Here is a 224,364-nt window from a genome sequence, read left to right on the forward strand (position 1 = left end):
CCGTTTCTTTGGGCTACTTTTCTTTGGGCCCGCAAAGAAAAGTAGCTCGGTCGCCGGCAGGCGACCGAAACCCGCCGCAGGCGACCCAGCCGCGGGAGGCTCCATGCAAGCCCGAACGCCATCGCTTTTCCGGGCGAACGGACGAACGACGGCCCACGAGCCAAGCCACACCGAAAACCCGAAAAGCGCGAACCACCTCAGCCCCGCGCCGCCAGCTCCTCGACCATCGCCTCGCGCATCAGGTACTTCTGCACCTTGCCGGTCACCGTCATCGGAAACGACTCCACGAAGCGCACGTAGTGCGGCACCTTGAAGTAGGCCAGGTGACGGCGGCAGTAGTCCTGGATCTCCGCCTCGCTGGCCGCGTAGCCCTCGCGCAGGCGCACCCACGCGCACACCTGCTCGCCGAACTTCGCGTCCGGCACGCCGAACACCTGCACGTCGCGCACCTTCGGATGGGTGTAGAGGAATTCCTCGATCTCGCGCGGGTACACGTTCTCGCCGCCGCGGATGATCATGTCCTTGAGCCGGCCGACGATGCGGCAGTAGCCGTCCGCGTCGAGCGTGGCCAGGTCGCCGGTGTGCATCCAGCCACCCTCGTCGATGGCCTCGCGGGTGCGCTCGGGGTCGCCCCAGTAGCCGCGCATCACCGAGTAGCCGCGCGTGCACAGCTCGCCCGGCTCGCCGCGCGGCACGATGCGGCCGGCCTCGTCCACCAGCTTCACCTCCAGGTGCGGGTGCACGCGGCCCACGCTGTCCACGCGCCGCTCCAGCGGGTCGTCGGGCACGGTCTGGAAGCTCACCGGGCTGGTCTCGGTCATGCCGTAGGCGATGGTCACCTCGGCCATGTGCATCTCCTCCACCACCCGGCGCATCACCTCGATCGGGCACGGCGAGCCGGCCATGATGCCGGTGCGCAGGCTGGACAGGTCGAACTCGCCGAAGCGCGGGTGCTCCAGCTCGGCGATGAACATGGTCGGCACGCCGTGCAGGCCGGTGCAGCGCTCCTCCTGCACCGTCTCCAGCGTGGACAGCGCGTCGAAGCCCTCGCCGGGGACCACCATGCAGGCGCCGTGGGTGACGCAGGCCAGGTTGCCCAGCACCATGCCGAAGCAGTGGTAGAACGGCACCGGGATGCACAGGCGGTCCCGCTCGGTGAGCCGCATCGCCTCGCCGATGAAGCAGCCGTTGTTGACGATGTTGTGGTGGGTGAGCGTGGCGCCCTTGGGCGCGCCGGTGGTGCCGGAGGTGAACTGGATGTTCACCGGGTCGTCGAAGGACAGCTCCGCCTCCACCTTGCGCAGCTTCGCGTAGGCCGCCGCGTCGGCCAGCGCGCCCAGCTCGCGCCACGCGCGCGTGCCCGGCGCGGCCGCCTCGTCGAGCAGGATCACCTCGCGCAGCTCCGGCAGCCGCGCCGCGCGCAGCCGGCCCGGCGCGGCGGCCGCCAGCTCCGGCGCCAGCTCGCCGAGCAGCTCCAGGTAGTGCGAGGTCTTGAAGCGCCGCGGCAGCACCAGCGCGCGGCAGCCGACCTTGTTCAGCGCGTACTCCAGCTCGTGCAGGCGGTAGGCCGGGTTGATGTTGACCAGCACCAGCCCCGCCTTGGGCGCGGCGAACTGCAGCAGCACCCACTCGGCGCGGTTGGGCGCCCAGATGCCGACGCGGTCGCCGGGCGCCAGCCCCAGCGCGAGCAGGCCGGCGGCCACGCGCTCCACCTCGGCGTGGAAGCGGCGGTAGTCCATGCGCACGCCCTGCGCGCGCACCACCAGCGCCGGCCGGTCGGCGTGCGCGGCGGCGACGCGGTCGAGCAGCGCGCCGACCGTCTCGCCGAGCAGGGGCTTGCGGCTGGCGCCGTTGACGTAGCTCGGCGTGGGCTGGCTCATGCAGGGCTCCGGCGCGGCGGGAGGCCAGCATAGCCGCCGCCGCGCACCGCGCGCGTCGCCGGCAGTTATCCACAAGTTGTTGGGTTGACCCAGCCCTGGCGGCCCGATATGTTGTGGCCGTCGGTGCCCGACCAGACGCGGCTGTCGGTCGGGCTTAAAAGGGAATCCGGTGCGAATCCGGAACTGCCCCGCAGCGGTAAGCGGAAACGAACGTCCCCACATGCACTGGGCCGCAGCGCCTGGGAAGCGGGGACCAGTAGGTGGGCCTCCCGGCCCGGGTCCGCGAGTCCGAAGACCTGCCGGCACGTCGGGCCCCGGGCCGGCGTCGCGTCCCGCGAGACGCGCGCGTCCGACCCTCAAGCCGCCCGGCGCGGGTGACCGCTTCCGCGGGGAGGCGCGTCGCAGGCGGACCGCCGTGCGTCCGCGGTGCGGCGTCCTTCCGCGAAAGCCCGAGCCCTTCGAGGCCCCTGCGCGCGGGAGCAGGCGTTTTGGTTTCGGAAGCGCCGCGTCGGCTGGACCTCCCCTCCGGGTCGGCGCGGCGGCTTCCCTCCCATGGAGATTCCGCATGGACCCGTTCGACACCGCCTCCCGCGAACGCGCCGCCGCGTCCGCGCCGCCCGCCGGGCCGGCGCCCGACGCCGCCGGCTTCGCGCTCACCCCGCCGCACAATCCCGGCCAGATGCGCGTGACCAAGCGCAACGGCCGCCAGGAAGTGGTGGACGTCAACAAGATCGTGCGCGCGGTGACGCGCAACGCCGAGGGGCTGCACGCGGTCGACCCGCTGCGCGTGGCGCTGAAGACCATCGGCGGACTGTACGACGGCGCCACCACGCAGGAGCTGGACGAGCTGTCGATCCGCACCGCCGCCGCGCTCACCGCGGAGGAGCCCGAATACGGCCTGCTCGCCGCGCGCCTGCTCGGCGCGTACATCGACAAGGAGGTGAGCGGGCAGGAGATCCAGAGCTTCTCGCAGTCGATCGCGCGCGGCGCGGAGCTGGGCATCCTCAACGACCGCCTGCGCGACTTCGTGGCCGCCAACGCGCGCAAGCTCAACGACGCGATCGACCCGCTCGCCACCCGCCGCTTCGAGTACTTCGGCCTGCGCACGGTGTACGACCGCTACCTGCTGCGCCACCCGCAGACCCGCAAGGTGATCGAGACGCCGCAGCACTTCTTCATGCGCATCGCCTGCGCGCTCGGCGGCGACGGGATCGGCGAGACGCTGGAGCTGTACCGCCTGCTCTCCTCGCTGGAATACATCGCCAGCTCGCCCACGCTGTTCAACGCGGGCACCGCGCACGAGCAGCTGAGCTCCTGCTTCCTGCTCGACTCGCCGGCCGACTCGCTGGAGTCGATCTACGACAAGTACGCGGACGTGGCCAAGCTCAGCAAGTTCGCCGGCGGCATCGGCCTGGCCTACTCGCGGGTGCGCTCGCGCGGCTCGCTCATCAAGGGCACCAACGGCCACTCCAACGGCCTGGTGCCGTGGCTGAAGACGCTGGACGCCTCGGTGGCCGCGGTGAACCAGTGCTTCGCTCCGGAAACGCGGGTCTACACCGCCGACGGCGCCAAGCCCATCCGCGAGGTGGAACCCGGCGACCTGGTGCTCGGCATTTCCGGCCAGTACCGGCGCGTCGAGGAAAAGCTGGTCTACAACCAGCGCGACCCGATGGTGGCGCTAGACATCAAGCACGCTATCGAGCCGATGCGCGTCACGGCCGGCCACCCGTTCTACGCCATTCGTGGCGTGCCGATGGAGCAAAGCATCGAACGTACACTCGACTGGCTGCGAAAGGGCAAGGTACGGGCCGCCTGGACGGATGCCGGCGAGCTTTCCAAGGGCGACTACGTCGCCCAGGTCATTCCCGTCGAGGTCGTCCCGGTGGACGGCTTCGACGAAGACGATGCGCGGCTCTACGGCATCCTGCTCGGCGATGGACACCTGTCCAAGCAAGGCCAGGAATGGGGCGTGTCCGGCCATCCGCAAACGGATACCCATCTGGACTTCGTGCGCCGCTATCTGAGCGCACGCGGCATCCAATACTGGGAAACGTCGCGCGGCGACAGCTACGTCCAGATACGTTGGGCCCATGGCCGGGGCGTCGTGCGCGACGGCAGCACGGGCCGCATCGTCGGCGCCGGCACTGCCACGCTGCCCATCACCCGCGACGACCTGTACGACGAGCACGGCAACAAGCGGATCGCCCGCCGCCTGAACCATCTGCCGCGCCCCCAGACGCTCGCACTGCTGCACGGTCTGATCGAGACCGACGGCGGGGTTTCCCGCGGCGAAGAGATCTACTTCACCAACGCCTCGCCGGCGCTGGCCGAGGGCGTTCGCTATCAACTGCTGCGCCTCGGCATTCCGTGCGCCGGCCAATACCGCGAACGGGCGCAGCAACATGCGGCGCGACGCGCCGATGGCAGCCGCATCCATTTTGACGGCATCGGCAAGAGCTACGATCTGCGCATACCCGCCGTCCCCGAACTGGCCGCCCGCGTCGGCTGCGCCCCGCTCGGCAAGCGCAACTGGATACAGTGGCAGAACTGCCTTTTCACGCGTGTGCGCGGGATCGAGCCCATGGCGCCGGTGCCCTTCGTGATCGACCTCAAGGTGGAGGGCGACGAGTCCTACATGACCTGCGCCGGCCTGGCCCACAACGGCGGCAAGCGCAAGGGCGCGGCCTGCGTGTACCTGGAGCCGTGGCACGCCGACATCGAGGAGTTCCTGGAGCTGCGCGACAACACCGGCGACGAGGCGCGCCGCACGCACAACCTCAACCTCGCCAACTGGATCCCCGACGAGTTCATGCGCCGGGTCGAGAGCGACGGCGAATGGTCGCTGTTCGACCCCAAGGCGGTGCCGCACTTCGTGGACCGCTGGGGCGAGGCGTTCGAGCGCGCCTACCGCGAGGCGGAGGCCGCCGGGCTGGCGGTGAAGAAGGTGAAGGCGCGCGAGCTGTACGCGCGCATGCTGCGCACGCTGGCGCAGACCGGCAACGGCTGGATGACCTTCAAGGACCGCTGCAACGCCACCAGCAACCAGACGGCCAGGCCGGAGAACGTCATCCACCTGTCCAACCTGTGCACCGAGATCCTGGAGGTCACCAGCGCGGACGAGACGGCGGTGTGCAACCTCGGCTCGGTGAACCTCGCCCGCCACGTGGTCGACGGCGCCTTCGACTTCGACAAGCTGGCCGCCACCGTGCGCACCGCGGTGCGCCAGCTCGACCGCGTGATCGACCTCAACTTCTACCCGATCGCCACCGCGCGCGCGGCGAACATGAAGTGGCGCCCGGTGGGCCTGGGCGTGATGGGCCTGCAGGACGTGTTCTTCAAGCTGCGCCTGGCGTTCGACTCGGCCGAGGCGCTGGCGCTGTCCACGCGCATCGCCGAGGAGATCTACTTCCACGCGCTGGGCCAGTCCAACGAGCTGGCGGCGCGGCACGGCGCACACCCGGGCTTCGCCGAGAGCCGCGCCGCCGGCGGCGAGCTGCAGTTCGACTACTGGCCCAGCGCCAAGCCGCACGACGAGGCGCGCTGGGACGCGCTGCGCGAGGCGATCAAGGCCAAGGGCCTGCGCAACTCGCTGCTGATCGCCATCGCGCCGACCGCCACCATCGCCTCCATCGCCGGCTGCTACGAGTGCATCGAGCCGCAGGTGAGCAACCTGTTCAAGCGCGAGACGCTGTCGGGCGACTTCCTGGTGGTGAACCGCTACCTGGTGGAGGAGCTCAAGACGCTGGGCCTGTGGACCGCGGAAATCCGCGACGCGATCAAGCTGGCGGAGGGCTCGATCCAGGGCATCGCGGCGATCCCGGAGCCGCTGCGCCGCATCTACCGCACCGTGTGGGAGCTGCCGCAGAAGGCGCTGATCGACCTGGCCGCCGCGCGCGGCGCGTACATCGACCAGAGCCAGTCGCTCAACCTGTTCATGGAGAACCCGAACATCGGGCAGCTCTCGTCCATGTACATGTACGCGTGGAAGGCGGGCATCAAGACGACGTACTACCTGCGCTCGCGGCCGGCGACGAAGATCGCCAAGACCACGGTGTCGGCCGCCAAGGCGGCGGTGCCCGAGCCGGTGGCGGACGATCAGGAGAAGGCGACGGCGGCGGTGTTCTGCTCGCTGGAGAATCCCGAGTACTGCGAGGCCTGCCAGTAACGCCCCGCCGTCGTCCCAGCGCAAGCTGGGACCCAGTGCCTTTGCTCTGGCATGTGGCCCGTAAAGGCACTGGATTCCAGCTTGCGCTGGAATGACGGTGAGGGGCAACCGGCCTCACTGGCAAATCTCAGCGTACAGGTCACGCCAATACGGATTGGATTTCTCGATGAGCTCGATCTTCCAGGCCCGCTTCCATGCCTTGATCGCCTTTTCGCGCGTGATCGCCGATGCCATCGTGTCGTGCGTCTCGAACCAGACGAGGGTGTGTACGTGCTACCGCTTCGTAAAGCCTTCAACTACCTGATGGCGATGCTGCCAGGCGCGCGCCGCAAGGTTGGCGGTGACGCCTGCGTACAGCGTGCCGTTGCGCTTGCTCGCAAGCATGTAGACACAAGGTCGCCGCTCCATTGCCGATTTCCTCCGAACACACCCGAGCCGTCATTCCAGCGCAAGCTGGAATCCGGCGCCTCAGGCACCCGCCCCATCGTCCCGTAGGCGAAAGCCACCGGATCCCGGCTTGCGCTGGGATGACGAATGAAACTCAAGGAACCGCCCATGTCCGCCCAGCCCGACCGCGCCCAGCACATCCTCGACCCCGGCTTCGAACTCACCCTGCGCCCGATGCGCTATCCCGAGTTCTACGAGATGTACAGGAACGCCATCAAGAACACCTGGACCGTGGACGAGGTGGACTTCTCGCTGGACGTCACCGACCTGCGCGCGAAGATGTCCGCCGCCGACCGCCACCTGATCCACCGCCTGGTGGCGTTCTTCGCCACCGGCGACACCATCGTGGCGAACAACCTGGTGCTGAACCTGTACCAGCACGTCAACGCGCCGGAGGCGCGCATGTACCTCTCGCGCCAGCTCTACGAGGAGGCGCTGCACGTGCAGTTCTACCTCACCCTGCTGGACACCTACATCCCCGATCCGGCCGAGCGCAACAAGGCGTTCGCGGCGATCGAGAACATCCCGTCGATCCGCCAGAAGGGCGCGTTCTGCTTCAAGTGGATCGACTCGGTCCAGGATCTGCGCCGCCTGGAGACGCGCGAGCAGCGCCGCCAGTTCCTGCTCAACCTGATCTGCTTCGCCGCGTGCATCGAGGGGCTGTTCTTCTTCGCCGCGTTCGCCTACGTGTACTTCCTGCGCTCGCGCGGCCTGCTGCACGGGCTCGCCTCGGGCACCAACTGGGTGTTCCGCGACGAGAGCTGCCACATGGCGTTCGCCTTCGCGGTGGTGCGCACGGTGCGCGCGGAGGAACCGGAACTGTTCGACGAGTCCATGCGCGAGCAGGTGGAGCAGATGCTGGAAGAGGCGATCGCCTGCGAGACGCAGTTCGCCGAGGACGTGCTCTCCGGCGGCGTGGCCGGCCTGTCGGTGAAGGACATGCGCCAGTACCTGGAATACTGCGCCGACCAGCGCCTGGCCCAGCTCGACCTGCCGAGGAAGTACGGCGCGAGGAACCCGTTCGACTTCATGGACCTGCAGGACGTGCAGGAAGTGACCAACTTCTTCGAGCGCCGCGTCTCGGCCTACCAGGTCGGCGTGCAGGGCGAGGTGGCGTTCGACATGGCGTTCTGACACGCTGGCGCCCGGTGCCGCGAACGAGCGAGGCAGCGGGCATGGGCCTGTCCAGCGCCAGCGTGATCTTCGACAGCCCGCTGCTGCGGATCGTCGGCGTGGACTGCCGCCACCCGCGCGGCGGCTGCGGCGAGGAGCGCGGCGGCGAGCGCACCCACCTGGCGCTGCTGCGCCGCGGCGGCTTCGGCTACCACCTGCGCGGCCGCGTCCACCACGGCACGCCGGCGACCGCGCTGCTGTACCGCGCGGGCGACAGCTACCGCGTCTCGCACCCCTGCGACGGCGGCGACGCCTGCACCTGCTTCGAGGTGGCGCCCGCGCACGAGGAGGAACTGTTCGGCCGTCGCCTGGACGAGCGCCGCGACGCCTGCCGGCCCGCCACGCCCGCCGACCAGTACCGCCACCAGGGGCTGCTCGCCGCGCTGCGGCGCGGCGACGCCGGCCGGCTGGCGGTCGAGGAACAAGCGCGGGTGCTGTGCGAGGCGATCCTGCGCCGCGGCGGGCCGCCGCGCGACGCGCGGCCGCCGACGCCGGCGGCCTGGCGGCTGGCGCTGCGGGCGCAAGAGCGCCTGCTCGCCGATCCGGCCGGCGACGTGGGACTGGAGGCGCTCGCCGCCGACGCCGGCTGCTCGCCGTTCCACCTGGCGCGCATCTTCCGCCGCACGCACGGCATCGGCCTGGCCGGCTACCGCACGCGACTGCGGCTGGCGCTGGGCCTGGAGCGGCTGGCGCAGGGCGCCGGCGATCTGGCCGCGCTGGCCTGCGAGCTGGGCTTCAGCCACCACAGCCACTTCGCCGCCGCGTTCCGGCGCCAGCTCGGCCTCACGCCGAGCGCGGCGCGCGAGGCGCTGCGCGGCGCCGGCCTGGCGCGCGCGGGCAGGAATTTGACAGCGCTCCCGCCGCGGCGCGGCTAGCGTTCCGGCGGGCCGTCGCAGGCGACCGCCCGCGGCCGCGCGGCGTGGCGCGAGGCTGCCCGCGCCGTCGATGCGCCACGCCGCCGGAGCGCCCCATGAAAAGCATCGCACTGCTCTCCCCGCTCGCCGTCGCGCTGGCCCTGGCCACCGCCGACGGCACCGCCGGCGGCGATCCGCACGCCGCGCTGCCGCCCGCGCTGCGCCGCGCGGTGGCCGAGTTCGACCACGCGCAGATCCACGGCGACGGCGCCGCGCTGCGGCGCCTGCTGGCCGCCGACTACGTGCTGGTGAACAGCCGCGCGCTGATCGAGGACAAGGCCGACTTCATCCGCGACTACACCGCGCCCGGCTACAGGCTGCAACCGTACACGGTGGAGGACGAGGTGATCCGGCTGTGGCCCGGCGGCGCGGTGATGGCCGGTGCGGTGACGCTGGAAGGCACCAGCGACGGCCGGCCGTTCAAGGTGCGCCTGCGCTTCGCCGACGTCTGGCGCGAGCGCGACGGCGCCTGGCAGGTGGTGTTCACCGAGGCCACGCGCGTGCCGCCGCCCTGAGCGGCCATGCCGGCCCGGCATGCGCCGGCGTGTCCGCCCTATTGACTACACGAGTAGTCAAGGCGTACCTTGACGACACCTGTAGTCAACCAGAAGGTGCCGCGCCATGCCCAGGCCATCCATCGGCGACCAGGAGCTCGCCCTGCTGCACTACCTCGCCGAGCACGAGCCCGCCTCGGTGGGCGAGGTCGCCGCCGGCTTCGGCGAGGCGCGCGGGCTGGCCCGCTCCACCGTGCTGACCATGATGGAGCGGCTGCGCGCCAAGGGCTACCTCAAGCGCCGGCAGGCGCAGGGCGTGTACCGCTACAGCACCGCCACCGGCCCCGGCGAGGCGATGCGCCGCGCGGTGGGCCAGTTCGTCGAGAACACGCTGAGCGGCTCGGTGTCGCCGTTCGTGGCGTGGATGGCCGAGCGCGGCCAGGTCAGCGACGCCGAGCTGGCCGAGCTGCAGGCGCTGGTGGCGAAGCTGCAGTCCGGCCGGCGGGAGCGCTGACATGGCCGCGCCCGATCACTTCGCCGCGCTGCTGCTGCAACGGCTGGCCTGGACCTCGCTGCAGGCGGCGCTGCTGGCCGGCGCCATCGCGCTGCTGTGCCGCGCGCTGCCGCGCCTGCCGGCCGCGGCGCGCTGCGTGCTGTGGTGGCTGGTGGCGCTGCAGGCGGTACTGGGCCTGGCCTGGTACGCGCCGATCGAGCTGCCGCTGCTGGTGGCGCCGGCGGCGCAGGAGGCCGCGCCGGCCGCTGCGGTCCTGGCGGTGTCCCCGGGCCCCGACGCCTCGCCGGCCGTGCGGCTCGCACCGCGGAGGACTGTCGATGTGTCGCCCGCAATGCCGGGCCAAGTCCATGCGCCATCCTGGCGAGGCGTCGTCGCCGCGCTGTGGCTGGCCGGCCTGCTGGCGCAGCTGCCGACGCTGCTGCGCCAGGGCCTGCGCACGCGCGCCCTGCTGCGCGGGGCCGCGCCGCTGGACGATCCTGCGCTGCAAGCACTATGCGCGCGGCAGGCGCAGGCGATGGGCCTGCGCCGCTGCCCGCCGCTGCGCGTCTCGGCGGCGATCGCCTCGCCGCAGGTGGTCGGGCTGCGCCGCCCGGTGGTGCTGCTGCCCGCCGGCCATGCGCTGAACCGCGACGAGGCCGCGCTGGCGCTGGCGCACGAGCTGGCCCACTTGCGCCGTGGCGACCTGTGGCTGGGCTGGCTGCCCGCGCTGGCGCAATGGCTGCTGTTCTTCCACCCGCTGCTGCGCTGGGCGATGCGCGAGTACGCGCTGGAACGCGAGGCGGCCTGCGACGCGCAGGTCCTGCGCTACGCCGGCGGCGCGGCGCAGGACTACGGCCGCCTGCTGCTGCGCCTGGGCGTGGCCCATCCCCTGCACGCCGGCCTGGCCGGCGCATCCCCCACCTTCCGCAACCTGAAGAGGCGACTGACCATGCTGCAGTTCACCGACATGCCTTCCCGCCAGCGCCTGTACGGCTGGCTGCTGGTCGCCGTGGTCGCGCTGGCCGGCGTGCTGCCCTACCGTGTCACCGCGCACGCCGCGAAGGAGGCGCAGCCATCCCCTGCGGCCACGGTCGCGCAGGCTGCGGCGGCGACGCCGGTGGCTCGCCCGGCGGCCACTCCGCGCGCGGCCGCAGGAGCCGTCGACGTCGACCGGAACGGAAGCCGGCAGGCGGCCCCCGGCGCGGCAGTCCCCGCGCCACCGCCACCGCCACCGCCACCGCCGCCGGCCGCTCCCCTGCCGCCGCCACCGCCCGCGCCGCCGGCTCCTCCGCCGACTCCACCCAAAGGCTATGCGGCCAGGCATGTCGACATCGACACCTACAGCAACGCCCGCAACGGCTTCGCCCTGTACGACGGCGACACCATCACCGTCAACGGCACGCAGGCCGACCTCGGCCGCGCCGAACGCCTGCACCGGGCCAGCGGCGGCCCGCTGCTGTGGGTACGGCGCGGCGACCAGGCCTACGTGATCCGCGACAAGGCCACCATGGAGCGCGCCAAGGCCATCTACGCGCCGGTGACCGCCCTCGCGCGCGAGCAGGGCCGGCTGGCCGGTCAGCAAGGCGCGCTGGCGGGCCGGCAGGCGGGCCTGGCCGCACGCGACGCCGCCTTGGCGCAGGAACAGGCCGCGCTGGCGCAACGGCAGGCGGAGGCGCAGGCGCAGAACGCGCAGCAACGCAGCGCGGAACTGCTGCGGCGCGAAGCCCAAGCGCAACAGCGTGCCACCGAGGCACAGCAGCGCGCGCTGGAACGCGAGCAGGCGCAGCTGGAGCAGCGGCAGGCCGGCTCGCATGGCGACCTGGACGCCCAGCGCAAGGCGCTGGAAGCCCAGCAGCAGGCGCTGGAACAGCAGCAGCGCGCGCTGGAGCAGCGCCAGCAGCAGGCCGACCGCGCTGCCCAGCAGGCGATGGGCCGGCTGATCGACGAGGCGCTGGCCAAGGGCCTGGCCGAAGACGCCAGCCGCCGCTGAGCCACGGTGGCGGCCGCCGGCCGCCGCACCTTTCCGGGTCGAACCTTTCCGCCGCCGACGGGCGGCGGAGCGGGCCGCCTCATGCCGCCACTTTCCGGGAGACAGGCCATGCGACGCGCAAGCCCCAGGGTGCTGTTCGCCATCGTGCTGGCGGCGGGCGCCGCCCGCGCCGACCACTACCGGTTCGAGGACGGCGGCACCCGCCTGGCGCTGTCGTCCCGGTCGCCGTCCGCGCCGGGCCTGCGGGTCGAGGCGGCGAGCCGCGGCTATCCGGGCCTGGTCCCCGGCGACGTGATCCTGGCCGCCGGCGGCAAGCCGCCGGCGAGCGACGCGCAGTTGCTCGCCGTGCTCAGGGACAGCCAGCCGGCGGCGGTGCAGCTGCGGGTGCTGCGCGCCGGCCAGCCCCTCGCGCTGTGGATAGGGGCGGCCGACTACCGCCGGCTGGTCCCGCCGCTGCCGCTGCCGCCGGCGCCGCCCGTGGGCCGGTGACCGCAGGGAGACGCCGCCGTGTTCGCCTACTACCTCGAACTGGCCCTGCGCAGCCTGACGCGCAGCCGCGCGCTCACCGCGCTGATGGTGCTGGCCATCGGGCTGGGCATCGGCGCCAGCATGACCATGCTGACCGTGCTGCACGTGATGTCGGGCGATCCCCTGCCCGGGCGCAGCGGCTCGCTCTACGTGCCGCTGCTGGATGCGCGCCCGCTGGGCCACGGCCGGCGCGCGGAGGCGCCGCCCAACGGCGACCTCGCCTGGCCCGACGCGCTGGCCCTGCTGCGCGCGCGCCGCGCCGCGCGCCAGGCGGCGATGGCCGGCGGCGGCGCGCCGGTGCGGCCGCCGCAGGGCGCGCGGCTGCCGTTCTTCGAAAGCGGCCGCTACGTCACCGCGGACTTCTTCCCGATGTTCGGCGCGCCGTTCCGTGCCGGCGCCGGCTGGAGCGCGCAGGACGACGACGCCCGCGCGCGCGTGGTGGTGCTGAACGCCGGGCTCGCGGCGCGGCTGTTCGGCGACGCGCCCGCGCTGGGGCGCAGCGTGCGCCTGAAGAACACCGACTTCCGCGTGGTGGGCGTGCTCGACGACTGGCACCCGCAGCCGCTGTTCTACGCGCCGGTCGACGAGAGCGTGTTCGGCCGCGCCGACCAGTTCTTCCTGCCGCTGCAGACCGCGCTGGACCTGAAGATGGACTTCCAGGGCCGGCTCTCCTGCTGGGGCAGCGAAGGCGACCAGCGCGGCAGCGGCCAGTGCGCCTGGCTGCAGTTCTGGGTGCAGCTGGACGGCCCCGCGCAGGCCGGCGCCTACCGGCGCTTCCTGCAGGACTACCTGGGCGAGCAGCGGGCGCACGGCCGTTTCCCGCGGCCGCAGGCGGCCGCCCTGTACGGGCTGATGGACTGGCTCGACCTGCAGGGCGCCGTGCCGGGCGACCTGCGCCTGCAGCTGTGGCTGGCGCTGGGCTTCCTGTTCGTGTGCATGGTCAACATCGTGGCGCTGCTGCTGGCCAAGTTCCTGCGCCGCAGCGGCGAGATCAGCGTGCGCCGCGCGCTGGGCGCGCGGCGGCGCGACATCTTCCTGCAGTTCGGCGTCGAGTCGGCGGTGGTGGGGCTGGCCGGCGGCGCGCTGGGGCTGGCGCTGGCCGAGCTCGGCCTGTGGAGCGTGCGCCAGCGCCCCGACGGCTACGCGCAGCTGGCGCGGATGGACCCGTCCATGCTGCTGGCCACCTTCGCGCTGGCGGTGGGCGCCAGCGTGCTGGCCGGGCTGCTGCCCTCCTGGCGCGCCTGCCGCGTCGCCCCCGCCTTGCAGCTGAAGACCCCGTGAGGACCCCATGCTGCGACCGATCCTCGCCACCCTGACCCGCCACCGCCTCACCGTGCTGCTGCTGGTGCTGCAAGTGGCCTTCACCTGCGCCATCGTGTGCAACGTCGCCTTCATGATCGTGCAGCGCACCGCGCTGATGCGCCTGCCCAGCGGGCTGGCCGAGGACGAGCTGGTGGCGATCGAGAGCATCGACCTGGCCGAACCCGGCCAGCCGCTGGCGCGGCACGAGGCCGACCTGGCCGCGCTGCGCGCGATCCCCGGGGTGAGCGCCGCCGCCGCGGTGGACGCGCTGCCGTTCGGCCGCGGCGAATGGGGCAACGGCATCGCCACCGCGCCCGGCGGCGAGGCCATGCTCACCGCCGCCGCCTTCGACGGCACGCCGGGCGAGCGGGCCGCGCTGGGGCTGAAGCTGGTGGAGGGGCGCGACTTCCTGCCCGGCGAATACCTGCCGCTGGACAGCGCGCACGGCTGGAGCGGGATCGACCGCGTGCCCGCCGCCATCGTCACCCGCGCGCTCGCCGCGCGGCTGTTCCCCGGGCAGGGCGCGCTGGGCAGGACCGTCTACCCCGGCGACGGCCCGGTGCGCATCGTCGGCGTGGTGGAGCACCTGCTGCGGCCGCGCCCGCGCGAGCGCGACGGCAACGAGTACGCGATGCTGTTCCCGATGCTGCCGGACGACGCCCAGGTCATCTACGTGCTGCGCACCGCGCCGGCGCAGCGCGAGCGCGTGCTGGCCAGGGCGGCGGAGGTGCTGGCCGCGCTCGACCACGACCGCATCCTGCGCCGGCCGACCACCTTCGCGCAGATGCGCGAGGCGTACTTCCGCCGCGACCGCACCATGATCGGCCTGCTGCTGGCCGCGGCCGGCGGGCTGCTGCTGGTCACCGCGCTGGGCATCGCCGGGCTGGCCAGCTTCTGGGTGCAGCAGCGCCGGCGCACCATCGGCGTGCGCCGCGCGCTGGGCGCCACCCGCGGCGACATCCTGCGCTACTTCCAGGCCGAGAATTTCCTGATCGTGGGCTTCGGCATCGCGCTGGGCGCGGTGCTGTGCTACGCGCTCAACGCGCTGCTGATGCTGCACTACGAGCTGCCGCGGCTGCCGCCGCCGTACCTGCCGGCCGGCGCCGCGCTGCTGTGGCTGCTCGGCCAGGGCGCGGTGCTGGGCCCGGCGCTGCGCGCGGCGGCGGTGCCGCCGGTGGCGGCGATCCGCGACGGCGCGCGGTAGTTTCGCCGCGCGGCGGGCGCGGCCCGCGCTGCCTGGCGCATCCGCTCCAGCACGGCCAGCGTCCGCGCCTCGGCCTGCCGCGGCGGCCACGCCGCGATCTGCGCCAGCGAGTAGCTCCGGCGCAGATCGCGGATCACTTGCAGGCCCAGCCAGTAGCCGCTGCGGTTGGGCAGGTCCGGCTGGTAGCGCGCGGCGCCCGCGTTGAACCAGCGCCGGAACGGCTCCGGGTGGGCCGGATCGACGGCCGGCTTGCCGGCGTCGGCGAGGAAGCGCCGCGCGACCTCGGGCAGCCGCGCGGCCGGCAGGCGGCCCAGGTCGTCCTGCAGCAGCAGCTCGCCGTCGCCGTGGCCCGGCGCCAGCTGTCCGCTGACGTAGGTGGCCAGGCCTTCCTCGAACAGCGGCAGGGCCAGGCGCGCGCCGGGCATCACGCCGTCGTTGCGGATGCCGGCGTGCTGCGCGTGGTAGAGATGGAACAGCTCGTGCGGCACCAGGATGTCCAGCGGCGCGCGTTCGAGCAGCAGCGAGTCCACCGCGAAGGCCAGCACGGGCGTGCCGTCCGCGCGCACGCCGCTCTTGGCGTCGAAGCCGGGCGCCAGCACGAGCTCCACCGGCGGCTGCGGGTCGGCGTCGGGGAACAGCGCGCGCAAGCGCGGCACCTGCGCGGCGAGGACCGCCTGCAGCGTCCGCGCCGCCGCCGGGATCCGCGCCGCGATCGACGGATAGGCCGCGAACCGCACCTGCAGCAGGCGCCGCTTGCGCGCCTCCCAGTCGGGATGCTCGCGCCGCTCCCACACCACCATGGCGTACAGGTCGCCGTAGGGCGCCTCGACCAGGCCATCCCACAGCGCCAGCTGCTGCGCGAAGGCGCGCCCCTGCGCGGCCTGCCAGAAGCGCTCGAAGGCGGCGGCGACCGGCGGCGGCGCGGCGCGCGCGGCCGCCGGCAGCGCGAGGACGCACGCGAGCAGCGCGGCCCATGCGAACCACGTCCCGCGGCTTTTCGTCCGGCGTGTCCGCATCGTTCGCTCTCCCCTCGGGCGCCTGGCCAGGCATGGTAGCGGGGTCGGCATCCTGGGATGCGAGCGCCGGTCCATGGCGACCGCTAGCGCCGGCCCGCGGCGGCGGCGGCCCGGCCGCGGGCCCGTCGGACCCGCGGCGCCTGCTCCGCCGGCGTTCCGGCATCGCCGCAGGCGTGGCGCAGCTCGCCGAGCAGCGGCGGCTCGCCGCGCTCGCCGCCTTCCAGCCAGGCGATCTTGGCGCGCACGTAATCGCGCATGGTGTCGAGGCGGGCGGCCTGTTCCCCGATCATCGCCAGCTGCTCGCGCATCACCGCCAGGCGGCGGCGCACGTCCATGCGGCCGGCCTCGTACTCGCGCGCCAGCGGCACCAGCTGCTTCAGGCTGAAGCCGAGCCGCTGCGCCGCGCGGATCACCGCCACGCGGCCGACGTCGGCCTCGGCGAACTCCTGGTAGCCGTTGGCCGGGTCGCGCGCCGGCCTGAGCAGCCCGAGCCCGACGTACAGCCTCACCGCGTCGCGGGTCAGGCCGGTCCGGCGGCGGAATTCGGCGATGCGCACGGTACACCTCTTGACCGGGGGGTATGGCCCCGAGTTTAGACTGCCGGCCGTCCTTCCACCGGGTCACGCCCATGAACAAGATCGCCCTGGTCACCGGCGCCTCGTCCGGCATCGGCGAGGCCACCGTCCGCCGGCTCGCCGCCGACGGCTGGCGGGTCTACGCGGCGGCGCGGCGCGTCGAGCGCATGCAGACGCTCGCCGCGCTGGGTGCGCGCGTGCTGGCGCTGGACCTGTGCGACGACGCCTCGATGGTCGCCGCCGTCGAGACCGTCCGCAGCGAATGCGGCCGCCTCGACGCGCTGGTCAACAACGCCGGCTACGGCTCCTACGGCGCGCTGGAGGACGTGCCGCTGGAGGAGGCGCGCCGGCAGTTCGAGGTCAACGTGTTCGGCCTGGCGCGGCTGACCCAGCTGGCGCTGCCGACGATGCGCGCGCAGGGCGGCGGGACGATCGTCAACGTCACCTCGATCGGCGGCAAGATGCACGAGCCGCTGGGCAGCTGGTACCACGCCACCAAGTTCGCCGTCGAGGGCCTGAGCGACTGCCTGCGCATGGAGCTGGCGCCGTTCGGCATCCGCGTGGTCGTGGTGGAGCCCGGCGCGATCCGCACGGAATGGAGCGGCATCGCCCGCGACAGCCTGCTGGCGCGCTCCGGGCACACCGCCTACGCGGCGCAGGCCGAGGCGCACGCGCGCATGCTGAGCGGCGGCGACACCTCCGCGCTGGCCTCGCCACCCGAGGTGGTCGCCGCCACCATCGCCAGGGCCCTGCGCGCGCGGCGGCCGCGCACCCGCTACGCCACCGGCGGCGGCGCGCGTACCATCCTGCTGCTGCGCCGCCTGCTCAGTGACCGCGGCTTCGACGCGCTGATGCGCTTCGCCGAGAGCCGGCTGGCGGGCTGAGAAGCAGAACGGCCCGCCTCGGACGAGGCGGGCCGCGTGCTTGCGACGCCGCGGCGCGGCGTCAGTCCGGCTTCGGCGCCTTGATCTCGAACCCGCTCGGCGGCGTGTCGCCGGCGAGGTAGCGCACGAAGTAGTCCCAGCGCCGGCGCATCGCGTACAGCGTGGCGGGCATGCCGTAGCCGTGGTGGACGTTCGGGATCAGCAGCATGTCGAAGTCCTTGTTGGCCTTGATCAGCGCCTCGGCCACCAGCAGCGTCTCGTAGGGCGGCACGTTGTCGTCCAGCGTGCCGTGCACCAGCATCAGGTGGCCCTTGAGGTTGGCCGCGTGGTTCTGGTTGGCCTGGTCGTCGTAGTTGCCCTTGCCGTCCTTGTCCGCGACGAGCAGGCCCTGCCACTTCTCGGCCCAGTCGTCCTCGTAGTTGCGGTTGTCGTGGTTGCCGCTCTCGGCCCAGCCGACCTTGAAGAAGTCGGGGTAGCGGAACAGCGCGCCGGCGGTGGCGTTGCCGCCGCCCGAGTGGCCCCAGATGCCCACGCGGTCGAGGTCGATCCACGGGTAGCGCTTGCCCAGCTCCTTGATGCCCGCCACCTGGTCCGGCAGCGTGTTGTCGCCGATGTTGCCGAAGTAGGCGTCGTGGAAGGCCTTGGAGCGCCACGGCGTGCCCATGCCGTCGATGGCGACCACCACGAAGCCCAGCTCGGCCAGCGCCTGGTGGTCGCCGCGCGCGGCGGCGAAGCTGCGCGAGCCCACCGAGCCGGTCTGCGGGCCGGGGTAGATGTAGTCGACCACCGGGTACTTCTTCGCGGGATCGAAGTCCGTCGGCTTGAACATCAGGCCGTACAGGTCGGTCCTGCCGTCGCGCGCCTTCACCGTGAACGGCTCGGGCGCCTTCCAGCCGGCGGCGAGCAGGCGGCCGACGTCGGCCCTGGCGACCGGCGCCACCGTGGCGCCGTCGTCGGCGCGGCGCAGCACCGCGACCGGCGGCGTGGTCGGGGTCGAGTACGAGTCGACGAAGTAGGTGCCGTCGGGCGACAGGGTGATCGTGTGGTCGGCGTCCTCCGGCGCGAGCAGCTGCGGCTGGCCGCCGTCCAGGCCCACCTTCCAGAACTGCTGGTAGTACGGGTTCACGCCCGGCGTGCGGCCGACGCCGCGGAACCACACCGTGCGCGTCTTCGGGTCCACCCGCAGCACCTGGGTGACGTTGCCCTCGCCGCTGGTGACGGCGTGCTTGAGCCTGCCGGTGTCGAGGTCGTACAGGTAGAGCTGGCCCCAGTTGCTGCGCTCGGAGAACCAGATCGCCTCGTGGCTCTCGGGCAGGTAGAACCAGTTGACCTGGTCGTTGCCGCTCTCGTAGTAGGTCGGCACCTGCTCCTCGAACACCGTGCGCACCGCGCCGGTGGCGGCGTCGGCGATGCGGAACCACTCGTGCTTGTGGTCGCGCGAGGTGGAGACGAAGGCCAGGGTCTTGCCGTCCGGCGCCCACTTCACGTCGTCCCAGCCGCCGTCGCGGCCGCAGCTGACGTCGTCGCACAGGCTGGAGCGGTGCTGGTCCGGCGGCATCTTCAGCCGCGTCACCTTCCCCGCCGCCACGTCGATGACCACCCGCTCGATCATCGTCACGTCCTTGTCGCCCACCAGCGGGTACTTCCACTGCAGCAGCCTGGGATGGCCCACGTTGGTGGTGACCAGGTACATGTCGCCGGTCTTGCGCTGGTCCTGCTGGAAGGTGGCGATCTTCGTGGAATCCGGCGACCACACCAGGATGGCGTTGTCGGTGTGCTTCCAGCCGGCGTTGTCGGTGGCGTAGCCGTAGTTCTCCACGCCGTCGGTGGTGAGCCGGGTCTCCTTGCCGGTGGCGACGTCGCGCACCCACAGGTTCCAGTCGCGGATGAAGGCCTCGCGCTTCTTGTCCGGCGAGAGCACCCCGGGCTCCTTGCCGCCCTTGGCGGCCTTCTCGGCGCAGGACGGCGCGGCGGCCTTGAGGTCGCACAGGTAGCGCTTGCCGCCGCGCTGCACGTCCAGGCGGCCGTCGGCGGCGATGCCGAAGTCGCGCACGCCCAGCTTCTCGGCCTTCACCGGCTTGCCGCCGGCCTTGGCCAGCGCCGCGGCGAGCTTCGCCTGGTCGAAGGCCGGCGCGGCCTTGCCGGTGGCGGCATCGACCGTCAGGTAGCGGTCGCCCCTGGCGTCGTGGTCGACGTACCAGAAGTGGCCGTCGTCCAGCCACTTCACGTCCTGCACCGCGTGGTCGACCAGCGGCGCCGCGTTGAAGCCGAGGAAGCGCGCCGCGCGCGCGTAGTCGTCCGCGCTCAGCGTGCGCCCCTGCGCGTGCGCGCCGCCGGCCAGCAGCGCCAGCGCCAGCATGCCGGCCAGATGCGGCCGGACCGTGTTCGAAGCCATCTCGTGCTCCCCAGTTGCCGAAAGTAAGGAACCTCCTGCCGGGCAGGCCCAGGGCGCTGCGCGGCCAGCGGCCGATCCTACCGTGCCGGTAGTCATGGCACCCCTGCCATTGGTCCCGGCTCCGCGGCGCTGCGGCAGAATGGCGGCCCCCTCCGGTGGAAAGCCCCCATGCCTGCCCTGCCCGAAGCCCGCCTGCTCGAAATGGTCTTTCCCGACCACACCAACCACCTCGGCACGCTGTTCGGCGGGCAGGCGCTGGCGTGGATGGACAAGGCCGCCTTCATCGTGGCCTCGCGCCACGCGCGGCGCACCGTGGTCACCGCGCGCTCGGAGGAGGTGAACTTCCGCGTGCCGGTGCGCGCCGGCCAGCTGGTGGAGCTGGTGGCGCGGCTGGTCGCGGTGGGCCGCAGCTCGATGCAGGTGGAGGTGGAGATGACCGCGGAGGACCCGCTCAGCGGCGACCGCCGCGTGTGCACCACCGGCCGCTTCGTGATGATCGCGCTGGACGCGCACGGCACGCCCGTGGCGGTGCCGCCGCTGCCCGCTTGACGGGCGCCGCCGGCACCGCGCAGTCTGCGGGGCGGTCTCAAGCCGCGGAGTCCCTGGCATGTCGCTCACCGTCATCGGCAACTACATCTCGCCCTACGTGCGCAAGGTGCTGGCGTGCCTGGAGCTGAAGGGCCTGGACTACCGCATCGACCCGATCATCCCGTTCTACGGCAACGACGAGTTCGCCCGGCTCAGCCCGCTGCGGCGGGTGCCGGTGCTGATCGACGGCGAGCTGGTGCTCAACGACTCCTCGGTGATCTGCCAGTACCTGGAGGACAGGCATCCCGCGCCGGCCTTCTACCCGGCCGACGTCGCGCAGCGCGCGCAGGCGCGCTGGCTGGAGGAGTTCGCCGACACGCGGCTGGCCGACCTGCTGATCTGGCGCGTGTTCTACCAGCGCGCGATCCGCCGCCGCATCTTCGGCGAGGACACCGACGAGGCGGCGGTGCGGGACGCGCTGGAGGTGCAGCTCCCGCCGGCGCTGGACTACCTGGAGGCGCGGCTGCCGGCGGACGGCTTCCTGTTCGGCGTGCCGTGCGTCGCCGACGTCAGCATCGCCAGCTACTTCCGCACCGCCGCGTTCGTGCGCTACGCGCCCGACCCGGCGCGCTGGCCGCGCACCGCCGCCCTCGTCGAGCGCGTGCTGGCGCTGGAGCCGCTGCGCAAGCTGGCGCGCTACGAGGACGCCATGCTGCGCATCCCGCCGCCCGAGCAGCGCGCCGCGCTGGCCGCGGTCGGCGCGCCGCTGACCGAGTGGACGCTGGGGACCGACCGGCCACGGCATGGGGTGCCGCGCGGCTGAGGCCCGGAGGGGAAGGCATCGCGGCCTCCGGCCGCGATACCCACCCCATGGAAGCACCACTCACACCTGCCCCATCAACTCCGCCAGCCAGTCCACGAACACGCGCAGGCGCAACGGCAGGTGGCGCTGCGCGGGATACAGCACGCTCAGCGGCAACGGCGGCGGCGGCGCGTCCGGCAGCAGTTCCAGCAGCCGCCCCTTGGCCAGGCACCCGGCCAGGCGGTAGCGCGGGAACTGCGCGATGCCGAGGCCGGCCTCGCAGCAGGCGAAGTAGGCCTCCACGCCGCTCACCGTCACCGGGCCCGGCAGCGTCACCTCGCGCCGGCGCCGCCCCACCACGAACTCCAGCGGCTCGCAGCGCTGGTGCGTGGGCGACTTCCAGTTCACCGCCAGGTGGCCCCGCGCCAGCTCGGCCAGCGACGCGGGGCGGCCGTGCCGGCGCACGTAGGCGGCGCTCGCCACGGTGACCTGCGGCAGCAGCGCCACGCGCCGCCCGACCAGGCCCGAGTCGGGCAGCTCGCCGGTGCGCAGCACGCAGTCCACGCCCTCGCGCACCAGGTCGACGAAGCGGTCGGAGGTGCTCAGCTCCAGCTCGATCTCCGGGTGGCGCGCCAGGAACCGCGGCAGCGCCGGGATCACCACCACGCGCGCCAGCGCGGTGGGCAGGTCCACGCGCAGGCGGCCGCGCGGGTGGCGGTTGGCGTCGCGCAGGCTGCCCTCCATTTCCTCCACGTCGGCGAGCAGGCGCCGGCAGTGCGCGTAGTAGGCCTCGCCGTCGCGGGTGGGCCGCACGCGGCGCGTGGTGCGCTGCAGGAGCTGGGTCCCGAGCCGCGCCTCCAGCGCGCGGATCGCGTGGGTGGCGGTGGCGCGCGGCAGGTCCAGGTCGCTGGCCGCGGCGGTGAAGCTGCCCAGCTCCACGATGCGCGCGAACAGCCGCATCGCCTGCAGGTGGTCCATTGTTGAGCTCCTTTGGATGGTGTTGGCGATTATTGAGCATTTATCGGGCAGCGGCACGGGCGGATGATCGCCGGGCATTCCGGTGCGGGGCGATCGGCCCGGGGCTCCCGGGCGGGGCCCTCGCGGCCGGAGGCCGCTCCCGCCGCTTTCCTTCCACCCACACCCCCAAGGAGGCTCCACCATGCAGACACGCACGCTCGGCAAGCACGGCCCCCAGGTTTCCGCCCTCGGCCTCGGCTGCATGGGCATGAGCGACTTCTACGGCAGGCATGACGACGCCGAATCCATCGCCACCATCCACCACGCGCTCGACCGCGGCCTCACCCTGCTCGACACCGCCGACATGTACGGCCCGCACACCAACGAGGCGCTGGTCGGCCGGGCGATCAAGGGCCGCCGCGAGCAGGTCTTCCTCGCCACCAAGTTCGGCATCGTGCGCGACCCCGCCGACCCGCAGGCGCGCGGCGTCAACGGCCGCCCGGAGTACGTGCGCGCCGCCTGCGAGGGCAGCCTCGAGCGCCTGGGCGTGGAGACCATCGACCTGTACTACCAGCACCGCGTCGACCCGCAGGTGCCGATCGAGGAGACCGTGGGCGCGATGGCCGAGCTGGTGGCGGCCGGCAAGGTGCGCTACCTCGGCCTGTCCGAGGCCTCGCCGGCCACGCTGGAGCGCGCCGCCAAGGTGCACCCGATCGCCGCCTTGCAGACCGAGTACTCGCTGTGGACGCGCGACCCGGAAGGCAACGGCGTGCTGGAGACCTGCCGCCGGCTGGGCATCGCCTTCGTCGCCTACTCGCCGCTGGGCCGCGGCTTCCTCACCGGCGCGATCCGCTCGCCGCAGGACTTCGACGCCGACGACTACCGCCGCCGCAGCCCGCGCTTCCAGGGCGAGAACTTCGCGCGCAACCTGGCGCTGGTGGACAAGGTGCAGGCGCTGGCCGCGCAGAAGGGCTGCACGCCGGCCCAGCTCGCGCTGGCCTGGGTGCTGGCGCAGGGCGAGGACGTGTTCGCCATCCCCGGCACCAAGCGCCGCGAGCGGCTGGACGAGAACCTCGGCGCGCTGGACGTGGCGCTGTCGAAGGAGGAGCTGGCCGCGATCGACGCGGTGTTCCCGCCCGACGCGGCGGCGGGGCAGCGCTATCCGGAAGCGGTTATGCGTACCATCGACCGCTGATCGCTGCCGGCGCCGCCGTGCGCAGGCACGGCGGCGCCCATCGCGGGAGCGCATCACACGGAACGAATACGGTGCCGGCGTGCCGCCTCAGTGCACGTAGTTGAGCGCCACCGCCGGCGTGATCGTGGTCGGCGCGCGGTGGCCGGTGATCACGCGGGTGCCGAACAGCACGCCCAGGTTGGCGCTGAAGTTGTACTCCACCGCCGGCGCGATGCTGTAGGCGTCGCTGCGGCCCGAGCGCGCGCGCAGAGTGCGCGGCGGCATCGCCGCGTCGGGGTCCGACAGCACGCCGTCCACGCGGGTGCTGGCGTTGCGCCGCCAGGCGAGGTCCAGCGCCAGCACCCAGCGGCGGGTCAGGCTGTATTCCCAGGCGGCGTTGGCATAGAAGGAGTCGCCCGGCCGCGCGCGGCCGCGGAAGCCCTCCGGCGTGCCGTACACGCTCACGCCGCGCACGTCCGCGTGGCGCGACCAGGTCTGCGCCACGTTGAAGCGCATGCGCAGGATGCGCCCGCTGGGCAGCCAGAAGTAGGTCTGCGTGTTGAGCTGCAGCGTGGTGGCGTGGGCGCCGCCGCCCATGCCGTCGGCGGGCCGCCGGCCCAGGCGGTCGTACTTGCCGGTCGGCAGGGTTTCCTGCAATTGCAGCGAGACGGTGGGCAGCCAGCTGCCTTCCCGGAACTGGTGCAGGCGGTACTGCGCCTGCACGGAGAGGTCGCCGGCGCCGATGCCGCGGCTGTCGGGGCCGCCGTCCACGCGGTTGTAGCCGAACACCGGCACCAGGCCGACGGTGAGCCGGTCGGTGACGCCGTAGAGCATGTAGGTGAGCGAGCCGTAGCCGTCGACGCCGTGCGAGCTCACGTCGTAGAGGTAGGGCTCGACCAGGAAGTGGCCCTGCGGCAGGGTCGCGGCCGAGTTGGCCAGCATCGGGCCGGTCCACCAGGCGTCGTCCAGCGACTGGCGCGGCGCGGGCGCGTCCTGCGCGGGGGCCGCGGAGGGCGCCAGTGCGGCGCACAGGCAGAGGGCCGCCATCGCGGCAGGCCAGCGGAGCCGGCGGGCCAGCGGCCACGCCTTCGTCCGCATTCGCTTCGGCAAGCCTTCGGCGCGCACCTGCATCTCCCCTCGATCGTCTGGATTGCCATCCGCCAAGGACAGGGATGCCCAGGCCTTGCCGGACCAGCCCTCGATGATCCGGGCGATGGCCGGCACGGATCACTCCGATTCTTGCGCAAGGCGACCAACACCGCGCACCACGGCGATGCCGTCTGCGCAGGCCTTGCTGCCAGCGTGCTGTCAGCAGCCGGGGCGGGGACCGGGGATTCGCGGCCGGAGGCCGCTCCCACCGGAAGCCGCCCCCACAAGGCTTTGCCGCAAGCCCGTGGGCGCGGCCTCCGCCCGCGCGCCCGTGGCGGGCCGCTCAGGGCATCGCGTAGCCGTTGTTGCCGCGGTCGGCATCCGGCAGCTTGTGGTCCGGGTCCAGCGTGAGCCGCGCGATGCGCTTGGCGGTGGGCAGGAACACCTCCGGCGTCGCGCTCTGCCGCCACGCCTCCACCGGCACGCGGATGTCCTGCGTGCTGCCGTCGGCGAAGTCGATGCGCAGGGTGGCCGGCATCACCAGTTTCTGCCGGCTGACCAGGTGCACGTCCGCGCCCTTGGCCGGGTCGTTGTCCACGTAGGACGCGCCGCTCACGCCCATGTCCAGCTGCCAGTTGTTGAGGTACCAGCCGCGCCACCACCACGCGAGGTCCTCGCCCGCCGCGCTGCCCATGAAGCGGAAGAAGTCCGACGGCGTGGGGTGCTTGTAGGCCCAGGTGGCGATGTACTTGCGGAAGGCCGGGTCGAAGCGCTCGGGCCCGAGGATCTGCTCGCGCAGCAGCACCAGCCCCAGCGCGCCCTTGAAGTAGCTCACCGCGTGGCGGTACTTCTCCGAGACCGAATCCGCCGGCGCCATCAGCGTGGGCGCGGCGGGGTCGGCCAGCACCGGCAGGATCTCGTCCACCGGGTTGCCGCCCTTGGGCGCGTACTCGCTGTCGCGCTTGGGCGCGTACTCGCCGTGGTTGAAGGCGTCGGAGGCGTAGACGTCGATGAAGGTGTTGAAGCCCTCGTCCATGAAGGCGTGGCGGCGCTCGTTGGAGCCCACGATCATCGGGAACCAGCCGTGGCCGAGCTCGTGCGCGGTGATCCAGAACAGCATCGAGCCGTGGTCCTCGTAGCCGTCGAACACGATGCCGGGGTATTCCATGCCCGCGCCGTGGCCGCCCAGATTCACCGCGACCGGCCAGGGATAGGGGTACCACTTGGAGGAGAAGTGCTCGATCGCGCCCTTCACGTACTCGGTGGAGCGGTCCCACCTGTCCTTGCCCACGCCCTCGACCGGGTACACCGACATGGCCAGCGCGTGCCGGCCTTCCGGCAGGTCGATGCGCGCGGCGTCCCACACGAAGGCGGGCGAGGCGGCGAAGGCCACGTCGCGGGTGTGCTCCATGTGGAAGCGCCAGGTCTGCGTGCCCTCGCGCTTCGGGCGGCTGGCCGGGTCGGCCACCTCCTCCGGCTTGCGGATGTACACCGTGGCGTCGCTCTGCGCGGCTCTGGCGAGGCGCTGCTGCTCGGTGGCGGTGAGCACCTCCTTCGGGTTCGCCAGCTCGCCGGAGCCGGCCACGATCCAGTTCCACGGCACGGTCACCGCGTAGTCGAAGCTGCCGTACTCCAGATAGAACTCCGAGCCCAGGTAGGGCAGCGTGTCCCAGCCGCGCAGGTCGTCGTACACCGCCATGCGCGGGTACCACTGCGCGATCTCGTAGATGTCGCCGTTCCTGGTCGGCGTCACCGCGGTGCGCCCGCCCCACGGGCCCGGCACGGCGTAGTGGTAGCGGATGCGCAGCTTCAGCGACTTGCCGCCGCCGGCCAGCGGCCGCGGCAGGTCCACGCGCAGGCGGGTGTCGTCCACCAGGTAGCGCACCGGCTTGCCGTCCACCTCCACCGCTTCGAGTCGGTAGCCGTCGGTGGCCTGCTTGCGCACGAAGCGGCCGTTGAGCGCGGTGCGCGCGTCGCGGCGGTAGATGTTCTGGTCCAGCTGCAGCCACAGCACGTCCAGCGCGTCGGGGCTGCGGTTGGTGTAGGTGATGGTCTCGTCGCCCGCCAGGGTGTGCGTGGCCGGGTCGATCGTGGCCTGGATCGCGTAGTCGGCACGGTTCTGCCAGAACAACGGGCCGGGCCGGCCGGCGCCGTCGCGGAAGGCATTGGGCGCGTCGGGCAGCGACAGCGGCGCGAACAGCGCCTGCGGGTCGAAGCCGCCGCCGTCCGCGCCGCCGGCGAAGGCGGGCGCGGCCAGCGCGCCGGCAACGATCAGGACTGCCGCGGCGCAGCGGGCCGTAGCCGGGTTCTTCATGGCGGGTTCCTTCGGGGAGCCGGGGACGAACCGGCACTATATGGCCGCCCCGCGCGGGCCGGGTAGGCCACAAGTCACGGATGGCCGCGCATTCGGACGTCCAAACGGGGCGCCGGGGCCGCTCCGCTAGAATGGCCGCATGAGCACCCCCGAACACTCCCCGCTCGGCAAGGCCACGGTCTACGCCGACCGCTACGATCCCGCGCTGCTGTTCCCGATCCCGCGCGCGCCCAAGCGCGCCGAGCTCGGCCTGCATGGCGCGCTGCCCTTCCGCGGCGTGGACGTGTGGAACGCCTACGAGCTGTCCTGGCTGGACGCGCGCGGCAAGCCGCGCGTGGCGCTGGCCGAGTTCCGCGTGCCGGCGGACTCGCCGAACATCGTGGAATCCAAGTCCTTCAAGCTGTACCTGAACGGCTTCGCGCAGGAGCGCGTCGCGGACGAGGAGGCGCTCGCCGCCACGCTCGCGCGCGACCTCTCGGCCGCCGCCGGCGCGCCGGTGGGCGTGGCGCTGCATGCGCCCAGCGCGCGCGGGCTGCCGTTCGCCGACCTGGACGGCGACTCGATCGACGCGCTGGAACTGGACCTCGACGACTACGGCCCGCCCAAGGCCGGCCATCTGCGCGCCGACGCCTCCGCCGCCGAGGTGGAGGAGACGCTGGTGTCGGACCTGCTGCGCTCGAACTGCCCGGTCACCGGCCAGCCGGACTGGGGCAGCGTGCAGATCCGCTACCGCGGCGCGCCGATCGACCGCGCGGGGCTGCTGCGCTACCTGGTGTCCTTCCGCACCCACAGCGAGTTCCACGAGCAGTGCGTGGAGCGCATCTTCGTCGACGTCATGGCGCGCTGCGCGCCGCGCGAGCTGAGCGTGTACGCGCGCTACACGCGGCGCGGCGGGCTGGACATCAACCCGTTCCGCAGCACCGACCCGCAGGCCGCGCCGGGCAACCCGCGCGGCGCGCGGCAGTGAGCCGCGGCGCGGCCGGCCGATGAACACGCGCCAGCCGGCCGTCCGCGTCGCCGTGCTGCTCGGCGCGCTGGCGGCCGGCGGCTGCGGCCGGCACGAGCCGCCGCCCCCGCCAGCGACGGAACAGACGCGGGCGCCGCCCGCCCGGACGGCCACGGCGCATTCCGCCGCCCCTGCCGCCGTGGCGCATGGCGCGGCCACGCCGGGCACTTCTCCGGTACCCGCGGCCGCCGCGAGCACCGCACCGGCGGACGACCGCTTCCGCATCGCCAGCGTCGCGCTGGGCGACGCCGTGGACGCCGCGCACGCGGTGCTCCGGCCGAAGGACCGCTTCGCGCCCGCGCAGCCGTCGATCTACGCCAGCGTGGCCACGCGGGGCCGCACCGCGGGCGTGGTGCTGGGCGCGCGCTGGCGCTACCTGGAAGGCGCGGGCCAGACCATCGGCGCGATCGACCAGGCCATCGCCACCGACGGCGCGGCGGTCACCGCCTTCCAGCTGCGCAACCCGCAGCCCTGGCCGACCGGCCGTTACCGCGTCGAGATCCTGCTCGACGGCCGGGTCGCCGCCAGCCGCGACTTCGAGGTGGGGCCATGAGCCGGCCGGTCCCGCGTCGCCGCCCTACCGCGCCGGCGTCCCGGAAGGCGGCCGCTGCCGGCACAAAAAAAGCCCGCCGGTCGGCGGGCTTTTCGGTGCGGCCGGCGGAGGGGCCGGCTCAGGCACCGGCCACCGCGTAGCCCTTCAGCCGCGCGGCGAACTCCTGCAGGGCGCGGATGCCGCTCTGCTCGGCCTCGACGATCCACTGCTGCAGCCCCTTGAGCGCCTGCTCGGCGCCGCGCTGCTCCATCAGCGCCGCCAGGCGGTTGCGGAACTCGTACACGGTGCGCAGGGTCGGGCGCTTGGCCAGCACCGCCTGCATGCGCTCGCGGCCCTCGCTGTCCAGCCAGCGGCCGCCGTCGGCCAGCGCGCGGCGCAGGCGGCGCGGCACCGAGCGCAGGCTCTCGCCCGCGTGCGCGGCTTCCTCGCGCAGGGTCGGCACGATCACGCCGCGGTAGTAGTCGGTCATCGCCTGGAAGCGGTGGGTGAGCACCGCCTTCAGCGTCTCGGCGTCGGGCAGGTGCACGTTCGGGCGCACGTCCAGCGCGGGCGCCACGCGCAGCACCTTGGCCAGGCCCACCGCGCGCAGCGCGCAGATCGCCGCCCAGCCGATGTCGAACTCCCACCTGCGCAGGGCGAACTTGGCCGAGCTGGGGAAGGCGTGGTGGTTGTTGTGCAGCTCCTCGCCGCCGATCCAGAAGCCCCACGGGATGAGGTTGGTGGCGGTGTCGGCGCTCTCGAAGTTGCGGTAGCCCCACCAGTGGCCGACGCCGTTGACGAAGCCGGCGGCCCAGAACGGGATCCAGATCATCTGCACCGCCCAGATCGCCGCGCCGATCACGCCGAACAGCGCCACGTCGATGACCAGCATCAGCGCCGGGCCCCAGTACGGGTGGCCGCCGTAGAGCTTGCGCTCGATCCAGTCGTCCGGGGTGCCGCGGCCGTACTTCTCCAGGTCGTCCTTCTTCAGCGCGGCCTCGCGGTACAGCGACACGCCGTCCCAGAACACCTTCTTGATGCCGTAGATCTGCGGGCTGTGCGGGTCCTCCTCGGTCTCCACCTTGGCGTGGTGCTTGCGGTGCACCGCCACCCACTCCTTGGTGACCATGCCGGTGGTGAGCCAGCCCCAGAAGCGGAAGAAGTGCGACACCGACCAGTGCAGGTCCACGCCGCGGTGGGTCTGGCAGCGGTGCAGGTACAGCGTCACCGTGAAGATGGTCAGCTGGGTCATCACCAGCAGGTAGACCAGCTTGGCCAGCCAGCCGGCGTGGGTGAGGCCGTTGGCCAGGAAGTTCAGTACGGCGTCTGACATCGTGAGGGGTACTCGGGAAGCGTGGAGGCAGTCTAGTCGAGGGCGTTCCGTACCCACCAGCATGGCCGGCGGCGCGCGATGCCGCAGGGCTCACGTTTTTGCCGGTTGCCACACCATGGGGGCACCCGGACAATCAGGCGATGACTATGCCATCTCCCCTGTTAAGGCTGGATAAGCTCCGCCGCCGCCGCGCCGGGCGGCCCGCCGTGAAGGATCTCAGCCTGACGCTGGATCGCGGCCAGGTGCTGGGCCTGCTGGGCGTGAACGGCGCCGGCAAGTCCACCACCCTGGCGATGGTCGCCGGGGCGCTGCGCCCGGACGGCGGCGCCATCGCGCTGGACGGGCGGGATTTCCTGGAGCACCCGGAACTGGCCCGCCGCCTGCTCGGCTGGCTGCCGGAACGTGCCCCGCTGTGGCCGGAACTGACCGTGGCGGAACACCTGGACGCGCACGGCCGCCTGCGCGGCCTGGCCGGCGCCGCGCTGCGCCGGGCGCGCGAGGACGCGCTGGCGCGGCTGGAGCTGGCGCCGCTGGCGCGCCGCCTGGCCGGCGTGCTCTCGCAGGGCCAGCGCCAGCGCCTGGGGCTGGCCTGCGCGCTGCTGCACAGGCCCGCGCTGCTGGTGCTGGACGAGCCGGCCAACGCGCTCGACCCGGTGCAGGTGGCCGCGCTGCGCGCGCTGGTGCGCGAGGAGGCGGCGAACGGCGCCGCGGTGATCCTGTCCACCCACCTGCTCGCCGAGGTCACCGCGGTGTGCGACCGCGTGGCGATCCTGCACGAGGGCACGCTGCGCCACGAGGGCCCGCTGGCCGGCACCGACGCCGCGGCGCTGGAGCGCCGCTTCTTCGAGATCGCCATGGGCGGCGAGGCGAAAGCCGCATGAGCACGCTGGCGGTGATGCGGCTGGAACTGCGCCGCCTGATGGTGCAGCCGCTGGCCTGGGTGCTGGCCGCGCTGACCCTGGCCTGGCTGGCCTGGCGCTTCGTGCTGCTGCTGGGCCAGTTCCTCGGCATGCAGATCCGGCTGGCGGCGCTGCCCGACGGCCCCGGCTTCACCGACATCGTGGCGGTGCCGCTGCTGGCGCAGCTGGCCTTCCTCGCCTTCCTGGTGGTGCCGCTGCTGACCATGTCGGCGCTGGCCGGCGAGCGCCGCGCCGGCACGCTGGCGCTGATGGCCGGGATGGGCCTGCCGCCCTCGCGCATCGTGCTGGGCAAGTACCTCGCGCTGCTCGCCTGGCTGCTGCTGTGGCTGCTGCTCGCGCTGGCGATGCCGCTGGCGCTGGCCCGCGCCACCTCGCTGGACTGGGGCAAGCTGGCCGCCGCCGCGCTGGGCCTGGCGCTGCTGCTGGCGGCGCTGGCCGCGCTGGGCCTGGCCTGCTCGGCCTTCGCCGCGCACCCGGCGATCGCCGCCGCCGCCGCGCTGGCGCTCGCGCTGGCGCTGTGGACGGTGAACCTGGGCGCGCGGATGGCGGGCCTCGACGGCGGCGCGATCAACTGGCTGGCGATGAGCACGCACCTGCAGCCGCTGCTGCGCGGGCTGGTCTCCAGCGCCGACCTGGCGTGGTTCGGCCTGCTGGTCGCGCTGGCGCTGGCGCTGGCCGTGCGCCGCGTGGCCGACGAAAAGGAGCGCGACTGATGCGCCCGTCCGGACGCCTGAACGGCTGGCTGTTCGCGCTGGCCCTGCTGGCCGGCGCCGGCGCGCTGGGCTACCTCTCCGCCCGCCACGCCCACGTGGCCGACTGGACCCGCGGCGGCCGCGCCAGCCTCGCGCCGGAGAGCCGCGCCGTGCTGGACCGGCTCGCCGGCCCGGTGGAGGTGACCTGCTACGCCAGCCCGCAGGGCGACCTGCGGCAGACCGTGGCCGGCTTCCTCGAACGCTACCGGCGGGCCAAGCCCGACCTCACGCTCACCTTCGTCGACCCGCAGCAGGACCCGGCGGCGATGCGCGAGCTGGGCATCACCGTGGACGGCGCGCTGGTCGTGCGCTACCAGGGCCGCGAGCAGCGCCTGGACGAGCTGTCCGAGCGCAGCCTGACCAACGCGCTGGAACGCCTGGCGCGCGGCGGCGAGCGCATCGTCGCCTTCGTCACCGGCGACGGCGAGCGCCAGGCCGACGGCAGGGCCAACGCCGATCTCGGCACCTTCATGGCGCAGCTGGAGCCGCGCGGGCTGCGCGCGGTGCCGCTGAACTTCTCGCAGGTCGCCGCGGTGCCGCGGCACACCGACCTGGTGGTGCTGGCCAGCCCGGAGACGCCGCTGCCGGCCGGCGCGGTGAGGGCGCTGGTCGACTACGTGCAGGGCGGCGGCAACCTGCTGTGGCTGTCCGAGCCGGGCAACGACGACCTCGGCCTCGCCCCGCTCGCCGACGCGCTGGGCGTGCGCGCGCTGCCCGGCGTGCTGGTGGACGGCGGCGGCGCCGCGCTGGGCCTGAAGGACCCGCGCCTGATCGCGCTGGGCAGCTACCCGATCCACCCGATCACCCGCGGCTTCACCCTCGCCACGCTGTTCCCGCAGGCCTCGGCGCTGGCGCGCACCCGCGCGCAGGACTGGGCGGCGGTGCCGTTCCTGCGCTCCGGCCCGCAGAGCTGGACCGAGTTCCAGCCGATCCGCAACGACGGCGACTCGACCATCCGCTACGACGCCGACGCCGGCGAGCTGAAGGGGCCGCTGGACTTCGGCTTCGCGCTGTCGCGGCTGTCGCCGAGCCCGGACAAGAGCGTGCAGCGCGCGGTGGTGATCGGCGACGGCGACTTCCTCTCCAACACCTTCCTCGGCAACGGCGGCAACCGCGCGCTGGGCGAGCGCATCTTCGACTGGCTGCTCGGCGACGACGCGCTGGTGAACCTGCCGCCGCGCGGCGCGCCGGACCGCGTGGTCGAGCTCTCGCAGGGCGCGCTGGGCGCGCTCACCTGGGGCTTCCTGGTGGCGCTGCCGCTGCTGCTGCTCGCCATCGGCGGCCTGGTCGCCTGGCGCCGGCGCCGCCGGTGAGGCGCGCCGCGCGCCAGCGCCTGCTGCTCGCCGGCGGCGTCGCCGCGCTGCTCGCGCTGGCGTTCTGGCAGTGGCGGCACGACCAGGCGCGGCAGCCGTCGCAGCTGCTCGCGCTCGACCCGGACGCGGTGCGGACCGTCGAGCTGCGCCTGGCCGGCGCGCCCACCGAGCACTACGCCAGGCGCGACGGCCGCTGGTGGCGCACCGACGGCACGCCCGCGCCGGCCGACCAGGGCCGCCTCGGCGAGCTGGCCGCCACCGCGCAGGCGCCGGTGCTGGCCTGGCGGCCGGCCGGCGACTTCGACCCGGCCCGGATCGGCCTCGCGCCGCCGCAGGCCGTGCTGCGGCTGGACGGCCACGTGCTGGAGTTCGGCGAAACCGCCGTCACCGGCCCGCAGCGCTACGTGCGCGTGGACGGCGCCCACGTCGCGCTGGTGCCGCTGCGCTACGCGCCGCGCGCGGCGGGCGGCAAGCGGCTCACGCTCAACTAGCGCCTGCCGCGACCGCCGGACGCAAACCCGGCGCAGGCACGGGTACGGCACGCGCCCGTCCTGCGAGCGAGCCGCCCGGCTCCCTCGACGTCATTCCGGCGAAGGCCGGAATCCAGCCGGGCACGGGTGCGAAGCACACAAGACCCGGGCGGGGCGCTTCGCGCAGCGCATTTCGCCGGATGACCCGCTACGTCCGCTCCTGCGGGGCCGCCCGAGGGCGTTCCTCGCGCTGTGCGCGTTCGCCCGGCGCTCACCGAAATGGCGGCACGCCCGGACCACCGCCGCGCGCCACCCGCTTGCGACGCGCCGCGCGGCCCCCATATCGTGCGGCATTCGTCCAACGGGAGCAGCGCGATGGGCCAGCAGGCGATCGGCGTGGTCGGCATGGCGGTGATGGGGCGCAACCTCGCGCTCAACATCGCCAGCCGCGGTTTCGGGGTCGCGGTCTACAACCGCAACCGCGCGGTCACCGACGAGGTGGTCGCCGCGCACCCGGGCCAGCTCCATCCCTGCTTCGAGCTGGCCGATTTCGTCGCCGCGCTGGAGCGGCCGCGGCGCATCCTGCTGATGATCAAGGCCGGCGACCCGGTCGACCAGATGCTGGAGGCGCTCAAGCCCCTGCTCGCGCCCGGCGACGTGGTGATCGACGGCGGCAACAGCTTCTTCCAGGACACCATCCGCCGCGAGCGCATGATGCGCGAGGCGGGCCTGCGCTTCATCGGCACCGGCGTCTCCGGCGGCGAGGAAGGCGCGCTGCACGGCCCCTCGATCATGCCCGGCGGCCCGGCCGAGGCCTACGCGCTGGTCGAGCCCATCCTCAAGGCCATCGCCGCGCGCGCGCCCGACGGCTCGCCGTGCGTCACCCACGTCGGCCCCGACGGCGCGGGCCACTACGTGAAGATGGTGCACAACGGCATCGAGTACGGCGACATGCAGCTGATCGCCGAGAGCTACGCGCTGCTCAAGCACGTGCTCGGCCTGTCCAACGCGGAGCTGGCCGACACCTACGCCGAGTGGAACCGGGACGAGCTGGACAGCTACCTGATCGAGATCACCTCCAAGATCTTCCGCCGCAAGGACCCCGACACCGGCAAGGACCTGGTCGACGTGATCCTCGACCGCGCCGCGCAGAAGGGCACCGGCAAGTGGACCAGCCAGAGCGCGCTGGACCTCGGCGTGCCGCTGTCGCTGATCACCGAGTCGGTGTTCGCGCGCGTGCTGTCCGCGCTGAAGGACGAGCGCGTGGCGGCGAGCGAGGCGCTGCGCGGCCCGCGGACCAGGCCGTTCGACGGCGACCGCGCCGCCTTCGTCGAGGCGGTGCGCCGCGCGCTGTACCTGAGCAAGCTGGTGTCCTACGCGCAGGGCTTCGCCCAGCTGCGCGCGGCGGCGGACGAATACCGCTGGCCGCTGGACTACGGCGCGATCGCCTCGATCTGGCGCGGCGGCTGCATCATCCGCGCGCGCTTCCTGCAGGACATCACCGACGCCTACGCGCAGCAGCCGGGGCTGACCAACCTGCTGCTGGCGCCGAAGTTCCGCGACATCGCGCTGGCCTACCAGGACGCGCTGCGCGAGGTGGTGGCGCTGGCGGTGGCGCGCGGCATCCCGGTGCCGTGCTTCTCGATGGCGATCGCCTACTACGACGGCTACCGCAGCGAGCGGCTGCCGGCCAACCTGATCCAGGCGCAGCGCGACTTCTTCGGCGCGCACACCTTCGAGCGCGTCGACAAGCCAGGCAGCTTCCATGCCGCGTGGGAGTGAACGAAAAGGCCCATCGCGGCCGGCGGCCGCTCCCACAGGGCTGGCCTCATTCTCCCGCGGGAGCGGCCGCCGGCCGCGATGACCAAACACCCGCCACGCCGACAAACCATCCCCACGTGCCCCGCGCACGCCCCCCCCATGCCCGAACTCCCCGAAGTCGAAACCACCCGCCGCGGCATCGAGCCCCACCTGGTCGGCCGCCGCATCGCCGCGGTGACGCTGCGCCGGCCGGACCTGCGCTGGCCGATCCCGCGCGAGGTGGCCGAGCTCCTGCCCGGCCAGCGCATCGAGGCGGTGGAGCGGCGCGCGAAATACCTGCTGCTGCGCACCGACGCCGGCAGCGCGCTGCTGCACCTGGGCATGAGCGGCATGCTGCGCGTGCTGCCGCCCGACGCGCCGCCGGGCAGGCACGACCACGTGGACATCGCGCTGGAAGCGGGCCGGACCGGCGGCCCGCGCGTGCTGCGCTTCACCGACCCGCGCCGCTTCGGCTGCCTGCTGTGGCAGCCGCCGGGCGAGACGCACGAGCTGCTCGCCGCGCTCGGCCCCGAGCCGCTCACCGACGCCTTCGACGGCGACCTGCTCTGGCACCTCTCGCGCGGCCGCAGCGCGGCGGTGAAGCTGTTCCTGATGGACAACGCGGTGGTCGTCGGCGTGGGCAACATCTACGCCAGCGAGGCGCTGTTCGCCGCCGGCATCGACCCGCGCCGGCCCGCCGGCAGCGTCTCCCGCGCGCGCTACGCGCGGCTGGCCGCCGAGGTGAAGCGCATCCTCGCCTGGGCGATCGAGCGCGGTGGCACCACCCTGCGCGACTTCCTCAACCCCGACGGCGCGCCGGGCTACTTCTTCCGCGAGCTTTTCGCCTACGGCCGCGCGGGCCAGCCCTGCAAGGCCTGCGGCACGCCGATCCGCCAGGTCGTGCTGGGCCAGCGCTCGACGTTCTGGTGTCCGCGCTGTCAGCGCTGAAGCATCGCTAGTAACGGTTGACGTTAGTAACGCACAACGTTACTACCAGGCCGTGATCGAGACCTTTCGCTGCGCCGACACGGAAGCCTTCTTCAACGGCAAGCGCGCGCGCCGCTGGGTCGGCATCGAACCCGTTGCCATGCGCAAGCTCGCCATGCTCCATCGCGCCGGACGACTGGATGACTTGCGCATACCGCCCGCCAACCGGCTCGAAGCCCTGAAAGGCGAGCGGGCCGGGCAATACAGCATCCGGCTCAACGACCGGTTCCGCGTGCGCTTCCGCTGGCACAAAGGCGATGCCTACGACGTGGAGATCGTCGATTACCACTGAAGTCCCGAACCTGAAACCGCGACACCACCGAGACAAACCATGCGCACCGTCCCCTATCCGCATCCCGGCGAAATCCTGCTGGAGGAATTCCTCGTGCCGATGGGAATCAGCCAGTACCGGCTTGCCAAGGAGATCGGCATTCCGGCCACGCGCGTGGGCGAGATCGTCGCCGGCCGGCGCGCCATCACCGCCGACACCGGACTGCGCCTGTCCCGGTTCTTCGGTACCAGCGAAGGTTTCTGGACGGGCCTGCAGGACGATCACGACCGCGCGCAGGCCAAGGACCGCATCGCCAAGACACTGGATGGCATCACACCCTGGTGCCAGCACGTCGCCTGACCAGGGGCGACGTCAACGTCTGCGATCCAGGGTTTCAGACCCAGCGGAACGCCACGTGCGCGTTGCCGAACTCCGGATCGCCGGCGTCGCCGCCGCGCTCGGCGACCAGCGGCACCGGCAGGCCGTCGACCTCCAGCGCCTGGCCCTGGGCGAAGTCGGCGCCGAGCGCCAGCAGCTCCACCAGCCGCTCGCACAGCAGGCCGGCGCGGTCCAGGTCGCGGTCGGGCACGTTGCGCAGGTCGAGGTCGGGGCGGCCGAACTTGCGCAGGCCGCGGGTGTTGATGCGCGAGCGGCCCGACTGCGCCTCCTCGCGGCGCAGGATCAGCACGTGGCTGCGCGGCGGCGCACCGCCGGGCACGAGGTAGCGCCGGCGCCAGTCGGCGGCGGAGAACAGCGAGAGGATCTGCGGATCGAGCACCGCGCCGCCGCCCACGTCGAGCAGGCCGGCGATCACGCCCAGGGTGTCGCGCAGGTAGTCGAGCGAGGCCTGGTCGGCGAGCTCGCCGCGGATCACCAGCGCCTCGGGCGCGCGCCGCGCGGCCTCGTAGGCCTCGGGCGACTCCTCGCGCAGCACCTCGCCCAGCGCGCCGGCGAGCGGATAGCCCTCCCAGCCGCGCAGCACGGCGTTCTGGAAGCGCTTGAGCTCCACGCCCCTGGGCAACCCGGCGCTGGCGTAGCGCGCGGCGGGGATCGCCAGGTCCGGCGCGAAGCCGCCGAACACGTAGAACTGCAGCAGGGCGTTCCCGCCGGGCTGCTGCCAGTAGGGGCGCGGCCATTCGGGCGCGGCGGCGGGTTCGCTCATGGTGAAGTCCTCGGTGGATGGCCGCGCGGGCGCGCTCAGTGGTTTTCGCCGAGCGGCAGCACGGCCTGCTGCAGCTCGATGCGGCCGCGCCCCTCGGTGATCTTCTTGAACTCGGCGCGGCTCACCGAGACATAGCGGTCGTTGCCGCCGATCTCAACCTGCGGGCCCTCGGTGACCGCGCGGCCCTGCTCGTCCACGCGCACCACCATGGTGGCCTTGCGGCCGGAGTGGCAGATCGTCTTGATCTCGTCGATGTTGTCCGCCCAGGCCAGCAGGTACTGGCTGCCCTCGAACAGCTCGCCGCGGAAGTCGGTGCGCAGGCCGTAGGCCAGCACCGGGACGTGGAGCCGGTCCACCACGTCGGTGAGCTGCCACACCTGCGCCTTGGCGAGGAACTGCGCCTCGTCCACCAGCACGCAGTGCAGCGGCCCGCGCGCGGCGATGTCGGCCTCGACCAGCGCATACAGGTCGGCGTCGGCGGCGAAGCGGCGCGCGTTGGCCTTCAGGCCGATGCGCGAGGCCACCACGCCCTCGCCGTAGCGGTCGTCCAGCGCCGGCGTCAGGATCAGCGTGCGCATGCCGCGCTCGTGGTAGTTGTACGCGCTCTGCAGCAGCGTGGTGGTCTTGCCGGCGTTCATCGCCGAATAGTAGAAGTAGAGCTTGGCCATGCGCGCATGGTAGCGGGGGCAGGGGCGAGGGACGAGGGACGAGGGACGGGTAGCGAGGGCGCACGGTCTGGCGCAGCGCTGGATCGTGCGCCCTCGCTACCCGCCCCTAGCCGCTCGTTCCCGCCCTGTCCCCCACCCCCCGCCTGCTACCATCACCGCATCGCTCCACCCACGCACGCCCTCCTCCATGCTCAACCCCCAACAACTGGCCGCCGTCGAGTACTGCGACGGCCCGCTGCTGGTGCTCGCCGGCGCCGGCTCCGGCAAGACCTCGGTGATCACGCAGAAGATCGCCCACCTGGTCCAGCGCCGGAAGCTGCCCGCCGCGAAGATCGCCGCGATCACCTTCACCAACAAGGCCGCGCGCGAGATGCGCGAGCGCGTGGGCCGGCTGGTCAGCAGCGAGGAGGCCGCCGCGCTCACCGTGTGCACCTTCCACGCGCTGGGCCTGAAGTTCCTGCAGATCGAGCACGCGCGCGCCGGCCTGCGCCGCGGCTTCTCGGTGCTGGACGCGGACGACAGCGAGGGCATCGTCAAGGAGCTCGCCCCGAAGGGCGCCAAGCCCGACGTGCTGTTCGGCATCCGCAACCTCCTGAGCCGCGCCAAGAACGCGGGCCTCTCGCCGGAGGAGGCGCTCGCCGCCGCGCGCAGCCCGAAGGAGCTGGAGGCGGCGACCATCTACGAGACGTACCAGCAGCGCCTGGCCGCCTTCAACGCGGTGGACTTCGACGACCTGATCCGGCTGCCGCTGCGCATCCTGGAAACCGACGCCGAGTGCCGCGACGCCTGGCGCGAGCGCCTGCGCTACCTGCTGGTGGACGAGTACCAGGACACCAACGACGCGCAGTACCGGCTGCTGAGGGCGCTCGCCGGCGAGCGCGGCCGCATGACCTGCGTGGGCGACGACGACCAGTCGATCTACGCCTGGCGCGGCGCCAACCCGGAGAACATCGAGCAGCTCGGCCGCGACTGGCCGAACCTCCGGGTGATCAAGCTGGAGCAGAACTACCGCTGCGGCAAGCGCATCCTGCGCGCGGCGAACAGGCTGATCGCGCACAACCCGCACCTGCACGAGAAGAAGCTGTGGAGCGAGCACCCGGAAGGCGCGCCGATCCGCGTGCTGGAGTGCAAGGACGCCGAGCACGAGGCCGAGCGCGTCGCCGCGATCGCCGCCACCCTGGCCGAGAAGCACAAGGCGCGCTGGCACGACATCGCCATCCTCTACCGCGGCAACTTCCAGGCGCGGCCGCTGGAGAAGGCGCTGCGGCTGGCGCGCATCCCCTACCACCTCACCGGCGCGTTGAGCTTCCTCGACCGCGCCGAGGTGAAGGACCTCTTGTGCTACCTGCGCCTGCTGACCAACCCCAGCGACGACGCGGCCTTCCTGCGCGTGGTCAACTGCCCCAAGCGCGAGATCGGCGCCGCCACGCTGGAGAAGCTCGGCCAGTTCGCGCAGTCGCGGCATTGCTCGCTGCTGGAAGCCACGCGCAGCGACGGCGTGCTGCGCCAGCTCTCGCCGCGGCCGGCGGCGGCGCTGGCGAAGTTCTCGGAGCTGATCGACGAGCTGCGCAGCGCCTCGCTGCACGAGAGCGCGGCCGACCTGGTCGAGCGCGTGCTCCAGCGCACCGGCTACGCCGCGGAGCTGGCCGCCTCGATCCCCGACCAGCCCACGCGCGACCGCAAGCTCGGCAACCTCAGGGAACTGGCCGACTGGTTCCGCGCGATGCAGCGCGACAGCGGCGGCGCCGGCGACCTCGCCGCGCAGCTCGCCCTGCTCAGCCACGCCGACCGCGACGACCCCGGCAACGCCGTGCGCATGATGACCCTGCACGCGGCCAAGGGCCTGGAATTCCGCTTCGTCTTCATCGTCGGCTGCGAGGAGGGCACGCTGCCGCACGAGGGCGCGATCGACGAGGGCCGCGTGGACGAGGAGCGCCGCCTGATGTACGTGGGCATCACCCGCGCCAAGGAGCTGCTCACGCTGTCGTGGTCGGCCAAGGCGAAGAAGTACGGCGAGATCCTCGCCAACCAGCCCAGCCGCTTCCTGCACGAGCTGCCGCAGGAGGACCTGCACTGGCAGGGCCGCGACCCGGAGGCGGACAGGGAAGTGGTGCGCGAGACGGCCGAGTCGCACATGGCGCGCATCGCGGCGATGCTGGCGGGGGGGTGAGGTTCTGCCTTCTCGCCCCGGCGGAGAGGGATCGAGGTGGGGGGTGCGCTTGCGAGGCGCCATGCTCCTGGCGCCTCGCCCGCTCGAGCGCGGGGCCTCCGCAAGGCCGGCCACTCACCCCGGCCCTCTCCCCGGAGTGGAGAGGGAGGCAGGGGCTAGATCAGCCGCTCGCGCTCCAGCTCGCTCTTGAGGTAGGCGTAGTAGATCGGCGCGGCGATCAGGCCGGCCAGGCCGAAGGCGGCCTCCATCGCCAGCATCGCCACCAGCAGTTCCCAGGCGCGCGCGCGGATCTGCGTGCCGACGATGCGCGCGTTGAGGAAATACTCCAGCTTGTGGATCAGGATCAGGAAGCCCAGCGCCGCCACGCCCACCCACAGCGACACCGACAGGCCGGCGATGGTCACCGCGGTGTTGGAGATCAGGTTGCCGATCACCGGCAGCAGGCCGACCACGAAGGTGACCACCACCAGCGTCTTGGCCAGCGGCAGGTGGATGCCGCACAGCGGCAGCACGCCGAGCAGGAACACCGCGGTGAACGCGGTGTTGATCAGCGAGATCTTCAGCTGCGCGAACACGATGTTGTGGAACGCCTCGGCCAGGCCGCGGCAGCGCCGGCCCAGCGCGGCGGCCAGCGGCCCGACCTGGTGCGCGGGGCGCGCGCGGCCCAGCGCCACGATCGCGCCCAGCACCAGGCCGATGACGATGCGCACCAGCGCCCGCGCCGTCTCGCGGCCGGCCAGCTGCAGGCTGCCGGCGTGCTTGCGGGTCAGCTCGCCGGCCATCAGGCGCAGCTCGTCCACGCTGTCGGGCAGCCAGTTCACCAGCGCCGGCGGCAGCTGCTGGCGCGCCTTGTCCACCAGCGGCATCACCTGGTTCTGCCACAGCTCGTCGGGGTTGCCGACCTCGTGGCGCACGAAGCTGATCGTGCCCAGCGTGAGCAGGATCAGCAGCCCCACCACCACCGCGCCCAGCAGCGCCACCACCAGCATGCGCGCGCGGTCGTCGGAGATGCCGCGGCCCAGCCGCGGGCTGATCGTCTGCACCAGCTCGTACACCAGCAGGCCGGCGAACAGCGCCGGCAGCAGGTGCAGCCACAGCACGGCTACCAGCGCGGCGCCGGCCAGCGCGTAGCTGGCGATCTCGGTGGCGCGCGTCGGCGCGCGGAACGTGGACGGATTCGTCGGCATGGCGGAAACGGGCTATGCGGCGGGCCAGTCTCGCAGCCGGCCGCGGGCAATGCCAGTGTGCCGGGGCGGACATCCAGCTGTCGTAAACTCCGGCCAAGCTCTTGCGCCCTTCACTTTCCACAAGGCCGATTCCATGACGTTCCGCCTGCCGACGCTCGCCGCGCTGCTCCTGCTCGCCGGCTGCGCCACCGCCCCCTCGTCCGCCCCGCCGCCGCCCGCCGCCGCCGCGTCCGCGCCGGCCCCGAAGGCCGACACGCCCGCCGACGACAACCTCAACGCCGTGGCCTGGACGCAGACCGCGATCGAGCACGACCTGATCTACCTGCAGACCTACCGCGACGCCCAGGCCCGCCTGCTCGCCGCGCTGAAGGACCCGTCCTGGGACGCGCTGGCCAAGGACGACCGCATGGCGCCGGCGAAGGGCCTCAAGCCCGCGGTGGTGCTGGACATCGACGAGACCGCGCTGGACAACTCGCCCTACCAGGCGCGGCTGGTGCGCAGCGGCGGCGAGTACAACGAGGCCAACTGGGCCGCCTGGTGCAAGGAGGAGAAGGCGCGCGCCCTGCCCGGCGCGGTGGCGTTCGCGCAGTTCGCCGCCAGGCACGGCATCGCGGTGATCTACGTCTCCAACCGCGCCAAGGACCTGAACGGGCCGACCCTGGCCAACCTGCGCAAGGCCGGCTTCCCGGTCTCCGGCCCGGACGCCTTCCTCGGCCTGGATACTTTCGTCGAGGGCTGCGAGCAGGTCGGCACCGAGAAGGGCTGCCGCCGCCAGCTGATCAGCCGCAGGTACCGCGTGCTGATGCAGTTCGGCGACCAGCTCGGCGACTTCGTCACGGTGCTGGCCAACAACGCCGAGGGCCGCGAGCGCGCGCTGGCGCCCTACCGCGACTGGATCGGCACGCGCTGGTTCGTGCTGCCCAACCCGACCTACGGCGGCTGGGAGCCGGCGCTGTTCAACAACGACTGGAGCGCCCCGCGCGGCGAACGGCGCCGCCAGAAGATCGAGGCCCTTCGCGTCGATTGATTGAATTCAATGACTTGCACACAAATTCATAAGGTGTTGCCTTAAGTTTGACGGCCGCGTAACATGCCCTCCGCCGACCCCTGCTGACCTCCAGATCCTTTGCAGGCAAGGCCATTTCCCTTCCGGCGCGGCCGGAATTGCCCCGCGCGGCCACCGCCCGCGGGGTTTTTTCTTGGCCCGCTTGCCGGCCGCGGGCCGCGCCCCGTACCCTGCGCGCCCGGCGGCTCCCGGCCGCCCTTCCGCGAGGAGAGCCGCCCCATGCGTCCGCCATCCCGCCGCCCCGCGCCGGCGCGCGCCTGACCGCGCAGCGCAGTCCTCACGCCCCAACCGGTACAATCCTGCGATGCCTGACATGACCGCGGACTCCTCCGCCCGCAGCCGCGCGCCCTGGTGGTTCAACCTGGCCGGGCACCTGCTCGAGCCCTGGGTGCGCCTGCGCCGCGACCCCGCCGAGCCGGCCGGCCTGCTCAAGCCCGGCGTGCCGGTGTGCTACGTGATCGAGCGCGACGGCTTCTCCGACGCGCTGATCCTCGACCGCGCCTGCCGCGAGGCCGGCCTGCCCTCGCCGATGCGGCCGCTGCCCGGCGCGCGCCGGCGCCGCTCGGTGTTCGCCCTGGTGCGCCGCGACGGCTGGCTGTTCGGCCGCAACCGCCACCGCGCGCCCAACGAGACGCTGGGCCAGCTGGTGCGCGCGCTGGAGGGCGACCCGGAGCGCGACATCCAGATCGTGCCGGTGTCGATCTACGTCGGCCGCGCGCCGGCGCGCGAGTCGGGCTGGTTCAGCGTGCTGTTCTCCGAGAACTGGGTGATGGTGGGCCGCTTCCGCCGCCTGCTGGCGCTGCTGCTCAACGGCCGCGACACGGTGGTGCACTTCTCCGCGCCGGTGTCGCTGCGCGCGGTGATGGAGGAGTCCGGCGCGATCCCGCCGCCGCGGCTGGCGCGCAAGGTGGCGCGGGTGCTGCGCACGCACTTCCGGCGCATCCGCGCGGCGGTGATCGGGCCGGACCTGTCGCACCGGCGCACGGTGGTGGACGCCGTGCTCAACGCCGAGCCGGTGCGCAACGCGATCGCCGCCACCGCGGCGAAGGAGAACATCTCCTACGCCAAGGCCTGGCGGCGCGCGCAGAAGCTGATGTTCGAGATCGCCGCCGACTACTCGCACCCGGTGGTGCGCTCGGCCTCGTTCCTGCTGTCGAACTTCTGGAACAAGCTGTACGACGGCATCGCCATGCACCACTTCGACAAGGCCCGCGCCGCCGCGCCGGGCTACGAGGTGGTGTACGTGCCCAGCCACCGCAGCCACACCGACTACCTGCTGCTGTCCTACCAGCTGCACGTGTCCGGCGTGGTGGTGCCGCACATCGCCGCGGGCGTGAACCTCAACCTGCCGGTGATCGGCCCGATCCTGCGCCGCGGCGGCGCGTTCTTCCTGCGCCGCAGCTTCAAGGGCAACGCGCTGTACTCGGTGGTGTTCAACGAGTACGTCGCGCAGCTGATCGACCGCGGCGTGCCGATGGAGTACTTCATCGAGGGCGGCCGCTCGCGCACCGGCCGCCTGCTGGCGCCGCGCGCCGGCATGCTGGCGATGACCGTGCGCGCCTTCCTGCGCGCGCCGCGCCGGCCGGTGCTGTTCCAGCCGGTGTACATCGGCTACGAGAAGCTGATGGAGGGCAAGAGCTACATCGGCGAACTGTCCGGCAAGCCGAAGGAGAAGGAGTCCCTGCTCGGCCTGCTGCGCGGCCTCGGCGGCGTGCTGCGCCAGCGCTACGGCCACGTGGCGCTGAACTTCGGCGAGCCGATCGAGCTGACCCCGCTGCTGGACCAGGCCAGCCCGGACTGGCGCGCCTATGCCGGCAACCCCGACGCCAAGCCGGAATGGCTGAGCGGCGTGGTCGACCGCCTGGCCGAGCAGATCCAGGTCAACATCAACCGCGCCGCCGACGTCAACCCGATCAACCTGCTGGCGCTGGCGCTGCTGGCCACGCCCAAGCACGCGATGGCCGAAAGCGACCTGCTCGCGCAGCTGGAGCTGACCAAGGCCCTGGTCGCCGAGCTGCCCTACTCCGAGCGTATCACCCTCACCCCGCTGGAGCCGGCCGCGATCATCGCCTACGGCGAGCAGATGGGCTGGATCCGCCGCGTGCGCCACCCGCAGGGCGACGTGCTGGTGGCCGACGACGAGCCGGCGGTGCTGCTCAGCTACTTCCGCAACAACGTGCTGCACCTGGCCGCCACCGCGGCCTGGGTGGCCTGCTGCTTCCTCAACAACCGGCGCATGTCGCGCGCCTCGGTGGTGCGGCTGGGCCGCATCGTCTACCCGTTCATCCAGGGCGAGCTGTTCCTGCCGTGGGACGCCGAGGGCTTCGGCGCGCAGATGCAGGCCACCATCGACTTCTTCGTGCGCCGCGGCCTGCTCGAGTCCAGCGGCGAGGGCCGCCTGCTCGAGCGCGGCCCCGGCCAGGACGACGCCGCCTTCCAGCTCAAGGTGATCGCGCGCAGCCTGATCCAGGCCTTCGAGCGCTACTACATCGCCATCGCCGCGCTGGCCAAGAGCGGCCCGCACAAGCTCACCGCGGCCGAGCTGGAGAACGCCTGCGCGCTCACCGCGCAGCGGCTGTCCCTGCTCAACGAGCAGACCGCGCCGGAGTTCTTCGACAAGGCGCTGTTCCGCGGCTTCATCCAGAAGCTGCGCGAGCAGCGCGTGGTGTGGACCGACGAGAACGGCAAGCTCGACTACGCCGAGGCGCTGGAGGACATGGTGCGCGACGCGCGGGTGATCCTCTCGCGCGAGGTGCGCCACTCCATCCTCAAGATCACCGGCGACGGCGACCGCGACGCCGCGCGCGCCGAGGAGGCGCGGGCCGCCGCGCCGCAGCCCGCCCCCGCGCCGCTGCCCGACGACGCCGGCAGCGCCGACCTGCACGCGCGCCACGTCGCCGCCGAGCGGCACGCGCACGCCCACGAGGCCGGCACCGTCGTCGCGCAGGAGAAGCCCGGCGGCGGGGAACCGCCGGCCTGAACGTCCCATCCTGTAGCATGCGCGCATGAACGAGCAGCCCCAATCCGACGCCGGCACCACCCACTTCGGCTTCCGCGACGTGCCGGTGGCCGAGAAGCAGCGGCTGGTCGGCCAGGTGTTCACCTCGGTCGCGCGCAGCTACGACCTGATGAACGACCTGATGTCGTTCGGCATCCACCGCCTGTGGAAGCGCCACTTCGTCGCGGTGAGCGGCGTGCGCCCCGGCGACCGCGTGCTGGACCTGGCCGGCGGCACCGGCGACATCGCCGCGCTGCTCAAGCCGGTGGTGGGCGCGGCCGGCGAGGTGGTCGTCGGCGACATCAACGCGGCGATGCTGCAGGTGGGACGCGACCGCCTCACCGACCGCGGCCTGGTCGGCGGCCTGCGCTGGGCGCAGCTCAACGCCGAGTGCCTGCCGTTCCCGGACGCCAGCTTCGACGCGGTGACCATGGCCTTCGGCCTGCGCAACGTCACCGACAAGGACAAGGCGCTGGCCGACATCTGCCGCGTGCTCAAGCCGGGTGGCCGCGCGCTGGTGCTGGAGTTCAGCCGCGTGCGGAGCGAGCTGTTCGGCAAGCTCTACGACTTCCACTCCTTCCAGGTGCTGCCGCGCCTGGGCCGGCTGTTCGCCGGCGACGCCGACAGCTACCGGTACCTGGCCGAGTCGATCCGCAAGCACCCGGACCAGGCGACGCTGAAGGGCATGATGGAGCGCGCCGGCTTCGGCCGCGTGGAGGTGCGCAACCTCACCAACGGCATCGTGGCGATCCACAGGGGCTACAAGCTCTAGCCAGCCGGCTTGACCCGCACGATTTGATGCAGCTGCATCAAATCGTGCGCATCGAGTTCGGCCCGGCCAGGGACAAGGCCAACCTCACGAAACACGGGGTTTCGCTGGGGACTGGCAGCCGAACTCGATCGGGATGCCGCGCTGGTCCGGGCCGACCGCCGTTTCGACTATGACGCATGGCGCATGGTCGCGCTCGCTCCGAAGACCCGAACCCTCTACTACGTGGCTTTCGTGGACTTGGCGATGCGCTGCGGATCATCAGCCTGCGCCGCGCCACCTGGCGGGAAGTGAAACACCATGTCGAAAGCATCCAGCAAGCGCGCCGCCATCACCTTGCCCTCCGCCCGGGAAGACAAGGCGATCCGCGCCGCCGCGAAAACCGACCCGGACGCGCGCCCGCTGGCGCCGAAGCAACCGAAGGCGGTGGTCCCGATGAAAGCGCTGCGCGGACGCCCCGGTCCAACGCGGCCAGGCAACCGGTGCCGGTGCGCTACAGCCCCGAGGTCCTGACGTACTTCAAGAGTACCGGGGAAGGCTGGCAGGCGCGCATGGACCAGGTGCTGCGCGACTACGTGCAGCGCCATTCGCGCCGGGCCTTGAGTCAAACCGCGCGCAGATCCTCGGCCAGCTCCCCGTGCGCCAGCGCGTCGGCCTCGTGCGCCGGCTCGCGCCAGGGCTCGGCCAGCGCCTCGGCGTACCAGCGGCGCATGCCCGGCAGCTCGCGCAGGCGCGCGGCATAGGCGGCCGGCTCCGGCGCCAGCGGCAGGCCGTAGCTCTGGATGCGCCAGGCCACCGGGGCGAAGAAGGCGTCCACCGCGCCGAACGCCGGGCCGGCGAGGAAGGGGCCGCCGAAGCGGTCCAGGCCCTCGCTCCAGAGCTCGGCGAGGCGGCCGAGGTCGGCCTGCAGGGCCGCGCCGATGCCGCGCAGCCGCACGCGCAGCCCGCAGTTCATCGGGCAGGTGCCGCGCAGCGCGGCGAAGCCGGCGTGCATCTCCGCCGCCGCGCAGCGCGCCCAGGCGCGCGCGGCGGCGTCGGCCGGCCAGACGCCGGCGTGGCGCTCGGCCAGGTACTCGGCGATCGCCAGCGATTCCCACACCACCGCCTCGCCGTCGCGCAGGCAGGGCACCTTGCCGTTGGGCGAGAAGGCGCGGAACGCCCGCCAGTTGTCCGGGCCGCCGAAGGGCGTGATGCGCTCGGCGAACGGGATGCCCAGCTCGGTGAGCAGCAGCCACGGCCGCAGCGACCAGGACGAGTAGTTCTTGTTGGCGATGTGCAGTTCGTACACGGACGGCTCCCGGAGGTTTCTAGGTCGATGCGCGTGCGGGCGCGGCGTCTTCGCAGCGGCGCTTGAGCCCTGCCGCCTCGGTGGCCAGGTAGGACCGGGTCGGCGCGCCGCCGAGCCAGCCGGCCAGGATGCCGAGCGGCCCCTCGAAGCGCGCCTCGAGGGTCACCGCCGCGCCCTGCGGCGACGGCTCGATCCAGTGCCCCGCGACCACCCGCACGCCCGGCCCGCGCGAAACCCACACGAAGCCCTGCCGCGGGCGCCAGTCGGTCACCGTCCACACGGCCGGGCGCAGGCGCGGCTGCGCGATGCGCACCTGCGCGCCGGCCTCCAGCGGCCCCGGCCGCAGCGGCTCGACGCGCAGCATCGTGGGCGTCCACTCGGGCCAGCGCTCGATCTCGGCCAGCACCCGCCAGACCCGCTCCGGCGCGGCCGCGATCGTCACTTGGTGACGGAAGACCGGCATGCTGACCTCCTATCGCTCGGGAGCCGGCGCGCGCATACCGCGGCGCTCTCAGCCGCGCTCGCACGCCTCGTCCGGCAGCGCCGCCTGCGGCGGCGTGGCGCGCCGGCGCGTGTTGGCCAGCACCACGCCGCCCACCGTGATGACGCCGCCGGCCAGGGTGAGCAGGCCGGGCCGCTCGCCCAGCCAGACCCAGCCGATCAGCACCGCGATCGGCGGCGAGAAGTAGATGAAGCTGGTCACCTGCGAGGCGGTGGCGCGGTGCACCGCGTAGTTCCACGCGAGGTAGCCGAGGAAGGTGGGCGCGACGCCCAGCCACAGCAGCGCGGCGATGTGCGGCCACGACGCCGCGGCCAGCGCCTGCGGCAGGTGCGCGCCGAACGGCAGCGCGCCCAGCGCGCCGGCGACGAAGGTGCAGGTGGTGACCGCCAGCGTGCCGTGCCGCGCGAACAGCGGCTTCTGCCCCACGAAGTAGATCGAGGTGGCCAGCACGCAGACCAGCACCAGCGCGGCCATCGGCTCGAACCTCACCTGCCTGCCGCTGGCCAGCACCACCAGCACCACGCCGACCAGCGCCACGCCGAGGCCGGCCAGCGTGCGCGCGGGCAGCCGCTCGCCCAGCCACAGCGCCGACAGCGTCGCGGTGGCGGCCGGCGCCAGCGAGATCAGGATCGAGGCGGTGCCGCTGGCGATGCGCGTCTCCGCGACGTTCAGGCACAGGTGGTAGACGGTCAGGCCGGCGAGGCCGAGCAGCGCCAGCCGCGGCCACTCGGCGGGGCCGGGCAGGCGGATGCGCCGCGCGGCGGCCAGCGCGAGGAAGCACAGCGCGCCGATGCCCAATCGCGCGAAGGCCACCTCGCCGGGCGTGAACGCGGGCAGCGCGTAGGCGATCGCCGCGTAGGCGGACGACCAGGTGAGCAGGGCGACGGCGATGCAGGCGAGCGCCTGGCCGTCCAGGCGCGGGGAGCTGTCCATGGGACGTTTCCGGGTGGGGAATGCTGCGCATGCTAGCGGCGTGCCCGCTGCGCCGGAATGACGGATCGTCGTACAGTGTGCATCCCCCGCCATCGAAGCCGAATCCGCCACGCCCGCATGACCTTCGAATCGAAAACCGCCATGGACGCCAAGGACTGGCAGATCCTGGAGGCCCTGCAGCAGGACGCGCGCCTGGGCTATGCCGAGCTGGGCCGCAAGGTGCGGCTGTCCGCGCCGGCGGTGGCCGAACGGGTGCGGCGGCTGGAGGAGGCCGGGGTGATCGCCGGCTACCGCGCGGTGGTCGACCCGCAGCGGCTGGGCTACGCCATCGACGCGATGATCCGGCTGCGCTGCGACGGCGGCGTCTGCGCGCGCATCGGCCAGGTGGTGGCGGACATCCCCGAGGTGCTGGACTGCCGCCGCCTCGCCGGCGAGGATTCCGCCCTGCTGCGCGTGGTGGCGATGTCGGTGCCGCACCTGGAGCTGGTGCTCGACCGCCTGCTCAAGCTGCACCCGAGCATCAGCACCACCACGCTGGTGGTGCTGCAGACGCCGCACGCGAACCGGCCGATCACCCGCGCGATGTGGCGCGACGCGCAGGACGCGCAACCGTCGTGAGCGCCCGTCCGCCGCGTTCCGCGCCCGCCGTGGCGCCGTCCTTTCCCTCCGGCGCGCCGCGGCGCGGCGCGCGCCTCTCCCGACCCGCTCCATGACCGACGACAAACGCCCCGATCCCCCCGCCCCGCCCGCCGCCGCCGACGCCCCCGCCGATCCCGCGCGCCGGCGCCTGCTCGGCGGCCTCGCCGCCGCCGGCGCGACCCTGGCCGCCGGCGGCTACGCGCACACGGCGGCGCGCGCCGGCAGGCCCGCGCCGCCCCTGCCGCCGGAGCGGCTGGACGCGCTGCTGCGCGAGCGCATCCGCAAGGTGGTGGTGATCTACGCCGAGAACCGCAGCTTCAACAACCTGTTCGCCGACTTCCCCGGCGTGCGGCAGCCGCTCAGCGCGCTCAAGCCCGAGCAGTACCAGCAGCGCGACCGCGACGGCTCGCTGCTCAAGACCCTGCCGCCGGTCTGGCACGGCCTGGCGCCGCACGCGCAGGTGGTCAACCACCGCAGCTACCAGGTCCTGCAGGAGGACATCACCGGCCTGCCCAACGCGCCGTGGGCGCTGCGCACCGGCGACGGCGAGCCGCTGCCGACCGGCGTGGTGACGCGCGACCTGGTGCACCGCTTCTACGAGAACCAGCTGCAGATCAACGGCGGCCGCAACGACGGCTTCGTCGCCTGGGGCGACACCGGCGCGATGGTGATGGGCTACTACGCCCACGGCGCGGCCAACCTGCGCCTGTGGCAGCTGGCGCGGCAGTACACGCTGTGCGACAACTTCTTCATGGGCGCCTTCGGCGGCTCCTTCCTCAACCACCAGTACCTGGTGGCCGCGCAGCCGCCGTACTACCCCGATGCCGACCGGAGCCCGGCGCGCTTCAACATCGCCGAGACCGAGAGCGGCGAGGCCACCGACATCCGCCTCAAGCTGGCCCACGACTCGCCGGCCAGCGCGATGGACGGCAAGCCCAAGTTCGCCTCGCGCAGCGCGCTCACGCCCGACTTCTGGGCGGTCAACACGATGATGCCGGCCTACGCGCCCAGCGCCACGCAGATGCCCGGCCACCCGGAGCTGGCCGACCCGGACAGCCCCAACACGCTGCCGCCGCAGGTGCACAAGACCATCGGCGACGTGCTCTCCGACGCCGGCGTGGACTGGGCCTGGTACGCCGGCGGCTGGCAGCTCGCGCTGGAGGGCAAGGGCGACGGCGACCAGAAGGAGTTCCCGCAGCGGCCCAACTTCCAGATCCACCACCAGCCGCTCAACTACTTCAAGCGCTTCGCACCGGGCACCCGCGAGCGCGCCGAGCACCTGCGCGACGCCGGCACCGGCGAGACCGCGCGGACCAACCGCTTCCTCGCCGACGTCGAGGCCGGCCGCCTGCCCACGGTGAGCTTCTACAAGCCGCAGGGCGACCTCAACATGCACGCCGGCTACTCCGACGTGGACGCCGGCGACCGCCACGTCATGCGCGTCGTCGAGGCGCTGCAGAACTCGGCGGACTGGCCGCACCTGCTGGTGGTCGTCACCGTGGACGAGAACGGCGGCTGGTGGGACCACGTGGCGCCGCCCAGGGCCGACCGCTGGGGGCCGGGCTCGCGCATCCCGACGATCATCGTCTCGCCGCACGCGAAGAAGGGCCACGTCGACCACACCGTGTACGACACCGGCTCGATCCTGCGCTTCCTCGCCCGCCGCTTCGGGCTGGAGAAGCTGCCGGGCCTGGCGCTGCGCGAGCGGGCGATGCGCGAGGCCTCCGGCATCGAGCCGGGCGACCTCACCGCGGCGCTGGACTTCGCCGGCTGAGGCCCGATCGCACCCCGAGGACCCGAGCCATGCGCGAGCTGTACCCCGAGATCGAGCCCTACCGCACGCACCGCCTCGCGGTCGACGCGCGGCACACCCTGTACGTGGAGGAATGCGGCAACCCGGACGGGCTGCCGGTGGTGTTCCTGCACGGCGGGCCCGGCGCGGGGCTGGCGCCCTACCACCGCCGCTTCTTCGACCCGGCGCGCTGGCGCGTCGTGCTGTTCGACCAGCGCGGCGCCGGGCGCTCCACGCCGTTCGCCGAGCTGGTCGACAACACCACCTGGCACCTGGTGGCCGACATCGAGGCGATCCGCGAGGCGCTCGGCATCGAGCGCTGGGCGGTGTTCGGCGGCTCGTGGGGCTCGACGCTGGCGCTGGCCTACGCGCAGGCGCATCCCGAGCGCGTGCTGGGGCTGGTGCTGCGCGGCATCTTCCTGGCGCGGCCGGAGGAGCTGCGCTGGTTCAACGAGGCCGACGGCGGCGCGCGCCACGTCTTCCCCGAGCGCTGGGCGCGCTTCCGCGACTTCATCCCGGAGGCCGAGCGCGGCGCGATGGTGGAAGCCTACTGGCAGCGCCTGACCGGCGACGACGAGGCGACCCGGCTCGCCGCCGCGCGGGCCTGGAGCGCCTACGAGGGCGGCAGCACCAGCCTGCGGCACGACCCGGACGCGCCCGGCGAGTTCGACGAGCCGCACAAGGCGGTCAGCCTGGCGGTGACGGAGGCGCACTATTTCCGGCAGCGCTTCTTCCTGGAACCGGACCAGCTGCTGCGCGGCGTCGGGCGCATCCGCCGCCTGCCCGCCACCCTCGTGCACGGGCGCTACGACATCATCTGCCCGGTGAAGACCGCCTGGGACCTGGCCAACGCCTGGCCCGAGGCCGAGCTGCGCATCGTGCTGGCCGGGCACAGCGCCGCCGACCCGGCGATCGTCGACGCGCTGGTGCAGGCCACCGACCGGCTGGCCGACCGCTACGTGTAGGAGCGCGCGGTGCCATACTCGGCCAACGACCGCCGGGAGAATGCCATGCGCCACCGCCGTATCGCCCTCATCGCCCTCGCCATCGCCGCCGCGGGCGCCGCCCAGGCGCAGACCGGCCTCAACCGGCTGGCCGGCACGCTGGACCGGATGCAGAAGAACTTCGACATCGCCGACAAGGACCGCGACGGCCTGCTCACCCGCGAGGAGGCGAAGAACGGGCCGACGCCCTTCATCTACCGGCACTTCGACGCCATCGACCGCGCGCACCGCGGCCAGGTGTCGAAGGACGACGTGGCGGCCTACCTCCATTCGCTGCAACGCCCGGCGCCCGCGGCCTCCTCCAGCGCGCGCTGAGCGCGGCCGCGCGGCGACGGCACCGCCGCGCACAGGCGGGCGCCGCGGCGGCGATGGCATACTCGCCGCTCCCGCTGATGGAGTTTCCCGATGCGCCTGTTCCACGTCCTCGCCCTCGGCGCCCTCGCGCTGCCGCTGGCCGCCTTCGCCGCCGATCCGCACTCCTACGCGCAGCCCGACCAGGTGCGCGTGACCCACCTGGACCTGGACCTGGCGATCGACTTCCCGCAGAAGCAGCTCACCGGCCGCGCCACGCTGACGCTGGACTGGGCCGACCCGAAGGCCGCCGCGCTGGTGCTGGACACCCGCGACCTGAAGATCGCGCGGGTGGAGGCGGTCGACGGCGACGGCCGCACCTCCGCGCTGAAATACGCGCTGGCGCCGCGCGACAAGGAGCTGGGCAGCAAGCTCACCATCCGCGCGCCGCAGCACCCGCGCGCGGTACGCATCACCTACGCCACCTCGCCCGCGGCCTCCGGCCTGCAGTGGCTCACGCCCGCGCAGACCGCGGGCAGGAAGCTGCCCTTCATGTTCTCGCAGTCCGAGTCCATCCACGCGCGCTCGTGGGTGCCGCTGCAGGACTCGCCGGCGGTCCGCTTCACCTACAGTGCGCACGTCACCGCGCCGAAGGACGTGCGCGTGGTGATGAGCGCGCTCAACGACGCCAGGCACCCGCTCGATGGCGACTTCCGCTTCGACCAGCCGCACCCGATCCCCTCCTACCTGCTCGCCATCGCCGCCGGCGACATCGCGGTGAAGGAGACCGGCCCGCGCTCGGCGGTGTACGCCGAGCCGCCCGTGGTGGACAAGGCCGCGCACGAGTTCGAGGACACCGAGAAGCTGATCGCCACCACCGAGTCGCTGTACGGCCCCTACGCCTGGGGCCGCTACGACCTGCTGGTGCTGCCGCCCTCGTTCCCGTTCGGCGGCATGGAGAACCCCAACATGACCTTCGCCACGCCGACCGTGCTGGTGGGCGACAAGAGCCTGGTCTCGCTGGTCTCGCACGAGCTGGCGCACTCCTGGTCGGGCAACCTGGTGACCAGCGCCGCGTGGCGCGACATCTGGCTCAACGAGGGCTTCACCACCTACGTGCAGGGCCGCATCACCGAGGCGGTGTACGGCAAGGCGCTGGCCGACGAGGAGGCGCTGCTGTCGGCGCGCGCGCTGCAGAAGTCGATCGGCAGGATGCCGGCCAACGCGCAGCGCCTGGCGCCCGAGCCGCGCGGCATCGGCGCCGACGACGCGCTGTCGGACGTGGCCTACGACAAGGGCTCCTGGTTCCTGCGCACGCTGGAGCAGCGCTTCGGCCGCGCCGACTTCGACGCCTGGCTGAAGGGCTACTTCCAGCGCCACGCCTTCACCAGCATCACCACCGAGCAGATGCTGGACGACCTCAGGCCCAACCTGATCGACAAGCATCCCGGCAAGATGAGCTGGGACGAGGTGCGCGCCTGGGTGTACCAGCCGGGCCTCCCGAAGGACGCCCCGCTGCCCGCCTCGCCGCGCTTCGACGCGATCGACAAGGAACGCGGCGCCTTCCTCGCCGGCACGCTGGCGGCCGACCAGCTCGACGCGAAGGGCTGGAACACGCAGGAATGGATGTACTTCCTCGACCGCCTGCCCGACGTCGCCCCGCTGGCGAAGATCCGCGAGCTGGACGCGGCCTGGCACCTCACCGGCACGCCCAACGCCGAGATCGGCATGCGCTGGTACAGCCACGCCATCGCCGCCGGCGACAAGGACGTGTGGCCGGCCGCCGCCGAGCACATGACCCGCATCGGCCGCATCTACCTCACCACGCCGGTGTACCGCGCCTTCGCCGCCACGCCCGAGGGCCTGGCCTACGCCGAGGCCGCCTACGCGCAGGCGAAGGACGGCTACCACCCGCTGACCCAGGCGGCGATCGAGGGCATCTTCGCCAAGGCCGGCAAGGCCAAGGCCTCGCCATGAGGCCACCGGGGGCCGCGTCCGGCGCGGCTCCCTCGCGCGCGTCGCTTCCAGGGAGGAAGAACACATGAAGCATCGGGTGTGTGCCGCGCTGCTGCTGCTCGCCTTCGCCGCGCCGGCGCCGCTGCCGGCCGGCGCGGCGCCGGTCGGGGCCAGCCGTGCGGCCGCGCCGCAGCCGGCGTTCCGCGACGCCCTGCTGCGACTCGCCCGCGAGGCGCACGACCCGCTGACGGCCGACGAGCCGGCCCGCTTCAAGGCGCTGCTCGCGCGGTACGGCTGGCCCACCGTCCCGGCGGCCGGGCGCGACGGCGTGGACGCGGCCGGGGAGCCGGCCCTGCGCAGCACGGCGGACGACCGCTTCCAGGGCGCGCTGGAGGAGGCCATGGCGGGCCGCATCGGCATCGACGTCGACGTGCGCGCCTTCGCCCGGCTCAACGACCGCATCGAGGTCGCGCATGGCCGGCCGCCGCAGTTCGGGGCGCTGCTGGCACTCAAGCATGGCAAGGTGGGGACCGAGCCGCCCGTCGTCGACGCGCAGGTCAACCCGTTCCGGGACGCGATCGGCCTGCCGCCGCTCGCCGAGGAACTGGCGCGGGTGCAGCGCAAGGTGGACGCGGGCCTGGCGTGGCGCAAGGCCTGGCCCACGCTCCGGTTGTCCACGCCCTTCCATCCGGTCCGGCTGCCCGCGCTGGCCGACGAGCTGCACGCGATGGCGGCGGCGGACCAGCAGGCCCGCAACGCCCTGATCCAGGCCGGAGGGAAAGAGGATTCGCCGGCCTGCAGACACGTACTCGACGTCGATGCGCACGACCTGCCGCGCCGGCGCGCGATCCTCGACCGCCACGGCTTTCCGGACGCCGCGCTGGTCGGCCGCGCCGGCGTGAAGGCTTTCTGGCTGCTGGTGCAGCATGCCGTCAACGACAAGCCGCTGATGTATCGCGCCGTCCGGCTGGGCCGGCCGCTGATGCTCAGGGGCGACCTGCCGCGCGGCGAGTACGCGCTGCTGGTCGACCGCACGCGCCTGATGCGGGGCAGGAAGCAGCTCTACGGCTCGCAGCTGGCCGGCGAGCCCGGCCGCATGACGGTGCAGCCGCTGGAAGACCCGGCGCACGTGGACCCGCGCCGCGCCGCGATGGGCCTTCTGCCACTGGCCGACTACCTCCGCATCACCAACGGTTACTACGCGAACAAGAACGCATCCTCCGGCCCGGCGCCGGCATCCTCGTCCCCGCATTCCTGAAACGCCGCCATGACCGACACCGCCGCCCCGTCCCGCCCGCTCTGGCAGCGCCTGCTGCTGCGCCGGCTGAAGTTCCTCGCCATCGTGGTCGCCCTGCTCGCGCTGCTGTTCGGCGGCTGCTACCTGTTCGCGCCGCAGTGGCTGCTGCGCGCGGACATGGCGCGGCAGGCGATGGCCGCGCACCTGGAGCGGCACAGCGTGCAGGCCGGCGACACGCGCTGGGTCTACTACGAGGGCGGCGAAGGGCCGACCCTGGTGCTGCTGCACGGCTTCGGCGCCGACCGCAACGTGTGGCTGCCGCTGGCCAAGGAACTGACGCCGCACTTCCACCTGGTGATCCCCGACCTGCCCGGCTGGGGCGAGTCCACGCGCGCGGACGGCGCCAGCTACGACCTCGACGCGCAGGCCGCGCGGCTGCAGGCCTTCGTGCAGGCGCTCGACCTCGGCCGCTTCGTGCTGGTGGGGCACTCGATGGGCGGCGGCATCGCCGGCGTGTACGCGGCCGGGCATCCCGAGCACGTGACGGGCCTGGCGCTGATCGATGCGTTCGGCCTGCAGATGCGCGAGAACGACTTCGCCCGCGAGGTGCTGGCCGGCAGGAACCCGTTCGTCTTCGACGACCGCGCCGGCCTGGAGCGCGTGCTCGCGCTCACCTTCGCCACGCCGCCGTCGATCCCCGGCCGCCTCGAGGACGTGCTGGTCAAGCGCAACCGCGACAACCGCGCCTTCCTCCAGCGCACCTTCGACGTGCTGCGCCAGCCGGCGCAGTACCTCGCGCTGCAGCGCCGGCTGGGCGAGCTGCGCATGCCGGTGCTGGGCCTGTGGTGCCACGACGACAAGGTGATCGACGTCTCCGCGCTGGACAGCCTGCGCGGCGGCCTCACCGCCGCCGCCTCGATCGACAGCGCGGTGCTGTACGGCTGCAACCACATGCCCAACGTGGAGAAGCCGGCCGACGTCGCGCGCATCCTCACCGGCTTCGCGCTGTCGCACTGAGCGCCCGTTCAAAACCTTCCGGGGAATGGCCGCGATGGGCTTGGCATCGGGGCCGTTGGCGGCCCTGGTCAGGCTGATCGCGGCCGGAGGCCGCTCCCGCAAGGCTTGCGAGGCTCCCCTGTGGGAGCGGCCTCCGGCCGCGAATCGCCCCGTCCATGCCGCGTCATCACGGACCGTCCATTCCTTTCCTTTTCCCTGACCCGCGCACGGTCGGCTCCGGCGCTCCGAGCCGCACGGCTACAGCACGCCGGGAACCAGCGCCTTCACCCGTCGCATGTAGTCGGCGTAGGCGGCGCCGAACTGCTCGCGCATCCAGCGCTCCTCCAGCCGGAGCTTGAACCAGAACGAGGCGGCGATGATCGCCACGGCCAGCAGGCCGCGCCACTCGCCGATCGCCAGGGCAGTGCCGAGGAAGGCCAGCAGCAGGCCGCTGTAGATCGGATGGCGCACCCAGCGGTAGGGGCCGCGCTCGACCAGCTCGTGATCGTGCTTGACCTGCACCACCGCGCTCCAGTTGCGGCCGAGCACGTGGCGCGCCCAGCAGGCGAAGGCGACGCCGGTCCAGGCGAGCGCCGCGCCGAGCAGGGCGATCCACGCCGCGGCCGGGTACATGCGCGCGTGCAGCACGCTGTCCCCGAACCAGGCCTCCGGCCCGAGCAGGCCGATGCCGACGGCCAGCGGCAGCAGGTACTTGAGCAGGCGGGAGAGCGGCGACTCGCTGCGGCTGGGGCGCTTGACCCGTTGCCAGCCCCACAGCCAGTACAGCGCGAAGACGATCCAGGCGGCCTCGATGATCGCGGCGATCGGCAGTTCCATCGGCTGTTCCGTGGCGGGCGCCGGCGCGCGGCGATGGCGGACAGGCTGGCGGGCGCGCCGGGGCGCGGCAAGTGACGGGTGTCAGCCGCTTTGCTTCGCGGCCTGCGGCCGCGAAACCCCTCAGTCGGCGACGTCGGCCACCAGCCGGTCCAGCTCCGCCTTCAGCATCGCGCCGTTGACGCGCAGCCAGTCGCGCTGTTCGCGCCAGTCGGGGAACAGCGCCTCCACCTGGGCCCAGAAGCGCGGCGCGTGGCTGCGCACCTTCAGGTGGCACAGCTCGTGGACCAGCACGTAGCGCAGCGCGGCGGGCGGCGCCAGCGCGAGCGCGAGGTCGAGGTTGATGCGGTCGCGCGTGTCCAGGCTGCCCCACAGGCTCTTCATCGGGCGGATCTTCAGCGCGGTGGGCGCCAGGCCCAGCTGCGGCACGTAGCCGGCCAGCCAGCGCGAGACGTCGCGGCGCACCTGCGCCTCCAGGTGCGAGGCGAGCAGGCCGCGCGCCACCGGCAGCGCGCGCGTGTGCGGGCGCGGGATCACCAGGGTGAGCCCGCCGTCGAACGGCTCGATGCGCGGGTACGGCCCCTCGGCCCAGTCCAGCAGCACCGTCTCGCCGCGCAGCGGGAACTCGGTGGCGTAGCCCACGCGCAGCGGCGGCAGCGGCCGTACGATCAGGTTGAGCTCGTCGAGCTTCTGCTCCAGCCAGTCGGCGTGGCTGCGCAGGAAGGCGCTGACCTGGGCCGGGTGGGTGCCGCTGGGATAGGTGACGCGCGCGCCCTTCGGGGTGACGGTGAGGCGCAGCCGGCGCGCGCGCGGATGGGCCGACTTCAGCACGCGGATGGTGCTGCCGCCCGCCGTCGCCAGTTCCAGCCAGTCGCCTTCCAGATGCTGCGCCATGTCACGCCCGAACGATCCAGGAACCCTGCCCGGTGATTCTGGCAGGGAATGTGGGGCGGGCGCGTGAGCTTCGCAAGCCGGGCCGGCGGCGGGACCTCCGGCCTCTCCATACGTATGCGTATGGTCAGCCGTCGACCGGCCGCGGCAGGCCGAACCACTCCTCCAGCTTGGCCAGCAGCCGCTCCAGCTCCAGGGTGAACAGGGCGAAGCGGGCGTCCGCCTCGGCGGCGGCGTCCTCGTGGCTGTCGCCCAGCTCCTCGGTGACCACGTCGAGGAACTTCAGCTTGCGCACCACCAGGTCCTCGCCCAGCACGAAGCTCATGCGGTCGTCGAACACCAGGCCCAGCTGGAACACCTGCTTGCCGTTGCGCAGGTGCTCCTTCACCTCCTCGGCGTCCAGGTCCTGGCGGCGGCACTTGGCGATGGCGCCGGCATTGCTGGCCGGGTCGCGCAGCTCGCACTCGTCGCCCAGCGCCAGGCCGCCGGGCAGCCTGCCGGTGGCGAGCCAGTCGGTCATCAGCACGCGCGGGCCCTCCTCCGGCGCCAGCGGCACCGCGGGGAAGCTGCCCAGCGCCTCGCGCAGCTGGGTCAGCGCGTTCTCGGCCGACTTGCGGCTGGCGGTGTCCAGCACCAGCCAGCCGTGCTTGCGGTCCACGTAGGCGGACAGCCGCGAGCTGCGCACGAAGGCGCGCGGCAGCAGCTCGTTGAGCAGGTCCTCCTTGAGCCGCTTGCGCTCGCGGCCGCCGACCTTGCGGCCCTCCTCCTCGGCGATCTTGCGCACCCGGCGCTGCAGCTCGTCGTTGACCACCGCGGCGGGCAGCAGCTTGTCCTCGCCGCCCACGCTGACCCAGGTGCAGGCGTTCACGCTGTGGATGAGCGCGGCTTCCTCGCCCCGGCCGACCGGCGGCACGAAGCCGCGGGTGGACAGCTCCAGCGGGCCGCACGGGCGCAGGCGGTGCCCGCCCAGCGCCTCCTCCAGGCGATCCAGGTCGGCGGCGACGGCGGGGGAGAAGCGGAACAGCGTGAGGTTGCGGAAGAACATGGGGCGGTCGGATTCCTCGGCAGGCCCGCGCGGCGGCAGGCGGCGCGGCCAAAGACGCCCATCATACCGGACGGACCCGGCCGCGCCGAAACGGCCATGCCGCCGCCCGCGCCGCCTGCCGCGCGCGCCGCCGGACGGGCGCGCGGAACCGCGATGCCGCCCGCGCATGTGCATATGCCAATACGTCATGTCGGACCCGTCCGGGGCCCGCCGGGCCGCGCCGTGGCGGGCGCGGCGCCTCGCGCCGCCGGGAAAAGCCATGCGCGACAGCTATGCGGACATCTATACATCTAGACGTCTTCTTGGCTATAACTGTCCCCGCATGCCGCGCCGCAGCAATCCGCGGCGGAAGCGGAAGGGCATGCCGTGCATCCGAGTTTTCCACGAAGCCTCACGCCACGGGGCGGGATTCGGCCCAGCCCCAGGCCGCCGCCGCGCGCCATCCGGCGTTTGCGGCCGCAGCAATAACAAGAGGCGTGCGGTACACCATGACGAGCCAGGGGAGTGCGATGAGAAAGACCACGAGATCCGGAACCGGCCTGGCGCTCGGCGCGCTGGCCTGCGCGATGGGGCTGGGGCTGGGCCAGGGCGCGCAGGCGCAGTCCACCACCGGCAGCATCTTCGGCCAGGTCGCCGCGGGCCGCGGCGACAGCGTGCTGATCAAGAGCAGCACCGGCGTCAGCCGCCAGGTGCCGCTGGACGAGCGCGGGCGCTACGCGGCGGGACAGCTGCCGGTGGGCAGCTACAAGGTGGTCCTGCAGCGCGGCGGGCAGGACGTGGAGACGCGCGACGACGTCACCGTGAAGGTGGGCGCCGGCACCGACGTCTCCTTCGCCGCGCCGGAGGCGCGGAACCTCGCCGGGATCAGCGTCAGCGCCAACGCGCTGCCCTCGATCGACGTCACCAGCGTGGACTCGCGCACGGTGGTCACCAGCGAGCAGCTGGCCCGGCTGCCGCTGGGCCGCAGCGCCGAGTCCATCGCCCTGCTCGCGCCGGGCGTGGCGAACAACACCGGCAACTTCAAGGGCCCCACCGGGCAGTCGCTGCTCAGCTTCGGCGGCTCGGCGGCCAGCGAGAACGCCTACTACATCAACGGCTTCAACACCACCGACCCGCTGCGCGGCTTCGGCGGCCTGTCGCTGCCCTACGGGGCGATCGAGCAGGAGGAGGTCTACACCGGCGGCTACAGCGCGCAGTACGGCCGCTCCGACGGCGGCGTGATCAACGTGGTGGGCAAGCGCGGCACCAACGAGTGGCACTTCGGCGCGCAGCTCCTGTGGGAGCCCGCGTTCGCCCGCGCCCGCCAGGACAACCGCTACTACGCCAACGGCCTGCCCGCCACGCCGGTGGCCGGCGCCCTGTATTCGCCCGACGGCAAGGACGGCTACTGGAGCGCCACCGCCAGCGCCTACGCCGGCGGCCCGCTGGTCAAGGACAAGCTGTTCTTCTTCGTTGCCGGCGAGTTCCAGAAGCAGGAGGGCGACAACGTCAACCCGGTCAGCGTGGCCAAGCCCGAGCAGGACTACACCTACAAGCTGCCGCGCTGGTACGCCAAGCTGGACTGGAACATCACCGACAACCACCTGCTGGAGCTGACCGGCGCCTCCGACAAGTACGAGACCTCGGGCACGGTGTACGACTACGACTACGCCGCCCGCGCGCGGGGCGCGCGGATCGGCCCCGACGACGACACCAAGAACGGCGGCGACCTGTGGACGGCCAAGTACACCGGCTACCTCACCGACGACCTCACGCTGAGCGCGCAGTACGGCAAGCTGAAGACGCGCGCCTACGACGCGCCGGGCGCCTACGACCCAAGCTACACGCAGGTCACCGGCCTCACCAGCGCCAACCCCGCCCTGGTGGGCGACGCCCGCAACCTGCAGCCGGTCGACAGCCTGTCCTCGGCCAAGCGCGGCAACCGCACCAGCAACTTCCGCGTGGACGTCAGCTACCGGCTGGGCGACCACACCCTGGGCGCGGGCATCGACAACCAGACCGCCAAGGCGATCGACCAGGGCTCGATCACCTCCGGCCCCGGCTATTCGTGGTCCTACGGCCAGAGCGACCCGGACACGCCGATCTCCACCGGCCTGGGCGTGCCGGCCACCGGCGGCTTCCCCAACGGCGCGGAAGGCTACTGGGTGTCAAGGAACGTCGCCAGCAGCCTGGCCACGGTGCGCTCCACCCAGCGCGCGCAGTACGTCGAGGACAAGTGGCAGCTCAACGACCGCTGGCTGCTCTCGCTGGGCCTGCGCAACGACCAGTTCGAGAACTACAACAGCGACGGCGATGCGTTCATCACCCAGCACAAGCCGCAGTGGGCGCCGCGCCTGGGCTTCTCGTGGGACGTGGACGGCGACTCCAGCTTCAAGGTCTACGGCAACGCCGGCCGCTACTACCTGGGCCTGCCGCTGAACCCCGCACTCAACGCCGCCGGCGCCTACGTCAGCACGCAGCAGTACTACACCTACGGCGGCATCAACCCCGACGGCACGCCCACCGGGCTCACGCAGATCTCCGGCCCGGTGTCGGCCAACAACGCCTACGGCGTCCTGCCCGACCCGAAGACGGTCAGCGCCCGGGGCATGAAGGCCGAGTACCAGGACGAGTTCATCCTCGGCTTCACCAAGACCGCCGGCCCGGCGTGGGTGTACGGCGCCAAGCTCACCCAGCGCATCCTGCGCAACGCGATCGACGACTACTGCGACTTCGACAAGGTGGCGGCCAAGGCAGCCGCGCTGGGCTACGACGTCACCCTGGACAGCAACCCGGTCAGCTGCTGGCTGTTCAACCCGGGCCGCGCCAACGCCTTCACCGTGGTGGACACCGCGGGCGCCTACCACACGGTGACGCTGAGCAACGCCGACTTCGGCTTCCAGCGGCTCAAGCGCCGCTACTACGCGCTGGAAGCCTTCCTGGAGCACCCGTTCGACGGCAGGTGGTACGGCCGGATCGACTACACCTTCTCGCGCAGCTACGGCAACACCGAGGGCCAGCTGCGCTCGGACCTGTACAGCCAGGCGCGCGACTCCGGGCAGACCGCGACCTCGACCAGCGAGGACTGGGACAACGCCCCGATCATGGTCAACACCAACGGCGTGCAGAACAACGACCACAAGCACCAGCTGAAGCTGTACGGCTACTACCAGCTCACGCCCGAGTGGCTGGTGTCGGCCAACCTGAGCCTGATCTCCGGCGCGCCCAGGCCCTGCCTCGGCTACTACGGCGAGGACCGCGAGGATCCGGCCGGCTACCAGAACAACTACCACTTCTGCTGGGGCGAGCCCTCGCCGCCGGGCAGCCACGGCCGCCTGCCCTGGTACCGCCAGCTGGACCTGGGCGCGAGCTACCGCCCGCTGTTCGCCGACGGCAGGCTGGCCTTCGCGCTCAACGTGTTCAACGTGACCAACAGCCACGCCGTGCTCGGCATCTTCCCGCAGCGCGAGCTGGCCGGCGGCCCGAACGTGGAGAACCCGCTGTACGGCACGCCGACCGTGCAGCAGGCGCCGCGCTACGTGCGGCTGAGCGCGAGCTACGACTACTGAACCTGTCGCTCCCGCAAAACAAGGGCGGCCGCAGGGCCGCCCTTTTTCGTTTGCGTCATGCCGCCGTCAGCCCTTGCTCACCGCCGCGACGGCCCCGGCCACGTAGTCGATGTTGGCCTCGTTGAGCGCGGCCACGCAGATGCGCCCGGTGGAGAGCGCGTAGATGGCGTATTCCTCGCGCAGGCGCTCGACCTGCGCCCTGGACAGGCCCGAGTAGGAGAACATGCCCGCCTGCCGGGTGAAGAAGCCGTACTGCGGCGCGCCGCGCGCGGCCAGCTTGTCCACCAGCGCGGCGCGCATGGCGTGGATGCGCCCGCGCATCTGGCCCAGCTCGCCTTCCCAGCGCGCGCGCAGCTCGTCGCTCTCCAGCACGCCGGCGACCAGCAGCGCGCCGTGCGCGGCGGGGCTGGAATAGTTGGCGCGGATGGTCGCCTTGATGCGCGAGCGCAGCCGCGCCGCCTCCTCGCGGTCGGCGCCGACGAAGGACAGCGCGCCCACCCGCTCGCCGTACAGCGAGAACGACTTGGAATACGAGTTGGCCACCACGAAGGCGTCCACGCCGGCCTCGCCGAGCAGGCGGATCGCCAGCGCGTCGCGCTCGGTGCCGCGGTCGAAGCCCTGGTAGGCGATGTCCACGAACGGCAGCAGGTGGCGTTCCTTCAGCAGCGCCACCACCTGGTGCCACTGCGTGGCGTCCAGGTCCACGCCGGTGGGGTTGTGGCAGCAGGCGTGCAGCAGCACCACCGTGCCCGGCTGCAGCCGGCCCAGGTCCTCCAGCAGGCCGGCGTGGTCCACGCCCTTGCTCGCCGGGTCGTAGTAGCGGTATTCGAGCAGCTCGAAGCCGGCGGTGCGGAACACCACGTGGTGGTTGCCCCAGCTCGGGCTGCTGATCGCCACCTTCGCGCCGGGGCCGAGGATCTGCCGGAGCAGGTCCGCGCCCACGCGCAGCGCGCCGCTGCCGCCGATGGTCTGCGCGGTGGCCACGCGGCCGGCGGCCAGCAGCGGCGAGTCGGCGCCGAACAGCAGCTTCTGGGTGGCGCGGTCGTAGGCCGGCAGGCCGTCGATCGGCAGGTAGCCGCGCGGCCTGGGGTCGCGCGCCAGCGCCTGCTCCACCTCGCGCACGCACTCCAGCAGCGGCACCCGGCCCGCCTCGTCCACGTAGATGCCCACGCCGAGGTTCACCTTGTTCGGGCGGGGATCGGCCAGGTACTGCTCGGTGAGGCCGAGGATCGGATCGCCCGGGGCCATTTCGACATGCGCAAACAGGGACACGGTCAGGCTCGCTCGCTTGGGTTGAAAAGTATGGAAGTATAGACGTCCGGACGCGCTCACGTCCCGTCGCCATGCGGCGCGCCGGCCAGCCAGCCGTGCGCGTCGGCGCGCGCCGCGCCCGCGCGCGCGCCCAGCGCGGCGAAGTCGAACAGGCGGCGGTCGGCCAGCTGCGAGGGCGCCACGTTGCCCAGCGCGCGGAACATCGTCTCGCTGCGGCCGGGGTGCTGGCGCTCCCACTCGTCCAGCATCCGGCGCACCGCCTTGCGCTGCAGGTCCTCCTGCGAGCCGCACAGGTTGCACGGGATGATCGGGAACTGCCTGAGCCGCGCGTACTCGGCGATGTCGCTTTCCCTGCAGTAGGCCAGCGGGCGGATCACCACGTGGCGGCCGTCGTCCGAGCGCAGCTTGGGCGGCATCGCCTTCAGGCTGGCCTGGTGGAACAGGTTGAGGAAGAAGGTGGCGAGGATGTCGTCGCGGTGGTGGCCCAGCGCGATCTTGGTCACGCCGTTGGCCGCCGCCCAGGTGTACAGCGCGCCGCGGCGCAGCCGCGAGCACAGGCTGCACATGGTCTTGCCCTGCGGGATCACCCGCGTCACCGTGCTGTAGGTGTCCTGCTCGATGATGTGGAACGGCACGCCGCGCGCGGCGAGGTATTCCGGCAGCACGTGCGCGGGAAAGCCCGGCTGCTTCTGGTCCAGGTTCACCGCGACCAGCTCGAAGCGCACCGGCGCGCTGGCCTTGAGCGAGAGCAGGACGTCCAGCAGGGTGTAGGAGTCCTTGCCGCCGGACAGGCAGACCATCACCTTGTCGCCTTCCTCGATCATCTGGAAGTCGGCGATCGCCTGGCCCACCTGGTGGCGCAGGCGCTTGGCCAGCTTGCCGGCCTCGTAGGTCTGCTTGCGGGAGGGTTCGGGCTGCGCGGACATGGGCGGGGAAAGGCGTGCGGGACGCGCATTGTAGCCCGCCGCCGCCGGCGCGGCCCGGGCGCGCTAGACTTGGGGTTCGCCACGCTGTAGCCACCGCCCATGCAGCTTCAGAATCCCGCCGAGATCGCCCGCCACCTGGCCGAGCTGCGCCAGGAGCACCGCGATCTGGACACCGCCATCGCGCAGCTGGCGTCCTCGTTCGGCTACGACGAGCTGCAGCTCACCCGCCTGAAGAAGCGCAAGCTGCTGCTGAAGGACGCCATCGCGCGGCTGGAGAGCAAGCTGATCCCGGACCTGGACGCCTAGCCGCCGCGGGCCGTGGCGTGGCGCGCACGTGGCGGCGGCGTGGCCTGGCGGATCCTTCCCTCATCGCCACCCGTTACGGGAACGGCATCGATGGGCGCGGCATCCACTTCTCCTACACCGTCGTTCCCGCGCAAGCGGGAATCCAGGTGGCTCTTGCGCGCGACGGACGATGGATGCCCGCTTGCGCGGGAACGACGCCATCGAAAAGCCGGGCGACGAGGGGAACCCGGGGCCCATCCTCGCGGCAACCGCCCTCACAGCAGCCGGTTGATCAGCCGGTCCAGCCGCACCCGGCTCAGCCGGCGCAGCAGCCGGCGCACTTCCGCCGGGTAGCGGCGCGGGCTCTCCAGCGCGCGGTAGTCGTCCAGCCGCACGGCGTGGCGGCGGAGCGCCTGCCACTCGGCCGCGTGCTGCGCGGCGAGCAGGCCGGCCGGGTCGCGCAGCAACAGGCCGTTCTCCAGGTCCAGCGCCCACGCGCGGGGGTTGAGGTTGTGGCCGGTGAGCAGGGCGACGTCATGGTCCACGAACAGCCCCTTCAGGTGGTAGCTGTTCTCGCCGTGCCGCCACAGCCACAGGTTGAGCTGGCCGCGCGCGACGTGCGCCTGGTGCGCGCGCGCGAAGCGGCGCAGGTTGGCCTCGTACAGGTAGGGCAGCAGGCCGATGCGGCGGAACGGCTGCTCCGGCGGGATGTAGAAGTCGTTGGCGGTCTTGTCGCCGACCATGATGTCGATGGTGCAGCCGCGCCGCAGCAGCCGGCCCAGCGCGGCGCGCACCGGACGCGGCAGGTTGAAGTACGGCGTGAACAGCACCACCCGCTCGCGCGCGTCGCGCAGCAGCGCGAGCACCGCGTCGTTGAGCGCGTTGCCGTTGCGGCCGAAGCCGAGCAGCGGCGTCACCGCCACCTCGCCGGCCGCCAGCTCCGCCGCCGGCACGCGGTAACGCGCGCCCTGCAGGCGCCGGCGCAGCTGGCGGATCGCCGGCTGCAGCTCGCGCGTGGACGGCAGCGGCGCGCGGCCGAGCCGCTGCACCGCCGCGTCGTTCCGGAAATGCTCGCGCACGAAGCCGGCCATGCTCTCGGCCAGCGGCGCGTGCTCGACCAGGTGGTAGCGGTCCAGCCGGTAGCGGCCGTGCCTGGCGAGGTAGACGTCGTTGAGGCTGGCGCCGCTGTACAGCACCGCGTCGTCGATCACGAAGCCCTTCAGGTGCAGCACGCCGAACAGCTCGCGGTTCTGCACCGGCACGCCGTAGACCGCAATGCCCTCGCCCAGGCGGGCGGCGTAGTCGCGGTACATCGCCGCGTTGCCCTCGCTCCGCGCCTTGCCGATCAGGCCGCGGCGGGCGCGGTGCCAGTCGACGTAGACCGCCACCTGCAGCGCCGGCTGCGCGGCCTTGGCCGCATACAGCGCATCAAGCACCTCGCGGCCGCCGTCGTCGTCCTGCAGGTACAGCGCCACCAGCACGATGCGCCGCCGCGCCTGCGCGATGCGCTCCAGCAGCGTGCGGCGGAACTGCGCCGGCCCGTCCAGCGGGCGGATCGCCGCGGCCGGCACGGCGAAGGCGGGCGCAGGCGCGCGCGCGCCGGACGGTGGCCGTCGCGGCAGCAGGCGGCGGGCGAGGCGGCGGGAGGCGGCGAGCGGGCTCATGGCCGCGATGGTATCGCGGCCGCGCCGCTCAGCCGCCGCCGGCGCGGTGCGGGTGCACCTCGATGGTGGCGGTCATGCCGGCGGCGAGCAGCACGTCCCGCGGCAGGTGCTCCGTGTCGATGGCGATGCGCACCGGCACGCGCTGCGCCAGCCGCACCCAGTTGAAGGTGGGGTTGACGTCGGCCAGCAGGTCGCTGCCGGCCGGGTTGTCGCGGTCGGTGATGCCGCGCGCGATGCCGGTGATGGTGCCCTTCAGGCGCGCGCCGCCGGCCATCAGCCGGATGTCCACGCCGTCGCCCACGCGCAGTTGCGGCAGCTTGGTCTCCTCGAAGTAGCCATAGATGTAGTAGCTGTGGCTGTCGATCAGCGCCAGCCGTGCCGCGCCCGCGGCGGCGTAGTCGCCCACGCGCAGGTCGAGGTTGGTGACGTAGCCGTCCACCGGCGCGCGCACCTCGGTGCGCGCCAGGTCGAGCCGCGCGCGGTCGAGCGCGGCCTGCGCCTGCTCCACCGCCGCCGCGGCCTGCTCCCGCGCCGCCGCGGCCTGGCTGCCGCCGGCCTGCGCCTGCTGCCAGGTGGCGCGGGCCGAGTTGGCGGCGGCGACGGCGTCGTTGCGCGCCTCCTTCGAGATCACGTCGCCGATGCGCTGGCGGCGCTCGGCCTGCGCCGCGTACATCTCGTACTCGGCGCGGCGCGCGGCGGCGCCGGCGGCCGCGGCGCTGATGCTGGCGCCGGCCGCACGCGCGCCGGCCACGGCGGCGGCGAGGTTGGCCTCGGCCTGCGCCACCGCGTTGCGGAAGCGCGCCTGGTCGATCACGAACAGCAGCTCGCCCTTGCGCACGAACTGGTTGTCGCGCACCGCCACCCGGCTGACCAGGCCGGACACGTCCGGCGCCACCTGCACCACGTCGGCGCGCACGCGGCCGTCGCGGGTCCACGGCGAATACAGGTAGTGCTGCCACAGTGCGCGGCCGAGCAGCAGGGCCAGCGCGACCACGGCGGCGGTGAGGAGGAAACGCAGGAGCGAGGCGATTTTCATGGCGGCGACTCAACGGACCAGCAGCAGCCCCGCCGCGCCGAACAGGCAGACGAACAGGGCCAGACGGAACAGCGAGGCGTGCCAGACCCGGCGGTACAGCCCGAGCCGACCGAACGCGAGGTCCAGCAGCACCATCAGCACCAGGCAGCCGACGAACACCGGCAGCAGGCCGGGCATCAACATGCCGTGGAAGGCAATCTCAAGCGGCATCGGCGGACTCCACCGGAGGAGCGGCGCGCAGCGCGGCGACCAGCGGCGACTCGTCGTCGCGCAGCGCGCTGCGCAGCTGGTACAGGTGGTTGCGCGGCCGCGGCGGCGCCAGCGCGATGGCAGTGTCCACCGCGCGGTCGGCGGCGCGCCAGCGCGCGGCGTCGGGCCAGCGGTACAGCGCCGCCACCGCCTGCACGGCCGCCTCGCCGGCGGCGCGCGCGGCCGGCGCCAGCCCGCCCGCGGCGAGGTCCTGGCGCAGCTCGATCAGCGCGCGGCCGCTCTCCTGCACCGCCAGCGACCAGGCCAGCAGGGTGCGCGACTCGGCGCTGCCCGGCCGCGTGTGCGTGACCGCCTGCAGCAGCAGGTCGCGGCTGCGGCTCTCGAAGCGCCACAGCAGCCCGGCCAGCGGCGCGGTGCCGGCCAGCCAGACCAGCCGGCGCAGCTGCCGCAGCTGGCGGCGGCGCTGCCAGCCGGTGCCGGCCAGGCCGGGCAGCAGCATGAAGGCGGCGCCCGACAGCGCCAGGCCGCCGAGCTGGGCGATGGCGTCGTTGAAGACGTGCTCCGGGTCGTAGACCATCGGGTTCTTCAGCGCGAGGATGTAGACGAAGCCCAGCGTGTAGCCCGCGCCGACGCCCGGCAGGCCGTCGCGGGTGGACAGGTACGGGCCGATCAGCAGCAGCGGCAGCGTGCCGGCGACCAGCATGGGGAAGCCGTCGCTGCCCGGCAGCAGCCCGAACACCGTCACCGCGGCGCCGAGCATGCCCAGCGCGTAGCCGGCCAGGGTGTGCAGCACCGAGCCGACCGGGTTGGGCGAGGCCGCCATCAGCCCGCTGAAGATGGTCGCCAGCAGCATCGCGCTGGCGCCGAAGGCCCAGCCGCTGGCTAGCCAGAACGCGCTCAGCGCGAGCATGGTGAGGAAGGTGCGCAGCACCGCCAGCCCGGCGTTGGCCATGTCCGTGCTGCGGCTGAAATGCACCCGCTCGACGCCGCCGCGGACCGCCGCGCCGGTGCGCAGCGCCTGCTCGGTGGCGACGAAGTCCGCCAGCTCGCCGACGAAGCGCGCGAGCAGCGCCGCGCCGGTGTCGAACTCCATCCGCTCGCCGTCGCCGGCGAGGCCCGCGCGCAGCTCCGCGGCGCGCCCGGGCAGCGCCCGCGCGCAGGCGTCCAGCTGCGGCACCAGCGCGTCCAGCCCGTCGCCGGCCTGCCCGGCCGGCGGCGTGAGCGCGGCGGCGAGCGGGCGGTACAGCGCGATCAGCGCGGCGGCCACCGCCGCGCGCCCGCCGCGCTGCATGCGGTTGATCAGGTGGTGCAGCGACTGGAAGCTGGTGGCGGCGGCCATGTAGCGCTGGTTGAGCAGGCGCATGCGGCGGCTGCGCAGGCGCACCTCCGGGTCCTCGAAGATCACCGAGGCGCGCAGGTCCTCCAGCCGCACCGCCGCGCGCACCGAGGCCAGCTGCGCGTCCTGCATCGCCTCGCGCGGGATGCTGCCGGCGGTGCTGCCGCGCACGAAGGCGAGGAACCCGGTGAAGTGGGCGCGCGCGCTCTGCCGCAGGATCGGCCGCAGCCGCTCGGGCAGCACCACCTCGCTGACCAGCGCCGACACCGCGATGCCGAGCAGCACCTCGCTCACGCGCATCACCGCCGAGTCGAACACGCCGTAGGGATCGCCCACCGCCGGCAGCGCCACGATCGCCGCGGTGTAGCCGGCCAGCACGAAGCCGTAGGCCATGAAGTTGCGGTAGCGCATCGCGCCGCCCGCGCACAGCGCCACCCACAGCGACAGGCTGGGCAGGAACAGCTCGCGCTGCTGCGGGAACAGCCCCATCAGGGCCAGCCCCACCAGGCTGCCCGCCAGCGTGCCCAGCGCGCGGTAGAAGCTCTTGGCCAGCACCATGCCGCTGTGCGGGTGCATCACGATCGACACCGTGATCATGGTGGTGGCCGGCTGCTCCAGCTGCAGCCACATCGCCAGCCAGGCGCCCAGGTACATCGCCAGCATGGTCTTGCCGACGAAGATCCACGCGCGCCCCTCGCCGGCGAGGAACCCGCCCAGCCAGGGCCGGCGCGGGGCCTGCACGGCGGCGTCGGAGACGGCGGCCATCGCCTCAGCCCCGGTCGAGCCCGTCGAGGAACTTCTTCAGCAGCTTCTCCAGCTGCGCCATCTCGCGCGGCGCGAGCGCGGCGGCCTGCCGCTGCAGCAGCGCGCAGATGCCCGGGAGGAAGTCCTCGATCATCGCCACACCCGCCTTGGTCAGCGTGAGCGCCACCTTGCGCCGGTCCGCGTCGCTGCTGGCGCGCTCGACGAGCCCCTTGTCGCACAGCCCGTCGGCAAGCCGCGTGATGTTGGCCGACTTCTCCCCCGCGGCCCCGGCCAGCTGCGACGGGTTGAGCGTATACCCCGCGGTGCCGTACAGCATCATCAGCAGGTTGTACTCGGCGTGGTTGATGCCCCAGGGCCTGAGCTGCGCGTTGGCGTCGTCGTGCACGCGCTTGTAGATGTGCTTGACCAGCCGCACCAGCACCGCCGGCTGGCGGGGAAAGGCCGGGTACTGCCGGCAGGTGAAGGCCAGGCGCTGTTCGGTGGGCTCGAAGCTGCTCATGACGGGTCCCGGGAAGCCGGTGGATGCCGCGGCATTATTTCATATATGTAATATCAATATGTGAATATTAGGCCAGCGGCCCGCCGGCGGCAAGCCGCCTGGGCCGAAAGTCACCTTCCCCGCCCGGCCGGCGGGTGCCACGATGCGGGGAACCCTCCCTGTCCGGCGCCGCGCGCCGGCCCATCCCGATGGAGTGCCCGCGATGAAACGATGGACGATGGCGAGCCTCGCCGGCCTGCTGCTCGGCGCCAGCGCCGGCGCGGCCGCCGACGAAGGCATGTGGACGCTGGACCACCTGCCGGTGCAGCAGCTGCAGCAGCGCTACGGCTTCACCCCGAGCCCGCAGTGGATCGACCTGGTGCAGCACGCCGCGCTGCGCCTGGCCGAGGGCTGCTCCGGCTCCTTCGTCTCCGCCGACGGCCTGGTGATGACCAACCACCACTGCGCCAACACCTGCCTGTCGCAGCTGTCCAGGGGCGGGCAGAACTACATGGCCGACGGCTACCTCGCGCGCAAGCAGGAGGACGAGCCCAAGTGCCCCGACGTGGAGCTGAACCAGCTCGACTCGATCACCGACGTCACCGCGCGGGTGAACGCCGCCACCGCCGGCAGGAGCGGCGCCGAGCGCATCAAGGCCGAGCGCGCGGTGAGCAGCCAGCTCGAGCAGTCCTGCGTCGGCGGCGACGCCAGGACCTGGCGCTGCGACGTGGTCACGCTGTACCACGGCGGCCGCTACGCGCTGTACAAGTACCGCCGCTACCAGGACGTGCGGCTGGTGTTCGCGCCCGAGCAGAGCATCGCCTTCTTCGGCGGCGACCCGGACAATTTCAACTTCCCGCGCTACGACCTGGACGTCACCTTCTTCCGTGCCTACCAGGACGGCAAGCCGGCCAGGACGCCGCAGTTCCTGAAGTTCAACACGCAGGGACCGAAGGCCGGCGACCTGACCTTCGTGGTCGGCAACCCCGGCTCCACCCAGCGCGAGACGCCGTGGACGCAGCTGGCGGCGATGCGCGATGGCTCGCTGATCCCCACCTACGGCTACCTGTCCGACCTGCGCGGCGTGCTGTGGCAGTACAGCCGCGCCGGCGCGCAGCAGGCCAAGGAAGCGCAGGACCTGCTGTTCGGCATCGACAACTCGCTGAAGGTCTACAAGGGCTGGCTGCAGACGCTGGCCGACGAGGACTTCATCCGCCGCAAGCAGAAGGACGACGCCGCGCTGCGCGACTGGATCGCCGCCGACCCGGCCCGCCGCGCCAAATACGGCGACCCGTGGGCCGAGCTGGAGCAGGCCCAGCGGCGCGGCAAGGAGCTGCGCGACCGCTACACGATGATCGCCGGCGGCCGCGGCTTCGGCGTCGGCACCCAGCTGTTCGCCGACGCGCTCACCCTGGTGCGCGGCGCCGACCAGCGCGCCAAGCCCGACGCCGAGCGCCTGCCGACGTTCCGCGAGGCCAACCTGCCGGCGGTGGAGCAGTCGCTGGAGGCGAACGTGCCGGTGTACCCCGCGTTCGAGCGCACCATGATGGCCTGGTCGATGGAGAAGATGCGGCAGATCCTCGGCGCCGACGACCCGTTCGTGCGCGAGACGCTGGGCAGGCAGTCGCCCGACCAGCTGGCGCAGCAGCTGGTCGCCGGCACCAGGCTGGCCGACCCGGCGGTGCGCAAGCGGCTGTGGGACGGCGGCGCCAAGGCGATCGCCGCCTCCGACGACCCGATGATCGCGCTGGCGCGCAGGATCGAGCCCGTCGCCACGCGCATCCGCAAGCAGTACGAGGACGAGGTGGAGGCGCCCACCAAGAAGGCCGGCGAGGCGATCGCCCAGGCGCGCTTCGCGCGCGACGGCGCTTCCAGCTACCCGGACGCCACCTTCACCCCGCGCCTGTCCTACGGCAAGGTGGCCGGCTGGAAGGAGAAGGGCGAGGACGTGCCGCCGTTCACCGACTTCGCCGGCCTGTACCGGCGCGCCACCGGCGCCGACCCGTTCAAGCTGCCGGAGAGCTGGCTCGCGGCCAAGGACGCGCTCGACCCGTCCACGCCGATGAACTTCGTCACCGACAACGACATCATCGGCGGCAACTCCGGCAGCCCGGTGATCGACCGCGAGGGCCGCGCGGTGGGCCTGATCTTCGACGGCAACATCCACTCGCTGGGCGGCAACTTCGTCTTCGACGGCAGCGTGAACCGCGCGGTCGCGGTGGACACCGCCGCGCTGGTGGAGGCGGTGCGCAAGGTCTACAAGCTGCCGCGGCTGGCCGACGAGCTGGCCAGCGGGCACCTGTAGGGCAGCGCCCGCCGCAACGGCAAAGGCGCCGCATCGCGGCGCCTTTTTTCATGCGCGGCGAGCGCCGCTCAGCCGCCCTTGATCGGGTAGGTCTGCGCGCCGCCGGCCGGGGCCGCGGGGGCCGCGCTGCCGGCCGGCGCGGCGGACGCCGGCGCCGCCGCGCCGCACTGGTAGGCGCCCCACGGCTGCGAGCCGTCGCTGGGCTCGGCCAGCGGCTTGATGGTGTCGGCGTGCATCTTGGCCGCCTCGTTGCGCGCCATCACCTCCAGCTCGTCGCGCACCTTGATGTCGTTGCGGTCGACCGGGCCGACGTGGTCCATCACCGAGACGGTGACCTTGCCCAGCTCGCGGCAGGAGGACACGTCGCCGCTCCAGGCCGTGCGCACCTGCTTGCCGCCGTCGTCGAGGGTGATGCCCCAGGTGCAGGCGCCGAGCAGCGCGGCGGGGGCGAGCAGCAGCAGGGTCTTGCGCATGGAAGGCTCCACGATGGCTGGAAACGGAGAAGGCCGGGCACGCGCCCGGCCTTCATCCTAGCGCGCCGCGGCGCGCGCGTCGCCGAACGCCGGCTTACCTGGCCGGCGCCGGGTTGCCGTCGGCGTCGAGCACCTGCACCTCGCCCAGCTTGAGCGCGCGCACCGGCGCCTCGATCTGCCTGAGGTCGCCGACGATCACCCAGGTGAAGCGGTCCGGGTGGATCAGCTCCTTCGCCGCGGCCTCCACGTCGGCGTCCTTCTGCGCGTCGATGCGCGCCTTCAGGGTCTGCACGTAGTCGTCGGGGCGGTCGTACAGGGCGATGTCCTGCAGCGCGCCCATCACCGCCGAGGTGGTCTGGTAGCGGCCCGGCATGGAGCGCACGTCGCCGACCTTGATCTTGGCGATCTCCTCGGCGGTGAGCGGCCGGTCGCCCACCACCGCGCGGCTCTCCTTGAGGATCTCGGCCGCCGACGGCGCGGTCTTGTCGGTCTGCACCGGCGCGTACAGCAGGAACGGGCGCTGGCCCTGCGCGTCGCGCAGGAAGCTGAAGGCGCCGTAGGCCCAGTGCTTGTCCTCGCGCAGGTTCATGTTCAGGCGCGAGGTGAAGGTGCCGCCGAAGGCGCCGTTCATGGTCTGGATCTCGACGTCGTTGGCGGCCCGCGTGGAGGGCGCCAGGCTGCCGGCCAGGATCAGGCTCTGCTGCGCCCCGGGGCGGTCGACCAGGAACACGCGCGCGGCCCCGGGCGGCGCCACCTCGGCGAGGTTCTTCGCCGGCACCTTGCCGGCCGGCGCCTTCCAGTCGCCGAACACGCGGTCGAGCTGCGGGATGATCGCCGCCAGCGTGGTGTCGCCGGCGACCAGGATCTTCGCGTTGTCCGGCCGGATGTAGTCGCGCAGGAAGGCGCGCATGTCCTCGGTGCCGAGCGCCTTGATCGACGCCTCGGTGCCCGAGCCGGTGAACGGGATCGCGTAGGCGTGGCCCTTGCCGTACAGCAGCGGCGGCAGCGTGCGCAGCGCGATGCCCACCGGCTGGCTCTTCTCCTGCGCGATGCCGGCCAGCCACTGGCCGCGCACGCGCGCCACGTCGGCGTCGCGCAGGGCCGGGTTGCGCACGATGTCGGCGAACAGGTCCAGCGAGGGCGCCAGCTTGTCGTCCAGCGCGTTGAGCGAGACGTTGCAGTGGTCCAGCCCGCAGCCGGAGGCGATCGCCGCGCCCAGGCGCTGCTTGCGCTTGGCGATCTCCACCGAGTCCAGCCGCGCGGTGCCCTCGTCGAGCATGGCCATGGTGAAGCTGGAGGTGCCCAGCTTGCGGCCCTGGTCGGCGGCGTAGCCGGCGTCGAACAGCAGCTGCAGCTGCACCGCCGGCACCGTGTGGCGCTCGGCCAGCACCACCGGGATGCCGTTGGCGAGCCTGCCGTGCTGCAGCGACGGGAAGCTCAGGTCGGGGAAGCGCGTCACCGCCGGCACGCCCTGGCCGCGGTCGACCCCGCTCTTCACCGTGCGGAAGTCGCCCGCGGGCGAGAGCACCGGCGCGGGCTTGCCCGGCGCGGCGGGACGGCCGGCGCTGCTGGCCAGGTCCTGCGCCTCGACCTTGCCGGGAACGACGGTGAGCGTGTAGTCGCCGCGCGCGATCCACTGGTTCGCGGCGGCCTTCACGCTGGCCGGCGTGGCGGCCATCAGCCCCCGGAAGTCCTTCAGGTACGCGCCCGGGTCGCCCTGGTAGAGCTGGCCCTCGGCGAGGATGGAGGCCTGCGTGTTGACCTTCTCCAGCCCGCGCACGAAGGCGGCGCGCACGGTGGTCTTCTCGCGCTCCAGCTCGTCGGCGCTGGGGCCGTCCTTGAGGAACCTGGCCCACTCCTCGGCGACCGCCGCCTCGACCCGGGCCGGGTCGACGCCCTTCTTCACGTCCACCTGCAGCTGGAACAGGCTGGCCAGCACGTGCTGCTCGATGTCCACCGAGACGTCGTCGGCGAGCCTGTCCCGGTACACCAGCCGCTGGTACAGCCGCGAGGTCTTGCCGCCGCCCAGCACCGCGGCGGCCAGCTGCAGCTGGTTGAGCTCGGCGTCGGTGCGCGAGGGCACGTTCCACTCGCGGTAGATGCGCACCTGCGCCACGTTGTCGGTCATCGTGCCGCGGGTGGACTCGCTGCGCGGCGCCACCCACGGCTGCGGCCGCGGCACGCGCGGGCCCGGCGCGATGTCGCCGAAGTAGCGCAGCATCTTCTCCCTCGCCTGCGCCGGCGTGACGTCGCCGGCGAGCACCACCACCGTGTTGGCGGCGCCGTAGTAGTCGCGGAACCACTGCTTCACGTCGGCGAGCGACGCGGCGTTCAGGTCGGCCATCGAGCCGATGGTGTCGTGGTGGTAGGGATGGTTGGCCGGGAAGGCCTCGGCCTGGATCAGCTCGCCCACCCGGCCGTAGGGCTGGTTCTCGTCCTGGCGCTTCTCGTTCTGCACCACGCCGCGCTGCTCGTCCAGCTGCGCCTGGCCGATCGCGCCGAGCAGGTGGCCCATGCGGTCGGACTCCATCCACAGCGCCATGTCCAGCGCGGTGGTGGGCACCGTCTCGAAGTAGTTGGTGCGGTCCAGCCAGGTGGTGCCGTTCATGTCGGTGGCGCCGGCCAGCTCGAACGGCTTGAAGTACTCGTCCTTGTGGTTCTCCGAGCCCTGGAACATCAGGTGCTCGAACAGGTGCGCGAAGCCGGTCTTGCCGGCCGGCTCGTAGGAGGAGCCCACGTGGTACCACACGCTCACCGCCACCACCGGCGCCTTGTGGTCCTCGTGCACCACCACGGTCAGGCCGTTGGGCAGCACGAAGCGCTGGTAGGCCAGCTCGGGGATCGACGGCGCGGCGGCCGGCGCCGGGGCGGCCAGCGACGGCGCGGCGCCGAAGGCGAACGAACACAGGCTGGCGGCGAGCAGGGCCAGCGGCTTCTTCCTCATGGCGAACCTCCTTGCGCGGATGAACCCGGCGAGGCTAGCCCGCGCTCCAGGCGGCCGCAAACCCAACCTTTGGCACGCGCGGACACTGTCCGCGCGACTGTCCGGCGCGCGCGGCGGCTGTCCGCGGACACCTTCGCGCCGCCGCGTCGCGGCTGACAACTGTCAAGGGATCAAGGGTTTATCTGCCACTGAAAGGCTGGCACGCGGCTTGCGATAGTCGTCATGCAGGGACACCACTTCTCCATCGGAGACATGCCATGAAACTCGAGACCTATCTGCTGCGCAGCCTGTTCGCCGCCTGCCTGCTGGCCTGCGCGCTGACCCTCGGCGCGATGCTGCACACCCCGACCCAGCCGGTGCAGCTGGCCGGCCAGGGCGCGACCGCGCACGCCGCCTGACCCGGCACCCGGAGACGACGATGAAACTCGAAAGCTACCTGCTCGGCGGCCTGTTCACCGCCTGCCTGGTGGTCTGCGGCCTGATCCTCGGCGCGATGCTCGGCGACCCCGCGCACTCGATGCGGCTGGCCAGCGGCGGCAGCCTCGGCACGGCGCTGCTGGCCGCGCCGAGCACCTGCGCGCTGCCGGCCGACGGCGTGATGTGCCCGCGCCTGCCCGGCTGATCCCGTGGGAGCGCCTCCGGTGGGAGCGGCCTCCGGCCGCGAGGCGCAGCGCCGGAATGATCGCTACGGCGCCCCCATCCGGCCGATAATCGGCCGATGCTGCACGTCATCCTGTTCCGCCCCGAGATCCCGCCCAACACCGGCAACGCGATCCGCCTGTGCGCCAACACCGGCGCGGCGCTGCACCTGATCCGCCCGCTCGGCTTCGCGCTGGACGACGCCCGGCTGCGCCGCGCGGGCCTGGACTACCACGAGTACGCCCGCATCGCCGTGCACGACGACCTCGACGCCTGCCTGGCCGCGCTCGGCCACCCGCGCGTGTTCGCCTTCTCCACCCGCGGCCGCGTGCGCCACGTGGACGCGGCCTACGCCGAGGGCGACGCGCTGCTGTTCGGCTGCGAGACCGCCGGCCTGCCCGCCGAGGTGCTGGAGGCGATCCCGCCCGGGCGCCGCCTGCGCCTGCCGATGCGCCCGGACAGCCGCAGCCTCAACCTCTCCAACAGCGTCGCCGTGGCGGTGTACGAGGCGTGGCGGCAGCTGGGCTTTCCCGGCGCGGCCGATTGAATCGCGGCCGGAGGCCGCTCCCACGGTCCTGCCGTGAACCTGGGGGAGCGGCCTCCGGCCGCGATGGCCGCGCCCCTCCCGCCCGCCCCGCTACAATCGCCGGATGAACACCCCCGCCCCGAACGCCTGGCTGCCCCTGCCGCTGCGCCGGCTCGCCGGCCGCGCGCTGGAAAGCGCGCTGAACCACGCGCTGTCGCTCGACCCCGACACGCAGCGGAAGCTCGCCGCGCTGGACGGCCGCAGCGTGCAGCTCCACCTGCGCGGCCCGGAGCTCGCGCTGGCGGTGACCGTGGCCGAGGGACGCCTGCGCGTCGGCCCGCCACGGGACGACAGCCAGCTGCGCGTGGCCGCCACCCCCGGCAGCCTGCTGGCGATGGCGCTGCGCCGCGACGAGGAAGGCGCGGCGCCGGGCCGGGTGGAGATCGCCGGCGACGCCGATCTCGCCCGCCGCCTGGAGAAGCTCGCCGCGAAGTTCGCGCCGGACTTCGAGGAAGCCTTCGCGCGCACGTTCGGCGACGTGCTCGGCGTGCCGCTGGCGCGCGCCGTGCGCGCGGCGCTGGCGCACGCGCGCGACGGCGCCGCGCACCTGTCCGAAGACGCCGCCGACTGGCTGCGCGACGAGGCGCGCCTGGCCGTGCCGCGCGGCGAGGTGGACGACTTCCTCGACGGCGTGGACGCCCTGCGCGAACGCAGCGAGCGGCTGGAAGCGCGCCTGGCCCGCCTCGAGGCGCGGCTGAAGGGGGCGGCCGCGTGACGCCGCTGAAGGTGGTCCCGGGCGTGCTGCGCGTCGCCTCGGTGCTGCTGGCCTGGCGGCTGGACGAGCTGGTCGACGCGGCGCACCTGTACCGCCCGCTCAAGCTGCTGCGCCCGCTGCTGGCGCGCGCGCGCCCCGGCGTGGCGCAGCTGTCGCGCGGCGCGCGGCTGCGCGGCGCGCTCACCGAACTGGGGCCGATCTTCGTCAAGGCCGGCCAGGTGCTGTCCACCCGCCGCGACCTGATCCCCGCCGACGTCGCCGACGAGCTGTCGCTGCTGCAGGACCAGGTGCCGCCGTTCCCCGGTGCCGAGGCGCGCGCCATCGTCGAGCGCGAGCTGAAGGCGCCGGTCGAAACGCTCTACGCCGCCTTCGACGAGACCGCGCTCGCCTCCGCCTCGATCGCGCAGGTGCACGCCGCCACGCTGCGCGACGGCCGCGAGGTGGTGGTGAAGGTGCTGCGCCCCGGCATCCAGGCGCAGATCGCGCGCGACGTGGCGCTGCTGCGCTCGCTCGGCGGGCTGGCGCAGCGCTGGCACCCCAACGCCGACAAGATCCGCCCGCTCGACGTCGTTGCCGAGGTCGAGAAGATGCTGGAGAACGAGCTGGACCTGCAGCGCGAGGGCGCCAGCGCCAGCCTGCTCCGGCGCAACTTCGCCAGCGGCGTGGACCTGTACGTGCCCGAGGTGCACTGGGAGCTCACCACCGGCCGCGTGCTCACCCTCGAGCGCGTGCGCGGGGCGAGCAGCGACGACCTGGCCGCGATCGACGCCGCCGGCATCGACCGCAGGAAGCTCGCCGCCAAGGGCGTGCGGGTGTTCTACGAGCAGGTGTTCCGCGACAACTTCTTCCACGCCGACGCGCACCCCGGCAACGTCTGGGTGGACCTCGCGCGGCGCGAGGAGCCGCGCTTCATCGCGCTGGACTTCGGCATCATGGGCTCGCTGCCCGAGGCCGACCAGTACTGGCTGGCGCAGAACTTCATCGCGCTGTTCGAGCGCGACTACGCGCGCATCGCGCGGCTGCACGTGGACGCCGGCTGGATGCCGGACACCGTGCGCCTGGACGAGCTGGAGGCGGCGGTGCGCACGGTGTGCGAGCCCTACTTCACCCGCCCGCTGTCGCAGATCTCGCTGGCCGAGCTGGTGGTCAAGCTGTTCCAGACCGCGCGCCGCTTCGAGCTGACCCTGCAGCCGCAGCTGATCCTGCTGCAGAAGACCCTGCTCAACATCGAGGGCGTGGGCCGCCTGCTCGACCCGGACATCGACATCTGGGCGGTGGCGCACCCGGTGCTCGAACGCATCCTGCGCGAGCGCTACAGCGCGCGCCGCACGCTGAAGGAGATCCGCAGGCGCCTGCCGGAGTGGTTCCACGCCGCGCCGCAGTTCCCCGAGCTGGTGCGCGACGCGCTGCGCCAGGCCGCGCGCGGCGAGCGGCGCGCGCTGGCCGACCCGCGCGAGCTCGCGCAGCGGTCGGCGCTGGCGCGGCAGCAGCGGCGCACGCTCGCCGGCGGGCTGCTCGGCGGCAGCCTGCTGCTCGGCGCGGCGCTGCTGTGGTCGCTGGCGCCGCAGCATGGCGCGTGGCTGCCGCTGCTGGCCGGCGCGGCCGGCCTGCTCGCCTTCGCGCGGACCTGGCCGCGGCGCTGACCGCGGGCGACACCGCTGCGACCACCGGCTTCCTCTCCCCGGAGGGGAGAGGGAACAAGCACAGTGCACCGGCGAGAACCGCCTTGGCTCCCATCGACATCCTCTACCAGGACGACGCCCTGATCGCGGTGAACAAGCCCGCGGGCCTGCCCGTGCACCGCTCGAAGCTGATCGGACCCGCCGAGGCGTTCCTGGTCGACCTGCTGCGCGAGCAGCTCGGCGGCGCCGTGCACCTGGCCCACCGCCTCGACCGCGCCACCAGCGGCGTGCTGCTGGCGGCGCGCTCGGCCGAGGTCGCCGCCGCCCTGGGCGAGCAGTTCATGGGCCGCAGCGTCGCCAAGCAGTACCTCGCCGTGGTGCGCGGCTGGCCGGAGCCGGCCGAGGACGTGATCGACTACCCGCTGCCCGGCGCGCGCGCGACCGGCCCGCGCCGCGAGGCGCACACGCGCTACCGGCGGCTGGCCACGGCGGAGGTGCCGATCGCGCTGGGCCGCTACCCGCAGCAGCGCTACGCGCTGGTGCTGGCCGAGCCGGAAACCGGCCGCTTCCGGCAGATCCGCAAGCACCTGGCGCACGTGCACCACCCGGTGATCGGCGACTGCCAGCACGGCCGCAGCGACCACAACCGGCTCTACAAGCAGCACTTCGGCTGCCACCGCATGCTGCTGCACGCCTGGCGGATCGCCTTCCACCATCCGCTCGACGGCCGCCCGCTCGCCGTGGAAGCGCCGCTGGACGCGGCCTTCGCCGGCCTGCTCGCGCGCTTCGGCTGGCTGCTGCCGACCCGGGACCCGGCGCAGGGATGACCTTCAAGCCGGCAAGGCCGGCGAGCGCGCCGAAAGCCCCGCGGGGCCGTACCGGCTAAACTTGCGCGCATCATGCTCATCGTCAGCCGCACTCTCGCCCTGCCCGAAACCGAGCTGACCGAGCGTTTCCTGCGCGCCGACGGCCCCGGCGGCCAGCACGTCAACCGCACCGAGAGCGCGGTGGAGCTGCGCTTCGACGTGGCGCGCTCGCCCTCGCTGCCGGAGGCGGTGCGCGCGCGGCTGCTGGCGCGGCGCGACCGCCGCCTCACCGACGAGGGCGTGCTGGTGATCCAGGCGCGCCGCTTCCGCGACCAGGCGCGCAACCGCGAGGACGCGCGCGAGCGCCTGGCCGAACTGATCCGCGCCGCGCTCGCCGCGCCGAAGCCGCGCGTGGCGACCCGCCCCACCCGCGCCTCGCAGGAACGCCGCCTGGCCGGCAAGCAGCAGCGCGGCCGCCTCAAGCAGAACCGTTCGCGCCCGTGGACCCACGAATGAGCCCAGTCATCCTGCCCCCGGTGCCGCCGCAGGCGCCCCGCCTCAACAGCCGCTTCTGGCCCTGGCTGATGCGCGGCATCCTGCGCCTGTCCGGCTGGCGCCTGCTCGGGAGCCTGCCCGACGTGCCCAAGCTGATCATCATCGGCGCGCCGCACTCGTCCTACTGGGACGGCGTGTGGGGCCTGCTGATGAAGATCGGCCTGGGCATCGACGTCAACATCATGATCAAGCGCGAGGTGCTGGACGGCCCGCTGGGGCTGGTCCTGCGGCCCATCGGCATGATCCCGATCAACCGCAGCGCCGCGCTCAACGTGGTCGGCCAGATGGTGCAGCGCTTCGGCGAGCGCGAGCGGATGTGGCTGGGCATCACCCCCGAGGGCACGCGCAAGCGGGTGCAGCACTGGAAGAGCGGCTTCCTGCGCATCGCGCGCGAGGCCGGCGTGCCGATCCTGCCGGTGTTCATCGACTACCCGAGCAGGACCTTCACGCTGGGCCCGCTGCAGCGCGCCACCGACGACCACGAGGCCGACATGGCGCGCATCCGCGCGCTGTTCCGCGGCTACCGCGGCAAGCACCGCGACACGGAGTGAACCGATGGACGGCATCCAGCACTACGGCGCCTTCCTCGCCGCCTGCGTCGCGCTGAACCTCACGCCGGGCCTGGACACGTTCTACATCCTCGCGCGCAGCGGCCGCGAGGGGCACGCCGCGGGCCTGGGCGCCGCGCTGGGCATCAGCGCCGGCTGCGTGGTGCACACGCTGGCCGCGGTGCTGGGGCTGTCGGCGATCCTGACGACCTCGGCGCTGGCGTTCTCGGCACTGAAGTACCTGGGCGCGGCCTACCTGGTGTGGATCGGCCTGCGCATGCTGCTCGCGCGGCAGGCCGTGCGCGTGCCCGCCGAGACGCGCGGCCGCGGCTTCGCCGCCGCGTTCCGCCAGGGCATGCTGACCAACGTGCTGAACCCCAAGGTGGCGCTGTTCTACCTGGCCTTCCTGCCGCAGTTCATCGTCCCGCACGCGCCGCATCCGCAGCTGGGCCTGCTGGTGCTGGGGCTGAGCTTCATCGGCACCGGCCTGGGCTGGTCGCTGGTGCTGGCGCTGCTTGGCGCGCGCATCCACCGGCTGCTGCAACGGCGGCCGCGCATCGGATCGTGGATGGACCGCGCCTGCGGCGCGGCGCTGCTGGGCTTCGGCCTGCGGCTGGCGCTGCAGCAGCGCGGCTGAGATTGCCCGGCGGAACGGGCGCTTGCAGCGCCTGCGGCCGGGCGGTGGATGCGGCCGGCACCGCCCGCGCGTTTCCCTCACGGCGGCAGCGTTCCCGCAAGCCGCCGGGTCACTCACGATGGCGCCGGACGGCCGCCGTGCCGCCCGGGCCATCGGCCGGCCGGAGGCCGCCGCGCGCTCAACGCTCCGAATGCCCCGGCTCGTCGTAGTCGCGGTGCGTCAGCAGCCCCGGGCGGATCAGGTCGATGAAGGCGCGCGCCTCGGCGTCGAGGAACTTGCCCTTGCGCATCACCACGCCGTAGCTGCGCTGCGGGAAGTACTTGCGCATGTTGCGCACGGCCAGCCGCGCGCGGTCGGCCTCGGTGATGCAGATGCCGGTGACGATGGAGATGCCCAGGCCCATCGCCACGTATTCCTTGATCACGTCCCAGCCGCCCACCTCGATCGCCACCCGGTAGGGCACCTGCGCGCGCTGGAACACCAGGTCGACCAGCCGGTAGGTGGACAGGCGCTGCGGCGGCAGGATCAGGCCGTAGGGCGAGAGATCCTGCAGCGTCACGTCGTCCTTCCGCGCCAGCGGGTGGTCCGGCGGCATGATCAGCATGGGGTCGAAGTGGTGGACCGGCGCCCAGGCGATGTCGTTGGGCACGTCCAGCATCGAGCCCACCGCGAAGTCGGCCTCGTCCGCGCGCAGCATCGCCAGCCCGTCCTTGCCGGTGACGTTGGCCAGCTGCAGCTGCACCGCCGGGTGGCGCTCGCGGTAGCGGCGCACCAGGTCGGGCAGCAGGTACTGGATGGTCGAGGTGCCGGCGGCGATGGTCAGCTTGCCGGCGGCCAGGCCCTTCACCCTGGCCTGGAAGTCGCGGTCCAGCGACTCCCAGCCCTCGACCAGCGGCCGCGCCAGCTCGTACAGCGCCTCGCCGGCGTCGGTGAGGTTGACGCGCCGGCGCCGCCGCTCCAGCAGGGTCGCGCCCAGCTCCCGCTCCAGCGCCTTGAGTTGCAGGCTCACCGTCGGCTGCGACAGGTACAGCGCCTCGGCGGCGCGGCTCAGCGTGCCCAGCTTCACCGTGCCGACGAAGGCGCGCAGCTGCTTGAGCCGGTTGCCCTTGTAGTAAAAGCGCGCCGGATCGGCCGGGGCGCCCTTGCGTGGCGTCGCGCGGCGCCCGCGGGAGCCCTTGTTCAGCTTCTTTCCCGGCGCTTTATCGCCCATGACTCAATACCTTGAAGTATGGTTTGAGAATATCAATAGAAATAATTGAAACATTCTCTTTGTCAAATGTAGGTGCCGGACCTAGCTTCCGGGGCGAACCCGCAGTGGAGAACGCCCATGGCCGTACCCCAGGAAAGACTGGCCCCGCCGCCGATGCTGGACGGCCCCCTCGGCCCGGCCCGGGCCGCCATCGCCACGCCGGAGGCGCTGGCCTTCGTGGCCGGGCTGCACCGCCGCTTCGACGGCGAGCGCCACCGCCTGCTGGCGGCGCGCCGCGCCCGCCAGGCGCGCTACGACGCCGGCGCCCTGCCGGACTTCCGCGCCGACACCCGCGAGATCCGCGAGTCGGAGTGGACCGTGGCACCGATCCCGGCCGCGCTGCGCGACCGCCGCGTCGAGATCACCGGCCCGGTCGAGCGCAAGATGGTCATCAACGCGCTCAACTCCGGCGCCAAGGTGTTCATGGCCGACTTCGAGGATGCCTCGACGCCCACCCTGGCCAACCTGCTCGACGGCCACGTCAACCTGCGCGACGCGGTGGCCGGCACGCTCGAATACACCTCGCCCGAGGGCAGGCACTACCGCGTGCACCCCGACCCCGCCGTGCTGGTGGTGCGCCCGCGCGGCTGGCACCTGCCGGAGAAGCACTTCGCGGTGGACGGCGAGCCGGTGGCCGGGGCGCTGTTCGACTTCGGCCTGTTCGCCTTCCACAACGCCCGCGCGCTGCACGCGCGCGACCGGGGCCCGTACTTCTATCTGCCCAAGCTGGAGGCGATGGAGGAGGCCGCGCTGTGGGACGCGGTGATGGAGCACGCCGAGCGCGCGCTGGGTCTGCCGGTGGGCTGCATGAAGGCCACCGTGCTGATCGAGACGCTGCCGGCGGCGTTCCAGATGGACGAGATCCTGCACGCGCTGCGCCGCCGCGCGGTGGGCCTCAACTGCGGCCGCTGGGACTACATCTTCTCCTACCTGAAGACCCTGCGCGGCCACCGCGACCGCCTGCTGCCCGAGCGCGGCCAGGTGCAGATGACGGTGCCCTTCCTCAAGGCCTACTCGGAGCTGCTGATCCAGACCTGTCACCGCCGCGGCGCCTTCGCCATGGGCGGCATGGCCGCGCAGATCCCGATCAAGGGCGACGAGGCGGCCAACGCGGCGGCGCTTGAGAAGGTGCGCGCCGACAAGCTGCGCGAGGTCAGGGCCGGCCACGACGGCACCTGGGTGGCGCACCCGGCGCTGGTGCCGGTGGCCCGCGCGGTGTTCGACGAGTACATGCCCGAGCCGAACCAGCGCGACGTGCTGCGCGAGGACGTGCGCGTCACCCGCGAGCAGCTGCTGGCGCCCTGCGCCGGCACGATCACCCGCGCCGGCTTCGACAACAACGTCGAGGTGGCGCTGCGCTACACCGCCGCCTGGCTGGACGGCCTGGGCTGCGTGCCGATCCACCACCTGATGGAGGACGCCGCCACCGCGGAGATCGCCCGCGCGCAGTTGTGGCAGTGGCTGCACCACGCCGACCAGCCGGCCGGCGGGACGCCGGCCGGGGGCGAGCTGCACTTCCCGGACCACGCGCCGATCGACTTCGCCCTGTTCGATCGCACGCTGGCCGCGCATGCGCACCGCCTGTCCGGCAGCGACCTGCCCGGCGCCGCGCGCGCCGGGCAGGCGGCCGCGCTGCTGTCCGAGCTCACCCACGCCGACCAGCTCGGCGACTTCCTCACCCTGCCCGCCTACGCACGGCTATAGGAGCGAGTGGAGAGGAGCGAGGAGCGAGAGAAAAACCTTCCCGCCCCTGCTTCCCTCTCGCTCCTCGCTCCTCTCCACTCACTTCCCGCTCCAGGAGAGACATCCATGAAGACCGCCACCCACTTCCCCACCGCCGAACAGATCGCGCTGGACTGGAAGAACAACCCGCGCTGGCACGGCATCCGCCGCAACTACGCCGCCGAGGACGTGGTGCGCCTGCGCGGCACCGTGGCGGTGGAGCACTCGCTGGCCCGCCGCGGCGCCGAGCGGCTGTGGAAATCGCTGCACAGCGAGGATTTCGTCAACGCGCTGGGCGCGCTCACCGGCAACCAGGCGATGCAGCAGGTGAAGGCGGGCCTGAAGGCGATCTACCTGTCCGGCTGGCAGGTCGCCGCCGACGCCAACCTGGCCGGCGAGATGTACCCGGACCAGTCGCTGTACCCGGCCAACTCGGTGCCGCAGGTGGTCAAGCGCATCAACAACACGCTGCTGCGCGCCGACCAGCTGCACCACGCCGAGGGCAGGGACGAGATCGACTGGCTGGTGCCGATCGTGGCCGACGCCGAGGCCGGCTTCGGCGGCGTGCTCAACGCCTTCGAGCTGATGAAGGCGATGATCGAGGCCGGCGCCGCCGGCGTGCACTTCGAGGACCAGCTCGCCGCGGTGAAGAAGTGCGGCCACATGGGCGGCAAGGTGCTGGTGCCCACCCGCGAGGCGATCGACAAGCTCACCGCCGCGCGCCTGGCCGCCGACGTCTGCGGCGTGCCCACCCTGCTGGTGGCGCGCACCGACGCCGACGCGGCGGACCTGCTCACCTCCGACGTCGACGACAACGACAAGCCGTTCCTCACCGGCGAGCGCACCGTGGAAGGCTTCTTCCGCACCCGCCCCGGCCTGGAGCAGGCGATCAGCCGCGGCCTGGCCTACGCGCCCTACGCCGACCTGATCTGGTGCGAGACCAGCAAGCCCAACCTGGAGGAGGCGCGCCGCTTCGCCGAGGCGATCCACGCGAAGTTCCCCGGCAAGCTGCTCGCCTACAACTGTTCGCCCAGCTTCAACTGGAAGAAGAACCTCGACGACGCCACCATCGCCAGGTTCCAGCGCGAGCTGGGCGCGATGGGCTACAAGTTCCAGTTCATCACCCTGGCCGGCTTCCACAGCCTCAACTACGGCATGTTCGACCTCGCCTACGGCTACGCGCGCCGGCAGATGAGCGCCTTCGTGGAGCTGCAGGAAAAGGAGTTCGCCGCCGCCGAGCGCGGCTTCACCGCGGTCAAGCACCAGCGCGAGGTGGGCACCGGCTACTTCGACCAGGTGACCCAGGCGATCCAGCAGGGCCAGTCGTCCACCACGGCGCTGAAGGGCTCCACCGAGGAGGCGCAGTTCGTGCGCCACGCCGTGGCGTAAGGGCGAGAAGAGAACGGAGAGGAGTGAGAGAAGGCAAAAGCATGGGCCGCCCTGCTCTTCACTCGCTCCTCTTCGCTCGCTCCCCGCCCGGCGGCACCAGCGCGATCACCGTCCAGCCCGGCTGCGGCTGCAGCTCGCGCTTCACCGAGGCCACCCGCAGCGCGCCCCTCTCCTCCACGCCGAACAGCAGCACGGTGTCCGCGCCATGCTGCTGCAGGAAGCCCGGCCAGTCGAACGCCGGCGTGAGCCGCGTCGACTTGATCCGCCAGCCCTGCTCCAGCCGCTCGGCGAAGGCCTCGTGCGTCATCTCCGCGCCGAACAGCGGCGGCGCCAGCAGGCGCTCGCCCCATTGCGCGCGCTCGCCGGCCTCCGGCGCCCGCTCGTTCTGCAGCAGGTAGATCCGCTGCCGCCCGAACTCCTGGCGGTAGTGCACGCAGGCCAGCGCGTTGCGCTCGCGGTGGGTGGACATCGCCAGCAGCCGGCCGATCCCGGCCAGGTCCAGGTGCCGCTCGGCATGGGCGGTGGCCGGGTGCCCGTAGTACGTGGCCAGACCGTCCATGCGCGCGCGGCGGATGCCGTCCCAGTGTTCGTCGGCGACCACCGTGCGGACGCCGGCGTCGCTGAGCGCGCGCGCGACCGCGCGCGGCACCTCGTCGGCGCCGTAGACCAGCACGCCGTTCGGCTCGGGCTCGGCCACCTTCAGCCAGCGCGCCAGCGGGCGCGCGGTGGCGCTCTGCAGCACCACCGTGCCGACGATCAGGATGAACACCAGCGGCACCAGCGCCTCGGCGCCGGGCAGGCCCAGCGCCTCCAGCCGCAGCGCGAACAGCGCCGACACCGAGGCAGCCACGATGCCGCGCGGCGCCACCCAGGCAATCAGCGCGCGCTCGCGCCAGCCGAGCGCGCTGCCCAGCGTGGCGACCGCCACGGTCAGCGGCCGCACCAGGAACTGCGCGAACAGGAAAATCGCCGTGCCCGCCCACAGCAGGCGGCCGGGCAGCGGCCACTCCAGCCGGGCCGCGAGCAGGATGAACAGCACCGACACCAGCAGGGTGGTGAGGTGCTCCTTGAAGTCGAGGATGTCGTCGATGTGCACGCCGCGCACGTTGCCCAGCGCGATGCCCATGACGGTGACCGCCAGCAGGCCCGACTCGTGGGTGAGCGCGTTGGAGCCGGAGAACGCCAGCAGCACGGCCGCCAGCGTGGCGTAGTTCTGCAGGTACTCGGGCACCATCTGGCGGCGCAGCAGGAAGGCCAGCAGCCCGGCGGCCAGCAGGCCGATCGCGCCGCCGCAGGCCACCACCGCGAGGAACACGCCCAGTGCGTGCCCCTGCTGGCGCGAGACGATCGCCTCGTACGCCAGCACGGCGAACAGCGCGCCGAGCGGGTCGATGACGATGCCCTCCCAGCGCAGGGTGTTGGCGATGCGCGCGTTCGGCCGCACCGTGCGCAGCATCGGCGCGATCACCGTCGGCCCGGTCACGCAGGTGAGCGCGCCGAACAGCAGCGATACCTCCCAGCCCAGCCCGGCCAGGTAGTGCGCCGCCGCCGCCAGCAGCAGCACGGCGAGGATCGCGCCGTAGCTCACCAGCCCGCGCACCGCGCCGCCGATGCCGGGCAGCTCGTCGAAGCGCAGGTTCAGGCTGCCCTCGAACAGGATCACCGCCACCGCCAGCGAAACCAGCGGGAACAGCAGCGGCCCGAGCAGCCGGTCGGGCGCCAGCGCGCCGGCGACGGGACCGAGCAGCAGGCCGGCCAGCAGCAGGAACAGGATCGCCGGCAGCCGCAGCCGCCAGGCCAGCCATTGCGCGAGGAAGCCGATGCCGAGCATGCACGACAGCATCAGACCGGCATCCAGATTCATCCGCGCGCTCCCTTCGATCGGCCGGCGCCTATCGGAGCATGCCCGCGGGACAGCGTCCAGCCGCCGCGGAAGGGCGGAGCGGGATAGCCAAGGGGAAAGAGGGAAGGGGCCAGCCCCGGTATCAGCGGGAGGGGGGAGGGGGGACTGATACCGGGGCGGCAGGGGCGACGGTCATTAAAGAACCGGCCGGTGCACATATTAAGCGGATCGCCCCGGATGTCAATACCCACCGGTACAAAAAACCACGGGGACTAGAAACGCCGGTACTGCAGGGCCTCGGCCAGGTGCGCGCGGTCCAGCAGCGGGGCGCCGCCGTCCAGGTCGGCGATCGAGCGGGCCACCCGCAGCACCCGGTGGTAGGCGCGGGCCGACAGCCCGAGCCGCTCCAGCGCCGCCTCGAGCCAGCGCCGCTCGGCCGGCCCCAGCGCGCAGTCGCGCTCCAGCTCGCGGGTGTTGATCTCGGCGTTGGAGCGGCCCGCGCGCATCAGCCCGTGCTGGCGCGCGCGGATCACCCGCTCCCGCACGATGGCCGAATCCTCGTCGTGGGGACCGCGCGGCGCGGCCAGCTCCGCCAGCGGCACCCGCGGCACCTCCACCGCCAGGTCGATGCGGTCGAGCAGCGGGCCGGAGATGCGCGCGCGGTAGCGCTGGATCTGGTCGGGCGTGCACTGGCAGCGCTGGCGGCCGTCGCCGGCATAGCCGCAGGGACAGGGGTTCATCGCGGCGACCAGCTGGAACTGCGCGGGAAAGGTCGCCTGGCGCGCCGCGCGCGAGATCACGATGCGGCCGGACTCCAGCGGCTCGCGCAGCACCTCCAGCACGTGCCGGTTGAATTCCGGCAGCTCGTCGAGGAACAGCACGCCGTTGTGCGCCAGCGAGATCTCGCCCGGCCGCGGCTGCGGCCCGCCGCCGACCAGCGCCACCGCCGAGGCGGTGTGGTGCGGCGCGCGGAACGGCCGCCGCCGCCAGTGCGCCGGGTCCACCGGCTGCCCGGCCACCGAGCGCACCGCGCAGCTCTCCAGCGCCTCCGACTCGCCCAGTGGCGGCAGGATGCCGGGCAGGCGCTCGGCCAGCATGGTCTTGCCGGTGCCCGGCGGGCCCACCAGCAGCAGGTGGTGGCCGCCGACCGCGGCGATCTCCAGCGCGCGCCGCGCCTGCAGCTGGCCGCGCACGTCGATCAGGTCCGGGACGTGGCCGTCGTCGTCGGCCTGCACGACGGCGGCCGGCGCGGCCAGCTCCTGCGCCCCGCGCAGCCAGCCGCACACCTCGGCCAGGTGGCCGGCCACCAGCACGTCGGCGTCGGCCACCAGCGCCGCCTCGGCGGCATTGGCGCGCGGCACCACCACGCGCCGCCCGCGCGCCCGCGCGCGCAGCAGCGCCGGCAGCACGCCGGGCACGCCGCGCAGCTCGCCGGACAGGGCCAGCTCGCCCAGGAACTCGCATTCGTCCAGCTTCTCGCGCGGCACCTGGCCGCCGGCGGCCAGGATGCCCAGCGCGATGGCCAGGTCGAAGCGGCCGCCGTCCTTGGGCAGCTCGGCCGGCGCCAGGTTCACGGTGACCTTGCGGTTGGGGTATTCGAAGGCGGTGTTCTGGATCGCCACCCGCACGCGGTCGCGCGCCTCGCGCACCGCGGCCTCGGGCAGGCCGACGATGTGCGTGCCGGGCAGGCCGCCGGACAGGTGCACCTCGACCATCACCTGCGGCGCCGCCACGCCCTCCTGCGCGCGGCTGAGGGTGACCGCCAGGCTCATGCGGCGCACCGATGGATCAGGGCAACGACGTCGCCGATCGATACCGACACCGTGCAACTCCATCGACGACGGCGAAAAACAACCGCCCCCGATCGTTTCTCGGGGTGAGGGTGACAGATCGGGGGCGGCTCCCGGGAGCTTGGTTACTGCTGGACCCCGCGGGTGACGGCCTCGGCTTCGAGCCGGGCGACGCGCCGTTCCAGCTCGTCGACCCTGGCGCGGGTACGCGCCAGCACCTGGCTCTGGACGTCGAACTCCTCGCGGGTGACCAGCTCGAGGCGACGCAGTCCTTGCGTCAGGACATCGCGAAAGTTGGCGCGGAGATCCTCGTGCGCCTGAGCCAATCCTGGCGGAACCAACGAAACAAGTCGCAGGGCAAGTTGATCGATATCCTGCCTACCCATCATGGAAGGCGCCTCGAACTTGTCGACGGGCAGTCTAGGTGAACGGAAAGGGGCGTCGCCATCGGCCGGCTCCACTGGGATCTGTAGGCATTTTCCTACACGGGCCGCCGGGACGACAGCGCCGGCGCCGGCAGGCACAATGGCGGGGTGGCCCGCCGCGGCGGGCCGCCATTCCGACGAGGGACACCCATGAAGCTGGTCGTGGCGGTGATCAAGCCGTTCAAGCTGGACGACGTACGCGAGGCGCTGGCCGAGGCGGGCGTGCAGGGCATCACGGTGACCGAGGTGAAGGGCTTCGGCCGCCAGAAGGGCCACACCGAGCTCTACCGCGGCGCCGAGTACGTGGTGGATTTCCTGCCCAAGCTCAAGCTGGAGGTGGCGGTGGCCGACGAGCAGCTGGAGCGGGTGGTGGAGGCGATCCAGCAGTCGGCGCGCACCGGCAAGATCGGCGACGGCAAGATCTTCGTGAGCAGCCTGGACCAGGTGATCCGCATCCGCACCGGCGAGCTGGACAACGACGCGCTGTAGGGGCGGCAAGCGCCGCGCGGCGGCGCCATCCCTCGCGGGGAGCGCGCCTCGGCCCCCGCCTTCGGATCAAGGGGGGGCGGCAGGCGCCGGCCCCTCACCTCGGTCCTCTCCCCGGAGGGGAGAGGAGTCAAAGCGCGCGGCCGCCGGTCCGGCGTCGCGCGCGCCGGCCGGGCCGGACGGTACCGCCCGGCCTTCAGCGCGCCTGCGCGCGCTGGAAGCGCCGGTGGTGGATCAGCAGCCCGGTGAAGTAGCACAGGTAGTAGCCGACCAGCAGGCCGAACACCAGCAGGGTCAGCGGGCTGTTGCCCAGCGGCGGCGCCGACGCCGCGGCGGCCGAGCCGGCCGCCGCGGGCATCATCACCATGAAGCGCCAGGCCAGCCGGGCCACCAGCAGCGCGGTGAGCACGCCGCCGACCCAGGGATTGGGCAGGTACACGTCCGCGCCGTCCGCGCCGCGCTCGAAGCGGGTCAGGCGCAGGCCCAGCAGGCCCAGCGCGGCGCCGGCCAGCACGCCGCCGAGCAGGCCTTCCAGCAGGCGCAGGTCGCGGAAGCCGGACAGCGCCAGCAGCGCGCCGATCGCGCCGAACACCACGATGCGGGCGAGCATGCGCTTGCGCCGCACCGGCTGCCGGCCGAACTGGCTGCGCACGCGCCGCCAGACCACCAGCGCCATCAGCGGGGCCATCACCAGGGGCATCACCATCTGCGGGGTCATCGGCGGCTCGACTGCGTGGCGAAAGGGTGCGGCCAGCCTATCGGCCCGGTGCCGCGCCGGCCACTGGCAGTCGACAGGCGGCGCGGATGACGGCTGTCACCCCGCCTGCTTCGCCTTGCCCTGGTTGGCCACCGCGGCCATCTTGGCGGCGATCTCGTCGGCGTCGCCCAGGTAGTAGCTGCGCAGCGGCCTGAGCTCGGCGTCGAACTCGTACACCAGCGGCACGCCGTTGGGCACGTTGAGCTCGACGATCGCCTCGTCGGAGATGCCGTCCAGGTACTTGATCAGCGCGCGCAGCGAGTTGCCGTGCGCGGCCACCACCACGCGCTGGCCGCCGCGGATCGCCGGCGCCAGCACGTCGTGCCAGTAGGGCAGCACGCGCGCCACGGTGTCCTTCAGGCACTCGGTGTCCGGGATCATCGACGGGTCCAGCCCGGCGTAGCGCGGGTCGCGCAGCGCCTCGTTGGCGGCGCGCTCCAGCGGCGGCGGCGGGATGTCGTAGCTGCGGCGCCAGATCTTCACCTGGTCCTCGCCGTAGCGGGCCGCCGTCTCGGCCTTGTTGAGGCCGGTCAGCGCGCCGTAGTGGCGCTCGTTGAGGCGCCAGTCGGTGTGCACCGGCAGCCACATCTGGTCGAGCGCGTCGAGCACGCCCCACAGCGTGCGCACGGCGCGCTTGAGCACCGAGGTGTGCGCCACGTCGAAGGCGTAGCCCTCCTGCCGGAGCAGGCGGCCGGCCTCCTGCGCCTCGGCCATGCCCTGCGCGGTGAGGTCGACGTCGGCCCAGCCGCTGAAGCGGTTGTCGAGGTTCCACTGGGACTGGCCGTGGCGGATCAGGACGAGCTTGTGCATGGCGGTCGGCGGCAAGGGGACAAGCGCGGAATGGTGGGCCGCGCGCCGCGCCCCGTCAATCGCCGCCCCTGCCGAAGGTCACGTCAAACCCTGGCCGGCGCGGGCGCATCCTAGCGAGGTCCATCCATCACGGAGAACCCCGCATGCGCCGCCACCATCTCGCCTTCGCCCTGGCCCTGGCCTTCACGCTGCCGCTGGCGGCGCGCGCCGGCGACGGGGACATCGACAAGGTCAACGGCACCGCCCGCGTCGAGGCCGGCCAGCATGCCGGCGACGTCAGCACCGTCAACGGCGCGGTGCGCATCGGCGACCGCGCCGTCGTGCGCAAGGCGAGCACGGTCAACGGCTCGGTCGAGCTGGGCGAGCGCGTGCAGGCCGACGAGCTGGGCTCGGTGAACGGCGGGGTCACGGTCGGCGCCGGCAGCCAGGTGCACGGCAAGATCGAGACGGTCAACGGCGCAATCCGGCTGGCGCAGGGCACGGATGTCGCCGGCCGCGTCTCCAACGTCAACGGCTCGATCCAGCTGGACGCCGCGCACGTGGCCGGCGGGCTGGGCACGGTGGGCGGCGACATCACCGTCGGCGCCGGCTCGCGCGTGGAAGGCGGCATCCTGGTCGACAGGCCCGGCGGCTGGTTCCACTGGGGCGAGAGCCGCCCGCCGCATATCGTGATCGGCCCGCACGCGGTGGTGCAGGGCACGCTGGAGTTCCGCCGCGAGGTGGTGCTCGAGGTGAGCGACAGCGCGCAGATCGGCCCGGTGAAGGGCGCCACGCCGGTGAGGTTCGGCGGCGCGCAGCCCTGAGGTCAGCGCAGGCTCATCCGCGACAGCAGGCCGTCGCGGCGCACGCAGTGGTGCCACAGCGCCGCGGCGGCATGCACGCCGATCACCGCGTAGAACAGGTTGCCGAGCAGCTCGTGGCTCTCCTCGAACGCCTTGCCGAGCGCCGGCATCGGGCCGGCCAGGCTGAACGACCAGCCCGCCAGCACGACCGGCCTGCCGCCCAGGTTGAGCGCGAGCATGCCGAGCAGCGGCTGCAGCAGCACGAAGCCGTACAGCGCCGCATGCACGGCGCGGCGCAGCCCGTCCGACAGCGGGCCCGCCGGCACCGGCGGCGGCGCGCCGCGCCACCACCGCCACAGCAGGCGCGGCATCGACAGCGCCAGCAGCAGGCTGCCCGACCACAGGTGGACGTTCGTCCAGAACGCGCGGCTGTCGCTGCCGCGCGGGCCGCGCAGCTCGATCGATAGGTAGGCCAGCGCGACCAGCAGGACGCTCAGCCAGTGCAGGACCACCGCGAGGCGGTCGTAGCGGGCGGGCAGGCTCATGGCAACTCCGTGGACACCGGGGTGCCCGCCATCCTGCCTGGCCAAGCTTAGCCGTCGCCCTGGAGACCCCTGAACGAGAGCCGGAATCAGATCCAGTCGCGCGGCCGCAGGTAGTCGTCCAGCCGCGCCTCCGCCGAGCCCGGCTCGGGACGGTAGTCGTATTCGAAGCGCACCAGCGGCGGCAGGCTCATCAGGATCGACTCGGTGCGCCCGCCGGACTGCAGCCCGAACAGCGTGCCGCGGTCGTAGACCAGGTTGAACTCCACGTAGCGGCCGCGCCGGTACAGCTGGAACTGGCGCTCGCGCTCGCCCCACGGCGTGCCGCGGCGGCGCTCGGCGATCGGCAGGTAGGCGTCGAGGAAGCCCTGCCCCACCGCGCGGGTGAAGTCGAGGCAGCGCCCGAAGCCGCCCTCGTTGAGGTCGTCGTAGAACAGCCCGCCGACGCCGCGCGTCTCGCCGCGGTGCCTGAGGAAGAAGTACTCGTCGCACCAGCGCTTGTAGCGCGGATAGACGTCCGCGCCAAACGGCGCGCACAGGTCGCGCGCCACGGTGTGCCAGTGCGCCACGTCCTCGTCGAACGGGTAGTACGGGGTGAGGTCGAAGCCGCCGCCGAACCACCACACCGGCTCCACGCCGGGCTTGCTCGCCTCGAAGTAGCGCACGTTGGCGTGCGTGGTGGGCACGTAGGGATTCTTCGGGTGCAGCACCAGCGACACGCCGGTGGCCACGAAGCTGCCGCCGGCCAGCTCCGGCCGGTGCGCGGTGGCGCTGGGCGGCAGCCTGTCGCCGTGCACGCGCGAGAAGTTCACGCCGGCCTGCTCGAACAGCGCGCCGTCCTTCAGCACGCGGGTGCGCCCGCCGCCGCCGGCCGGGCGGGTCCAGGCGTCCTCGGTGAAGCGCGCGCCGCCGTCCAGCCGCTCCAGCGCGGCGCAGATGCGGTCCTGCAGTTCGCGCAGGAAGGTTTCGGCCTGTTCGGCTTGCTGGCTCATCGGCGGTGCGGGGATCGGTGGCGGTGCCGGCGAGCTTAGCAAGACCGGCCGCGGCCGCCGACGCCGCGCGGCGACGTGCCGCGCGGCCCCGCCCTTCACGGCCCGCGCACGATCGTGAACGCGCCGCTCTGGCGAGCCCGCGCGGCCGCGGCTAGGCTGCGGCCGTGCCCGACATGATCGCCCCGCTCGCGGTGAGCGCCTGCACCGCCACCTCCACCCTCGGCCGCGGCCTGGCCGCCCAGCGCGAGGCCCTGCGCGCCGGCCGCAGCGGCCTGCGCCCGAACGATTTCAGCAACGCGCCGCTGGCGTGCTGGATCGGCCGCGTCGAGGGCGTGGAGGACGCGCCCCTGCCCGCCGCGCTGGCCGGCTGGGATTGCCGCAACAACCGCCTGGCCTGGCTGGGCCTGCGGCAGGACGGCTTCCTCGAACGGGTCGGCGCGGCGCGCGCGCGCTACGGCAGCGCGCGCGTCGCGCTGCTGCTGGGCACCTCCACCGCCAGCATCGGCGCCACCGAGGAAGGCTACCGGCGGCTCGGCGCCGACGGCCGCCTGCCGGCCGACCTGCGCCGCCCGGCGGTGCACAACCCGCATTCGCTGGGTGCCTTCGTCGCCGCGGCGCTGGCGCTGGACGGGCCCTGCCTGACGATCTCCACCGCCTGCTCCTCCAGCGCCAAGGCGTTCGCCGCCGCCGAGCGGATGATCCGCCTCGGCGTGGCCGACGCGGCGGTGGTCGGCGGCGTGGACACGCTGTGCGACAGCGTGCTGTTCGGCTTCAACGCGCTGGAACTGGTCTCGCCCGAGCCGTGCCGGCCGTTCGACCGCGCGCGCCGCGGCATCTCGATCGGCGAGGCGGCCGGCTTCGCCCTGCTCGAGCGCGTCGACGCCGCGCCGCGGGCGCCGCGCCTGCTCGGCTACGGCGAATCCAGCGACGCCCACCACATGTCCGCGCCGCACCCGGAAGGCCTGGGCGCGGCGCTGGCGCTGCGCGACGCGCTGGCGCGCGCCGGCCTCGCGCCAGCGCAGGTGGACTACGTCAACCTGCACGGCACCGCCAGCCGCAAGAACGACGAGGTGGAGGCGCAGCTGCTGGCGCGCCACTTCTCCGCCGCCACCCGCGCCAGCAGCACCAAGGGCTACACCGGGCACACGCTGGGCGCGGCCGGCATCCTGGAGGCGGTGTTCGCGCTGCAGGCGATCGAGCACGGCTTCGTGCCGGCCAACCTGGGCGGCGACGAGCCCGACCCGGCCTGCGGGCCGCAGTTCGCCTGGCGCGGCGAGGAGCGGCCGGTGCGCGTGGCGCTGAGCAACTCCTTCGGCTTCGGCGGCAACAACGCCTGCCTGGCGTTCGCGCGCGCGGAGGCGGCATGAGCGCGGCCGTGCACGTGGCCGGCGTCGGCCTGTGGGCGGAAGGGCTGCCCGGCTTCGACGCGCTGCGCGCGCGGCTGGCCGGCGCGCCGGCGGCGGACACGCCCGGGCGGCCGCCGGCCGCCCTGCTGCCGCCGAACGAGCGCCGCCGCGCCCCGCCGCAGGTGCTGCTCGCCGTCGAGGCCGCCGGCCAGGCGCTGGCGATGAGCGGCCTCGCGCCGGACGCGCCCGCCTGCGTGTTCGCCTCCGCCTACGGCGACCAGGCCACCACCGACTACCTGTGCGCCACCCTGGCGCGCGCGCCGCGCGAGCTGTCGCCGACCCGCTTCCACCAGTCGGTGCACAACGCCGCCGCCGGCTACTGGACCATCGCCACCGGCTGCCGTGCGCCGTCCAGCGCGCTCTGCGCCGGCCCGGAGAGCTTCGGCGCCGGCCTGCTGGAGGCCGTGCTGCAGGTCCTCGCCGACGACCGCCCGGTGCTGCTGGTCGCCTGCGACACGCCGGGGCAGGGCCCCCTGGCGGAGATGACCGCCTGCCACGACGCCTTCGCCTGCGCGCTGCTCCTGGCCCCCCGCGCCGACGGCGCGCTCGCGCGGCTGTCGTTGCATCCGCATCACGGCCCGTGCGCCAGCCTGCCGTGGCCGGAGGCCTTCCCGGCAGACTGGCTGGGCGGCAACCCCAGCGCCGGGGCGCTGCCGCTGCTGGTACAACTGGCCTCGGGAAGCGGACGCTGCCGGCTGCCGGCGGCGCCGCGGCTCGGCCTCGACATCCACGTGGAGAGTCCCGCTTGAACGCGAACCTGCCCCGCTGGTGCGTGCTGATCCCCTGCCTCAACGAGGAGGCCGCGATCGAGCGCGTGGTGCGCTCGGTGCTCGCGCTGGGCGCGCCGGTGATCGTGGTGGACGACGGCTCGGACGACCGCACCGTGGAGATCGTGCGGGCGCTGCCGGTCCACCTGCTGTGCCACGACCGCCGGCTCGGCAAGGGCCAGGCGCTGCGCGACGGCTTCCGCGAGGCGCTGCGCCTGGGCTACGAGGCGGTGCTGACGATGGACGGCGACGGCCAGCACCTGGCCGGCGACATCCCGCGCATCCTCGCCGCGGCGCGGCGCTATCCCGACCACCTGATCATCGGCGCGCGCCTGCTGGACAAGGCGCAGCAGCCCAAGGGCCGCCGCCGCGCCAACGCGGTGGCCGACTGGGGCATCTCCTGGGCCTGCGGGCGGCCGGTGGCGGACACCCAGAGCGGCCAGCGCTGGTACCCGCGCGCGGCGCTGGACCTGGTCGACCTGCCGGCGCAGAACTTCGTGTTCGAGGCCGCGATCCTGATCGCCGCCACGCGCGAGCGCGGGCTCGGCGTGGTGTCGGTGCCGATCGCCTCGCGCTACCAGCCCGGCCTGCGTCGCAGCCATTTCCGCCCGGTGCGCGACGTGGCGCGCATCACGCTGTACACCATCGGCCGCGTGCTGCACTACGGCCACGTGGTGCGCAGCTACCGGCGCTCGCACACCCAGCGGCCGCTGATCCTCGACGAGCCGGCCGCGGCCACCGGCTGAACGGACGCCGCCTCAAGCGTCCGCGCGCCCCGGGCCGGGGCGCGGCGGCGCATGCTGGTCCTGCCGCCAGAAGTCGTAGAAGTTGAACCAGTTGTAGGGCAGGGCGCGGGCGTGGTGCTCCAGCCGCGCGGCGTAGCGCGCGAGCAGCGCGTCCAGCGCCGGCTCGCGCGCCGCGCCGCGCGGGATCTCGATCCGCTCGGCGAACGGCTCGAACACCAGCCGGTAGCGGTTGCCGCCCAGGTACAGGCCGAAGCACAGCATCACCGGCGCGCCCAGCGTGCGCGCCAGCAGCCACGGCCCGACCGGGAACGGCGCCGGCTGCCCGAGGAAGGGCGCCTGGCGCAGCACCTCGTGGCCGCGGCCGCGGTCGGCCAGCAGCGCCACCATCGCGCCCTCGCGGCAGGCCTCGGCCAGCGCCAGCGTGGCGGCGTTGCCGCCGCGGGAAATGTCGACCACGCTGGCGGCGAGCTCGGGCGCCAGCGCCTCCAGCATGGCGGTGAGCTCGGGCGTCTTCTGCTTGTCCAGCACGATGCGCAGCGGCAGGTCGGGCCGGCGCGCGCCCAGCACGCGCAGCGCCTCGAAGCTGCCCTGGTGCGAGCCGACCAGCAGCACGCCGCGCCCCTGCGCGATGCGCCGCTCCAGCTCCGCCAGCCCCTCGATCTCGAAGGCGAAGTCGCGCTCGCCGCGGGCGAGCAGGAAGATGCGGTCGAGCAGGGTCGCCGCGAAGCAGTGGAAGTGCCGGTACACCTGCCGGAGGGTCGCCGGCCGGCCGAACACGCGGCCCAGGTAGTCGCGCGAGGCGGCGCGCTCGTCGGCGCGACGCAGCAGGAAGTACAGCGCGATCGGATACAGCGCGAGCCCGGCCAGCGTGCGGCCGCCGCGCAGGGCCAGCTGGCGGATCAGCCACAGCGCGCGGCGGCCACCGCCTTCGCGCTGGTCCTGCCAGTGGCCGCTCATGCGCGCCGGCCGCCGGCGTTCATGCCGTGGCCATCGCCCGGGATGCCTGCCGTTCCGGCCCGCGCGGCGCGCTCAGAGCGTGCGCCGCTGCTCGACATAGTCCGACAGCGCGGCCAGGCTGGCGAAGATGCGCTGGTTGTCGGGATCGTCGGAGCGCAGCTGGAAGCCGTAGCGCTTGGTCACCGCCAGCGCGATCTCCAGCGCGTCGATCGAGTCCAGCCCCAGCTCGCCGCCGAACAGCGGCGCCTGCGGGTCGATGTCTTCCGGCGCCACCGCCTCCAGGTTCAGGCTGTCAACGATGAGGACGGCCAGCTCATGCTGCGCCGCGGTCTGCTCTGCCATGCTCGATCCCGTGCTTCATCAGCGTGCCTCCCCCCGGCGGCAGCGGGCGCGGAGTGTAACATAGCGCCCCCGTCACACCCGGTTGCAGGCATGGTCCAGGCTGGTGAAAACGCGCCCGCGCCGCAGCTGCGGCCGCGCGCCCCGCGGGTGTCCTACCGCCACGGCACGGCGCAGGCGGCGCTGGGCGAGCGCGGCACGCTGGCGGTGTTCGGCTTCGGCGCCGGCGCGGCGGAAGCGGACGACCCGCGCTGGCTCGGCGTGCCGCTGGAGCCCTTCGACACGCCCGCGCCGCTGGAGATCTGGCAGGTGGACGCCGACGTCGCTCACGGCCGCGACGGCGCGCTGCGCTGGGCCTGCGGCGGCGGCTGGCTGTACCTCGCGCTGGAGCTGGACGAGCGCGAGCACGGCGGTCCCGCCGGCACGGCGCGGCGGGCCTACGCGCGGCTGCGCGGCTTCCTCGCGCGCTGCCCGCAGCAGCGCGTGCTGCGCGTGTGGAACTACCTCGGCGAGATCAACCACGGCGAGGGCGATGCCGAGCGCTACAAGCAGTTCTGCAACGGCCGCGCCGCCGGCATGGGCGACCTGTTCGCCGATGGCTACCCCGCCGCCACCGCGATCGGCCACCACGCCGGGGCGCACCGGCTGCAGGTCTACCTGCTCGCCTGCGAGCAGGCCGGCATGCCGGTGGAGAACCCGCGCCAGCTCAGCGCCTGGCGCTACCCGCGCCAGTACGGCCCGACGCCACCGGGCTTCGCCCGCGCGATGGGCCTGCCGGCCGGCGACGCGCTGGCGATCTCCGGCACCGCCGCGGTGGTCGGCCACGCCTCCGCGCACGCCGGCGACCCGCGCGCGCAGCTGGGCGAGATCCTCGCCAACCTGGAGGCGCTGCTGGCCAACGCCGGCATGCCCGCCGGCTTCGACACGCACTCGCCGCTGAAGGCCTACGTGCGCCGCCCGGCCGACGCCGCGCTGGTGCGCGAGCTGCTGCAGCAGCGCCTGCCCGGCGTGCCGGTGCTGCTGCTGCACGGCGACGTGTGCCGCGAGGAACTGCTGGTGGAGCTGGACGGCTGGCGCTACGCCTGAACGGGCATCGCGCCGGGCAGATGCCGCAGGATGTCCGCCACGCACGCCTCGACGCTGCGGTGCGCGGTGTCCACCACCAGCGGCGGGCGGTCCCACGCCTCGTAGTGGCGCGCCCGCACCTTGTCCCGGTCCGGGCAGGACCAGGCCCTCGACATCCGGGCGCCGCGCCTCCACCCGGCGCCGGTGTTCGGCGGCGTCGCCGCAGCGCACCTCGATCTCGAGCAGCGGCGCGCCGGCATCCGCCGCCGTCGCGCGCCAGGCCAACCGTGCCTCCTGCACCGCGTTGACCCGTCGGCGACGACGCCATGCCCCAGTCGCAGCTGGTCGCGCGCCACGGCGTTGGCCACGGCCTAGCCTTCGCATTCCGGCGCCAGGCCGGCCCGGCGCAGGGTCTGCTCGATGGTGTCGATGCGCAGGTGCGTCGCGCCAAGGCGCGCGGCCAGCGCTCGCGCCAGCGTGGTCTTGCCGCCGCCGGGCAGGCCGGCCAGCACGATCAGCAGGGCGCTCACTTCGGCTGTTTCTGCGGCCGCCGCCAGCCGTGCAGGGTCGCCTGGCGGCCGCGCGCCACGGTCAGCTCGCCCGCCGGCGCGTCCTTGGTGATCACCGAGCCGGCGCCGATGGTCGCGCCGTCGCCGATCGCCACCGGCGCCACCAGCGCGCTGTTGGAGCCGATGAAGGCGCCGTCGCCGATCACCGTGCGGTGCTTGTTCGCGCCGTCGTAGTTGCAGGTGATGGTGCCGGCGCCGACGTTGACGCCCTTGCCGATCTCGGCGTCGCCCAGGTAGCTCAGGTGGTTGGCCTTGCTGCCGTGGCCGAGCCGCGCGTTCTTGGTCTCGACGAAGTTGCCCACGTGCACGCCCTCGGCCAGCGCGGTGCCGGGGCGCAGGCGCGCGAACGGGCCGATGCTGCAGGCGCCTTCGGTCACCGCGCCCTCGAGGTCGCAGTGCGCCTGCACCACCGTGCCGGCGGCGAGCGTCACGTCCTTCAGGCGCACGAACGGGCCGATGCGCACGTCGTCGCCCAGCGCCACGCGGCCTTCCAGGATCACGTCGACGTCCAGCTCCACGTCGCGGCCGGCGCTCACCTCGCCGCGCACGTCCACCCGCGCGGGATCGGCCATGCGCACGCCGGCGGCCAGCAGCTCGCGGGTGCGGCGGCGGCGGTACTGGGTCTCCAGCTCGGCCAGCTGCAGCGGATCGTTGGCGCCGGCGGCCTCCACCGGGTCGGCGCATTCCACGCAGGTGGCCGCGCGGTTCTCGGCGGCGGCCAGCGCGAAGATGTCGGTGAGGTAGTACTCGCCCTGCGCGTTGTTGCGGTCGAGCCGGCCGATCCAGCGGCGCAGCGCCTCGGCCTCGGCGACCAGGATGCCGGTGTTGATCAGGTTGATCGCGCGCTGGTTGTCGTCGGCGTCCTTCTCCTCCACCACCGCGCGCACCAGGCTGTTGCCGTCGCGCAGCACGCGGCCGTAGCCGCGCGGCTCGTCCACGCGGGTGACCAGCAGGCCCAGCGAGCCCTCGGTGCGCACCAGCTGCTGCAGCGTCTCCACCCGGGTCAGCGGCACGTCGCCGTACAGCACCAGCACCCGCGCGCCGTCGGGCACGCGGCGCAGCGCCTGGCCCACCGCGTGGCCGGTACCCAGGCGCTCGGCCTGCAGCACCCAGTCCAGGTCCTCCTGCCCGGCGAAGGCCTCCTGCACCTGCCCGCCGCAGTGGCCGTAGACCACGTGGATCGCCCGCGGCGCCAGCGCGCGCGCGGCGGCCAGCACGTGCGCCAGCAGCGGCCGGCCGGCCAGCGGCATTAGCACCTTGGCGCGGGCGGATTTCATGCGCTTGCCCTCGCCGGCGGCGAGGACGATCACGTGCAGCGGAGCCTGGCTCATGGACGATCCGTCGTGACGGGTGGGACGGGCAAGCATAGCAGCGCCCCGCCGCGCGCCCGGCTCAGCCGGCGCGCCCGGCGCTGGTGACCGCCCGGCCGGCGCGGCATTCGAAGCGGAACACGTAGGCCAGGCTGAACGGTCGGGTGTCGCTGTCCACCACGTGGCTGTCGCCGTTGGCGTCGGCGGCCCAGCGCTCGATGCGCAGCGGCTGGAACTCCCACTGCAGCGCCGCCGCGCGGGTGGCGGCGATGAAGGCGCGCCGTGCCGGGTCGGCCTGCGCCTCGCCGGCCACGCGCACCTCGCCGACCTTGCCGGCCTCGTCCACGATCAGCAGCGCCGGCACCTCCACCGGCGGCGGGCAGGCCGCCCATTGCTCCGGCGGATAGACCGGCGCGACCCGGCGGAACGGCGCGGCGCCGCTCGACACCTGGCCCAGCGCGAGCTGGTAGTGCGCCATCGCCGCGTCCGGCGCGACGCGGTAGGAGGCCGACCCTTCCGGCGGCGGCGCGGCGGGCGGCCGGGCGACGCCGGCGCAGCCGGCCAGCAGGGCGGCGGCGAGCGGAAGGCTCGCGGTCGGGAAGCGTGCGCGCATCTGGCATCCTCTCCGGCTGGGGGTGCCGCAAGGATACGACCCGGGCCGGCGAGTGCGCATGGTGGCGTGTCTTGCTCCCCTCTCCCTCCGGGAAAGGGTCGGAGTTGGGGGTGGGGTGACGGCGCGGCCGAAGCGCGGCACCCGCCTCATCCTGATCAACATCGGCATCCTGGAATGGATCCTGCCCTCCATCCACGCTCTTTCGCCGGCGACTTCGGACCGAATTAAGTGCGCTATATATGGCTACGGCAGGCGGTCAGCACTACTCATCAATATCCAGACAAAGCGGGCATCAACCAACTCCGATGCCAGTCAGCCTAGCTGAAATCGGGTACTGAACGAGCTGAGCATCACAATGTCTCGCTCCGGATCGCTGGTGTGATTGCGCCCGTGCAACATCCGGTTGTTGTCGATCAGCGCGAAGTCGCCGGTGCGCCAACGGATGCCGCGGGTCAGTGAACGGGCCGCCTGCTTGAGTTCCTCCAGAACCTCGTGCTCGATCTCCGAGCCATTCTCCCAGGTAACCAGCGTGCTGAAGGAGTCTTCTGCCTGGTCGTCGGTGGGCTTCTTGTAGGCATTGGTGAACATGTTCTGGCAAATCTTCATGCGGCCCGTGTCGCCAACCGGAAGCACGGAGGGCGCGATGAATTCAAAGACAATGCGTTGACCCGATTCCTCCGCCAAATTGAACCGATGGTTCGCGCTCAGCGTTGCAATGACATCGCCACCGACCAAGTTCTCAATGACCCTGTTCTTGCTTACTACCGCCTCGAAAGCCCTCGATGGGAGATAATTCCTGTACTTCACGCGCCGCGTGCGCAGAAGATTCTGCGTCGCAGGTTGCAGCCGGTCGAAGATGGAAACGCCATCGGCGACCAGCGTCTCGCCGCCCGTGCCTTCGGCCGCCGCCTTGCGGCAATAGAACCACAGCAGATCGGGCCGCAAGGGAATGTTGCCGTACTCGAAATGCAGGCTGAGGCCAGCCTGCCCCACCGTGACGGTCTGCAGTTCGTTCTTGTCGCTGGCCGGCTTCCGGTCGTCGAACGGCGAAGTGAGGAACCCCCGGCTGAAGCGGGAGGCAAAGGCGTAGAAGCCATCGGCATCGACGCTGAAGTCACGGAACAGAATGGCGCCGTGCATCGCCAGCGCGTTCCAGACCTCGTCCGCCGCTAAATCAGTCAGATTACGGCCCTGGCTGGCAAGCAGCATGGGGCGGTCGCTAATGGTGAGGCTCATTGTCATGCCCCCTCGAAGGTGCGGTGCGCTGCCGGGGATCGTGCTGCCATGCCATCCAGCAGCGCGGCCAGCGCCGTGGCGGCGGCGAGGCTGGTCATCTCGCCGTGGTCGAGCAGCGGATTGACCTCCATCACGTCCGCGCCCATCACGCGCCGCTCGCGTGCCAGCGTTCGCAGCATGTCGCACAGTGCTGGCAGCCCCAGTCCGCCGGGCACGGGGTGACCCGTGCCCGGCGCAATACAGGGATCCAGCGAATCGATGTCCACGGATACGTAGAGTGGTCGCTCGCTACGCAACCAGCTCTCGGGCAGCGGGCCGCCGCCGATGACGTCGAGGTTCGCCCACTGTTGTGTCTCGTCGAAATACGTCAGCCCGCGATGCCCGATGACCAGCATGCGCCCGACATGGCCCAGGCCGGCAATGCGACGCAGGACCTGCTTGTGATTGTGCCAGCCGGTATCGGTCAACGGGCAAAAGTCGGTGTGCGCATCGAACCATACGATGTCGAGCGGACCGGCCTGGTCCAGAGCGGCCACTGCCGCGTACGACACGGCATGATCGCCCCCGAGCACCAAAGGGAGCGCACCGGCTTCCGCCGTGTCGACGACGGCGGCGCGCACCCGTTCGATGATCTGCGCCCAGTCGGCGTCATCGAAGACTTCCACGTCGCCGCGATCGATGCCGCCCGCGGCGGGCTGCGGCAAGCCCAGGCTGGACGCCCGGATCGCCGCCGGTCCCAGTCGCGCACCGGAGACATAGGCATTGCCGAAGTCGCTGGGCACGCCGATGACCTCGATGTTTCCCTTCCTGCGCGCCGGAGCTTCGCCGGCCGCCCAATCGAACAGTCCATGTGGCGGCAACTGCAGGCGTGGTCGCGTCATGCCGGGTCCTTCGCCGCGCTGAGCGCGGTCAGCAGCAGATGCACCGCCGTCATCGAAACGGCTCCCCAGCAGGGAGCCCATGGATTGATGCCGCACAGGTCCACCGAAGCGATGCGATGCGCGCGTCCGAGGCGGCACAGCAAGGCATGCACCTGGCGGTAAGCGAAGGATGGCCGCGAATCCCCCGCATGGGCCAGCGCATCGACATCGATGCCCACGTGCACGCGCCGTCCCTCGCCGAGCTGCGGCACCAATGCGTGCTCCAGCGCGGCATCGATCGGTACGCGCATATAGCCCTCGGGATCGTCGCCATGGTCCGCTCCGAACCCCACCGGCACGACCTGTGCGTAGCGCTCGACGCCGGGCAAAGCCAGCAGCTGACGGGACCGTGCCATGGCGCCGGTACTCGCTGCGGGGCGGCCGATCCTGATCACATCCAATGCCCCGTTCTGCCGCCGCTGATCGATCAGCGGATACGCCACCGAACTGTCACCGCCCAGCAGTACCGGCAAGGCGCCTTCGCCAGTCAGCGCATCCAGCACATCACGGATGCGCTCGAACACCGCCGAACGCCCTTCGCCATGATGGACGATGATGTCGCCGGCATCGGCGATCGTCACCCCGGCGAGGATCGCGCGGCGGCGGTCGGCGTCGTACCAGCCGATCGGGCGTCCGCTTTCGCGGTCGAGCCGATAGAGCAGCTGCAAGGAAATGTCGCGGATCGCCAGTGGCCCGCGTCGCGCCCCCGCAGCGCCGGCTTCGCCGAAATCCCAGGGTACGCCCAGCACCACTACGTCAGCACGCGCGGGCGCCAGCTTCTGCGCTGGCGCGTCGAACAGGCGCACCGGCGGGTCGGTCACCTGCCGCCCATTGCGCGCCGGCACCGCGTCGGCCGGCACCAGGAAGCCCTTCTTGCGCAGCTGGTCGAGCGCCTTGGCCGCACCGCTGCCGGCACCGGCAACTTCGCTTGGCACGGCCGGCGCCCGGAACTTCAGCAGCAGGCGATGCAGCGGCAGCGGCACCCGGATGCGCGTGCCGTCGGAAGACAGATAGATCGTCGCCGTCGTCTCGTCGAGGTGCTCCACCTCCATCCACGGCGACAGCACCAGCGCTTCGCCGATAGCCTTGCTGGTGGCGATCGAAGCTGCCGTCACGCTCATGCTGCCATTGCCTCGGCCTCGACCAGTGCGCGCAGCAGGCGCTCCTTGACCTGGCGCGAGCGCTCCGAAAGCGTACCGCGCACGGCGGCGCGCAGCACGCAGACCATCAGCGCACGACCCAGCGCTTCAGCGGAACCGCCATCGAGCAGGCGCAGCACATCCTCGTCGTCGACGCGACTGCGCACCAGCGAGGCCTGCTTCTGCGCGAACGCGCCCAGCTCCGCGCGCCAGTCCATCGAGGCGGCGTAGGCTTCCAGGTTCAGGTCGTTGACGATGTCGAAGCTCACGGTGATCGAATGGGAGCGCGTGACCACGTGGTGTGCCCAGTTCGGGCCCCAGATCAGCAATTCCCCCGGAGCCAGCGAGCCGACCCAGGGTTGTGCTTGTCGCCAAGTGGGAAAGTCGCCTTCGTCCGGATGCAACGGATCGAGATAGCCCACAGCAGGGTTGTAAAAATGCGCCTTGTCACGCGGGCTGTAGAGGATCGCCTCCTTGTGCCCCTTGAGCTGAGCCAAATAGGCGATCACCGCGTTGTTGTCCTGGTGCAGCGGCGTCAGCGCGCCGGCGCGGCTGACGTAAAGCCAAACGTGATTGCCGGACTGGTAGTAATAGGGAATGTCGCTGTTGATGAAGTCGAGCCCGCCGGGCGTCAGCGGCGTAATGTCGCCCAGTACCGGCTCGGAAGCATGCCGCACCAGCTGCAGGTTGCCGCAGTACAGCGGCAGGCCAAGGTCGCGCAGCAGCGCGGCATCGCCCTTGACCCAGCTCCCCTCGAACAGCGTTTCGAGCTGGTCCGGATTGCGCACGTAGTCCAGGTATGTGCCGAACGTGGTGCGCACCTGGCACATCCTGGCGTGCCGGTTGGTGATGAACTGCGGCGCACCCGCCGTCACCGGAAGGTGGCCGAACAACTGCGCGAGCTTGTCGAGATCGTTCCACCGACGCCACGCCGGCCACTGCTCCACGAAACCGGTCACGTGGCAAGGATGCGACTCCAGCACGTCCGGCGTGCGCCGGATGAGTTCGGCGAATTCGGCCAGGCCGTACGACGGAATCTTCTTCGTCTCCATACTCCCCTTCCTCTGCGGGTTTCCGTCAGGCTACCGTTCGCCCGGAGCGTCGGCGATCGTCCGCAGTAGCTCCGCGGCGATCGCGCTGGTGATGCCGCCTACGTCCAGGCGCGGATTCACTTCCACCACATCTGCGCCGATGATCTTGCGCCGGCCGGCCATCGCACCTACGACCTTGCCCAGCCATCTCGGCTCGAGGCCATCCGGCACCGGCGCGCTGGTGCCTGGCGCGTGGAAGGGATCGATCACGTCGATGTCGATCGAGAGGTACCAGGGCAGTTCCGGCGGCATCAGGCGCAGGACGTCCGCCGCGTCCAGTGCTCGCGCCTGCGCCGTGGTGACGACGGTCGAGGTCTCACCAAGGTAGCGCTCGTCGCCGATGGTCAGCCCCCGGTAGCCGATCTGCAGCACGCGCGCCACGCCGGACAATGCCTCGATGCGGCGCAGCACCTGCTTGTGGCTGTGTCCCTGCCCGGCGGACCACGGGCTGAAATCAGTGTGTGCATCGAACCACACCACCCCGATGTCTCCGTGCCGCTGCAGCGCCAATGCCGGCGCGTAGGTGAGCGAATGGTCGCCGCCGATCAGCAGCGGCCGCAGGCCACGCTCGACCACCTGCTCGACCAGTGCGGCCAACCGCACCAGGACCGTGTCATGGTCCTGGGCACCGCAACCGGCCAGGTCGCCCAGATCCACACCTTGGTGGCGCGGCGACGCGAGGTGACTGGCGGCACGGCGCACCGCGGCGGGCGCCTGCGCCGCACCGCGCGAGACGCCGTTGCCGTGATCGCTGGGTACACCAATGGCGCAGAACCGCCCGGAGTCCGCATTCGCCATAGCGGACGGCCAGCCGAACAGCGTCAGGTGCCCGGCGCCATCCATCATGGGCCCCCTTGCCAGGCGCACGAGGCGCCATGCATGGCGTACAGCGCGAGGTGGCAGGCCACGATGCCGAGCAGCTCGCCCGCCACCGCTCCCCCCGTCATTCCGCCTGCGTCGAGGCCGAAGATGCCGATACCCGCGATGCGGTGCCGACGACCGACGGCATCGATGAGGTCGCGCATTTCGCTGAGCGAGAAGCCGTTGCCTTCCGGTGGCATGGACGTGTCCAGCACGCCCACGTCCACGGCGAGCAGGACATCTTTCGCCATCATCGCGCCGTGCACCGTCTCGGCCAGACCACGGGCGCGCGCGGCGGCCACGGTGATCTCGCCCGCTTCCACCGCTGCGCCAGCGTCCGCACGGAGGCCAAGCGTAAGGCAGGACACTATGCCCTCGAGCGCCGCCATGCGGCGGCCCACGTCGCGCACCGTCACCACTTCGCCTTCGCCGTGTGCCATCGTGGTATCCGGCGCGAACTGCAGCACCGTCAATGGCTGCCGCATCGCCAGGCGGCGCGCCATGACGAAGCACAGCGACCGGTCCCCGCCGAGCACTAGCGGCACGCTGCGCTCGCCTAGCGCGTGGCGCATCGCCGTCTCCATCCGTGCGAACGTATCGGCCTGCTTTTCGCCGTAGACGACGTGGACGTCCTCGGCGTCGGCAATCGGTACGCCTTTTAGGATTCGTTCGCCGCTTGCCGCGTCGAACCAGCCGCGCGGGCGGTGCGTGTCGAGGTCCAGCAGATAGGCGTAGTCCAACGACCTCTGTCGGATGAGCATGGGGGCATCGCGGCAATGGCCGGGGCCGCCCAGGTCGTAAGGAACGCCGAGCACGACGAAACCGTCGCCCGCCGCTGGCGCGGCCCAGCGAGGCGCGTTGCAGAACCGGTACGGCACGGCCCTTCGCAACGGCTGTGCCATCGGCATGGGACGGTCCGCGTCCATCAGCAGCCCCCGCCCGAGCAGGGCGTCCACGCCCGCTGCGATGCGCGGATCGCCTGCTTCCTCGACAGCTTCCTCCAGTGTGCGCGGCAGCCTGAAGCTGGACAGGATCCGATACAGGCCGGACGACACCTTCAATCGCGCACCGCTCGCCGCGTTGACGACGATGGCATACCCCCCGTCGTGCGCTTCCAGCAGAAGGTCCGGCAACGCGACAAGGCGCCGACCACGCCATGGAGGTGCGTCGCGGACATTGACGACATGGCCGGGCGCCCGCTCCATGTCATGCCCTTCCTGCGGCAGCGGCCGCGACGGTGCGCACGCGCCCGAACAGGGCGAAGAGCCCCTTGCCGATGTTCCAGAAGGTAAGTCCCGCGCCAACGATCACCAGGACCCGCCATGTGAACTCCATCAGGGCGTGCAGCACGGCCAGCAGGGTCGCCCCGGAGGCCAGCTGCCGCCAGGTCTCGCCGACGAACGCGGGCAGGTTGGCAATCACGCTCAGCACCACCACCCGGAACATGGTCAACATGACGTAGCCGATGAACAGCGTGCCGAGCACGGTATACAGCCCCAGCACCCATTTGGCGCGGCGGCTCAGCGTGCTGCGCGGCGCATGGCCATCCCGCAGCAGCAGGCGCGCCATCAAGTCCTGCCACCAGATCTCCTGCTGCTTGCGCAGGTTGACGATGCCGAACAGGTCGCTGACCAGCCAGTAGCCGTCCATGCGCAGGAACGGGTTGAACGTGGTCGCGATGGAAAGGTCGACGAAGATGAAGCCGAACAGGTACACCGGATTCCCGGTCCACAGGTGCGCGGCGAGTAGCACGACCAGGAACAGCGATTCGAAATAGACGCCGCCGATATCGATCACCGCCCGCTGCCACCGAGGCAGCTTCCACGCATCGGACACGTTGGTCCATTGCACCGTATAGATGAGGTACATGCCCCAGCCTATGGTCATGTTGCGGCAGCCGAAATGGGCCGCGGCGGTGGCATGGCCGAATTCGTGGCAGGTCGTCGCCAGCGTCGAGAACAGCATCATCAGCAGCACGCTGGCAATGTCCAGCTGGCTGAAATCGAAATGCTGGTGGCGGAACAGCACGCCGTAGACGTAGACATGCGTGGCAATGAACAGGGACAGACCCAGCAGCATCGCGGTCGGACGGAACATGAAGGACAGCGTCCGCGCGACCGGCTCCACCACCGAGGCCTTGATCAGCGGCAGTTTGATATGCAGGAAGGCCTTGGTGGACTGGCTGCTGGCACCCACGCTTCCAGGGTCCTGGTCGCCGCCGATGATGATGCCCTTCGGCATCAGAGATTCGAGCACCAGGCGCGTGAGCCACGCTTTCTCCCTGGCCGGCGCGTGCCCGTCGATATAGGCCTGGACGGCGGCATCGACATCGCGGCTGCCGTCGAAGGCACGCGCGAGCTCAAGATATTCGGCCGGTACTGCGAAGCGCACCTCGCCCTGGCCGTCGCCACGGGGAAGCTTGCACAGCTTCATCGGCCTGCCGGCGTCGGAGTCGAAATCCGACACTTCAAGCAGCGGGTTGACGATCGGCAAGGGATCTGGACTCATGGCATGGTCCGTGCTGGAGGACGGAGCGATCGGGGAAAGGTCCGCGCCATCCAATGGCGCGGACCTTTCGGTTCGGCGAAAGGCCGGTTACGCGGCTGCCGGCGGCTTGGTCTGCCCGTCGCAGCGGCCATTGCAGCGGTTGGCGAGCTCGAGGCGGTCCTCCAGTTCGATGATCTCGAACTCGTCGATCAGCAGCGATTCGTTCTGGGTCTCGGTGTTATTGGCCATGAAAAGCATCCTCTTTGTATGGTCCAACGTATGCGACCGGATCATCCGGTCGCGCCGGTGATGTACGTCCTTCTTGCAACACCGCCACCCCCGTACATCCAAAGGTGGCAATCCTTGCATTCCCGAGCTCAGGCCGCGGCGGACGCGCGTTCGTGCCGTACGGCCAGGATTTCACGCGAAGCCATGAGACAGAGAAATCGCCACACGCTGGCCCTACGCTCCTCTTCGAGGCCGTCGAGCCAGTCCAGGCCAACGCCACGACGTGGATCGAGCAGCAGCCCGGTCAGGTCCGCCTCCCGCTCGGGGAGGCGATAGCACTTCATCGTGTGCACGTCGACAAAGAGTCGATTGCCATCGCCCGGGAGCGGCATCGCGCGGGTGGTGTCGAGCTGGATCCGCGCACCTTCCATGAGTTCGCCGAGCAGTTGCGCCTCGACTTCTTCCAGGCTCTTCTCCCGCACGGCGCGCGGGACTCGCCATTGGTGGAACAGGTCGCCGCCGCACCATTCGCTGGCGAAATCCAGCAGGCTTTCGCCGAACCATGCATACAACGCGCGCACCGTGGTTTCGACGAACCGCTCCGATGCCTCGCCCGCCAATGGCGCGCACGGATCGATCGCCGGCAGCACATGGCAGGTGCGTTCACCATCCGTCGTCGCCGCGATGATCGGCAGGATCGGCGCGCCGAAGCGCGCGGCCATCGCGATCACGCCATTCTTCACCCGGACTTGGGTGTCGAGCATGTTGACGAGCGAACGCCGGTCCCCACCGCGGGGACCGTCCATGCCGGTATTGCCATCGATGCTCGAAAATACGCAGGAGCCCTTGGCGAGCGCGCGTGCCAGGGCGAGCGTGCCGCCGTTCTCTTCCACGCAGACGTGGCGGAACGTTTGCCAGAACGCTGCGCCTGGATTGGCCAGCCGTGCCGACTCGTAGTTGCCGTAGGCATCGCGTGCCAGCGGCACTAGCACCGGAATGCCAGCATGCGCGATGTCCGAGGGGAGGTGGCGCATGTGGCCGAGATGGAAGGTGGCGACGACCAGTCCCCGGCCCTCGGCCAGCAGGGAGCGGATCGTATCCAGCGGGAGGCGCCGAAGATGCGCCGGCGGCGCTTCCGGCGTCAGGCGCGGCAGGTAGTGGTGATGGTACTCCCAGCCCAGCCACATCTTGCTGATCGCAGCCTGGCGGGCCGCCCGTGCGATGGCTTCCATGCTCCAGCGCCCACCGAACAGGGCCATCAGGTTCATGCGGTAGGCGCGTAGTCCGTAGTGCATCAGCTCGTCATCGCTCAAGGCGCAAAGGCGCTCGTGCACCTCGGCAGGCTCCGCATCGTCCGACGACAACAGCTGCTCCAGTACGCGCAGAGCCGGCGAAAGTGGGGCGGCCGGCGTCGCATCGATGGCAGCCTCGACGGCCGTCATGACACCTCCTCCTCGGCTGTCGCCTCGTCCGCGACGGCACTTTTGCCGGCGGCGGCCGCACCGGCCTGGGTCGAGGCGAAGTAGGCGACCATTTCCTGCTTGGCCGTGCGGCGAATGCCGGGACAGGGCCGCTCGCCGGAATCGATGCGGATCTTCGGGCAGTGGACGCCCTGGCAGGCTGCCAGCATGTGGCAGCCCTGGCAGCCGGTATCGCGCTCGAAAGCTGGCTCGGTCCACAGCGCCATTTTGTCCACGTCGAGTTCCAGCACGCCGTCCTGGCGCAGCTTGCCGACTAGGTTGTGGTCTTTCTTGTCCAGGTCGATCGTGCACTTCATCAGATCGCCGTGCGCGCCCACGATGAAGTTATAGGGGCGCGCCGCGTAGCAGACTTCCTCGCCAGCACCCAGCCCGGGCTGCCAGCCGCCGGTGACGTTGAGGCCCAGCGAACGCGCTGCCGCCTTCAACTTGCTGCGCACCGCGTGGGATTCGTCCGTGCCGCATACGTCGAGATTGGCATCATTGCCGCCTCCCCATTGCCCGACGGCGTGGAAAGCCAGCACGAATCGCTCGTCGTGGGCGAAGTTCTGCTGCAGCAGCGCCAGGAAAGCTTCCAGGCCAGGGGCGTTCCCGCGATCGAAGTTCACCCGGATGACCACGGAGAAATGATCGGGTCGCGCCGCGAGGGCACACAGGTTCCGAAGGATCGTGGCGAAGGTCTTGCCGCCGTCGCGCGCCGCACGGTGTCGATCGTGGTCGTCCGGCAGGCCGTCCAGTGTGATCTGGAAATCATTGATCTTGTAGGCCAGCAGGCGATCGGCCACTTCTTCGGTGAGGAGGTAGCCGTTGGTTGTCATGTGCGTGCCGTAGCGCAATCCGGCCTCAACGGCGATCTCGGCGAAGAATGGGCCGAGGTCATCGATCGCTTCCATGCCATACAACGGTTCACCACCGAACCACGACACGCTCAGCTCCTTCAATGAGCCGATCCGGCTGCGCACCAGGTTCTTGATGCCTTCGCGCACGGACGGCAGCATCGTGCCGCGACGGAAATCCTCGTAGCAGTAGGTGCAGCGGAAGTTGCAGTCTTCCGAGGCGAGCAGAATCAGTTCGAGTCGGTCGCTGCGGTAGTTCTCCCGCCCGAAGGCATAGCGCACTCGACGCAGTTCGTCTGTCTGCACCGGCACAAGGAAGCCTCGGTCGTTGAGATAGCGTGCGATACGCAGGCTATCGTCGGCCTCTGTCTGCTGGCTGATCAGGGCGCGAACGGCATCGTGCTGGGACGGCCGGAACGCGTTCATTGAGCCGCTGTACGTGTTCCATAGCAGCAGCCAGCCTTCCGCCGTGGTCGCCTGGACGTTGAAGCGTGAGGGTTTGAACCGAGTCGGCCCGCGCGCGTCCTGGCCGGTAACGACGACGATAGGGATGCGGTCCAGCGGTGACTTCGACAGAACATCGCTGCTCGTGCCCACGATAACCTCCCATGTCCTTGAACGAGATCGGTAGCGCATGCGGACCGCTCGGGAGAGCCGTCGCACTCAGATCTTTCCGAAATCTCAGATCGGCCCAACCTTGCCGGCCCTTGCATCCCCTTTCCCCACCTGTTCGCCGCTGACACCCGCGCCGCCCCCGCGTCGCGATGCGTCGCTTTACATCGAACGGATCGCGCTCGCCGGCTCCACCTTGACCGCCCGGCGCGCCGGAATGAATGTCGACAGCTGGCTCAGGCAAACCATCAGCAGCACGCCCAGCAACACGTGGACCACCGGCAGCCGCGCCATCTCGTAGCGCGAAATCAGCAGCAGATTGAGCGCGATCGCCAATGCCACGCCCGCCATCGCGCCGGTACCGACGATGAGCAGGTTCTCCAGCTGGAAGTAACTCAGGACGTCACGGCGCCGCGCTCCCAGCGCACGGCGCACGCCGATCTGCCGCCGACGCTGGTCCACCCAGAAGCTGGTCAAGCCGAAAATGCCCGCCGCGGTCACGCAGAGCAGGATCAACGACACGCCGCACATCAGCAACGCCATGCCGATGTCCGCACGGTAAGCTTGCTGCCTGATGTCGGTGTAGCTCCGGATGCCGTCGTCCGCTATTACGCGCTGGCCGTTGACTCGGTACAGTGCGGCCGAAACAGCCCGCATCGCGGCATCCCGCTGGCCGGGCTTTGCCCTGACTGCGTAGCGCGAGAAGGTCGAGTTGAAACGGCTAGGCACCAGCACCGAGTAGTAGGCACCGTAGTCGTTGATGCCCGGTGTCTGAAGGCGTGATGTGATACCCACGATCCGGCTGGGCGCAGCGTTACCGTCGAGGTAGACGCTCTTGCCCACCGCATCGCCGTCGGGAAACAAGCGGTCGGCGAGATCCTTGCTCACGATGACGATCGCCGGCGCGCCGACATCGCCGAAGGGCTTGTGCTGCACGTCGCCTGCTTCGAAGTTTCGACCGGCCAGCAGGCGCAGGCCCAGCGTCGGCAATGCGGCCTCGTCCGCGAAATAGAAATTGGCCTTGGCGCTGGCATTGGACTGGACTGGCCTGAGATCGACGGCGCCGTTCCACGCCGCGGAATCGAGTAGCGGCAGCGAACTGATCGGCGTAGCGGACGCGACCTCCGGCAGGCCGCGCAACGTCGCCAGGTCTTCGCGTTGCATGGCGTCCAGCCGCTCCATGTTGTCGGCGGATGCGCCCAGGCCAACCCATTGCTGGGTGATCAAGAACAGGTCCGCCTCGTCCAGTCCCGTCGGCCGCGCGATACGCTCGATACGCGTGCCGATGATGAAGATCGCGTTGCACACGATGGCCAATGTCAGGGCGACCTGCAGCACAATCAGGGCGACGCCGGCCTTATGCTTGCGCAGCGCGGAGATCATGGGGTGTACGGTCATGTCGCCGCCCTCAAAAGGCCTTCAGCTGGAGCGAGGGCTGCACCCGCGTGGCCCGCAGCGTCGGGTAGGCCCCCGCCAGCAGCGTTGACAGCAGCGCCAGGCAGATCGTCAGCGCCAGCAGCACCGCATCGATGCGGGCAAGCGAGGCGATGTCCGCTGGTAGCAGCCAGTGCACGCACATCACGCCGATCGCGGTAAGGCCCAGTCCGAGACAACCCCCGGCCAATCCCACCATGCCAGACTCGATAAGGAACTGTGCGTAGATCGCCGTACGAGACGCGCCGACAGCACGTCGCATGCCGATCTCACCGCTACGCCGAAGGAACTTAGCGAGCAGCAGGCCCGAGGTATTGACCAGGCATACGACCAGCAGGCCCAGCGCGACGAGCAGCGACACGCCAGTGTCCGGTGGCACCACGTGCAGATGATCGAGCCATGCTGGCAGGTCGCGCAGGCGGTTGTTGGGCTCCCACTGCACAGCGCCGCTGTCCTTGAGCTGTCGTGCATAACCGTCCAGATAACGCCGATACGCGTTGGCGGCATCACGACTGTCCAGCTGCACCAGATAGGCGATCCAGGCACAGCCCGAATGCACCAGGCCAGCGATGCCCGCTTCGTCCGGGTTCTTGTTGCAGGCCGTATTGCCGGTGGTAGCGATGCCAGCAGCGATGGCCGTGTTGAACGGCAGAAGCAGATCCTCGCCGGCGGCGGAGAACCCTCCGGTGTTGACCACGTCGAAGAACCGCGGTTGCGGATCCCAATGTCGCAACACTCCGACGATGCGATAGCTTCTACCTTCGATGGCCAGCGTCCTGCCCACGCTGTTCTCGCCCCCGAACAGGCGGCGGTTCAGACGCTCGCTGATGACCGCAACGTTCGCACGCGCCTCGTCGTCCTGGCGGCTCCAGCCGCTACCGTAGCGGAATGGCACGTCGAGCATCGGAAAGAATTCGGCGCCGACCGCGTGACCATCGACGTTGATGGGATGGCTGCCCGTTTGCGATGCCTGTACCGCAGGCGAGAGCTTGTATATCGCCGACTGGAGCGTGCCACGATGGTCTCGCAGCAAAGCACTCGCGGTGCCGTAATCGAGGGCATTGGGCGGCTCGCCGCTACTGCCGCGTGCAGCAGGCCCCCAAGTATCGACCTGCGGCACGAACAGGCGTGACGACTTCCAGGGAATCGGGTCTCCCGAAACTGCACGGAAGACCGCGAAGGTGGTCATGGTTGCGGCAACGCCGAAGCTGATGGCAAGCACCATCAGCGCTGTCAGCCCAGGGCTGCGCCTGAAGCTACGAAAAGCGAGGTTGACGTAATACGAAAACAACCTGGCCCCCTCATCCATAAGGCGATGCCTCCAGAAACGTAGCGCAACAGACGCACTGCTGGCAAGCATCGGTTCACAAGACCGATGCGGCGCGCTGCACAATGCGCCCCCATACGCGCCGCAGTCTTCAGGATGCTGAAATCACGCCCTTATGAAACTGGTCGAGGCCATGTGAATTTTGCGTGTACGCGTTCCCGGGGACGTCGCTTCAGCGTATGGCCGGACATAGCTAAGCAGGTCGCCGAGCCCCATCGAGGCCAGCAGGCCTCCTATCGTTACTTGATTCGAAGCGCATGCCGAACGCCCAAATGCTGCAAGTCCGGCATCTGCCTTCTTGCGCGGTGGCTAGCACTGCGAACAAGCTCCCCAACTATCGGCAATGGGATCAACATCTGGGGACTCGCGATACTCGCGACACAATTGCGGGGGTTCCGCCCCGTCACGAGAGCGGCCCTTGGCCACATCCAACGCAGGCAGAGGCAACCAGCGCCAGCTCCCTGCCCTTGATGAGGAAGTTCGGGCAAGCCGGACTGGCATGCGTGCGCAGTCTGCGCACCTCGCCGACTAGCGCGGATGGATACCGACTAGCGGATGATGACGGGGGTGTAAGCATCCGCGATGCGGTGCGGCCAGCTCCACGCGCTGGCCTTGCTCCCCCTCTCCCTCCGGGAGAGGGATCGGGGGGTGAGGGTACGGCCGGAGCGCGGCAGCCCACCTCATCGGCAAGCCTCGATCACTCGCTCCGCCCGAACCCTCACCCGCCTGCCGGCACCCTCTCCCGAGGGGAGAGGGATTCAATCCCGGCAACCGAGGCAAGCGCGAGCAGCGCGACGCCGCATGCGCTGGCACGGAGCTTCGATCCCTGCCGCGCGGATGCGAAAACGCCGGCACGGGGCCGGCGTTTCCGGAGGATGCGGCAGGCGGTCGGCTCAGTGCTTGAGCGTCTTGCGCAGCCGCTCCAGCGCCTGCAGCTGGGTGATCGCCTCGGCCAGCTTGGCCTGCGCCTCGGCGACTTCCATCGCGTCGGTGCGGTTGGCCAGCGCCTGCTCGGCTTCCTGCTTGGCGCGCAGCGCGGCCTGCTCGTCGATGTCCTCGGAGCGGATCGCGGTGTCGGCCAGCACGGTGACCACCTGCGGCTGCACCTCCAGGATGCCGCCGCCGCCCACCGCGATGTCGATCTTCTCGCCGTTGGGCTGGGTCACCACGACCTTGCCCGGCTTCAGGCGCGTGATCAGCGGCGCGTGGCGCGGGGTGATGCCCAGCTCGCCGATCTCGCCGGTGGCGACGACCAGCGTCGCCTCGCCGGAGAAGATCTCGGCCTCGGCGCTGACGACTTCGACGCGGATGGTGCTCATGGGTGGTCTCGCTTTGCTCGACGGGAACGGGGTACGGGAAACGGGTGGTGGAGAGCGGGCTCACGGCGCACTGCGCGTCCCCCGTCCCGGCTTCCCGCTCCCGCCTCTACATCAGGCCGCCTTCTTGGCGCCCATCTCCTCGGCCTTCTTCAGCACCTCGTCGATGCCGCCGACCATGTAGAACGCCTGCTCCGGGATGTAGTCGACGTCGCCGTCGACGATCATCTTGAAGCCGCGGATGGTCTCCTTCAGCGGCACGTACTTGCCCGGCGAGCCGGTGAACACCTCGGCCACGTGGAACGGCTGCGAGAAGAAGCGCTCGATCTTGCGCGCGCGCGACACGGCCAGCTTGTCCTCTTCCGACAGCTCGTCCATGCCGAGGATCGCGATGATGTCCTTGAGCTCCTTGTAGCGCTGCAGCGTGCCCTGCACGCGGCGGGCCACGTCGTAGTGCTCGGCGCCGATCACGTTCGGGTCGAGCTGGCGGCTGGTCGAGTCCAGCGGGTCCACCGCCGGGTAGATGCCGAGCGCGGCGATGTTGCGCGAGAGCACCACGGTCGCGTCCAGGTGCGCGAAGGTGGTGGCCGGCGACGGGTCGGTGAGGTCGTCCGCCGGCACGTACACGGCCTGGATCGAGGTGATCGAGCCGGTCTTGGTCGAGGTGATGCGCTCCTGCAGCACGCCCATCTCCTCGGCCAGGGTCGGCTGGTAGCCCACCGCGGAGGGCATGCGGCCGAGCAGCGCGGACACCTCGGTGCCGGCCAGGGTGTAGCGGTAGATGTTGTCGATGAACAGCAGCACGTCGCGGCCCTTGCCGTGCTCGTCCTTCTCGTCGCGGAAGTACTCGGCCATGGTCAGGCCGGTCAGCGCCACGCGCAGGCGGTTGCCCGGCGGCTCGTTCATCTGGCCGTACACCATCGCCACCTTGTCGAGGACGTTGGAGTCCTTCATCTCGTGGTAGAAGTCGTTGCCCTCGCGGGTGCGCTCGCCCACGCCGGCGAACACGGACAGGCCCGAGTGCGCCTTGGCGATGTTGTTGATGAGCTCCATCATGTTCACGGTCTTGCCCACGCCGGCGCCGCCGAACAGGCCGACCTTGCCGCCCTTGGCGAACGGGCAGATCAGGTCGATCACCTTGATGCCGGTCTCCAGCAGGTCGGTCGCGGCGGCCTGGTCGTCGTAGCTCGGCGCCTCGCGGTGGATCACCCAGCGCTCCTGCTCGCCGATCGGGCCGGCCTCGTCGATGGGGTTGCCCAGCACGTCCATGATGCGGCCCAGGGTGGCCTTGCCGACCGGCACCTTGATGCCCTCGCCGGTGTTGCGCGCGACCAGGCCGCGCTTCAGGCCGTCGGTGGAGCCCAGCGCGATGGTGCGCACGATGCCGTCGCCGAGCACCTGCTGCACTTCCAGCGTGATGTCGGTGCCGTCGATCTTCAGCGCGTCATACACCTGCGGCACCTGGTCGCGCGGGAACTCCACGTCGATGACCGCGCCGATGATCTGTACCACTTTGCCCTGGCTCATGGGTTTGCTCCGGATGGATCTTTCAGGTTCGATACAAGCGCCGCCTGGGCGTCGCTCTATTTGCAAAGCGCAACCATGGATGGCTGCTTCTTGACTCTAGAAACACTCGCGGCCATGGATCGCCGCTTCTCGACTTTCGCGCCCGCGGACGAGCGCACTCATACCGCCGCGGCGCCGCCCACGATCTCCGAGATTTCCTGGGTGATCGCCGCCTGGCGCGCCTTGTTGTAGATCAGCGTCAGCTCGCCGATCACCTTGTTGGCGTTGTCCGAGGCGGCCTTCATCGCCACCATGCGCGCGGCGTGCTCGCTGGCGAGGTTCTCCAGCACCGCCTGGTACACCACCGACTCGATGTAGCGGCCGAGCACGTGCTCCAGCACGGTGGCGGCGTCGGGCTCGTAGATGTAGTCCCAGTCGTGCTTCTGCTCGAGCTTGAGGCCGTGCACCGGGTAGCTCGGCGTCGGCGCGCGCTCGCCCTCGGCGGCGACCATCTCGGCCGCGACCACCGGCAGCGGCAGCAGCGCGTGCACGCTCGGCTTCTGCGTCATGGTGTTGACGAAGTCGTTGTAGGCCAGGAACACGCGGTCCAGCTTGCCGGCGGCGTAGGCGTCCAGCACCACCTTGATCACGCCGACCAGCTGCTCCAGCTTCGGTCGCTCGCCCAGGTGGGTGACGCTGCCGACCAGGTTGACGCCCTTGATGCGGCGGAAGAACTGCACGGCCTTCTGGCCGACCGCCACCACGTCGACCTCGACGCCCTTGCCCTGCCACTCGCGGATCGCCGGCAGCAGGCGGCGGAACAGGTTGGAGTTGAGGCCGCCGCACAGGCCGCGGTCGGTGGTGACCACCACGTAGGCCACGCGCGCCACGTCCCCGCGCTCGACCAGGAACGGATGGCTGAAGTCGGTGCTGGCCTGGGCCACGTGCGCGATCACCTTGCGCATGGCGCGCGCGTACGGGCGCGAGGCCTTCATCAGGTCCTGCGCCTTGCGGATCTTGGAAGCCGAGACCATTTCGAGCGCGCGCGTCACCTTGCGCATGTTCTGCGTGCTCTTGATCTTGGTTTTGATTTCGCGTCCGCCTGCCATCTATATCGCTCGCTATGCTCGCTTGGGGAACGGGGAGCAGGGAATGGAGAACGTGGAGATCAAGGACGGACTTGTCGCCGTCCACACCTTCCCTGTTCCCCGTTCCCTGTTCCCGCGTTGGCTCACCAACTGCCGGTCTTCTTGAACTCGTCCAGGCCGGCCTTGAAGGTCGCCTCGATGTCGGCGTTCCAGTCGCCGGTGGCGACGATCTTCTTCATCAGCTCGCCGTGGTTCTGGTGGAAGAAGGCGTGCATGCCCTTCTCGAAGGCCAGCACCTTGTTCACCGGCAGGTCGTCCAGGTAGCCCTTCTCGGCCGCGTACACCGACAGCGCCAGCTCGGCGATCGACAGCGGCGCGTACTGCGCCTGCTTCATCAGCTCGGTCACGCGCTGGCCGCGGTCCAGCTGGGCGCGGGTGGCCGGGTCGAGGTCGGAGGCGAACTGCGCGAACGCGGCCAGCTCGCGGTACTGCGCCAGCGCCAGCTTCACGCCGCCGGAGAGCTTCTTGACGATCTTGGTCTGCGCCGCGCCGCCCACGCGCGACACCGAGATGCCGGCGTTCACCGCCGGGCGGATGCCGGCGTTGAACAGGTCGGTCTCGAGGAAGATCTGGCCGTCGGTGATCGAGATCACGTTGGTCGGCACGAACGCGGACACGTCGCCGGCCTGGGTCTCGATGATCGGCAGCGCGGTGAGCGAGCCGGTCTTGCCCTTGACCTCGCCGTTGGTGAAGCGCTCGACGTACTCCTCGGACACGCGCGCGGCGCGCTCGAGCAGGCGCGAGTGCAGGTAGAACACGTCGCCCGGGTACGCCTCGCGGCCCGGCGGGCGCTTGAGCAGCAGCGAGATCTGGCGGTAGGCCACGGCCTGCTTGGACAGGTCGTCGTAGATGATCAGCGCGTCCTGGCCGCGGTCGCGGAAGTACTCGCCCATGGCGCAGCCGGCGTACGGCGCGATGTACTGCAGCGCGGCCGACTCGGAGGCCGAGGCGACCACCACGATGGTGTTGGCCAGCGCGCCGTGCTCCTCGAGCTTGCGCACCACGTTGGCGATCGACGAGCGCTTCTGGCCGATCGCCACGTAAATGCAGAAGATGCCCGAGTCCTTCTGGTTGATGATCGCGTCGATCGCCAGCGCGGTCTTGCCGGTCTGGCGGTCGCCGATGATCAGCTCGCGCTGGCCGCGGCCGATCGGGATCATCGAGTCGACCGACTTGTAGCCGGTCTGCACCGGCTGGTCGACCGACTTGCGCCAGATCACGCCCGGCGCGACCTTCTCGATCGGCGAGCTGGTCTTGGCGGCGATCGGGCCCTTGCCGTCGATCGGGTTGCCCAGCGCGTCGACCACGCGGCCGAGCAGCTCGGGACCGGTCGGCACCTCGAGGATGCGGCCGGTGGTCTTGGCGGTGTCGCCCTCGCGCAGGTGCTGGTACTCGCCCAGCACCACCGCGCCGACCGAGTCGCGCTCCAGGTTCAGCGCCAGCGCGTAGGCGTTGCCGGGCAGCTCGATCATCTCGCCCTGCATCACGTCGGCCAGGCCATGGATGCGCACGATGCCGTCGGACACGCTGATGATCGTGCCCTCGTTGCGGGCCTCGGCGCCGAGCTTGAACTGCTCGATGCGCTGCTTGATCAGTTCGCTGATCTCGGACGGGTTCAGGGTGGTGCTGGACATGGTCGTTATCCCTTGAAAATCTAGAAACGAGTCAAGAGGAGCGAGTGGCGAGACAAGAGCGGCGGCTTGGCGGTTGCTGCTTCCGCTCGTTTCTCACTTCTCCCACTCTCTATCCGCCGTCAATGCGTTAGCGTGCTGGCGAGCCGCTCCAGGCGGCCGCGTGCGGAGCCGTCGATCACTTCGCTGCCGGTGTCGATCACCACGCCGCCGAGCAGCGCCGGGTCGACCGCCGTCTCCAGCTGGATCTCGCGCTTGAAGCGGCGCTTGAGCGAGGCCTTCAGCTGCTCGGCCTGCGCGGCGTCGAGCGCCATCGCGCTGGTCACCTTCACCAGCAGCTGCGACTCCGACTCGCGCTTGTAGGTCTCGTACAGCGCGGCCACCTCCGGCAGCAGCGCCAGCCGGCGGTGCGCGGCCAGCTCGCCGAGGAAGCGCGCGAACGCGCCGTCGGCGGCCGCGCCCGGCGGCAGGTGCAGCGCCACCAGCTGCTCGGGCGTCACGCGCGGGTCGCCGGCGAGCGCGGCCACGCGCGGCTCCTTCGCCACCTCGGCGGCGAAGGCCAGCGACGTCGACCAGTCGGCCAGCGCGCCGGCCGCGTGCGCGGCCTCGAAGGCGGCGCGGGCGTACGGGCGGGCGAGGGTGATTGCCTGCGCCATGGCTTACATCTCGGCCGCGAGCTGGTCGAGCATGGCCTTGTGGGCCGAGACGTCGATCTCGCGCTGGACGATCTTCGCGGCGCCCTGCACGGCCAGCCGGCCGACCCAGCCGCGCAGCTCCTCGCGGGCCTTCTGCTGCATGCTGGCGATCTCCTCGGCGGCGGCAGCCTTCAGGCGGTTGGCCTCGGCGAGCGCATCGGTGCGCGCCTTGTCGACGATCTGGTTGGCCTGCGCCTGGGCCTTCTCGATGATCTCGGCCGCCTGCTGGCGCGCCTGGCGGATCTCGACGGCCGCGCGGGCGTCGGCGTCCTTCAGCTCGGCGCGCGCCTTCTCGGCGGCGGCCAGGCCGTCGGCGACCTTCTTCTGGCGCTCCTCGATGGCGTGGTTGAGCTGCGGCCAGATGAACTTGGTGGTGAACCAGACCAGGATGGCGAACGACACCAGCTGGCCGAGGAAGGTCATGTTGACGTTCATGATCTTTCCATTGACTCCGAATAACCCGTGGAACCGCCGATCGCCGCGGCGGCCTCCGAGGCCGCCGCGGCGATGATTCGCTTTAGTGCGCGAGGTTGAGCAGCGCGCCCGACAGCGGGTTCGAGAACGCGAACAGCAGCGCGACGGCCAGGCCGATGATGAACGAGGCGTCGATCAGGCCGGCCAGCAGGAACATGCGGCCCTGCAGCAGCGGCACCAGCTCCGGCTGGCGGGCGGCCGACTCGAGGAACTTCGAGCCCATGATGGCGATACCCAGGCAGGCGCCCAGCGCGCCCAGGCCGATGATGATGCCGATGGCAATGGCGGTCAGGCCCTGCACGTGTGCGTAAAGTTCCATGGTGCTCTCCTGTGGATCTCTTTAAAGGTTTGGTTGAAGCGAATCGGCGGTACCGGGGTGAAGCGAAACGTCAGTGATGCTCGTGCGCCGTGGCGATGTACACGATGGTGAGCATCATGAAGATGAAGGCCTGCAGCAGGATGATCAGGATGTGGAAGATCGCCCAGGCGGTGTTGAAGACCACGCCCGGCACGAAGCTCAGCCAGCTGGCGAACAGGCCGGCGATCAGCATGAACACCAGCTCGCCGCCGTACATGTTGCCGAACAGTCGCATCGACAGCGACACCGGCTTGGAGAAGTACTCGATCAGGTTGAGCAGCAGGTTGGCCGGCGCCAGCGCGATCTTGGCGCCCACGCCGTGCGCGTGGAACGGCGCGGTGAGCAGCTCCTTGCCGAAGCCGCCGGCGCCCTTGGCCTTGATGGCGTGGCCGAACACGATCAGCAGCACCGCCACGGCGATCGCCAGCGTGGTGTTGAGGTCGGCGGTGGGCACCCAGCGGAAGAAGGTGTGGTGCGCCGCTTCCTCGCCGGCGGCGGCCTTCACCGTCCAGCCCGGCGCGTCCAGCGGCAGCAGGTCCATCGCGTTCATGAAGGCGACCCACATGAAGATCGACAGCGCCAGCGGCGTCACCGTGCGGCGGTCGCCGTGGAAGGTGTCCTTCACCTGGGTGTCGACGAACTCGACGATCAGCTCGACGAAGGCCTGGCCCTTGGAGGGCACGCCGGAGGTGGCGCGGCGCGCCTTGACCCAGAACCACAGGCAGAACAGCGCGCCGAGCAGGAACGACACGACCAGCGTGTCGAGGTTGATGCGCATGAACGGGTTGCCGCCATCGCCCAGCACCAGCACGTGATGGGTCAGATGGTGCGTGATGTAGCCGGTCAGTCCGCCTTGCGGCTCGCTCGCCATGTGTCTCAACCCTTGAATCTGAATGCCAGCAGATTTGTCGCGTAGCCGGCCACCAGCCCCGCGATGGCGGCCAGTGGCGGCAGCTTGAATTGACCCAGGATCAGCACCAGCCCCCCGACCAGTACGATCCAGCGCAGAACCATGCCCGCCAGCAGCCGCCCCAGCGCCAGCCCCGCCCCGCTCACGCCGGCGAAGGCCCGCGCCGACAGCAGCGCGGTGCCCAGCGCCGCCAGGGCGGCGCCTGCCGCCGCTGCCACCGCCTCGCGGCGCCCTTGCGCCAGGAAAGCGAGACCGATGACGGCCGCCGTGGCGAGCTGCAGCATCACCATGCGCAGCGCCAGACGTCGACCGGAGGCAAGACTGTTGAGCACGTGAGGTTCCCGCGCGGCTTCGCTCGAGGCGTCACCCTTGCTGCTACGGGCCACGATCCAATCTAAAAAAGTATATCAGCGGGCCGTTTGCAGCGACAAGCCGCGCGGCTGCGACATCTTGTCCGGCGCGGCCCGCCGTTCATGCTCCGCGCGCAAAGAAAAGGGCCGGTCACATGGACCGGCCCGGCGGCGTCGCAAGAGGGGGAGGGAGGCGGGCGGCGCCGGATGAAACGTGTTACTTGGCGGCGGCCTTCTTGGCCTCGACCACCGGCGCGGTCACGGCTTCCTTGACCACCTGCTGCTGCTCCTTGGCCAGCTCGCCGAGGGACTCGGCGGTCTTCTGCGTGACGGCGAGGATCTCGCGCGCCACCGTCACCGCGCGCTCGGCGCTGTCGCGGTTCAGGGCGAAGCCCTTTTCCCACAGCCCGCGCAGGCCATCGGCGGTGCGCGCCTCGGCGGCGACGGCGAAGAAATCGTTGGCGGCGGCGGACTGCTTCTCCAGCACGCCCAGCTGCAGGCCGGCGATCTGCTCCAGGCCCTGCAGGGCGATCGACTGCGCCTTGAAGGCGCCGTCGGCGAACTGGCGTGCGTAGGCGAACACCTGGCTGTTGAGTTGCTGCGTCATGATGCTTGACCCCTCGCGATGAGGTTGGGAAGTGGGATCAAGCCTAGCAAGGCTTTTTGTGCAATGCAATATATTTTTTCTTACCGCCCCGTTTCATCCATAGAAGTTATTTATTTACATTGTGTTACATAACGACCTCGTGTTGCCGCACCGCGTCAAAGGCTGGCTCGGCTGCAGCTGGCGCCGGCGGTGCAGGTCTCGTGCACGACCACCTTGTCCAGCCCCGGCAGCGCCGGCTCCAGGCGGCTGAAGATCCAGCGCGCCAGGTTCTCGCTGGTCGGGTTCTCCAGGCCCTCGACGTCGTTGAGGTAGTGGTGGTCCAGCCGTTCGAACAGCGGCGCGAAGGCCGCCTTGACGTCGGCGAAGTCCATCACCCAGCCCAGGGCCGGATCGGGTTCGCCCTCGACGTGCACCTCGATGCGGAAGGAATGCCCATGCAGGCGCGCGCACTTGTGTCCCGCCGGCACGTTCGGCAGGCGGTGGGCAGCTTCGATCTGGAACACCTTGAAGATGTGCATGGCCTCGGAACACCTGGCGCGGCGCGGGACGATACGCCCGCCGCGCAGCAGTCTTCCGGGAAAATCAAGGCATGGTGGCTATGGGTGGACTCGAACCACCGACCCCAGCATTATGAGTGCTGTGCTCTAACCGGCTGAGCTACATAGCCAAGCGATGTCGCCGTGCGAATCGACCGATCCCGGCGGGGCGCGGCAGTTTAGTCGCGCGGACGACCACGATCAAGCCCTCGCTTGTCGCTGCTTCGGCGGCTGTGCTTGAATCGGCGCGGGTGGCGATGCGCGCCGCAAGGGTCGCGCGCCGCCGCTCCTGGAGGCTACATGATCGACGTCGACGGCTACCGTCCCAATGTGGGCATCGTCCTGTTGAACGGGGACGGCCGCCTGTTCTGGGCGCGCCGCGTCAGCCGCGACGGCTGGCAGTTCCCGCAGGGCGGCATGCGCAGCGACGAGACGCCGCTGGAGGCGATGTACCGCGAGCTGCAGGAGGAAACCGGCCTCGCGCCGCAGCACGTGGAGGTGCTGGCCAGCACCCGCGGCTGGCTGCGCTACCGGCTGCCGAGCCGCTACGTGCGCCGCCACCAGCGGCCGACCTGCATCGGCCAGAAGCAGGTCTGGTTCCTGCTGCGGCTGGTCGGCGGCGAGCAGGCGCTGCGGCTGGACGCCGGCGAGAAGCCCGAGTTCGACCTCTGGCGCTGGGTGGACTTCTGGTACCCGGCGCGCCACGTGGTGAGCTTCAAGCGCGGCGTGTACGAGCGCGCGCTGCGCCATTTCGCGCCGGTGGTGGAATCGCTGCTCAGCGTGCAGCTGGGCAACCTGCCGCCGGAGCCGGCGCGCGACGGCGGCGGCGACTGCGCGGCCGCCTGAGCCCCGGCCGGACGGTTGACAATCATTCGCATTTGCATTCCAATGCGCCGCATGTACATCTGCCTGTGCAACGCCGTCACCGATCACGACATCCGCCGCGCGGTCGCCGACGGCACGCGCTCGTTCGCGGAGCTGCAGGGCCGCACCGGCTGCTCGGACTGCTGCGGCACCTGCGAATCGGAAGCCCGCGCCTGCTTCGACCGCGCGGTCGGGCAGACCGCGCTGCTGCCGCTGCCGGCCGTCCCGGCCTGATTCCCCCCACGCCGCGCACAATCCTCAATCGTTCTCGTTCCGTCATCGCGGCGGGCGGATTCGTATAGTTCCGGCGACCCATCCCCGATCCGCCGGAGACAAGCCATGAAAGGCGACGCCAAGGTCATCGAGTACCTCAACAAGGTGCTCTACAACGAGCTGACCGCGATCAGCCAGTATTTCCTGCACTACCGCATGTTCAAGGACTGGGGCTACCGGGAGCTGGCCGAGCACGAGTACAAGGAATCGATCGACGAGATGAAGCACGCCGATCGCCTGATCGAGCGCATCCTGTTCCTCGACGGCCTGCCCAACCTGCAGTACCTGGGCAAGCTGCGCATCGGCGAGAACCCGCTCGAATGCCTGCAGGGCGACCTCGACCTGGAGATGGCCGCCGCAGTGGACCTGCGCGCCGCCATCGCGCACAGCGAGGGCATCGCCGACTACGTCAGCCGCGACCTGTTCAAGGCCATCCTGCACGACGAGGAAGAGCACATCGACTGGCTGGAGACCCAGTTCGGCGTGGTCAAGGACATCGGCGCCGAGCGCTACCTGCAGAGCAAGCTGGGCGACTGAGGCGCACCGGGCGGCGCCCGAAAGCGTGCCGCCGTTCCTTGACGCTGCGCGCGGCCCGGGGCTATACCGGCGCTTTTCCCGGACAGCTTCCGCATGGCCTCACGCCCGCCGCCGCGTTACGTCGTGCGCACGCACGACGACGAAGCCTCCCGGCGCCGGCGCCGATGGTGGCTGGGCGCCGCCTGGCTGGGCAGCCTGGCGCTGACCGTCGCGCTCACCGCCGCGGCCGGCTGGCGCGATGCCGCGCCGGCCGGCGGCGACCGCCGCGCCCTCGCGCGGCTGGCCGCCGAGAACGAGGACCTGAAGCAGCAGCTGGCCAACCTGCAGCGCTCGCAGCAGGTCAACGAGATCGCCACCAAGGCCCTGCGCGGCACGCTGGCCGAGCGCGAGGAGGAGATCAACGGCCTGCGCACCGACCTCGGCTTCTACGCCCGGCTGGTCGGCGGCGACGCGCAACGCCAGGGCCTCAAGGTGCAGGAGGTGCACCTGCAGCCGGTGGCCGGCTCGACCGGCTGGAACCTCACCGCGAGCCTGACCCAGAACGCGCGCCGCGGCGAGGAGGTCGCCGGCCTGCTCACGCTCAGCGTGGAGGGCCTGCGCGGCGACAAGGTGGTGCAGCTGGACTGGCCCACCCTCGGCGACCTCGCGCAGAAGGACGGCGTGCCGTTCCGCTTCAAGTACTTCCAGCAGCTGCACGCCACCATCGTGCTGCCGCCGGACTTCCGCCCCACCCGCCTGCGCATCCACGCGCAGGCCGACGGCGCCGAGACGGCCGACCGCGTGGTCGCCTGGAACGAGGCGCTGGGCGGCAACCTCACCACCACGACCAGCCAGGGGATCTGACATGCTCAACCGCAAGCGCCAGGAGCGCCGACCCGACAGCCACGAGACCAGCCTGATCGCCCACGGCACCGTGATCGTGGGCGACCTGCGCTTCAGCGGCATGCTGCACCTGGACGGCCGCATCGAGGGCGCCGTGCTGGCGCAGGACGAGCACGCGGTGCTGACGGTGAGCGAGCGCGGCCACGTGCAGGGCGAGATCCGCGTACCGCACGCGGTCATCAACGGCAGCGTGCACGGCGACATCCACGCCGGCGAGAAGCTGGAGCTGGCGACGCAGGCGCGCGTGCACGGCGACGTGTACTACCGCACGCTGGAAATGGCCGCCGGCGCCCAGGTCAACGGCCGCATGAGCCACCAGCCGGCGGAGACCGCCACCCGCGAGCTGCCGGCGCCGGCGCTGGACGAGGCCGTGCCGGCCTGAACGCGCTATCCTTGTGGCGGCCTCGCCGCAGCCGCATATCCGCCGTCATGGAAACCATCGTCCCCGTCCCCGACTACCGTTCCGCCGGCGCGCCGCTGGTGTTCACCGAGGCGGCCGCCCGCAAGGTGCACGAGCTGATCCAGGAGGAGGGCAACCCCGACCTCAAGCTGCGCGTGTACATCACCGGCGGCGGCTGCTCGGGTTTCCAGTACGGCTTCACCTTCGACGAGGCGCAGGCCGAGGACGACCTGGCGCTGAGCCGCGAGGGCGTCACCCTGCTGGTCGACCCGCTCTCGCTGCAGTACCTCGCCGGCGCCGAGATCGACTACGCCGAGAACCTCTCCGGCGCGCAGTTCGTGATCCGCAATCCCAACGCCAGGACCACCTGCGGCTGCGGCTCCTCGTTCTCCACCTGAGCAGACCCGCCGCCGGCCGATGAGCAGTGCCAGCCTCAACGTCTTCGCCGGCCTCAGCCTGGTGCTGGACCGCGTGGCCGAACGCCGCGACGAAGCCGACTGGGTGGACGCGCTGGCCGCCTCGGCCGAGGCGCGCTACCTGCTGCTCGACCCGGCCGGCGAGACCTGGCTGCACGAGGCCGGCGAGGCCCTGCGCTGGCTGAGCGACGCCGAGCGGCGCGCGCTGCTGCCGGCGCAGCCCGTGGCCAGCCTGCTCGGCCTGGCCGGCGGGCGAGCGCACTTCCTGCTGGCCCTGGACGCTGCCGACGCGCTGGACGAGCTGGACACGCGGCTGGCGGCGCGCCGCGCGAACCTGCGCGAGGCCGGCCTGCGCCTGTCCGCCGACGAGGCCGGGCTGTTCGCCTACGCCAAGGGCCTGGCGCACTGGCAGCGCGAGACGCGCTACTGCGCCGCCTGCGGCGCGCCGCTCAGGCTGGTCGCCAGCGGCCACCGCGCGCAGTGCACCAACCCGGCCTGCGGCCGCCTGCACTTCCCGCGCACCGACGCGGCGGTCATCGTGATCGTCGAGCACGAGGGCGCCTGCCTGCTCGGCCGCCAGGCCGGCTGGCCGCCGGGGCGCTATTCCACCCTGGCCGGCTTCGTCGAGCCGGGCGAGTCGCTGGAGGACGCCGTGCGCCGCGAGGTGGCGGAGGAATCCGGCGTGCCGGTCGACGAGGTGCGCTACCACTCCTCGCAGCCCTGGCCGCTGCCGGCCTCGCTGATGGTCGGCTTCACCGCCACCGCGCGCTCGCGCGCGATTCGGCGGCGCGACGGAGAGCTGGAGGACGCGCGCTGGTTCACCCCCGCGGACATCGCCGCCGGCCTCGCCGACGGCAGCCTGGCGATGCCCTCGCGGCTGTCGGTGTCCTACCGGCTGATCGCGCACTGGCTGCGCGAGCGCGCCGGGCTGGAGCTCGACGCGCTCGTCGCCGGGCGCTGAACGCGCCGCGGTCGCGCGGCGGCGACCCGGTTCCTACAATGCGCGGCGTCCCCCGGGAGATTCCTGCATGGCCATCCTTCTGCTCGCCGCCCTGGTCGCCCTCGGCCTGCTGCACGTCTGGCCGCGGCTGGCGCAGCGGCGCGCCGACCCGCTGTTCGGCCCGTGGCTGCGCCAGCTGGCCGACACCAGCGGCTGGGGGCGCGTGGTGCTGGCGGTGGGCGTGCCGCTGCTGCTCTGCGTCCTGCTCGAATGGCTGCTCGGCCGCTCGCCGCTGGGCGACCTCGCGCGGCTGCTGTTCGCCGTGCTGGTGCTGCTGTACTGCCTCGGCCCGCGCGAGTTCGAGGCGGATCTGGAGGCGATCCTCGCCGCGCCCGACCGCGTCGCCCGCGAGGCCGCGGCGCAGCGGCTGGCGCCCGACGCGGGCGACCGCGTCGCCTGGAACGCGCACGCGCTGGGCGAGGCGATCGCGCTGGCCGCGCTGCGCCGGCGCTTCGGCGTGCTGCTGTGGTTCTTCCTGCTCGGCCCGGCCGGCGCGCTGCTGTACCGGCTGGCGCAGACGCTGGGCCGCGAGGAGGACCTGCGGCTGGACCCGGCCGGTGGCCAGGCCGCGCGCTACCTGGCCAACGCGCTGGACTGGCTGCCGGCGCAGCTGCTGGTGTTCACCCTGGCGCTGGTCGGCCACTGGGACGCGGTGACCGGCGCCTGGCGACGCTGGCGCCAGGGCGCCGCCGCGGGCGACTGGTACGCGCGCGGCCCCGGCTTCCTCGGCGCCGCGGCCTGCGCCGACATCGCGGTGGAGATCGAGGCCGGCGACGGCTACGCGGAGGAGCGCGCCGACCCGCTGCTGGAACTGAAGCGCATGCGCAGCGCCTTCCTGCGCGCGCTGCTGGCCTGGCTGAGCGTGGTGGCGCTGGTGGTGCTGGGCGGCTGGATCGCCTGAGGCGGAGGCCTTTGGGGCCTGCCCACGATTTCCTCTGTGCCCCGCCGGAAGCCGCCCGCGGACGAGCCAGGCAAGAGCGCAGCAGCATGGCGGGAATGGGGCGATGGTTGGGGCATCGCGGCCGGAGGCCGCTCCCACAAGGTCTGCGCGGCCCCTGCGGGAGCGGCCTCCGGCCGCGATCAGCCTGACGCGAGACCGCCAACGTGCTCGCCGAGGCCATGCCCCGCTGGCCTTCCTGACGCTCTCTCCCGGAAGATCTCGAGCAGGCCTTCAGGCCAGCTCGCCGCGCAGCATGCGCACGCGCGCCTCCAGCGCGTCCAGCCGCACCTGCGCGGGCGGCACCGGCGGGTCCGCCACCAGCTCCACCCGCGCGCGGAAGCGCCGCGGCAGGCGCGCGCGGCGCAGCATGTCGTCGCGCCGGCTCCACATGCTGCCCCACAGCCCGCGCAGCGCCATCGGCACCACCGGCACCGGGCGGCGCTCCAGGATGCGCAGCACGCCCGGCCGGAACGGCGCGACCGCGCCGTCGCGGGTCAGCCCGCCCTCGGGGAAGATGCACACCAGCTCGCCGTCGGCCAGCGCCGCGTCCACCGCGTCGTAGGCCCGCTGCAGCACCGCCGGGTCCTCCTTCTGCCCGGCGATCGGGATCGCCTTGGCGGTGCGGAACACGAAGCGCAGCAGCGGGATGTTGAAGATCCTGTAGTACATCACGAAGCGCACCGGGCGCCGCACGCAGGCCATCAGCAGCAGCGGGTCCATGAAGCTGACGTGGTTGCACACCAGCAGCGCCGGCCCCTCCTCGGGGATGCGGCCGAGGCCGTCCGCCCGCACCCGGTACAGCGTGTTCACCAGCACCCAGGTGATGAAGCGCATGATGAACTCGGGCACCAGGGTGAAGATGTACGCCGCCACCGCCACGTTGAGCAGCGCGGCGGCGAGGAAGATCCGCGGCGCGTCGAGCCCCAGCGCGCCCAGCCCCAGGCCGAAGCCCGCCGCCAGCACGATCAGCAGCGCGTTGAGGATGTTGTTGCCGGCGATGATGCGCGAGAGCTTCTCGCGCGGCGCGCGCGCCTGCACGAAGGCGAACAGCGGCACCACGTAGAAGCCGGCGAACACGCCGATCAGGGTGAGGTCCAGCGCCACGCGCCAGCTGCCCGGCGCGCGCAGGAACGCCAACCAGTCCAGCCCGTGCGCCGCCGCCGCGCCGTGCCGGGCCAGGTAGAGGTCCACGCCGAACGCGGTCAGCCCGAACGCGCCCAGCGGCACCAGGCCGATCTCCACGCGCCGCCCGGACAGCCGCTCGCACAGCAGCGCGCCGGCACCGGTGCCGATCGAGAACAGGGTCAGCACCAGCGTGTTCACCGAGCCGTCGCCGCCCAGCGCGTACTGCGTGTAGAGCGGCAGCTGCGCCACCAGCACGGTGCCGAAGAACCAGAACCAGGAGATGCCCAGCACCGCGTTGAACACCGCGCGGTCGGCGCGGGTGATGGCGAGCACGCGCGCGGTCTCGCCGAGCGGATTCCAGTTGAACCTGAGGTCCGGCGCGGTGGCCGGCGCGGGCGGGATGCGCCGGCTGGCCAGGTAGCCGGCCACCGCCACCGCGATCGTGGCCGCCGAGGCGGCCAGCGGCCCCGCGCCCGCGATCAGCATCAGCGAGTTGCCGGCGATCATGCCGACCAGCATCGCCAGCTGCGTGCCCATCTCCACCAGCCCGTTGCCGCCGACCAGCTCCTCCGGCCGGAGCGCCTGCGGCAGGATCGCGTACTTGATCGGCCCGAAGGTGGTCGAGTGCAGGCCCATCATGAACAGCACCGCCAGCAGCAGCCCGGTGTGGTGGGTGTGGAAGCCCACCGCGGCGAGCAGCATCGCGCCGATCTCGAACAGCTTCACCCAGCGGATGATGCGCGTCTTCTCGTACTTCTCCGCCAGCTGGCCGGCGGTGGCGGAGAACAGGAAGAACGGCAGGATGAACAGCGCCGGCGCGAGGTTGGTGTACAGCGCCACCGTGCGCTCGCCCAGCCCCATCTGGAACGCCACCAGCATCACCATCGCGTTGCGGAACGCATTGTCGTTGAACGCGCCCAGCGCCTGGGTCCAGAAGAACGGCGCGAAGCGGCGGCTGCCGAGCAGGGCGAATTGGCTCATGCGGTTCCCGGACGGTGGCGACGGGCGCTAGCGTAGCGTGAAAGCGCGGGGGGCTCGCCATGGCGGCGCCGGGTGACGAAGCGGCGCGAGGGACGCCATGCGCTGCGGATCGCCGTCGGGAATGGCCCGGACGCGGAGACGGACGAGCAAGCCCGTGACGTCCTGCATGGCCGCTGCAACTCGATGCTTGAACGTGGCATCGCCCAAGCCGTCATTCCGGCGCAGGCCGGGATGACGGGCAAAGACGCGGACGCCGGCAATACATGGTGCGGCCACGAGGTTCCGAACGTCCGCGGAACGGCCCTGATTGACACGCCCACGCCACCGGCCAACCATCCGGCGACGTCCGCGACACGGGCGGCCGAGAGGGGAGCATCCCATGACGATCACCGGCATCGTTCCGCAGTTGCGCACCACGGACATGGACGCATCGATCGGCTTCTACACGCAGAAGCTGGGCTTCGCCGTGGAGTTCAACTACCAGGACTTCTACGCGGGCATCCGCGCCGGGAACCGGCTGTTCCACCTCAAGCGGGTCGACGCGGCGGACCCTTCCATCCCGTTCGTGGCGGAAGGTGGGCACTTCCACCTCTACTTCCAGGCCGAGGGCGTGGCCGCGCTCGCCGCCGCGCTCAAGGCGAAAGGCGTCGCCCTGGTGGAAGACGTGCACGAGACGCCGTGGGGCACGCGCGAGATCGTGCTGCGCGACGACCAGGGCCACACCCTGTACATCGGCGAGCCGCTGTAGCCGCCGCGCGCGGCCGTGCGCTTCAGCCCCGCCGCAGCGCCCGGTGCGCGATGTCGCGCCGGCAGAACGCGCCGTCGAAGCGGAGCTTCGCCACCGCGGCGTAGGCGTGCTCGCGCGCCGCGGCGATGTCCCTGCCCAGCGCGCACACCGTGAGCACGCGGCCGCCGGCGGTGACCGCGCGCCCCTGCGCGTCGAGCTTCGTGCCGGCATGGAACACCTTCACGTCGGGGCCGAAGGCGCCGTCCAGCCCCTCGATCGGGTCGCCGCTCCTCACCTTGCCGGGATAGCCGGCGGCGGCCATCACCACGCCGATCGACGGGCGCGCGTCCCACTGCGCGCGGGTGTGGTGCAGCTCGCCGTCCAGCGCGGCCTCGATCAGCTCGACCAGGTCGGACTTCAGGCGCAGCATGATCGGCTGCGTCTCCGGGTCGCCGAAGCGCACGTTGAACTCGATCACCTTCGGCGCGCCGTCCTTGTCGATCATCAACCCGGCGTAGAGGAAGCCGATGAACGGCGCACCCTCGGCGGCCATGCCGCGCAGGGTGGGCTCGATCACCTCCTTCAGGATGCGCTTCTCCACCGCCGGCGTGACCACCGGCGCGGGCGAGTAGGCGCCCATGCCGCCGGTGTTGGGGCCGAGGTCGTTCTCGTCGCGGCGCTTGTGGTCCTGGCTGGACGCCATCGGCAGCGCGTGGCTGCCGTCGCTCATCACGATGTAGCTGGCTTCCTCGCCTTCCAGGAATTCCTCGATCACCACCCGCGCGGAGGCGTCGCCGAAGGCGTGCGCGCCGAGCATGTCGCGCAGCGCCTGCTCGGCGTCGGCCAGGGTCAGCGCCACCACCACGCCCTTGCCCGCGGCCAGGCCGTCGGCCTTGATGACGATGGGCGCGCCGTGCTCGCGCACGTAGGCCAGCGCGCGGTTCAGTTCGGTGAACACCGCGTAGCGCGCGGTGGGGATGTTGTGGCGGAGCAGGAAGTCCTTGGCGAAGGCCTTGGAGCCCTCCAGCTGCGCGGCGATCGCGCGCGGGCCGAAGATGCGCAGGCCCGCGGCGCGGAACTTGTCCACCACGCCGGCCACCAGCGGCACCTCGGGGCCGACCACGGTGAGATCGACCTTCTCGGCGCGGGCCAGCCGCAGCAGGCCGTCGACGTCGGCCGCCGCGACGTCCGCGTTGCGCACGCCGCGCTCACGCGCGGTGCCGGCGTTGCCGGGGGCGACGATCACCTCGTCCACGCGCGGCGACTGCTTGAGCTTCCACGCCAGCGCGTGCTCGCGCCCGCCGTTGCCGATGACCAGGACCTTCATGACTGCTCCGCTGCCGGGGGATCGCGCCGTGGCCGGCGCGGCGCGCCATTGTAGAGGCTGGCCGCCGGCGCGGCGACGCGGCTTCAGCCGGGCGCCGGCGCGGCCGCTTCCCGCCAGGGTTGCCAGCGGTACCAGGGTTCGTGGGCGAGGCGCAGCAGCGCGTGGTCCTCGTGGGTGTCGCCGTAGGCGTAGACGCGCGGGAATCCGGCCAGCGCGAAGGCCTCGCGCACGCGCCGCGCCTTCTCCTCGCCCACGCACTGCGCGCCCAGATACCGGCCGGTGAGGTAACCCTCGCGCACGGCCAGCCGCGAGCCGATCAGCGCCAGCCCGTGCCGCCGGCACCACGGCGCCAGGAAGAGCTCCAGCCCGCCGGACACCACCGCCACGCAATCGCCGCGCGCGCGGTGCCAGGCGAGGCGCTCCATCGCCGCCGCGCGCAGCAGCCCGGGCAGCACCTGCGCGGCGAAGCGCTCGCCCGCCGCGGCCACCCGCGCCGCGGACACGCCGCGGAAGGCGAAACCGATGGCCGCGGCGCGGATGCGGCAGCCCGAGACCAGGCCGGCCTTGTAGCCCACGTAGAGCGGCGCCAGCGCGATGCGGCCCGCCGCGACGCGGGCCGGCGGCGCGGCGAACGCGAGGAAATCGGGAAAGGTCTCGCGCGTGGTGAGGGTGCCGTCGAAGTCGAACAGGGCGAGGTTCATGCGCAACGCTCCAGCCTTGCTCCCTCTCCCCGCCGGGGAGAGGGCCGGGGTGAGGGGATGGGGCCTGCGCCGGCGGCGATCGAAGCGCGCTTCGGCCCAACGATGCCGCAAGATCGGCCCCTCACCTCATGCCTCTCCCCGGAGGGGAGAGGATGCGCATGGGCGAGGCCCCTGGGGCAGGCCTTCAGGCGTGGTGCGCCAGCAAAGCCAGCAGCGCCGCGCGCGGCAGCTTGCCGGTCTCGTTGCGTGGCAGCGCGTCGACCAGCCGCAGCGGGCGCGGCAGGAACACCGGGTCGATGGCGCGGCGCAGCGCGTCGAGGATGGCGTGCTCATCGAGGCCCGGCGCCACCGCCAGCGCGGCGATGCGGCGCACGCCGATCGGGTCGGCCTCGTCGAGCTGGAACACCACGCCGTCGATGACGCCCGGGACCGCCAGCAGGCGGTGCGTGAGGTCGCCCAGCGAGGCGCGCTTGCCGGCGATCTCCAGCAGGTCGGCCTGGCGCCCGCGCAGGCGGAAGCGGCGGCCGCCGTCGTGCAGGCTGACGATGTCGGCCAGCGTGGCCGGCGCCTCCAGCTGCGGCGCCTGCACCAGCGTGCCGTCGGGCTGCGGGTGCAGCGCGACGCCGGGATAGAGCCGCCAGTCCTCGTCCACCACGAGCCGGCGGTGGGCGAAGGCGCAGGTCTCGGTGGAGCCGAACACCTCCAGCAGCGGCGCGCCGAAGCGGCGCTCCGCCGCCCGCGCCAGGTCCGCCGGCAGCGGCGCGGTGGCCGACAGCATCGCCGCCAGCGGCGGCAGCCCGATGCCCGAGTCGACCAGCGCGCGCAGGTGCACCGGCGTGGTCACCAGCACGCGCGGCGCCGGCGCCTCGGCCAGCGCGCGCGCGACGTCGGCGGGGAAGAACGGCCGCGCCGCGTGCACCGCCACGCCGCCGAGCAGCGGCAGCAGCACCGACATCTCCAGCCCGAAGGTGTGCTGCGGCGGCACCGTGGCGACCACGGTGAACGACTCGCCCGCGACCGCCGCCAGCATCGCGCGGTTGCCCGCGGTGCCGGCGTGCAGGCCACGCCAGGTCTTCGGATGCGGGCGCGGCGCGCCGGTGGAGCCGGAGGTGTAGGCGATCGACGCCACCTGGCCGGCCGGCAGCAACGGCAGCGCGAGGTCGCTGCCGGCGGCGACGCCGTCCAGCGGCGGCAGGCGGTGGTAGCCCGGCGGCGCCGGGTCCAGCGCCTGGTCGCCCAGCGCGTAGCTGCCCGGGTGCGCCGCCATCGCCTCCTCCACCGCCTGCGGCGCGCGCGAGGGCGGCAGCAGGTTGGCCTGGCCGCGCAGCGCGATGGCGCAGAAGGCGACCAGGAAGGCGTAGCGGTCCTCGCACAGGTTCACCGCCGCCGGTGCGGGCGGCAGCGCGGCGGCCACCGCCTGCACCTGCGCCAGGAAGGCGGCGGCGCTCACCGCGCGGCCGTCGCGCCAGGCCAGGACGCGCGCCGGGTCGTCCATGCACAGCAGCGGCAGCGGCTCGCCGGACTCGTGCTGGTAGGTGTCGTAGACGATCGCCACGCCGAAACGCTCCCGAATGCGCCCATGCCGGCAGCTATGCCGCCGGGCGTCGCAATCCCATGTGAATGCCCCCGTTGCCCATCCCGCGCCGGTTCATCTTCGCCCGCGGCGTCCGCCGGCGCGCCCCGGATGGTCAGCCGCGGATGATAGCGCCGGTGCGCGCATCGCGGATCGTGGTGGGGCTGGCCAGCCCGCCGAGCGGCGCGTCGAGCACGCCGTCCAGCGCGTCGCCGAAGTAGTCCAGCGCGGCCTGCGCGGAACGCGCCGGCGGCTGGCCGTGCGGGTTGGCGCTGGTGGATACCAGCGCGCCGCCGAAGGCGCGGCACAGCGCGGCGGCCGGCGCGTGCGCGGTGACGCGCAGCGCGATGCCCTCGTGCGCGCCGGCCACCCAGGGCGGCACCGCGGCCGAGCGCGGGAAGATCCAGGTGTGCGGGCCCGGCCAGCTGGCCTGCGCGCGCGCCAGCGCCTCGGCCGGCAGCGCGGCGAGGTCGACGTAGCGCTCGACCTGCGCGAACCCGGCGGCGATCAGCAGCACGCCCTGCGTGGACGGGCGCCGCTTGAGCGCGAAGATCCGCTCGAAGGCGTCGCGGTCGTGCGGATCGCAGCCCAGCCCGTACACCGCCTCGGTGGGATAGGCCAGCACGCCGCCCGCGCGCAGCAGCGCGGCGGCGGCGTCCAGCTCGGCCAGGGTGTAGCGGCGCGTCACTCGGCGCCGCTCTGCTTCGCCGCCGTCTTGCGGGCCGTGGCCTTCTTCGCCGCGGTCTTCTTGGCGGCGGTCTTCTTCGCCGCGGCCTTTCTGGCCGTGCCCTTCTTCGCCGCCGGCTCCTTCGCCGCTGCGGCCTTCTTCGCGGCGAAGCGGCCCTTCTTGGCCGGCGCGGCGGCGAGCAGCTCCAGGCACTGCGCCTCGGTGAGGTCCTTCGGCTCGACGTCCTTGGGGATGCGCGCGTTCTTCGCGCCGTCGGTGATGTACGGGCCGTAGCGGCCGTTGAGCACCTGCACGCCGTTGCCGAAGTCCTTGATCACGCGGTTGGCGATCAGCTCCAGCTTCTCGCGCACGATCTGCAGCGCGCGCGGCAGCTCGATGGTGTAGGGGTCGTCCTCCGGCTTGAGCGAGGCGTAGGTCGAGCCCTGCTTGACGAACGGCCCGAAGCGGCCGATGCCCACGCTCACCTCCTCGCCGTTCTCGGCGACGCCGAGCTTGCGCGGCAGCCTGAACAGCTCCAGCGCTTCCTCCAGCGTGATGGTGTGCATGCTCTGGCCGGGGCGCAGCGAGGCGAACTGCAGCTTCTCGTCCGCGTCCTTGTCGCCGATCTGCGCGTACGGCCCGTAGCGGCCCAGCCGCACCGACACCGGCTTGCCGCTCTTGGGATCGACGCCCAGCTCGCGCGCGCCGGTGGCCTCGCTGCGGTCCACCGTCTCGGTCTTCTCCTCCACCTGGCGCTTGAACGGCTGCCAGAAGCGCTGCATCAGCGGCACCCAGGCCTCCTCGCCGCGGCTGACCGCGTCCAGCTCGTCCTCCAGCTTGGCGGTGAAGTCGTAGTCGACGTAGCGGGTGAAGTGCTGGGTGAGGAACTTGCTCACCGCGCGGCCCACGTCGGTGGGCTTGAAGCGGCGGTTGTCCAGGAACACGTACTCGCGGTTGAGCAGCACCTGGATGATGCTGGCGTAGGTGGACGGGCGGCCGATGCCGTACTCCTCCAGCGCCTTGACCAGGCTCGCCTCCGAGTAGCGCGGCGGCGGCTCGGTGAAGTGCTGCTCGGCGAGGATGTCGGAGAGCGCCACCTGCTCGCCCACCGCCAGCCTCGGCAGGCGGCGGCCCTCGTCGTCGTCCTCGGCGTTCTTCTGGTCGCGGCCCTCCTCGTACACGGCGAGGAAGCCCGGGTCGACCACGGTGGTGCCGGTGGCGCGGAACGCGGCCGGGCCGCCCGCGGCGTGCGGCAGCTCGAAGTCCACCGACACCGTGTTGAGCGTGGCGTGGACCATCTGGCAGGCCACGGTGCGCTTCCAGATCAGCTCGTACAGCTTGCGCTGCTCGTCGGTGAGGAAGGCGGCCACCTCGCGCGGCATGCGCAGCGCCGAGGTGGGACGGATCGCCTCGTGCGCCTCCTGCGCGTTCTTCGACTTGGCCTTGTAGACCTGCGCGTGGTCCGGCAGCGCCTTGGCGCCGAAGTCGCGCGCGATCAGCTGGCGCAGCTCGGCCACCGCGTCGTCGGCCAGCGCCACCGAGTCGGTGCGCATGTAGGTGATCAGGCCGACGTTGCCCTCGCTGCCCAGCGCCACGCCCTCGTACAGGCCCTGCGCCACCTTCATCGTGCGGCTGGTGGAGAAGCCGAGCTTGCGCGCGGCCTCCTGCTGCAGGGTGGAGGTGGTGAACGGCGGCGCCGGGCGGCGCTTGCGCTCCTTGGAGCCGACCTCGCTGACGGTGAGGCGGCCGTGCGCGGCCTCCTTCAGCGCCGCGCGCGCGGCCATCGCGTCGGCCTCGTTGGTGAGGTCGAACTGCTCGAACTTCTTGCCGTGGAGCCTGGTGAGCTTGGCGCCGAAGTCGCCTTCCGGGTGGCGCAGCCGGGCCTCGACGGTCCAGTACTCGCGCGCCCGGAACGCCTCGATCTCCTCCTCGCGCTCGACGATCATGCGCAGCGCCGGCGACTGCACGCGGCCGGCGGACAGGCCGCGCTGCACCTTGCGCCACAGCACCGGCGAGAGGTTGAAGCCGACCAGGTAGTCCAGCGCGCGGCGCGCCTGCTGGGCGTCGACCAGGTCGTGCGAGAGCTGGCGCGGGTTGGCCACGGCGGCCTTGATCGCCTTGGGCGTGATCTCGGAGAACACCACCCGGTGCAGCTGCTTGCCGTCGGTGAGGCCGCGCTGCTTGAGGATCTCGCTGATGTGCCAGCTGATCGCCTCGCCCTCGCGGTCCAAGTCGGTGGCGAGGTAGATGTCGTCGGCCTGCCTGGCCGCCTTGGCGATGGCGTCGACGTGCTTCTCGTTGCGCTCGATCACCTCGTAGTTCATGGCGAAGCCGCGCTCGGGGTCGACCGCGCCCTCCTTCGGCACCAGGTCGCGCACATGGCCGTAGGAGGCCAGGACCTGGAAGTCCTTGCCGAGGTATTTGTTGATCGTCTTGGCCTTGGCGGGCGACTCGACGATGAGCAGGTTCTTGGCCATGCGGGGGAAATTCCTGGGAAGGCGCCTCCCGGCAGGGCGGCGGACGCATATATCTAGTTGAGCCATGCCCCTGCGACGGCTGTCAAGCTGGATCGAGTGAAATCGCGGCGGGGCAAGGGCTTGCGTGATTTTTCAGCCGGGCAGGCGCTGGTAGCGGTTGCCGGGCAGGCCGGCGACGGCCCCCTCCAGCTCCAGCATCAGCAGCATCGAGGACAGCGCCGGCGCGGACAGGCCGGTGCGGCCGGCCAGCTCGTCCAGCCCGGCCGGCTCGTGGCCCAGCGCGTCGAGCAGGGCGCGGTAGTCGGGATCGTCCCGCCAGGTGGCGGGGGCGGCCGCCCCGGCCGACGGCTCCTCCTCCGCCAGCCGCGCCGCCAGCACGCCGCCCTGCGCCCGCGCGGCCGGGGCCAGCGCCTCGGACACCTCGGCCGGCTCCTCCACCAGCCGGGCACCGTCGCGGATCAGCCGGTGGCAGCCGCGCGCCAGCGGGTTGTCGATCGAGCCGGGCAGGGCGAACACCTCGCGGCCTTCCTCGCCGGCCAGCCGCGCGGTGATCAGCGAGCCGGACTGCAGGCCCGCCTCGACCACCAGCGTGCCCAGGCTCAGCCCCGCGATGATGCGGTTGCGGCGCGGGAAATGGTCGGCGCGCGCGGCGGTGCCGGGCGGGAATTCGCTGACCAGCGCGCCCTGCGCCGCGATCCGCCGCGCCAGCTCCTGGTGCTTGCGCGGATACACCCGGTCCGGCCCGGTGCCGACCACCGCCACGGTGGGCGCGCCGGCGTCCAGCGCGGCCGCGTGGGCGGCGCCGTCGATGCCGTCGGCCATGCCGCTGGTGACCACGTAGCCGGCCAGCGCCAGCGCGCGGGCGAAGCGCTTGGCGTGCGCGAGGCCGGCCGGGCTGGCGCCGCGCGCGCCCACCACGGCCACCTGCGGGCGCAGCAGCAGCGCCGCGTCGCCGGCCACGAACAGCGCCGCCGGCGGCTGCGCGAGGGCGTCCAGCTGCGGCGGGAAGTCCGCCTCGTCGCAGCGCAGCAGGCGGTGGCCGGGCGCGGCCAGCCAGGCCAGGTCGGCGGCCAGGCGCGCCTCGTCCGGCCGCTCCAGCCAGGCGCGCGCCGGCTCGTCCAGGCCGGCGCCGGGCCGGCGCAGGCGCGCCAGCGCGGCCAGCACGTCGCCGCCGGCGTCGGCCAGCCGCGCGCGCAGGCCGCCCGGCCCGAGGCCGGGCGTGCGCAGCAGGACCAGCCAGGCGCGGGTTCGCTCGTCGGCGTGCATCGGGCGCAGTCTACGTGCCGGCGGGCAAGAAAAACGGCGCGGCCAAGGCCGCGCCGTGCTGTCGGAGAATGCCGATCGGAGCTATTCCGGCAGGGTCAGCTTGCCGCCGACGTGCACCGGCTTGAGGCCGTCCATGATCAGCCCGTAGCTGACCCGGTCGAAGGTGCGGAACACCATCACGTGGCCGACGAACTCGTCGGGCAGGGTGACGCGGTGGCCGGTGCCGCGGTTCCAGCTGTTGCTGGCCACGTCGTCGGCGATGGTCTCGCCCGGCTGCCAGATCGAGTAGGTCTGGCCGTTCTCCACGCCGTCCTTCGCGCCGATCGACAGCGCCACCACCTGGCGGCGGCCGGCGGCGTCCAGCACGTCCTCGCTGAAGGCGATCACGCGCGCGTTGCCGGGCACCGCCTTGGGCGCGTGCGGGTAGTAGTAGGCGTCGTAGGGCTTGTCGTCGATCGGCAGGATGCGGTCGCCCTTGCGGATCTCCTCGGTGGAGTCGAGCAGCAGCAGGGTGCTCGGGTCGCCGCCGCGCAGCACCTCGGCGGTGCCGATCACGCTGACCTCCACGCCCAGGTCCCTGCCGCGGCCGTAGTGGCCGTCGTTGCGGAAGTCCTCCGACCAGGGCGTGCGCACGGTCGACACGTCGCTGTCGAGCATGTGGCCGACGATCTCCTCGCTGTCGCCGGCGTCGTTCTTGCCGAAGCCGCGGAACACGTGGGTGGGGCGCACGATCGCCCAGCGCTGGCCGGGCTGGGCGTCGAGCCTGCGCACGTAGACGTTCTGGCCCACCGCGCCGCGCAGGCGCGCCTCCTCGAAGCCGACCACGTAGGGCGCGTCGCGCAGCTGGCCGGAATCGACCACGCGCATCTCCTTGAGGAACATGCGCAGCTCCGACAGCGGGATCGCCGGCACCGGCTCGCCCTCGGTGCGCACGCGCGGCTGCAGGCCCAGGCGCGGGCCGTTGATGAAGGACAGGTTGAGCACGTCGCCCGGGTAGATCAGGTGCGGGTTCCGCACCTGCGGGTTGGCCTGCCAGATTTCCGGCCACAGCCAGGGCTTGGAGAGGAACTTGGCGGAGATGTCCCACAGCGTGTCGCCGCGGCGCACGGTATAGGTGTCCGGGTGGTCGGCGCGCAGCTGGGCGCCGGCGGCGTAGACGGCCACGGTGACCAGCATGCCGGCCAGCAGCCCGATGGACTTTCTGAACATAAGCGGGATTCCCCCTACCCCCGAGGCTTTTCGAGTGTATCCGAACCGTTAACACGCGCAACTGGGCCCAGTTGGCAAAATTGCCTGCCGGACACTGGCTTGGCGGCGTACAATAAGGCGCATTCTAGATTGCGCCCGGGCTTCGGTTTTACCGATTCGCCCGCATTTTCGGCGCACGAGGTGAATCCCCATGTCCGTGCTCAGCATTCTCGAGTTCCCCGATCCGCGCCTGCGCACCAGGGCCGCGCCGGTCACCGCGTTCGACGGCGGCCTGAAGCAGCTGGTGGCCGACCTGTTCGAGACCATGTACGCCGCCAACGGCGTCGGCCTGGCCGCCACCCAGGTCAACGTGCACCAGCACGTGCTGGTGATCGACATGAGCGAGGAGCGCAACCGGCCGCTGGTGCTGATCAACGCCGAGATCCTGGAGAAGGACGGCGCGCAGGTCTACCAGGAGGGCTGCCTGTCCTTCCCCGGCATCTACGCCGACGTCACCCGCGCGCTGAAGGTGAAGGTCAGGGCGCAGGACGTGGACGGCAAGGAGTTCACCTACGAGGCCGAGGGCCCGCTGGCCGTGGCCATCCAGCACGAGATGGACCACCTGGCCGGCAAGGTGTTCGTGGACTACCTCTCCCCGCTCAAGCGCTCGCTGCTGCTCAAGCGGATGGAGAAGCAGCGCAAGCAGGCGGCCAGCGCTTGAGCCTGCGCGTCGTCTTCGCCGGCACGCCCGAGTTCGCCGTTCCCTGCCTGGCCGCCTGCCGCGCCAGCGGCGCCGAGGTGGTCGCCGTCTACACCCAGCCCGACCGTCCCGCCGGGCGCGGCCGCAGGCTCGCGCCCAGCCCGGTGAAGCAGGCGGCGCTGGAAGCCGGCCTGCCGGTCGAGCAGCCCGAGTCGCTGAAATCCGCCGAGGTGCAGGCGCGGCTGGCCGCCTACGCGCCGGACCTGATGGTGGTGGTGGCCTACGGCCTGATCCTGCCGCGCAAGGTGCTGGCGATCCCGCGGCTGGGCTGCTGGAACGTGCACGCCAGCCTGCTGCCGCGCTGGCGCGGCGCGGCGCCGATCCAGCGCGCGATCCTCGCCGGCGACGCCGAGACCGGGGTGGACCTGATGCGCATGGAGGCCGGCCTGGACACCGGCCCGGTGCTGCTGGAGAAGCGCACCCCGATCCGCCCCGACGACACCGGCGGCACGCTGCACGACCGCCTCGCCGCGCTGGGCGCCGAGGCGCTGGCCGAGGGGCTGGCGCGCACGCAGGCCGGCGAGGTGCTGGCCGCGGTGCCGCAGCCGGCCGAGGGCGTCACCTACGCGCACAAGCTGGACAAGGCCGAGGCGCGGCTGGACTTCGCCCGCCCCGCGATCGAGCTGGAGCGCCAGGTGCGCGCCTTCGACCCGTGGCCGGTGGCCGAGGGCGAGATCGCCGGCGAGCCGCTGCGCATCTGGGCCGCGCAGGCGCTCGACCGGCCGCACGCGGCCGCGCCGGGCAGCGTGCTCGCCGCCGGCCGCGAGGGCATCGAGCTTGCCTGCGGCAAGGGCGTGCTGCGCGTCACCGTCGTGCAGCGCGCGGGCGGCAGGCGCATCAGCGCCGCCGACTACCTCAACGCGCGCCCCGAGCTGCGCGGGGCGCCGCGGTGAGCGCCGCGCTTGCTCCCTCTCCCCGCCGGGGTGAGGGCCGGGGTGAGGGGCCGACCCTTGCGCCCGCCTCCCGATCCATTTGTGGGAGCGGCCCCCGGCCGCGATGGCCCGCCAGCAGCAAGAGCCAGACACCAGACCGACGCACGAGGTTGCGCTGCCGCAAGCCCCGTCCCCTCACCCCGGCCCTCTTCCCGGCGGGAAGAGGGAGTGAAGAAGCATGAGCGCCGACGTGCGCGCGCTGGCCGCGCAGGCGCTGGCGCGGGTCGCGCTGCGCGGCGTTTCGCTGCGCGAGGCGATGGAGCGCCACGCGCCGAAGCTGCCCGACCCGCGCGACCGCGCCCTGCTGACCGCCCTGCTGAGCGACGGCGCACGCTGGTGGCCGCGCTTCGACGCCGCGCTCGACCGCCTGCTCGACCAGCCGCTGCGCCAGAAGGAGCCCGAGGTCCACGCCCTGCTGGTGCTCGGCCTGGTGCAGCTGGAGATCCTCGAACTGGCCGACTACGCCGCGGTGGCCGCCACCGTGGAGGCGACGCGCGCGCTCAAGCGCCCGCGGCTGGCCGGGCTGGCCAACGCCGTGCTGCGCCGCTGGCAGCGCGAGCGCGCCACGCACCTGGCCGCGCTCGACGCCGACCCGCGCACCCGCCACGCCCATCCGGCCTGGCTGGCGCGGGCCATCGCGCGCGACTGGCCCGCGCAGGCCGACGCGGTGATGGCCGCCGACAACCGCGAGCCGCCGCTGACGCTGCGCGTCAACCGTCGCCGCACCACCCGCGCGGCGCTGCTCGAGCGCCTGCGCGCGGACGGCCAGACGGCCGAACCGCACGCCTGGCTCGCCGACGCCGTCGTGCTGCCGCACAGCACCGACGTCACCCGCCTGCCCGGCTTCGCCGAGGGCTGGTTCGCGGTGCAGGACGGCGCCGCGCAGGTCGCCGCCGACCTGCTCGACGCGCGCGGCGGCCAGCGCGTGCTGGACGCCTGCGCCGCGCCGGGCGGCAAGGCCTGCCACCTGCTCGAGCGCGCCGACGTGGCGCTCGTCGCGCTGGAATCCGATCCCGCGCGCGCCCGGCGCATCGCGCAGAACCTCGACCGGCTCGGCCTGTCGGCGCAGGTGGCGGTCGGCGATGCCGGCGACCCGCCCGCGTGGTGGGACGGCCGCCCGTTCGGGCGCATCCTGATCGACGCGCCCTGCTCGGCCAGCGGCGTGCTGCGCCGCCGCCCCGACGTGCGCCTGCACCGGCGCGAGCGCGACATCGCCGCGCTGGCGGCGCAGCAGCGGCGCATCCTCGACGCGCTGTGGCCGCTGCTCGCGCCGGGCGGCCGGCTGGTCTACGCCACCTGCTCGCTGCTGCGCGCGGAGAACGAGGGCGTGGTCGCGCCCTTCCTCGCCGCGCACGCCGACGCATGCGCGCTGCCGTTCGCGCTGCCGGCCGGCCAGGCCGCCGCGGTGGGCTGGCAGCTCCTGCCCGGCGACGACGACCTCGACGGCATGTACTACGCCGTCCTCGGGAAAGCGGCCTGACGCCATGCCCACGCCCGCTCCCCGCATCCAGCTGCTCGGCCGCGACAACGGCGCCGGGCTGTCGCGCGACCTCGCCCTGTTCGCCGCCGCGCTGCGCGGGGCGGGCGCGGCGGTGGACGCGCGCGGCCTGCCGCATCGCGGCCGCCTCGCCGAAGCGTTGACCCGCCTGCGCCTCGCCGCCGGCGCGCCGCGCTACGACCTCAACCTGATGCTGGAGCGCGTCCGCCCCGAATTCGCGCGCGCGGCGCGGCGCAACGTGCTGGTGCCCAACCCCGAGTACTTCCGCGCGAAGGACCGCGCCGCGCTGCGCGGCATCGACGAGGTGTGGGTGAAGACCCGCCACGCAGCGCCGCTGATCGAGGCGCTGGGCGCGCGCACGCGCTACATCGGCTTCGCCAGCCCGGACCGCAACGATCCCTCGGTGCCGCGCCGCCACGCCTTCTTCCACGGCCCCGGCCGCAGCAACAACAAGGGCACCGCGGCGCTGCTGCGGCTATGGGCGCGGCACCCGGAATGGCCCACGCTGACCGTCGTGTGGCGGCGCAAGCGGGTGGAGCTGGACGCCGTGCCCGCCAACGTGCGGCTGCTGCGCGAGCACCTGGACGACGACGCCTACCGCCGCCTGCAGAACGAGCACCGCTTCCACCTGTGCCCCTCGCAGACCGAGGGCTACGGCCACTACCTGGTCGAGGCGATGAGCTGCGGCGCCGTCGTGGTGACGCTGGACGCGCCGCCGATGCACGAGCTGGTGACGCCCGCGCGCGGCGTGCTGGTGGCGGCGCACGCGGTCGGCCGGCAGGACCTCGCCACGCTCTACGGCTTCGACGAGGACGCCATGCGCGCGGCAATCGAGCGCTGCGTAGCGATGGAGGCCGCCGAAACCGAACGGCTGGGCGCCGCCGCGCGCGCCTGGTTCGAGGCCAACCGCGACGCCTTCCCGCAACGCCTGCGCGAGGCGCTGCGCGGCGAGTAACCGTGTCGATCCGGGTGTGCGCTCGAACCACCCGGCCATCCGGCCCACCCTCACCGTCATTCCGGCGGAAGCCGGAATCCAGTCAGGTAATCCCGCGCGAAGCGCACGAAATCTGTTTCGTGTGCTTCGCACGCCGCATTTCACTGGATTCCGGCTTCCGCCGGGATGACGACAAGGGGAGCGTGACGACGGGGGAGAGCACGCGCCGCGAATCGGAAAACCCTAGCTTCCCTCCGTCGACGGCGCGAACTCCGCCAGGTGCGCGTCGATGCCGCGCTCGCAGCGCACGATGCGCTGCTCCAGCGTGGCGCGGAACAGGCGGTTGTTGGGCAGGCTCATGTCGTCCACGTCCGGCTGCGCGCGCGAGGCGTGCTCCAGGTGCACCGCCAGCGCCGCCCACTTGAGCTGGCGGCGGCGCACGCCGGCGTTGCCCAGGCGCGCGGCCAGCTCGCGGTCCTCCGCGCCGTAGCCTTCCATGCGCTCGTCGAAGCCGTTGACGCGCAGCAGGTCCTCGCGCCAGAAGCTCATGTTGCAGCTCATCACCCGGCCACCGCGGCGGCTGCGCGCCTTCCAGCGCGCGAGCCAGGGCGCGCGGAAGGCGTAGTGGCGGCGGGTGCCGTCGAAGGCGGCGAAGTCGGCCGGCGACCACGGCGCGAACACCGGCCGCTTGCCGGCCAGCAGGCGCGCGGTCTCCGCCGCGGTCGCCTTGATCCGCCCGCCCTGCAGGAAGAAGCCGCGTTCGGCGAAGGCCAGGTGGTCGGCGACGAAGGCTGGGTGCAGCAGCATGTCGCCGTCGATCAGGATCACGTAGTCGCCGCGGCAGGCGGCGATGCCGCGGTTGCGCGCGCGCGCGGCGCGGAAGCCCTGGTCCTCCTGCCAGACGTGGCGCAGCGGCACGGGGAAGCGCGCGGCCCAGCGCCCGACCAGCGCGCGCGTGGCCTCGCCGGAGCCGTCGTCGGCCACGATCACCTCGTCGGGCAGGCGCGCCTGCGCGGCCACGCCGGCGAGCACGCGGTCCAGCGCCTCGGGCCAGTTGTAGGTGAGCACGATCAGGCTGGCGCGCATGGCTCGACGCTCACGCGCCCGCTTTCGTTCCGCGCCGCGCGCGCAGGCCGCGCAGCAGGATCGCCAGCGCGCGCTCGCTGCGCTTCCACCACGGCGCGGGGCCGCGCATGGCGATGTCGGCGTACACGCAGGCGTCGTCCCAGCTCGGCCGCGCGCGCGACTTGAACTCGGCCTTGGCCAGGTCCAGCGCGTGCGCGTCCAGCCCCATGCGCTGCGCGTAGTGGTTGACCAGGCAGCGCGAGCGGAACTGCGCGGCGAACTCGCGCATGCGCGCCTGCTGGTGCCACCAGCCGTTGCGGCCGTGGATGCGGTAGTCCACCTGGCCGGTGGGCAGGTAGTACTTGCGCGCGCCCAGCACGCTGGCGCCGAACACCAGGCAGTTGTCGGCGGAGAGGCGCCAGTTCGCCACGAAATCGCGCGGCAGGTCGAGCACGCGCGCGGCCAGCGCGCGGCGCAGCGCCAGCGCCGAGGTGGGCGCGCCGTACCAGCGCATGCGCACCCAGGTGCCGAGCACGGTGTAGCCCAGGTCCGCCGCTTCCGGGCCGTGGCCCTGCACGCCGGACTCGTTGCCGACCAGGCGCACGTCGGAGAACGCGAAGTCGACGTCCGCGCGCGCCTCGAACAGTTCACCGACCTGGCGCAGGTAGTCCGGCCCCCAGCGGTCGTCGGCGTCGAGGAAGCACACCACCTCGCCGGTGGCCGCGGCCAGGCCGCGCTGGAAGGCGGCGAGCTGGCCGCCGTTCTCGCCGCACAGCAGGGTCACGCGCGGATCGGCGCCGTAGCGCTCGCGCAGGTACTCCGGCGAGCCGTCGGCGGAGCCGTCGTCCACCACGATCACCTCGTGCGGCGCGCGCGTCTGCGCCAGCGCGCCGTCCACCGCCTCGGCGACGAACTCGCGGTAGTTGTAGTTGGTGACGACCACCGAGAGGGCGAGCGGCATCCTCAGGCCTCCAGCAGGCGCCGGAAGTAGGCGATGGTCTCGCGCAGGCCGTCGTCGATGCCGACGGTCGGCTGCCAGCCGAGCCTGTCCTTCGCCAGCGTGATGTCGGGCTGGCGCTGGCGCGGGTCGTCCGCGGGCAGCGGGCGGAACACCAGCTTCGACCTGCCGCCCACCAGCGCCAGCACCTTCTCGGCCAGCTGCAGCATGGTGTGCTCGACCGGGTTGCCGATGTTCACCGGGCCGGTGAAGCCGGGCCCGGATTCCATCATGCGCACCATCGCCTCGATCAGGTCGTCCACGTAGCAGAAGCTGCGCGTCTGGCTGCCGTCGCCGTAGATGGTGATGTCCTCGCCCTTGAGCGCCTGCACGATGAAGTTGCTCACCACGCGGCCGTCGTCGGGGTGCATGCGCGGGCCGTAGGTGTTGAAGATGCGCACCACCTTGATGTCCATGCCGTGCTGGCGGTGGTAGTCGAAGAACAGCGTCTCGGCGCAGCGCTTGCCCTCGTCGTAGCAGGAGCGGAAGCCGATCGGGTTGACCCGGCCCCAGTAGTCCTCGCGCTGCGGGTGCACCTCCGGGTCGCCGTACACCTCGCTGGTGGAGGCCTGCAGGATGCGCGCCTTCACCCGCTTGGCCAGGCCCAGCATGTTGATCGCGCCGTGCACGGATGTCTTGGTGGTCTGCACCGGGTCGTGCTGGTAGTGCACCGGCGAGGCCGGGCAGGCCAGGTTGAAGATGCGGTCCACCTCCACGTACAGCGGGAAGGTGACGTCGTGGCGCATCAGCTCGAAGTACGGCTCGTCGAGCAGGTGCGCCACGTTGCGCTTGCTGCCGGTGAAGAAGTTGTCCACGCACAGCACGTCGTGGCCGTCGCGCAGCAGGCGGTCGCACAGGTGCGAGCCCAGGAAGCCGGCGCCGCCGGTGACCAATACTCTGCTCATGGAAATCCTGCAGCCGGAATGCCGCGCGGCGGCGGCGCCAAGGGCCGCTAGTCTACGCGAGCGGGCGCCGCCCGCCGTGCCCGGTCGCGCGCTTCCAGCCCCAGCGCCAGCGCGAACGGCAGCCAGATCAGCAGCCAGCCCGGCCGCGGGCTGTCCAGCAGCTGCGGCATGTCGAACTGCAGCGCCACGCTGGCATACACCCACAGCGCCAGCACCACCCGGCCCAGCGGCTCGGCGCGGTGGCGCCAGCCGCTCCAGGCGGTCAGCGCCCACAGCGGCAGCAGCAGGGCCAGGCCGGGCAGGCCCAGCTCGATCGCGGTCTGGGTGAGCACGTTGTGGCTGTGCGTCAGCTGCTGCCCGCCCGCCTCGATCACGAACGGCGTGCCCTGGCCCAGGCCCAGCCAGGGATGCGCGGCGATCAGGTGCAGGGCCTGGCGGAAGATCTCGGGGCGGTACGAGGCGCCGCGCTCCAGCAGGATCGGCAGCGGCCAGAGCACCGCCGCCAGCACCGCCAGCAGCACCAGCGCGGCGATCATCCGGGCCGTGCGCCCGGGCCACCACAGCGGCGCCAGCAGGGCGCAGGCCGCCAGCGCGAGCCAGACGCCGCGGCTCTGGGTCAGCCCCACGAACAGCAGCAGCATCGCCATCGCCACCCACGTCGCCGCACGCCGCGGCCAGCGGCGCTGCGGGAACTGCGCCAGCCACACGCAGGCCGCGCCCATCGCGGCGGCGGCGTAGTTGGCGGTGGCCACCACGCCCTCGCCGACGATGCGGTCGTCCTCGTCGTGGCCCTGCGCCAGGAAGACGATGCTGTAGGCCAGCGCGCACAGCGCCATGCCCCAGGCCACCACGGCCAGCAGGCGGGCGGCGCGATGCGGCGCGGCGCCGGCCCAGGCATGCCAGCCGAGCACGAACAGCAGCACCGTGCACAGCCGGCCGAACTCGTCGCCCGGATGGCGCAGCTGCGCCCAGGCCAGCGACAGCGCGGCCCAGCCCAGCAGCAGCAGGAACGCGCGGAAGGCGGGCAGCGGCCACAGCTCGCGCCACAGCCGCGCGCGATCGCGCAGGGCGAACCACAACGCCGGCAGGTAGAGCAGCGCCGCCAGGGTGAACTGGTACAGCCGGCCGGGGTTGTAGGAGACGCCGGCCGGCATCAGCAGCATGCCGACCATCAGCCAGGCCAGGCCCAGCCCCAGCACCGCCTCGCGGCAGGACAGGCAGGCGCGCACCGCCGCCATGCACAGCGCGGCCGGGCCGGGCCGCGCGTCGCGCGCAAGCGGCAGCGCGGGAGAGCTTCCTCCGCCCTGCGTGCCCAGCCCCGCCAGGTCCTTCAATCCATGCCGTGCCACCGTCACAACCACCTCGCCACGCAGACAACCTGTAGAGCAGCCCCCTTTTCCGTCGCTCCCATCGGGCAACGGCCTGCCGGTTCGGAACTGGGATCATGCGGCGGCGCGGCTGAAGATCAGCCCACCGGGGGAACCGCCTGTCGGGCCAGTGTAAGGCCTACGGCCGCAGGCCGTGTTGCAGCAGCCACAATTTCACGAACTTTCGACGCACGTACTCCACGCGCACCAGCGCGTAGACCAGCCCGCGCCAGCCGTCGAGGAAGCCGCCGCGCAGCACGTAGCCGCGCACGAAGCGCCACCACGGGTTGAGCAGGATCTTGCCGAGCGTGGCGCGCCTGCCCTGCGCGTGCAGGTGCTCGGCCATCATCTGCGCGTAGCGCTCCTGCTTGGCCAGCTGCTCGCTGAGCGAGCGGTAGGGGTGGTGCTCCAGGTCGCCGCGCAGCCATGCCACCGGGCCGTCGACGCTGGCCGCCTCGTGGATCTCGCGGCCGCCGCGCCAGCCGCCGCGGCGGCGGTCGAACAGGCGCAGCACGCGGTCGGGATAGGCGTTGCCGTGGCGCAGGTACGCGCCGAAGTACTCGCTGAGGCGGTTGAAGCGGTAGCCGGCCGCGCCCGCGAAGCCCGCCGCGCGCGCCGCCTCGATGCTGGCGCGCAGCTCCGCGCCCACGCGCTCGTCGGCGTCCAGGCACAGCACCCAGTCGTGGCGGGCCTGCGCCACCGCGTAGGCCTTCTGGCTGCGGAAGCCGTCGAACGGCCGCTCCAGCACGCGCGCGCCGCGCGCCGCCGCGCGCTCGCGGGTGCCGTCGGTGGAGCCGGAATCGACCACCACGACCTCGTCGCAGAACGCCAGCGAGGCCAGGCAGTCGTCGATGCGGTCGGCCTCGTTGAAGGTGATGATGCAGGCGGAGAGCGGGACGCGGTTCATGCGCGGCAAGGGCTTGGGTATCCGGACAGACGCGGCCGCGGGCAGCGGCCACGCCGACGTGCAGCATGGCCGGGGCGCGCGCTTTTGAAAAGCCCGCACAAGGGATGCGCCGGTCTTTTGCGAGGGACTCGCACACGGCCGGGATTCGCCATAATCGCGGCCCGTGCCCTGCCGACGCCGCCGATGTGGACGCCTGCCTGCTGTTCGCCACCGAGCTGTACGCCCTGCCGATCCTGCGCCCGCTGGCCGCGGCCGCGCGCCGCGCCGGGCAGCGCGTGGGCTGGGTGGTGCCCGGGGCGGTGGCCGCCTACCTGCGCGAGGACGAGCCGCGCCTGCGCTCGATGCGCGCGGTGCGCGCGCTGAAGCCCGACGCGGTGTACTGCGCGGCCAACTGGGTGGCGCCGGCCTTCCCCGGCGCCAAGGTGCAGGTGTTCCACGGCTTCAACGCCGAGAAGCGCGAGCCGGACCGCGGCCACTTCCGCCTGCGCGGCTTCTTCGACCTGTACTGCACGCAGGGGCCGGCCACCACCGCGCCGTTCCGGGCGCTGGCGCGCGAGCACCGCTACTTCGCGGTGGAGGAGACCGGCTGGCCCAAGCTGGACCCGCTGTTCGCGCCGCCCGCCGGCGCGGCCGACCTCAACCCGCGCGACGGTCGCCCGGTGGCGATGTACGCGGCCACCTTCACCGAGTCGCTGAGCTCGGCGCGCGCGATGCTCGACACCCTGCGCGCGCTCGTCGCGCGCGGCGACCGCCACTGGCTGCTCACCCTGCATCCCAAGTGCGACCCGGAGCTGTTCGCGCAGTACCGCGCGCTGGAAGGCCCGCACGCGCGCTTCCTCGAATCCGACCGTCTGCTCGACATGCTGCGCGCCGCCGACGTGCTGGTGTGCGACACCTCCTCGGTGATCGACGAGTTCGCGGTGCAGCTCAAGCCGGTGGTGACCGTGCGCAACCGCCGGCCCAAGCCGTTCATGCTGGACGTGCAGGCGCCGGCCGAGGTGGACGCCGCGATCGGCCGCGCGCTGCAGCTGCCGCCGGCGCTGCGCGAGGCGCTGGCCGCGCACGCGGCGGCGATCCATCCCTACCGCGACGGCCGCTCCAGCGAGCGCGTGCTGGCCGCCACGCAGCGGCTGCTCGACGGCGGCGACGGCCCGCTCGCGCGCAAGCCGCTCAACCTGTGGCGGCGCTGGCAGAGCGCGCGCGACGTGCGCGCGCTGCTGCCGGGCTGAGCCGGCCAGGGGCGGTCCGCCGCGCCCGCCTTCCGCCGCGCGGGCGCGCCGCCGTCGCGCGAGGCGCCCCCGCCCCGGAGAGCCGCGTGAACGGGGCGCCGGCGGGTCCGCGGACCAGCCGCCGCCCGGCGAGGGCGGGTTAAACTGCCCCATCCTTGCTGCCGACGACGCCCGTGTCCGCCTACACCCGTTCCGAACACCTGCGCGCCCTCTGGCCCTGGCTGCCGCTGTGGAGCGCGGCGGCGCTGCTGGCGATCTTCTCGCACGGGCCGATGCCGCTGTTCTCCACCCGCACGCTGGCGGTGGCCTGGGAGATGTGGAGCCAGCACCACTGGCTGGTGCCGTACATCAACGGCGAGCCGTACAGCGAGAAGGTGCCGCTCCTGTTCTGGATGATCCACGCCGGCTGGTTCGCGTTCGGGGTGAACGACGTGTGGCCGCGCGTGCTGGAGGTGGCCTTCGGCGCGATCCAGCTGGTGCTGGCGGCGACGCTGGCGCGGCGGCTGTTCCCGGACCGCCCGTGGATCGCCAAGGCCACGCCGTGGCTGCTGATGGCGCTGTCCTACGCCTTCCTGTTCGGCCTGCAGATCATGTACGAGGTGCTGCTGGCGGCGTGGGTGCTGGGCGCGCTGCTGTGCCTGACGCCCTCGCCGCGGCGCGCGGAGCCGCGCTGGCTGCTGTTCGGCCTGCTGCTCGGCGCCGGCCTGCTGACCAAGGGGCCGGTGATGCTGCTGCACGTGGCGTTCCCCTGGCTGCTCGGCCCGCTGTGGAGCGAGTGGGCGCGCGAACACCGCGCGCGCTGGTACGGCCGCGGCCTGCTGGCGGTGCTGCTGGGGCTGGCGATCCTGCTGGCCTGGGCGCTGCCGGCCGGCTTCAGCGGCGGCGAGGCCTACCGGCACCGGCTGTTCTTCACCCAGACCGCCGGCCGCGTGGTCGACGGCGTGGCGCCGCCGGACACGCTGCAGAACCACGCGCAGCCGTTCTGGTGGTACCTGCTGTGCCTGCCGGTGCTGATGTTCCCGCTCAGCGCCTGGCCGCGCGCCACTGCCGCGCTGGCGATGCTGCGCCGGCCGCTGGAGCCGGGGCTGCGCTTCCTGCTGTGCTGGCTGCTGCCCAACTTCGTCGCCTTCTCGCTGGTCAGCGGCAAGCAGGCCTACTACCCGCTGCCGGAGTTCGGCGGCGGGGTGATGCTGATCGCCGCCGCGGTGGCGCTGCTGCGCGAGCGGCACCCGCGGCTGGGCGCGAACGGCTGGCTCGGCACCTGGCCGCTGGGCGTGGGCGGCCTGCTGCTCGCCGCGCTGCTGTTCGCGTTGCCCGACCTGGTCGCCAGCGGCCGGCTGCACGGCGAATGGCTGGACGCGGCCTCGCTCTACAGCCGCTCCTTCAGCGTGGTGTTCCTGCTGCTGGGCCTGCTGCTGCTGCTGCGCGGCCGCGGCGAGATGCGCCGGCTCGCCTTCGCCGGCCTGGCCGGCACGCTGGCGATGAACACGCTGTTCACCCTGACCCTGTGGCCCAACTACGACCTGCGCCCGGCCACCGACCTGCTCCGCGCCGCCGACGGCAGCGGCCGCGCCATCGGCATCGTCGGCGGCTACGACGGCCAGTTCCACTTCGCCGGGCGGCTGACCCGGCCGCTCGCGCGCCTGCAGTACGACGCCTCGCTGCAGGCGTTCGCCCAGGCCCATCCGGACGGGCTGGTGGTCACCCACCTCAACCATCCCGGCGCGGACGCGATGCGCTACGCGCTGCTGGTGCAGCCGTTCCGCTCGTCCTGGCTGGTGGTCTGGCCGGCCGCGACGCTGGCCAGCCTGCAGGCCGGGCACGCGCCGCCCGAGCCGGCGCAGCCGCCGCGCTTCTACCCGCGCGCCGGCGGGCTGCGCGCCTCGCCATGAGCGGCGGGGCGCTGATCGCCGGCCTGCGCGCGCAATGCGGCGGCCCGCGCGACGGCGCGCTGCTGCGCTTCTCGCTGGGCAACGCGCTGCTGCAGGCGGGCGACGCGGCGGCGGCCGCCGAGGAACTGCAGCGCGCGGTGGGCTTCGACCCGCTCTACTCGGCCGCCTGGAAGCTGCTCGGCAAGGCGCGCCAGGCCGCCGGCGACGCGGCGGGCGCCGCCGCGGCCTGGCGGCAGGGCATCGCCGTCGCGCGGCAGCGCGGCGACAAGCAGGCGGAGAAGGAGATGGCGGTGTTCCTGCGCCGGGTGGAGGGCGGGGCGCAGGGCTGAGCGAGCGCTGGCCATCAAGCTATTCGGGGGACCGCGGCCGGAGGCCGCTCCCACAGGGTCGCGGTAAGTCTTGCGGGGGCAGCCTCTGGGGGAGCGGCCTCCGGCCGCGATCGATCCCTGCCGCCGCCCCGTCCGGCTACTGCTTGTAGGGATTGGGCAACCCGTGCCCCGACCAGCGCCGGTACTGCCACTGGTACTGCGCGAAGGCGCGCTCCACGCAGGCCTCCACGCCGCGGTTGAGCGCCGCGCAGGCCACGCCCAGGTCGGCATCGGCCAGCCCCGCCGGCGCCGGCAGGATGTGGATGCGGAAACCCGCCCCGCGCGGCAGCCGCTCGGCGAAGGCGAACAGCACCGTGGCCCCGGTGCGCGCGGCCAGCCGCGGCAGCAGCACCATGGTCAGCGCGTCGCGGCCGAAGAACGGCGCGAACTCGCCCTCGCCGGCGCGCGGCTTCTGGTCGGGCAGGATGCCCACCGTGCCGCCGGCGGCCAGCCGCTTGTACAGCGTGCGCACGCCGGCGCCCTCGGCGCGCACCTGCTCCGGCGCCAGCGCGCCGCGCACCTTCCGCAGCAGCTGCTCCACCGCCGCCACGCGCGGCGGCCGGTACAGGATCGCCATCGGCGTGCGGCTGCACAGCCAGTAGTTGAGCAGCTCCCAGCAGCCCAGGTGCGGCGCGGCGACGATCACGCCCTTGCCGGCGGCCAGCGCGGCGTCGAACAGCTCGCCGCCGCGCACCTCGCGCACCAGGCCCAGCGCGCGCTGCGCGCCGCCGCCCCAGATCTTGACGATCTCGGTGATCGTCTTGCCGCCCTCGGCCATCGCCTCGCGCAGCAGCGCCGCCCGCGCGGCGGCGTCCAGGCCGGGCCGCGCGATGGCCAGGTTGGCGGCGACGACGCGCGCGGTGCGGCCGCGTCGCCACAGCAGCAGCCGCCCCAGCCCGGCACCGACCGCGTGCAGCGCGCGCAGCGGCAGCAGGGCGAGCAGGCGCAGCAGCAGGTAGAGGAGGTGGATGTCGGGGCGCATGGGGGGACGGTGGGAGGGGCGAGGGACGAGTAGCGAGGGCGCAAGATGCCGATTGTGCCGCAAGCTCCCCAGTCCGCGGCCACGACAAGTGGACGGCGGCGCGCAGGGAGGGGCCCATCAGCCGAGGGGCGAGCAGCGCGGGGGCGCGGGCAGCGGATCGTGCCGCGCGGCCTGCCACCTCCGCGGCCGCAGCGGGCATACTTGCTCGCGGCGGGCCGCGCCGGCCAGCATCCCGTCACTCGTCCCCATCCGCATTCCGCCGCCCCGAATGATCGCCCTGATCCAGCGCGTCAGCCGCGCGCACGTCGAAGTGGAGAACGAAGTGGTCGGCCGCATCGGCGCCGGCCTGCTGGCGCTGGTGGCGGTGCAGCCGGACGACGGCGAGCCGCAGGCCCGGCGCATGCTCGAGCGCCTGCTCGGCTACCGCGTGTTCCCCGACGACGCCGGCCGCATGAACCGCTCGCTCGCCGACGCCGGCGGCGGCCTGCTGCTGGTCAGCCAGTTCACCCTCGCCGCCGACACCCGCGCCGGCATGCGGCCCAGCTTCACCACCGCGGCGCCGCCCGAGCACGGCCGGCGCTGGTTCGAGCGGCTGGTCGAGCTGGCGCGCGCGGCGCATCCGGGGGTGGAAACCGGGCGCTTCGGCGCCCATATGCAGGTGCATCTGGTCAACGACGGGCCGGTCACCTTCTGGCTCGAGGTGCGCTGAATGCGCCGCATGCCTCCTGCGCTCCCGATCCCCTCGCAAACCCTTGTCTGGCGCGTTTCTTGCTGCGCAGGCGCGCGCCTCCACTCACCTTGAAACTGGTCAAAAAAGCAGCACATCGCTATACTGATCGGTTCCGGCATCCGCGGCGGTAGGTATGAACAGCAAAGCACCCGAGCAACAGTCCGAAATCAAGGCGCTGATCTCCAAGGGTCTGGAGCAGGGCTACCTGACCTACGCGGAGATCAACGACCACCTGCCCGACGACATCGTCGACCCGGAGCAGATCGAAGACATCATGGCGGTGCTCAAGGGCGTCGGCATCGAGGTGCACGACGCCGCGCCCGACGCCGACCCGCTGGCCGACAACGCGCCCGGCGCCGCCACCGACGACGAGACCGCCGCCGAGGAAGCGGTGGCGCTGCTCTCGGCGGTCGATTCCGAGGTGGGCCGCACCACCGACCCGGTGCGCATGTACATGCGCGAGATGGGCACGGTCGAGCTGCTCACCCGCGAGGGCGAGATCGCCATCGCCAAGCGCATCGAGGAAGGCCTCTCGCAGGTGCAGACCGCGCTGGCCAGCTTCCCGCTGACCATCGAGCTGCTGCTGGAGGAATACGACCAGCACCTGGACGGCAAGCGCCGCCTGTCCGAGATCCTGGCCGGCTTCGCCGACCTGGAGCAGGCCGCCGACGCCGCGCTGGCCGAGGCCGAGCTGGCCGAGGTCGACGAGTCGGCCGAAGACGACGAGGACGAGGAGGACGTCGCCGCCGAGGACGAGGACGCCGGCCCCAGCGGCCCCGACCCGGAGGAGGTCAAGCGCCGCATGGAGCTGCTGCGCGACTACTACGCCAAGTTCCAGAAGGCCGCGGCCAAGGCCAGCGACATCAACGACAAGAAGGTCGTCAAGCTGCGCGACCAGATGGCCGAGGAGTTCCTCAAGCTCAAGCTGCCCAGCGCGCTGATCGACGGCTTCGTGCGCAAGCTGCGCGAGGTGGTCAACGACATCCGCCACCACGAGCGCGTGCTGATGGACATCTTCGTCAAGCAGGTGAAGATGCCCAAGGCCGAGTTCCTCAAGGCCTTCCCCAGCAACGAGGGCAACCTGGAGTGGGCGGCCGAGCTCAGCCGCAAGCGCCAGAAGTGGTCGCCCAACGTCAAGCTCCACCGCGAGGCGATCGACGCCGAGCAGGAGAAGCTGGCCGCGATCGAGAAGAAGCTGTTCCTGCCGCTGACCGACATCAAGGAGATCAACCGCTCCATGAGCGTGGGCGAGGCCAAGGCCCGCCGCGCCAAGAAGGAGATGGTGGAGGCCAACCTGCGCCTGGTGATCTCGATCGCCAAGAAGTACACCAACCGCGGCCTGCAGTTCCTCGACCTGATCCAGGAGGGCAACATCGGCCTGATGAAGGCGGTGGACAAGTTCGAGTACCGCCGCGGCTACAAGTTCTCGACCTACGCCACGTGGTGGATCCGCCAGGCGATCACCCGCTCGATCGCCGACCAGGCGCGCACCATCCGCATTCCGGTGCACATGATCGAGACGATCAACAAGTTGAACCGCATCTCCCGCCAGATGCTCCAGCAGTTCGGCCGCGAGCCGACGCCGGAGGAGCTGGCCAAGGAGATGGACATGCCCGAGGACAAGATCCGCAAGGTGCTGAAGATCGCCAAGGAACCGATCTCGATGGAGACCCCGATCGGCGACGACGAGGACTCGCATCTGGGCGACTTCATCGAGGACACCAACGCCTCCTCGCCGATCGACTCGGCCACCGAGACCGGCCTGATGGAGACCGTGCGCGAGGTGCTGGCCGGCCTCACCCCGCGGGAGGCCAAGGTGCTGCGCATGCGCTTCGGCATCGACATGAACACCGACCACACCCTGGAGGAGGTCGGCAAGCAGTTCGACGTCACCCGCGAGCGCATCCGCCAGATCGAGGCCAAGGCGCTGCGCAAGCTGCGCCATCCCTCGCGCAGCGAGCAGCTGCGGTCGTTCCTCGACATCGACTGAGATCGCCCAAGCCGTACATGAGAAAGCCCCGCGCGAGCGGGGCTTCTTTTTGGGGCCCGCCCGCCCTCGACGCCCCCGGATCGCATCGCTACCATGACGCTCCCCGCGCCGGCTTCCCCGCCGACCACGCACGGGCCTATAGCTCAACGGTTAGAGCAGGGGACTCATAATCCCTTGGTTCCAGGTTCGAATCCTGGTGGGCCCACCATATTGCCGTCCTATCTCATCCAAGTGTGCGGCAAACCATAAAGTGGCCGCTTTGGCCACTTTATGATCTCGTTGAAAGCATAAAGTGGCCATCTTCCGCTACACAGCAAATTTTCCGAGCTGATCGAAGCCGAGCTCCCATGCGCTGGCCGCAAACCGCCTCGACTCCGTTCTAACGGTAATTAGGGTCCTTGCAGTTGTTAGATTGATGCCAAGCCGACCACTCAGGCGCTCCTCGCTCCCTGGTGCAACTATCAGCACCATCACCGCGATAGGATGTCAGAGGAAAGCGGCCGGTAGAAGAACGCGCCCGCCGAGGCGGCGAGGTAGGTGACGGTGCCGTACAGGCCCATGACCGCGCCCCGCCGGGCGGGGTTCAGCGCCGTCAGCCGGCCGACGATCAGGTTGAGGCCGACGTGGTTGGCCAGGCCCCAGGCCAGGCACATGGCGATCAGGACGGCCGCCTGGCCCGACGCCGCTGCCAGACCGGCGTAGACCAGCACGAGGCCCAGGAACGCCAGCGGCGCGGCGGCAACGGCGCCGTGGCGGTCGAGCAGGCGGTCCATGAAGGCGGCGAGCCCGAAGCCGAGGCCATAGGCGGCCGGCGCCAGGCCGGCCGATGCCGTCGGCAGCCGCAGCACGCCGGTGAGATGCGGGCCCAGGTAGGCGTACAGCCCGTAGAAGGCCGTCATGTAGACGGCGACCACCACGAGCGCGGGGACCATGCCGCGCACGCGCAGGGCGCTCAGCGGCGAGCTCGGCCGCGCGGGGAGCACGGGCAGGTCCCAGTCCCGGTTGCGGCCGACCCCGCGGGCAAGCCAGGCCGCCGCGACCGCGAGCCCCGCGAAGACGAGGCGCCAGTGGGCGAGGTCGGCGACCAGGGCCGACAGGCCGACCCCCGCCACGAGGCTGACGGTCCATCCCGTGAGGACGATCCCGAGCGTCTCGCTCTCGCGTCCCTTTTCCGCGATGCGGGCCGACAGCGCATAGATCGCCGGCAAGGCGCAGCCCGCGGCCAGGCCGGCGAGCGCCTGGCCGAGGCAGAGCACCGGCAGGCTGGGCGCGCCCGCCGAGACCGCGAGCGCCGCGACCAGCGCGGCCAGCGCGCGGAGCAGCCCCCGCCGCTGGCCGATCCTGTCGATCGCCGGCGCCCACAGCAGCGAGCCGACCGCGGTGGCGAGCCCGTAGACGGCGGCCGCCTTCATGACGCCGGGCGCATCGACGCCGGGGAAGGAGGCCGCGACCGCGCCGGCGATCGGGCTCAGCGTCAGCGCGTTCGCGCCGACCACGGCGATCGATCCGGCGAGCATGAGGACCTTGCGCGACAACATACGATGCCTCTAAATTCCATTCGGTAATACGATTAAACATCCGAATGACATTCCGAGGAATCGTCCAGATGCCAAACGCCAGAAATACAGAAGCCGTTCGGAAACCGGCTTCGGCCGCGCGCCCGCTGGACGGGTTCGACCGAAAGATATTAGGCGCCCTCGCCGCCGACGCGGACCTCAGCTACGCGGAACTCGGCCAGCGCGTCTGCCTGTCGGCCCCCGCGGTCCACGACCGGGTGAAGAAGCTGCGCGCCTCGGGCTGCCTGCGCCGCACGGCGGCGATACTCGACGGCCCCGCGCTCGGCAAGCCGCTGCTCGCCTTCGTGCACGTCGACAGCGCCGGCTGGGGCAAGACGCAGGAGCTGATGGCCATGGCGGAGCTGCCGGAGGTGGAGGAAATCCACTGCGTCACGGGCGACACGTGCATGCTGCTCAAGGTGCGCTGCGCGTCGAGCCGCGCGCTCGAGGCGCTGCTCGCGCGCATCTACGCCACGCCGGGCGTGAAGGGCACGCGCAGCTACGTCGTGCTCTCGACCTATCTCGAGCGCACGCCGCAGGCGGAGATCACGGAATCCCTCGAAGCGGATTGATCGGCCGGCCGGGAGGTGCAGGCGATGGCGCTGAATCGCGCGGACTTCTACGACGCCGAGCTGCGGCGGCACCACGCGCACTTCCGCGCCGCCCTCGGCGTGGGCCCGCGCGACCGCGTGCTCGACATCGGCTGCGGCGCGGGGCAGTCCACCCGGGAAGCCGCCGCCGCCGCGGCGCAGGGAAGCGCGCTCGGCGTGGACGTGTCGGAGGAGCTGCTGCGGGTGGCGCGCCGGCGCAGCGCGCAGGCGGGGCTGCGGAACGTCGCATTCGAGCTGGGCGACGCGCAGGCGCACGCCTTTCCGGCCGCGCGCTTCGACCTGTGCATCAGCCGTTTCGGCGTGATGTTCTTCGCCGATCCGGCCGCCGCCTTCGCCAACATCGCCCGGGCGCTGCGTCCGGGCGCCCGCCTCGTGCTGATGGTGTGGCAGGGCCATCGCCGCAACGAGTGGGCCGTGGCGCTCCGGGACGTGCTGGGACCGGACGCCGGTCCGGCCGCGGACGCCGCGATGTTCTCGCTCGGCGATCCGGCCGCCACGACGGGCCTCCTGGCCGCGGCCGGCTTCGCGTCGGTCGGCTTCGCCGAAGTGCGCGAGCCGGTGTTCTATGGCCCGGACGTCGATGCGGCGCAGGAGGCCATGGTCGAGCTGTTCCTGCCGAAGGATGCGCCCGCCCGCGCGGATGCGGCGGCCGACGGGCGGATGCGGCGCCTGCGCGCGCTGCTGGAGGCGCACCTGACCGCGGATGGCGTGCTGTTCGACTCGCGCGCCTGGATCGTCACCGCGCACAAGGCATGAATCCCCCGCCGCCTTTTTCCGGCGGCGGGAGCCGCGGCAGCGCTCACCCGCCCGCCGGTCCCACGCCCGGCTCGCCGAAGTCCGGCCGGCCCCGCGCGTCCCAGCGGAAGGGCTGGATGCGCGGCGCGCGGCGCGCCGTGCACTTCCAGCCGGGGCCGCCGTTGGCGTGGTAGATGATCCAGTCCCTGCCGTCGGGCATCTTGAAGAAGCCGTTGTGGCCCGGCGCGTAGACGCCGGTCCTGGCCGAGCTGGCGAAGACCGGGCGCGGCGACTTGCGCCAGGACGCCGGGTCGAGCGGGTCGGCCCGCCCGTCCGCGCCGAGCAGGCCCAGCGCGTAGCCGTCGGACCAGCACGCGCTGGCCGAGTAGGTGAGGAACATCTGGCCGTCCGGGCCGGCCAGGAACTCCGGGGCCTCGAGGATCTTGCGCCCGCCCTGCATCTCCCAGGCGTAGGTGGGCGCGGCGATGTCCACCTGCGGCCGCGCCAGCGTCCACGGGTTGGCCATCGGCGCGATCACCAGGTCGCTGTGGTCGCCCACGTAGGCCGAGTAGACGAAGTAGCGCCGGCCGCGGTGCTCGAACACGGTGCCGTCGATGCCGGTGCGCTCGGTCCCGAGCATGCCCCTGTCGATCCAGCGGCCCCGCGTCGGGTCGGGCGAGGCGTTCTCCAGCACGAACACGTGGCGGTGCGCGTCGTCGTCGTGCGCGCGGTCGGCGGCGGTGTAGTACAGGTACCACTTGCCGTCGAGGTAGTGCAGCTCCGGCGCCCACACCGACGCCGAGTTCGGGCCGCGCGCGGGCGGGCGCCACACCACCACCGGCGGCGCCTCGGCCAGGCGCCGCATGTCGGCGGTCTTGCGCAGCTCGATGCGGTCGCCGGAGGTGCTGGTGTAGTAGTAGAAGCCGTCGCGCTGCGCCACCCACGGGTCCGGGCCGGAGGGCAGCAGCGGCGCCGCGTAGCGCTGCGCGCCGGCGGCGTGCCAGGGGCCGGCCAGCAGCAGGAACAGGAGCGCAAGGCGCCGGTGGCGCGTGTCGTTCATCGTCGTCGTGCCCGTGGGCCGGCCGGCCGCGCCTTGCGTGCGGGGAGTCGTCCGCGCGGGGCACCGCGCGACGCGCGGCCGGCTCAATGCAGCGTCCACTGCTGCGTGCCCAGCCCGTTGTCGGTGTAGATCTGCAACTGCGTGCCGGCGGTGGTGGAGCCGGCCGGGTCGTCCAGGACCAGCGCGCCGGCGGCGCGGTTCTTCAGCTTGTAGCTGCCGTTGCCCAGGTCGATCACCTGCCAGCTCTGGTTGGCGTTGCCCACGCAGCCCCACAGCGTCACCGGATTGCCCGGCGCGGTGCTGCCGCCGGTGTTGTCCAGGCACAGGCCGGTGGCCTGGTTCTGCAGGCTGTAGTAGCCCTCGCCCTGCGCGTGGAAGGTCCAGCGCTGCACGCCGAGGCCGTTGCAGGTCCACAGTTCCGCGCTGGTGCCGTTCTGGTTCGACCAGCCGGTGTCGTCCAGGCACAGCGCGGGCGCGTAGACGCTCTGCAGCGCGTAGGTGGCGCCGTCGGCCGGCAGCCGGTTCCACGGCTCGCTGGCGAAGTAGGTGATGCAGCCGCCATCGAGGTAGTCCGAGGCCAGCTCCAGGATGCCCGAGCCGTCCGCCGCGGGCAGCAGTGCCGAGGAGTAGTTGGGGCAGTAGTTGTCATATGCGGTGGGCACCTGCACCGGCGCGGCGATGGTGAACCAGTCGCCGCTGCCGTCGGCGTTGGTGTTGGCGAACAGCACCTTGCCGTTGGACGGCGAGACGCTGCCGCCGGCTTCGTACATCACCTGGCCGACCAGCAGGATCGCGCCGCCGGCGGACAGCGGCGTGGGGCTCCAGCGGTTGAGCGGCGCGTGCTCCAGGTACTGGCCGGTGGCGGTGTGCACCTTGGTGCCCATGTCGGCGGGGTCGCCGAAGTTCCAGCCGTCCACCGAGACGCGCGAGAACACCGTGCACGCCGCCGGCCCGCACAGCTCGTAGCTCATGAAGAAGTGCCCGTCGGGCAGCGGGCTCACCGTGATCATGCCCGGCCGGTCGGCCGGGATGGTGCTGCGCACGGTGTCGGCGCGGTCGCGCCAGATGGCGCCGTCGTAGCTGCGGATCTGCGCCAGCTTCTGGCTGCAGCAGGGGTCGGTCTCGTCGGACCAGAACATCACCAGCGCGCCGTCGTTGGCGACCTCGAACTCCGGCTCCCACAGGCCGTGGCTGGCGTCGCCGCCGAGCACGGGCGTGCCGTGGTAGCTCCAGGTCGCGCCCTGGTCGGTGCTGGTGTAGACCTCGATGGCCGGCGTGCCGCCGGAGAAGTAGGAGGCGGCGAACAGCAGCGTGCCCGCGGCCAGGCCGCCCACCGGCTGCGGCAGCTCGTACAGCGTGGCGCAGCAGCGCTCGCTGCTGCCGGCGGCGGTGGGCACGCTGCCGAGCCGCGTCCAGCTCGCGCCGTTGTCGGTGCTGCGGAAGATCACCCCGTTGGTGCTGGCGACGAGCTGGCCGTTGACCATGGCCGTGCCGTGCGCCAGCCGCACCACGCGCGGGTACAGCGTGCTTCCCTGCAACACGGTGCCGGTGGCCGCCTGCGCGGCGCCGTGCGCCAGGCCCAGCAGGCAGAGCGCGAGCGCCAGGCGGACGCGCCAGCGAGCGATGATCCGACCGAAGGCTTGCATGGTTCCTCCTTCGCCGCGCATGCGGCATGCGTGGGAGCGGCTTCCGGCCGCGACCCGGCGATCCATCCGCATGTCCGGTCCGCCGCTCAAGGCGGCCCGTCCGGCGTGAGCGGATCGAGTTGCAGATAGTCGACGTCGGCCGCATGGGCCGCGCCTTCCAGCGTCACCTGGTGGTCGCCCGCGGCCAGGCGGCCGGAGGCGGTGGCGACATGCCAGCCGTCGCGCCCGGCGCGGTCGCTGGCGGGCCAGGCGGCGCCGTCGACATGGATCGCCGGCTGCGCGGGCCGGAAGCCGAGGTCCTGCCAGCGCAGCGTCGCGCGGTACATGCCCGCCGCGGCGACGTGCAGCGCGAACGCGAGCTGCCCCTGCGGCGCCGAGGCCAGGCGGGCCTTCGCATGGTTGGACGCGGAGGGGTCGCCGATGCGCACCGCCGCGCGCCGCGCCGCGTCCTCCGCCTCGTAGCGGCCGAAGCGCGGCGCGGCCGTGGCGAACAGGATGCTGTTGCGGCGCTCGTCCTCCGGCTGCTGCGGCGAGGAGGACGAGGTGGCGTGCCACAGGCGGCCGTCCGGCAGCGCCAGCAGCGCCTGCGTCCAGCCGGCGTGGATGTTGCCGGTGAGCTTCTGCACCGGCGCGGGCATCTCCCACCACGGGCCGCGGCCGCCGTCGCCGTTCCAGTACAGGCTGCGCCCGGAAGGATCGCCGTCGCCGCCCGCGCGCTCGGCCAGCACGGCGAGCACGCCGCCGCCCGCGCCCGGCAGCCAGCGCACCACGGGCGAGGCCGCCGGCCAGGCGCCCGCGGCGGTCTGCACCGGCGTGCCGCGGTCGGCCGGGTCGCCCCAGTCCAGCCCGTCGCGGCTGAACTTCACGTACACCTGGCCGTTGCGCGGGCCGTCGATGTCCTCGTAGCTCATCGCGTAGCGGCCGTCGGGCAGGCGCTCGACCACCGCCATGCCGGGCCGCTCCACGCCGCCGGGCACGGCCACGTCGACGGTCTCCGCGCCCCAGCTGCGGCCGCCGTCGGCGGACAGCCTGTGCGCCAGCAGCTGGTTGTAGCCCTCGGCCTTGTGCTGCTCGCTGGAGTAGTAGGCGACCAGGCGGCCGTCGTCGAGCCGGTGCACGTTGGGCTCCCACACGCCGTGGTTGTCCTTGTCCGAGGGATGGCCGCCGCCCTTGACGATGGAGCCGCGGTAGCGCCAGCTGCGGCCGCCGTCGGTGGAGGCGTACAGCTGCAGGTCCTGCCGGGCGAGATGCCCCTGCGCGTCGTTGCCGCCGGCGTTGGCGGCCAGCAGCAGGGTGCCCGCCGGCAGGTCGCCGCTCGCTCGCGCCAGCTCGGAGAGGTGCGGCTGCCAGCGCAGCTGCCAGCGCGGGTCGCCCGCGTGCGCCTGGTCGGTGACATTCAGCAGGAAATGCCAGTGCGCGCCGCCGTCGCGGCTCTCGTACAGCGGGATGCCGTCCATGCCCTCGCGCTCGAACACCAGCAGCAGGCGGCCGTCGTCCTCGCGCCGCGGCTGGTGTTCCAGGCGGACCGCCGAGACGTAGCCGATGCCGTCGGCGAGCACCTCGCCGCCGGCCTGCGCGGGCGCGGCGGCGGCGGCGGCCGGCAGCCAGGCGAGCGCGAGCAGGCACGGCAGCGTCCGCAGCATGGGCGGCCTGCGGCGGAAAGCGTCGGGGGTCATGGCGATGCTCCTCGGTGTGCGGAGGCCGGGGGACAGTCGAACAGCGCCAGCGGCACGGCCGCGGCCATCGCGCGGTAGCCGGCGTCGCTGGGATGCAGGCTGTCGCCGCTGTCGTAGTCCGCGCGCAGCCGCTCCGGGTGCGCGGGATCGCGCAGCGCGCGGTCGAAGTCGATCACGCCGTCGTAGCCGGCGGGCCCGCGGATCCAGGCGTTGAGTTGCCGGCGCGCCGCCTCGCCCGCGGCGGTGTAGGTCCGCGTGGTGCCCGCATAGGGCAGCACGGTGCCGCCGTAGACGCGCACGCCCCGGGCGCGCGCGGCCGCGATGATCGCCCGCTGCGCCGCGATGACCGGCGCGGCCAGCGCCTGCGCGGACGGCGTGGCCGCGCCGCGCGCGTGCGCGGCGGCGGCGGCGGCCAGGCCGATGTCGTTGATGCCGCCCAGCACGATCAGGTAGCGCACCCCGGGTACGGCCAGCGCGTCGTGGGCGACGCGCTCGCGCATCGCCTCGCCCAGGCCGAAGTTGCCCTGCTCGGCCGCGACCTGGTTGGCATTGATGCCGGCGTTGAGCACCGCGCGCGGGCAGCGCGCGGCGGCGAGGCGGTCCTGCAGCGCGTCGGGCCAGGCGGCGAGCTGGCTGGCCTGGAAGCCGTTGGTGATGGAGTCGCCCAGCGCCACCACCGCGCTGGCCGGCGCGGTCGGCCGCACGTCGATGCGCGCCAGCCACGCCACGCCGGGCAGGCCCTCGGCGTCGGCCAGCGCGGGATCGCGGGTGTGGTCGCCCGCGCCGGAAAGGTATTGCGCGTTGCGCGGGTCGGGATGCCAGGTGCCGGCCACGCTGCGGCCGGCCACGTACAGGCTCACGCCGAGCACGTCGCCCGGCTGCACCGCCAGGTCCAGCGGATCGCTCTGCGCCTCCTGGCCCGGCGCCACCGTCACCGCCGTCCGGCCGCCGAAGCGCAGCGCGCGCAGGCTGTCCGGGCGCAGGTTGGCGCCCACGTCGCGCAGGCCCACCGAGGCGGCGTCGAAGGTGACCGGCGCGTCGCCGTAGCGGTTGTCCAGCACGATGCGCAGCTGCGCGCCGGCCACGCCGACGCGGGCCAGCGCGCGCAGCGTCCGGTGCTCCACGACCGGCGCCGGCGCCGCGCGGAGCATCGCGGCGCTCCACGCGCCCACCCAGGGCGCGTCGGCCGCCGCCGCGGGCAGGACGGCGAGGGCGGCGGCCAGGGCAAGCGTCGCGCGGTGGCGAAGTGCGAGGCCTTTGGACATCGTTCGGGCTCCGATCGCAGGGACGGTCCGTTCCGCCGGCCGGCGGCGGCGCGAGCGGCGGCGGCGACGGCGGGGGGAGGGTTTCCGCCGTCGCCGCCGGCACTCACATCTTGAAGCGCACGCCCAGGCCCACGGTGCGGTCCTGGTAGCGGATGTCGCGCGGGCGGGTGTCGCCGTCGCCCCAGAACTGGTGCAGGTCCGCGCCGAAGATGTTGGTCGCGTTGAGCACCACGGTACAGTTCGGGTTGACGTCGTAGCCCAGCGAGAAATCCACCTGGTTGGCCGGCTTGATCTCGTCGTTCACGCCGGCCACGGTGGGCTGGTTGAAGCCGTCGATGAAGCGGCTGCGGTAGTTGTAGGCCAGGCGCGCCGACCAGCCGTACTTCTCGTACATCAGCACGGCGTTGCCGTTGTTGCGCGACACGTTCTGCAGCGGCGACACCACCACCGGGCCGCCGATGTACTGCGGCGAGCGCGTGGAGCCCTCGATGTAGGTGTAGTTGAGCTGCACGCCCAAGCCGCTCCATGCGCCGGGCAGGAAGTCGAAGAACTGCTGGTAGGCCACCTCGGCGCCGTCCAGGTGGCCCGAGCCCGCGCTCTGCGGCGAGTTGAGCTGGTACGGCTGGCCGCCGATGGTCACGTCGGTGACGTAGTTCTGGATGTAGCCGTCGATGTCGCGGTAGAACACGCCGCCGCTCAGGTAGCTGGCCGGCGCGAAGTACCATTCCAGCGAGGCGTCGTAGTTGTTGGAGCGGACCGGCTTCAGGTCCGGGTTGCCGCTGCTGGCGATGCCGGCGCGGTTGATCGTGCCGGGGTTGAGCGACAGCGACGGGTTGAGCTGGCCGAAGTCCGGGTAGGTGAGCGTCTTGGCCGCCACCAGGCGCAGCTGCAGGCTGTCGGTGAAGTGCAGGTTGAAGCTCAGGTTCGGCAGGTACACCGGCTTGCTGGTGCTGGCCGAGAGCGGCGTGTAGAGGTTGGTCGAGGCGTCGTAGGAGAACGCATCGAGGTTGCGCTTGACGCGCTCCACGCGCATGCCCATCAGGCCGTCGAACGGCAGGCCGAACAGCTCGTTGCCGTAGGCGGCCTGGAAATAGCCGGCGTAGGACTTCTCGTCGATGTGGTAGTAGCGGCCCGGGTTCTCCGGCGCCAGGCCCGGCGGCAGGCCGTAGAGCTGGCGGATCGCGTCGGCGTTGTCGACCAGGAAGTCGTAGCAGCCGCTGAGCCAGGACACCGGGATCGCCGAGGTGGTCGGCTGGCGGCAGAAGTAGCCGTTCGGGAAGCGCGCGATCACCTGGTTGGCCGGGTTCGGGTTGAGCGAGATGTCGCCGGTGCCGCCGGGCGGCGGCGTGGAGATCTCCACGCTGCCGTGGTACTCGGCCTTGTGGTCGGAGTAGCGCAGGCCGAAGTCCAGGTACTGGAAGAAGCTGCCGTCGATGTCGTAGTTGCCGTCGCCGCGCCACGCGACCTGCTTGCCGCGCTGGTCGTTCCAGGTCTGGAACAGGCCGTTGAGGTAGTAGTTGGCCGGGTCGAGCTGCGGGTTGCCGGCCAGCGTCCAGTTCTGCTGGTCGCCGTGCGTGCCGCTCCACACCGTGGTGATCGGCGCCTTGAGGAAGGTGTCGACGATGAAGGTCTGCTCGTGGAACGAGGTGGAGTTGAACGACAGGTCGGTGGACAGGCGCAGGCGGTCGCCGTGCCACTTCACGCCGATCGAGTTCTGGATGTCGTGGCCCCATTCCTCGTGCGCCTGGGTGCTGGTGGCCGCGTAGGTGTTGCCGGTCCAGCTGCCGCTGGCGGCGTCGCAGATGGTCTGGCCGTAGTAGGGCGAGCCGGTCAGCTGGTTGGGGTAGCAGTGGCCGGTCACGGTGAGGTTGGTCGGGTCGACCGCGCCCACCGGGAAGCTGAAGTAGAACGGCTGGTTGTAGTCGTCCGAGTCCCAGTCGTAGAGGCCCTCGAGGTACACCTCGGTGCTGTCGTTGGGCTTCCACTGCAGCGCGTAGTTCATCTCCTCGCGCTGGCGGTTGCCGATGTTGTAGTCGGCGCCCCAGCCGTTGGGCGCGGCGATGAGGTTGCCGTCGGCGGTGCGGATCGGGTCGCCCGAGGCGCCGGTGAGCAGCTTCGGGAAGTCGCCCCACACGGCGTTGTAGTCGTAGTGCTGGCCCATGAAGCCCATGTTGAACAGCGCGCCGATCTCGCCGATGCCGGTCTGCCAGCGGTCGCTGAGCAGCACGCTCAGGTTCGGGTCGGTGTGGCCGCCGTACTTGCTGTGCGTGCCGGTGGCGGTCACCGCCGCCTTGGCGCCGTCGAAGTCGAACGGCCGGTACAGCTGCATGTCCACCAGGCCGGCGATGCCGCCGTCGGGCAGGCTGGCCTCGCTGGTCTTGTACACCTGCACCGTCTTCACCGCGGTGGCCGGCAGGTTCTGGAAGGCGAACGCGCGGCCCACGCCGCTGAAGATCTCGCGGCCGTTGAGGGTGGTGATGACGTTGGGCAGGCCGCGGATCACCACCGAGCTGGTCTCGCCCTGGAAGCCCTGCGCGATCTGCACGCCGGTGATGCGCTGCATGGCGTCGGCCACGCTGTTGTCGGGCAGCTTGCCGATGTCCTCGGCGACGATCGAGTCCACGATCATGCGCGCGTCCTGCTTGATCGTCTGCGCGCTCTGCAGGCTCTCGCGCAGCGGCGTCACCACCACGCCGGAGAGGTTCACCGCGTTCTGCGCGGACGTCTCGGTGGCGGTGGCGGCCTTTTTCTTCGGCGCGGCCTGCGGCTGCGGCGTGGTGTCCTGCGGCGGGGCGTCCGCGGCGGACGGGGCGGCGGACGGCGGCGAATCGGCGGCGTGCGCGGCGGCGAGGCTCGCCGCGATCATCGTCGCGAGCAGGGTCAGATGGATGCGCTTGCGGTTCATGGATGCTGCCTCCCCTACGAGGTGGTGGTGCGCCGGCTCGTGCCGGCGGCATTCGTTGTGCTGGTTGTCGCCGCCCGGCCGCGTCTCGCGCGCGGTCCGGGCGGGCCGGTCAGTGCTTGCCGTCGGCGGCGGCCGGGTAGCTCGCCGCCTCGGCGGGCACCTGGCCGCGCGGCGCGCGCGAAAGGGCGCGCAGGATGTCCGCCTCGCGCTGGCGGTACGGCGTGCCGTCGGCATGCAGCAGGTCGTGGAACCACAGCGTGGGCGGCTGCAGGGTGTACGGGCGCTGCCACGAATCCCACGGCAGCGTGGTCTGCGTGCGGCCTTCCACGAAGCCCCAGTTCACCATGCCCACGTCGAGCTTCTTCGCCAGCGGCAGCACGCCGTCGATGGTGGAGCCGGCGCCGCGCGCCATGTACTCGGTGCAGATCAGCGGGCGGCCGTAGCCTCGCAGCTGCTCCACGCGCGCGGCGAACTCCTCCGGCCAGCCGTAGTTGTGGAAGCTGATCACGTCGGACTGCTCGACCTGCGTGCGCTCCACCGCGTTGAGCCTGGCCGGGTCGGACCAGTCCGCGTCGTGCCACAGGCCGCTGGTGAGCGGCTGCGTGGGCGAGGCGCTGCGCGCCCAGGCGAACACCTGCGGCAGCAGCTTCGCCACCAGCGCGGTCTTGTCCTTCGGCTCCCGCGCGTCGTAGTCGCCGCCGCCGGGGTTGTCCGGCTCGTTCCACACGTCCCAGGCGAGGATGCGCGGGTCCTTGGCGAAACTGCCCACGACGTCCTTCACGTAGCGCTCCAGCCGCGGGTACTGGCCGGGGTCGGCCAGCGCCACGCCGGGGCTCTGCACCCAGCCGGAGTTGTGCACGCCGGGGATCGGCGGGTGCTGCGGGCCGAGCCTGGGCTCCGGGTCCCAGCACGAGTCGAACAGCACGAGGATCGGCTTGATGCCGTGCCGGCTGGCGATGGCGAGGAACTGGTCGATGCGCTTCTTGAAGCCCGCCGCGTCCTGCTGCCACAGCAGGTCGTGCAGGAACACGCGCATGGTGTTCATGCCCAGCCGCTGCGCCCAGCCCAGCTCGCGGTCGATGCGCGCCGGGTCGAACGTGTCCGCCTGCCACATCTCCAGCTCGTTGACGGCATTGGCCGGCACGTAGTTGCTGCCCAGCGGCCACGCCTGCCTCGCGTACCAGGCCCTGGCCTCGGCGGGCGTCCAGCGCGCCGCGGCGTCGTGCGCCGGCGCCGCCGCGGCGAGGCTCGCCGCCAGTCCGAAGGCCATCGCCCGTAGTGCGTGCTTCATCGGTCTCCCCTTGCGGATCGCGGGCTCGCGCCCGCGCTGTGTCGGTCCGGCGCCGCGCGCGGGGCAAAACGCCCCTGGGGGCGCCGCCTGCGTGGCGTCCCTGCCGCGGAACGTGCTCGGTCAGCGCGCGCCGCGCGCCGGCCCGGTGGTGAACTCGTAAACGATCAGGTTGCGGTAGACATGGCCGGGCTCCAGTCGCGCCGAGCCGAACGCGGGCCGGTTCGGCGTGTCCGGGTAGAGCTGCGGTTCCAGCACGAAGGCGTCGCCCTGGCGGTACACGTGCCCGCCGGTGCCCACCGTCGTGCCGTCGAGGAAGTTGCCGGAGTAGAACTGCAGGCCCGGCTGCGCGGACTTGAGCGTCAGCACGCGGCCGGACGCCGGGTCCTCCACGCGCGCGACCACGCGCGGCGCGGCGGCCTCGGCGCGGCTGATCACCCAGTTGTGGTCGTAGCCGCGCCCGTTGAGCAGCTGCTGGTCGGCGACGCGGATGTCGCGGCCGATCGGCTTGCCCCGGCGGAAGTCGAACGGCGTGCCGTCCACCTTGCGGATCTCGCCGGTGGGGATGGCGGTCGCGTCCACCGGCAGGTAGGCGTCGGCGGGGATGGTCAGGCGCTGCCCCATCACGCTGCCCGAGCCCTCGCCGGCGAGGTTCCAGTAGGCGTGGTTGCTCAGGTTGACGATGGTGGGCTTGTCGGTGGTGGCGCGGTAGTCGATCGACAGCCGGTTCGCATCGTCGAGCGTGTAGGTCGCCGTGACGGCCAGCCGGCCGGGATAGCCCATCTCGCCGTCGGGGCTCGCGTAGCTCAGCGTGACGCTGGCCTTGCCGGCGTCGTGCCTCACCTCGCCGATGGTCCACAGCGCCTTGTCGAAGCCGCGGGTGCCGCCGTGCAGCGAGTTCGGGCCGTCGTTCACCGGCACCTGGTAGGCCTTGCCGTCGAGCGTGAAGCGCCCGCCGGCGATGCGGTTGGCGTAGCGCCCCACGGTGGCGCCGAAGTACTGCGGCTTCTTCAGGTAGCCGTCCAGCGTGGCGTAGCCGAGCACGACGTTGGCGGCCTTGCCGTCGCGGCCGGGCACGCTCAGCGACTGCAGGCTGGCGCCCAGCGCCAGCACGCGCGCGGTCATGCCGTGGCCGTTGTCCAGCACGACCGCCTCCACGCGGGTGCCGTCGGGCAGGCGGCCGAACGTCTCGCGCCGCGCGTCGGCGGCCTGCGCGGCCGACGCGAGGGCCGCCAGGCCGAGTATCGAACCGATCAGTGCTGCGCGCCGCATGCTCTCGGATGCCCTCTGCGTGACCGCGGGATGAAGGCATCCAAGCACATTGTATGATTATCGTGCAAGTGTTTCCGGGTGCCCGGAAAACCCTTTGTGCGGCGCGCCACGAGGCCTTGCGATGCCCGCCGCGCGGCGCAAAGCGCGGCACGATGCGCGGCATGCGCCGGCGGCGAAGGATCGACGGGAGGCGAACGCGCGCCGACATTCCGCAATGCGTCATCGACGGGCGCGCCGCGGGCGGCGCATCATCGGCGCGTCGTGCGGCGGAAAGCGCGCGCGGCGCGGCTTGGCAGGACGCGCGCAAAGTGCTTATAGTCCGTTTGTATGACAATTGGCCCGCGGGCCAACCTTCATCGCCGGGACCAGGGGTCAGAGGATCTCATGAGGAAGCCGATCGCAGTCCGCAGCCTGTACGGGCACGTCATGCACGAGCTCGGCCGGCGCATCGTCAGCGGCAAGGTGAAGCCGGGCGAGGTGCTGCCGCGCGAGGAGACCCTGGCCGAAAGCCTCCAGGTCAGCCGCACCGCGCTGCGCGAGGCGCTCAAGGTGCTCTCCGCCAAGGGCCTGATCGAGTCGCGCACCGGCGTGGGCGCGCGCGTGCTGGAGGAGCGCTACTGGAACCAGCTCGACGCCGACGTACTGGCCTGGCGCTGCGCCTCGATGCCCACCGACGACTTCGTCGACAAGCTGGTGGAGATGCGCGAGGTGATCGAGCCGGCCGCCGCCGCCGCCGCCGCGCGCCGGCGCACCGCCGCGCAGCTGGCCGCCATCGACGCCGCCTACCGGGCGATGGACGCGGCGCAGACGCTGGAGGCGTGGACCGAGGCCGACCTGCAGTTCCACGACGCGGTGCTGCACGCCACCGGCAACGAGCTGCTGCAGTCGCTGTTCTCGGTGGTGGAGACCGCGCTGGGCACCTTCTTCACCCTGTCCGCGCGCAACGCCAGCAACTTCAAGTACTCGCTGCCGCACCACCAGAAGGTGCTGGAGGCGATCCGCCGCCGGCAGCCGGAAGTGGCGCGCAAGGCGATGCAGGCGATGATCGCCGACTCGCAGGCCAACCTGCAGCGCAGCCGTAGCCGCGCGCGCCGGAAGGCGACGGCATGACGGCAGCGCTGATCGGCCTGGACTGGGGCAGCACGCAGCTGCGCGCGTACCGCTACGGCGAACGCGGCGCGGTGGAGGCCGTGCGGACCCTGCCCTGCGGCGTGCGCCAGCTGCCCGCGGGCGGCTTCGCGCAGGCGTTCGCGCAGGCGCTCGAGGGCTGGCCGGCAGCGCCGGTGATCGCCTGCGGCATGGTCGGCAGCCGCAACGGCTGGCGCGAGACGCCCTACCTGGACACGCCCGCGGACCTCGACCGCCTCGCCGCGGCGCTGACGCCGCTGGCCGCGCCGGACGGCCGCGCGGTGCATCTGGTGCCGGGCCTGCGTGATCCCGCGCGGCCCGACGTGATGCGCGGCGAGGAGACCCAGGTGGCCGGCGCGCTCGCGCTGGAGCCGCCGATGGCGCGGCGCGCGCGCCTGCTGCTGCCCGGCACGCACAGCAAGTGGGTGGAGGTGCGCGACGGCGCGGTCGTCGGCTTCGCCACCATGATGACCGGCGAGCTGTACGCGCTGCTGCGCCAGCACTCGATCCTCGGCGCGGCGCTGCCCGCGCCGGTCCCCGACGGGGACGCCTTCCGGCGCGGCGTGCGCGCCGCGCGCGACAGCGGCGCCGCCGGCATGCTCTCGCGGCTGTTCTCCGCGCGCGCGCTGCTGCTCGACGGCGCGCTCGCGCCCTCCTCCGTGGCGGACTACCTGTCCGGCCTGCTGCTCGGCGAGGAGCTGCGCGCCGCGCTCGCCGCCGGCTGGGCGGCGCCGGGCGAGCCGGTGCTGGTGGTCGGCGACGAAGCGCTGTGCGAGCGCTACCTGCGCGCCGCCGAGGCGTTCGGCATCGGCTTGCGCCGCGCGCCCGGCGACGCCGCCGCGCACGGCCTCTGGCGCATCGCCGCCGCGGCCGCCCTGGTCCCCGGCCACGCGACGGCGGCATGACTTCGATGGACGCCTGGCTCGCCCCGCTCCCGCTGGTCGCCATCCTGCGCGGGCTGCGCCCCGGGGAGGCGCTCGACGTCGGCCGCGCGCTGCTCGACGCGGGCTTCCGCGTGCTGGAGGTGCCGCTCAACTCGCCCGAGCCGTGCGAGAGCATCCGCCGCCTCGCCGACGCCTTCGGCGACCGCGCGCTGGTCGGCGCGGGCACCGTGCTCGACCCCGCGCGCGTGCGCGAGGTCGCCGCGGCGGGCGGCCGCCTGGTGGTGATGCCGCACGCGGACGCCGGGGTGATCCGCGCGGCCAAGCAGGCCGGGCTGTACTGCGTGCCGGGCGTCGCCACGCCCACCGAGGCGTTCGCCGCGCTCGGCGCCGGCGCGGACGCGCTCAAGCTGTTCCCGGCCGAGCAGGCCAGCCCCGCCGTGCTCCGGGCCTGGCGCGCCGTGCTGCCCGCCGGCACGCGCGTGCTGCCGGTCGGCGGCATCACCCCCGACGGCATGGCGCCCTGGCTCGCGGCCGGCGCCGCCGGCTTCGGCATCGGCTCCTCGCTCTACGCCCCCGGCCGCGCGGCCGGCGACGTCGCCGCGCGCGCGCGCGCCTTCGCCGACGCCTGGCGGCGCCACCTCGCATCGAAAGGAACCGCTCCATGAAGATCACCCGCCTGACCACCTTCCTCGTGCCGCCGCGCTGGCTGTTCCTGCGCATCGACACCGACGCCGGCGTCAGCGGCTGGGGCGAGCCGATCGTCGAGGGCCGCGCGCACACCGTGGCGGCGGCGGTGGACGAGCTGGCCGACTACCTGGTCGGCAGGGACCCGCGCCACGTCGAGGACCTGTGGAGCGTGATGTACCGCGGCGGCTTCTACCGCGGCGGGCCGGTGCTGATGAGCGCCATCGCCGGCATCGACCAGGCGCTGTGGGACATCAAGGGCAAGGACCTGGGCCAGCCGGTGCACGCGCTGCTGGGCGGCCCGGTGCGCGGGCGCATCCGCGTGTACTCGTGGATCGGCGGCGACCGCCCCGCCGACACCGCGCGCGCGGCGCGCGACGCGGTGGCGCGCGGCTTCACCGCGGTGAAGATGAACGCCACCGAGGAAATGCAGTACGTGGACACCTACGACAAGGTCGAGCAGGTGCTGGCCAACGTGCAGGCGATCCGCGACGCGGTGGGCCCGCACATCGGCATCGGCCTGGACTTCCACGGCCGCGTGCACAAGCCGATGGCCAAGGTGCTGATGCGCGAGCTGGCGCCGTTCCGGCTGATGTTCATCGAGGAGCCGGTGCTGTCGGACCACCTGGAGGCGCTGCCGGAGCTGGCCGCGGTCTCGCCCGCGCCGATCGCGCTGGGCGAGCGGCTGTACTCGCGCTACGACTTCAAGCGCGTGCTGCAGACCGGCGGCGTGGACATCCTGCAGCCGGACCCCTCGCACTCGGGCGGCATCACCGAGACGCGCAAGATCGCCGCGATGGCCGAGGCCTACGACGTGGCGGTGGCGCTGCACTGCCCGCTCGGCCCGATCGCGCTGGCGGCGAACCTGCAGCTGGACGCGGTGTGCCACAACGCCTTCATCCAGGAGCAGAGCCTGGGCATCCACTACAACGCGGCGAACGACCTGCTCGACTACGTGCGCGACCGCGACGTGTTCGCCTACCAGGACGGCTTCGTCGCCATCCCGGACGGCCCCGGCCTGGGCATCGAGGTCAACCAGGACTACGTGGCCGAGCGCGCCGCGGTGGGCCACCGCTGGCGCAACCCGATCTGGCGCCACGCCGACGGCAGCGTGGCCGAGTGGTGAGCACGATGGCCGACGCCTACGCGACCTATCCCAGCCTGCGCGACCGCGCCGTGCTGGTAACCGGCGGCGCCAGCGGCATCGGCGCGTCCTTCGTCGAGCACTTCGCGCGGCAGGGCGCGAAGGTGGCTTTCCTCGACGTGGACGACGCGAGTGCGGCGAAGCTGCGCGTTTCCATCAGCGGCGTACCGCATGACCCCCTGTACGTGCATTGCGACATCACCGACCTGGATGCGCTGCATGCGGCGATCGACAAGGCACGCGCGTTCGTCGGCCCGGTCGCGGTGCTGGTGAACAACGCCGCCAACGACGCCCGCCACGCCTTCGGCGACACCACGCCGGCGGACTTCGACCGCAGCATCGCGGTCAACCTGCGCCACCAGTACTTCGCCACCCAGGCGGTGCGCGGGGACATGCGGCGCTCAGGCGGCGGCTCGGTGATCTGCCTGGGCTCCACCGGCTGGATGAAGAAGAACGCCGGCTACCCGCTGTACGCGATGGCCAAGGCCGCGGTGCACGGCCTGGTCAACGGCCTGGCGCGCGAGCTGGGCCGCGAGCGCATCCGCATCAACGCGCTGGTGCCCGGCTGGGTGATCACCGAGAAGCAGCGCCGGCTGTGGCTGGACGCCGAGGGCGAGGCGGAGATCGCGCGCGTGCAGTGCCTGCCCGGCTACCTGATGGCCGACGACCTGGCGCGCGCGGCGCTGTTCCTGGCCGCCGACGACAGCCGCATGTGCACCGGGCAGTCCTTCGTCGTGGACGGCGGCTGGGTATGAGCCTGCGCGCCGCCGTCGCCCTGCAGGCGCGCGACGCGCTCGGCGAGGGCCTGCTGTGGGACGCGCGCGGGCAGGCGCTGTACTGGACCGACATCCACGCCGCCGTGCTGTGGCGCTACCGCCCGCGCGACGGCGCGCTGCACTCGTGGGCGATGCCCGAGCGGCTGGCCTGCCTGGCGCTGTGCGAGGCCGACGGCTGGCTGCTGCTCGGGCTCGCCTCGCGGCTGGCGTTCTTCCACCCGGACACGCGCGCGCTGCTGCCGGTGGCGGAGGTGGAGGCGGGCCTACCCACGCGGCTCAACGACGGTGCCTGCGACCGCCAGGGCCGCTTCGTGTTCGGCACCCTGCACGAGCCGCCGGGCGGCGGCCCCAGGCAACCGCTGGGCGGCTTCTACCGGCTGAACCCCGACCTCTCGCTCGAACGCCTGCCGCTGCCCGGCGTGGCGATCAGCAACAGCGTGGCGTTCAGCCCCGACGGCGGCACGATGTACTTCTGCGACTCGCCGGCGCGCGCGATCCAGTGCTGCGCCTACGGCGACACACTGGGCGCGCCGCGCGCATTCGCGCGGATCGACGATGAGCGCGGCGAGCCCGACGGCTCCTGCGTGGACCGCGAGGGCGGCCTGTGGAACGCGCAGTGGGGCCTGGGCCGCGTGGTGCGCTACGCGCCGGACGGGCGGCCCGACCGCGTGGTCGAGCTGTCCGCCGCGCAGCCCACCCGCCCCGCCTTCGGCGGCGCCGGCCTCGCCGCGCTGTACGTCACCAGCGCGCGCGACGGCCTGGACGCGGCCGCGCTCGCGGCGCAGCCCGACGCCGGCGCGCTGTTCGTGGCCGAGCCGGGCGCACGCGGCCTGCCGGAGCCGCGCTTCGCCGGCCCGCCGCCGCACGTCATCGCCGCCGCGCAGGGAGCGCGGCCCACCCACCATCGCCCATAGAGGCGCTCGACACCACCCGCGGGGGAGTTTCCATGCATGCCCAAGCCATCGCGCCGACCGCGGCGCACCCGAAGGCCACCGTCGTCTTCACCTGCGTGCTCGCCGCGCTGGCGGGACTGATGTTCGGCCTGGACATCGGCGTGATCGCCGGCGCCACCCAGTTCATCCAGGCCGAGTTCAAGGTCGGCGACCACACCATCGAGTGGATCGTCAGCGCGATGATGTTCGGCGCGGCGGTCGGCGCGCTGTTCGCCGGCTGGCTGTCGGCCACGCTCGGGCGCAAGCGCTCGCTGATCCTGGGCGCGCTGCTGTTCGTGCTCGGTTCGCTGCTGTGCGGCCTGGCCTGGTCGCCGGCCTCGCTGATCGCCGCGCGCGTGGTGCTGGGCCTGGCCATCGGCCTGGCCACCTTCACCGCGCCGCTGTACCTGGCCGAGGTGGCGCCGGAGCACATCCGCGGCGCGATGATCTCCACCTACCAGCTGATGATCACCATCGGCATCCTGGTGGCGTTCCTGTCCGACACCGCGCTCAGCTACAGCGGCGCGTGGCGCTGGATGCTGGGGGTGATCGCGGTCCCCGGCGCGCTGTTCCTGCTCGGCGTGCTGCTGCTGCCGGACAGCCCGCGCTGGCTGATGATGCGCGGCCGCCGCGAGGAGGCGCTGGGCGTGCTGCGCCGCCTGCGCGGCGACGCCGAGGTGGTGGCGCGCGAGGCGGCCGACATCGAGGAGCAGCTCAGGACGCCGCAGCGCGGCTGGCACCTGTTCCGCGAGAACGCCAACTTCCGCCGCTCGGTGGGCCTGGGCGTGCTGCTGCAGCTGATGCAGCAGTTCACCGGCATGAACGTGGTGATGTACTACGCGCCGCGCATCTTCAAGGAGATGGGCTACGACACCGCCGCGCAGATGTGGTTCACCGCGCTGGTGGGCCTGACCAACGTGCTGGCCACCTTCATCGCCATCGCGCTGATCGACCGCTGGGGGCGCAAGCCGATCCTCTACACCGGCTTCGCGGTGATGGCCGCGGGGCTGGGCGTGGTCGGCGCGATGATGCACGGCGGCATCGTCGGCCACGGCGAGCAGATCTTCACCGTGGCGATGCTGCTGGTGTTCATCGTCGGCTTCGCGATGTCCGCCGGCCCGCTGGTGTGGACGCTGTGCTCGGAGATCCAGCCGCTGAAGGGCCGCGACTTCGGCATCGGCTGCTCCACCTTCACCAACTGGGTGTGCAACATGATCGTGGGCTTCACCTTCCTGAGCCTGCTCAACGGCATCGGCAACGCCGCCACGTTCTGGCTGTACGCCGCGCTCAACCTGCTGTTCATCGGCCTGACCTTCTGGCTGGTGCCCGAGACCAGGGGCGTCACCCTGGAGCAGATCGAGCGCAACCTGATGGCCGGCCGGCGGCTGCGCGAGATCGGCCGCTGAAGGCCGCGCCGCGCGCCCGCGCGGCGCGCGGCGGCGCCTTCACCGCCACGCCACGTCGAGCCGCTCGCCAACCGGGTGCGCGGGCAGGCGCGCCGTGGCCACGCCGGTCCGCGCGTCCCACTGCCACGCCGCGGCAGCGGGCCGGCCGTCCACGGTCAACCAGGACGGCCGCGCCTGCGCATGCACGCGCAGCACGTAGGCGCGCTGCTGCACCTGGCCGGCGAAGCGGCCCTGCGCGGGCCCGACCGCCAGCTCGTGGCTGCCGTCGGCGCGGGTGGCGTGGCGGATCGGCGTGATGGCGTGGCGGTCCGGCGCGTCGTAGTCGGCCGAAACGCCGTCGTCCTCGTACAGCCGGAAGTCGTCCGCGCCGTCGCCGTAGACGTCCAGCACCAGCGTGTCCAGCGGGCGCTGGTCGGAATACGCGCTGTCCGGCTGCGAGGGCACGACCGCGCCCTCGCGCGCGAACACCGGCGTCTCGTCCACCGCGTAGCGGCGGGTGAAGCTCGCGCCGCCCGCGTAGCGCCGGCCGTCGAAGAAGCCGATCCACCGCCCCGGCGGCAGGTACACCGTGCGCTCGCCGCCGGGCGCCAGCACCGGCGCCACCAGCAGCTCGTCGCCGAGCAGGTACTCGTGCGTCTGCCGGTAGGCCTCCTCCAGGTCCGGGTAGGTCAGGTACAGCGGGCGCAGCAGCGGCAGCGAGGTCTCGTGCGCCGTCCAGGCGTGGCTGTAGAGGTAGGGGATCAGCCGCGTGCGCAGCGCGAAGTACTTGCGCATCAGCGCCACGCCCCGGTCGCCGTACACCCACGGCATGCGCAGGTTGCCCTCGCGCGGGTTGGCGTGGGCGCTGTGCATGCGCAGGATCGGGCTGAAGGCGCCGAACTCGATCCAGCGCGCGTAGAGCTCGAAATCGATCCTGCCGCCGTGGAAGCCGCCGATGTCGTGGCTGACGTAGGGCACCAGCACGTTGCCGGCGCGCGCGGTGTAGGCCACCTCGTAGGCCAGCACCGGCCACTCCGAGTAGGTGTCGCCGGTGAAGAACGCCGGGTAGCGCTCGCTGCCCCAGTCGCCGTAGCGGCTCAAGATGAAGCCGCGTCTGCCGGTGCCCTGGGCGAAGTCGTAGAACACCTTGTTGGTCCACAGCTGCGGGTCGAGCCCCGGCATGTCGGCCGCGCCGCCGCCGCCGTCCACCCACCACAGGTCCACGCCCTGCCGCATCAGCGGCCGGTGCAGTTCGCGCATGAACACGTCGGCCTGGTGCCGGTCGGCCAGGTCGAAGGCGATGCGCTCGGGCGGCGGCGCGTCGCGGAAGGCCACCGGGCCGCGCAGCAGGCCGCCACCGCGCGGGCCGGGCTCCACGCGCAGCGCGATCGCGTTGCGCCGGCCCGGCCGGGCGTAGGCGGCGACGTCGGCATAGGTGACGTGCTGCGGCCACTGCACGCGGCTGTGCTCGACCTCCTGGCCGTTGACGAACAGGCGGTAGTCCTTCGCCACCTCGCCGAACTGCAGGTAGAGCTTCGCGGGCAGCCGTTCGGGCAGCGTCACCTCGGCGCGGTACCACGCCACGCCCTGGCCGGCGTGGCCCTGCTCCTGCCAGGACGCGCCCGCGCGGATCGGCGCCCAGCGGCGGTCGTCGTGGCCGGGGGCGTACCAGTGCCCGGCCAGGCCGCGGTCGCGCGGGTCGGCGGCGAAGCGCCAGCGCGCGGCGGTGACGTCCAGCTCGAACGCGGGCCTGGGCGGCGGCGGCCGGCCCAGCGCGCGCAGCACCGCGGGCGCGTGGCTGTCGTCGTGCGAGAGGATGCTCTCCCGCGTGTTGGCGTAGCCGGGATGGTCGTTGAGCGCGAGCTTGATGCCGCGCGCGTGCAGCCAGCGGATGAAAGCGTCCGGCTGCGGGACCAGCGGGCTCCAGTCGTAGCCGCCGTCCCAGCCGTAGTTGTGCCAGGCGAAGTCCAGCACCAGCGTGTCGAACGGGATGCCGTCGGCGCGCAGCCGGGCCAGCTCGTCCTCCAGCATGCGCTGGTCGTAGCGGCGGAACGCCGGCTGGCGCGCCTGCGCCGTGCCGGGGAAGTACTCGAAGTTGAAGTCGGTGATCCACGGGCCCAGCGTGTAGCGCGGGATCATCGGCACCGGGCCGCACAACCGCGCGTACTCGCGCAGCACCCGCGGGTAGTCGCGGCCGTAGGCGAACAGGTACCAGTCCTGGCCGCCCTGCTCCGCGCGCGGCTCGATCCACTGCGCGCGCGCGTTCCACAGCGGCGTGCGGCTGTCGTCGATGAAGGCGTAGCCGCTGCGGCTCAAGAGGCCCGGCTTGGCCTTCTCCAGCTTCACCTCGATGCCGGGGATCACGTCGTTCACCGGGCTGTCCAGGTCCAGGCCGTCGGTGGGCAGGTTGGGCTGGCTGATGTTGTCCAGCGAGTAGGTGAGCCCGCCCAGGTTGCGCGGGTCCTCCTGGCCGGGATGCCAGCCCTGCGCGCCGCCGCCGTTCCAGGTCACCTTAAGGTTGCCGGCGGCGAACGGCCCGGAGCCGAGCCGGTAGCGCAGCGTCATCGCCTCCGTGCGGGCGACCAGCCAGCCGTCGCGGCGCTCGGTGCGCACCGCCACCGCCGGCCAGTCGCGCTTTTGCACCACCGCGGTGGGCGCATCGACGAAGCGGCCGGACGGCGCGTACTCCATGCGCACCAGCGTGGGCGTGAGGAACTCGAAGCGCGCGTGGTCCGCGGTCACCACCGGCTTGTCCGGCGCCAGCGCGCAGCACGCCAGCCCCAGCGGCAGCAGCGCCGCCAGCACGCCCTTCATCGCCCATCGGTGGACGGCCATGCCATCGCCTCCTCTGCCGGAACGGGAGCGCGGCGGCGCGGGCGGGTCGGCCCGACGTCCGTGTCGATGCGCGGCGCGGGCGCGGCCGCCGGTGCCGTGCCGCCGCGCGGGCGCGGGCACGGCCTGCGGAAAGCTACCGCAACCGCGGCGCGCGCGCGCGGCCCTTCACGGCGGCGGCGCACGGCCGGGCGTGCGGCGCGACGGCGCCGGCCTGCCGGCGGTAGGCCCTGGGCGTCAGGCCGAAGCGGCGGTGGAACAGCTCGCCGAAGTGCGAGGGCGTGGCGAAGCCCAGGTCGTAGGCGATCGAGGCGATGCTCTGCGTGGTCTCCAGCAGGCGGCGGCTGGCCAGGTGCAGGCGGTGCGTGCGCACGTAGTCGCTCCAGCTCATGCCGACCTGCTGCTTGAAGCGGCGGCTGAAGTAGGCCGGCGACAGCGCGCACAGCGCCGCGGCCTGCTCCGCGCCGGGCGCGCTGGCGGGATCGCGGCGCAGGCGGTCGATCGCCGGGCGCAGGCGCTGCAGGCCGTCGCCGTCGGCGGCCAGCGGCGCGCCCGCCATGCCCGGCGCGCGCACGGCGGCGCGCAGCAGCAGCTCGACCAGCGGCAGCGCCAGCGGGTCGGCCGCGTCCAGCTCCGCCAGCCAGCGCGCCAGCTCCATCAGGCGGCGGTGCAGCGTCGCGCCGGGCCGCGCGCAGAACGGCTCGCGCAGGCGCTCCAGCCCCGGCGCGCGCGCCAGCGCCTCGCCGGCGGCGGCCTCCACCTGCACCAGCACCCAGTCGCGCGGGCCCGGCGCCAGCGCGAAGTCGTGGTGCTGCAGCGAGGGCACGAAGGCCAGGCAGCGCGGCGCCAGCGCGTAGCGCCGGTCGGCGGCGTCGAAGTGCCCGCCGACGCGGCCGAACAGCACCAGCTCGTGCACGTCGTGGAAGTGCACGAAGGGTTCGCTGGCGGCCGCCTCGCGGCCCTGCCGCACGCGCTCGGCGCGCACCGGCGCGCCCGGCCGCAGCTCGACGGGTTCGCAGATCGGGCGCTCGATGTGGGGCAGGGCCATGGCGGGGGCGGTGCGGGGGCGTCGCTCGTGGTGGGCCGATTGTGGCGCATGGGGCGGTGGCTGGGTGACTGAACTCCGTTTCTCCGCCCGCCTCCACTGCCCGTCGTTCCGGCGCAAGCCGGAATCCAGTCGAAATACGTCCCGCGAAGCGGACAAAACCACTTTGTGTGCTTCGCACGTCGTGCTTGCGCTGGATGACCCGCTACGCTCGCCCCTTCGGGGCCGTCTGCTGCGCAGACGTTCTTCGCGCTACGCGCTCGTCCGGCTTGCGCCGGAACGACGGGCAGGAGCAACCCGGGCGGGGCCCCGCTAGCGCGTGCCGAGGATGCGCACCTGCATCGGATGGAGCAGCGCAGCGGGCGAGGCGTCCGCGCCGCCGTGCAGCAGGTCGGCCCACGCCGCGCCGGCGAGCTTCGCGCCGAGCGCGGGCCGCGCGTCGGCCGCGCCCAGGTTGACCAGCAGCAGGGTGCGCCGCGCGCCGTCCTCGCGCAGCAGGCACAGCACGGCGGAGGCGTCGTCGCAGAGGATGCGCTGGCCGCCCTCGCGCAGCTCCGGCCGCGCCCGGCGCAGCGCCAGCAGGGTGCGGTACCAGTGGTACAGCGAGTCCGGGTCGGCCTGCTCCTCCTCCAGCGACACGCCGTCGTGCGAGCGGTTGTAGCGGCCGGTCCACCAGGGCCGGTCGCCGCGGTACCAGATCGCCGAGCCCGGCGCCTCCAGCTCGGCCTGCCAGCGGAACGCCTCGCGCATCGGGATCTGGATGGCGTCGGACACCGGCACGTCCTTGAGCGGCCGCCCGCGCATGCCCAGCTCCTGCCCGTAGTAGACCAGCGGCTCGCCCTTGAGCAGCAGCGCGATCGCCGCGCCGGCGCGCGCCTTCGCCGGGTCGCCGCCGACCAGCGACATGTAGCGGTCGATGTCGTGGTTCTCCAGGAACACGATCTGGTCCTTGCCCGGCGGCGTGTCCCGCGCGGTGGCGCGCAGCGTGTCGACGATGGCGCGCTTGTCCAGCTTCGCCAGCGCGCCGCGCAGCGGGAAGGCGAACACCAGGTCGACGTGGCCGCGCACCAGCCAGTCGCGGCCGTAGCCCCAGCCGGCCTGCTCGGCGATCAGCCGCAGCCCCGGCCGGCGCGCCTTCAGCGCGCGGAACAGCGGGGTCCAGAACCCGGCGAACAGGTCCCTGTCCACGCCCTTGCGGTCGAGGTCGTCCATCATGTGGTCGAGGCGGAAGCCGTCGACGCCGTCGCGGCCGCTGCCGTCGCCGTGCGGGTCGGCCCAGTACAGCAGCAGCTCGCGGAAGTAGCGCTGCACCCCGGGGTCGTGCAGGTCGACCATGGCGATGCCGATGTCGCGGCCGTCGTAGCCCTGCCAGCGCGCGCGGTCGAGGAAGGGCTCGGCGGTGCAGTGCTGCGCGTCGCGCCACAGCAGGTGGCCGGCGTAGGGCGCGCGCGGCTGGCAGATCGCGTTGTCCCACCACGGATGGCCCTCGGCGACGTACTGGAACTCCTCGTCCAGGTACACCTTCAGCCCCCGCGCGTGCGCGGCGCGCACGAAGGCGAAGTAGTCGTCCAGGCTGCCGTAGGCCGGCTCGATCGCCTTGAACGCGGTGGCGAAGTAGTTGTGGTAGTACGGCGAGGGCTGCAGCGGGGTGAGCAGGATCGAGGTGGCGCCGAGGTCCCTGATGTAGTCCAGCTTGCCGGTCAGCCCCCTGAGGTCGCCGATGCGGTCGCCGTCGGAGTCGCGGAAGCTGCGCTCGAAGACCTGGTAGAACACCTCGTCGGCGGCCCGCGGCGGCGGCGCGTCGCCGGCCGGGGCGGAAGCCGCCGCCAGCGCCAGCAGCAGCGCGGCCGGGGCGGCGGCGAACCATCGGCGGATCGTATGCATCGGCGTTCTCCGTGTCAGAGGCCGGCGCGCAGCGCGTCGCCGAAGAAGCGCAGCACGCCGGCCAGCGCGGCCGACCAGTACGGCCAGTCGTGCCCGCCGGCGCCCTCGACGTAGCGATGCGCGATGCCGGCCCGTTGCAGCGCGCGGTGCAGCGCGCGGTTGGCTTCCAGGTAGGGATCGTCCCACCCGCAGCCCAGGTACAGCGGCGGCGGCGAGCCGGGCGCGCCGGCCAGCGCGGCCAGCACGCTGCGGTCCGCGTCCGCCGCGCTCCAGCCGGCGCGGGATTCCCCGATCAGCCCGTCGAACTGCGCCGCCTGGGTGACCGCCGACAGCGCCGCGGCCGCGGCGATGCGCTGCGGGTACTTGCCGGCCAGGCGCAGCGCGCCGAAGCCGCCCATGCTCAGGCCCGCCAGCAGCAGCGGCGAGCGCTCGCTGCAGCCCTCGACCAGCTCGCGCGCCAGCGCCGGCACGTCCTCGACGATCCAGCGCTCGGCGTCGTGGTCGGCGTGCCGCACGTAGCCCGAGCCGTCGCCCCACAGGCCGTCCGACGGCATCAGCAGCGCCAGCGGCGGCAGCGCGCCCTCGGCGAGCAGCCGCGCGGCGGTGCGGTGCGCGCCGCCCTTGAGCGCCCACGCCCAGTGCGAGCCGAACACGCCGTGCAGCAGCACCGCGACCGGCAGGTCGGCCACGCCGCGCGCCGCGGGCGGCACGTACACGGTGACGTCGGCGCGCCGTCCCAGCGCCGGGCTCTTCACGGTGACGAACTCCAGGCCGTCCGCCGCGATGGCCGGATCGGAGCGCTCCACGGTGCGGAAGGACGACGGCGTGCTCATGCGCGGCGGCTCATGCGATCTGCAGCACGCCCTTGGCGCTGCGCCCGGCCAGCATGTCGTCGAAGGCGCGCGCCAGCGCGTCCAGCGGATAGCGGTGGCTGATCAGCGAGGCCACTTCCAGCTCGCCGCGCGCGGCCCAGTCGAACAGGCGCGGGAAGTCGCGCGCGGGCACGCAGCCGCCGTACAGCGGGGCGAGGTAGCGCTTGTTCCAGAACAGCCGCGGCAGCTCCAGCGTGGCCGGGCCGTGCGCGCCGCTCACCTGCAGGGCGTTGCCGCCGTTGCGCGCCAGCGCGAGCGGCAGGAAGGCCAGCGCGGGCGCGCCGGTGGCCTCGAAGGCGTGGTCGGCGCCGCGTCCGCCGGTGAGCGCGCGCACCTCGGCGAGCAGCCGCGCGTGGCCGGCGTCGTCCTCGTGCGCCATCAGCGCGTGCGTCGCGCCCAGCGCGCGGGCGCGCTGCAGCCGCGCCGGCACGCGGTCGATGGCGATGATGGTGGCGGCGCCGGCCAGCCGCGCGCCCTGCACCACGTTCAGCCCCACGCCGCCGCAGCCGAGCACCGCCACGCTGTCGCCCGGCGCCACGGCGGCCACGTTCACCGCCGAGCCCACGCCGGTCATCACCGCGCAGCCGAGGATGCAGGCGACCTCCGGCGGCAGCCCCGCCGGCAGCGGCGTGACCGCCTCGGCGCGCACCACGGTGTAGCGCGCGAAGGTGCCGAGGTGGAAGGCGCGCTCCACCGGCCGGTCGCGCCAGCGGGTGGCGCCGGCGTGGGCACGGCTGGTGCCGAGCGCCGGCACGTCCAGCTCGTGGGTGCGCTCGCACAGCGCGTCGGCGCCGCGCGCGCACTGGAAGCAGTGGCCGCAGGGGATCGCCCAGTTGAGCAGCACCGGCTGGCCGGTCTCCAGTCCCCGCACGCCCGCGCCGACCGCCTCGACGTGGCCCGCGCCCTCGTGGCCCAGCACCAGCGGCCCCGGCCAGCGCAGCGAGGCGTGGTCGGTGTGGCACACGCCCGCCGCCGCGAGGACGACGCGCACCTCGCCGAGGCCGGGCGGATCGACCTCGACGGTGTCGAGCGCGAAGCCGCCCGCGCCGTCGGCGAGGATCGCGGGACCGCGGACGACGCCGGCGCTCATGCGCGCTCGAACAGCACCGGGTTCTTCGGCGTGTCGATCACCTCGCCGACGCGTGCGCCGGGGCACCAGCGCTCCCAGTCGGCCTGCTGCATGTGGTTGTCCGGCGCCTTCAGGCGCATGTCGCGGTCCATGTAGATCACCGTCATCACCGAGCGCGGCTTGGTGGAGCGGTTGGGGCCGGCGCGGTGGAAGGTCCAGCCCGAATGGAAACTCACCTCGCCCAGCGCGAACGGCTCGTCCACCACGCGGAAGCCGTGCGCCTGCATGTTCGCGGTGATCGCGCGCTCGCTCTCGTCGGAGATCTCCAGGTCGCGGCCGAACTCCACGTGCTGGCTGCCGGCGAAGAAGGCCAGCGGGCCCATGTCCTGGGGCACCGCCTGCAGCGGCACCCAGGCGGTGATGGTGCGGTCGCTCGTCACCGGCCAGTAGTACTGGTCCGCATGCGCGGGAGTGATGCCGCCGCCCGGCTCCTTGTACAGCGACTGGTCGTGGTACAGCCGCACGCCGTCCACCTCCATCAGCGCGGCGGCGAGGCCGGCGAGGCGCCTGCCGAACACGAACTCGCGCACCGTGTCGCTCTCCTCCCACAGGTTCATCACCTGCAGGAAGGCGCGGTCGTAGGTGCTGCGTTCCTCCAGCGGCTTGGTCTGCGTGTTCAGCGCGATGGTGAGGCGGGTGATCTCCTCGCCGTAGTGCGCCAGCTCGTCGGCGTCGAACACCTGCTTGAGCTTGATGAAACCGTCGCGGCGGTAGTCCGTGATCTGCCGTGCGCCGAGCGGATAGGGTCGGTCGAGGTCGATGGTCATCCCGGATTCCTGACGTGGCATGCAAGCCGCCTTTGCGCTATGCGGCTCGCCTGGCTTGCGCCATGGTAGGAATCGGGAGCGCCGCGGGCATCTGCGGCGCTTGTCCAATCGATGCCCGGAACTGTCGGATCCATGACTTGCAGAGGGCAAGGTGCCCGCGCGGAAAGTCGTTGGTCGTCTCGCGGCTCCGACATGCTCCCGGCAGCCGGCCTATGGAACTGCCGTTCGCAGCACCCTCGTTGGCCGTTTCTGCGTGGCTCGTCGCGCGGGCGTTGCCGACTTATCCCTCACTCACCGGCGCAACCTACGGTCTCGCAGCCGGTCTGATGACCGACGCGGGGATGCGGCTTTATTGCTGGATCGATCAGCCCCTGCATGTTTTCAGCAGCCATGGAGGAACCGTCTCGCTGGGCACGATCGGAGGAGCCGCGATGGCGGCGTTGATCGAGCGTTAGAAATATCGGCGCTTGAGAAAACAGGGCTCCGGGTCGGCGTTCGAGTAGATCGTCGGCGTCGGAGAGCGCGGGCGCCGGAAACCGGGCCAGAGCGCGCTTCCCGGCAGTTGTTCCTGGCCGAAACGGGCCTTCGCCGCCCGTCGGTCCCGTGACGCGGTGATCGCTTCCGGACGCGGAGCCATGACGCCGGGCCAATGGGCCGGTCGGGTTGCCGTGTGCGGCACCCGTAGCGGTCCGGCATCGGTCAGCCCATCGCCGGCGACTCTTCCAGCCGCACGCGCAGCGTGCACAGCCCCGCCGCGAACAGGCTGGCCCCGCCCAGCGCCAGCGCCCACACCGCCTGGCCGTGGAAGAACAGCCGCAGCAGCGCGCCCAGCACGCTGGCCGCCACCAGCTGCGGGATCACGATGAAGAAGTTGAAGATGCCCATGTACACGCCCATCTTCGCCGCCGGCAGGCTGTCCGACAGCATCGCGTAGGGCAGCGACAGGATCGATGCCCAGGCGAAGCCCACGCCGAGCATCGGCAGCAGCAGCCAGTGCGGGTCGCGGATCAGCAGGAACGACAGCAGCCCTGCGCCGCCCAGCCACAGGTTGGCCAGGTGGCTGGCCTGCAGGCCCCAGCGGCGCACCATCCACGGGATCGTGATCGCCGCCAGCGCGGCGAAGCCGTTGTAGGCGGCGAACAGCACGCCGACCCAGTTGGCGCCCTCGTTGTAGGCCGCCGAATGCGGGTCGGCGCTGCCGAAGTGCACCGCGGTCACCGCCGCGGTGGCGTAGATCCACAGCGCGAACAGCGCGAACCACGAGAACAGCTGCACCCAGGCCAGCCGGCGCATCGCCTCGGGCATCGCGTGCAGGTCGCCCAGCACCTGCGCCAGCAGGTTGCGCCGGCGCGTGCGCGCCAGCCACAGCAGCAGCGCGCCGTAGGCCAGCATGCCGACCGACAGCAGGTACAGCTCGCGCTGCAGGGCGAAGCGCCAGACCAGCGCCGTGCCCAGCGCGCCGGCCAGCGCCCAGGCGATGCCGTTGCGCGCCGCGCCCGCGGGCGACGGGCGGTCCCCGCCGGCGGGCGCCGGGTCGAACGCGAGCAGTTGCCCGGGCGGATACTCGCGCGTGCTCGCCACCGTCCACAGCACCGCGCCGAGCAGCGCCGCGCCGCCGGCGTAGAAGGCGTAGCGCACGGTGTCGGGGATGCCGCCGGGCGGCGCGGCGTTGGCCACGCCGCAGCGCGCCAGCAGCCAGGGCATGGCCGAGGCGACCACCGCGCCGAGCGCGATGAAGAAGCCCTGCACGGCGTAGCCCAGCGGCCGCTGCGCGGGCGGCAGCTGGTCGCCGACGAAGGCGCGGAACGGCTCCATCGAGACGTTGATCGAGGCGTCCATCAGCCACAGCAGCGCCGCCGCCGTCCACAGCGTCGCGGCGTTCGGCATCCACAGCAGCGACAGCGCGGCGAGCAGCGCGCCGGCGAGGAAGTACGGGCGGCGGCGCCCGAGCCGCGTCCAGGTGCGGTCGGACAGGTGGCCGACGACCGGCTGCACCAGCAGCCCGGTGACCGGCGCGGCCACCCACAGCACCGGGATCTGCTCCAGCGAGGCGCCCAGCGTCTGGAAGATGCGGCTGACCTCGGCCGTCTGCAGCGCGAAGCCGAACTGGATGCCGAAGAAGCCGAAGCACATGTTCCAGATCTGCCGGAACGACAGCGCGGGCCGCGCCTTCATGCCGCGCGCTCCGTGCCGGCGCGGAACGGTCGCCGGCGCGGCGTCACGCGGGGCATCCCAGGCAAGTGGCGGACGAAGTCATGCGATGCGCGGGGTTCGCGGCGAAGGGGCCCCAAGGGTAGGCAGCATCGCGGTGCAGCAACCAGCGGCCTGCATACGTATTCATCGCGGCCGCGCGACGGAGCGGAACGCGGGACGGCTAGTCGCCCGGGTCCTCGCCGGGATCGCGCCGCGGCGCCGCGGCGCGGCCGAGGATGGCCGCGGCGTCCTGGTCCAGCAGCGGCGCGGCGAACGCGGCCGGCCCCGGCGTGCGGCCGAACTTGATCGGGTGGGCGACGCCGCGGTAGCGGCCCACGGCGGGATGCTCGAAGCCCGCCACCATGCCCTCGGCGAGCACCTGCGGGTGGTCGAACATGTCCTCGATGCGCCGCGCCGCGGCGCACGGCACCTCGTCGCCGAACAGCGCCTCCCACTCCAGCGCGCTGCGCGCGGCCAGCGCGGCGTGCAGCTGCGGCACGATCTCGGCGTAGCGCTCGGCGCGCTTGCGCACGGTGTCGTAGCGCGGGTCGTCGTGCAGACGCTGCAGGCCGGTCTTCTCGCACAGCGCCTTCCAGAAGCGCGGCGTGTTGGCCGACAGGTACAGGTAGCCCTCGCGCGTGGGATGGATGCCGGTGACGCCGCCCGAGCGCATGTCGCGGCCGATGTCCAGCGCCTCGCCCTCGGCCCAGATCATCCGCGCCGACTGCATGGTCAGCGCGCTGCGCAGCAGCGACACGCCGACGAACTGGCCCAGCCCGCTGCGCTCGCGCTCGTACAGCGCCGAGGCCACCCCGGCGGCGAGCAGCGCCGCCGCGTAGTAGTCCACCACCGAGCCGTAGATGATCTCCGGCGGCCCGCCGCGCTTGCCCTGCAGCGCGCACATGCCGGTCATGGTCTGCAGCACCTGGTCGTAGCCGGCCTTGTCCTTCATCGGGCCCCGCTCGCCGTAGCCGGTGACCGCGCAGTAGATCAGCCGCGGGTTGAGCCGCGCCAGGCGCGGATGGTCGATGCCCAGCCGCGGCGGCACGCTCGGCCGGAAGTTGTGCACCAGCACGTCGGCCTCGCGCACCAGCCGCAGCAGCGCGGCGTGGTCCTCGGCGCGCTTCAGGTCCAGCACGACGCCGCGCTTGCTGCGGTTGACGCCGAGGAAGGCGCGGCTCTCGCTGGGCAGGGTCGAGGGGTACTGGCGCAGGTTGTCGCCGCCGGGCGGCTCGATCTTGATCACGTCGGCGCCCTGGTCGGCCAGCAGGGTGCAGCCGTAGGGGCCGGCGATGTAGGCGCTCAGGTCCAGCACGCGGATGCCGGCGAGCGGGCCCCGGCCGCGGGCGGCGTTCGAATCAGGCGGTGTGGTGTCCATGCGCTGCGCGTTTCCGGTGAGACCTGCCCCCGGCCGCCACTGTGCCGCAGCCCCCGGCCGGGAAACAGGCGCGGTTGATATGTTCTGGCGCCACAAATTCTTGTGTGAGGCTGCAGCGCCGCTTCACGGTGCCGGCGCCAGCGGCAGCCAGGTCAGCCGCCAGGCGCCGTCCGCGCGCCCGCCCGCGGCGAAGTAGGGCGCGAACAGCAGCGGCGCGCGGTAGCCCGGGTCGAGCGCGATGCGCGGCAGGCCGTCGGCCGCCGCCGGCCGCAGGGCCAGCCAGGCCTCCGGCGGCGCGTCGGGCAGGCGCAGCGTCTCCTCGGTCTTGAAGCCGTCGATCAGGCCGGTGGCGTAGACCAGCGGGCCGCAGGTCACCGCCGCGTACTCGAAACGCAGCACCTCCTGCCGCACCGGGCTGCCATCCGGCGCGCGCGACTCCTGCACGTTGCGGTTGACCGCGCGATGCAATCGCGGCCGCATCGGCAGGCGCAGCAGGATCGCCTCGCCGCCGCGCCACTCGCGCTCGATCGCGGCGAAGCCGCCCGGCTGCACCGGCACGCCGGCCGCGCGGCCGTCGACCGCGAGCGTGGCGCCGTCGGCCCAGGAAGGGATGCGCAGCCGCAGCCGGAAGCGCGCGGGGCGCTCCACCGCGACGCGCAGGCGCACGTCGTCCGGGAAGGGGTAGGCGGTCTCCTGCAGCAGCCGCACCTCGCCCGCGTCGTCCCGCGCGAAGCGCGCCTCGCCCGGCCCGTACAGCTGCACCGCGACGCCGTCGGCGTCCTGCGCGTAGGCGAGCGCGGGCAGCTCCTCCAGCGCCATCGCGCCGCTGGACTTGCAGCAGCGCCAGTAGGTGGTGTGCACGCGCCGGCCGTTGGGGAACACGTAGTAGCACCAGTCCTCGCCGTCGGGCGCCTGCGCGCCGAGCAGGTCGTTGTAGGCCGCGCGCTCGATCTCCTCGGCGTAGCGCGCCGCGCCGGTGATCGCGAGCAGCTCGCGGTTGAGCTGGAGCCAGGCCAGCGTCGAGCAGGTCTCCACGTAGCCGTAGGGGCTGAACACGCCGGGCGGGTTGAACACCTCGCGCGAGCGCAGCGCCACGCCGCCCCACGGCCCGCCGCCGAGGGTGAGGTGGTGCTCGCGGATGCTGCGCCACAGCGACTCGACCGCGCGCAGCAGCTCGGGCTCGCCGGTGGCGCGGTGCAGCTTGGCCAGGCCGACCAGGTTCCAGGCCAGCTGGTAGGCCTTGCCGGTGGCGATCTCCGCCGCGTCCGCGCCGGCCAGCGCGCGACTCAGCAGGGCCAGCTGCGGGCAGCCGTCGGCCTGGCGCAGCACGGTGCGCGCCAGCTCCAGGTAGCGCGGCTCGCCGGTGGCGAAGTACAGCTCCACCGCCGGGTCCAGCAGCACGCTGGCGGACAGCCCGAAGTGGTTGCCCAGCTCGGTGATGTCGATGCCGCCGGCGGTGAGCGTGCGCAGGCACAGGTCGCCGATGCGGCATGCGGCCTCCAGGTGCGCCGCGCCGCCGAAGTGGCGGTGCACCTCCAGCAGGCCGAGGATCAGGTAGGCGTGGGTCCACACGTCCCAGGTGCGCACGGCGGGCGCGCCGTCCCAGCTGACCGGCTTGGGCGGCTGCGGGCGCATGAAGCGGCGCTCCGGCGCGTAGGTGCCGAGGTAGCCGTCGGCCTCCTGCACCGAGACCAGGTAGCCGGCCACGCGCAGCACGCGCGCACGCAGCGCCGCGTCGCCGCTGCGCGCGGCGGCCCGGGCGGCGGCGACCAGCCACTTGCCGGCGTGCTCGCCGTACCAGTCGCCCTCGCGGTTCTCGCGCCGCCGCGCGGGCGCGAACAGCGCGATGGCGGGGCTGTGCTCGTCGACGATGAAGTGCGACAGGCGGCCGCGCCGGTTGGCTTCCAGCGCGTCGCCGAGCAGGCCGCGCAGGGTCGTGGTGGGCGGGGTCATTCGGTCTTCCCGGTGAGGTAGCGGGCGAGGGCGTCGATGTCCTGCGCGCCGAGGCCGGCGGCCTGCGCGCGCATCGCGCCTTGGGTCAGCGCCTGCACGATCTGTGCGTGCGTGCGCCGCGCGAGCAGCGCGCGCGGCGGCACGTTGCCCTGCGGCTGGTCGTGGCAGGCGGCGCAGCGCCGGGCGAACAGCGTGGCGCCGTCGAGGCCGCTGGACACGGCGGCCGGTGCGGGTGCCGCCGCCGGCGCGGCCGCCGGCACGTGCACGGCATGGACCGCGCCCAGGCCGAAGGCCTGCAGGCGGTCGGTGCCCACCAGCACCAGGCCGCGCGCGACCACCGGCTCGGCGTACTTGCCGCCGGTGGACAGCTCGCCCGGCGCGCTGCGCCAGAGCAGGCGCAGGCTGTCCGCGTCGAAGGCGTACAGCACCGGCGCCGGCGCGCCGGCGCCGGCCAGCGGCGCCGAGCGCGGCGCGTTCTCGTCCAGCACCCAGACGACGGCGTCGCGCGCGCCGCGGCTGCTCACCACCGGCGAGCCGGGATTGCCGAACACCACCGACGGCTGCCGCCGGTCCACCGCCAGCCAGGCGGGTCGGCCGGGCGCGGCCACCACGCGCAACCGCACCAGCGACGGCGGCACCGCGCGCGTGGAGCCCTTGCCCGCGCGGGTGTTGCCGGTCAGGTACACGTAGAGCGTGCCGTCGCCGCCGCGGAACGCGGCCGGCACCGAGCGGCCGCGGGCCGCGTCCAGCGCCGCGTCGTCGTCCGAGTACGGGCCGAACACGTTGAGCGGGCCGCGCCCGGCGAACTGGGGCTGGCGCTGCGGCGGCAGCAGCGAGCCGTCCGCGGCGGCATCGGCGCCGCACGGCGGGCGGCGGTCGAGCCGCCCGGGCAGGCGGTCGCGGTCGAGCAGGTAGGCGTTGCCCTGCTTGCCGCCCAGCGCCAGCAGGCGCGGCGTGGCGGTGGCGGCGGGATCGAGCACGGGCAGCAGCGCCACGCCGCCGGAGCCCAGGTCGATGTCCATCTTCGCCGTCGCGCAATAGTTGAAGGGCGTGTAGGTGCCGGCCAGGCGCAGCCCCTCGCCGGCGCGGTCGGACAGCTTCAGCACCGACTGCGTCCAGTCGTGCGGCTGCTCGCGGTAGCCGTCGAAGCCGCTGCCGGTGGCGACGTAGACGCTGCCGTCGGCGTCCACCGCCGGGCCGCCCGCGCCCCAGATGCCGCCGCTGCCCCGGTGCGGCATCGCCACCGCGGCGAAGGCGCTGTCGACCCGCGCGTGCACGGTGTCCACCGCGGCCAGCCAGCCGGTCTCGGTCTCGCCGAAGGTGACGTACAGCCGCGTGCCGTCCGGGCTCAGGTTGAGCGCGCCGCGCTGCACGCGGAAGTCGAAGCGCCGCGTGGGCGGCACCGGGTGCGGGCCGGCGTTGCGGTTGACCGCGTTCAGCCGCGGCTCGTCCAGCCGCACCGGCCAGCCGGGCAGCACGGCGCCGCTGCCCAGGTCCAGCGCGTAGGCCTGCCAGCGGCTGCGCGGGTCGCAGTGGGTCACGTAGAGGCGGCCGCGCGCCACGTCGGCGACCGGCGTGCCCAGGATGCCGGTGGGCACGCCGTCCAGCGGCGCCGGCTGCAGGTGGCACGGCGCGGCCAGGCGCGTGCGCCAGAGGATGCGCCCGGGCGCCACGTCGCCGGCCCTGGCCGTGTTGATCGCGTAGACGTAGCCGTTGCTGCTGGCCACGATCGCCGCCGCGAAACGCTCGCCGCGGTGCTCGCCGGCGCTGACCGCCAGGCGCTCCAGGTACAGCGGCGAGGCGTACAGCCGCGGCGGCTGGCCATCGGCGGCGTCCAGGGGCGGCGATTCCCACAGCAGGCCGAACGCGGGGCCGGCCACGCGCGCCGGCGCGAGCGCGGTCTCCGCGGCGTTCCAGCCGCTGCGCTGCGCGTCGTGGTGGAACGTGGGCACGTCCAGGCGCGGGCCCTCCGGCGCGGCCGGTGCGGCGGCGGCCTCCTCGCGCACGGCGATGCGCGCGGCCGCGCCGGGCGCACCGGCGATCGCGGCGCCCGCGCGCGGCACCTCGATGCCGGCGCTCCACAGGATCGCGTTGAGCAGCAGCCGGCGCAGCATCGGCTGGTCCAGCGCCACCAGGTAGTGGCCGCCGCTGTAGCCGAAGGCGCGGCCGCCGCCGGGACGCTCGAAGGCCCAGGCGACCGGCACGTCCTCGGGCCGGTCCTCGACCACCGCGCGGCCGGCGCGGTACTGCGCGTGCAGCGTGGCTTCGAGCAGCGGCACCGCGCCCGGGGCGTAGCGGAAGGTGGGATAGAACTCGTCGCGGTAGGCGAACGCCCGCACGCCGCGCAGCACCGGATGCGCCGCCACGGGGCGCAGCGTCGCGGTCTCGGTGGTGCGGTCGTACAGGCCGTGGCGCGCCGCGCCCAGCCAGCGCGACAGGCCGATCGCGGCGTCGCCGGCGGGCACGGTGGAGGCCTGGTGCAGCGCCACCAGCCCCACGCCGCGGCGCATCAACGCCTCGAACGCGCGCCGCCGGGCGGGGTCCAGCAGCGGGTGCCGCGCGTCGCCGTCCAGATACAGCACCACCGTATCCGCGCCGTCGAAGGCGTGCGGATCGGACGGCCAGCCGTCCGGATGGCTTTCCACCCGCAGGCCGCGCGCCTGCGGCAGCGCGGCGAGGAAGCCGGCGAGCAGGCGCACGCCGTCGCCGTAGTCGTGGCGCGCCGGACCCTCGTGGCCGACGCCGCCGACCAGCACGATCTTCTTGGTCAGCGCGTGACCGACCCCGGCGACGGCCCAGGCCAGCGCCGCCAGCAGCAGGCAGGTCGGCCGCGCAAGCCTCATCCGGCATCCACGACGCAGCGGAAGCCGATGCAGCCGGAGCGGTCCTTGCACGGCGCCATCAGCAGGTACTTGCCGTGCTGGTCGAGCCGGTAGGCCTGCGGGAAGTACCAGTGCGAGGTGCGCGGGCGGTAGCGGCTGCCGCCGCGCAGGATCGCCGCGCGGGTGTGCGCGTCCTCGTACTCGTCGGTCCACTGCCACACGTTGCCGACCAGGTCGAGCACGCCGAACGGGCTGGCGCCGTCGGGATGCGCGTCCACGTCGTCCGGCGCGCGCAGCGTGCGGCCGCGGTGCGCGGCGGGCACGCGGGCGTCGTCCCAGGCGTCGCCCCACGGATAGAGACGGCCGTCGCCGCCCTGCGCGGCGTACTGCCATTCCCATTCGTGCGGCAGGCGCTTGCCGGCCCAGGCGGCGTAGGCGCGCGCGTCCTCCAGCGCCACCCAGGTCACCGGCTTGCGCTCCCAGCCGGGCGGCGGCACGCCGTCGATCCAGTGGCGCAGGAAGTTGTGCGCGTCGCGCGGGCGCCAGCCGCTGTCGCGCAGGAAGGCGTGGAACGCCTCGTTGGTCACCGGCGTGCGGTCGATGTGGAAGGCGTCGATGCGCATGCGCCGGCGATGGTGGCGGCGCGGGACGTCTTCCCACGGGTACTGCACGTCGTTGCCGGCCCAGGTCTGCCCCTCGATTTCCACACCGCCCACCGCGAAGTCGAACTCGCCGGCGGGGATCGCCAGCATGCCCGGCGGCGGCGCGGCCGCGGGCGCGGTGCGCGCGATCGGCCGCAGCCGCTGCGGCAGCGCGCGCCACTGGTTCGCGTAGGCGTGCAGCGGCGTGGCCGCCCGCGCGCGCATGCGTTCGAGGAAGGCGTCCAGGCCGTCCGGCGCGGCGCCCGGCGCCAGCGCCAGCACCGCGCCGAAGCCGCGGCCCTCCAGCGGGAAGTCGAGCACCGCGCGGCCGCCGTCCAGCCGCGGCGCCAGCGCCGTGCCGTGCCAGACGTCGTAGTAGCGCGCGCCTTCGCGGTGCGGCACGGCGAGCTGCTCGCCCTCCACCGCGTACTCGTTGCGGTTGACCACCGTCCACAGCGTGTACGCCGGCAGCGGGAAGCGGCTGGCGAACACGCCGGCCTGCAGGGTGCGCTCGTATGGGCGCCAGTCCATGCTCACCAGCGCCGGCGCGAACTGCCGCTCGATCGCGGCGATCCGGCGCAGCGCCTCGGCGTCGCGCGGCACGAGCTGGTTCCACAGGCCCCAGACGTTCTCCCAGGCGTTGTAGCCGATGCCGTTGAAGAAGACGTACTGCAGGTCGTGGGTGCGGTCGCGGCCCCAGCGGTTCTCGTAGTTGATCATGTGGCGCGGTTCCAGCCACTTGAACTTGGCCACCGGCGGGACGACCTCGTTGGGCGCCTTCTTGCCCCAGCTCTGCACGTTCCAGATCAGCTGCTCCTCGGCGCTGATGGTGGACTCCGGCTGCAATACCACCGGATGGCCGAGCGCGTCGCAGGCGTCGAAGAAGGCGCGCGGCACGCCGTTGTAGGTGTCGCCGTTGATGCCGTCGGCGCCCACCGCGGCGACCAGCTCGGCGATCGCCTGCCAGTCGCGCTTGCCGGCCGGCCGCGTGCCGTTGTCCCACGGCATGGTGGGCAGGAACACGCGCACGCCGCGGCGGTGGAAGTCCTCGACCGCGCCGCGCAGGCCGTCGAGGCCGCCGGGCAGGTCGCGCGCCAGGTCGAACTGGTTGCGGTCGTCGATGCCGATGTTGGGGTAGACGTACCAGATCAGCACGCTGTCGATGCCGCCGTAGCGCGCCTCCAGGTCGTCCAGGTAGCGGTCCACCGTGTAGCGGCCGGCGACCGGGTCGTAGAAGTAGCGCTCCTCCGCCATCATCTGCGCGTGCACGAAGTTGCGCTGCGCCCACGCGAGCTCGGGGCGGCGGTAGTTGGCGTCGTCGTAGCCGATGCGGATCAGGTGCTCGCGCCGCCAGTCGGTCAGCTCGGCGATCCAGTCGTCGACGCTGCCGTCCACGTCGATCTTCCAGTGGCCGATCTCGGCGAACGGCCAGCCCGGCGCCTTGCCGGGCGTGGGCAGGTAGCGGCCGGTGGTGACGTGGGAGAACTTGTACTCGGTCTTCACCGCGGGCGGCGGCGCCTCGTCGGCAGGGTCCTCGCGCGGCGGTTCGGGGGCGATGGTCATGGCGTGCTTCGGGTCAGGGGAAGTCGAGGCCGCAGTAGGCGGCGAGCGCGGCGTGCGCGGCGGCGGCGGGCGCGGGCGCGGCGGCGAGCAGCCGCTCGACCTCCGCCTGCGCCGGCACGCCGGCCTGCGCGCCCAGCCGCGTGCAGGCTAGCGCAGATGCGGCGGCGGCGCGGCGCAGCCCCTGCGCGAACGGCAGGCCGCGGGCGAGCGCGGCCACCAGCGTGCCGCAGAAGGTGTCGCCCGCGCCGGTGGTGTCCACCGCGCGCACCGCGAAGGCCGGTTGCAGCAGCCACTCGCCGTCCACGCGCGCGCAGCAGCCGCGCGCGCCCAGCGTCACCACCAGCGCCGGCGCGTCCAGCATGGCCATGCCGGCGGCCACGCCCTCCACCCCGCTCAGCACGGCCAGCTCGCCCTGGTTGACCAGCAGCAGGTCGCAGTCGGCCAGCAGGCGCGGCGGCAGCGCCCGCGCGGGCGCGGCGTTGAGCGCCACCGCGACGCCGGCGGCGCGCGCCGCGCGCGCCCAGGCGGCCACGCTGTCCAGCGGCACCTCCAGCTGCATCAGCAGGTGGCTCGCGCCGTCCAGCGGCGGCAGGTGCTCCGGCCGCAGCAGCGCGTTGGCGCCGGGCGCCACGGTGATCGCGTTCTCGGCGTCGTCGGCGAGGCAGACGAAGGCCGCGCCGGTGGGTTGTTCGCGCACCCGTACCGCTTCCAGCGCCACGCCGGCCGCGCGCAGCGAGGCCTCGACCGGCGCGGCGTGGGCGTCCTCGCCCAGTGCCAGCAGCATGCGCGTGGCCGCGCCGCCCGCGCGCGCGCAGGCCACCGCCTGGTTGGCGCCCTTGCCGCCGGGAAAGGTGGCGAAGCCGTGGCCGAGCACGGTCTCGCCCAGCGCCGGCACGTGCGGCGCGCGCACCACGAAATCGAGGTTGGCCGAGCCGGCCACCAGCACGCCGCCCGCGCTCATGGCAGCGCCTGGTAGACCAGGTCGTAGAAGCGGTGCGCCAGCCGCGGCAGGTCCTTGCCGCCGTCCTCGCGCGGCAGGTGCTGCAGCAGCAGGATGGCGAGCAGCCGCTCCTTCGGGTCGATGCTGTAGTAGGTGGACGCCGCGCCGGACCAGCCGAACTGGCCGGGCGAGCCGAGCTGGCCGCGCAGCGCGGGGTCGAGCACCACGTAGCCGCCCAGGCCGAAGCCCTCGCCGGCGCTGAACTGGTCCACCGGCGGGTCGAGCATGCCCAGGTGGTTGCTCAGCATCGACTCCACCGTCTTGCGCCCCAGCAGGCGCCGGCCGTCGAGCGCGCCGCCGTCCAGCAGCATCTGCGCGAAGCGCGCGTAGTCGGGCGCGGTGGAATACAAGCCGCCCGCGCCGCTGGCGTAGGCGTTGAGCGGCGCGCCGGGATGCCGCGCGCTGGCGGTGTCGGCCAGGCGCAGCCGGCCGTCGGCGCCCATCGTGGTGAGATCGGCGACGCGGCCGCGCTGCGCGGCGGGCACGGCGAAGCCGGTGTCGCGCATGCGCAGCGGCGCGAAGATGCGCCGCTGGAGGAAATCGGCGAAGGATTGCCCCGAGGCCACCTCCACCACCCGCGCCAGCAGCTCCAGCGAGGCGCCGTCGTAGCCGAAGCGGGTGCCCGGGTCGGCGGCCAGCGGCACCCGGCTCATGCGCTCGGCGAAGCCGCGCAGGTCGGCCGCGCCGTGCGGGTCGATGCGCTCCATCACCTGCACCGCCGTTTCGTCGCCGGGCAGCCCGGCCGGGTAGCCGGCGGTGTGGGTGAGCAGCGCGTGCAGCGTGAGCGGCCGGCGCGCGGGGCGCAGCCGCGGCGCGTCCGCGCTGCCGCCGGCGAGCACCTGCGGCGCGTCGAAGCCGGGCAGGTAGCGCGACAGCGGATCGTCCAGCGCGAGCTTGCCCTCCTCCACCAGCATCATCACCGCGACCGTGGTCACCGTCTTGGTCATCGAGTAGATGCGGAAGATGTCGTCGCGGCGCATCGGCGTGCGGCGGGCGAGGTCGCGGTAGCCGTAGGCTTGCCAGTCGACGACGCGGCCGTCGCGCATCAGCAGCGACACGGCGCCGAGGTAGCCGTCCGCGGCGGTGGCGCGGCGCAGCCAGTCGTGCAGCCGCGCCAGCCGCGCGGGCGCGAAGCCCGGCATCGCCGCGGCGGGAGCCGGCGGCGCGCTGGACGCCGGCGCGCCCGGCGTGGCGGCGAGCAGCGCGGCCGCCAGCGCGGCCGCCCACGTCCTGCGCCTGCTTGTGCGTCGTGCGTCCAACGTCGATGCGTCCCAAAAAAAAGTGGCGGCGCGACCCTCGCGGGCCGCGCCGGTGCCCTGCGGGGCTCAGAACGTGATGGTGTAGGTCAGCGAGGTCACCCGGCCGCGGCCGGCCCAGTAGTTCTGGTAGCCGGCCAGCTGCGACCAGCTCAGGATGTACTGCTTGTCGAACAGGTTCTCCACGCCCAGCGACAGCTTGCCGTCGCGGCCCAGGTCGTAGTTCACGCCCAGGTCGAACAGCGTGTAGCCGTGGGTCTTTTCCTCGTAGCTGAAGGTGGCGCCGTCGTAGGCGCGCGTGTCGTGGCCGGAGACGTGGCGGCCGGCCAGGGTGGTCGCGCCCAGGGTGGCGTCGGCGTTGGGCAGGAAGTTCCAGGTCACCGCCCAGGCGAACTTGTCCGGGTTGATGTCCAGCACGCCCAGCGGCTTGTTGAGCCCGCCCGCGCCGTAGCGGCCGGCCGGGTCGGCGGACCAGAACGCGGTCTTGCCGGTGATGTGCGAGTACAGCGCGGTGGCCTTCCACGCCTCGCTGATGCGCCACTCGCCGGTCAGCTCGGTGCCCTCGATGCGTACCGGCGCGCGCGACAGGATGAAGTCGCTGGTGTGCGGGTCCACCGCCAGCGAGGCGCCGAACGGCGACTTGGAGATGTAGTGGGTGGCGCCGAAGGCGGCGTTGTCGCCGTGCCAGTTGAAGCCGAACTCGTCGTTCTTGAAGATGATCGGCTCCAGGTCGCGGATGCGCGACACCGACTGCCCCGGCACGTTGATGTTGCGCAGCGGGATGCCGATGTTGGGCAGGGTGAAGCCCTCGCTGTAGGAGCCGTACACCGACCACTCGCTGCCGATGCGCCAGATCACGCCGGCGTTCTTCAGGTTCTCCTTGTACTTGAGCGAGCCGCCCTGCACGAACACGCGGTTGTTGTAGTAGGTGGTGGTGTAGCTGTTGACGGTGAGCTTGTCGTCCTCGCGGCGGTAGCCGGCGCTCAGCGTGAGCGGGCCGACGTCCCAGGACAGCTGGGCATACGGCGCGGTGCTCTTGTACTTCATCGGCGGCACCCACAGGCGGTCGGTCAGCGCCAGCCGCTGCTGCGCCTCGTCGCGGACGAAGTCCACGCCGGTGTGCAGCTCCAGCCCCTCGACGAACAGGTCCGGCCGCGTCCACGAGGTGCGCAGGCCCTTCTTGTGCGCGTCGATCTCGGACTGGTCGTACAGCGTGCCGAGCGGGGCGATCAGCGGGTCCTGCTTGTCCTCGGTGTTCTCCGGCAGGTAGCGCATCGCCTGGTCGGCCTTGTAGGCGTTGAGGTCCAGCGAGCCGCCGAGGAAGCGGTCGTGGGTGTACTGCACGTTGTACTGCTTGAAGTCGTTGAAGGCGTCCTTGGAGCCGAAGATGTGGCCCTTCTCCGAGGTGTTGGTGCGCGGCACGGCGCACGGCGGGTCGTCGGTGGGGCCGCGGCAGCCGAGCACCTGGACGTAGTCGCCCTTGCCCTCGATCTTGAAGCGGCTGTAGCTGGCCTGCAGGCGCTGGTCGTTGTCCTGGCCGAAGTTGAAGCCGCCCTTGAGGAACAGGTTCTTCGAGGTGGAGTCGGCCAGCGAGCCGCTGGTGTTGAGGCCGATGCGGCGGCCGTTGCCGTCGTAGGTGATGCCGCGGTCGATGTACGAGCCGGCCACCAGCAGGTCGTAGTTCTCCTGCTTGCGCGCGAAGGTCATCCCCACCTTCCAGCCGCCGCTGTCGCGCGGCCCCTGGGTCTGGTAGCGCGTGGTCAGCGTGGTCTCGTTGCCCATCTTGGTGGGCACCTTGGAGATGTAGTTGATGATGCCGCCGGCGGCGCCGATGCCCTCGGAGGCGGACGGGCCGTTGATCACCTCGACGCGGCCGACGATGCCCATGTCGGTGAAGGTGCCGTTGCGGGTGCCCTCGCGCAGCGGCGAGCCCTGCGGCACGCCGTCGAACAGGCGCAGCGGGATGCGCCCGCGCAGCGTCTCGCCGGTGTTGCTCATCGCCTGCGAGGACTCGGCGTAGCCGGGCACCGAGCGCGCCAGCACCGCGGTGGCGTCCTCGGTGACCAGCAGGGTGTGCTGGATCTCCTCCTTGGACACCACGGTGATCGCGCCGGGGATCTCGTCGATCGCCTTGGGGCTGCGCGTGCCGGTGACGATCACCTGGCCGAGCTCCACCGGCGTCTTCTCCTTCTTCCTGGCGTCCTTCGCGTCCTGGGTGTCCTTCGTGCCGGCGTCCTGCGCGGCGCCGTCCTGCGGCCCGGTCGCGCCACCGCGCGCGTGCGCGCCGAAGGCGGAGGCCAACAGGATGCTGCCGATCGCTGCGGTGAGTGGCTTGATCATGGGCGGTTCTCTTGGTGTGCGGGTGGCGGCGGGCCGGCGCGCGAGGCGGGCCCGTGGCATGGCGTGCGGTGCGTCAGGAGCGGCGTGCTGCTTCGGCCTGGGCGACGCCCTCCCCCGGCGTCACTACTCGCGCTGTGCTCGAAAGTGCGAGCGAGCCTATGCGCTTCGCCGCCGGCATAGAACCGGCGCGGACTATGTTCAGAGGCTAGTTTTTGTTGCTTACGAGCGAAGCAAAACTATGTCGCGGCGCAGCATCGGCCGCCGGCGCGCGCCGGCGCGCGCGGGCGCGTCAGGGCGCCGGCCGGCGCCGGTCCGCGCAACCGGACTGCACCGCGTTGCGGCTCTCCTGCAGCAGCGCCGTCACCAGCCGCACGCGCACGCTGGAACGCGACCACACGATGCCGATGCGCCGCGGCACCGTCGCGCCCGGCAGCGGGATGCGCGCCAGCCGCAGGCCCTCCGGCCAGGGCCGCGCCCAGTCCGGCACCAGCGACACGCCCAGCCCGCGGTCGACCATCACCGCGATCGCGTTGAGCGCGTTGAGCTCGAAGCGCTCGCGCGGCACGATGCCGTTGGCGCGCAGGTACTCGTCGGCCTGGCGGCCGCCCCACTGGTTGCGGTCGTAGCGGATCAGCGGCTGCGTCGCCAGCAGCTCGTGCGGGTCGCGCCCGGCCATGCCCGCGGGCGCCAGCACGATCAGCGGCTCCTCGCGCAGCAGCTGCCACTCGCAGGTCTTGGGCAGCGGGAACGGCGCCTGCAGCACCACCGCCGCGTCGAGCTCGCCGCCCTCCACCGCGCGGTACAGGTCGGCCGAGTAGCCCGGCTTGATGAACACGTTGATCTTCGGGAAGGCCTCCACCATCCGCGCCAGCACGTCCGGCAGCATGCCGGCCAGCGCGGTGGGGCAGGCGCCCAGGCGCAGCTCGCCGGAGACCGCGCTCTCGTTGGCCAGGCTGCGCAGGTCGGCCACCCCGCGCAGCAGCTCGCGGGTGCGCTCCAGGATGCGCGAACCCTCCTCGGTGACGCTCACCGTGCGGCCCACGCGGGCGATCAGCGGCGCGCCGATCTCGCGCTCCAGCGTGCGGATCTGCTGCGCCACCGCCGCCGGCGTGATGTTGAGCGCGCGCGCCGCCGCGGCCATCGAGCCCTGCTCGACGACGGTGACGAAGGTATGCAGGAACTGGGTTTCCACGGCGTCTCGCTACGCGCGCGGCGGGCGCGCATCCGGCGTCCGACTATAGCCGCCGCGGCGCGCGCCGCGACGTGCCGTTGGACATCCGCGCGGCGGGTCAGTCGTCCGCGTCGGCATAGATGGTCAGGCCCTTCAGCGAGCGCCGCGGCGGCGGGAAGCACAGGCTCGCCAGGTAGCCGACGGCGATGCACAGGAAGATCGAGATCGCCAGGTAGAAGTACGGGTGCACCAGCTTGAACCACCACGCCACCAGGGTGAGGCAGATGCTGGCGCCGATGCCGATCGCCACGCCCGGCGCGTTGGCGCGGCGGGTGAACATGCCCAGCGTGTAGGCGCCGGCGAAGCCGCCGCCGAGCAGGCCGGCCAGCTCGATCGAGACGTCGAACAGCGAGCGCACGTCGAAGCGCGACAGCAGCAGCGCCAGGCCGATCCCGACCAGGCCCACCGCCACCGTCATCAGCTCGGCGAAGAACACGCTCCGCTTCTGCGTGGGGTTCTTCACCAGCCGCTCGTAGAAGTCCACCGAGATTAGCGTGGCCACGCTGTTCATGATGCCCGACAGGGTGGCCATCGCCGCGGCGAAGATGCCCGCCACGATCAGCCCGGTCACGCCCATCGGCAGCTCGGCGGCGATGAACAGCGGGAAGGTGGCGTCGATCGGCAGCAGCGGGTTCATCCGCTCCGGGTGCGCCTTGTAGTAGACGAACAGCGCGGTGCCGATCAGGTAGAACACGAAGCCGCCCGGGATCATGATCGCGGCGAACGCCCAGATCGAGCGGCCCGCCTCCCTGTCGGACCGGGTCGACAGCGTGCGCTGCATCAGCACCTGGTCCTTGGGGAAGGTCAGCACCACGTCGAACAGCACCAGGATCACGAAGCCCCACACCGTGGCCTGGGTGAGGTCGAAGCTGAAGTCCAGGAGCTTCATCTTGTGCTCGGCCGTCGCGGTGGCCATGAACTCGCCCAGGCCGCCGTGCAGGTGCCAGACGATGAAGCCGATGGCGAAGATCGCGCCGCCCATCTTCACGATCACCTGCACCACGTCGGTCCAGATCACCGCCTTCATGCCGCCCATCGCGGTGTAGACGATGGTGAAGCCGCCCATCAGCACCACGCTCCAGGCGACGCTGATGCCGGTGATGGTGGCGATCGCCAGCGCCGGCAGGAACAGGATCACGCTCATCCGGCTGCCCAGCTGGGTGAGGATGCACAGCGCGCTGGCCAGCATGCGGATGGCCGGGTGGAAGCGCGTCTCCAGGTAGGAGAACACGCTCATCAGGTCCAGCCGGCGCAGCAGCGGCACGATCCACACCGCCACGAACATCAGCCCGAACACCGCGATCAGGTTGTTGGTGAGGTACTGCCAGTTGCTCTCGAACGCCTTGGCCGGGATCGCGATGAAGCTGATCGAGCTGGTGTTGGCCGCGTACAGGCTGATGCCGGCGGCCCAGAACGGGATGCTGCGGCCGCCGACGAAGAAGCTGGAGGTCGAGCCGCGCTTCTCGCGCAGGTAGAAGTACAGGCCGATGCCGATCATCGCGGCGAGGTAGGCCACGATCACGAGCCAGTCCAGCCAGCGCAGCAGCAGCTTGCCGGACTGCACCTGGGCCGAGGCGAAGGCGACGCGGCCGTCGCCGGCGGCGGTGGCGAGCAGCAGGCCGTCCCGCCAGGCGGCGGCCGCCGCCGCGTCGCCGGCGGTCGTGCCGGGCAGCGCCGCCCACGCGCCGGTGATGGTCTGGAAGGTGGTGGGCCGCACCGCGCCGTCCGCGCCGCGCAGCAGGTAGAGCAGGTTCGCCTGGCCGAGCGCGCGCGCCGCGCCGGCCGCCGGCGTGCCGGGCAGCGCGCCGCGCGGCGCCCAGCCCGCGGCGGGCGTCCAGCGCCACAGCCGCTCGCGGCCGCCGGCCGCGGCGGGCACGGTGGCGTACAGCGCCCCGCCCTGCGCCGCCAGCGTGGTCGCCGCCGTCGCGGTCGGCCAGCCGTCGGCCGCCGTCCACTGCGGACGCTCGGCTTCCGGCGCGAGGCGCAGCAGCCGCATCGCCGGCCCCGCCCGGCCCGCCAGGTAGACCAGGGTGTCGTCCAGCGCGCCGCGCGCCGCGGCCAGCGGCGCCGGCAACGGCGGCAGCGGCTGCAGCGACAGCGCGTCGCCGGCCAGGCGCAGCCGCGCCACGCCCTCGACCGCTTGCGGCGTACCGAGCAGCGCGTAGGCGCGCCGGCCGTCGCCGAACAGCCCGGCCAGGCGTGCCGGCACGGCGCCGCCGCGCCAGCGCAGCGGCCGCCAGGCGCCGCCCTGCGGGTCCAGCCCCCAGGGCGTGCCGCCGACGATCGCCACCGCCTGCCCGTCCACCGCAGCCAGGCCCTGCAGCGCGCCCGGCGCGGCGAGCGCGGGCAGCGGCGTGCGGCGCACCGGCGCGAGGCTGTCCGCCAGCGCCGGCTGGCACAGCAGCAGCAGGCCGCACAGCGCCAGCCACGCGGCGGCGCGGCGCAGCCGGCCCGGCCGCGGACGGGCGGCGCGACGGCAGCCCCGCGATGCCACGCTCATCCGGCCGCGGCCACGATCGCCTGCGCGCGCTTGAGGAAGGGCAGGTCGATCATGCGTCCGTCGACCACGAAGGCACCGCGGCCCGCGCGCTCGGCCTCGGCCGCCGCGGCGACGATGCGCCGCGCGGCCGCCAGTTCCGCCTCCGACGGCGCGAACGCCGCGTTGGCCAGCGCCACCTGGCGCGGATGGATGCAGCTCTTGCCCAGGTAGCCCAGCCGCCGCGCCATGCGCGCCTCCGCCGCGAAGCCGGCGTCGTCGGCCAGGTCGGCGAAGGCGCCGTCGAGGGCGAACACGTCCGCCTGCGCCGCCGCCATGCGCACCGCGAACATCGCCGCGTGCACGCTGGCGGCGTCGCGGCGGTCGATCCCCTGCGGCTCGAACAGGTCGCCCAGCCCCAGCTGCAGGCCGGCCACGCGCGGGTGCGCGCCGGCCAGCGCGGCGGCCCGCGCCAGCGCCAGCGGGGTTTCGATATTGACCAGCAGGCGGATCGGCGCGGCCACGCCGTTGGCCCGCTCGGCGCGCTCCACCGCGGCCGCGGCCGCGCGCAGCGCCGCGGCGGATTCCAGCTTGGGCAGGTTGAGCAGGGCCACGCCCGGGCACGCCACCGCGCGCAGGTCGTCCTCGAAGTACGGCGTGCCCGGCGCGTTGACGCGCACGATCACCACCTTGGCCGCGGCGCGGACCGCGGCCGAGCCGACGAAGGCGGCCACCTGCGCGCGCGCCTCGTCCTTGCGGCCCGCCGCGACCGCATCCTCCAGGTCGAAGGAGAGCGCGTCGGCCGGGCCGGCCAGCGCCTTGGCGAACAGCTCCGGCCGCGCCCCCGGCACGAACAGCTTGCTACGCATGGGCCACGACCGTCCTCGTCATGGGCGGCAGTGTGCGGCAAGGCAACGCGCGGAACGCACAGCACGGGCATGTTCATTCGATAGTTTTTCTATCGACCGGGCGGGCCACTGTAGGGCGCGCGGCACGCGCCCGCCAGGTGGCGGCGCCCCCGCAGCCCGGTATGCCGCGCGCATGCGGCCGGCAGCGCGCCCGCCGAACGCGCGGCAAATGTCGGCACGACCGTTCCGCGGCTTCCACTTGGGATGGCCCGCGCCCGGCATCATCTTTGATCCCGTGGCCGCCTTCCGCAGGCGCAGCCGCCGAGACCGCCGCCGGCGATGCTGGCGTATCCTCCAGGCCACCGTCCGACCGATGACCCACGTGCCCGCCCCCCTGCCCGCCGCCGACCCGGCGCTGGATGGTTTCCATCCGGCCGTGGCGGCCTGGTTCGCCCGCACCTTCGCGGCGCCCACCGCGGCGCAGGCGGCGGCGTGGCCGTCGATCCGCCGCGGCGAGCACACCCTGGTGGCCGCGCCCACCGGCTCGGGCAAGACGCTCACCGCCTTCCTCGCCGCGATCGACGCGCTGGTGCGCGAGGGCGTGGCGCGCGGCGGCGCGCTGCCGGACGAGACGCGGGTGCTGTACGTGTCGCCGCTGAAGGCGCTGTCCAACGACATCCGCATCAACCTGGAGGCGCCGCTGGAAGGCATCCGCGCCGAGCTGGAGGCGCGGGGCCTGCCCGACGTGGCGATCCGCACCGCGGTGCGCACCGGCGACACGCCGCAGGCCGAGCGCGCGTGGATGCGCAAGGTGCCGCCGCACCTCCTGGTGACCACGCCGGAGTCGCTGTACATCCTGCTCGGCTCGCCGTCGGGCCGCGAGGCGCTGAAGAGCGTGCGCGAGGTGATCGTGGACGAGATCCACGCGCTGGCCGACAGCAAGCGCGGCGCGCACCTGGCGCTGAGCCTGGAGCGGCTGGAATCGCTGTGCCAGCGGCGGCTGGTGCGCATCGGCCTGTCGGCCACGCAGAAGCCGATCGAGGCGGTGGCGCGCTTCCTGGTCGGCGAGGGCGAGGACGCCGCGCTGGCGCCGCTTGCTCCCGCTTCCCTGCGGGGTACGCGGGGAGGCGCCATGGATGGCGCCGGCTTTGAGGAGCGAGGAGAGGGCCGGGGTGAGGGGCCAGTCTCGCCGGATGCTCCGCACGAAGCGGATCCAACAACCAACGTCCTCGCAAGCCCCGCCCCCTCATCCGTCCCTTCGGGCCACCTTATCCCCGACGGGGAGAGGGAAGCATCGCGCTGCACGATCATCGACGTGGGTCACACCCGCCCGCGCGACCTCGCCATCGAGGTGCCGCCGGTGCCGCTGGAAGCGGTGATGTCCAACGACTGCTGGGCGCTGGTCTACGACCGCCTCGCCGCGCTGGCGCAGGCGCACCGCACCACGCTGGTGTTCGTCAACACGCGCCGGATGGCCGAGCGGGTGGCGCGGCACCTGTCCGAGCGCATGGGCAAGGAGCGGGTCGCCGCGCACCACGGCAGCCTCTCGCGCGAGCAGCGGCTGGACGCCGAGCAGCGCCTGAAGCGCGGCGAGCTGCAGGCGCTGGTCGCCACCGCCTCGCTGGAGCTGGGCATCGACATCGGCGACGTCGAGCTGGTCTGCCAGATCGCCTCGCCGCGCTCGATCGCCGCCTTCCTGCAGCGCGCCGGGCGCAGCGGCCACGCGGTGGGCGGCACGCCCAAGGCGCGGCTGTTCCCCACCTCGCGCGACGACCTGGCCGAGTGCGCGGCGCTGCTGGACTGCGTGCGCCGCGGCGAGCTGGACGCGCTGGTGCAGCCGCCGCAGCCGCTGGACGTGCTGGCGCAGCAGATCGTCGCCGAGGTGGCCTGCGCCGAATGGGACGAGGACGCGCTGTACGCGCTGGTGCGCCGCGCCCACCCGTACCGCGCGCTCGCACGCAAGGACTTCGACGCGGTGGTGCGCATGCTGGCCGAAGGCTTCACCACCCGCCGCGGCGCGCGCGCCGCCTACATCCACCGCGACGCCGTGCACCGCCAGCTGCGCGGGCGGCGCGGCGCGCGGCTCACCGCGGTCACCTCCGGCGGCACCATCCCCGACACCGCCGACTACCTGGTGGTGCTGGAGCCGCAGGCCACCGTGGTGGGCACGGTGAACGAGGACTTCGCGGTGGAGAGCCTGGCCGGCGACGTGTTCCAGCTCGGCAACACCAGCTACCGCATCCTGCGCGTCGAGCCGGGCAAGCTGCGCGTGGAGGACGCCAAGGGCGTGCCGCCGAACATCCCGTTCTGGCTGGGCGAGGCGCCGGGGCGCAGCGACGAGCTGTCCTTCGGCGTGTCGCGGCTGCGCGAGGAGATCGCCGCGCGGCTGGACGAGGGCGGCATCGCCGCCACGCTCGCCTGGCTGCAGGCGACGCTGGGCCTGGGCGAGGCGGCCGCGCAGCAGCTGGCCGAGTACCTCGCCCGCGCCAAGGCGGCGCTGGGCGTGCTGCCCACGCAGTCCACGCTGGTGTTCGAGCGCTTCTTCGACGAGTCCGGCGGCACCCAGCTGGTGATCCACTCGCCCTACGGCAGCCGGATCAACCGCGCCTGGGGCCTGGCGCTGCGCAAGCGCTTCTGCCGCCAGTTCAACTTCGAGCTGCAGGCGGCGGCCACCGAGGACGCCATCGTGCTGTCGCTGTCCACCAGCCACAGCTTCCCGCTGATCGAGGTGGCGCGCTACCTGCACTCCGCCAGCGCCGAGCACGTGCTGGTGCAGGCGCTGCTCGACGCGCCGCTGTTCCCCACCCGCTGGCGCTGGAACGCGGTGACCGCGCTGGCGCTGCCGCGCTTCGTCGGCGGCAGGAAGGTGCCGCCGCAGCTGCAGCGCATGAAAAGCGAGGACCTGCTCGCCACCGTGTTCCCCGACCAAGTGGCCTGCCTGGAGAACATCGTGGGCGAGCGCGAGGTGCCCGACCATCCGCTGGTGAACCAGACCCTGCACGACTGCCTGCGCGAGGCGATGGACACCGACGGCCTGCTGCGCCTGCTGCGCGGGCTGGAGGAGGGGCGCATCGCGGTGGTCGCGCGCGACCTCGCCGCGCCGAGCCCGCTGGCCAGCGAGGTGCTCACCGCCGCGCCCTACGCCTACCTCGACGACGCGCCGCTGGAGGAGCGCCGCACCCAGGCGGTGCAGGCGCGCCGCTGGGGCGACCCCGCCGACGCCGGCGACCTCGGCCGGCTCGACCCGGAGGCGATCGCCGCGGTGCGCGCCGAGGCCTGGCCCGAGGTGCGCAGCGCCGACGAGATGCACGAGGCGCTCAACGTGCTGGGCGGCGTCACCGCGACGGAGGCCGCGGCCAACGAGGGCTGGACCGGGCGCCTGCAGGCGCTCGCCAGGTCGCGCCGCGCCACGCTGCTGCTGACCCCCATGCCCCTCGACGCTCCCTTGGCTCCCCCTCCCCTCCGGGGTACGCGGGGAGGCGCCATGGATGGCGCCGGCTTTGAGGAGCGGGGAGAGGGCCGGGGTGAGGGGCCGCCCTTGCCGGGCGCCCCGGGAAAGCCCGCTTCGAACGAGTCGGTCGCAAGCCCCGACCCCTCATCCCAACCTTCTCCCCGGAGGGGAGAAGGGGCGAACGCGGTGGGCGGTATCGCTGCGCATGAAGCTTCCGGCAATCCCACTCGCGCCGCTTCGCATGGAACGCCGGTTTGGATCGCCGCCGAACGCCTCCCCCTCTGGCAAGCCATGCACCCCCACGCGACGATGCAGCCGCCCATCGCCGCCCCCGCCGAATACGCCGAACAACCCTGGGACCGCGAGGACGCCCTGCGCGAGCTGCTGCGCTGCCGCCTCACCGGCCTCGGCCCCGCCACCGCGCCGCGGCTCGCCGCCGCGCTGGGCGTGGACACCGGCGACGTGGAGCTGGCGCTGCTCCGCCTGCAGTCGGAAGGCTACGTGATGCAGGGCCGCTTCAGCCCCGACGCGGCGGACACCGAATGGTGCGAGCGCCACCTGCTGGCGCGCATCCACCGCTACACCATCGGCCGGCTGCGCCGCGAGATCGAGCCGGTGAGCCGGCGCGACTTCCTGCGCTTCCTGCTCGACTGGCAGCACGTCGCGCCGGCCGCGCGCATGCACGGCCCGGACGCGCTGCCCGCCGTGCTGGCGCAGCTGGAAGGCTACGAGGCCGCCGCCGGCGCGTGGGAGAGCGAGCTGCTGCCGGCGCGCATCGCCGACTATTCGAGCCGCTGGCTGGACGAGCTGTGCCGCGCCGGCCGCGTCGGCTGGAGCCGCCTGCGCGCGGGCGGCGGCGGCGGCCCGGTGCGCGCCACCCCGATCGTGCTTCTGCCGCGCCGGCAGATGGCCGTCTGGACGTCCGTCGCCGCCGACGCCGCCGCGCAGGAGGCGCTGCCGTCCTCGCGCGCGCAGGCGGTGGCCGACGCGCTGGCCGCGCACGGCGCGCTGTTCTTCGACGAGCTGCTGGACGCCACGCGCCTGCTGCGCAGCGAGCTGGAGGACGCGCTGGGCGAGCTGGTCGCCGCCGGCCGCGTCACCGCCGACAGCTTCGCCGGCCTGCGCGCGCTGCTGCTGCCCGCCGCGCAGAAGCAGGCCGGCCGCCACCGCCGCCTGCGCCGGCACCTGCTCACCGAGATCGAGCATGCGGGACGCTGGGCATTGGTGCGGCGGGTTTCGCCGGGCGGTACGGCTCCTCCTCCCCGCCAGGGCGAAGGCCGGGATGAGGGATCGGGGCTTGCGACCGACTCGCTCGAAGCGCGCTCTTTCGGGGCGCCCGGCAAGGGCGGCCTCCCACCCCGGCCCTCTCCTCGCTCCTCAAAGCCGGCGCCATCCACGGCGCCTCCCCGCGTACCCCGCCGGGGAGAGGGGGCAGGCAGCGCGGGGATGCAGCGGGACGAGGCGGTCGAGCACGTCGCGCGCACCCTGCTCGCCCGCTACGGCGTGGTGTTCTGGAAGCTGCTGGAGCGCGAGGCGCCGTGGCTGCCGTCGTGGCGCGAGCTGCTGCGCGTGTACCGCCGGCTGGAGGCGCGCGGCGAGATCCGCGGCGGCCGCTTCGTCGAGGGCCTGGTCGGCGAGCAGTTCGCGCTGCCGGAGGCGATCCCCGCGCTGCGCGCGGTGCGCGCGCGGCCGCCGGACGGGCAGCTCGTCGCCCTGAGCGGCAGCGACCCGCTCAACCTGGTCGGCACCGTGCTGGCCGGCGAGAAGCTGCCGGCGCTGGCCGGCACCCGCGTGCTGTACGAGGACGGCGTGCCGGTGGCGGCGCTGCTGGCGAACCGGCCGCAGTTCCTCGCCGAGGCCGACGGCGCCGCGCAGGCGCGCTGGCGCGCCGCGCTGCGGCGCCGCCCGGACGGCGAGGCAGGCGGGGTCAGCTTGACGGGTTAGCCTGCGCCGATCGCGGCCGGAGGCCGCTCCCACGAAAACGCGGCGGCCCGTGGGAGCGGCCTCCGGCCGCGAAAGCAAGGCCCGAGAAGGCCCCGCTTGACACATCAGTCGCTGTAGTCGGCGATGTGGATCAGCAGCCCGTCGCGCACGCGGAACTCGCTGCGCCCGTCCAGGGCGAGCACCTGCCCCGCGCGCACGCCGTTGGGCAGGTCCAGCGCGAACACGCCCTCGAAGGCGATGCCCACCCGCGCCACGCCGTTGCTCTCGGCGTAGGAGGTGATGGTCTGCCGGCGCCGCGCGAACAGCGGCCGCGTGCGCTCGGCCAGCCGGCGCAGCTCCGCGATGCCCTCGGTACGCACGGTGACGGCGCCGCCGGCGACGTTCTCGAACACCACCTGCGGATGCACCGTGGCCAGCATGCCCTCCACGTCGAGGCGGTTGTAGGCGTCGAGGTAGCGGTCGATCAGCGCGCGCATGGCGGTCCGGCGGAAGGGAGGCGGCGCGAGCATAGCGCCCGCGCCGCCTCACCTGCACTCACCGCTTCACGTTGTCGGTCTGCTCGATGAAGCGCGCCACGTTGTCGTGCAGCGCCTTCAGCGACGCCTCGTGCGCGTAGACCATGTGGCCGGACGGGTACCAGGCGTAGCTGATGTTCTTCTGCAGCGCGGCCGGGATCGGCAGGTGGCGCATCTCGTAGTCGGCGGCGAAGTAGGGCGTGGCCAGGTCGTAGTAGCCGCCGTTCAAGAACACCTTGAGGTCGGGGTTGGTCTTCATCGCCATCGCCAGGTCGCCCATCACGTTGAGCGCGCCGTCGCGGCCGTGGTGCTTCAGGCCCCAGTCGTCGATGTCGGCGAACAGGCGGTACTGGCGGCCCTCGCCGAACTTGAGCTGCCGGCGCACGTAGTCGTTGAAGGCGGCCACGTAGGCCGAGCTGATCGCCGAGGACTGCGGGTCGTATTCGGACTCCTTGCTCAGCGGGTCCAGCGAGGGGCCGGCGAAGCGGCTGTCCAGGCGGCCGGTGGTGAGGTCGCCGTCGGCCTGCAGCTCGTGCTCGAACATGCCGCCGCTGACGCGCAGGTCGGCCTTGAGCAGGTAGGCCACCGGCAGGCCGGTGTACTGGTGCAGCTTCTCGGCCACCGCCTGCTTGCGCGCCGGGTCGAGCGCGGCGCCGGCGATCAGCGCGCTGGCGTACTCGCCCTGCGCGAACTGCTCCACCTCGCGCAGGAACGGCTCCAGCGCGGCCGGCGGCTGCGGCAGCTTGTGGTGGTAGTACGCGGTGGCGGCGAAGGTGGGCAGCGCCAGCACGTAGGGCAGGTCCATGCCCGGGTTGTGCTCCGGGCCGTCGATGCTGTTGTCGAAGCTCAGGATCTGCGAGAGCAGGATCACGCCGTTGAGGTCCACGCTGTCCTCGTTCTCCAGGTCGTTCGCCAGCACCGCCGAGCGGGTGGTGCCGTAGCTCTCGCCGAACAGGTACTTGGGCGAGTTCCAGCGGCCGTACCTGGACAGGAACTGGGTGACGAACTGGGCGAAGGCGTGGCCGTCGCCGTCCACGCTGTAGATCTCCTTCTTGCGGTCCTTCATCTGCTCGTCGCGCTTGGACTTGTCCTCGTCGGCGGCGATCAGGCGGCTGAAGCCCGCGCCCGGCGCGTCGATGAACACCAGGTCGGAGGCGTCGAGCAGGCTGTAGTCGTTGTTGACCAGGCCGTAGGGCGCGGCGGGCGTGTGGCTGTCGTCGCTGGTCACCACGCGCCTGGGGCCGAACGCGCCCATGTGCAGCCACACCGTGGCCGAGCCGGGGCCGCCGTTGTAGATGAAGGTGACCGGCCGCTTCGCGGGGTCCGCGCCCTTCTTGAAGTAGGCGGCGTAGAACATGCTGACGGTGGGCTCGTCCTCCTTGTCGCCCTTGCCGTGCAGCACCAGCGTGCCGGCCACCGCCTTGTAGTCGATGCGCCTGCCCTCGACGCTGACGCTGCCCTCGCTCTCGGACGACTGCGGCTGCACCAGCGCGGCGTCGGGCTTCGCCTCCGGCTTGTCGGCCTTGTCCTTGTCCTTGTCGGCGGCGAAGGCGCTGCCGGCGAGCAGCAAGGCGGCCAGGGCCGCGGCGAGGGGGAGCTTGCGCATGGGGATCATCCTGCGGGGGTGGCGGAAATCGGGCCAGCTTGGCGCAGTGCGCGCCGGCTTTTCATACCCCAGAAGTCATGCCTTCAGAACGTGAGCAGGCCGATCGCCAGCAGCGCGAGCAGCAACCCCAGCGCGTTCACCCGGTTCAGCCGCTCGCGGAAGGCCAGCACGCCGACCAGCGCGCCCAGCGCCACCACGCCCAGGTTCATGCCGGCGAACACCAGCGCCGGATCGCGCGGCAGCGCCTGGTGCGCGCGCAGGTAGGCGTAGATGTTGGCGAAGTTGAGCGCGCCCAGCAGCAGGCCCGCCGCCAGGCTGCGCGCGGTGAACGGCGCGCCGCCGCGCACGCGCCCGAGCGCGGCCAGCGCGAAGGCCACCGGCAGCGCCAGCGCGAACATCGCCTGCAGCGAGGCGCCGATCGGCACGCCGGCCGCGGCCACGCGCTTGAGCAGCACGTCGATCGCGCCGAAGCCGGCGAACACCGCCAGCGGCCAGACCCAGGCGCCGGCGCCCGCACCGCGCGCGCCGCGCTCCGGGCGCCAGACCATCGCCGCCAGCGCCAGCAGGCCGAGCAGCAGCCCGGCGCCCAGGCGCGGCGTCAGCGCCTGGCCGAACAGCGCGAACGCGGCCAGCAACGAGAGCAGCAGCGACAGCCGCTGCGCCACTTCCGAACGCACGATGCCGGCGTGCCGCACCGACGCGCCCAGCGCGAGGAAGATCGCCGGCAGCAGCACGCCCAGCGCGGCCAGCGCGAGCCACGGCGCGCCCGGCTGCCCGAGCGGCGCCAGCGGCGGACGCAGCACCAGCGCGGTCAGCCCGCCCGCCATCGCGTAGTTCCACGCCACCATCTGGCCGACGTCCGTGCGCCAGCGCCGCGCCAGCTTGAGCAGCACGGAGACCAGCACGCTGCAGGTGATCGCGCAGAGCAGATCGATCATGGGAGGGCATCGCCGGCGAAGGCGCGCAGCTTAATCCATGGGCCGGGTCGCGGCCCATGTCGGGGACGATGGCATGGTGCGGGCGGGCAATGCCTTCGAGGGATTCCGCGTCGCCGGGCCATGGCGACTGATGCGGCATGGCGTGGGCTTCGTTCCGGCGACCCGCTCTTCGCGGCCGGAGGCCGCTCCCGCAAAGGAGCAGGAAACGCGGCATCCGCGCCCGCTGCTCCCTCTCCCTTGCGGGGTACGCGGGGAGGCGCCATGGATGGCGCCGGCTTTGAGGAGCGGGGAGAGGGCCGGGGTGAGGGGCCGCACTGGCGACAAGGCCTCGATGACGGCCGTGGCACCGCCGCCCGGCGCTTGCGCCAAGTCATTCCTGGCCCCGGTTCTCTCCACAAGGCCGCGAAGAATCAGCGCACCCGGCGAATCGCCACCGCGCGCACGCGAACGCGCGCATGCCCGGCCCCGCCGGCCGGCCCACCGCTAGACCGACCGCTTCAGCACCGCCGCCTCGCGCGCCAGCAGCTCGATGCCGGCCCAGTCGCCGGCCGCCAGCCTGTCCGCCGGGGTGAGCCAGGAGCCGCCCACGCACAGCACGTTGGGCAGGGCGAGGAAATCCGGCGCGCTGGCCAAGCCGATGCCGCCGGTGGGACAGAAGCGCAGCTGCGGCAGCGGGCTGGCCCAGGCGCCGAGCAGCCTGACGCCGCCCGCGGGCACGGCGGGAAAGAACTTCAAGTGCCGGTAGCCGCGCTCCAGCAGGGCCATCGCCTCGCTCGCCGTGGCCGCGCCGGGCAGCAGCGGCAGCGCGCTGTCGTCGGCCGCGTCGAGCAGGCCGGGCGAGACGCCCGGCGAGACGGCGAAGCGCGCGCCGGCGCGCTCGGCCGCCGCGAGGTCGCCGGCCGCGAGCACCGTGCCCACGCCCACCACCGCGTCCTCCACCTCGGCGGCGATGGCGCGGATCGCGTCCAGCGCCGCCTGCGTGCGCAGCGTCACCTCGATCGCGCGGATGCCGCCGGCCACCAGCGCGCGCGCCATCGGCACCGCGTGGCGCGCGTCGTCGATGATCACCACCGGGATCACCGGGGCGAGCCTCATCACGCTCTCGACCCGGGCCTGCTTGTCGCTCATCGTGGTCATCACAGCACTCCCGCGCCGAGGTCGGCGGTGGTGGCGTGGGCGCGGAACAGGCCGAACAGCTCGCGGCCCATGCCGGTCCGGTGCGCGGAAAGGTCGGCGGCGGCCGGCGCGCGCGCGGCGAACTCGGCGGCGTCGACCAGGACGTCCAGACGTCCGTTCGCGGCGTCGAGGCGGATCGGGTCGCCGTCGCGGATCTTCGCAATGGCGCCGCCCGCCTCCGCCTCCGGCGTCACGTGGATCGCCGCCGGCACGCGGCCGGAGGCGCCGGACATGCGCCCGTCGGTGAGCAGCGCGATGCGGTGGCCGCGGTCCTGCAGCACGGCCAGCGTGGGCGTGAGCTTGTGCAGCTCCGGCATGCCGTTCGCGCGCGGCCCCTGGAAGCGCACCACGGCGACGAAGTCGCGGTTGAGCTCGCCGCGGTCGAAGGCGCGCTTCACCTCGTCCTGGTCGTGGAACACCACCGCCGGCGCCTCGATCAGCATGCGGTCCTCCGGCACCGAGGACACCTTGATCACCGCGCGGCCGAGGTTGCCGTCGAGCAGGCGCAGGCCGCCGTCCGGGCGGAACGGCTCGCTGGCCGCGCGCAGCACGCCGCGGTTGCCGCTCTCCTTCGGCACCGGCGTCCACGCCAGCGCGCCGGCCGCGTCGAGCGAGGGCACCTGCGCGTAGCGCGCCAGGCCCGGGCCCGCCACGGTCTGCACGTCGGCGTGCAGCAGGCCGGCGCCGAGCAGCTGGTCGATCAGGAAGGCCATGCCGCCGGCCTGGTGGAACTGGTTCACGTCGGCGTAGCCGTTGGGATACACGCGCGCCAGCAGCGGCACCGCGGAGGACAGCGCGTCGAAGTCCTCCCAGCGCAGCTCGATGCCCGCCGCGCGCGCCATCGCCACCAGGTGCAGCAAGTGGTTGGTGGAGCCGCCGGTGGCGTGCAGGCCGATCACGCCGTTGACGACGCTGCGCTCGTCCAGCAGCCGCCCGAGCGGCAGGCGCTCGTGCGCCATCGCGGCGGCGCGCTCCACGGCGTGCACGGTGAGCGCGTCGCGCAGCGGCGTGTCCGGCGGCACGAAGGCGCTGCCCGGCAGTTGCAGGCCCATGATCTCCATCAGCATCTGGTTGGAGTTGGCGGTGCCGTAGAAGGTGCAGGTGCCGGGCGCGTGGTAGGACGCCGCCTCCGCCTCCAGCAGCTCGGCGCGCGTGGCCTTGCCCTCGGCGTAGGCCTGGCGCACCTTGGTCTTCTGCTCGTTGGGGATGCCGCTGGGCATCGGCCCCGAGGGCACGAACACGCCGGGCAGGTGGCCGAAGCCGAGCGCGCCGATCAGCAGGCCCGGCACGATCTTGTCGCAGATGCCCAGGTACAGCGCGCCGTCGAACATGTCGTGCGACAGCGCCACCGCGGTGGCCATTGCGATCAGGTCGCGCGAGAACAGCGACAGCTCCATGCCGGCGCGCCCCTGGGTGATGCCGTCGCACATCGCCGGCACGCCGCCGGCCACCTGCGCGGTGGCGCCGGCCGCGCGCGCGGCTTCCCGGATCAGCGCAGGGTAGCGCTCGTACGGCTGGTGCGCCGAGAGCATGTCGTTGTAGGCGGTGACGATGCCGAGGTTGGGGCCGCGGCCCTCGCGCAGCGCGGCCTTGTCCTGCGGGTTGCAGGCGGCGAAGCCGTGCGCGAGGTTGCCGCAGGACAGGTGCTGGCGATGGGTGCCGTCGACGCGGCCGGCCGCGTCGACGCGCGCCAGGTAGGCCGCGCGACTGGCGCGGCTGCGCTCGGCCAGGCGGGCGGTGACTTCGGCGACGGTGGGATGCAGCGTGGTCATGGATCGGTCCGGGGTGGCGTTGGCTGGAAGCGGCGCCGCGGCGGCGGGCCGGCGCGCTCCTGGCGGAAGGGCGGTGCGGCGCTCACGGGCACCAGTACACCTCGAGCGGCACGCGCCGCTGGGTCAGCACGGCGCGCACCGGGTACTGCGCGGCCTCGCCGCGTCCCTCCAGGGCCGCGGCGAGCAGGGCGCGCTTGGGCGCGCCCTCGATGTGCAGGATCAGCGCGCGGGTGTCGAGCAGCGCGGGCAGGGCGAGGGTGATGCGCGGCTCGCCCGCGCCGGCGGCGCGCATCGGCAGCACCGGCACGCGACCGTCCGGGTCCAGCGCCTCGACCAGGCGGTCGCCGCCGGGGAAGAACGAGGCGGTGTGCCCGTCGGCGCCCATGCCCAGCACCACCGCGTCGAACGGCCGCGGCAGCGCGCGGATGCGCTGGCGCGCCTCGGCGCAGCCGGCCTCGGGCGTGTCGGCGCCGGTGTAGAGCGGCACGAACCGCGCCGCGGCCGCCGCGCCCTGCAACAGCTGCGCCTTCACCAGGCGCGCATTGGAGCGCTCGCTGTCCTCGTCCACCCAGCGCTCGTCGACCAGGGTGACCCGCACCTTGTCCCACGCCAGCGCCTGCCGCGCCAGGCGCTCGAAGAAGCGCACCGGCGTGCTGCCGCCGGACACCGCCAGCACCGCCGCGCCGCGCGCGGCGATGCCCTCGCGCAGCAGGCCGGCCACGCGCCCGGCCAGCGCGGCCGCCAGCGCCGGGCCGTCGTCGAAGCTGTACATGGCGATGCGGGGATCAGGCATGTCCACGTTCTCCTGCGGACGCTACGCCGGGCGCCGGCAATGGCCGGTGAAGCGCCGGCGCGATCGTCCGCCGCGCCTCAGTCACTGTCCTCGTTCCAGGTGCGGCCGTCGCGCTCGATCAGCGCCACCGCCGCGCTCGGCCCCCAGCTGCCGGCCGCGTACGGGCGCGGCGGCTCGCTGCTGGCGGCCCAGGCGTCGAGGATCGGATCGGCCCAGCGCCAGGCGGCCTCCACCTCGTCGCGGCGCATGAACAGGGTGGGATTGCCGCGCACCACGTCCAGCAGCAGGCGCTCGTAGGCGTCGGGCTGCTGCACGCCGAAGGCCTCGGCGAAGCTCATGTCCAGCGGCACGTGGCGCAGGCGCAGGCCGCCGGGGCCGGGATGCTTGATGGTCAGCCACAGCTTCACGCCCTCGTCCGGCTGCAGGCGCAGCACCAGGCGGTTCTGCGCCAGCGGCCCCGCGGCGTCGAAGATCGAGTGCGGCACCGGCTTGAACGCCACCACGATCTCCGACACGCGCTCGGCCAGCCGCTTGCCCGTGCGCAGGTAGAACGGCACGCCGGCCCAGCGCCAGTTGGCGATCTCCGCCTTCAGCGCCACGAAGGTCTCGGTGTCCGAGTGCTTGCCGTCCAGCTCCTCCAGGTAGCCGGGCACCTTCTGCCCCTCGGCCACGCCGGCGCGGTACTGGCCGCGCACGGTGAGCTGCGCCGCGTTGTGGCCGTCGATCGGCTTGAGCGCGTGCAGCACCTTGAGCTTCTCGTCGCGCACCGCGTCCGGCGACAGCGAGGCCGGCGGCTCCATCGCCACCATGCACAGCAGCTGCAGCATGTGGTTCTGCACCATGTCACGCAGCGCGCCGGCGCGGTCGTAGTAGGCGCCACGGCGGCCCACGCCCAGCGTCTCGGCCACGGTGATCTGCACGTGGTCGATGTGCCCGGCGTTCCACAGCGGCTCGAACAGCGCGTTGCCGAAGCGCAGCGCCAGCAGGTTCTGCACCGTCTCCTTGCCGAGGTAGTGGTCGATGCGGAAGGTCTGCGACTCGGCGAACACGCGGCCCACCGCGTCGTTGATGCGGTTGGCGCTCTCCAGGTCGCGGCCGATCGGCTTCTCCAGCACCACCCGCGACTGGCCCTGGTTGAGGCCGTGGCTGCCCAGGCGGTTGCAGATGTCCTCGAACAGCTCCGGCGAGGTGGACAGGTAGAACACCCGCACGTGCCCGGGCTCGGCGGCGATCAGCTCGGCGAACTCCTTCCAGCCCTCGTCCTTGCGCGCGTCCAGCGGGCGGTAGTGCACCAGGCCGAGGAATTCCTCCAGCCTGGCGTGCGAACCGGCCAGCGCCTCGCGCACCTGGGCGCGGTAGCCCTCGTCGTCCAGCCCCTCGCGCGCCACGCCGATCACCCGGCTGCCGGCCTGGATCTGCCCGTCGGCGTAGCGGTGCAGCAGCGCCGGCAGCAGCTTGCGCATGGCGAGATCGCCGGTACCGCCGAAGATGACCAGATCGAACGGATCGACCTGCGGACTGGATGCATTCACGGGCGAACACCTCGGAGCGTCGGGGAAGGCGGCGAGCCACCGGAGAGAGGAACGGATGGTACCAGTTACATACCACGGGCGGTACAGGTATCGCGGTGCATACGAATGCAGCCGCGGCCGGGATGCCGATCCGGCATTGCCTTCGCTTGCCGGGCGGGTTTTGGCATGCGCCGGAGACAAACGTCCGCTCCACGCATCGATCGGGGCGGTTGTCCGCACCTTTTCTCCGATCTGCCGGCTTCTTCGCCGAGATGCCCCGACGGCCGGATTTCACCCTTGGACGTGGACGCCCCGCAACCGCCGAGTCCCGCTGGTCTACCCCGGAAACCCATCCAGAATCGGCAGCTTGCCGAAACTGGTGTGTCATTGGTATCTTGTCATGATGGAATCCGTACTCACCAGCGAATACCGCCGCCTCAGCCGCGACCCGGCCACCCAGCAGCCGCTGGCCTACCTGCGGCTGCGCCAGGCCATCCGCAACGTGATCGACCAGCGCGGCATCGAGCCGGGGCAGGCGCTGCCCAGCGAGCGCGACCTGTCGCAGGCACTGGGGCTGTCGCGCGTCACCGTGCGCAAGGCGATCGGCGGGCTGGTGGAGGAAGGCCTGCTGACCCAGCGCCACGGCGCCGGCACCTTCGTCGCCGAGCGCATCGTCAAGCCGATGTCGCGGCTCACCAGCTTCACCGAGGACCTGCGCGCGCGCGGCCTCAACCCGCGCTCGGAATTCTTCGAGCGCGGCATCGGCGAGGTGACGCCCGAGGAGGCGATGGCGATGAACCTGTCGCCCGGCGCGCCGGTGGTGCGCCTGCATCGCGTGCGCTACGCCGGCGACGAGCCGCTGGCGATCGAGCGCAGCGTGGTGCCCGCCAGCGCGCTGCCCGACCCCGCGCTGGTGCACGACTCGCTCTACGAAGCCCTCGAACAGCGCGGCTGCCGTCCCCGCCGCGCCCTGCAGCGCCTGCGCGCCGTGCTGCTCACCGCCCAGCACGCCCGCCTGCTGCACGTCGCCGTCGGCAGCGCCGGCCTGGCCATCGAGCGCCGCAGCTTCCTCGACGACGGCCGCATCGTCGAGTTCACCAGCTCGTGGTACCGCGGCGACATCTACGACTTCGTGGCGGAGTTGCAGACCGATTGAGTTTCGACTCTCGATGGTGACGCCGCGCGCTATGATCCGCCAATGAATCCAGCAGCCCTCTCAGCCTCGCCGGCCGCCTTGCAACAGCGCATACGCCAGAGCCTCGAGGCCGGCAAGCTGGAGGAAGCGCAAGCGGCGCTGGAATCTCTTATCGCGCTAGAGCCGGCCAATACCGACGCACTCATCGAATTGGCCGACAT

195 protein-coding genes, 2 tRNA genes, 1 pseudogene and 1 riboswitch (1 of these 199 only partly in view) are annotated in these 224,364 nt (G+C 72.6%); of the genes and pseudogenes, 87 read left to right on the forward strand and 111 right to left on the reverse strand.

The window, feature by feature from the left end:
- Positions 1-197: 197 nt before the first annotated feature.
- Positions 198-1,880: an AMP-binding protein gene (locus C7456_RS02115; protein WP_109722123.1), complete on the reverse strand. Its 1,683-nt coding sequence runs from the start codon at positions 1,878-1,880 to the stop codon at positions 198-200.
- Positions 1,881-1,984: 104 nt separating this feature from the next.
- Positions 1,985-2,198, forward strand: a riboswitch (cobalamin riboswitch).
- A 247-nt stretch (positions 2,199-2,445) separates the two neighbouring features.
- On the opposite strand from C7456_RS02115, the gene C7456_RS17430 reads away from it, so the two are divergent.
- Complete coding sequence (locus tag C7456_RS17430; protein WP_245889745.1) at positions 2,446-6,045, forward strand: ribonucleoside-diphosphate reductase subunit alpha; 3,600 nt, start codon at positions 2,446-2,448, stop codon at positions 6,043-6,045.
- 114 nt (positions 6,046-6,159) lie between these two features.
- On the opposite strand, the gene C7456_RS17770 is transcribed toward C7456_RS17430, so the two are convergent.
- Positions 6,160-6,279 (reverse strand): GIY-YIG nuclease family protein, encoded by a 120-nt coding sequence (locus C7456_RS17770; protein WP_484098149.1) that lies wholly within the window; start codon positions 6,277-6,279, stop codon positions 6,160-6,162.
- Between the two features lie 39 nt (positions 6,280-6,318).
- On the reverse strand, positions 6,319-6,453 hold the full coding sequence (locus C7456_RS17700; RefSeq protein WP_425454611.1) for a GIY-YIG nuclease family protein: 135 nt from the start codon (positions 6,451-6,453) through the stop codon (positions 6,319-6,321).
- A 147-nt stretch (positions 6,454-6,600) separates the two neighbouring features.
- Between C7456_RS17700 and C7456_RS02140 the strand changes: the two genes are divergently transcribed.
- From C7456_RS02140 to C7456_RS02175, 8 genes are all read left to right on the forward strand, one after another.
- Positions 6,601-7,626, forward strand: coding sequence for a ribonucleotide-diphosphate reductase subunit beta (locus C7456_RS02140; protein WP_109722449.1), 1,026 nt, complete (start codon positions 6,601-6,603; stop codon positions 7,624-7,626).
- A gap of 41 nt (positions 7,627-7,667) precedes the next feature.
- Positions 7,668-8,540, forward strand: a complete 873-nt coding sequence (locus C7456_RS02145) for a helix-turn-helix transcriptional regulator (protein ID WP_109722124.1) — start codon at positions 7,668-7,670, stop codon at positions 8,538-8,540.
- Positions 8,541-8,635: 95 nt separating this feature from the next.
- Complete coding sequence (locus C7456_RS02150; RefSeq protein ID WP_109722125.1) at positions 8,636-9,094, forward strand: nuclear transport factor 2 family protein; 459 nt, start codon at positions 8,636-8,638, stop codon at positions 9,092-9,094.
- Positions 9,095-9,200: 106 nt separating this feature from the next.
- Positions 9,201-9,587: a BlaI/MecI/CopY family transcriptional regulator gene (locus C7456_RS02155; protein WP_109722126.1), complete on the forward strand. Its 387-nt coding sequence runs from the start codon at positions 9,201-9,203 to the stop codon at positions 9,585-9,587.
- 1 nt (position 9,588) lies between these two features.
- Complete coding sequence (locus C7456_RS02160) at positions 9,589-11,556, forward strand: M56 family metallopeptidase (RefSeq protein ID WP_109722127.1); 1,968 nt, start codon at positions 9,589-9,591, stop codon at positions 11,554-11,556.
- Between the two features lie 108 nt (positions 11,557-11,664).
- Complete coding sequence (locus C7456_RS02165) at positions 11,665-12,045, forward strand: PDZ domain-containing protein (protein ID WP_146203578.1); 381 nt, start codon at positions 11,665-11,667, stop codon at positions 12,043-12,045.
- Between the two features lie 18 nt (positions 12,046-12,063).
- The gene (locus C7456_RS02170; protein ID WP_109722129.1) at positions 12,064-13,365 is read left to right on the forward strand and encodes an ABC transporter permease; all 1,302 of its coding nucleotides are present in this window, start codon (positions 12,064-12,066) and stop codon (positions 13,363-13,365) included.
- A gap of 7 nt (positions 13,366-13,372) precedes the next feature.
- The gene (locus C7456_RS02175; protein ID WP_109722130.1) at positions 13,373-14,590 is read left to right on the forward strand and encodes an FtsX-like permease family protein; all 1,218 of its coding nucleotides are present in this window, start codon (positions 13,373-13,375) and stop codon (positions 14,588-14,590) included.
- A gap of 1,099 nt (positions 14,591-15,689) precedes the next feature.
- On the opposite strand, the gene C7456_RS02180 is transcribed toward C7456_RS02175, so the two are convergent.
- Positions 15,690-16,163 (reverse strand): MerR family transcriptional regulator, encoded by a 474-nt coding sequence (locus C7456_RS02180; RefSeq protein WP_109722131.1) that lies wholly within the window; start codon positions 16,161-16,163, stop codon positions 15,690-15,692.
- 71 nt (positions 16,164-16,234) lie between these two features.
- Here C7456_RS02180 and C7456_RS02185 point away from each other — a divergent pair, with 71 nt between their 5' ends.
- A complete protein-coding gene (locus tag C7456_RS02185; protein WP_109722132.1) occupies positions 16,235-17,065 on the forward strand; it encodes an oxidoreductase in 831 nt (276 codons plus the stop codon).
- Between the two features lie 61 nt (positions 17,066-17,126).
- Here C7456_RS02185 and C7456_RS02190 read toward each other — a convergent pair whose 3' ends face one another.
- Positions 17,127-19,460 (reverse strand): S9 family peptidase, encoded by a 2,334-nt coding sequence (locus C7456_RS02190; protein ID WP_109722133.1) that lies wholly within the window; start codon positions 19,458-19,460, stop codon positions 17,127-17,129.
- 168 nt (positions 19,461-19,628) lie between these two features.
- Here C7456_RS02190 and C7456_RS02195 point away from each other — a divergent pair, with 168 nt between their 5' ends.
- Positions 19,629-20,009, forward strand: a complete 381-nt coding sequence (locus C7456_RS02195; protein WP_109722134.1) for an acyl-CoA thioesterase — start codon at positions 19,629-19,631, stop codon at positions 20,007-20,009.
- Positions 20,010-20,067: 58 nt separating this feature from the next.
- Positions 20,068-20,811 (forward strand): glutathione S-transferase family protein, encoded by a 744-nt coding sequence (locus tag C7456_RS02200; protein WP_109722135.1) that lies wholly within the window; start codon positions 20,068-20,070, stop codon positions 20,809-20,811.
- Between the two features lie 60 nt (positions 20,812-20,871).
- On the opposite strand, the gene C7456_RS02205 is transcribed toward C7456_RS02200, so the two are convergent.
- Positions 20,872-21,768: a LysR family transcriptional regulator gene (locus C7456_RS02205; RefSeq protein ID WP_109722136.1), complete on the reverse strand. Its 897-nt coding sequence runs from the start codon at positions 21,766-21,768 to the stop codon at positions 20,872-20,874.
- A gap of 181 nt (positions 21,769-21,949) precedes the next feature.
- Between C7456_RS02205 and C7456_RS02210 the strand changes: the two genes are divergently transcribed.
- Positions 21,950-22,942, forward strand: coding sequence for an aldo/keto reductase (locus C7456_RS02210; RefSeq protein ID WP_109722137.1), 993 nt, complete (start codon positions 21,950-21,952; stop codon positions 22,940-22,942).
- A gap of 87 nt (positions 22,943-23,029) precedes the next feature.
- Here the strand turns inward: C7456_RS02210 and C7456_RS02215 are convergent, their stop codons facing one another.
- Both C7456_RS02215 and C7456_RS02220 read right to left on the reverse strand, forming a co-directional pair.
- Positions 23,030-23,968, reverse strand: coding sequence for a transporter (locus C7456_RS02215; protein WP_245889746.1), 939 nt, complete (start codon positions 23,966-23,968; stop codon positions 23,030-23,032).
- Between the two features lie 385 nt (positions 23,969-24,353).
- Positions 24,354-26,324: a M1 family metallopeptidase gene (locus C7456_RS02220; protein WP_109722138.1), complete on the reverse strand. Its 1,971-nt coding sequence runs from the start codon at positions 26,322-26,324 to the stop codon at positions 24,354-24,356.
- Positions 26,325-26,463: 139 nt separating this feature from the next.
- Between C7456_RS02220 and queF the strand changes: the two genes are divergently transcribed.
- Together queF and C7456_RS02230 are read left to right on the forward strand one after the other, a co-directional pair.
- Positions 26,464-27,291, forward strand: a complete 828-nt coding sequence (queF, locus tag C7456_RS02225; protein WP_109722139.1) for an NADPH-dependent 7-cyano-7-deazaguanine reductase QueF — start codon at positions 26,464-26,466, stop codon at positions 27,289-27,291.
- A gap of 19 nt (positions 27,292-27,310) precedes the next feature.
- A complete protein-coding gene (locus tag C7456_RS02230; RefSeq protein WP_109722140.1) occupies positions 27,311-27,883 on the forward strand; it encodes a hypothetical protein in 573 nt (190 codons plus the stop codon).
- Between the two features lie 118 nt (positions 27,884-28,001).
- Here the strand turns inward: C7456_RS02230 and C7456_RS02235 are convergent, their stop codons facing one another.
- Positions 28,002-29,195: a DesA family fatty acid desaturase gene (locus tag C7456_RS02235; RefSeq protein WP_109722141.1), complete on the reverse strand. Its 1,194-nt coding sequence runs from the start codon at positions 29,193-29,195 to the stop codon at positions 28,002-28,004.
- Positions 29,196-29,335: 140 nt separating this feature from the next.
- Here C7456_RS02235 and C7456_RS02240 point away from each other — a divergent pair, with 140 nt between their 5' ends.
- The 8 genes from C7456_RS02240 to C7456_RS02275 all read left to right on the forward strand — a co-directional run bounded on the left by C7456_RS02240 (position 29,336) and on the right by C7456_RS02275 (position 36,068).
- Positions 29,336-30,076, forward strand: coding sequence for an ABC transporter ATP-binding protein (locus tag C7456_RS02240; RefSeq protein WP_109722142.1), 741 nt, complete (start codon positions 29,336-29,338; stop codon positions 30,074-30,076).
- On the forward strand, positions 30,073-30,828 hold the full coding sequence (locus C7456_RS02245; RefSeq protein WP_109722143.1) for an ABC transporter permease: 756 nt from the start codon (positions 30,073-30,075) through the stop codon (positions 30,826-30,828). The genes C7456_RS02240 and C7456_RS02245 overlap by 4 nt, the downstream gene beginning before the upstream one ends.
- Positions 30,828-32,180, forward strand: coding sequence for a GldG family protein (locus tag C7456_RS02250; RefSeq protein ID WP_109722144.1), 1,353 nt, complete (start codon positions 30,828-30,830; stop codon positions 32,178-32,180). The genes C7456_RS02245 and C7456_RS02250 overlap by 1 nt, the downstream gene beginning before the upstream one ends.
- Positions 32,177-32,671: a hypothetical protein gene (locus tag C7456_RS02255; protein ID WP_109722145.1), complete on the forward strand. Its 495-nt coding sequence runs from the start codon at positions 32,177-32,179 to the stop codon at positions 32,669-32,671. The genes C7456_RS02250 and C7456_RS02255 overlap by 4 nt, the downstream gene beginning before the upstream one ends.
- Before the next feature lie 354 nt (positions 32,672-33,025).
- Positions 33,026-34,432: an NADP-dependent phosphogluconate dehydrogenase gene (gene gndA, locus C7456_RS02260; protein ID WP_109722146.1), complete on the forward strand. Its 1,407-nt coding sequence runs from the start codon at positions 33,026-33,028 to the stop codon at positions 34,430-34,432.
- 138 nt (positions 34,433-34,570) lie between these two features.
- Positions 34,571-35,398, forward strand: coding sequence for a bifunctional DNA-formamidopyrimidine glycosylase/DNA-(apurinic or apyrimidinic site) lyase (mutM, locus tag C7456_RS02265; protein ID WP_109722147.1), 828 nt, complete (start codon positions 34,571-34,573; stop codon positions 35,396-35,398).
- Positions 35,399-35,450: 52 nt separating this feature from the next.
- Positions 35,451-35,729: a type II toxin-antitoxin system RelE/ParE family toxin gene (locus C7456_RS02270; protein ID WP_109722148.1), complete on the forward strand. Its 279-nt coding sequence runs from the start codon at positions 35,451-35,453 to the stop codon at positions 35,727-35,729.
- A 39-nt stretch (positions 35,730-35,768) separates the two neighbouring features.
- Positions 35,769-36,068: a HigA family addiction module antitoxin gene (locus C7456_RS02275; RefSeq protein ID WP_109722149.1), complete on the forward strand. Its 300-nt coding sequence runs from the start codon at positions 35,769-35,771 to the stop codon at positions 36,066-36,068.
- Between the two features lie 34 nt (positions 36,069-36,102).
- Here C7456_RS02275 and C7456_RS02280 read toward each other — a convergent pair whose 3' ends face one another.
- Entirely contained in the window at positions 36,103-36,870 is a 768-nt protein-coding gene (locus C7456_RS02280; RefSeq protein WP_109722150.1) for a hypothetical protein, read from the reverse strand.
- Between the two features lie 35 nt (positions 36,871-36,905).
- On the reverse strand, positions 36,906-37,538 hold the full coding sequence (locus C7456_RS02285; RefSeq protein WP_109722151.1) for a thymidine kinase: 633 nt from the start codon (positions 37,536-37,538) through the stop codon (positions 36,906-36,908).
- A gap of 187 nt (positions 37,539-37,725) precedes the next feature.
- Here C7456_RS02285 and C7456_RS02290 point away from each other — a divergent pair, with 187 nt between their 5' ends.
- A complete protein-coding gene (locus C7456_RS02290) occupies positions 37,726-39,708 on the forward strand; it encodes a UvrD-helicase domain-containing protein (protein ID WP_109722152.1) in 1,983 nt (660 codons plus the stop codon).
- 155 nt (positions 39,709-39,863) lie between these two features.
- Here the strand turns inward: C7456_RS02290 and C7456_RS02295 are convergent, their stop codons facing one another.
- Positions 39,864-40,895, reverse strand: a complete 1,032-nt coding sequence (locus C7456_RS02295; protein ID WP_109722153.1) for an AI-2E family transporter — start codon at positions 40,893-40,895, stop codon at positions 39,864-39,866.
- 133 nt (positions 40,896-41,028) lie between these two features.
- Here C7456_RS02295 and C7456_RS02300 point away from each other — a divergent pair, with 133 nt between their 5' ends.
- From C7456_RS02300 to C7456_RS17705, 4 genes and pseudogenes are all read left to right on the forward strand, one after another.
- Entirely contained in the window at positions 41,029-41,922 is an 894-nt protein-coding gene (locus C7456_RS02300) for a 5'-nucleotidase, lipoprotein e(P4) family (protein WP_109722154.1), read from the forward strand.
- A gap of 343 nt (positions 41,923-42,265) precedes the next feature.
- Complete coding sequence (plsB, locus tag C7456_RS02305) at positions 42,266-44,941, forward strand: glycerol-3-phosphate 1-O-acyltransferase PlsB (RefSeq protein ID WP_109722155.1); 2,676 nt, start codon at positions 42,266-42,268, stop codon at positions 44,939-44,941.
- 25 nt (positions 44,942-44,966) lie between these two features.
- The gene (gene ubiE / locus C7456_RS02310) at positions 44,967-45,731 is read left to right on the forward strand and encodes a bifunctional demethylmenaquinone methyltransferase/2-methoxy-6-polyprenyl-1,4-benzoquinol methylase UbiE (protein WP_109722156.1); all 765 of its coding nucleotides are present in this window, start codon (positions 44,967-44,969) and stop codon (positions 45,729-45,731) included.
- A 176-nt stretch (positions 45,732-45,907) separates the two neighbouring features.
- Positions 45,908-46,246 (forward strand): annotated as a pseudogene (locus C7456_RS17705) (hypothetical protein); the annotation flags it as partial.
- Positions 46,247-46,332: 86 nt separating this feature from the next.
- Here the strand turns inward: C7456_RS17705 and C7456_RS02325 are convergent.
- From C7456_RS02325 to C7456_RS02335, 3 genes are read right to left on the reverse strand one after another with little or no spacing between them, the layout of a single operon-like run.
- Positions 46,333-47,016: a glutathione S-transferase family protein gene (locus C7456_RS02325; RefSeq protein ID WP_109722157.1), complete on the reverse strand. Its 684-nt coding sequence runs from the start codon at positions 47,014-47,016 to the stop codon at positions 46,333-46,335.
- Between the two features lie 19 nt (positions 47,017-47,035).
- Positions 47,036-47,479 carry an SRPBCC family protein gene (locus C7456_RS02330; protein ID WP_109722158.1) on the reverse strand — a complete coding sequence of 148 codons (444 nt, stop codon included), beginning with the start codon at positions 47,477-47,479 and terminating at the stop codon, positions 47,036-47,038.
- A 48-nt stretch (positions 47,480-47,527) separates the two neighbouring features.
- Positions 47,528-48,451 carry a DMT family transporter gene (locus C7456_RS02335; protein WP_109722159.1) on the reverse strand — a complete coding sequence of 308 codons (924 nt, stop codon included), beginning with the start codon at positions 48,449-48,451 and terminating at the stop codon, positions 47,528-47,530.
- 117 nt (positions 48,452-48,568) lie between these two features.
- On the opposite strand from C7456_RS02335, the gene C7456_RS02340 reads away from it, so the two are divergent.
- The 7 genes from C7456_RS02340 to C7456_RS02370 all read left to right on the forward strand — a co-directional run bounded on the left by C7456_RS02340 (position 48,569) and on the right by C7456_RS02370 (position 56,387).
- On the forward strand, positions 48,569-49,069 hold the full coding sequence (locus C7456_RS02340) for an Lrp/AsnC family transcriptional regulator (RefSeq protein WP_109722160.1): 501 nt from the start codon (positions 48,569-48,571) through the stop codon (positions 49,067-49,069).
- 91 nt (positions 49,070-49,160) lie between these two features.
- Positions 49,161-50,864: an acid phosphatase gene (gene acpA / locus C7456_RS02345; protein ID WP_109722161.1), complete on the forward strand. Its 1,704-nt coding sequence runs from the start codon at positions 49,161-49,163 to the stop codon at positions 50,862-50,864.
- Positions 50,865-50,893: 29 nt separating this feature from the next.
- Positions 50,894-51,847 (forward strand): prolyl aminopeptidase, encoded by a 954-nt coding sequence (gene pip / locus C7456_RS02350; protein ID WP_109722162.1) that lies wholly within the window; start codon positions 50,894-50,896, stop codon positions 51,845-51,847.
- Between the two features lie 45 nt (positions 51,848-51,892).
- Complete coding sequence (locus C7456_RS02355; protein ID WP_109722163.1) at positions 51,893-52,201, forward strand: EF-hand domain-containing protein; 309 nt, start codon at positions 51,893-51,895, stop codon at positions 52,199-52,201.
- A gap of 90 nt (positions 52,202-52,291) precedes the next feature.
- Positions 52,292-54,154: a M1 family metallopeptidase gene (locus C7456_RS02360; RefSeq protein ID WP_109722164.1), complete on the forward strand. Its 1,863-nt coding sequence runs from the start codon at positions 52,292-52,294 to the stop codon at positions 54,152-54,154.
- Between the two features lie 64 nt (positions 54,155-54,218).
- Positions 54,219-55,391 (forward strand): DUF6624 domain-containing protein, encoded by a 1,173-nt coding sequence (locus C7456_RS02365; RefSeq protein ID WP_109722165.1) that lies wholly within the window; start codon positions 54,219-54,221, stop codon positions 55,389-55,391.
- Positions 55,392-55,400: 9 nt separating this feature from the next.
- Positions 55,401-56,387, forward strand: a complete 987-nt coding sequence (locus C7456_RS02370; RefSeq protein WP_245889747.1) for an alpha/beta fold hydrolase — start codon at positions 55,401-55,403, stop codon at positions 56,385-56,387.
- A 237-nt stretch (positions 56,388-56,624) separates the two neighbouring features.
- Here the strand turns inward: C7456_RS02370 and C7456_RS02375 are convergent, their stop codons facing one another.
- From C7456_RS02375 to C7456_RS02385, 3 genes are all read right to left on the reverse strand, one after another.
- Positions 56,625-57,203 carry a methyltransferase family protein gene (locus C7456_RS02375; protein WP_109722166.1) on the reverse strand — a complete coding sequence of 193 codons (579 nt, stop codon included), beginning with the start codon at positions 57,201-57,203 and terminating at the stop codon, positions 56,625-56,627.
- Between the two features lie 120 nt (positions 57,204-57,323).
- Positions 57,324-58,094: a M48 family metallopeptidase gene (locus C7456_RS02380; protein ID WP_109722167.1), complete on the reverse strand. Its 771-nt coding sequence runs from the start codon at positions 58,092-58,094 to the stop codon at positions 57,324-57,326.
- 124 nt (positions 58,095-58,218) lie between these two features.
- Positions 58,219-59,136, reverse strand: coding sequence for a recombination-associated protein RdgC (locus C7456_RS02385; RefSeq protein ID WP_109722168.1), 918 nt, complete (start codon positions 59,134-59,136; stop codon positions 58,219-58,221).
- Between the two features lie 509 nt (positions 59,137-59,645).
- On the opposite strand from C7456_RS02385, the gene C7456_RS02390 reads away from it, so the two are divergent.
- On the forward strand, positions 59,646-62,684 hold the full coding sequence (locus C7456_RS02390) for a TonB-dependent receptor (protein WP_109722169.1): 3,039 nt from the start codon (positions 59,646-59,648) through the stop codon (positions 62,682-62,684).
- Between the two features lie 66 nt (positions 62,685-62,750).
- Here the strand turns inward: C7456_RS02390 and C7456_RS02395 are convergent, their stop codons facing one another.
- Together C7456_RS02395 and ttcA are read right to left on the reverse strand one after the other, a co-directional pair.
- A complete protein-coding gene (locus C7456_RS02395; RefSeq protein ID WP_109722170.1) occupies positions 62,751-63,956 on the reverse strand; it encodes an amino acid aminotransferase in 1,206 nt (401 codons plus the stop codon).
- 56 nt (positions 63,957-64,012) lie between these two features.
- The gene (ttcA, locus tag C7456_RS02400; RefSeq protein WP_109722171.1) at positions 64,013-64,882 is read right to left on the reverse strand and encodes a tRNA 2-thiocytidine(32) synthetase TtcA; all 870 of its coding nucleotides are present in this window, start codon (positions 64,880-64,882) and stop codon (positions 64,013-64,015) included.
- Positions 64,883-64,981: 99 nt separating this feature from the next.
- Between ttcA and C7456_RS02405 the strand changes: the two genes are divergently transcribed.
- Positions 64,982-65,188 (forward strand): YdcH family protein, encoded by a 207-nt coding sequence (locus tag C7456_RS02405; protein WP_109722172.1) that lies wholly within the window; start codon positions 64,982-64,984, stop codon positions 65,186-65,188.
- A 254-nt stretch (positions 65,189-65,442) separates the two neighbouring features.
- Here C7456_RS02405 and pssA read toward each other — a convergent pair whose 3' ends face one another.
- The 5 genes from pssA to C7456_RS02430 are packed head-to-tail and all read right to left on the reverse strand — an operon-like array spanning position 65,443 to position 70,677.
- On the reverse strand, positions 65,443-66,831 hold the full coding sequence (pssA, locus tag C7456_RS02410; protein WP_109722173.1) for a CDP-diacylglycerol--serine O-phosphatidyltransferase: 1,389 nt from the start codon (positions 66,829-66,831) through the stop codon (positions 65,443-65,445).
- Between the two features lie 28 nt (positions 66,832-66,859).
- Positions 66,860-67,867 (reverse strand): HlyD family secretion protein, encoded by a 1,008-nt coding sequence (locus C7456_RS02415; RefSeq protein ID WP_109722174.1) that lies wholly within the window; start codon positions 67,865-67,867, stop codon positions 66,860-66,862.
- Positions 67,868-67,876: 9 nt separating this feature from the next.
- Positions 67,877-68,077, reverse strand: a complete 201-nt coding sequence (locus C7456_RS02420; RefSeq protein WP_109722175.1) for a DUF1656 domain-containing protein — start codon at positions 68,075-68,077, stop codon at positions 67,877-67,879.
- A complete protein-coding gene (locus C7456_RS02425) occupies positions 68,067-70,178 on the reverse strand; it encodes an FUSC family protein (RefSeq protein ID WP_109722176.1) in 2,112 nt (703 codons plus the stop codon). Before C7456_RS02425 ends, C7456_RS02420 begins: the two co-directional genes overlap by 11 nt.
- 4 nt (positions 70,179-70,182) lie before the next feature.
- Positions 70,183-70,677, reverse strand: coding sequence for a MarR family transcriptional regulator (locus C7456_RS02430; protein ID WP_109722177.1), 495 nt, complete (start codon positions 70,675-70,677; stop codon positions 70,183-70,185).
- A gap of 202 nt (positions 70,678-70,879) precedes the next feature.
- On the opposite strand from C7456_RS02430, the gene C7456_RS02435 reads away from it, so the two are divergent.
- Positions 70,880-72,961: a S46 family peptidase gene (locus C7456_RS02435; protein ID WP_109722178.1), complete on the forward strand. Its 2,082-nt coding sequence runs from the start codon at positions 70,880-70,882 to the stop codon at positions 72,959-72,961.
- Positions 72,962-73,029: 68 nt separating this feature from the next.
- On the opposite strand, the gene C7456_RS02440 is transcribed toward C7456_RS02435, so the two are convergent.
- Together C7456_RS02440 and C7456_RS02445 are read right to left on the reverse strand one after the other, a co-directional pair.
- Positions 73,030-73,434 (reverse strand): DUF4156 domain-containing protein, encoded by a 405-nt coding sequence (locus C7456_RS02440; RefSeq protein ID WP_109722179.1) that lies wholly within the window; start codon positions 73,432-73,434, stop codon positions 73,030-73,032.
- A 94-nt stretch (positions 73,435-73,528) separates the two neighbouring features.
- Positions 73,529-76,378 carry a M16 family metallopeptidase gene (locus C7456_RS02445; RefSeq protein ID WP_109722180.1) on the reverse strand — a complete coding sequence of 950 codons (2,850 nt, stop codon included), beginning with the start codon at positions 76,376-76,378 and terminating at the stop codon, positions 73,529-73,531.
- Between the two features lie 257 nt (positions 76,379-76,635).
- Here C7456_RS02445 and C7456_RS17130 point away from each other — a divergent pair, with 257 nt between their 5' ends.
- The 9 genes from C7456_RS17130 (at position 76,636) to C7456_RS02485 (ending at position 82,486) form a co-directional block, all read left to right on the forward strand.
- Positions 76,636-76,776 carry a hypothetical protein gene (locus C7456_RS17130; RefSeq protein ID WP_170120155.1) on the forward strand — a complete coding sequence of 47 codons (141 nt, stop codon included), beginning with the start codon at positions 76,636-76,638 and terminating at the stop codon, positions 76,774-76,776.
- Between the two features lie 20 nt (positions 76,777-76,796).
- Positions 76,797-77,000, forward strand: coding sequence for a hypothetical protein (locus C7456_RS02450; RefSeq protein ID WP_109722181.1), 204 nt, complete (start codon positions 76,797-76,799; stop codon positions 76,998-77,000).
- A 96-nt stretch (positions 77,001-77,096) separates the two neighbouring features.
- Positions 77,097-77,564, forward strand: a complete 468-nt coding sequence (locus C7456_RS02455; RefSeq protein ID WP_109722182.1) for a tRNA (cytidine(34)-2'-O)-methyltransferase — start codon at positions 77,097-77,099, stop codon at positions 77,562-77,564.
- 103 nt (positions 77,565-77,667) lie between these two features.
- Positions 77,668-78,318: a ubiquinone biosynthesis accessory factor UbiJ gene (locus tag C7456_RS02460; RefSeq protein WP_109722183.1), complete on the forward strand. Its 651-nt coding sequence runs from the start codon at positions 77,668-77,670 to the stop codon at positions 78,316-78,318.
- Positions 78,319-78,323: 5 nt separating this feature from the next.
- Positions 78,324-79,961: a ubiquinone biosynthesis regulatory protein kinase UbiB gene (gene ubiB, locus C7456_RS02465; protein WP_425454613.1), complete on the forward strand. Its 1,638-nt coding sequence runs from the start codon at positions 78,324-78,326 to the stop codon at positions 79,959-79,961.
- A gap of 83 nt (positions 79,962-80,044) precedes the next feature.
- Positions 80,045-80,767, forward strand: a complete 723-nt coding sequence (locus tag C7456_RS02470; RefSeq protein ID WP_211306206.1) for a pseudouridine synthase — start codon at positions 80,045-80,047, stop codon at positions 80,765-80,767.
- A 72-nt stretch (positions 80,768-80,839) separates the two neighbouring features.
- The gene (gene arfB, locus C7456_RS02475) at positions 80,840-81,262 is read left to right on the forward strand and encodes an alternative ribosome rescue aminoacyl-tRNA hydrolase ArfB (protein ID WP_109722185.1); all 423 of its coding nucleotides are present in this window, start codon (positions 80,840-80,842) and stop codon (positions 81,260-81,262) included.
- Positions 81,259-81,852: a 1-acyl-sn-glycerol-3-phosphate acyltransferase gene (locus C7456_RS02480; protein ID WP_109722186.1), complete on the forward strand. Its 594-nt coding sequence runs from the start codon at positions 81,259-81,261 to the stop codon at positions 81,850-81,852. The genes arfB and C7456_RS02480 overlap by 4 nt, the downstream gene beginning before the upstream one ends.
- A 4-nt stretch (positions 81,853-81,856) precedes the next feature.
- The gene (locus tag C7456_RS02485; RefSeq protein WP_109722187.1) at positions 81,857-82,486 is read left to right on the forward strand and encodes a LysE family translocator; all 630 of its coding nucleotides are present in this window, start codon (positions 81,857-81,859) and stop codon (positions 82,484-82,486) included.
- 178 nt (positions 82,487-82,664) lie between these two features.
- Here the strand turns inward: C7456_RS02485 and C7456_RS02490 are convergent, their stop codons facing one another.
- Positions 82,665-83,696, reverse strand: a complete 1,032-nt coding sequence (locus tag C7456_RS02490) for a LysR family transcriptional regulator (RefSeq protein ID WP_109722188.1) — start codon at positions 83,694-83,696, stop codon at positions 82,665-82,667.
- 117 nt (positions 83,697-83,813) lie between these two features.
- Here C7456_RS02490 and aceB point away from each other — a divergent pair, with 117 nt between their 5' ends.
- Both aceB and aceA read left to right on the forward strand, forming a co-directional pair.
- Complete coding sequence (gene aceB, locus C7456_RS02495; RefSeq protein ID WP_109722189.1) at positions 83,814-85,439, forward strand: malate synthase A; 1,626 nt, start codon at positions 83,814-83,816, stop codon at positions 85,437-85,439.
- 105 nt (positions 85,440-85,544) lie between these two features.
- A complete protein-coding gene (gene aceA / locus C7456_RS02500) occupies positions 85,545-86,846 on the forward strand; it encodes an isocitrate lyase (protein WP_109722190.1) in 1,302 nt (433 codons plus the stop codon).
- Positions 86,847-86,904: 58 nt separating this feature from the next.
- Here the strand turns inward: aceA and C7456_RS02505 are convergent, their stop codons facing one another.
- The 3 genes from C7456_RS02505 to C7456_RS02515 form a co-directional block, all read right to left on the reverse strand.
- Positions 86,905-88,710, reverse strand: a complete 1,806-nt coding sequence (locus tag C7456_RS02505) for a cation:proton antiporter (RefSeq protein ID WP_109722191.1) — start codon at positions 88,708-88,710, stop codon at positions 86,905-86,907.
- Positions 88,711-88,961: 251 nt separating this feature from the next.
- Positions 88,962-90,461, reverse strand: a complete 1,500-nt coding sequence (locus tag C7456_RS02510) for a YifB family Mg chelatase-like AAA ATPase (protein ID WP_109722192.1) — start codon at positions 90,459-90,461, stop codon at positions 88,962-88,964.
- A gap of 143 nt (positions 90,462-90,604) precedes the next feature.
- A complete protein-coding gene (locus C7456_RS02515; RefSeq protein ID WP_109722193.1) occupies positions 90,605-90,868 on the reverse strand; it encodes an accessory factor UbiK family protein in 264 nt (87 codons plus the stop codon).
- Between the two features lie 186 nt (positions 90,869-91,054).
- Here C7456_RS02515 and glnK point away from each other — a divergent pair, with 186 nt between their 5' ends.
- Positions 91,055-91,393: a P-II family nitrogen regulator gene (gene glnK, locus C7456_RS02520; RefSeq protein ID WP_109722194.1), complete on the forward strand. Its 339-nt coding sequence runs from the start codon at positions 91,055-91,057 to the stop codon at positions 91,391-91,393.
- Between the two features lie 193 nt (positions 91,394-91,586).
- Here glnK and C7456_RS02525 read toward each other — a convergent pair whose 3' ends face one another.
- Both C7456_RS02525 and gpmA read right to left on the reverse strand, forming a co-directional pair.
- Positions 91,587-92,096 carry a CcdC protein domain-containing protein gene (locus tag C7456_RS02525; RefSeq protein ID WP_245889748.1) on the reverse strand — a complete coding sequence of 170 codons (510 nt, stop codon included), beginning with the start codon at positions 92,094-92,096 and terminating at the stop codon, positions 91,587-91,589.
- A gap of 108 nt (positions 92,097-92,204) precedes the next feature.
- Entirely contained in the window at positions 92,205-92,957 is a 753-nt protein-coding gene (gene gpmA, locus C7456_RS02530) for a 2,3-diphosphoglycerate-dependent phosphoglycerate mutase (protein WP_109722196.1), read from the reverse strand.
- A 143-nt stretch (positions 92,958-93,100) separates the two neighbouring features.
- Between gpmA and C7456_RS02535 the strand changes: the two genes are divergently transcribed.
- A complete protein-coding gene (locus C7456_RS02535) occupies positions 93,101-93,760 on the forward strand; it encodes a DUF4097 family beta strand repeat-containing protein (RefSeq protein WP_109722197.1) in 660 nt (219 codons plus the stop codon).
- Positions 93,761-93,762: 2 nt separating this feature from the next.
- Here C7456_RS02535 and C7456_RS02540 read toward each other — a convergent pair whose 3' ends face one another.
- On the reverse strand, positions 93,763-94,284 hold the full coding sequence (locus tag C7456_RS02540) for a cytochrome b (RefSeq protein ID WP_109722198.1): 522 nt from the start codon (positions 94,282-94,284) through the stop codon (positions 93,763-93,765).
- An 86-nt stretch (positions 94,285-94,370) separates the two neighbouring features.
- On the reverse strand, positions 94,371-95,273 hold the full coding sequence (hemF, locus tag C7456_RS02545; protein WP_109722199.1) for an oxygen-dependent coproporphyrinogen oxidase: 903 nt from the start codon (positions 95,271-95,273) through the stop codon (positions 94,371-94,373).
- Between the two features lie 173 nt (positions 95,274-95,446).
- Here hemF and C7456_RS02550 point away from each other — a divergent pair, with 173 nt between their 5' ends.
- The 3 genes from C7456_RS02550 to C7456_RS02560 are packed head-to-tail and all read left to right on the forward strand — an operon-like array spanning position 95,447 to position 98,192.
- Complete coding sequence (locus tag C7456_RS02550) at positions 95,447-96,640, forward strand: beta-ketoacyl-ACP synthase (protein ID WP_211306226.1); 1,194 nt, start codon at positions 95,447-95,449, stop codon at positions 96,638-96,640.
- Positions 96,637-97,428: a beta-ketoacyl synthase chain length factor gene (locus C7456_RS02555; RefSeq protein ID WP_109722200.1), complete on the forward strand. Its 792-nt coding sequence runs from the start codon at positions 96,637-96,639 to the stop codon at positions 97,426-97,428. Before C7456_RS02550 ends, C7456_RS02555 begins: the two co-directional genes overlap by 4 nt.
- Entirely contained in the window at positions 97,425-98,192 is a 768-nt protein-coding gene (locus tag C7456_RS02560; protein WP_109722201.1) for a glycosyltransferase family 2 protein, read from the forward strand. The genes C7456_RS02555 and C7456_RS02560 overlap by 4 nt, the downstream gene beginning before the upstream one ends.
- Before the next feature lie 12 nt (positions 98,193-98,204).
- Here C7456_RS02560 and C7456_RS02565 read toward each other — a convergent pair whose 3' ends face one another.
- Together C7456_RS02565 and C7456_RS02570 are read right to left on the reverse strand one after the other, a co-directional pair.
- Complete coding sequence (locus C7456_RS02565; protein ID WP_109722202.1) at positions 98,205-99,149, reverse strand: lysophospholipid acyltransferase family protein; 945 nt, start codon at positions 99,147-99,149, stop codon at positions 98,205-98,207.
- Positions 99,150-99,221: 72 nt separating this feature from the next.
- The gene (locus tag C7456_RS02570; protein WP_109722203.1) at positions 99,222-99,491 is read right to left on the reverse strand and encodes a phosphopantetheine-binding protein; all 270 of its coding nucleotides are present in this window, start codon (positions 99,489-99,491) and stop codon (positions 99,222-99,224) included.
- 90 nt (positions 99,492-99,581) lie between these two features.
- Between C7456_RS02570 and C7456_RS02575 the strand changes: the two genes are divergently transcribed.
- Positions 99,582-100,574, forward strand: coding sequence for a chorismate transformation FkbO/Hyg5 family protein (locus C7456_RS02575; protein ID WP_109722204.1), 993 nt, complete (start codon positions 99,582-99,584; stop codon positions 100,572-100,574).
- On the opposite strand, the gene C7456_RS17290 is transcribed toward C7456_RS02575, so the two are convergent.
- The 28 genes from C7456_RS17290 to C7456_RS02705 form a co-directional block, all read right to left on the reverse strand.
- Positions 100,565-100,729, reverse strand: coding sequence for a hypothetical protein (locus C7456_RS17290; RefSeq protein WP_211306208.1), 165 nt, complete (start codon positions 100,727-100,729; stop codon positions 100,565-100,567). The genes C7456_RS02575 and C7456_RS17290 overlap by 10 nt on opposite strands.
- A gap of 195 nt (positions 100,730-100,924) precedes the next feature.
- Positions 100,925-101,083: an AAA family ATPase gene (locus C7456_RS17435; protein ID WP_245889749.1), complete on the reverse strand. Its 159-nt coding sequence runs from the start codon at positions 101,081-101,083 to the stop codon at positions 100,925-100,927.
- Entirely contained in the window at positions 101,080-102,453 is a 1,374-nt protein-coding gene (gene glmU / locus C7456_RS02585; RefSeq protein ID WP_109722205.1) for a bifunctional UDP-N-acetylglucosamine diphosphorylase/glucosamine-1-phosphate N-acetyltransferase GlmU, read from the reverse strand. Before glmU ends, C7456_RS17435 begins: the two co-directional genes overlap by 4 nt.
- Positions 102,454-102,514: 61 nt before the next feature.
- Positions 102,515-103,045, reverse strand: a complete 531-nt coding sequence (locus C7456_RS02590) for a hypothetical protein (RefSeq protein ID WP_109722206.1) — start codon at positions 103,043-103,045, stop codon at positions 102,515-102,517.
- Between the two features lie 312 nt (positions 103,046-103,357).
- A complete protein-coding gene (locus tag C7456_RS02595) occupies positions 103,358-104,281 on the reverse strand; it encodes a TauD/TfdA family dioxygenase (protein ID WP_170120156.1) in 924 nt (307 codons plus the stop codon).
- A gap of 2 nt (positions 104,282-104,283) precedes the next feature.
- A complete protein-coding gene (locus C7456_RS02600) occupies positions 104,284-105,162 on the reverse strand; it encodes an arginase family protein (RefSeq protein ID WP_170120157.1) in 879 nt (292 codons plus the stop codon).
- Entirely contained in the window at positions 105,159-106,322 is a 1,164-nt protein-coding gene (locus C7456_RS02605) for an arginase family protein (RefSeq protein WP_109722209.1), read from the reverse strand. Before C7456_RS02605 ends, C7456_RS02600 begins: the two co-directional genes overlap by 4 nt.
- Positions 106,319-107,392 (reverse strand): cupin-like domain-containing protein, encoded by a 1,074-nt coding sequence (locus C7456_RS02610; protein ID WP_109722210.1) that lies wholly within the window; start codon positions 107,390-107,392, stop codon positions 106,319-106,321. The genes C7456_RS02605 and C7456_RS02610 overlap by 4 nt, the downstream gene beginning before the upstream one ends.
- Before the next feature lie 30 nt (positions 107,393-107,422).
- The gene (locus tag C7456_RS02615; protein ID WP_109722211.1) at positions 107,423-108,277 is read right to left on the reverse strand and encodes an arginase family protein; all 855 of its coding nucleotides are present in this window, start codon (positions 108,275-108,277) and stop codon (positions 107,423-107,425) included.
- Entirely contained in the window at positions 108,274-109,497 is a 1,224-nt protein-coding gene (locus C7456_RS02620; protein WP_109722212.1) for an arginase family protein, read from the reverse strand. The genes C7456_RS02615 and C7456_RS02620 overlap by 4 nt, the downstream gene beginning before the upstream one ends.
- A gap of 1 nt (position 109,498) precedes the next feature.
- Positions 109,499-110,785: a hypothetical protein gene (locus C7456_RS02625; protein WP_109722213.1), complete on the reverse strand. Its 1,287-nt coding sequence runs from the start codon at positions 110,783-110,785 to the stop codon at positions 109,499-109,501.
- A gap of 102 nt (positions 110,786-110,887) precedes the next feature.
- A complete protein-coding gene (locus tag C7456_RS17135; RefSeq protein ID WP_170120158.1) occupies positions 110,888-111,028 on the reverse strand; it encodes a hypothetical protein in 141 nt (46 codons plus the stop codon).
- A 128-nt stretch (positions 111,029-111,156) separates the two neighbouring features.
- Positions 111,157-112,449, reverse strand: coding sequence for a lysophospholipid acyltransferase family protein (locus tag C7456_RS02630; protein ID WP_109722214.1), 1,293 nt, complete (start codon positions 112,447-112,449; stop codon positions 111,157-111,159).
- Positions 112,446-113,918: a radical SAM protein gene (locus tag C7456_RS02635; RefSeq protein ID WP_211306210.1), complete on the reverse strand. Its 1,473-nt coding sequence runs from the start codon at positions 113,916-113,918 to the stop codon at positions 112,446-112,448. Before C7456_RS02635 ends, C7456_RS02630 begins: the two co-directional genes overlap by 4 nt.
- 177 nt (positions 113,919-114,095) lie before the next feature.
- Entirely contained in the window at positions 114,096-115,316 is a 1,221-nt protein-coding gene (locus C7456_RS02640) for an ABC transporter permease (RefSeq protein ID WP_342767290.1), read from the reverse strand.
- 25 nt (positions 115,317-115,341) lie between these two features.
- Positions 115,342-116,658 (reverse strand): ABC transporter permease, encoded by a 1,317-nt coding sequence (locus C7456_RS02645; protein ID WP_109722454.1) that lies wholly within the window; start codon positions 116,656-116,658, stop codon positions 115,342-115,344.
- Between the two features lie 929 nt (positions 116,659-117,587).
- Positions 117,588-118,013 carry a F0F1 ATP synthase subunit epsilon gene (locus tag C7456_RS02650; protein WP_109722217.1) on the reverse strand — a complete coding sequence of 142 codons (426 nt, stop codon included), beginning with the start codon at positions 118,011-118,013 and terminating at the stop codon, positions 117,588-117,590.
- Between the two features lie 111 nt (positions 118,014-118,124).
- On the reverse strand, positions 118,125-119,537 hold the full coding sequence (gene atpD / locus C7456_RS02655; RefSeq protein WP_109722218.1) for a F0F1 ATP synthase subunit beta: 1,413 nt from the start codon (positions 119,535-119,537) through the stop codon (positions 118,125-118,127).
- 158 nt (positions 119,538-119,695) lie between these two features.
- Entirely contained in the window at positions 119,696-120,625 is a 930-nt protein-coding gene (gene atpG, locus C7456_RS02660) for a F0F1 ATP synthase subunit gamma (RefSeq protein ID WP_109722219.1), read from the reverse strand.
- Between the two features lie 122 nt (positions 120,626-120,747).
- Complete coding sequence (gene atpA / locus C7456_RS02665) at positions 120,748-122,298, reverse strand: F0F1 ATP synthase subunit alpha (protein ID WP_109722220.1); 1,551 nt, start codon at positions 122,296-122,298, stop codon at positions 120,748-120,750.
- A 119-nt stretch (positions 122,299-122,417) separates the two neighbouring features.
- Positions 122,418-122,951, reverse strand: coding sequence for a F0F1 ATP synthase subunit delta (locus C7456_RS02670; RefSeq protein WP_109722221.1), 534 nt, complete (start codon positions 122,949-122,951; stop codon positions 122,418-122,420).
- Positions 122,952-122,954: 3 nt separating this feature from the next.
- Positions 122,955-123,425 carry a F0F1 ATP synthase subunit B gene (locus C7456_RS02675; RefSeq protein WP_109722222.1) on the reverse strand — a complete coding sequence of 157 codons (471 nt, stop codon included), beginning with the start codon at positions 123,423-123,425 and terminating at the stop codon, positions 122,955-122,957.
- An 82-nt stretch (positions 123,426-123,507) separates the two neighbouring features.
- The gene (gene atpE, locus C7456_RS02680; protein ID WP_109722223.1) at positions 123,508-123,783 is read right to left on the reverse strand and encodes a F0F1 ATP synthase subunit C; all 276 of its coding nucleotides are present in this window, start codon (positions 123,781-123,783) and stop codon (positions 123,508-123,510) included.
- Between the two features lie 70 nt (positions 123,784-123,853).
- Entirely contained in the window at positions 123,854-124,693 is an 840-nt protein-coding gene (gene atpB, locus C7456_RS02685) for a F0F1 ATP synthase subunit A (RefSeq protein ID WP_109722224.1), read from the reverse strand.
- A 5-nt stretch (positions 124,694-124,698) separates the two neighbouring features.
- Complete coding sequence (locus C7456_RS02690; protein WP_245889750.1) at positions 124,699-125,064, reverse strand: hypothetical protein; 366 nt, start codon at positions 125,062-125,064, stop codon at positions 124,699-124,701.
- Between the two features lie 235 nt (positions 125,065-125,299).
- Positions 125,300-125,689, reverse strand: a complete 390-nt coding sequence (locus tag C7456_RS02695) for a phasin family protein (protein WP_109722226.1) — start codon at positions 125,687-125,689, stop codon at positions 125,300-125,302.
- Between the two features lie 155 nt (positions 125,690-125,844).
- On the reverse strand, positions 125,845-126,207 hold the full coding sequence (queD, locus tag C7456_RS02700) for a 6-carboxytetrahydropterin synthase QueD (protein WP_109722227.1): 363 nt from the start codon (positions 126,205-126,207) through the stop codon (positions 125,845-125,847).
- Positions 126,208-126,279: 72 nt separating this feature from the next.
- Positions 126,280-126,356: transfer RNA gene (locus C7456_RS02705), tRNA-Met, on the reverse strand.
- Positions 126,357-126,525: 169 nt separating this feature from the next.
- Here C7456_RS02705 and C7456_RS02710 point away from each other — a divergent pair.
- The 8 genes from C7456_RS02710 to C7456_RS02745 all read left to right on the forward strand — a co-directional run bounded on the left by C7456_RS02710 (position 126,526) and on the right by C7456_RS02745 (position 131,498).
- The gene (locus C7456_RS02710) at positions 126,526-127,071 is read left to right on the forward strand and encodes an RNA pyrophosphohydrolase (protein ID WP_109722228.1); all 546 of its coding nucleotides are present in this window, start codon (positions 126,526-126,528) and stop codon (positions 127,069-127,071) included.
- A 42-nt stretch (positions 127,072-127,113) separates the two neighbouring features.
- Complete coding sequence (locus tag C7456_RS02715) at positions 127,114-127,323, forward strand: (2Fe-2S)-binding protein (protein ID WP_109722229.1); 210 nt, start codon at positions 127,114-127,116, stop codon at positions 127,321-127,323.
- 105 nt (positions 127,324-127,428) lie between these two features.
- A complete protein-coding gene (gene bfr / locus C7456_RS02720; protein WP_109722230.1) occupies positions 127,429-127,899 on the forward strand; it encodes a bacterioferritin in 471 nt (156 codons plus the stop codon).
- 93 nt (positions 127,900-127,992) lie between these two features.
- The gene (locus C7456_RS02725) at positions 127,993-128,742 is read left to right on the forward strand and encodes a DUF6776 family protein (protein ID WP_109722231.1); all 750 of its coding nucleotides are present in this window, start codon (positions 127,993-127,995) and stop codon (positions 128,740-128,742) included.
- 1 nt (position 128,743) lies between these two features.
- Positions 128,744-129,163, forward strand: coding sequence for a bactofilin family protein (locus C7456_RS02730; protein WP_109722232.1), 420 nt, complete (start codon positions 128,744-128,746; stop codon positions 129,161-129,163).
- Between the two features lie 47 nt (positions 129,164-129,210).
- Positions 129,211-129,579, forward strand: coding sequence for an iron-sulfur cluster insertion protein ErpA (gene erpA / locus C7456_RS02735; protein ID WP_109722233.1), 369 nt, complete (start codon positions 129,211-129,213; stop codon positions 129,577-129,579).
- Between the two features lie 19 nt (positions 129,580-129,598).
- The gene (nudC, locus tag C7456_RS02740; protein WP_109722234.1) at positions 129,599-130,558 is read left to right on the forward strand and encodes an NAD(+) diphosphatase; all 960 of its coding nucleotides are present in this window, start codon (positions 129,599-129,601) and stop codon (positions 130,556-130,558) included.
- A gap of 67 nt (positions 130,559-130,625) precedes the next feature.
- Positions 130,626-131,498 (forward strand): beta-lactamase induction protein, encoded by an 873-nt coding sequence (locus tag C7456_RS02745; protein WP_109722235.1) that lies wholly within the window; start codon positions 130,626-130,628, stop codon positions 131,496-131,498.
- 270 nt (positions 131,499-131,768) lie between these two features.
- Here C7456_RS02745 and C7456_RS02750 read toward each other — a convergent pair whose 3' ends face one another.
- Positions 131,769-133,643, reverse strand: coding sequence for an MFS transporter (locus C7456_RS02750; RefSeq protein WP_109722236.1), 1,875 nt, complete (start codon positions 133,641-133,643; stop codon positions 131,769-131,771).
- A 379-nt stretch (positions 133,644-134,022) separates the two neighbouring features.
- Between C7456_RS02750 and C7456_RS02755 the strand changes: the two genes are divergently transcribed.
- Positions 134,023-134,391 (forward strand): VOC family protein, encoded by a 369-nt coding sequence (locus tag C7456_RS02755; protein WP_109722237.1) that lies wholly within the window; start codon positions 134,023-134,025, stop codon positions 134,389-134,391.
- A 22-nt stretch (positions 134,392-134,413) separates the two neighbouring features.
- On the opposite strand, the gene purD is transcribed toward C7456_RS02755, so the two are convergent.
- From purD to C7456_RS02790, 7 genes are all read right to left on the reverse strand, one after another.
- On the reverse strand, positions 134,414-135,697 hold the full coding sequence (gene purD, locus C7456_RS02760) for a phosphoribosylamine--glycine ligase (protein ID WP_109722238.1): 1,284 nt from the start codon (positions 135,695-135,697) through the stop codon (positions 134,414-134,416).
- 83 nt (positions 135,698-135,780) lie between these two features.
- A complete protein-coding gene (locus tag C7456_RS02765; RefSeq protein WP_109722239.1) occupies positions 135,781-136,398 on the reverse strand; it encodes an HAD family hydrolase in 618 nt (205 codons plus the stop codon).
- A gap of 184 nt (positions 136,399-136,582) precedes the next feature.
- A complete protein-coding gene (locus C7456_RS02770; protein WP_109722240.1) occupies positions 136,583-137,953 on the reverse strand; it encodes an AMP-binding protein in 1,371 nt (456 codons plus the stop codon).
- Positions 137,954-138,086: 133 nt separating this feature from the next.
- A complete protein-coding gene (gene tsaC, locus C7456_RS02775; RefSeq protein WP_109722241.1) occupies positions 138,087-138,659 on the reverse strand; it encodes an L-threonylcarbamoyladenylate synthase type 1 TsaC in 573 nt (190 codons plus the stop codon).
- Positions 138,656-141,115: a DNA topoisomerase I gene (locus C7456_RS02780; RefSeq protein ID WP_109722242.1), complete on the reverse strand. Its 2,460-nt coding sequence runs from the start codon at positions 141,113-141,115 to the stop codon at positions 138,656-138,658. Before C7456_RS02780 ends, tsaC begins: the two co-directional genes overlap by 4 nt.
- Positions 141,116-141,247: 132 nt before the next feature.
- Positions 141,248-142,381 (reverse strand): DNA-processing protein DprA, encoded by a 1,134-nt coding sequence (gene dprA, locus C7456_RS02785; protein WP_109722243.1) that lies wholly within the window; start codon positions 142,379-142,381, stop codon positions 141,248-141,250.
- Positions 142,382-142,462: 81 nt separating this feature from the next.
- Entirely contained in the window at positions 142,463-143,590 is a 1,128-nt protein-coding gene (locus C7456_RS02790) for a LysM peptidoglycan-binding domain-containing protein (RefSeq protein WP_109722244.1), read from the reverse strand.
- Positions 143,591-143,780: 190 nt separating this feature from the next.
- Here C7456_RS02790 and def point away from each other — a divergent pair, with 190 nt between their 5' ends.
- The 4 genes from def (at position 143,781) to C7456_RS02810 (ending at position 147,714) form a co-directional block, all read left to right on the forward strand.
- Positions 143,781-144,290 carry a peptide deformylase gene (gene def / locus C7456_RS02795; protein WP_109722245.1) on the forward strand — a complete coding sequence of 170 codons (510 nt, stop codon included), beginning with the start codon at positions 143,781-143,783 and terminating at the stop codon, positions 144,288-144,290.
- A gap of 2 nt (positions 144,291-144,292) precedes the next feature.
- The gene (gene fmt / locus C7456_RS02800; protein ID WP_170120164.1) at positions 144,293-145,222 is read left to right on the forward strand and encodes a methionyl-tRNA formyltransferase; all 930 of its coding nucleotides are present in this window, start codon (positions 144,293-144,295) and stop codon (positions 145,220-145,222) included.
- A gap of 217 nt (positions 145,223-145,439) precedes the next feature.
- Positions 145,440-146,741, forward strand: coding sequence for a 16S rRNA (cytosine(967)-C(5))-methyltransferase RsmB (gene rsmB / locus C7456_RS02805; RefSeq protein WP_109722247.1), 1,302 nt, complete (start codon positions 145,440-145,442; stop codon positions 146,739-146,741).
- Between the two features lie 4 nt (positions 146,742-146,745).
- Positions 146,746-147,714, forward strand: a complete 969-nt coding sequence (locus tag C7456_RS02810; protein WP_109722248.1) for a glycosyltransferase — start codon at positions 146,746-146,748, stop codon at positions 147,712-147,714.
- Positions 147,715-147,936: 222 nt separating this feature from the next.
- Here the strand turns inward: C7456_RS02810 and C7456_RS02815 are convergent, their stop codons facing one another.
- The 5 genes from C7456_RS02815 to C7456_RS02835 all read right to left on the reverse strand — a co-directional run bounded on the left by C7456_RS02815 (position 147,937) and on the right by C7456_RS02835 (position 152,934).
- Positions 147,937-148,779, reverse strand: a complete 843-nt coding sequence (locus C7456_RS02815; RefSeq protein WP_109722249.1) for a glycosyltransferase family 2 protein — start codon at positions 148,777-148,779, stop codon at positions 147,937-147,939.
- Between the two features lie 10 nt (positions 148,780-148,789).
- Positions 148,790-149,719 carry a glycosyltransferase family 2 protein gene (locus tag C7456_RS02820; protein ID WP_109722250.1) on the reverse strand — a complete coding sequence of 310 codons (930 nt, stop codon included), beginning with the start codon at positions 149,717-149,719 and terminating at the stop codon, positions 148,790-148,792.
- A 2-nt stretch (positions 149,720-149,721) separates the two neighbouring features.
- Positions 149,722-150,660 (reverse strand): UDP-glucuronic acid decarboxylase family protein, encoded by a 939-nt coding sequence (locus C7456_RS02825; protein ID WP_109722251.1) that lies wholly within the window; start codon positions 150,658-150,660, stop codon positions 149,722-149,724.
- 47 nt (positions 150,661-150,707) lie between these two features.
- Positions 150,708-152,009: an O-antigen ligase family protein gene (locus tag C7456_RS02830; protein ID WP_139942934.1), complete on the reverse strand. Its 1,302-nt coding sequence runs from the start codon at positions 152,007-152,009 to the stop codon at positions 150,708-150,710.
- A 157-nt stretch (positions 152,010-152,166) separates the two neighbouring features.
- Positions 152,167-152,934, reverse strand: coding sequence for a glycosyltransferase family 2 protein (locus C7456_RS02835; protein WP_109722253.1), 768 nt, complete (start codon positions 152,932-152,934; stop codon positions 152,167-152,169).
- 185 nt (positions 152,935-153,119) lie between these two features.
- On the opposite strand from C7456_RS02835, the gene C7456_RS02840 reads away from it, so the two are divergent.
- The 3 genes from C7456_RS02840 to C7456_RS02850 all read left to right on the forward strand — a co-directional run bounded on the left by C7456_RS02840 (position 153,120) and on the right by C7456_RS02850 (position 156,384).
- A complete protein-coding gene (locus C7456_RS02840) occupies positions 153,120-154,163 on the forward strand; it encodes a CDP-glycerol glycerophosphotransferase family protein (protein ID WP_109722254.1) in 1,044 nt (347 codons plus the stop codon).
- Between the two features lie 314 nt (positions 154,164-154,477).
- Positions 154,478-156,055: an ArnT family glycosyltransferase gene (locus C7456_RS02845; RefSeq protein WP_425454614.1), complete on the forward strand. Its 1,578-nt coding sequence runs from the start codon at positions 154,478-154,480 to the stop codon at positions 156,053-156,055.
- Positions 156,052-156,384: a hypothetical protein gene (locus C7456_RS02850; RefSeq protein ID WP_109722256.1), complete on the forward strand. Its 333-nt coding sequence runs from the start codon at positions 156,052-156,054 to the stop codon at positions 156,382-156,384. Before C7456_RS02845 ends, C7456_RS02850 begins: the two co-directional genes overlap by 4 nt.
- Positions 156,385-156,520: 136 nt before the next feature.
- Here C7456_RS02850 and C7456_RS02855 read toward each other — a convergent pair whose 3' ends face one another.
- The gene (locus C7456_RS02855) at positions 156,521-157,405 is read right to left on the reverse strand and encodes an LpxL/LpxP family acyltransferase (RefSeq protein ID WP_109722257.1); all 885 of its coding nucleotides are present in this window, start codon (positions 157,403-157,405) and stop codon (positions 156,521-156,523) included.
- A 268-nt stretch (positions 157,406-157,673) separates the two neighbouring features.
- Between C7456_RS02855 and dtd the strand changes: the two genes are divergently transcribed.
- From dtd to C7456_RS02870, 3 genes are all read left to right on the forward strand, one after another.
- Entirely contained in the window at positions 157,674-158,114 is a 441-nt protein-coding gene (gene dtd, locus C7456_RS02860; RefSeq protein ID WP_109722258.1) for a D-aminoacyl-tRNA deacylase, read from the forward strand.
- A 154-nt stretch (positions 158,115-158,268) separates the two neighbouring features.
- Positions 158,269-160,125, forward strand: coding sequence for an RNA polymerase sigma factor RpoD (gene rpoD, locus C7456_RS02865; RefSeq protein WP_109722259.1), 1,857 nt, complete (start codon positions 158,269-158,271; stop codon positions 160,123-160,125).
- A gap of 132 nt (positions 160,126-160,257) precedes the next feature.
- A tRNA-Ile gene (locus C7456_RS02870) sits at positions 160,258-160,333 on the forward strand.
- A 262-nt stretch (positions 160,334-160,595) separates the two neighbouring features.
- Here C7456_RS02870 and C7456_RS02875 read toward each other — a convergent pair.
- Positions 160,596-161,663 (reverse strand): MFS transporter, encoded by a 1,068-nt coding sequence (locus C7456_RS02875; RefSeq protein ID WP_109722260.1) that lies wholly within the window; start codon positions 161,661-161,663, stop codon positions 160,596-160,598.
- A gap of 68 nt (positions 161,664-161,731) precedes the next feature.
- Here C7456_RS02875 and C7456_RS02880 point away from each other — a divergent pair, with 68 nt between their 5' ends.
- Both C7456_RS02880 and C7456_RS02885 read left to right on the forward strand, forming a co-directional pair.
- The gene (locus C7456_RS02880) at positions 161,732-162,253 is read left to right on the forward strand and encodes an Lrp/AsnC family transcriptional regulator (protein WP_109722455.1); all 522 of its coding nucleotides are present in this window, start codon (positions 161,732-161,734) and stop codon (positions 162,251-162,253) included.
- A 24-nt stretch (positions 162,254-162,277) separates the two neighbouring features.
- The gene (locus tag C7456_RS02885) at positions 162,278-163,048 is read left to right on the forward strand and encodes a class I SAM-dependent methyltransferase (protein WP_109722456.1); all 771 of its coding nucleotides are present in this window, start codon (positions 162,278-162,280) and stop codon (positions 163,046-163,048) included.
- A 43-nt stretch (positions 163,049-163,091) separates the two neighbouring features.
- On the opposite strand, the gene C7456_RS02890 is transcribed toward C7456_RS02885, so the two are convergent.
- The 7 genes from C7456_RS02890 to C7456_RS02920 form a co-directional block, all read right to left on the reverse strand.
- Positions 163,092-164,087: a glycoside hydrolase family 43 protein gene (locus C7456_RS02890; RefSeq protein ID WP_109722261.1), complete on the reverse strand. Its 996-nt coding sequence runs from the start codon at positions 164,085-164,087 to the stop codon at positions 163,092-163,094.
- A gap of 83 nt (positions 164,088-164,170) precedes the next feature.
- Positions 164,171-165,733: an RICIN domain-containing protein gene (locus C7456_RS02895; protein ID WP_170120160.1), complete on the reverse strand. Its 1,563-nt coding sequence runs from the start codon at positions 165,731-165,733 to the stop codon at positions 164,171-164,173.
- Positions 165,734-165,819: 86 nt separating this feature from the next.
- A complete protein-coding gene (locus tag C7456_RS02900) occupies positions 165,820-167,409 on the reverse strand; it encodes a sialidase family protein (protein ID WP_245889751.1) in 1,590 nt (529 codons plus the stop codon).
- Entirely contained in the window at positions 167,406-168,674 is a 1,269-nt protein-coding gene (locus C7456_RS02905) for a GDSL-type esterase/lipase family protein (protein ID WP_109722263.1), read from the reverse strand. The genes C7456_RS02900 and C7456_RS02905 overlap by 4 nt, the downstream gene beginning before the upstream one ends.
- A 103-nt stretch (positions 168,675-168,777) precedes the next feature.
- Entirely contained in the window at positions 168,778-171,579 is a 2,802-nt protein-coding gene (locus tag C7456_RS02910; RefSeq protein ID WP_109722264.1) for a TonB-dependent receptor, read from the reverse strand.
- Positions 171,580-171,688: 109 nt separating this feature from the next.
- The gene (locus tag C7456_RS02915) at positions 171,689-172,870 is read right to left on the reverse strand and encodes a glycoside hydrolase 5 family protein (protein WP_109722265.1); all 1,182 of its coding nucleotides are present in this window, start codon (positions 172,868-172,870) and stop codon (positions 171,689-171,691) included.
- Positions 172,871-172,990: 120 nt separating this feature from the next.
- Positions 172,991-174,139, reverse strand: a complete 1,149-nt coding sequence (locus tag C7456_RS02920) for an aldose epimerase family protein (protein ID WP_109722266.1) — start codon at positions 174,137-174,139, stop codon at positions 172,991-172,993.
- Positions 174,140-174,523: 384 nt separating this feature from the next.
- Here C7456_RS02920 and C7456_RS02925 point away from each other — a divergent pair, with 384 nt between their 5' ends.
- From C7456_RS02925 to C7456_RS02955, 7 genes are read left to right on the forward strand one after another with little or no spacing between them, the layout of a single operon-like run.
- Positions 174,524-175,249 carry a FadR/GntR family transcriptional regulator gene (locus tag C7456_RS02925; protein WP_109722267.1) on the forward strand — a complete coding sequence of 242 codons (726 nt, stop codon included), beginning with the start codon at positions 174,524-174,526 and terminating at the stop codon, positions 175,247-175,249.
- On the forward strand, positions 175,246-176,172 hold the full coding sequence (locus C7456_RS02930; RefSeq protein ID WP_109722268.1) for a 2-dehydro-3-deoxygalactonokinase: 927 nt from the start codon (positions 175,246-175,248) through the stop codon (positions 176,170-176,172). The genes C7456_RS02925 and C7456_RS02930 overlap by 4 nt, the downstream gene beginning before the upstream one ends.
- Complete coding sequence (locus C7456_RS02935; RefSeq protein WP_245889752.1) at positions 176,169-176,816, forward strand: 2-dehydro-3-deoxy-6-phosphogalactonate aldolase; 648 nt, start codon at positions 176,169-176,171, stop codon at positions 176,814-176,816. The genes C7456_RS02930 and C7456_RS02935 overlap by 4 nt, the downstream gene beginning before the upstream one ends.
- Positions 176,813-177,961: a galactonate dehydratase gene (dgoD, locus tag C7456_RS02940; RefSeq protein ID WP_109722270.1), complete on the forward strand. Its 1,149-nt coding sequence runs from the start codon at positions 176,813-176,815 to the stop codon at positions 177,959-177,961. Before C7456_RS02935 ends, dgoD begins: the two co-directional genes overlap by 4 nt.
- A 5-nt stretch (positions 177,962-177,966) precedes the next feature.
- Positions 177,967-178,734 carry an SDR family NAD(P)-dependent oxidoreductase gene (locus C7456_RS02945; RefSeq protein ID WP_109722458.1) on the forward strand — a complete coding sequence of 256 codons (768 nt, stop codon included), beginning with the start codon at positions 177,967-177,969 and terminating at the stop codon, positions 178,732-178,734.
- Positions 178,731-179,669, forward strand: coding sequence for an SMP-30/gluconolactonase/LRE family protein (locus tag C7456_RS02950; RefSeq protein WP_109722271.1), 939 nt, complete (start codon positions 178,731-178,733; stop codon positions 179,667-179,669). The genes C7456_RS02945 and C7456_RS02950 overlap by 4 nt, the downstream gene beginning before the upstream one ends.
- 32 nt (positions 179,670-179,701) lie before the next feature.
- Positions 179,702-181,093 carry a sugar porter family MFS transporter gene (locus C7456_RS02955; RefSeq protein ID WP_109722272.1) on the forward strand — a complete coding sequence of 464 codons (1,392 nt, stop codon included), beginning with the start codon at positions 179,702-179,704 and terminating at the stop codon, positions 181,091-181,093.
- A gap of 39 nt (positions 181,094-181,132) precedes the next feature.
- Here the strand turns inward: C7456_RS02955 and C7456_RS02960 are convergent, their stop codons facing one another.
- From C7456_RS02960 to C7456_RS02985, 6 genes are all read right to left on the reverse strand, one after another.
- A complete protein-coding gene (locus C7456_RS02960) occupies positions 181,133-183,907 on the reverse strand; it encodes a glycoside hydrolase family 31 protein (protein ID WP_109722273.1) in 2,775 nt (924 codons plus the stop codon).
- A gap of 133 nt (positions 183,908-184,040) precedes the next feature.
- Positions 184,041-184,952 carry a helix-turn-helix transcriptional regulator gene (locus C7456_RS02965; protein WP_109722274.1) on the reverse strand — a complete coding sequence of 304 codons (912 nt, stop codon included), beginning with the start codon at positions 184,950-184,952 and terminating at the stop codon, positions 184,041-184,043.
- Between the two features lie 309 nt (positions 184,953-185,261).
- Positions 185,262-186,833 carry an alpha-amylase family glycosyl hydrolase gene (locus C7456_RS02970; protein ID WP_109722275.1) on the reverse strand — a complete coding sequence of 524 codons (1,572 nt, stop codon included), beginning with the start codon at positions 186,831-186,833 and terminating at the stop codon, positions 185,262-185,264.
- A 14-nt stretch (positions 186,834-186,847) separates the two neighbouring features.
- On the reverse strand, positions 186,848-187,666 hold the full coding sequence (locus C7456_RS02975) for an alpha/beta hydrolase (RefSeq protein ID WP_109722276.1): 819 nt from the start codon (positions 187,664-187,666) through the stop codon (positions 186,848-186,850).
- Between the two features lie 10 nt (positions 187,667-187,676).
- Positions 187,677-188,795 carry a zinc-binding dehydrogenase gene (locus tag C7456_RS02980; protein ID WP_109722277.1) on the reverse strand — a complete coding sequence of 373 codons (1,119 nt, stop codon included), beginning with the start codon at positions 188,793-188,795 and terminating at the stop codon, positions 187,677-187,679.
- Positions 188,792-189,601 carry a phytanoyl-CoA dioxygenase family protein gene (locus C7456_RS02985; protein ID WP_109722278.1) on the reverse strand — a complete coding sequence of 270 codons (810 nt, stop codon included), beginning with the start codon at positions 189,599-189,601 and terminating at the stop codon, positions 188,792-188,794. Before C7456_RS02985 ends, C7456_RS02980 begins: the two co-directional genes overlap by 4 nt.
- 212 nt (positions 189,602-189,813) lie before the next feature.
- Here C7456_RS02985 and C7456_RS17140 point away from each other — a divergent pair, with 212 nt between their 5' ends.
- Positions 189,814-190,056, forward strand: coding sequence for an NrsF family protein (locus tag C7456_RS17140; RefSeq protein ID WP_170120161.1), 243 nt, complete (start codon positions 189,814-189,816; stop codon positions 190,054-190,056).
- 244 nt (positions 190,057-190,300) lie between these two features.
- Here the strand turns inward: C7456_RS17140 and C7456_RS02995 are convergent, their stop codons facing one another.
- The 11 genes from C7456_RS02995 to C7456_RS03045 form a co-directional block, all read right to left on the reverse strand.
- Positions 190,301-191,776: an MFS transporter gene (locus C7456_RS02995; protein ID WP_109722280.1), complete on the reverse strand. Its 1,476-nt coding sequence runs from the start codon at positions 191,774-191,776 to the stop codon at positions 190,301-190,303.
- A 199-nt stretch (positions 191,777-191,975) separates the two neighbouring features.
- Positions 191,976-193,172 (reverse strand): CoA transferase, encoded by a 1,197-nt coding sequence (locus C7456_RS03000; protein WP_109722281.1) that lies wholly within the window; start codon positions 193,170-193,172, stop codon positions 191,976-191,978.
- Positions 193,173-193,295: 123 nt separating this feature from the next.
- Entirely contained in the window at positions 193,296-195,125 is a 1,830-nt protein-coding gene (locus tag C7456_RS03005; RefSeq protein WP_109722282.1) for a glycoside hydrolase family 127 protein, read from the reverse strand.
- Entirely contained in the window at positions 195,122-197,968 is a 2,847-nt protein-coding gene (locus tag C7456_RS03010; protein ID WP_109722283.1) for a ThuA domain-containing protein, read from the reverse strand. The genes C7456_RS03005 and C7456_RS03010 overlap by 4 nt, the downstream gene beginning before the upstream one ends.
- Positions 197,965-200,151, reverse strand: coding sequence for an SUMF1/EgtB/PvdO family nonheme iron enzyme (locus tag C7456_RS03015; protein WP_109722284.1), 2,187 nt, complete (start codon positions 200,149-200,151; stop codon positions 197,965-197,967). The genes C7456_RS03010 and C7456_RS03015 overlap by 4 nt, the downstream gene beginning before the upstream one ends.
- 13 nt (positions 200,152-200,164) lie before the next feature.
- Positions 200,165-201,112, reverse strand: coding sequence for a ribokinase (locus tag C7456_RS03020; RefSeq protein ID WP_109722285.1), 948 nt, complete (start codon positions 201,110-201,112; stop codon positions 200,165-200,167).
- A complete protein-coding gene (locus tag C7456_RS03025; RefSeq protein WP_109722286.1) occupies positions 201,109-202,410 on the reverse strand; it encodes a serine hydrolase domain-containing protein in 1,302 nt (433 codons plus the stop codon). Before C7456_RS03025 ends, C7456_RS03020 begins: the two co-directional genes overlap by 4 nt.
- A gap of 66 nt (positions 202,411-202,476) precedes the next feature.
- Entirely contained in the window at positions 202,477-204,747 is a 2,271-nt protein-coding gene (locus tag C7456_RS03030) for a TonB-dependent receptor (RefSeq protein ID WP_109722287.1), read from the reverse strand.
- Positions 204,748-205,036: 289 nt separating this feature from the next.
- Complete coding sequence (locus C7456_RS03035) at positions 205,037-205,939, reverse strand: LysR family transcriptional regulator (protein WP_109722288.1); 903 nt, start codon at positions 205,937-205,939, stop codon at positions 205,037-205,039.
- A gap of 97 nt (positions 205,940-206,036) precedes the next feature.
- Positions 206,037-208,478 (reverse strand): sodium:solute symporter family protein, encoded by a 2,442-nt coding sequence (locus C7456_RS03040; protein WP_109722289.1) that lies wholly within the window; start codon positions 208,476-208,478, stop codon positions 206,037-206,039.
- On the reverse strand, positions 208,475-209,323 hold the full coding sequence (locus C7456_RS03045; protein ID WP_109722290.1) for an HpcH/HpaI aldolase/citrate lyase family protein: 849 nt from the start codon (positions 209,321-209,323) through the stop codon (positions 208,475-208,477). Before C7456_RS03045 ends, C7456_RS03040 begins: the two co-directional genes overlap by 4 nt.
- 352 nt (positions 209,324-209,675) lie before the next feature.
- On the opposite strand from C7456_RS03045, the gene C7456_RS17710 reads away from it, so the two are divergent.
- Positions 209,676-214,697 (forward strand): DEAD/DEAH box helicase, encoded by a 5,022-nt coding sequence (locus C7456_RS17710; RefSeq protein WP_245889753.1) that lies wholly within the window; start codon positions 209,676-209,678, stop codon positions 214,695-214,697.
- A gap of 104 nt (positions 214,698-214,801) precedes the next feature.
- On the opposite strand, the gene C7456_RS03065 is transcribed toward C7456_RS17710, so the two are convergent.
- The 7 genes from C7456_RS03065 to zwf form a co-directional block, all read right to left on the reverse strand.
- On the reverse strand, positions 214,802-215,173 hold the full coding sequence (locus tag C7456_RS03065) for a nuclear transport factor 2 family protein (protein ID WP_109722291.1): 372 nt from the start codon (positions 215,171-215,173) through the stop codon (positions 214,802-214,804).
- A 58-nt stretch (positions 215,174-215,231) separates the two neighbouring features.
- Positions 215,232-216,818, reverse strand: coding sequence for a S10 family peptidase (locus C7456_RS03070; RefSeq protein ID WP_109722459.1), 1,587 nt, complete (start codon positions 216,816-216,818; stop codon positions 215,232-215,234).
- Positions 216,819-216,901: 83 nt separating this feature from the next.
- Positions 216,902-217,756: a hypothetical protein gene (locus C7456_RS03075; RefSeq protein WP_109722292.1), complete on the reverse strand. Its 855-nt coding sequence runs from the start codon at positions 217,754-217,756 to the stop codon at positions 216,902-216,904.
- 483 nt (positions 217,757-218,239) lie between these two features.
- A complete protein-coding gene (gene eda / locus C7456_RS03080) occupies positions 218,240-218,884 on the reverse strand; it encodes a bifunctional 4-hydroxy-2-oxoglutarate aldolase/2-dehydro-3-deoxy-phosphogluconate aldolase (protein WP_425454615.1) in 645 nt (214 codons plus the stop codon).
- Positions 218,885-218,892: 8 nt separating this feature from the next.
- Complete coding sequence (edd, locus tag C7456_RS03085) at positions 218,893-220,704, reverse strand: phosphogluconate dehydratase (RefSeq protein ID WP_109722294.1); 1,812 nt, start codon at positions 220,702-220,704, stop codon at positions 218,893-218,895.
- An 82-nt stretch (positions 220,705-220,786) separates the two neighbouring features.
- Complete coding sequence (pgl, locus tag C7456_RS03090; protein WP_109722460.1) at positions 220,787-221,497, reverse strand: 6-phosphogluconolactonase; 711 nt, start codon at positions 221,495-221,497, stop codon at positions 220,787-220,789.
- A 77-nt stretch (positions 221,498-221,574) separates the two neighbouring features.
- Entirely contained in the window at positions 221,575-223,029 is a 1,455-nt protein-coding gene (zwf, locus tag C7456_RS03095; protein ID WP_109722295.1) for a glucose-6-phosphate dehydrogenase, read from the reverse strand.
- A 382-nt stretch (positions 223,030-223,411) separates the two neighbouring features.
- On the opposite strand from zwf, the gene C7456_RS03100 reads away from it, so the two are divergent.
- Positions 223,412-224,164 (forward strand): GntR family transcriptional regulator, encoded by a 753-nt coding sequence (locus C7456_RS03100; RefSeq protein WP_109722461.1) that lies wholly within the window; start codon positions 223,412-223,414, stop codon positions 224,162-224,164.
- Between the two features lie 42 nt (positions 224,165-224,206).
- Positions 224,207-224,364, forward strand: partial view of a tetratricopeptide repeat-containing sulfotransferase family protein gene (locus C7456_RS03105; RefSeq protein ID WP_109722296.1) — the beginning only. 1,435 nt of this gene lie beyond the right edge of the window; only the first 158 of its 1,593 coding nucleotides appear in the window; the start codon lies at positions 224,207-224,209; its stop codon lies beyond the right edge, outside the window.

This window comes from Fulvimonas soli, assembly GCF_003148905.1.
GTDB lineage: Bacteria > Pseudomonadota > Gammaproteobacteria > Xanthomonadales > Rhodanobacteraceae > Fulvimonas > Fulvimonas soli.

Excerpts from the sequence above, each read along its gene's own strand:
- C7456_RS02445 (WP_109722180.1), bottom strand. The coding sequence starts at position 76,378 with ATGAGGAAGAAGCCGCTGGCCCTGCTCGCCGCCAGCCTGTGTTCGTTC.
- C7456_RS02440 (WP_109722179.1), bottom strand. The coding sequence starts at position 73,434 with ATGCGCAAGACCCTGCTGCTGCTCGCCCCCGCCGCGCTGCTCGGCGCC.
- C7456_RS02375 (WP_109722166.1), bottom strand. The coding sequence starts at position 57,203 with ATGGAACTGCCGATCGCCGCGATCATCGAGGCCGCCTGGATCGTCTTC.
- dtd (WP_109722258.1), top strand. The coding sequence starts at position 157,674 with ATGATCGCCCTGATCCAGCGCGTCAGCCGCGCGCACGTCGAAGTGGAG.
- C7456_RS02925 (WP_109722267.1), top strand. The coding sequence starts at position 174,524 with ATGAGGAAGCCGATCGCAGTCCGCAGCCTGTACGGGCACGTCATGCAC.
- C7456_RS02355 (WP_109722163.1), top strand. The coding sequence starts at position 51,893 with ATGCGCCACCGCCGTATCGCCCTCATCGCCCTCGCCATCGCCGCCGCG.
- C7456_RS02900 (WP_245889751.1), bottom strand. The coding sequence starts at position 167,409 with ATGACCCCCGACGCTTTCCGCCGCAGGCCGCCCATGCTGCGGACGCTG.
- C7456_RS02220 (WP_109722138.1), bottom strand. The coding sequence starts at position 26,324 with ATGAAGAACCCGGCTACGGCCCGCTGCGCCGCGGCAGTCCTGATCGTT.
- C7456_RS02715 (WP_109722229.1), top strand. The coding sequence starts at position 127,114 with ATGCGCCGCATGTACATCTGCCTGTGCAACGCCGTCACCGATCACGAC.
- C7456_RS02190 (WP_109722133.1), bottom strand. The coding sequence starts at position 19,460 with ATGGCTTCGAACACGGTCCGGCCGCATCTGGCCGGCATGCTGGCGCTG.
- C7456_RS02985 (WP_109722278.1), bottom strand. The coding sequence starts at position 189,601 with ATGACCATCGACCTCGACCGACCCTATCCGCTCGGCGCACGGCAGATC.
- C7456_RS02745 (WP_109722235.1), top strand. The coding sequence starts at position 130,626 with ATGGCCATCCTTCTGCTCGCCGCCCTGGTCGCCCTCGGCCTGCTGCAC.
- C7456_RS03065 (WP_109722291.1), bottom strand. The coding sequence starts at position 215,173 with ATGCGCGCGCTGATCGACCGCTACCTCGACGCCTACAACCGCCTCGAC.
- C7456_RS02485 (WP_109722187.1), top strand. The coding sequence starts at position 81,857 with ATGGACGGCATCCAGCACTACGGCGCCTTCCTCGCCGCCTGCGTCGCG.
- C7456_RS02200 (WP_109722135.1), top strand. The coding sequence starts at position 20,068 with ATGTCGCTCACCGTCATCGGCAACTACATCTCGCCCTACGTGCGCAAG.
- atpE (WP_109722223.1), bottom strand. The coding sequence starts at position 123,783 with ATGGAACTTTACGCACACGTGCAGGGCCTGACCGCCATTGCCATCGGC.
- arfB (WP_109722185.1), top strand. The coding sequence starts at position 80,840 with ATGCTCATCGTCAGCCGCACTCTCGCCCTGCCCGAAACCGAGCTGACC.
- C7456_RS02590 (WP_109722206.1), bottom strand. The coding sequence starts at position 103,045 with ATGCGCGCACGCTTCCCGACCGCGAGCCTTCCGCTCGCCGCCGCCCTG.
- C7456_RS02910 (WP_109722264.1), bottom strand. The coding sequence starts at position 171,579 with ATGAACCGCAAGCGCATCCATCTGACCCTGCTCGCGACGATGATCGCG.
- C7456_RS02895 (WP_170120160.1), bottom strand. The coding sequence starts at position 165,733 with ATGCAAGCCTTCGGTCGGATCATCGCTCGCTGGCGCGTCCGCCTGGCG.
- C7456_RS02240 (WP_109722142.1), top strand. The coding sequence starts at position 29,336 with ATGACTATGCCATCTCCCCTGTTAAGGCTGGATAAGCTCCGCCGCCGC.
- C7456_RS02750 (WP_109722236.1), bottom strand. The coding sequence starts at position 133,643 with ATGAGCCAATTCGCCCTGCTCGGCAGCCGCCGCTTCGCGCCGTTCTTC.
- C7456_RS02460 (WP_109722183.1), top strand. The coding sequence starts at position 77,668 with ATGAACACCCCCGCCCCGAACGCCTGGCTGCCCCTGCCGCTGCGCCGG.
- C7456_RS02450 (WP_109722181.1), top strand. The coding sequence starts at position 76,797 with ATGAAACTCGAAAGCTACCTGCTCGGCGGCCTGTTCACCGCCTGCCTG.
- C7456_RS17135 (WP_170120158.1), bottom strand. The coding sequence starts at position 111,028 with ATGGCCAATAACACCGAGACCCAGAACGAATCGCTGCTGATCGACGAG.
- C7456_RS02425 (WP_109722176.1), bottom strand. The coding sequence starts at position 70,178 with ATGGCCGCCGTCTCCGACGCCGCCGTGCAGGCCCCGCGCCGGCCCTGG.
- C7456_RS02710 (WP_109722228.1), top strand. The coding sequence starts at position 126,526 with ATGATCGACGTCGACGGCTACCGTCCCAATGTGGGCATCGTCCTGTTG.
- eda (WP_425454615.1), bottom strand. The coding sequence starts at position 218,884 with ATGAGCGACAAGCAGGCCCGGGTCGAGAGCGTGATGAGGCTCGCCCCG.
- C7456_RS02820 (WP_109722250.1), bottom strand. The coding sequence starts at position 149,719 with ATGCCGCTCGCCCTCTCGGTGGTCGTCACCAACTACAACTACCGCGAG.
- C7456_RS03015 (WP_109722284.1), bottom strand. The coding sequence starts at position 200,151 with ATGACCATCGCCCCCGAACCGCCGCGCGAGGACCCTGCCGACGAGGCG.
- C7456_RS02945 (WP_109722458.1), top strand. The coding sequence starts at position 177,967 with ATGGCCGACGCCTACGCGACCTATCCCAGCCTGCGCGACCGCGCCGTG.
- C7456_RS02950 (WP_109722271.1), top strand. The coding sequence starts at position 178,731 with ATGAGCCTGCGCGCCGCCGTCGCCCTGCAGGCGCGCGACGCGCTCGGC.
- pgl (WP_109722460.1), bottom strand. The coding sequence starts at position 221,497 with ATGCCTGATCCCCGCATCGCCATGTACAGCTTCGACGACGGCCCGGCG.
- C7456_RS02150 (WP_109722125.1), top strand. The coding sequence starts at position 8,636 with ATGAAAAGCATCGCACTGCTCTCCCCGCTCGCCGTCGCGCTGGCCCTG.
- C7456_RS02335 (WP_109722159.1), bottom strand. The coding sequence starts at position 48,451 with ATGGACAGCTCCCCGCGCCTGGACGGCCAGGCGCTCGCCTGCATCGCC.
- C7456_RS02730 (WP_109722232.1), top strand. The coding sequence starts at position 128,744 with ATGCTCAACCGCAAGCGCCAGGAGCGCCGACCCGACAGCCACGAGACC.
- edd (WP_109722294.1), bottom strand. The coding sequence starts at position 220,704 with ATGACCACGCTGCATCCCACCGTCGCCGAAGTCACCGCCCGCCTGGCC.
- C7456_RS02280 (WP_109722150.1), bottom strand. The coding sequence starts at position 36,870 with ATGAGCGAACCCGCCGCCGCGCCCGAATGGCCGCGCCCCTACTGGCAG.
- C7456_RS02145 (WP_109722124.1), top strand. The coding sequence starts at position 7,668 with ATGGGCCTGTCCAGCGCCAGCGTGATCTTCGACAGCCCGCTGCTGCGG.
- def (WP_109722245.1), top strand. The coding sequence starts at position 143,781 with ATGTCCGTGCTCAGCATTCTCGAGTTCCCCGATCCGCGCCTGCGCACC.
- C7456_RS17290 (WP_211306208.1), bottom strand. The coding sequence starts at position 100,729 with ATGTCGAGGGCCTGGTCCTGCCCGGACCGGGACAAGGTGCGGGCGCGC.
- C7456_RS02955 (WP_109722272.1), top strand. The coding sequence starts at position 179,702 with ATGCATGCCCAAGCCATCGCGCCGACCGCGGCGCACCCGAAGGCCACC.
- ttcA (WP_109722171.1), bottom strand. The coding sequence starts at position 64,882 with ATGTCCGCGCAGCCCGAACCCTCCCGCAAGCAGACCTACGAGGCCGGC.
- C7456_RS02430 (WP_109722177.1), bottom strand. The coding sequence starts at position 70,677 with ATGAGCAGCTTCGAGCCCACCGAACAGCGCCTGGCCTTCACCTGCCGG.
- C7456_RS17140 (WP_170120161.1), top strand. The coding sequence starts at position 189,814 with ATGGAACTGCCGTTCGCAGCACCCTCGTTGGCCGTTTCTGCGTGGCTC.
- glnK (WP_109722194.1), top strand. The coding sequence starts at position 91,055 with ATGAAGCTGGTCGTGGCGGTGATCAAGCCGTTCAAGCTGGACGACGTA.
- glmU (WP_109722205.1), bottom strand. The coding sequence starts at position 102,453 with ATGAGCCAGGCTCCGCTGCACGTGATCGTCCTCGCCGCCGGCGAGGGC.
- C7456_RS02515 (WP_109722193.1), bottom strand. The coding sequence starts at position 90,868 with ATGATGGGTAGGCAGGATATCGATCAACTTGCCCTGCGACTTGTTTCG.
- C7456_RS02480 (WP_109722186.1), top strand. The coding sequence starts at position 81,259 with ATGAGCCCAGTCATCCTGCCCCCGGTGCCGCCGCAGGCGCCCCGCCTC.
- C7456_RS03000 (WP_109722281.1), bottom strand. The coding sequence starts at position 193,172 with ATGGACACCACACCGCCTGATTCGAACGCCGCCCGCGGCCGGGGCCCG.
- atpD (WP_109722218.1), bottom strand. The coding sequence starts at position 119,537 with ATGAGCCAGGGCAAAGTGGTACAGATCATCGGCGCGGTCATCGACGTG.
- C7456_RS02960 (WP_109722273.1), bottom strand. The coding sequence starts at position 183,907 with ATGGCCGTCCACCGATGGGCGATGAAGGGCGTGCTGGCGGCGCTGCTG.
- C7456_RS02250 (WP_109722144.1), top strand. The coding sequence starts at position 30,828 with ATGCGCCCGTCCGGACGCCTGAACGGCTGGCTGTTCGCGCTGGCCCTG.
- C7456_RS02555 (WP_109722200.1), top strand. The coding sequence starts at position 96,637 with ATGAGCGCGGCCGTGCACGTGGCCGGCGTCGGCCTGTGGGCGGAAGGG.
- C7456_RS02435 (WP_109722178.1), top strand. The coding sequence starts at position 70,880 with ATGAAACGATGGACGATGGCGAGCCTCGCCGGCCTGCTGCTCGGCGCC.
- C7456_RS02600 (WP_170120157.1), bottom strand. The coding sequence starts at position 105,162 with ATGACGCGACCACGCCTGCAGTTGCCGCCACATGGACTGTTCGATTGG.
- C7456_RS02610 (WP_109722210.1), bottom strand. The coding sequence starts at position 107,392 with ATGGAGACGAAGAAGATTCCGTCGTACGGCCTGGCCGAATTCGCCGAA.
- C7456_RS02275 (WP_109722149.1), top strand. The coding sequence starts at position 35,769 with ATGCGCACCGTCCCCTATCCGCATCCCGGCGAAATCCTGCTGGAGGAA.
- C7456_RS02755 (WP_109722237.1), top strand. The coding sequence starts at position 134,023 with ATGACGATCACCGGCATCGTTCCGCAGTTGCGCACCACGGACATGGAC.
- C7456_RS02575 (WP_109722204.1), top strand. The coding sequence starts at position 99,582 with ATGGTCCAGGCTGGTGAAAACGCGCCCGCGCCGCAGCTGCGGCCGCGC.
- C7456_RS02140 (WP_109722449.1), top strand. The coding sequence starts at position 6,601 with ATGTCCGCCCAGCCCGACCGCGCCCAGCACATCCTCGACCCCGGCTTC.
- erpA (WP_109722233.1), top strand. The coding sequence starts at position 129,211 with ATGGAAACCATCGTCCCCGTCCCCGACTACCGTTCCGCCGGCGCGCCG.
- C7456_RS02595 (WP_170120156.1), bottom strand. The coding sequence starts at position 104,281 with ATGAGCCTCACCATTAGCGACCGCCCCATGCTGCTTGCCAGCCAGGGC.
- C7456_RS03010 (WP_109722283.1), bottom strand. The coding sequence starts at position 197,968 with ATGAGGCTTGCGCGGCCGACCTGCCTGCTGCTGGCGGCGCTGGCCTGG.
- bfr (WP_109722230.1), top strand. The coding sequence starts at position 127,429 with ATGAAAGGCGACGCCAAGGTCATCGAGTACCTCAACAAGGTGCTCTAC.
- pssA (WP_109722173.1), bottom strand. The coding sequence starts at position 66,831 with ATGAGCCCGCTCGCCGCCTCCCGCCGCCTCGCCCGCCGCCTGCTGCCG.
- acpA (WP_109722161.1), top strand. The coding sequence starts at position 49,161 with ATGACCGACGACAAACGCCCCGATCCCCCCGCCCCGCCCGCCGCCGCC.
- C7456_RS02845 (WP_425454614.1), top strand. The coding sequence starts at position 154,478 with ATGTGGAGCCAGCACCACTGGCTGGTGCCGTACATCAACGGCGAGCCG.
- C7456_RS02285 (WP_109722151.1), bottom strand. The coding sequence starts at position 37,538 with ATGGCCAAGCTCTACTTCTACTATTCGGCGATGAACGCCGGCAAGACC.
- C7456_RS02455 (WP_109722182.1), top strand. The coding sequence starts at position 77,097 with ATGCTGCACGTCATCCTGTTCCGCCCCGAGATCCCGCCCAACACCGGC.
- C7456_RS02405 (WP_109722172.1), top strand. The coding sequence starts at position 64,982 with ATGCAGCTTCAGAATCCCGCCGAGATCGCCCGCCACCTGGCCGAGCTG.
- C7456_RS02640 (WP_342767290.1), bottom strand. The coding sequence starts at position 115,316 with ATGATCTCCGCGCTGCGCAAGCATAAGGCCGGCGTCGCCCTGATTGTG.
- C7456_RS02185 (WP_109722132.1), top strand. The coding sequence starts at position 16,235 with ATGAACAAGATCGCCCTGGTCACCGGCGCCTCGTCCGGCATCGGCGAG.
- C7456_RS03070 (WP_109722459.1), bottom strand. The coding sequence starts at position 216,818 with ATGCGCAAGCTCCCCCTCGCCGCGGCCCTGGCCGCCTTGCTGCTCGCC.
- aceB (WP_109722189.1), top strand. The coding sequence starts at position 83,814 with ATGGCCGTACCCCAGGAAAGACTGGCCCCGCCGCCGATGCTGGACGGC.
- C7456_RS17700 (WP_425454611.1), bottom strand. The coding sequence starts at position 6,453 with ATGGAGCGGCGACCTTGTGTCTACATGCTTGCGAGCAAGCGCAACGGC.
- C7456_RS02210 (WP_109722137.1), top strand. The coding sequence starts at position 21,950 with ATGCAGACACGCACGCTCGGCAAGCACGGCCCCCAGGTTTCCGCCCTC.
- C7456_RS02790 (WP_109722244.1), bottom strand. The coding sequence starts at position 143,590 with ATGTTCAGAAAGTCCATCGGGCTGCTGGCCGGCATGCTGGTCACCGTG.
- C7456_RS02380 (WP_109722167.1), bottom strand. The coding sequence starts at position 58,094 with ATGGCGCAGCATCTGGAAGGCGACTGGCTGGAACTGGCGACGGCGGGC.
- C7456_RS02235 (WP_109722141.1), bottom strand. The coding sequence starts at position 29,195 with ATGTCAGACGCCGTACTGAACTTCCTGGCCAACGGCCTCACCCACGCC.
- C7456_RS02930 (WP_109722268.1), top strand. The coding sequence starts at position 175,246 with ATGACGGCAGCGCTGATCGGCCTGGACTGGGGCAGCACGCAGCTGCGC.
- C7456_RS02550 (WP_211306226.1), top strand. The coding sequence starts at position 95,447 with ATGATCGCCCCGCTCGCGGTGAGCGCCTGCACCGCCACCTCCACCCTC.
- dgoD (WP_109722270.1), top strand. The coding sequence starts at position 176,813 with ATGAAGATCACCCGCCTGACCACCTTCCTCGTGCCGCCGCGCTGGCTG.
- C7456_RS02675 (WP_109722222.1), bottom strand. The coding sequence starts at position 123,425 with ATGAACGTCAACATGACCTTCCTCGGCCAGCTGGTGTCGTTCGCCATC.
- C7456_RS02390 (WP_109722169.1), top strand. The coding sequence starts at position 59,646 with ATGAGAAAGACCACGAGATCCGGAACCGGCCTGGCGCTCGGCGCGCTG.
- C7456_RS03075 (WP_109722292.1), bottom strand. The coding sequence starts at position 217,756 with ATGATCGATCTGCTCTGCGCGATCACCTGCAGCGTGCTGGTCTCCGTG.
- C7456_RS02570 (WP_109722203.1), bottom strand. The coding sequence starts at position 99,491 with ATGGCAGAGCAGACCGCGGCGCAGCATGAGCTGGCCGTCCTCATCGTT.
- C7456_RS02650 (WP_109722217.1), bottom strand. The coding sequence starts at position 118,013 with ATGAGCACCATCCGCGTCGAAGTCGTCAGCGCCGAGGCCGAGATCTTC.
- queF (WP_109722139.1), top strand. The coding sequence starts at position 26,464 with ATGAGCACCCCCGAACACTCCCCGCTCGGCAAGGCCACGGTCTACGCC.
- C7456_RS02975 (WP_109722276.1), bottom strand. The coding sequence starts at position 187,666 with ATGAGCACGCCGTCGTCCTTCCGCACCGTGGAGCGCTCCGATCCGGCC.
- dprA (WP_109722243.1), bottom strand. The coding sequence starts at position 142,381 with ATGCACGCCGACGAGCGAACCCGCGCCTGGCTGGTCCTGCTGCGCACG.
- C7456_RS03020 (WP_109722285.1), bottom strand. The coding sequence starts at position 201,112 with ATGAGCGCGGGCGGCGTGCTGGTGGCCGGCTCGGCCAACCTCGATTTC.
- gpmA (WP_109722196.1), bottom strand. The coding sequence starts at position 92,957 with ATGCACAAGCTCGTCCTGATCCGCCACGGCCAGTCCCAGTGGAACCTC.
- C7456_RS02970 (WP_109722275.1), bottom strand. The coding sequence starts at position 186,833 with ATGCATACGATCCGCCGATGGTTCGCCGCCGCCCCGGCCGCGCTGCTG.
- C7456_RS02980 (WP_109722277.1), bottom strand. The coding sequence starts at position 188,795 with ATGAGCGCCGGCGTCGTCCGCGGTCCCGCGATCCTCGCCGACGGCGCG.
- C7456_RS02340 (WP_109722160.1), top strand. The coding sequence starts at position 48,569 with ATGACCTTCGAATCGAAAACCGCCATGGACGCCAAGGACTGGCAGATC.
- hemF (WP_109722199.1), bottom strand. The coding sequence starts at position 95,273 with ATGAGCCAGCAAGCCGAACAGGCCGAAACCTTCCTGCGCGAACTGCAG.
- C7456_RS02330 (WP_109722158.1), bottom strand. The coding sequence starts at position 47,479 with ATGCCGGTCTTCCGTCACCAAGTGACGATCGCGGCCGCGCCGGAGCGG.
- C7456_RS02165 (WP_146203578.1), top strand. The coding sequence starts at position 11,665 with ATGCGACGCGCAAGCCCCAGGGTGCTGTTCGCCATCGTGCTGGCGGCG.
- atpB (WP_109722224.1), bottom strand. The coding sequence starts at position 124,693 with ATGGCGAGCGAGCCGCAAGGCGGACTGACCGGCTACATCACGCACCAT.
- C7456_RS17430 (WP_245889745.1), top strand. The coding sequence starts at position 2,446 with ATGGACCCGTTCGACACCGCCTCCCGCGAACGCGCCGCCGCGTCCGCG.
- C7456_RS02510 (WP_109722192.1), bottom strand. The coding sequence starts at position 90,461 with ATGAGCCTGGCGGTCACCCTCAGCCGCGCGCAGGAGGGCGTGGCGGCG.
- C7456_RS02815 (WP_109722249.1), bottom strand. The coding sequence starts at position 148,779 with ATGCGCGCCAGCCTGATCGTGCTCACCTACAACTGGCCCGAGGCGCTG.
- aceA (WP_109722190.1), top strand. The coding sequence starts at position 85,545 with ATGAAGACCGCCACCCACTTCCCCACCGCCGAACAGATCGCGCTGGAC.
- atpA (WP_109722220.1), bottom strand. The coding sequence starts at position 122,298 with ATGTCCAGCACCACCCTGAACCCGTCCGAGATCAGCGAACTGATCAAG.
- rsmB (WP_109722247.1), top strand. The coding sequence starts at position 145,440 with ATGAGCGCCGACGTGCGCGCGCTGGCCGCGCAGGCGCTGGCGCGGGTC.
- C7456_RS03100 (WP_109722461.1), top strand. The coding sequence starts at position 223,412 with ATGGAATCCGTACTCACCAGCGAATACCGCCGCCTCAGCCGCGACCCG.
- gndA (WP_109722146.1), top strand. The coding sequence starts at position 33,026 with ATGGGCCAGCAGGCGATCGGCGTGGTCGGCATGGCGGTGATGGGGCGC.
- C7456_RS02765 (WP_109722239.1), bottom strand. The coding sequence starts at position 136,398 with ATGAACCTCGCCCTGTTCGACTTCGACGGCACCCTCACCACGCGCGAG.
- ubiE (WP_109722156.1), top strand. The coding sequence starts at position 44,967 with ATGAACGAGCAGCCCCAATCCGACGCCGGCACCACCCACTTCGGCTTC.
- C7456_RS02385 (WP_109722168.1), bottom strand. The coding sequence starts at position 59,136 with ATGTTCTTCCGCAACCTCACGCTGTTCCGCTTCTCCCCCGCCGTCGCC.
- C7456_RS02995 (WP_109722280.1), bottom strand. The coding sequence starts at position 191,776 with ATGAAGGCGCGGCCCGCGCTGTCGTTCCGGCAGATCTGGAACATGTGC.
- plsB (WP_109722155.1), top strand. The coding sequence starts at position 42,266 with ATGCCTGACATGACCGCGGACTCCTCCGCCCGCAGCCGCGCGCCCTGG.
- C7456_RS02360 (WP_109722164.1), top strand. The coding sequence starts at position 52,292 with ATGCGCCTGTTCCACGTCCTCGCCCTCGGCGCCCTCGCGCTGCCGCTG.
- C7456_RS02420 (WP_109722175.1), bottom strand. The coding sequence starts at position 68,077 with ATGCCGCTTGAGATTGCCTTCCACGGCATGTTGATGCCCGGCCTGCTG.
- nudC (WP_109722234.1), top strand. The coding sequence starts at position 129,599 with ATGAGCAGTGCCAGCCTCAACGTCTTCGCCGGCCTCAGCCTGGTGCTG.
- C7456_RS02880 (WP_109722455.1), top strand. The coding sequence starts at position 161,732 with ATGCCAAACGCCAGAAATACAGAAGCCGTTCGGAAACCGGCTTCGGCC.
- C7456_RS02415 (WP_109722174.1), bottom strand. The coding sequence starts at position 67,867 with ATGAAAATCGCCTCGCTCCTGCGTTTCCTCCTCACCGCCGCCGTGGTC.
- purD (WP_109722238.1), bottom strand. The coding sequence starts at position 135,697 with ATGAAGGTCCTGGTCATCGGCAACGGCGGGCGCGAGCACGCGCTGGCG.
- C7456_RS02875 (WP_109722260.1), bottom strand. The coding sequence starts at position 161,663 with ATGTTGTCGCGCAAGGTCCTCATGCTCGCCGGATCGATCGCCGTGGTC.
- C7456_RS02850 (WP_109722256.1), top strand. The coding sequence starts at position 156,052 with ATGAGCGGCGGGGCGCTGATCGCCGGCCTGCGCGCGCAATGCGGCGGC.
- atpG (WP_109722219.1), bottom strand. The coding sequence starts at position 120,625 with ATGGCAGGCGGACGCGAAATCAAAACCAAGATCAAGAGCACGCAGAAC.
- C7456_RS02535 (WP_109722197.1), top strand. The coding sequence starts at position 93,101 with ATGCGCCGCCACCATCTCGCCTTCGCCCTGGCCCTGGCCTTCACGCTG.
- C7456_RS02175 (WP_109722130.1), top strand. The coding sequence starts at position 13,373 with ATGCTGCGACCGATCCTCGCCACCCTGACCCGCCACCGCCTCACCGTG.
- C7456_RS02295 (WP_109722153.1), bottom strand. The coding sequence starts at position 40,895 with ATGCCGACGAATCCGTCCACGTTCCGCGCGCCGACGCGCGCCACCGAG.
- C7456_RS02915 (WP_109722265.1), bottom strand. The coding sequence starts at position 172,870 with ATGAAGCACGCACTACGGGCGATGGCCTTCGGACTGGCGGCGAGCCTC.
- C7456_RS17130 (WP_170120155.1), top strand. The coding sequence starts at position 76,636 with ATGAAACTCGAGACCTATCTGCTGCGCAGCCTGTTCGCCGCCTGCCTG.
- mutM (WP_109722147.1), top strand. The coding sequence starts at position 34,571 with ATGCCCGAACTCCCCGAAGTCGAAACCACCCGCCGCGGCATCGAGCCC.
- C7456_RS02825 (WP_109722251.1), bottom strand. The coding sequence starts at position 150,660 with ATGAGCAGAGTATTGGTCACCGGCGGCGCCGGCTTCCTGGGCTCGCAC.
- C7456_RS02505 (WP_109722191.1), bottom strand. The coding sequence starts at position 88,710 with ATGAATCTGGATGCCGGTCTGATGCTGTCGTGCATGCTCGGCATCGGC.
- C7456_RS02810 (WP_109722248.1), top strand. The coding sequence starts at position 146,746 with ATGCCCACGCCCGCTCCCCGCATCCAGCTGCTCGGCCGCGACAACGGC.
- queD (WP_109722227.1), bottom strand. The coding sequence starts at position 126,207 with ATGCACATCTTCAAGGTGTTCCAGATCGAAGCTGCCCACCGCCTGCCG.
- C7456_RS02565 (WP_109722202.1), bottom strand. The coding sequence starts at position 99,149 with ATGAGCGGCCACTGGCAGGACCAGCGCGAAGGCGGTGGCCGCCGCGCG.
- C7456_RS02780 (WP_109722242.1), bottom strand. The coding sequence starts at position 141,115 with ATGGCCAAGAACCTGCTCATCGTCGAGTCGCCCGCCAAGGCCAAGACG.
- C7456_RS02605 (WP_109722209.1), bottom strand. The coding sequence starts at position 106,322 with ATGAGCGTGACGGCAGCTTCGATCGCCACCAGCAAGGCTATCGGCGAA.
- C7456_RS02525 (WP_245889748.1), bottom strand. The coding sequence starts at position 92,096 with ATGGTGATGCCCCTGGTGATGGCCCCGCTGATGGCGCTGGTGGTCTGG.
- pip (WP_109722162.1), top strand. The coding sequence starts at position 50,894 with ATGCGCGAGCTGTACCCCGAGATCGAGCCCTACCGCACGCACCGCCTC.
- C7456_RS02300 (WP_109722154.1), top strand. The coding sequence starts at position 41,029 with ATGACGTTCCGCCTGCCGACGCTCGCCGCGCTGCTCCTGCTCGCCGGC.
- C7456_RS02115 (WP_109722123.1), bottom strand. The coding sequence starts at position 1,880 with ATGAGCCAGCCCACGCCGAGCTACGTCAACGGCGCCAGCCGCAAGCCC.
- C7456_RS02490 (WP_109722188.1), bottom strand. The coding sequence starts at position 83,696 with ATGGGCGATAAAGCGCCGGGAAAGAAGCTGAACAAGGGCTCCCGCGGG.
- C7456_RS02855 (WP_109722257.1), bottom strand. The coding sequence starts at position 157,405 with ATGCGCCCCGACATCCACCTCCTCTACCTGCTGCTGCGCCTGCTCGCC.
- C7456_RS02540 (WP_109722198.1), bottom strand. The coding sequence starts at position 94,284 with ATGAGCCTGCCCGCCCGCTACGACCGCCTCGCGGTGGTCCTGCACTGG.
- C7456_RS17770 (WP_484098149.1), bottom strand. The coding sequence starts at position 6,279 with ATGGCATCGGCGATCACGCGCGAAAAGGCGATCAAGGCATGGAAGCGG.
- C7456_RS02935 (WP_245889752.1), top strand. The coding sequence starts at position 176,169 with ATGACTTCGATGGACGCCTGGCTCGCCCCGCTCCCGCTGGTCGCCATC.
- C7456_RS03040 (WP_109722289.1), bottom strand. The coding sequence starts at position 208,478 with ATGAGCGTGGCATCGCGGGGCTGCCGTCGCGCCGCCCGTCCGCGGCCG.
- C7456_RS02670 (WP_109722221.1), bottom strand. The coding sequence starts at position 122,951 with ATGGCGCAGGCAATCACCCTCGCCCGCCCGTACGCCCGCGCCGCCTTC.
- C7456_RS02365 (WP_109722165.1), top strand. The coding sequence starts at position 54,219 with ATGAAGCATCGGGTGTGTGCCGCGCTGCTGCTGCTCGCCTTCGCCGCG.
- C7456_RS02885 (WP_109722456.1), top strand. The coding sequence starts at position 162,278 with ATGGCGCTGAATCGCGCGGACTTCTACGACGCCGAGCTGCGGCGGCAC.
- C7456_RS02835 (WP_109722253.1), bottom strand. The coding sequence starts at position 152,934 with ATGAACCGCGTCCCGCTCTCCGCCTGCATCATCACCTTCAACGAGGCC.
- rpoD (WP_109722259.1), top strand. The coding sequence starts at position 158,269 with ATGAACAGCAAAGCACCCGAGCAACAGTCCGAAATCAAGGCGCTGATC.
- C7456_RS03005 (WP_109722282.1), bottom strand. The coding sequence starts at position 195,125 with ATGACCCCGCCCACCACGACCCTGCGCGGCCTGCTCGGCGACGCGCTG.
- C7456_RS02620 (WP_109722212.1), bottom strand. The coding sequence starts at position 109,497 with ATGGAGCGGGCGCCCGGCCATGTCGTCAATGTCCGCGACGCACCTCCA.
- C7456_RS02290 (WP_109722152.1), top strand. The coding sequence starts at position 37,726 with ATGCTCAACCCCCAACAACTGGCCGCCGTCGAGTACTGCGACGGCCCG.
- C7456_RS03030 (WP_109722287.1), bottom strand. The coding sequence starts at position 204,747 with ATGATCAAGCCACTCACCGCAGCGATCGGCAGCATCCTGTTGGCCTCC.
- C7456_RS02905 (WP_109722263.1), bottom strand. The coding sequence starts at position 168,674 with ATGTCCAAAGGCCTCGCACTTCGCCACCGCGCGACGCTTGCCCTGGCC.
- C7456_RS02920 (WP_109722266.1), bottom strand. The coding sequence starts at position 174,139 with ATGCGGCGCGCAGCACTGATCGGTTCGATACTCGGCCTGGCGGCCCTC.
- C7456_RS02630 (WP_109722214.1), bottom strand. The coding sequence starts at position 112,449 with ATGACGGCCGTCGAGGCTGCCATCGATGCGACGCCGGCCGCCCCACTT.
- C7456_RS02245 (WP_109722143.1), top strand. The coding sequence starts at position 30,073 with ATGAGCACGCTGGCGGTGATGCGGCTGGAACTGCGCCGCCTGATGGTG.
- C7456_RS02195 (WP_109722134.1), top strand. The coding sequence starts at position 19,629 with ATGCCTGCCCTGCCCGAAGCCCGCCTGCTCGAAATGGTCTTTCCCGAC.
- C7456_RS17710 (WP_245889753.1), top strand. The coding sequence starts at position 209,676 with ATGACCCACGTGCCCGCCCCCCTGCCCGCCGCCGACCCGGCGCTGGAT.
- C7456_RS02890 (WP_109722261.1), bottom strand. The coding sequence starts at position 164,087 with ATGAACGACACGCGCCACCGGCGCCTTGCGCTCCTGTTCCTGCTGCTG.
- C7456_RS02205 (WP_109722136.1), bottom strand. The coding sequence starts at position 21,768 with ATGGACCACCTGCAGGCGATGCGGCTGTTCGCGCGCATCGTGGAGCTG.
- C7456_RS02370 (WP_245889747.1), top strand. The coding sequence starts at position 55,401 with ATGACCGACACCGCCGCCCCGTCCCGCCCGCTCTGGCAGCGCCTGCTG.
- C7456_RS02155 (WP_109722126.1), top strand. The coding sequence starts at position 9,201 with ATGCCCAGGCCATCCATCGGCGACCAGGAGCTCGCCCTGCTGCACTAC.
- C7456_RS02160 (WP_109722127.1), top strand. The coding sequence starts at position 9,589 with ATGGCCGCGCCCGATCACTTCGCCGCGCTGCTGCTGCAACGGCTGGCC.
- C7456_RS02230 (WP_109722140.1), top strand. The coding sequence starts at position 27,311 with ATGAACACGCGCCAGCCGGCCGTCCGCGTCGCCGTGCTGCTCGGCGCG.
- C7456_RS02695 (WP_109722226.1), bottom strand. The coding sequence starts at position 125,689 with ATGACGCAGCAACTCAACAGCCAGGTGTTCGCCTACGCACGCCAGTTC.
- C7456_RS02725 (WP_109722231.1), top strand. The coding sequence starts at position 127,993 with ATGGCCTCACGCCCGCCGCCGCGTTACGTCGTGCGCACGCACGACGAC.
- C7456_RS02615 (WP_109722211.1), bottom strand. The coding sequence starts at position 108,277 with ATGATGGATGGCGCCGGGCACCTGACGCTGTTCGGCTGGCCGTCCGCT.
- C7456_RS02215 (WP_245889746.1), bottom strand. The coding sequence starts at position 23,968 with ATGGCGGCCCTCTGCCTGTGCGCCGCACTGGCGCCCTCCGCGGCCCCC.
- C7456_RS02965 (WP_109722274.1), bottom strand. The coding sequence starts at position 184,952 with ATGGCCCTGCCCCACATCGAGCGCCCGATCTGCGAACCCGTCGAGCTG.
- C7456_RS03045 (WP_109722290.1), bottom strand. The coding sequence starts at position 209,323 with ATGCGTAGCAAGCTGTTCGTGCCGGGGGCGCGGCCGGAGCTGTTCGCC.